General features: G+C 38.7%; 226 protein-coding genes, 1 tRNA gene, 1 other RNA gene, 1 CRISPR repeat array, 5 riboswitches and 1 other annotated feature (1 of these 235 cut by a window edge). Of the genes, 48 read left to right on the forward strand and 180 right to left on the reverse strand.

Annotated elements, in window-relative coordinates; genetic code table 11:
- Window positions 1-380: 380 nt before the first annotated feature.
- Complete coding sequence (locus LQU94_RS03840; protein WP_230696369.1) at window positions 381-653, reverse strand: GNAT family N-acetyltransferase; 273 nt, start codon at window positions 651-653, stop codon at window positions 381-383.
- Window positions 654-748: 95 nt separating this feature from the next.
- The gene (locus tag LQU94_RS03845; protein WP_230696370.1) at window positions 749-1,795 is read right to left on the reverse strand and encodes an LCP family protein; all 1,047 of its coding nucleotides are present in this window, start codon (window positions 1,793-1,795) and stop codon (window positions 749-751) included.
- A 133-nt stretch (window positions 1,796-1,928) separates the two neighbouring features.
- Here LQU94_RS03845 and LQU94_RS03850 point away from each other — a divergent pair, with 133 nt between their 5' ends.
- The gene (locus LQU94_RS03850; protein ID WP_230696371.1) at window positions 1,929-2,210 is read left to right on the forward strand and encodes a glutaredoxin domain-containing protein; all 282 of its coding nucleotides are present in this window, start codon (window positions 1,929-1,931) and stop codon (window positions 2,208-2,210) included.
- Between the two features lie 47 nt (window positions 2,211-2,257).
- On the opposite strand, the gene cytX is transcribed toward LQU94_RS03850, so the two are convergent.
- From cytX to LQU94_RS03920, 14 genes are all read right to left on the reverse strand, one after another.
- Window positions 2,258-3,436 carry a putative hydroxymethylpyrimidine transporter CytX gene (gene cytX, locus LQU94_RS03855; protein ID WP_230696372.1) on the reverse strand — a complete coding sequence of 393 codons (1,179 nt, stop codon included), beginning with the start codon at window positions 3,434-3,436 and terminating at the stop codon, window positions 2,258-2,260.
- Window positions 3,429-4,241, reverse strand: a complete 813-nt coding sequence (thiD, locus tag LQU94_RS03860; protein ID WP_230696373.1) for a bifunctional hydroxymethylpyrimidine kinase/phosphomethylpyrimidine kinase — start codon at window positions 4,239-4,241, stop codon at window positions 3,429-3,431. The genes cytX and thiD overlap by 8 nt, the downstream gene beginning before the upstream one ends.
- A 10-nt stretch (window positions 4,242-4,251) precedes the next feature.
- Window positions 4,252-4,908, reverse strand: a complete 657-nt coding sequence (locus tag LQU94_RS03865; protein WP_230696374.1) for an HAD family phosphatase — start codon at window positions 4,906-4,908, stop codon at window positions 4,252-4,254.
- Window positions 4,905-5,543 carry a thiamine phosphate synthase gene (gene thiE, locus LQU94_RS03870; RefSeq protein ID WP_230696375.1) on the reverse strand — a complete coding sequence of 213 codons (639 nt, stop codon included), beginning with the start codon at window positions 5,541-5,543 and terminating at the stop codon, window positions 4,905-4,907. The genes LQU94_RS03865 and thiE overlap by 4 nt, the downstream gene beginning before the upstream one ends.
- On the reverse strand, window positions 5,530-6,351 hold the full coding sequence (gene thiM / locus LQU94_RS03875; RefSeq protein WP_230696376.1) for a hydroxyethylthiazole kinase: 822 nt from the start codon (window positions 6,349-6,351) through the stop codon (window positions 5,530-5,532). Before thiM ends, thiE begins: the two co-directional genes overlap by 14 nt.
- Window positions 6,352-6,408: 57 nt before the next feature.
- Window positions 6,409-6,517: riboswitch (TPP riboswitch) on the reverse strand.
- Window positions 6,518-6,617: 100 nt separating this feature from the next.
- Window positions 6,618-6,983 (reverse strand): DUF6483 family protein, encoded by a 366-nt coding sequence (locus tag LQU94_RS03880; protein WP_230696377.1) that lies wholly within the window; start codon window positions 6,981-6,983, stop codon window positions 6,618-6,620.
- Window positions 6,984-6,991: 8 nt separating this feature from the next.
- Window positions 6,992-8,704: a hypothetical protein gene (locus tag LQU94_RS03885; protein ID WP_230696378.1), complete on the reverse strand. Its 1,713-nt coding sequence runs from the start codon at window positions 8,702-8,704 to the stop codon at window positions 6,992-6,994.
- Window positions 8,701-9,609, reverse strand: a complete 909-nt coding sequence (locus tag LQU94_RS03890; RefSeq protein ID WP_230696692.1) for an AAA family ATPase — start codon at window positions 9,607-9,609, stop codon at window positions 8,701-8,703. The genes LQU94_RS03885 and LQU94_RS03890 overlap by 4 nt, the downstream gene beginning before the upstream one ends.
- Window positions 9,610-9,711: 102 nt before the next feature.
- Window positions 9,712-11,217, reverse strand: coding sequence for a murein biosynthesis integral membrane protein MurJ (gene murJ / locus LQU94_RS03895; protein WP_230696379.1), 1,506 nt, complete (start codon window positions 11,215-11,217; stop codon window positions 9,712-9,714).
- 12 nt (window positions 11,218-11,229) lie between these two features.
- Window positions 11,230-12,240: a polysaccharide deacetylase family protein gene (locus tag LQU94_RS03900; protein ID WP_230696380.1), complete on the reverse strand. Its 1,011-nt coding sequence runs from the start codon at window positions 12,238-12,240 to the stop codon at window positions 11,230-11,232.
- Window positions 12,241-12,253: 13 nt separating this feature from the next.
- Window positions 12,254-13,693 (reverse strand): stalk domain-containing protein, encoded by a 1,440-nt coding sequence (locus LQU94_RS03905; protein WP_230696381.1) that lies wholly within the window; start codon window positions 13,691-13,693, stop codon window positions 12,254-12,256.
- Between the two features lie 70 nt (window positions 13,694-13,763).
- Window positions 13,764-14,720, reverse strand: coding sequence for an ABC transporter substrate-binding protein (locus LQU94_RS03910; RefSeq protein WP_230696382.1), 957 nt, complete (start codon window positions 14,718-14,720; stop codon window positions 13,764-13,766).
- 6 nt (window positions 14,721-14,726) lie between these two features.
- Window positions 14,727-16,430 carry a hypothetical protein gene (locus LQU94_RS03915; RefSeq protein ID WP_230696383.1) on the reverse strand — a complete coding sequence of 568 codons (1,704 nt, stop codon included), beginning with the start codon at window positions 16,428-16,430 and terminating at the stop codon, window positions 14,727-14,729.
- Window positions 16,414-17,337, reverse strand: a complete 924-nt coding sequence (locus tag LQU94_RS03920; protein WP_230696384.1) for an aromatic acid exporter family protein — start codon at window positions 17,335-17,337, stop codon at window positions 16,414-16,416. Before LQU94_RS03920 ends, LQU94_RS03915 begins: the two co-directional genes overlap by 17 nt.
- A 136-nt stretch (window positions 17,338-17,473) precedes the next feature.
- On the opposite strand from LQU94_RS03920, the gene hpf reads away from it, so the two are divergent.
- Together hpf and uraA are read left to right on the forward strand one after the other, a co-directional pair.
- Window positions 17,474-18,013 carry a ribosome hibernation-promoting factor, HPF/YfiA family gene (gene hpf / locus LQU94_RS03925; protein WP_230696385.1) on the forward strand — a complete coding sequence of 180 codons (540 nt, stop codon included), beginning with the start codon at window positions 17,474-17,476 and terminating at the stop codon, window positions 18,011-18,013.
- Window positions 18,014-18,147: 134 nt separating this feature from the next.
- Complete coding sequence (gene uraA / locus LQU94_RS03930; protein ID WP_230696386.1) at window positions 18,148-19,407, forward strand: uracil permease; 1,260 nt, start codon at window positions 18,148-18,150, stop codon at window positions 19,405-19,407.
- A 34-nt stretch (window positions 19,408-19,441) separates the two neighbouring features.
- On the opposite strand, the gene LQU94_RS03935 is transcribed toward uraA, so the two are convergent.
- From LQU94_RS03935 to LQU94_RS03945, 3 genes are all read right to left on the reverse strand, one after another.
- A complete protein-coding gene (locus LQU94_RS03935; protein WP_230696387.1) occupies window positions 19,442-19,906 on the reverse strand; it encodes a hemerythrin domain-containing protein in 465 nt (154 codons plus the stop codon).
- 61 nt (window positions 19,907-19,967) lie between these two features.
- Entirely contained in the window at window positions 19,968-20,888 is a 921-nt protein-coding gene (locus LQU94_RS03940) for a sensor histidine kinase KdpD (RefSeq protein WP_230696388.1), read from the reverse strand.
- A gap of 386 nt (window positions 20,889-21,274) precedes the next feature.
- The gene (locus LQU94_RS03945) at window positions 21,275-21,970 is read right to left on the reverse strand and encodes a response regulator transcription factor (RefSeq protein WP_230696389.1); all 696 of its coding nucleotides are present in this window, start codon (window positions 21,968-21,970) and stop codon (window positions 21,275-21,277) included.
- Window positions 21,971-22,044: 74 nt separating this feature from the next.
- Here LQU94_RS03945 and LQU94_RS03950 point away from each other — a divergent pair, with 74 nt between their 5' ends.
- The gene (locus LQU94_RS03950) at window positions 22,045-22,974 is read left to right on the forward strand and encodes a YihY/virulence factor BrkB family protein (RefSeq protein WP_230696390.1); all 930 of its coding nucleotides are present in this window, start codon (window positions 22,045-22,047) and stop codon (window positions 22,972-22,974) included.
- A gap of 18 nt (window positions 22,975-22,992) precedes the next feature.
- Here the strand turns inward: LQU94_RS03950 and LQU94_RS03955 are convergent, their stop codons facing one another.
- The 19 genes from LQU94_RS03955 to LQU94_RS04045 form a co-directional block, all read right to left on the reverse strand.
- The gene (locus LQU94_RS03955; protein ID WP_230696391.1) at window positions 22,993-23,637 is read right to left on the reverse strand and encodes a ComF family protein; all 645 of its coding nucleotides are present in this window, start codon (window positions 23,635-23,637) and stop codon (window positions 22,993-22,995) included.
- Entirely contained in the window at window positions 23,630-25,834 is a 2,205-nt protein-coding gene (locus LQU94_RS03960) for an ATP-dependent RecD-like DNA helicase (protein ID WP_230696392.1), read from the reverse strand. Before LQU94_RS03960 ends, LQU94_RS03955 begins: the two co-directional genes overlap by 8 nt.
- Before the next feature lie 7 nt (window positions 25,835-25,841).
- Complete coding sequence (gene metK, locus LQU94_RS03965) at window positions 25,842-27,026, reverse strand: methionine adenosyltransferase (protein WP_230696393.1); 1,185 nt, start codon at window positions 27,024-27,026, stop codon at window positions 25,842-25,844.
- Window positions 27,027-27,074: 48 nt separating this feature from the next.
- Window positions 27,075-27,175, reverse strand: a riboswitch (SAM riboswitch).
- A gap of 80 nt (window positions 27,176-27,255) precedes the next feature.
- Complete coding sequence (locus LQU94_RS03970; RefSeq protein WP_230696394.1) at window positions 27,256-27,555, reverse strand: hypothetical protein; 300 nt, start codon at window positions 27,553-27,555, stop codon at window positions 27,256-27,258.
- Between the two features lie 24 nt (window positions 27,556-27,579).
- On the reverse strand, window positions 27,580-28,137 hold the full coding sequence (locus LQU94_RS03975) for a hypothetical protein (protein WP_230696395.1): 558 nt from the start codon (window positions 28,135-28,137) through the stop codon (window positions 27,580-27,582).
- 334 nt (window positions 28,138-28,471) lie between these two features.
- Window positions 28,472-29,812 carry a butyryl-CoA:acetate CoA-transferase gene (locus LQU94_RS03980; protein WP_230696396.1) on the reverse strand — a complete coding sequence of 447 codons (1,341 nt, stop codon included), beginning with the start codon at window positions 29,810-29,812 and terminating at the stop codon, window positions 28,472-28,474.
- Window positions 29,813-29,903: 91 nt separating this feature from the next.
- Window positions 29,904-30,398: a hypothetical protein gene (locus LQU94_RS03985; RefSeq protein WP_230696397.1), complete on the reverse strand. Its 495-nt coding sequence runs from the start codon at window positions 30,396-30,398 to the stop codon at window positions 29,904-29,906.
- 86 nt (window positions 30,399-30,484) lie between these two features.
- On the reverse strand, window positions 30,485-31,168 hold the full coding sequence (locus LQU94_RS03990; protein WP_230696398.1) for an S-layer homology domain-containing protein: 684 nt from the start codon (window positions 31,166-31,168) through the stop codon (window positions 30,485-30,487).
- 124 nt (window positions 31,169-31,292) lie between these two features.
- The gene (locus tag LQU94_RS03995; protein WP_230696399.1) at window positions 31,293-32,474 is read right to left on the reverse strand and encodes an S-layer homology domain-containing protein; all 1,182 of its coding nucleotides are present in this window, start codon (window positions 32,472-32,474) and stop codon (window positions 31,293-31,295) included.
- A 109-nt stretch (window positions 32,475-32,583) separates the two neighbouring features.
- The gene (locus LQU94_RS04000; RefSeq protein WP_230696400.1) at window positions 32,584-33,156 is read right to left on the reverse strand and encodes a hypothetical protein; all 573 of its coding nucleotides are present in this window, start codon (window positions 33,154-33,156) and stop codon (window positions 32,584-32,586) included.
- 39 nt (window positions 33,157-33,195) lie between these two features.
- Window positions 33,196-34,785, reverse strand: coding sequence for a MucBP domain-containing protein (locus tag LQU94_RS04005; RefSeq protein WP_230696401.1), 1,590 nt, complete (start codon window positions 34,783-34,785; stop codon window positions 33,196-33,198).
- Window positions 34,786-35,072: 287 nt separating this feature from the next.
- Window positions 35,073-36,758 (reverse strand): G5 domain-containing protein, encoded by a 1,686-nt coding sequence (locus LQU94_RS08110; RefSeq protein WP_230696402.1) that lies wholly within the window; start codon window positions 36,756-36,758, stop codon window positions 35,073-35,075.
- A gap of 673 nt (window positions 36,759-37,431) precedes the next feature.
- A complete protein-coding gene (locus LQU94_RS04015; protein ID WP_230696403.1) occupies window positions 37,432-38,184 on the reverse strand; it encodes a class B sortase in 753 nt (250 codons plus the stop codon).
- A 208-nt stretch (window positions 38,185-38,392) separates the two neighbouring features.
- A complete protein-coding gene (gene lysS, locus LQU94_RS04020) occupies window positions 38,393-39,925 on the reverse strand; it encodes a lysine--tRNA ligase (RefSeq protein WP_230696404.1) in 1,533 nt (510 codons plus the stop codon).
- 24 nt (window positions 39,926-39,949) lie between these two features.
- Window positions 39,950-40,429, reverse strand: a complete 480-nt coding sequence (gene greA, locus LQU94_RS04025; RefSeq protein WP_230696405.1) for a transcription elongation factor GreA — start codon at window positions 40,427-40,429, stop codon at window positions 39,950-39,952.
- A gap of 93 nt (window positions 40,430-40,522) precedes the next feature.
- The gene (locus LQU94_RS04030) at window positions 40,523-41,497 is read right to left on the reverse strand and encodes a tRNA-dihydrouridine synthase (protein WP_230696406.1); all 975 of its coding nucleotides are present in this window, start codon (window positions 41,495-41,497) and stop codon (window positions 40,523-40,525) included.
- Window position 41,498: 1 nt separating this feature from the next.
- Window positions 41,499-42,272: a type III pantothenate kinase gene (locus LQU94_RS04035; RefSeq protein WP_230696407.1), complete on the reverse strand. Its 774-nt coding sequence runs from the start codon at window positions 42,270-42,272 to the stop codon at window positions 41,499-41,501.
- Between the two features lie 16 nt (window positions 42,273-42,288).
- Window positions 42,289-43,056: an ECF transporter S component gene (locus tag LQU94_RS04040; RefSeq protein WP_230696408.1), complete on the reverse strand. Its 768-nt coding sequence runs from the start codon at window positions 43,054-43,056 to the stop codon at window positions 42,289-42,291.
- Between the two features lie 56 nt (window positions 43,057-43,112).
- Window positions 43,113-44,045 carry a P1 family peptidase gene (locus LQU94_RS04045; RefSeq protein WP_230696409.1) on the reverse strand — a complete coding sequence of 311 codons (933 nt, stop codon included), beginning with the start codon at window positions 44,043-44,045 and terminating at the stop codon, window positions 43,113-43,115.
- Window positions 44,046-44,271: 226 nt separating this feature from the next.
- On the opposite strand from LQU94_RS04045, the gene LQU94_RS04050 reads away from it, so the two are divergent.
- Entirely contained in the window at window positions 44,272-46,617 is a 2,346-nt protein-coding gene (locus LQU94_RS04050) for a transglycosylase domain-containing protein (protein WP_230696410.1), read from the forward strand.
- A 44-nt stretch (window positions 46,618-46,661) separates the two neighbouring features.
- Here LQU94_RS04050 and LQU94_RS04055 read toward each other — a convergent pair whose 3' ends face one another.
- The 4 genes from LQU94_RS04055 to LQU94_RS04070 all read right to left on the reverse strand — a co-directional run bounded on the left by LQU94_RS04055 (window position 46,662) and on the right by LQU94_RS04070 (window position 52,626).
- Complete coding sequence (locus LQU94_RS04055; protein ID WP_230696411.1) at window positions 46,662-47,603, reverse strand: hydroxyethylthiazole kinase; 942 nt, start codon at window positions 47,601-47,603, stop codon at window positions 46,662-46,664.
- 1,510 nt (window positions 47,604-49,113) lie between these two features.
- On the reverse strand, window positions 49,114-50,646 hold the full coding sequence (gene ahpF / locus LQU94_RS04060; RefSeq protein WP_230696412.1) for an alkyl hydroperoxide reductase subunit F: 1,533 nt from the start codon (window positions 50,644-50,646) through the stop codon (window positions 49,114-49,116).
- Between the two features lie 9 nt (window positions 50,647-50,655).
- Window positions 50,656-51,225 (reverse strand): alkyl hydroperoxide reductase subunit C, encoded by a 570-nt coding sequence (gene ahpC, locus LQU94_RS04065; RefSeq protein WP_230696413.1) that lies wholly within the window; start codon window positions 51,223-51,225, stop codon window positions 50,656-50,658.
- Between the two features lie 81 nt (window positions 51,226-51,306).
- On the reverse strand, window positions 51,307-52,626 hold the full coding sequence (locus tag LQU94_RS04070) for an MATE family efflux transporter (protein ID WP_230696414.1): 1,320 nt from the start codon (window positions 52,624-52,626) through the stop codon (window positions 51,307-51,309).
- A gap of 252 nt (window positions 52,627-52,878) precedes the next feature.
- Window positions 52,879-53,106: a binding site (T-box leader), on the forward strand.
- Window positions 53,107-53,159: 53 nt separating this feature from the next.
- Between LQU94_RS04070 and LQU94_RS04075 the strand changes: the two genes are divergently transcribed.
- From LQU94_RS04075 to LQU94_RS04090, 4 genes are read left to right on the forward strand one after another with little or no spacing between them, the layout of a single operon-like run.
- Entirely contained in the window at window positions 53,160-54,188 is a 1,029-nt protein-coding gene (locus tag LQU94_RS04075) for a methionine ABC transporter ATP-binding protein (protein WP_230696415.1), read from the forward strand.
- Entirely contained in the window at window positions 54,175-54,840 is a 666-nt protein-coding gene (locus tag LQU94_RS04080) for a methionine ABC transporter permease (protein ID WP_230696416.1), read from the forward strand. Before LQU94_RS04075 ends, LQU94_RS04080 begins: the two co-directional genes overlap by 14 nt.
- A gap of 55 nt (window positions 54,841-54,895) precedes the next feature.
- A complete protein-coding gene (locus tag LQU94_RS04085) occupies window positions 54,896-55,750 on the forward strand; it encodes a MetQ/NlpA family ABC transporter substrate-binding protein (RefSeq protein ID WP_230696417.1) in 855 nt (284 codons plus the stop codon).
- Window positions 55,747-56,913 carry a M20 family metallopeptidase gene (locus tag LQU94_RS04090; RefSeq protein WP_230696418.1) on the forward strand — a complete coding sequence of 389 codons (1,167 nt, stop codon included), beginning with the start codon at window positions 55,747-55,749 and terminating at the stop codon, window positions 56,911-56,913. Before LQU94_RS04085 ends, LQU94_RS04090 begins: the two co-directional genes overlap by 4 nt.
- Before the next feature lie 59 nt (window positions 56,914-56,972).
- On the opposite strand, the gene LQU94_RS04095 is transcribed toward LQU94_RS04090, so the two are convergent.
- From LQU94_RS04095 to LQU94_RS04125, 7 genes are all read right to left on the reverse strand, one after another.
- The gene (locus LQU94_RS04095) at window positions 56,973-57,551 is read right to left on the reverse strand and encodes a xanthine phosphoribosyltransferase (protein WP_230696419.1); all 579 of its coding nucleotides are present in this window, start codon (window positions 57,549-57,551) and stop codon (window positions 56,973-56,975) included.
- Entirely contained in the window at window positions 57,548-58,858 is a 1,311-nt protein-coding gene (locus tag LQU94_RS04100) for a nucleobase:cation symporter-2 family protein (RefSeq protein WP_230696420.1), read from the reverse strand. Before LQU94_RS04100 ends, LQU94_RS04095 begins: the two co-directional genes overlap by 4 nt.
- Before the next feature lie 76 nt (window positions 58,859-58,934).
- A riboswitch (purine riboswitch) is annotated at window positions 58,935-59,033 on the reverse strand.
- Between the two features lie 66 nt (window positions 59,034-59,099).
- Complete coding sequence (locus LQU94_RS04105; protein WP_230696421.1) at window positions 59,100-59,828, reverse strand: YoaK family protein; 729 nt, start codon at window positions 59,826-59,828, stop codon at window positions 59,100-59,102.
- A 73-nt stretch (window positions 59,829-59,901) separates the two neighbouring features.
- The gene (locus LQU94_RS04110) at window positions 59,902-60,126 is read right to left on the reverse strand and encodes a hypothetical protein (RefSeq protein WP_230696422.1); all 225 of its coding nucleotides are present in this window, start codon (window positions 60,124-60,126) and stop codon (window positions 59,902-59,904) included.
- A 5-nt stretch (window positions 60,127-60,131) separates the two neighbouring features.
- Entirely contained in the window at window positions 60,132-60,500 is a 369-nt protein-coding gene (locus tag LQU94_RS04115) for a YwaF family protein (protein WP_230696423.1), read from the reverse strand.
- Window positions 60,501-60,516: 16 nt separating this feature from the next.
- The gene (locus LQU94_RS04120) at window positions 60,517-60,936 is read right to left on the reverse strand and encodes a hypothetical protein (protein WP_230696424.1); all 420 of its coding nucleotides are present in this window, start codon (window positions 60,934-60,936) and stop codon (window positions 60,517-60,519) included.
- Window positions 60,937-62,302: 1,366 nt separating this feature from the next.
- The gene (locus tag LQU94_RS04125) at window positions 62,303-62,491 is read right to left on the reverse strand and encodes a hypothetical protein (RefSeq protein WP_230696425.1); all 189 of its coding nucleotides are present in this window, start codon (window positions 62,489-62,491) and stop codon (window positions 62,303-62,305) included.
- 1,129 nt (window positions 62,492-63,620) lie between these two features.
- Between LQU94_RS04125 and LQU94_RS04130 the strand changes: the two genes are divergently transcribed.
- Both LQU94_RS04130 and LQU94_RS04135 read left to right on the forward strand, forming a co-directional pair.
- Window positions 63,621-64,187, forward strand: a complete 567-nt coding sequence (locus tag LQU94_RS04130; protein WP_230696426.1) for a polymorphic toxin type 50 domain-containing protein — start codon at window positions 63,621-63,623, stop codon at window positions 64,185-64,187.
- A 4-nt stretch (window positions 64,188-64,191) separates the two neighbouring features.
- Window positions 64,192-64,383 (forward strand): hypothetical protein, encoded by a 192-nt coding sequence (locus LQU94_RS04135; RefSeq protein WP_230696427.1) that lies wholly within the window; start codon window positions 64,192-64,194, stop codon window positions 64,381-64,383.
- Between the two features lie 364 nt (window positions 64,384-64,747).
- A CRISPR array of direct repeats spans window positions 64,748-68,192; the repeat unit is 28 nt; unit sequence GGATCACCCCCGCGTGTGCGGGAAGTAC.
- Window positions 68,193-68,230: 38 nt separating this feature from the next.
- Here the strand turns inward: LQU94_RS04135 and cas2e are convergent.
- The 13 genes from cas2e to LQU94_RS04200 form a co-directional block, all read right to left on the reverse strand.
- On the reverse strand, window positions 68,231-69,112 hold the full coding sequence (gene cas2e / locus LQU94_RS04140; RefSeq protein ID WP_230696428.1) for a type I-E CRISPR-associated endoribonuclease Cas2e: 882 nt from the start codon (window positions 69,110-69,112) through the stop codon (window positions 68,231-68,233).
- Window positions 69,112-70,053, reverse strand: a complete 942-nt coding sequence (gene cas1e / locus LQU94_RS04145; RefSeq protein ID WP_230696429.1) for a type I-E CRISPR-associated endonuclease Cas1e — start codon at window positions 70,051-70,053, stop codon at window positions 69,112-69,114. Before cas1e ends, cas2e begins: the two co-directional genes overlap by 1 nt.
- A 1-nt stretch (window position 70,054) precedes the next feature.
- Window positions 70,055-70,687, reverse strand: coding sequence for a type I-E CRISPR-associated protein Cas6/Cse3/CasE (gene cas6e, locus LQU94_RS04150; protein WP_230696430.1), 633 nt, complete (start codon window positions 70,685-70,687; stop codon window positions 70,055-70,057).
- A 4-nt stretch (window positions 70,688-70,691) separates the two neighbouring features.
- Window positions 70,692-71,396, reverse strand: a complete 705-nt coding sequence (gene cas5e, locus LQU94_RS04155; protein WP_230696431.1) for a type I-E CRISPR-associated protein Cas5/CasD — start codon at window positions 71,394-71,396, stop codon at window positions 70,692-70,694.
- 9 nt (window positions 71,397-71,405) lie between these two features.
- Window positions 71,406-72,482 carry a type I-E CRISPR-associated protein Cas7/Cse4/CasC gene (gene cas7e / locus LQU94_RS04160; RefSeq protein WP_230696432.1) on the reverse strand — a complete coding sequence of 359 codons (1,077 nt, stop codon included), beginning with the start codon at window positions 72,480-72,482 and terminating at the stop codon, window positions 71,406-71,408.
- Window positions 72,472-73,098, reverse strand: coding sequence for a type I-E CRISPR-associated protein Cse2/CasB (casB, locus tag LQU94_RS04165; RefSeq protein ID WP_230696433.1), 627 nt, complete (start codon window positions 73,096-73,098; stop codon window positions 72,472-72,474). The genes cas7e and casB overlap by 11 nt, the downstream gene beginning before the upstream one ends.
- Window positions 73,099-73,107: 9 nt before the next feature.
- The gene (locus LQU94_RS04170; protein WP_230696434.1) at window positions 73,108-74,793 is read right to left on the reverse strand and encodes a type I-E CRISPR-associated protein Cse1/CasA; all 1,686 of its coding nucleotides are present in this window, start codon (window positions 74,791-74,793) and stop codon (window positions 73,108-73,110) included.
- 5 nt (window positions 74,794-74,798) lie between these two features.
- A complete protein-coding gene (gene cas3, locus LQU94_RS04175; RefSeq protein WP_230696435.1) occupies window positions 74,799-77,540 on the reverse strand; it encodes a CRISPR-associated helicase Cas3' in 2,742 nt (913 codons plus the stop codon).
- Between the two features lie 263 nt (window positions 77,541-77,803).
- On the reverse strand, window positions 77,804-78,877 hold the full coding sequence (locus tag LQU94_RS04180) for a glycosyltransferase family 2 protein (protein WP_230696436.1): 1,074 nt from the start codon (window positions 78,875-78,877) through the stop codon (window positions 77,804-77,806).
- Between the two features lie 196 nt (window positions 78,878-79,073).
- Window positions 79,074-80,267: an elongation factor Tu gene (gene tuf, locus LQU94_RS04185; RefSeq protein ID WP_230696437.1), complete on the reverse strand. Its 1,194-nt coding sequence runs from the start codon at window positions 80,265-80,267 to the stop codon at window positions 79,074-79,076.
- A gap of 96 nt (window positions 80,268-80,363) precedes the next feature.
- On the reverse strand, window positions 80,364-81,221 hold the full coding sequence (locus LQU94_RS04190) for a DegV family protein (RefSeq protein ID WP_230696438.1): 858 nt from the start codon (window positions 81,219-81,221) through the stop codon (window positions 80,364-80,366).
- Window positions 81,218-82,567: a phosphoglucosamine mutase gene (glmM, locus tag LQU94_RS04195; protein WP_230696439.1), complete on the reverse strand. Its 1,350-nt coding sequence runs from the start codon at window positions 82,565-82,567 to the stop codon at window positions 81,218-81,220. Before glmM ends, LQU94_RS04190 begins: the two co-directional genes overlap by 4 nt.
- Before the next feature lie 44 nt (window positions 82,568-82,611).
- Window positions 82,612-83,934 (reverse strand): CCA tRNA nucleotidyltransferase, encoded by a 1,323-nt coding sequence (locus LQU94_RS04200; protein ID WP_230696440.1) that lies wholly within the window; start codon window positions 83,932-83,934, stop codon window positions 82,612-82,614.
- A gap of 117 nt (window positions 83,935-84,051) precedes the next feature.
- On the opposite strand from LQU94_RS04200, the gene LQU94_RS04205 reads away from it, so the two are divergent.
- From LQU94_RS04205 to LQU94_RS04215, 3 genes are read left to right on the forward strand one after another with little or no spacing between them, the layout of a single operon-like run.
- Window positions 84,052-85,185, forward strand: coding sequence for an aldo/keto reductase (locus LQU94_RS04205; protein WP_230696441.1), 1,134 nt, complete (start codon window positions 84,052-84,054; stop codon window positions 85,183-85,185).
- A gap of 2 nt (window positions 85,186-85,187) precedes the next feature.
- Window positions 85,188-85,772, forward strand: coding sequence for a hypothetical protein (locus LQU94_RS04210; protein ID WP_230696442.1), 585 nt, complete (start codon window positions 85,188-85,190; stop codon window positions 85,770-85,772).
- Complete coding sequence (locus tag LQU94_RS04215) at window positions 85,769-86,689, forward strand: copper amine oxidase N-terminal domain-containing protein (RefSeq protein ID WP_230696443.1); 921 nt, start codon at window positions 85,769-85,771, stop codon at window positions 86,687-86,689. Before LQU94_RS04210 ends, LQU94_RS04215 begins: the two co-directional genes overlap by 4 nt.
- 67 nt (window positions 86,690-86,756) lie before the next feature.
- On the opposite strand, the gene LQU94_RS04220 is transcribed toward LQU94_RS04215, so the two are convergent.
- The 21 genes from LQU94_RS04220 to rpsF all read right to left on the reverse strand — a co-directional run bounded on the left by LQU94_RS04220 (window position 86,757) and on the right by rpsF (window position 108,616).
- Complete coding sequence (locus LQU94_RS04220; protein ID WP_230696444.1) at window positions 86,757-87,227, reverse strand: GNAT family N-acetyltransferase; 471 nt, start codon at window positions 87,225-87,227, stop codon at window positions 86,757-86,759.
- Between the two features lie 44 nt (window positions 87,228-87,271).
- Window positions 87,272-88,240 carry a S41 family peptidase gene (locus LQU94_RS04225; protein WP_230696445.1) on the reverse strand — a complete coding sequence of 323 codons (969 nt, stop codon included), beginning with the start codon at window positions 88,238-88,240 and terminating at the stop codon, window positions 87,272-87,274.
- A 9-nt stretch (window positions 88,241-88,249) separates the two neighbouring features.
- A complete protein-coding gene (locus LQU94_RS04230; RefSeq protein WP_230696446.1) occupies window positions 88,250-90,232 on the reverse strand; it encodes an FtsX-like permease family protein in 1,983 nt (660 codons plus the stop codon).
- 5 nt (window positions 90,233-90,237) lie between these two features.
- Window positions 90,238-90,984 (reverse strand): ABC transporter ATP-binding protein, encoded by a 747-nt coding sequence (locus LQU94_RS04235; protein ID WP_230696447.1) that lies wholly within the window; start codon window positions 90,982-90,984, stop codon window positions 90,238-90,240.
- A 122-nt stretch (window positions 90,985-91,106) separates the two neighbouring features.
- Window positions 91,107-92,072, reverse strand: a complete 966-nt coding sequence (locus tag LQU94_RS04240) for a HAMP domain-containing sensor histidine kinase (protein WP_230696448.1) — start codon at window positions 92,070-92,072, stop codon at window positions 91,107-91,109.
- On the reverse strand, window positions 92,050-92,745 hold the full coding sequence (locus LQU94_RS04245) for a response regulator transcription factor (protein WP_230696449.1): 696 nt from the start codon (window positions 92,743-92,745) through the stop codon (window positions 92,050-92,052). The genes LQU94_RS04240 and LQU94_RS04245 overlap by 23 nt, the downstream gene beginning before the upstream one ends.
- Before the next feature lie 98 nt (window positions 92,746-92,843).
- Window positions 92,844-93,131, reverse strand: a complete 288-nt coding sequence (locus tag LQU94_RS04250; RefSeq protein ID WP_230696450.1) for a DUF1905 domain-containing protein — start codon at window positions 93,129-93,131, stop codon at window positions 92,844-92,846.
- 48 nt (window positions 93,132-93,179) lie between these two features.
- Window positions 93,180-97,442: an acyl-CoA dehydratase activase-related protein gene (locus LQU94_RS04255; protein WP_230696451.1), complete on the reverse strand. Its 4,263-nt coding sequence runs from the start codon at window positions 97,440-97,442 to the stop codon at window positions 93,180-93,182.
- A gap of 127 nt (window positions 97,443-97,569) precedes the next feature.
- On the reverse strand, window positions 97,570-98,484 hold the full coding sequence (locus tag LQU94_RS04260; RefSeq protein WP_230696452.1) for a YitT family protein: 915 nt from the start codon (window positions 98,482-98,484) through the stop codon (window positions 97,570-97,572).
- Between the two features lie 130 nt (window positions 98,485-98,614).
- On the reverse strand, window positions 98,615-98,782 hold the full coding sequence (locus LQU94_RS04265; RefSeq protein ID WP_230696453.1) for a DUF362 domain-containing protein: 168 nt from the start codon (window positions 98,780-98,782) through the stop codon (window positions 98,615-98,617).
- Between the two features lie 241 nt (window positions 98,783-99,023).
- Window positions 99,024-99,161, reverse strand: a complete 138-nt coding sequence (locus LQU94_RS04270; protein ID WP_230696454.1) for a FeoB-associated Cys-rich membrane protein — start codon at window positions 99,159-99,161, stop codon at window positions 99,024-99,026.
- Between the two features lie 21 nt (window positions 99,162-99,182).
- The gene (locus LQU94_RS04275; protein ID WP_230696455.1) at window positions 99,183-101,162 is read right to left on the reverse strand and encodes a ferrous iron transporter B; all 1,980 of its coding nucleotides are present in this window, start codon (window positions 101,160-101,162) and stop codon (window positions 99,183-99,185) included.
- Between the two features lie 116 nt (window positions 101,163-101,278).
- On the reverse strand, window positions 101,279-101,593 hold the full coding sequence (locus tag LQU94_RS04280; protein WP_230696456.1) for a FeoA family protein: 315 nt from the start codon (window positions 101,591-101,593) through the stop codon (window positions 101,279-101,281).
- 275 nt (window positions 101,594-101,868) lie between these two features.
- Window positions 101,869-102,705 carry an undecaprenyl-diphosphate phosphatase gene (locus LQU94_RS04285; protein ID WP_230696457.1) on the reverse strand — a complete coding sequence of 279 codons (837 nt, stop codon included), beginning with the start codon at window positions 102,703-102,705 and terminating at the stop codon, window positions 101,869-101,871.
- 12 nt (window positions 102,706-102,717) lie between these two features.
- The gene (gene dnaB, locus LQU94_RS04290) at window positions 102,718-104,049 is read right to left on the reverse strand and encodes a replicative DNA helicase (RefSeq protein WP_230696458.1); all 1,332 of its coding nucleotides are present in this window, start codon (window positions 104,047-104,049) and stop codon (window positions 102,718-102,720) included.
- Entirely contained in the window at window positions 104,050-104,496 is a 447-nt protein-coding gene (rplI, locus tag LQU94_RS04295) for a 50S ribosomal protein L9 (RefSeq protein WP_230696459.1), read from the reverse strand. It lies immediately after the preceding gene.
- On the reverse strand, window positions 104,493-106,490 hold the full coding sequence (locus tag LQU94_RS04300; RefSeq protein WP_230696460.1) for a DHH family phosphoesterase: 1,998 nt from the start codon (window positions 106,488-106,490) through the stop codon (window positions 104,493-104,495). Before LQU94_RS04300 ends, rplI begins: the two co-directional genes overlap by 4 nt.
- 10 nt (window positions 106,491-106,500) lie before the next feature.
- Complete coding sequence (locus LQU94_RS04305; protein ID WP_230696461.1) at window positions 106,501-107,421, reverse strand: DUF2232 domain-containing protein; 921 nt, start codon at window positions 107,419-107,421, stop codon at window positions 106,501-106,503.
- 130 nt (window positions 107,422-107,551) lie between these two features.
- A complete protein-coding gene (rpsR, locus tag LQU94_RS04310) occupies window positions 107,552-107,776 on the reverse strand; it encodes a 30S ribosomal protein S18 (protein ID WP_230696462.1) in 225 nt (74 codons plus the stop codon).
- A 25-nt stretch (window positions 107,777-107,801) separates the two neighbouring features.
- Window positions 107,802-108,311 carry a single-stranded DNA-binding protein gene (locus LQU94_RS04315; RefSeq protein WP_230696463.1) on the reverse strand — a complete coding sequence of 170 codons (510 nt, stop codon included), beginning with the start codon at window positions 108,309-108,311 and terminating at the stop codon, window positions 107,802-107,804.
- Window positions 108,312-108,331: 20 nt separating this feature from the next.
- Window positions 108,332-108,616 carry a 30S ribosomal protein S6 gene (gene rpsF, locus LQU94_RS04320; protein WP_230696464.1) on the reverse strand — a complete coding sequence of 95 codons (285 nt, stop codon included), beginning with the start codon at window positions 108,614-108,616 and terminating at the stop codon, window positions 108,332-108,334.
- Window positions 108,617-108,801: 185 nt separating this feature from the next.
- Here rpsF and LQU94_RS04325 point away from each other — a divergent pair, with 185 nt between their 5' ends.
- On the forward strand, window positions 108,802-109,707 hold the full coding sequence (locus LQU94_RS04325; RefSeq protein ID WP_230696465.1) for a DMT family transporter: 906 nt from the start codon (window positions 108,802-108,804) through the stop codon (window positions 109,705-109,707).
- 29 nt (window positions 109,708-109,736) lie between these two features.
- Here LQU94_RS04325 and LQU94_RS04330 read toward each other — a convergent pair whose 3' ends face one another.
- The 31 genes from LQU94_RS04330 to rpsJ form a co-directional block, all read right to left on the reverse strand.
- Window positions 109,737-110,162 carry a hypothetical protein gene (locus tag LQU94_RS04330; protein ID WP_230696466.1) on the reverse strand — a complete coding sequence of 142 codons (426 nt, stop codon included), beginning with the start codon at window positions 110,160-110,162 and terminating at the stop codon, window positions 109,737-109,739.
- A gap of 383 nt (window positions 110,163-110,545) precedes the next feature.
- Complete coding sequence (gene rplQ, locus LQU94_RS04335; RefSeq protein ID WP_370631504.1) at window positions 110,546-110,887, reverse strand: 50S ribosomal protein L17; 342 nt, start codon at window positions 110,885-110,887, stop codon at window positions 110,546-110,548.
- Window positions 110,888-110,902: 15 nt separating this feature from the next.
- Complete coding sequence (locus LQU94_RS04340; RefSeq protein ID WP_230696467.1) at window positions 110,903-111,850, reverse strand: DNA-directed RNA polymerase subunit alpha; 948 nt, start codon at window positions 111,848-111,850, stop codon at window positions 110,903-110,905.
- A gap of 69 nt (window positions 111,851-111,919) precedes the next feature.
- Window positions 111,920-112,315 (reverse strand): 30S ribosomal protein S11, encoded by a 396-nt coding sequence (gene rpsK, locus LQU94_RS04345; RefSeq protein WP_230696468.1) that lies wholly within the window; start codon window positions 112,313-112,315, stop codon window positions 111,920-111,922.
- Window positions 112,316-112,327: 12 nt separating this feature from the next.
- Window positions 112,328-112,690, reverse strand: coding sequence for a 30S ribosomal protein S13 (rpsM, locus tag LQU94_RS04350; RefSeq protein ID WP_230696469.1), 363 nt, complete (start codon window positions 112,688-112,690; stop codon window positions 112,328-112,330).
- A 14-nt stretch (window positions 112,691-112,704) separates the two neighbouring features.
- Complete coding sequence (gene rpmJ / locus LQU94_RS04355; protein WP_005957387.1) at window positions 112,705-112,818, reverse strand: 50S ribosomal protein L36; 114 nt, start codon at window positions 112,816-112,818, stop codon at window positions 112,705-112,707.
- A gap of 19 nt (window positions 112,819-112,837) precedes the next feature.
- Window positions 112,838-113,056, reverse strand: a complete 219-nt coding sequence (gene infA, locus LQU94_RS04360; RefSeq protein WP_230696470.1) for a translation initiation factor IF-1 — start codon at window positions 113,054-113,056, stop codon at window positions 112,838-112,840.
- Window positions 113,057-113,070: 14 nt separating this feature from the next.
- Window positions 113,071-113,337 (reverse strand): KOW domain-containing RNA-binding protein, encoded by a 267-nt coding sequence (locus LQU94_RS04365; protein ID WP_230696471.1) that lies wholly within the window; start codon window positions 113,335-113,337, stop codon window positions 113,071-113,073.
- The gene (locus tag LQU94_RS04370) at window positions 113,337-113,993 is read right to left on the reverse strand and encodes an adenylate kinase (RefSeq protein WP_230696472.1); all 657 of its coding nucleotides are present in this window, start codon (window positions 113,991-113,993) and stop codon (window positions 113,337-113,339) included. Before LQU94_RS04370 ends, LQU94_RS04365 begins: the two co-directional genes overlap by 1 nt.
- A 12-nt stretch (window positions 113,994-114,005) precedes the next feature.
- On the reverse strand, window positions 114,006-115,286 hold the full coding sequence (gene secY / locus LQU94_RS04375; RefSeq protein WP_230696473.1) for a preprotein translocase subunit SecY: 1,281 nt from the start codon (window positions 115,284-115,286) through the stop codon (window positions 114,006-114,008).
- Window positions 115,287-115,736: a 50S ribosomal protein L15 gene (rplO, locus tag LQU94_RS04380; RefSeq protein ID WP_230696474.1), complete on the reverse strand. Its 450-nt coding sequence runs from the start codon at window positions 115,734-115,736 to the stop codon at window positions 115,287-115,289.
- 15 nt (window positions 115,737-115,751) lie between these two features.
- On the reverse strand, window positions 115,752-115,928 hold the full coding sequence (rpmD, locus tag LQU94_RS04385; protein WP_230696475.1) for a 50S ribosomal protein L30: 177 nt from the start codon (window positions 115,926-115,928) through the stop codon (window positions 115,752-115,754).
- Between the two features lie 13 nt (window positions 115,929-115,941).
- Window positions 115,942-116,433: a 30S ribosomal protein S5 gene (gene rpsE / locus LQU94_RS04390; protein WP_230696694.1), complete on the reverse strand. Its 492-nt coding sequence runs from the start codon at window positions 116,431-116,433 to the stop codon at window positions 115,942-115,944.
- A gap of 32 nt (window positions 116,434-116,465) precedes the next feature.
- Window positions 116,466-116,828 (reverse strand): 50S ribosomal protein L18, encoded by a 363-nt coding sequence (rplR, locus tag LQU94_RS04395; RefSeq protein WP_230696476.1) that lies wholly within the window; start codon window positions 116,826-116,828, stop codon window positions 116,466-116,468.
- Between the two features lie 17 nt (window positions 116,829-116,845).
- Complete coding sequence (rplF, locus tag LQU94_RS04400; RefSeq protein ID WP_230696477.1) at window positions 116,846-117,385, reverse strand: 50S ribosomal protein L6; 540 nt, start codon at window positions 117,383-117,385, stop codon at window positions 116,846-116,848.
- A gap of 16 nt (window positions 117,386-117,401) precedes the next feature.
- Window positions 117,402-117,797 carry a 30S ribosomal protein S8 gene (gene rpsH / locus LQU94_RS04405; RefSeq protein ID WP_230696478.1) on the reverse strand — a complete coding sequence of 132 codons (396 nt, stop codon included), beginning with the start codon at window positions 117,795-117,797 and terminating at the stop codon, window positions 117,402-117,404.
- Between the two features lie 26 nt (window positions 117,798-117,823).
- Complete coding sequence (locus LQU94_RS04410) at window positions 117,824-118,009, reverse strand: type Z 30S ribosomal protein S14 (RefSeq protein ID WP_230696479.1); 186 nt, start codon at window positions 118,007-118,009, stop codon at window positions 117,824-117,826.
- 14 nt (window positions 118,010-118,023) lie between these two features.
- On the reverse strand, window positions 118,024-118,566 hold the full coding sequence (rplE, locus tag LQU94_RS04415; RefSeq protein ID WP_230696480.1) for a 50S ribosomal protein L5: 543 nt from the start codon (window positions 118,564-118,566) through the stop codon (window positions 118,024-118,026).
- Window positions 118,567-118,577: 11 nt separating this feature from the next.
- Complete coding sequence (rplX, locus tag LQU94_RS04420) at window positions 118,578-118,892, reverse strand: 50S ribosomal protein L24 (RefSeq protein ID WP_230696481.1); 315 nt, start codon at window positions 118,890-118,892, stop codon at window positions 118,578-118,580.
- Window positions 118,893-118,906: 14 nt separating this feature from the next.
- The gene (gene rplN / locus LQU94_RS04425; protein ID WP_230696482.1) at window positions 118,907-119,275 is read right to left on the reverse strand and encodes a 50S ribosomal protein L14; all 369 of its coding nucleotides are present in this window, start codon (window positions 119,273-119,275) and stop codon (window positions 118,907-118,909) included.
- Between the two features lie 20 nt (window positions 119,276-119,295).
- The gene (gene rpsQ, locus LQU94_RS04430; protein ID WP_230696483.1) at window positions 119,296-119,550 is read right to left on the reverse strand and encodes a 30S ribosomal protein S17; all 255 of its coding nucleotides are present in this window, start codon (window positions 119,548-119,550) and stop codon (window positions 119,296-119,298) included.
- Between the two features lie 6 nt (window positions 119,551-119,556).
- A complete protein-coding gene (rpmC, locus tag LQU94_RS04435) occupies window positions 119,557-119,763 on the reverse strand; it encodes a 50S ribosomal protein L29 (RefSeq protein WP_230696484.1) in 207 nt (68 codons plus the stop codon).
- Window positions 119,753-120,193 (reverse strand): 50S ribosomal protein L16, encoded by a 441-nt coding sequence (rplP, locus tag LQU94_RS04440; protein ID WP_230696485.1) that lies wholly within the window; start codon window positions 120,191-120,193, stop codon window positions 119,753-119,755. The genes rpmC and rplP overlap by 11 nt, the downstream gene beginning before the upstream one ends.
- Window positions 120,194-120,213: 20 nt before the next feature.
- Window positions 120,214-120,942, reverse strand: coding sequence for a 30S ribosomal protein S3 (gene rpsC / locus LQU94_RS04445; RefSeq protein WP_230696486.1), 729 nt, complete (start codon window positions 120,940-120,942; stop codon window positions 120,214-120,216).
- Between the two features lie 15 nt (window positions 120,943-120,957).
- Complete coding sequence (gene rplV, locus LQU94_RS04450; protein ID WP_230696487.1) at window positions 120,958-121,293, reverse strand: 50S ribosomal protein L22; 336 nt, start codon at window positions 121,291-121,293, stop codon at window positions 120,958-120,960.
- A 14-nt stretch (window positions 121,294-121,307) separates the two neighbouring features.
- Window positions 121,308-121,589, reverse strand: a complete 282-nt coding sequence (gene rpsS, locus LQU94_RS04455; RefSeq protein ID WP_230696488.1) for a 30S ribosomal protein S19 — start codon at window positions 121,587-121,589, stop codon at window positions 121,308-121,310.
- A 14-nt stretch (window positions 121,590-121,603) separates the two neighbouring features.
- The gene (rplB, locus tag LQU94_RS04460; RefSeq protein ID WP_230696489.1) at window positions 121,604-122,434 is read right to left on the reverse strand and encodes a 50S ribosomal protein L2; all 831 of its coding nucleotides are present in this window, start codon (window positions 122,432-122,434) and stop codon (window positions 121,604-121,606) included.
- A gap of 12 nt (window positions 122,435-122,446) precedes the next feature.
- A complete protein-coding gene (gene rplW / locus LQU94_RS04465; RefSeq protein WP_230696490.1) occupies window positions 122,447-122,737 on the reverse strand; it encodes a 50S ribosomal protein L23 in 291 nt (96 codons plus the stop codon).
- On the reverse strand, window positions 122,737-123,360 hold the full coding sequence (gene rplD, locus LQU94_RS04470) for a 50S ribosomal protein L4 (RefSeq protein ID WP_230696491.1): 624 nt from the start codon (window positions 123,358-123,360) through the stop codon (window positions 122,737-122,739). Before rplD ends, rplW begins: the two co-directional genes overlap by 1 nt.
- A gap of 18 nt (window positions 123,361-123,378) precedes the next feature.
- Complete coding sequence (rplC, locus tag LQU94_RS04475) at window positions 123,379-124,011, reverse strand: 50S ribosomal protein L3 (protein WP_230696492.1); 633 nt, start codon at window positions 124,009-124,011, stop codon at window positions 123,379-123,381.
- A gap of 50 nt (window positions 124,012-124,061) precedes the next feature.
- Entirely contained in the window at window positions 124,062-124,379 is a 318-nt protein-coding gene (gene rpsJ, locus LQU94_RS04480; protein WP_230696493.1) for a 30S ribosomal protein S10, read from the reverse strand.
- Between the two features lie 518 nt (window positions 124,380-124,897).
- Between rpsJ and LQU94_RS04485 the strand changes: the two genes are divergently transcribed.
- On the forward strand, window positions 124,898-126,697 hold the full coding sequence (locus tag LQU94_RS04485; RefSeq protein ID WP_230696494.1) for an acyltransferase family protein: 1,800 nt from the start codon (window positions 124,898-124,900) through the stop codon (window positions 126,695-126,697).
- Window positions 126,698-126,807: 110 nt separating this feature from the next.
- Here the strand turns inward: LQU94_RS04485 and clpB are convergent, their stop codons facing one another.
- Both clpB and LQU94_RS04495 read right to left on the reverse strand, forming a co-directional pair.
- Window positions 126,808-129,384 carry an ATP-dependent chaperone ClpB gene (gene clpB / locus LQU94_RS04490; protein ID WP_230696495.1) on the reverse strand — a complete coding sequence of 859 codons (2,577 nt, stop codon included), beginning with the start codon at window positions 129,382-129,384 and terminating at the stop codon, window positions 126,808-126,810.
- 42 nt (window positions 129,385-129,426) lie between these two features.
- Window positions 129,427-130,347 carry a DnaJ domain-containing protein gene (locus LQU94_RS04495; RefSeq protein ID WP_230696496.1) on the reverse strand — a complete coding sequence of 307 codons (921 nt, stop codon included), beginning with the start codon at window positions 130,345-130,347 and terminating at the stop codon, window positions 129,427-129,429.
- A 211-nt stretch (window positions 130,348-130,558) separates the two neighbouring features.
- Between LQU94_RS04495 and LQU94_RS04500 the strand changes: the two genes are divergently transcribed.
- On the forward strand, window positions 130,559-131,485 hold the full coding sequence (locus LQU94_RS04500; RefSeq protein WP_230696497.1) for a nitronate monooxygenase family protein: 927 nt from the start codon (window positions 130,559-130,561) through the stop codon (window positions 131,483-131,485).
- A 47-nt stretch (window positions 131,486-131,532) separates the two neighbouring features.
- Here LQU94_RS04500 and smpB read toward each other — a convergent pair whose 3' ends face one another.
- The 5 genes from smpB to LQU94_RS04525 form a co-directional block, all read right to left on the reverse strand.
- A complete protein-coding gene (smpB, locus tag LQU94_RS04505) occupies window positions 131,533-131,991 on the reverse strand; it encodes an SsrA-binding protein SmpB (RefSeq protein ID WP_230696498.1) in 459 nt (152 codons plus the stop codon).
- Window positions 131,948-134,098 carry a ribonuclease R gene (gene rnr / locus LQU94_RS04510; RefSeq protein ID WP_230696499.1) on the reverse strand — a complete coding sequence of 717 codons (2,151 nt, stop codon included), beginning with the start codon at window positions 134,096-134,098 and terminating at the stop codon, window positions 131,948-131,950. The genes smpB and rnr overlap by 44 nt, the downstream gene beginning before the upstream one ends.
- Before the next feature lie 9 nt (window positions 134,099-134,107).
- Window positions 134,108-135,286: a D-alanine--D-alanine ligase family protein gene (locus tag LQU94_RS04515; protein ID WP_230696500.1), complete on the reverse strand. Its 1,179-nt coding sequence runs from the start codon at window positions 135,284-135,286 to the stop codon at window positions 134,108-134,110.
- A gap of 160 nt (window positions 135,287-135,446) precedes the next feature.
- On the reverse strand, window positions 135,447-136,997 hold the full coding sequence (gene murF, locus LQU94_RS04520) for a UDP-N-acetylmuramoyl-tripeptide--D-alanyl-D-alanine ligase (protein WP_370631505.1): 1,551 nt from the start codon (window positions 136,995-136,997) through the stop codon (window positions 135,447-135,449).
- 8 nt (window positions 136,998-137,005) lie between these two features.
- Window positions 137,006-137,767 carry an alpha/beta fold hydrolase gene (locus tag LQU94_RS04525; protein ID WP_230696501.1) on the reverse strand — a complete coding sequence of 254 codons (762 nt, stop codon included), beginning with the start codon at window positions 137,765-137,767 and terminating at the stop codon, window positions 137,006-137,008.
- A 164-nt stretch (window positions 137,768-137,931) separates the two neighbouring features.
- On the opposite strand from LQU94_RS04525, the gene LQU94_RS04530 reads away from it, so the two are divergent.
- On the forward strand, window positions 137,932-138,363 hold the full coding sequence (locus tag LQU94_RS04530; RefSeq protein ID WP_230696502.1) for a hypothetical protein: 432 nt from the start codon (window positions 137,932-137,934) through the stop codon (window positions 138,361-138,363).
- 28 nt (window positions 138,364-138,391) lie between these two features.
- Here the strand turns inward: LQU94_RS04530 and LQU94_RS04535 are convergent, their stop codons facing one another.
- A complete protein-coding gene (locus LQU94_RS04535; RefSeq protein ID WP_230696503.1) occupies window positions 138,392-140,032 on the reverse strand; it encodes a M20/M25/M40 family metallo-hydrolase in 1,641 nt (546 codons plus the stop codon).
- A gap of 147 nt (window positions 140,033-140,179) precedes the next feature.
- Between LQU94_RS04535 and LQU94_RS04540 the strand changes: the two genes are divergently transcribed.
- From LQU94_RS04540 to LQU94_RS04550, 3 genes are read left to right on the forward strand one after another with little or no spacing between them, the layout of a single operon-like run.
- Complete coding sequence (locus tag LQU94_RS04540) at window positions 140,180-140,830, forward strand: GntR family transcriptional regulator (protein ID WP_230696504.1); 651 nt, start codon at window positions 140,180-140,182, stop codon at window positions 140,828-140,830.
- 48 nt (window positions 140,831-140,878) lie between these two features.
- Complete coding sequence (locus LQU94_RS04545) at window positions 140,879-142,105, forward strand: GNAT family N-acetyltransferase (protein WP_230696505.1); 1,227 nt, start codon at window positions 140,879-140,881, stop codon at window positions 142,103-142,105.
- Window positions 142,105-142,599, forward strand: a complete 495-nt coding sequence (locus tag LQU94_RS04550; protein WP_230696506.1) for a dihydrofolate reductase — start codon at window positions 142,105-142,107, stop codon at window positions 142,597-142,599. The genes LQU94_RS04545 and LQU94_RS04550 overlap by 1 nt, the downstream gene beginning before the upstream one ends.
- A gap of 18 nt (window positions 142,600-142,617) precedes the next feature.
- On the opposite strand, the gene LQU94_RS04555 is transcribed toward LQU94_RS04550, so the two are convergent.
- From LQU94_RS04555 to LQU94_RS04575, 5 genes are read right to left on the reverse strand one after another with little or no spacing between them, the layout of a single operon-like run.
- Window positions 142,618-143,985: a DNA repair protein RadA gene (locus LQU94_RS04555; protein WP_230696507.1), complete on the reverse strand. Its 1,368-nt coding sequence runs from the start codon at window positions 143,983-143,985 to the stop codon at window positions 142,618-142,620.
- Complete coding sequence (locus LQU94_RS04560; RefSeq protein ID WP_230696508.1) at window positions 143,960-146,452, reverse strand: ATP-dependent Clp protease ATP-binding subunit; 2,493 nt, start codon at window positions 146,450-146,452, stop codon at window positions 143,960-143,962. Before LQU94_RS04560 ends, LQU94_RS04555 begins: the two co-directional genes overlap by 26 nt.
- The gene (locus LQU94_RS04565) at window positions 146,452-147,441 is read right to left on the reverse strand and encodes a hypothetical protein (protein WP_230696509.1); all 990 of its coding nucleotides are present in this window, start codon (window positions 147,439-147,441) and stop codon (window positions 146,452-146,454) included. The genes LQU94_RS04560 and LQU94_RS04565 overlap by 1 nt, the downstream gene beginning before the upstream one ends.
- Window positions 147,434-148,003, reverse strand: coding sequence for a UvrB/UvrC motif-containing protein (locus LQU94_RS04570; protein ID WP_230696510.1), 570 nt, complete (start codon window positions 148,001-148,003; stop codon window positions 147,434-147,436). Before LQU94_RS04570 ends, LQU94_RS04565 begins: the two co-directional genes overlap by 8 nt.
- Window positions 148,004-148,015: 12 nt before the next feature.
- Window positions 148,016-148,471, reverse strand: coding sequence for a CtsR family transcriptional regulator (locus LQU94_RS04575; RefSeq protein ID WP_230696511.1), 456 nt, complete (start codon window positions 148,469-148,471; stop codon window positions 148,016-148,018).
- Between the two features lie 163 nt (window positions 148,472-148,634).
- Between LQU94_RS04575 and LQU94_RS04580 the strand changes: the two genes are divergently transcribed.
- A complete protein-coding gene (locus LQU94_RS04580) occupies window positions 148,635-149,534 on the forward strand; it encodes a DMT family transporter (RefSeq protein WP_230696512.1) in 900 nt (299 codons plus the stop codon).
- Between the two features lie 121 nt (window positions 149,535-149,655).
- Here the strand turns inward: LQU94_RS04580 and LQU94_RS04585 are convergent, their stop codons facing one another.
- Window positions 149,656-151,656 (reverse strand): sodium-translocating pyrophosphatase, encoded by a 2,001-nt coding sequence (locus LQU94_RS04585; protein ID WP_230696513.1) that lies wholly within the window; start codon window positions 151,654-151,656, stop codon window positions 149,656-149,658.
- Between the two features lie 26 nt (window positions 151,657-151,682).
- A complete protein-coding gene (gene secG, locus LQU94_RS04590) occupies window positions 151,683-151,937 on the reverse strand; it encodes a preprotein translocase subunit SecG (RefSeq protein ID WP_230696514.1) in 255 nt (84 codons plus the stop codon).
- A gap of 481 nt (window positions 151,938-152,418) precedes the next feature.
- On the opposite strand from secG, the gene nhaC reads away from it, so the two are divergent.
- Window positions 152,419-153,819, forward strand: a complete 1,401-nt coding sequence (nhaC, locus tag LQU94_RS04595) for a Na+/H+ antiporter NhaC (protein ID WP_230696515.1) — start codon at window positions 152,419-152,421, stop codon at window positions 153,817-153,819.
- A 121-nt stretch (window positions 153,820-153,940) separates the two neighbouring features.
- Here the strand turns inward: nhaC and sdaAA are convergent, their stop codons facing one another.
- The 15 genes from sdaAA to gap form a co-directional block, all read right to left on the reverse strand.
- Window positions 153,941-154,822: an L-serine ammonia-lyase, iron-sulfur-dependent, subunit alpha gene (sdaAA, locus tag LQU94_RS04600; RefSeq protein WP_230696516.1), complete on the reverse strand. Its 882-nt coding sequence runs from the start codon at window positions 154,820-154,822 to the stop codon at window positions 153,941-153,943.
- Between the two features lies 1 nt (window position 154,823).
- Window positions 154,824-155,492, reverse strand: a complete 669-nt coding sequence (gene sdaAB / locus LQU94_RS04605) for an L-serine ammonia-lyase, iron-sulfur-dependent subunit beta (RefSeq protein ID WP_230696517.1) — start codon at window positions 155,490-155,492, stop codon at window positions 154,824-154,826.
- Window positions 155,493-155,695: 203 nt separating this feature from the next.
- Window positions 155,696-156,502 carry an ABC transporter ATP-binding protein gene (locus LQU94_RS04610; RefSeq protein WP_230696518.1) on the reverse strand — a complete coding sequence of 269 codons (807 nt, stop codon included), beginning with the start codon at window positions 156,500-156,502 and terminating at the stop codon, window positions 155,696-155,698.
- Window positions 156,477-157,481: an ABC transporter ATP-binding protein gene (locus tag LQU94_RS04615; RefSeq protein WP_230696519.1), complete on the reverse strand. Its 1,005-nt coding sequence runs from the start codon at window positions 157,479-157,481 to the stop codon at window positions 156,477-156,479. Before LQU94_RS04615 ends, LQU94_RS04610 begins: the two co-directional genes overlap by 26 nt.
- Window positions 157,482-157,483: 2 nt before the next feature.
- Window positions 157,484-158,350, reverse strand: coding sequence for a nickel transporter permease (nikC, locus tag LQU94_RS04620; RefSeq protein ID WP_230696520.1), 867 nt, complete (start codon window positions 158,348-158,350; stop codon window positions 157,484-157,486).
- A gap of 8 nt (window positions 158,351-158,358) precedes the next feature.
- The gene (locus LQU94_RS04625; protein ID WP_230696521.1) at window positions 158,359-159,285 is read right to left on the reverse strand and encodes an ABC transporter permease; all 927 of its coding nucleotides are present in this window, start codon (window positions 159,283-159,285) and stop codon (window positions 158,359-158,361) included.
- Between the two features lie 85 nt (window positions 159,286-159,370).
- Entirely contained in the window at window positions 159,371-160,933 is a 1,563-nt protein-coding gene (locus tag LQU94_RS04630) for an ABC transporter substrate-binding protein (protein WP_230696522.1), read from the reverse strand.
- Between the two features lie 65 nt (window positions 160,934-160,998).
- Window positions 160,999-162,264, reverse strand: coding sequence for a UDP-N-acetylglucosamine 1-carboxyvinyltransferase (murA, locus tag LQU94_RS04635; RefSeq protein WP_230696523.1), 1,266 nt, complete (start codon window positions 162,262-162,264; stop codon window positions 160,999-161,001).
- 199 nt (window positions 162,265-162,463) lie between these two features.
- The gene (locus LQU94_RS04640; RefSeq protein WP_230696524.1) at window positions 162,464-162,835 is read right to left on the reverse strand and encodes a VOC family protein; all 372 of its coding nucleotides are present in this window, start codon (window positions 162,833-162,835) and stop codon (window positions 162,464-162,466) included.
- A gap of 9 nt (window positions 162,836-162,844) precedes the next feature.
- Window positions 162,845-163,282 (reverse strand): histidine phosphatase family protein, encoded by a 438-nt coding sequence (locus tag LQU94_RS04645; protein ID WP_230696525.1) that lies wholly within the window; start codon window positions 163,280-163,282, stop codon window positions 162,845-162,847.
- A gap of 3 nt (window positions 163,283-163,285) precedes the next feature.
- Complete coding sequence (gene eno / locus LQU94_RS04650; protein ID WP_230696526.1) at window positions 163,286-164,572, reverse strand: phosphopyruvate hydratase; 1,287 nt, start codon at window positions 164,570-164,572, stop codon at window positions 163,286-163,288.
- On the reverse strand, window positions 164,569-166,095 hold the full coding sequence (gpmI, locus tag LQU94_RS04655; protein WP_230696527.1) for a 2,3-bisphosphoglycerate-independent phosphoglycerate mutase: 1,527 nt from the start codon (window positions 166,093-166,095) through the stop codon (window positions 164,569-164,571). The genes eno and gpmI overlap by 4 nt, the downstream gene beginning before the upstream one ends.
- The gene (gene tpiA / locus LQU94_RS04660) at window positions 166,088-166,849 is read right to left on the reverse strand and encodes a triose-phosphate isomerase (RefSeq protein ID WP_230696528.1); all 762 of its coding nucleotides are present in this window, start codon (window positions 166,847-166,849) and stop codon (window positions 166,088-166,090) included. Before tpiA ends, gpmI begins: the two co-directional genes overlap by 8 nt.
- A 3-nt stretch (window positions 166,850-166,852) precedes the next feature.
- On the reverse strand, window positions 166,853-168,034 hold the full coding sequence (gene pgk / locus LQU94_RS04665; RefSeq protein ID WP_230696529.1) for a phosphoglycerate kinase: 1,182 nt from the start codon (window positions 168,032-168,034) through the stop codon (window positions 166,853-166,855).
- A gap of 66 nt (window positions 168,035-168,100) precedes the next feature.
- Window positions 168,101-169,111 (reverse strand): type I glyceraldehyde-3-phosphate dehydrogenase, encoded by a 1,011-nt coding sequence (gene gap, locus LQU94_RS04670; protein WP_230696530.1) that lies wholly within the window; start codon window positions 169,109-169,111, stop codon window positions 168,101-168,103.
- A 261-nt stretch (window positions 169,112-169,372) separates the two neighbouring features.
- Between gap and ctlX the strand changes: the two genes are divergently transcribed.
- Window positions 169,373-170,296 carry a citrulline utilization hydrolase CtlX gene (gene ctlX, locus LQU94_RS04675; protein WP_230696531.1) on the forward strand — a complete coding sequence of 308 codons (924 nt, stop codon included), beginning with the start codon at window positions 169,373-169,375 and terminating at the stop codon, window positions 170,294-170,296.
- A gap of 100 nt (window positions 170,297-170,396) precedes the next feature.
- Here the strand turns inward: ctlX and hcp are convergent, their stop codons facing one another.
- The 3 genes from hcp to LQU94_RS04690 form a co-directional block, all read right to left on the reverse strand.
- Window positions 170,397-172,013: a hydroxylamine reductase gene (gene hcp, locus LQU94_RS04680; protein WP_230696532.1), complete on the reverse strand. Its 1,617-nt coding sequence runs from the start codon at window positions 172,011-172,013 to the stop codon at window positions 170,397-170,399.
- A gap of 98 nt (window positions 172,014-172,111) precedes the next feature.
- The gene (locus LQU94_RS04685; RefSeq protein WP_230696533.1) at window positions 172,112-172,774 is read right to left on the reverse strand and encodes a Crp/Fnr family transcriptional regulator; all 663 of its coding nucleotides are present in this window, start codon (window positions 172,772-172,774) and stop codon (window positions 172,112-172,114) included.
- Window positions 172,752-173,522 carry an EcsC family protein gene (locus LQU94_RS04690; protein WP_230696534.1) on the reverse strand — a complete coding sequence of 257 codons (771 nt, stop codon included), beginning with the start codon at window positions 173,520-173,522 and terminating at the stop codon, window positions 172,752-172,754. Before LQU94_RS04690 ends, LQU94_RS04685 begins: the two co-directional genes overlap by 23 nt.
- 289 nt (window positions 173,523-173,811) lie before the next feature.
- Here LQU94_RS04690 and LQU94_RS04695 point away from each other — a divergent pair, with 289 nt between their 5' ends.
- The 6 genes from LQU94_RS04695 to LQU94_RS04720 are packed head-to-tail and all read left to right on the forward strand — an operon-like array spanning window position 173,812 to window position 177,631.
- Window positions 173,812-174,495, forward strand: coding sequence for an ATP-binding protein (locus LQU94_RS04695; protein WP_230696535.1), 684 nt, complete (start codon window positions 173,812-173,814; stop codon window positions 174,493-174,495).
- A gap of 49 nt (window positions 174,496-174,544) precedes the next feature.
- Window positions 174,545-174,763: a ferredoxin family protein gene (locus tag LQU94_RS04700; protein ID WP_230696536.1), complete on the forward strand. Its 219-nt coding sequence runs from the start codon at window positions 174,545-174,547 to the stop codon at window positions 174,761-174,763.
- A gap of 14 nt (window positions 174,764-174,777) precedes the next feature.
- Window positions 174,778-175,833 carry a 3-methyl-2-oxobutanoate dehydrogenase subunit VorB gene (locus tag LQU94_RS04705; RefSeq protein ID WP_230696537.1) on the forward strand — a complete coding sequence of 352 codons (1,056 nt, stop codon included), beginning with the start codon at window positions 174,778-174,780 and terminating at the stop codon, window positions 175,831-175,833.
- A 1-nt stretch (window position 175,834) separates the two neighbouring features.
- Window positions 175,835-176,581, forward strand: coding sequence for a thiamine pyrophosphate-dependent enzyme (locus tag LQU94_RS04710; RefSeq protein ID WP_230696538.1), 747 nt, complete (start codon window positions 175,835-175,837; stop codon window positions 176,579-176,581).
- The gene (locus tag LQU94_RS04715) at window positions 176,581-177,135 is read left to right on the forward strand and encodes a 2-oxoacid:acceptor oxidoreductase family protein (protein WP_230696539.1); all 555 of its coding nucleotides are present in this window, start codon (window positions 176,581-176,583) and stop codon (window positions 177,133-177,135) included. The genes LQU94_RS04710 and LQU94_RS04715 overlap by 1 nt, the downstream gene beginning before the upstream one ends.
- On the forward strand, window positions 177,128-177,631 hold the full coding sequence (locus LQU94_RS04720; RefSeq protein ID WP_230696540.1) for a ferritin family protein: 504 nt from the start codon (window positions 177,128-177,130) through the stop codon (window positions 177,629-177,631). Before LQU94_RS04715 ends, LQU94_RS04720 begins: the two co-directional genes overlap by 8 nt.
- Window positions 177,632-177,834: 203 nt before the next feature.
- On the opposite strand, the gene LQU94_RS04725 is transcribed toward LQU94_RS04720, so the two are convergent.
- Window positions 177,835-179,037 (reverse strand): sodium:proton antiporter, encoded by a 1,203-nt coding sequence (locus LQU94_RS04725; RefSeq protein ID WP_230696541.1) that lies wholly within the window; start codon window positions 179,035-179,037, stop codon window positions 177,835-177,837.
- 40 nt (window positions 179,038-179,077) lie between these two features.
- Window positions 179,078-179,148, reverse strand: a riboswitch (Fluoride riboswitch).
- Window positions 179,149-179,388: 240 nt separating this feature from the next.
- Between LQU94_RS04725 and LQU94_RS04730 the strand changes: the two genes are divergently transcribed.
- Entirely contained in the window at window positions 179,389-180,237 is an 849-nt protein-coding gene (locus tag LQU94_RS04730; protein ID WP_230696542.1) for a copper amine oxidase N-terminal domain-containing protein, read from the forward strand.
- A 36-nt stretch (window positions 180,238-180,273) separates the two neighbouring features.
- Here the strand turns inward: LQU94_RS04730 and ssrA are convergent.
- Window positions 180,274-180,624: a transfer-messenger RNA gene (gene ssrA, locus LQU94_RS04735) on the reverse strand.
- A 137-nt stretch (window positions 180,625-180,761) separates the two neighbouring features.
- Here ssrA and LQU94_RS04740 point away from each other — a divergent pair.
- Entirely contained in the window at window positions 180,762-181,019 is a 258-nt protein-coding gene (locus LQU94_RS04740; protein ID WP_230696543.1) for a hypothetical protein, read from the forward strand.
- Between the two features lie 25 nt (window positions 181,020-181,044).
- On the opposite strand, the gene LQU94_RS04745 is transcribed toward LQU94_RS04740, so the two are convergent.
- From LQU94_RS04745 to LQU94_RS04755, 3 genes are read right to left on the reverse strand one after another with little or no spacing between them, the layout of a single operon-like run.
- A complete protein-coding gene (locus LQU94_RS04745) occupies window positions 181,045-182,808 on the reverse strand; it encodes an ABC transporter ATP-binding protein (protein ID WP_230696544.1) in 1,764 nt (587 codons plus the stop codon).
- Between the two features lie 12 nt (window positions 182,809-182,820).
- Window positions 182,821-183,624 (reverse strand): TraX family protein, encoded by an 804-nt coding sequence (locus LQU94_RS04750; protein WP_230696545.1) that lies wholly within the window; start codon window positions 183,622-183,624, stop codon window positions 182,821-182,823.
- Window positions 183,614-184,798 (reverse strand): cation diffusion facilitator family transporter, encoded by a 1,185-nt coding sequence (locus LQU94_RS04755; RefSeq protein ID WP_230696546.1) that lies wholly within the window; start codon window positions 184,796-184,798, stop codon window positions 183,614-183,616. The genes LQU94_RS04750 and LQU94_RS04755 overlap by 11 nt, the downstream gene beginning before the upstream one ends.
- 179 nt (window positions 184,799-184,977) lie before the next feature.
- Here LQU94_RS04755 and LQU94_RS04760 point away from each other — a divergent pair, with 179 nt between their 5' ends.
- The 4 genes from LQU94_RS04760 (at window position 184,978) to LQU94_RS04775 (ending at window position 188,061) form a co-directional block, all read left to right on the forward strand.
- A complete protein-coding gene (locus tag LQU94_RS04760; protein WP_230696547.1) occupies window positions 184,978-186,141 on the forward strand; it encodes a PucR family transcriptional regulator in 1,164 nt (387 codons plus the stop codon).
- A gap of 96 nt (window positions 186,142-186,237) precedes the next feature.
- Window positions 186,238-186,615 (forward strand): GntR family transcriptional regulator, encoded by a 378-nt coding sequence (locus LQU94_RS04765; protein WP_230696548.1) that lies wholly within the window; start codon window positions 186,238-186,240, stop codon window positions 186,613-186,615.
- Window positions 186,608-187,300: an ABC transporter ATP-binding protein gene (locus tag LQU94_RS04770; RefSeq protein ID WP_230696549.1), complete on the forward strand. Its 693-nt coding sequence runs from the start codon at window positions 186,608-186,610 to the stop codon at window positions 187,298-187,300. Before LQU94_RS04765 ends, LQU94_RS04770 begins: the two co-directional genes overlap by 8 nt.
- Window positions 187,297-188,061 carry a hypothetical protein gene (locus LQU94_RS04775; RefSeq protein ID WP_230696550.1) on the forward strand — a complete coding sequence of 255 codons (765 nt, stop codon included), beginning with the start codon at window positions 187,297-187,299 and terminating at the stop codon, window positions 188,059-188,061. The genes LQU94_RS04770 and LQU94_RS04775 overlap by 4 nt, the downstream gene beginning before the upstream one ends.
- Before the next feature lie 14 nt (window positions 188,062-188,075).
- Here LQU94_RS04775 and LQU94_RS04780 read toward each other — a convergent pair whose 3' ends face one another.
- A complete protein-coding gene (locus LQU94_RS04780) occupies window positions 188,076-189,350 on the reverse strand; it encodes a hemolysin family protein (RefSeq protein ID WP_230696551.1) in 1,275 nt (424 codons plus the stop codon).
- Between the two features lies 1 nt (window position 189,351).
- Complete coding sequence (locus tag LQU94_RS04785) at window positions 189,352-189,948, reverse strand: DUF2140 family protein (RefSeq protein WP_230696552.1); 597 nt, start codon at window positions 189,946-189,948, stop codon at window positions 189,352-189,354.
- A 72-nt stretch (window positions 189,949-190,020) separates the two neighbouring features.
- Between LQU94_RS04785 and sppA the strand changes: the two genes are divergently transcribed.
- A complete protein-coding gene (sppA, locus tag LQU94_RS04790; RefSeq protein ID WP_230696553.1) occupies window positions 190,021-191,046 on the forward strand; it encodes a signal peptide peptidase SppA in 1,026 nt (341 codons plus the stop codon).
- A 1-nt stretch (window position 191,047) separates the two neighbouring features.
- Entirely contained in the window at window positions 191,048-191,752 is a 705-nt protein-coding gene (locus tag LQU94_RS04795) for an RDD family protein (protein WP_230696554.1), read from the forward strand.
- Between the two features lie 58 nt (window positions 191,753-191,810).
- Here the strand turns inward: LQU94_RS04795 and LQU94_RS04800 are convergent.
- The 14 genes from LQU94_RS04800 to LQU94_RS04865 all read right to left on the reverse strand — a co-directional run bounded on the left by LQU94_RS04800 (window position 191,811) and on the right by LQU94_RS04865 (window position 207,538).
- Window positions 191,811-191,886, reverse strand: a tRNA-Thr gene (locus tag LQU94_RS04800).
- A 53-nt stretch (window positions 191,887-191,939) separates the two neighbouring features.
- Window positions 191,940-193,535: a potassium/proton antiporter gene (locus LQU94_RS04805; RefSeq protein ID WP_230696555.1), complete on the reverse strand. Its 1,596-nt coding sequence runs from the start codon at window positions 193,533-193,535 to the stop codon at window positions 191,940-191,942.
- A gap of 38 nt (window positions 193,536-193,573) precedes the next feature.
- Window positions 193,574-194,035 (reverse strand): methylated-DNA--[protein]-cysteine S-methyltransferase, encoded by a 462-nt coding sequence (locus tag LQU94_RS04810; protein ID WP_230696556.1) that lies wholly within the window; start codon window positions 194,033-194,035, stop codon window positions 193,574-193,576.
- Window positions 194,036-194,069: 34 nt separating this feature from the next.
- On the reverse strand, window positions 194,070-196,196 hold the full coding sequence (gene ppk1 / locus LQU94_RS04815) for a polyphosphate kinase 1 (protein WP_230696557.1): 2,127 nt from the start codon (window positions 196,194-196,196) through the stop codon (window positions 194,070-194,072).
- Window positions 196,197-197,105 carry an exopolyphosphatase gene (locus LQU94_RS04820; protein ID WP_230696558.1) on the reverse strand — a complete coding sequence of 303 codons (909 nt, stop codon included), beginning with the start codon at window positions 197,103-197,105 and terminating at the stop codon, window positions 196,197-196,199.
- A gap of 17 nt (window positions 197,106-197,122) precedes the next feature.
- Entirely contained in the window at window positions 197,123-198,721 is a 1,599-nt protein-coding gene (locus tag LQU94_RS04825) for an ABC-F family ATP-binding cassette domain-containing protein (protein WP_230696559.1), read from the reverse strand.
- A 463-nt stretch (window positions 198,722-199,184) separates the two neighbouring features.
- A complete protein-coding gene (locus tag LQU94_RS04830) occupies window positions 199,185-200,105 on the reverse strand; it encodes a 2-dehydropantoate 2-reductase (protein WP_230696560.1) in 921 nt (306 codons plus the stop codon).
- 100 nt (window positions 200,106-200,205) lie between these two features.
- A complete protein-coding gene (acdB, locus tag LQU94_RS04835; protein ID WP_230696561.1) occupies window positions 200,206-201,339 on the reverse strand; it encodes a putative isocaproyl-CoA dehydrogenase AcdB in 1,134 nt (377 codons plus the stop codon).
- A gap of 13 nt (window positions 201,340-201,352) precedes the next feature.
- Window positions 201,353-202,477: a 2-hydroxyacyl-CoA dehydratase subunit D gene (locus tag LQU94_RS04840; protein WP_230696562.1), complete on the reverse strand. Its 1,125-nt coding sequence runs from the start codon at window positions 202,475-202,477 to the stop codon at window positions 201,353-201,355.
- Window positions 202,474-203,685, reverse strand: a complete 1,212-nt coding sequence (locus tag LQU94_RS04845) for a 2-hydroxyacyl-CoA dehydratase subunit D (RefSeq protein ID WP_230696563.1) — start codon at window positions 203,683-203,685, stop codon at window positions 202,474-202,476. Before LQU94_RS04845 ends, LQU94_RS04840 begins: the two co-directional genes overlap by 4 nt.
- Before the next feature lie 9 nt (window positions 203,686-203,694).
- Window positions 203,695-204,477 carry an acyl-CoA dehydratase activase gene (locus LQU94_RS04850; RefSeq protein WP_230696564.1) on the reverse strand — a complete coding sequence of 261 codons (783 nt, stop codon included), beginning with the start codon at window positions 204,475-204,477 and terminating at the stop codon, window positions 203,695-203,697.
- Window positions 204,478-204,492: 15 nt separating this feature from the next.
- Entirely contained in the window at window positions 204,493-205,704 is a 1,212-nt protein-coding gene (locus tag LQU94_RS04855) for a CaiB/BaiF CoA-transferase family protein (RefSeq protein WP_230696565.1), read from the reverse strand.
- 24 nt (window positions 205,705-205,728) lie between these two features.
- Window positions 205,729-206,736 carry an electron transfer flavoprotein subunit alpha/FixB family protein gene (locus LQU94_RS04860; RefSeq protein ID WP_230696566.1) on the reverse strand — a complete coding sequence of 336 codons (1,008 nt, stop codon included), beginning with the start codon at window positions 206,734-206,736 and terminating at the stop codon, window positions 205,729-205,731.
- A gap of 13 nt (window positions 206,737-206,749) precedes the next feature.
- Window positions 206,750-207,538 (reverse strand): electron transfer flavoprotein subunit beta/FixA family protein, encoded by a 789-nt coding sequence (locus LQU94_RS04865; protein WP_230696567.1) that lies wholly within the window; start codon window positions 207,536-207,538, stop codon window positions 206,750-206,752.
- Window positions 207,539-207,845: 307 nt separating this feature from the next.
- Here LQU94_RS04865 and LQU94_RS04870 point away from each other — a divergent pair, with 307 nt between their 5' ends.
- The 4 genes from LQU94_RS04870 (at window position 207,846) to LQU94_RS04885 (ending at window position 212,341) form a co-directional block, all read left to right on the forward strand.
- Window positions 207,846-208,601, forward strand: a complete 756-nt coding sequence (locus tag LQU94_RS04870) for a FadR/GntR family transcriptional regulator (protein ID WP_230696568.1) — start codon at window positions 207,846-207,848, stop codon at window positions 208,599-208,601.
- Between the two features lie 275 nt (window positions 208,602-208,876).
- On the forward strand, window positions 208,877-209,902 hold the full coding sequence (locus LQU94_RS04875) for a branched-chain amino acid aminotransferase (RefSeq protein WP_230696569.1): 1,026 nt from the start codon (window positions 208,877-208,879) through the stop codon (window positions 209,900-209,902).
- Between the two features lie 172 nt (window positions 209,903-210,074).
- A complete protein-coding gene (rsxC, locus tag LQU94_RS04880; RefSeq protein ID WP_230696570.1) occupies window positions 210,075-211,382 on the forward strand; it encodes an electron transport complex subunit RsxC in 1,308 nt (435 codons plus the stop codon).
- Window positions 211,379-212,341 carry an RnfABCDGE type electron transport complex subunit D gene (locus LQU94_RS04885; RefSeq protein WP_230696571.1) on the forward strand — a complete coding sequence of 321 codons (963 nt, stop codon included), beginning with the start codon at window positions 211,379-211,381 and terminating at the stop codon, window positions 212,339-212,341. The genes rsxC and LQU94_RS04885 overlap by 4 nt, the downstream gene beginning before the upstream one ends.
- A gap of 49 nt (window positions 212,342-212,390) precedes the next feature.
- Here the strand turns inward: LQU94_RS04885 and LQU94_RS04890 are convergent, their stop codons facing one another.
- The 3 genes from LQU94_RS04890 to LQU94_RS04900 form a co-directional block, all read right to left on the reverse strand.
- The gene (locus tag LQU94_RS04890; protein WP_230696572.1) at window positions 212,391-213,254 is read right to left on the reverse strand and encodes a hypothetical protein; all 864 of its coding nucleotides are present in this window, start codon (window positions 213,252-213,254) and stop codon (window positions 212,391-212,393) included.
- A 52-nt stretch (window positions 213,255-213,306) separates the two neighbouring features.
- Window positions 213,307-213,741, reverse strand: a complete 435-nt coding sequence (locus tag LQU94_RS04895; RefSeq protein ID WP_230696573.1) for a hypothetical protein — start codon at window positions 213,739-213,741, stop codon at window positions 213,307-213,309.
- A 236-nt stretch (window positions 213,742-213,977) separates the two neighbouring features.
- Window positions 213,978-214,328, reverse strand: a complete 351-nt coding sequence (locus LQU94_RS04900; protein ID WP_230696574.1) for a Spx/MgsR family RNA polymerase-binding regulatory protein — start codon at window positions 214,326-214,328, stop codon at window positions 213,978-213,980.
- Between the two features lie 143 nt (window positions 214,329-214,471).
- Between LQU94_RS04900 and yaaA the strand changes: the two genes are divergently transcribed.
- A complete protein-coding gene (gene yaaA, locus LQU94_RS04905; protein WP_230696575.1) occupies window positions 214,472-215,200 on the forward strand; it encodes a peroxide stress protein YaaA in 729 nt (242 codons plus the stop codon).
- On the opposite strand, the gene LQU94_RS04910 is transcribed toward yaaA, so the two are convergent.
- The 3 genes from LQU94_RS04910 to cbiB are packed head-to-tail and all read right to left on the reverse strand — an operon-like array spanning window position 215,197 to window position 218,158.
- Window positions 215,197-216,126 (reverse strand): hypothetical protein, encoded by a 930-nt coding sequence (locus LQU94_RS04910; RefSeq protein WP_230696576.1) that lies wholly within the window; start codon window positions 216,124-216,126, stop codon window positions 215,197-215,199. The two genes, yaaA and LQU94_RS04910, sit on opposite strands and share 4 nt — an antisense overlap.
- A 10-nt stretch (window positions 216,127-216,136) precedes the next feature.
- Window positions 216,137-217,180, reverse strand: coding sequence for a histidinol-phosphate transaminase (locus LQU94_RS04915; protein WP_230696577.1), 1,044 nt, complete (start codon window positions 217,178-217,180; stop codon window positions 216,137-216,139).
- 15 nt (window positions 217,181-217,195) lie between these two features.
- Window positions 217,196-218,158 (reverse strand): adenosylcobinamide-phosphate synthase CbiB, encoded by a 963-nt coding sequence (cbiB, locus tag LQU94_RS04920; protein ID WP_230696578.1) that lies wholly within the window; start codon window positions 218,156-218,158, stop codon window positions 217,196-217,198.
- A gap of 81 nt (window positions 218,159-218,239) precedes the next feature.
- Window positions 218,240-218,424: riboswitch (cobalamin riboswitch) on the reverse strand.
- Window positions 218,425-218,593: 169 nt separating this feature from the next.
- On the opposite strand from cbiB, the gene LQU94_RS04925 reads away from it, so the two are divergent.
- Window positions 218,594-219,712, forward strand: a complete 1,119-nt coding sequence (locus tag LQU94_RS04925) for a YibE/F family protein (protein WP_230696579.1) — start codon at window positions 218,594-218,596, stop codon at window positions 219,710-219,712.
- Window positions 219,713-219,865: 153 nt separating this feature from the next.
- The gene (locus LQU94_RS04930; protein ID WP_230696580.1) at window positions 219,866-222,562 is read left to right on the forward strand and encodes an S-layer homology domain-containing protein; all 2,697 of its coding nucleotides are present in this window, start codon (window positions 219,866-219,868) and stop codon (window positions 222,560-222,562) included.
- Window positions 222,563-222,778: 216 nt separating this feature from the next.
- Here the strand turns inward: LQU94_RS04930 and LQU94_RS04935 are convergent, their stop codons facing one another.
- The 4 genes from LQU94_RS04935 to LQU94_RS04950 form a co-directional block, all read right to left on the reverse strand.
- Window positions 222,779-224,437, reverse strand: a complete 1,659-nt coding sequence (locus LQU94_RS04935) for a M20/M25/M40 family metallo-hydrolase (protein WP_230696581.1) — start codon at window positions 224,435-224,437, stop codon at window positions 222,779-222,781.
- 74 nt (window positions 224,438-224,511) lie between these two features.
- Window positions 224,512-225,324: a metal ABC transporter permease gene (locus tag LQU94_RS04940; protein WP_230696582.1), complete on the reverse strand. Its 813-nt coding sequence runs from the start codon at window positions 225,322-225,324 to the stop codon at window positions 224,512-224,514.
- Window positions 225,305-225,997, reverse strand: a complete 693-nt coding sequence (locus tag LQU94_RS04945) for a metal ABC transporter ATP-binding protein (RefSeq protein WP_230696583.1) — start codon at window positions 225,995-225,997, stop codon at window positions 225,305-225,307. The genes LQU94_RS04940 and LQU94_RS04945 overlap by 20 nt, the downstream gene beginning before the upstream one ends.
- Window positions 225,994-227,010, reverse strand: coding sequence for a metal ABC transporter substrate-binding protein (locus LQU94_RS04950; protein WP_230696584.1), 1,017 nt, complete (start codon window positions 227,008-227,010; stop codon window positions 225,994-225,996). Before LQU94_RS04950 ends, LQU94_RS04945 begins: the two co-directional genes overlap by 4 nt.
- 150 nt (window positions 227,011-227,160) lie before the next feature.
- Here LQU94_RS04950 and LQU94_RS04955 point away from each other — a divergent pair, with 150 nt between their 5' ends.
- Window positions 227,161-227,565 carry a Fur family transcriptional regulator gene (locus LQU94_RS04955; protein ID WP_230696585.1) on the forward strand — a complete coding sequence of 135 codons (405 nt, stop codon included), beginning with the start codon at window positions 227,161-227,163 and terminating at the stop codon, window positions 227,563-227,565.
- 399 nt (window positions 227,566-227,964) lie between these two features.
- On the forward strand, window positions 227,965-229,269 hold the full coding sequence (locus LQU94_RS04960) for a branched-chain amino acid transport system II carrier protein (RefSeq protein WP_230696586.1): 1,305 nt from the start codon (window positions 227,965-227,967) through the stop codon (window positions 229,267-229,269).
- Window positions 229,270-229,306: 37 nt separating this feature from the next.
- Here LQU94_RS04960 and LQU94_RS04965 read toward each other — a convergent pair whose 3' ends face one another.
- Together LQU94_RS04965 and LQU94_RS04970 are read right to left on the reverse strand one after the other, a co-directional pair.
- The gene (locus LQU94_RS04965; RefSeq protein ID WP_230696587.1) at window positions 229,307-229,783 is read right to left on the reverse strand and encodes a GNAT family N-acetyltransferase; all 477 of its coding nucleotides are present in this window, start codon (window positions 229,781-229,783) and stop codon (window positions 229,307-229,309) included.
- A gap of 40 nt (window positions 229,784-229,823) precedes the next feature.
- Entirely contained in the window at window positions 229,824-230,324 is a 501-nt protein-coding gene (locus LQU94_RS04970; RefSeq protein WP_230696588.1) for an Rrf2 family transcriptional regulator, read from the reverse strand.
- 112 nt (window positions 230,325-230,436) lie between these two features.
- On the opposite strand from LQU94_RS04970, the gene LQU94_RS04975 reads away from it, so the two are divergent.
- Window positions 230,437-230,686, forward strand: the 5' portion of a protein-coding gene (locus LQU94_RS04975; protein WP_230696589.1) for a pyridoxamine 5'-phosphate oxidase family protein. 125 nt of this gene lie beyond the right edge of the window; the window shows 250 of its 375 coding nt (coding positions 1-250); the start codon lies at window positions 230,437-230,439; the stop codon falls past the right edge of the window.

Consider the following 230,686-nt stretch of genomic DNA (forward strand, 5'->3'; position numbering starts at 1 on the left):
GCTCAGAATTAAACTGACTGTTTATTTCCGCTAAAAGCTGTTTTGCTTTATGGTTTTTCTTTCATACTATTTAATTAGCTTGGTTCATTTCGCTATCGAATAGACAGCTTATTTATTATATCTCGCCGCTCGTTTTGTGTCAAGAGTTTTTTTCACTTTTTTCAAAGTTTTTCTTTCCCGCACTCACGTGACGACTTTTAATATTATATGCTCTCTTCGATTGCTTGTCAACACTTTTTTTACATTCTTTTTTCAAATCTTTTTCACTGATTTTACTCCCATGTCGTGTCGACTTATTTAGTTTACTATGGGATCGTTAAATTGTCAACAGCATTTTTTCAATTCTTTTATTTTTTCTAAATTTGCTTTTTCTCGCTGTTTTACTTGGCAATATACCCCTTATCTTCTTCTTTTTCGTTCATTTTTTTATCTATATAAGAACAGCTTGGTACTACTTTTAGGTCGTTCTCTTTTACATATTCCATAAAAGCTTCATAGAGTTTACCGGCTACGCCGCCTCCTTGTAGTTCCGGTTTTACTACCGTGTGATAGGCATTAACGATACCTTCTGATTGAGTTCGAAAATCTAGAAATGCTTTTGGATCTTCTTTCTCTCCAATATAAAATCTATTTTCCATTTTTTCTATTTTCATTTTGTTCCCCTTCCTTTACATAGGATATATTTCTTCTATACCCTCTCTTAATAAAGAAAAACAGGAAATCTTCAGACTTCCTGTTTCGTACATTTCTAATTCTCTTCTATATTATTTGAATTGTTGCTATTGGATGTATTGTTTTCTGTTTCCTCTTCTTGAGAGTTCGATCCTTGGGTTACCTCTTCGTAATAGGATCCTTTTCCATTTAAGAAACGTCTCAACTGTTCTCTTGCGTTTGCTTGATCTACTACATAGTAAGCAATGTCTCCAATGTATTGATCGGTTCCGACTAAGGTGTCGGTTACGATATTTTCTCGGTCCATTTCTAAACCAAATCTTGCAAGATAAGCAATTTGTCCATAACTCAAATCCGTCTCTACATTATCTTGTACAATGTCAATTAACTCTGGTATTTTGAAAATAATGGATGGATGTTTTAGTTGTTGGAAGATAGACATTAGGAATCCTTGTTGTGCTTGGATTCTTCCAATATCTTGGTTTTCGTAAATTTTTCGAATTCGGAGGTAGCGCACAGCATCTTCTCCGTCTAGGCGCTGTCTTCCTTTTTTGAAATTGATATGAAGGTTTGGAACAACATAAGTGTCTTCGTATTCGTAGTCGAAGGGAATATCTACTTCAATTCCTCCTACAGCGTCTACCAAACGTTTCACAGCGGCATAGTCTACGGTTGCATAATAGTCAATATTCACATCCATAAATTCTTCTATGGTCTCTACGGCTAATTCATGACCTCCATAAGCGTAAGCGTGTCCCAATTTGGTTTTGTCGCTATATCCTGGTACATGTAAGTAGGTATCTCTTGGCAAACTTAAAAGTTGAGCTCGCTTTGTTACGTGATCAATGGTAAATAACATGATTGTATCAGAACGTGAAGGATTTTCTTCTTCATCCATATCTGTTGTTGCTGTTCTGTCTACTCCAAAAACGGCAATATGTAAAGGATCGTTTCCTGTGAAAGGATTTACGGTTCTAAGTTCTTCTAAACTTGCTTTTTTTGATGGCGTTTTGGTTATAGTAGAAATACTTTTTCCACCATTGGCTACTGTGTGTCCCAACACTAATCCTGTCCCTAGGACAATAACAATGAGCACTGCGACAATCCATTTAATATATCTCATTTTACACCTCTATTTCCTTGTTTCCTTTCTATATTATACATTTTTTTTGTTAAAATCAACGGATTTACAAGAATTTCATCTTTTGCACATTTTTCTAAAAGTTTGGGTATACTTTTTTCAGGAGGGATAATCTATGAAATGCAAAGCGTATATTAGCAATCATTGCGAGGAATCTATGATTGCCAAAGAGATTTTAGATAAAGAAGGATATGACGTAGAGTATATAAATATCACAGATAGTATGGAGAACTTAAAAGAGTTTTTGCAACTTCGTGATAAGGAGCCTTTTTTTGAGGAAGCAAAACAAAACAATAGAGTCGGCGTTCCCACTTTAGTGTTTGGGGACAAGGAAATTTTTGTTGATGTGGAATCAGGAGTAGACGTAGCTCTTATTGATCCTTATTTCAAAAAATAAAAACAGCCACGGCCTTACTTGAGTCGTGGCTGTTTTTTATTTCTTTTTTATTCTTCTATTTTCTTTTTCCCCCATAATTTATGGATGGCAATACATAGAAGCATCGTTAAGACAATGGCTGGCACAGTACTTCCTAGTGGTGTATCCACTTTTAACATCCAGCGGTAGAGTATGAAGCCTAAAAACCAAATGCATAAATTCATAATATCCCACATTTTTCTGCTATTGTCTTCTTTTAATAGGAAATAATCTACCAATAATACGCCTATCATAGGAGCAAATACCGATCCAATAAAGTATAAGAAATTCGTAATATTATCCATTGGGAAGGCAATGGCTCCTATGGTCCCAATAATGGTTGTACCAATGGCAATCCATTTTCCGTTCACATTAGGAAAAATGGACTCACTAGAAACCCCTGCGGAATAAGCATCTAGGAAAGTGGTCGTTACAGTAGACAAAATAACGATGCACATTCCAGCAAGACCAAGTCCTGATTTTAAGATGATTTGGGCAATATTGTATTCTCCTGTGAAAATAGCTGCGCCCATTCCAATTCCATACATCCAACAAGAAATAATGGTATAGACAATCCCGCTAACAATGGTGGCTTTTACAGGTTTTTCCGCTTCTCTTGTGTAATCGCTAATTAAAGGCAACCAAGAAAGAGGCATGGCTACAGACAATTCTACAGCTCCTCCAAAGGTCAAAGCCTCTTGAGAAATAAAGGGGGCTGAAACTCCACCGAAAATTTTTACACTTAAAATTAAAGTCAATACAAAGAGGGCCGACATAGCCACTGTATTGAGTTTCCCTAAATTATTGATTCCAATTCCTATCCATACCAAAATTAAAATTCCAATTACGGAGCACCATAAAATATGCCCTATGTCCCATAAGCCATCCGCGGCTAAGGCTCCGTCATAAATCATGATTGCCGTCCAGCCGACAAGTTGAATAATATTCAAAAGGGCAAAAAGAATGCTCCCCTTTTGTCCAAAGCTCATTTTAACCGTTTCCATGGAACTTTTCCTTGTAAATCCACCAATCAATCCAGCTCCAACAAAAAGCAAGCCGCCAATAAGATGCCCTAAGAGGATGGCCAACATTCCTTTCCCAAATCCTAGTGGTGCAAAATACGTTCCTGTAATAATTTCGGCTATGGAAACTCCTGCTCCAAACCAAATCAGTCCATTTTGAAATACGGACGTCCTATTCTTATTCATAATCCCTTCCTTCCAATGAAATTTCTTTTATCGCAAATCCATGGTTCAATGGACCACTCCCAAAACCTAAATTTAAGCCATCTGCTAAAGCACCTGAAATATATTCTTTCCCCCTGCGTACAGATTCTTCCAAGGAATATCCTTTTGCTAAATTGGAAGCAATGGCACTTGATAAGGTGCAGCCAGTTCCATGGGTGTTGGGATTATCAATTCGCTTCCCGTAAAACCATTGAAACTCTCCATCAGCATACAATAAATCATTGGCATCATTCACTTGATGCCCCCCTTTACATAAAACGGCACATTGAAATTCATCCCCTATTTTTTTGGCCGCCTCCATCATATCCACTTCGTTTTGAATTTTTCTCGCTGCCAATACTTCTGCTTCAGGAATATTGGGGGTTATTACCGTTGCCAAAGGAATAAGCTCTTTGGTTAAGGTCGAAATTGCTTCGTCGTTTAATAGTTTGGATCCACTAGTCGAAACCATTACTGGATCCAATACGATATTTCTTCCTTTATATTCTATTAATTTTTGTCCAATCATTTTAATGAGGGAACAAGAGGAAACCATGCCAATTTTTATCCCATCTGGAGGAATATCTTGAAAAATTGCATCGATTTCTGCCCCTAAAAATTCAGGAGGTACCTCTAAAATATCTGTAACGCCCATGGTATTTTGTGCTGTTAGAGCCGTAATTGCACTCATACCGTACACACCATTGGCTAACATTGTTTTCAAATCCGCCTGGATTCCTGCTCCACCACTAGAATCGCTTCCTGCAATCGTTAAAGCCGTCTTCATATTTCCCCTCCTATTCTATCCATTGTAAAAAGGAAGAAACTTCTCCCTCTCTCAAATAATAATCGGCCATCTCGATGATTTCTCTTTGGTCTTCTTTACTAGAAAAATCCTCTACAGCAATGGTTAAAAATCCTGCTTTCTTCGCAGATTCTAAAGCAAAGAGAACATCTTCAAACACCGCCGTTTCCCCAGGATTGGTCCCCATTTTCTCAGCCCCTATTTCATACAAATCCCCACATTTTTTTGTTGTGTGATATTCTGTTGCCGTTAAAATCTCTTCAAAATAGGATTCAATCCCCAAACGGGCAAAGGCAATCTCTATCAATTCCTTATTCCCTGTAGAAGCAATTACCATAGGAATCCCACTATTCCAAAAAGATTCCAACAAATCTCGCATACCTTGTTTTAGCTCTACTTCTTCCCGATAAAAGGACTCAATTACGCCTAAAATCCCTTCTATGATTTCTTCTTCTGAAAGAGAAAGGTCATACTTTTCCCGAAGATAAACCGCCCCTTCTTCCATGGTTAAATCATACAAGTCCTTCCACAGTAAAAGAGCGGGAATTTTTCCCAAAGAGGACAGAAAGCGAGGAGCCGCATTTCTCCAAATCACCATAGAATCCAAAAGAACTCCATCTACATCTAAAATTGCTCCTTTTATCTTCATAAAAACAACTCCTCAGTAATGGCTTTTAATTCTTTTGCGCTATTGTAAATATTTTTTTGTCCGTAAATGGCACTGATTACGGCAATTCCTGCAATCCCCGTATCTTTTAATTGAAACACATTCTCCTTCGTTATGCCTCCAATCGCCACCACAGGAACCGAAACGGTTTCGCAAATTTTTTTCAATGTAGGAAAGTCTACCTCTGAAGCGTCCTCCTTGCTCCCGGTAGGAAACATTGCCCCCACCCCTAAGTAATCGGCCCCATCCGCTACCGCTGTTTCTGCTTGCTCCACCGTTTGAACCGAAACACCAATGATTTTTTCTTCGCCCAAAATCTTTCGTACTTCCTTTGGATCTCCATCCTCTTGGCCAATATGAACCCCATCTGCTCCCATTTCTTTGGCAATGGAAATATTGTCATTTACAACAAAAGGAACCCTATATTTTCGGCAAAGTTTTTGCAATTCTTTGGCCTCTTCTAAAAATTCTTTCTCCCCTAAATTTTTTTCTCGCAATTGAACAAAGGTAGCGCCTCCCTTTAGAGAATCTTCCACCACCTCCGGCAAAGTCTTTTCTTCTAACCAATAACGATCGGTTACAGCGTATAATAATAGATCTTTTCTATCGCAATTCATACTTTGCTCCTTCATCTAACTTATTTCCATCCATATGGAAAATGGCATCAATGATTCGATTTCGATAAGTAGAATTCCCATCGCCCTCTTCCATTCGACTCCATCCAATTTCTCCCGCTACGCCCATGGCACATAAAGCAGCTGCCACAGCCTCCAATGGTTTTTCTGGATTGGCAATTAAAAAAGCTGTCATCATGCCAGAAAGTTGACATCCCGTTCCTGTAATGCGTCCCATTTCTGGACGGCCATTTCGAATCACAAAACATCGATGCCCATCAGAAGCCAAATCAATCGCCCCAGTAATGGCAACAATACTACCCGCTGATTTGGCAAATTCCTTCACGAATTCCACCATGGAATCCAAATTTTCTTCTGTAACCGCATCGTTTTCGTCTGCATCAACGCCTTTAGTGGTCCCAGATCCCATAGCCAAAGTCTTAATTTCAGAAATATTTCCGCGAATCGCCGTAAGATTTACATCCTTCATTAAATCCATTGCCGTTTTTGTGCGAATGGTACTAGCCCCCGCTCCTACTGGATCCAATACCACAGGATAATTCAATTCGTTCGCGATTTTCCCTCCAATAAACATGCTTTCAAGTGAACGTTTATAAAGAGTTCCAATATTAATATTTAGACCTCCGCAAATGCGTATGATTTCCTTAATGTCTTCTGGTTCATCTGACATAATAGGGCTCGCCCCACAAGCCAAAATAATATTCGCTACATCATTTACAGTCACAAAATTGGTAATATTGTTTACCAAAGGCGCTTCTTTTCGAACGTTATCCAAACAAACTCCTAACATCTTTTTTCCTCCCATTTCTACAAAAAAAATACGAGTGCACCAAAACAGGTACACTCGCAAAAAACGAATTTATTTCCCTACGTTGGCATTATCCAAATCAGGTTATGGGTCGAGATAGCGTCAATCTCCTCTCAGCCGACTGCTGTCAGCTCTCCTTTTTTCAATATATCTTTATTATAGTCAAAAATCGAAAAAGAAGCAAATATAAAAGCTCCCTTTTCAAATCTTTATAAAAATAGCAGTGGGTTTTGTCTTATCCGCTATTTTTATACAAACAATTCTCCCGTTGGTCCATAAGTCTTCATGACATCTTTTAAGCCACTATAAATTTCTTCCCGAGAAAATTTCGCTTCTTTTAATTCTTCTTCCGTCCATTGGTTTAAGGCGTCATAAAACAAGACAACGGCAACATAAGCCCCTTCCTCTTGATTATCCAAAGCTTCAAACAACCGATTTTCGCCATCATTGACTCTTCTTTCCTTCAAAAATGCATCTAGCTCCAACCATAGCCGATTTTCTTTTTTGTATAAAACCATCTCCTCTTCTTTGGGATATTTTCCCAAAAGCAATAGAGAAATAGAGCGAGTTAGGGTTTTAATCTGTTCCAATAACCAATCATTTTTTATCATCATATCACCTCTTACAAACGATCCACTACGGATTTTAAGTACCGTCCTACAATACTACTAAATCGTGATAAATCTGTGATTCGAACAAAATCATTTCCAAAAATCAAATGTTCCTGATCCAAATCTTCATCCTCACCAGTAAAAACGCCAAGAACGGCTTTGTTTTTTAGTTTCCCCTGCAAAATTTCTGCCGCCGTATCGTTTACTGCTACTTCATCTTCATAATTTTCAATGGTGCTATTTCCATGAATTCCACCCGTTTGAATATGATCGTTTGGTTTTCCGTCAGACAAAACAATCAAAACTTGATTTTCTGCATCGATTTCTTCCATGGTGGAAAAAACATATTTTAAGGCAAAACCATCTCGATTGCTCCCACTGGCTTTATAGTTAAAGATTTCTTGATTGTAAGATTTATCATCCTTATAATCTCGGAAAATTCGCAAAATTTGATAGTGGAATAAATTGCAGAATCCTATCACTCGTGTGGGAATTCCCAACTCTACCAAAGCCTCCGCAATCAAATAGCCCTGAATGGCCACTTCTGATTGACGATCTTGTTGAGAGGCGCTCATATCCAATAAAATATCTACAGAAAAGGATCCTTCTTCATCGTATTGGGTCTTCTTAAAAATCTTTTCGTCTCCTAAAATCATATGGCGCCAAACCAAAGAAGCATCCACCGCTCCCGATCCACTTCGCCATTCGGATTCCATGGCATCGTCTAAGAGATTTTTTCGTAGAATTTCCCGCAACTCATAAATGGCCCGTTTGTAATGATGCTCGTCTTTTTCAAATTGTTCCATGGTTTCTTGTCTTTGCAACAAAACCTGCTCTTCAAAAAATTTCGAATTCATATCTTTTCCATATTCCCCTCGGGTAATATGAAGCTTCATTCCCTTGTGAATTCCTGTGGCCAAATCTTTTTCCATTTTCTTTACTTGGGATGGTAGAATTTGGCTTTTGCCAAAGTGCATTTGCACCCGTTCCAAAGTTTTTCCCTCAGAGGCACGGCGAAGCAAAATTTTTTGTTCTTCCGCCTCTGGAACATCCGAAGTATCTCGAACCACATTGGTAAACTCTGCCGATTCGATTTCTTCCATTTCCACCTCTTCCGGTTTTTGGACTTCCTCTACCACTTTCCGAGATTTTTTTGTCTTCGGCTGTTGCTCCTCTTCTACTTCTTCCTTTTTTACAATCGTATCCAAATCGACCATTTCTGCATTCAAATAGAAGTATTCTTTATAAATTTTCGCCAAATGATGAAATAAATCTTCCGATGTCTCCAAATTTTTAACATCCATCATATCCTTAAACATAGGAGACAATAAGGGCCCTAATGTCGTTGGCTTTCCCATACGATATCTTGCGTATTGATACCATAGTTCTTCGGAAAAATCTCTCTTTCGCTTTCGATCTTCCTTTGTAAAGATTTTTTCATAATGAAGGAATTCTTCCCTTTTTATCCCTGGGCGAAGGCGAAAGAAACTATCCTTTGTCCACTCAATCGCCACAATCCAACCAATGGCTTCTAGCTCCTTCCGATTGGAAAGATGAGAGATGTTTTTTCGAAAAAAATTCTCCATTTGATTTCTAGGAAAAAACAAATCCAGAATTCCTTTTTCTGCAATAAAAAAGAATCCATCCTCCCCGTGATATTTCCGTTCATAATTTCCGCTAACGGTCCAATAGAGATTTTGCTTCCGCCGCTCCTCCCATTTCATCGGAACAATTCCTTCCCATCTAAATCCTTCGTAAATAAAGTTGCAATTACATCCGCAATAATTTCTCTCTCAAAACGATCGAAACTTTTATTCACAATTCCCATTTCTAAAGCCTGAGGAATGGAAAGACCCCGTTTGATCATTTCCAACGCTCCAAAAAGCCCACGCATATCCACTGCCTTAGAAGAAATTTCTCCCTGTAAACTTTTTGTCTGTAAATCCATAAAAAGCCTTGTAAAAAGAGAAAGATATTCTTCTTTCAAATGGGTTTCCTCCCGTAAAATATGGGCCAAACTTTCCCCTTCCAAAACCGGCATATTAATAACCATAAAACGGCTAATGAGTGCCTCATTTAATTCACGAGTTCCCATATATCCGTAGTTCATTGTTCCAATAAAGCGAGTGGCTGGATTTAGAGGAATTCGGTTGTATCCTGGAACATCAATTAAGCGGCGATAGTCTAAGGCGGAATGAACCACCGACAAGGATTCGTTTTTCGCCATGTTGATTTCGTCAAATACAGCAAATCCACCCTCTTCGGCCGCTAAAGTTACAGGCCCTTTTTTCAATACAACCTCTCCATTTTTGAAGGAATCCACACCAATTAAAGAGCCACTATCGGAATTTACATTTAGGGAAATATTCCACATAGGCCGCTGGAACAACTGAGCCAAATTTTCTGACAAAACATTTTTCCCCGTTGCCTTTGGTCCACTTAATAAAATATGGTATCCACTTAAAATTCCATAGATCGCCCCTTCCCAAATTTCCTTTCCATAATAACCAAAAAGAGAAACAGGAATCCGGTCTTTGTGTTCCTCTTTCACCGGGTTTTCTTTCACAAACTCTTCCACTTCATCCAATAATTTTGGATCTACTCCTTGGGTAGCAATAAATTCTACCAATTCTTTGCGATTCATATATTTCATTCCTTTATTTTTATTTATTTTCCTATCCACTTTTATAAATATCCGAAAAATTTTTCTGTAAACAAAAAGAGAATCTCTTCAGACTCTCTTTATTATACGCTTTATTTCATGAATTTCATCCACTCGAAGGAAAAGAATTCCTAAAAAGTATACCACGCCAGCTGCCCCAATGGACAAAAGAAGGGCCAAATTTTTCGAAACCATTCCCAATAAAATTCCATTGGCGGTTTTTGCCACTACAATCATTACTACGGCTGCCAAAATAATTTTGAAGAAATTTCCTAGTTTTTCCCGAATTCCCAACCTTGGCATAACCCCTCTTAAAGAGATTAAAATAAAAACGGCTCCAATTACCAAACTAGCAGAGGCTCCCATTCCTAACCCCGCTAAGCCAAATCGGCGACTTAATAAAAAACTCAAGATAAAATTGCTTCCTAAAATAACAAACGAGTTCACAATAGGAATCTTCATTTCTTTTCGACTGTAAAAAATACGGATCCCAATTTCTCGAATTCCAATGGCCAAAAGGCCAATACAATAGAAAATCAAAACTTGTCCCGTTTGGATAACGTCTTGTTCCTTAAAGGCCCCTCCTAAAAACAAAAGACGCACAATATCATCGGAAAATGCCACCATACCAAAGGTGGCTGGAATTACCAAAAACGCCATAAGAGAAAGGGATTCTCCAAAAACTTTCGCTAAGGTTCCTTCTTCTCCACTTTCAACAAAGCGAGACATTTGAGGAAAAGTTACCGTTACAATGGAAGTTACTACGATTCCATTAATAAATCCTTGAATTTTTGAGGCATAGTTTACCACAGAAATTCCCTCTTGAGAAATGGAGGAGGCCAAAGCTCTGGCAATAAAGGTATTGAGTTCAATGGCAGAAGCCGACAACAAAACCGGTACAATCAAGAGCAACAGTTTCCTTAATGCCGGATCATGCCAATCCCATTGAAATCTGTGACGATATCCTTTTTTCTTCAGGAAAGGAACAAACAAAATGTATTGAAATACGAAAGAACACAAAATCCCAAAAGCCAATACAGGAATATTTTCCCCTTGCCCTAAAAACATAGTCACAATCAAAATCAAGTTCATAATCACAGAATGACTGGTCGAAACGATAAATACGCCTTTGATTTGTAAATACGCACGGAAAATCGCCGCAACTCCTGTTACCATAACGCTGATCATGGTAATTCGCGTCATAAATACCGTTGTAGAAAAAATTTCTCCCGTAAAACCAGGACTTTGTAAACGAACCAACAAAGGAGCAAACAAAAACGCCAAGGCAGCCAGACCCGCTACAATAACGGCAACAATATTCACTAAATCTGCTGTAAAAAGGTTGGCTTTTTCGGTTCCTTCTTTATTTTCCAACTCATTGTAAATTGGAATAAATCCACCAGCGATGGATCCTGTAAATAAATTTGTAAATAATAGGGGCAAACTTAGCGCCACCAAAAAAATATTGGCGATTTCCGATGTGCCAAAAAAATGAGCTAGGGCTTTTTCCCTAGCTAAACCAAAGCACTTCGTTAAAATTGTTGCCACCATAAGAAGTATTGAGGTATTTCCCATAAATCCCCTTTCTTATCTTAAAATGCCAAAAGTATATCCTTCGTCTTTTAACCAATGGATAACATCAGGAAGCGTATCTAAAGTTAATTGTTTATTTTGCGCATCATGCATCAAAACAACCAAAACATCTTGATTGTCTGCTCTGCTAATGCTTTTTTCGAAGAAGGAAATCAACTCCTCTGAATTACTTGGGCGGCGAGATCTTGGTTCCGCATCTCCCGTTAAAACATTCCAATCAATCCACTCTACATCCAAAGCATGAAGAGCATTATCTGAAGCCGCTAAATTTTGCCAAGACTGATGCCCTCCTGGATAACGCCATACAGAGGAATGGAAATCTTTTGAAATCACTTCTTGCAAAGCCTCTTGAGATTGCTCTGCCTCCCATTTGATTCGCTCTGCATTGCCGGAGCGGCCTGGATACATTTTGGAATAATCATGACTCATACTATGCAAAGCTAGAGCGTTCCCCTCGCGAATTTGACGAAGCATAACGTCTCGATTGCGATTGGAGATACTAGATCCTACAAGGAAAAAAGTAGCGTGGACATCTTCTTCATTTAATACATCCAAAATTTGTGGCGTAATGGTTTGATTTGGTCCATCGTCAAAGGTCAAGAATACCAACTTCTTATCCCCTTTGTATTCTTTTGTTCCTAGAATGTATTCGCGAATTTCCCTTGTATCGTAGGCATAACTTTCCGCCACATTGGCGTAGTTTTTCCCTTCTGTTAATTGCACATCGAAATTTTTTCGAAAAACTTCATTCAATGCATTGGCAGGATCTTCTTTCACTTCTGGAACAGCATCTAACATATTCATATTTTTATAGGCGTACCACTGAATCGCGGTTCCTCCTTCAAAAGGACCTTGAATCATAGAGGCGGCCTTTCTTGCACCAAAAACAATGGCCACAGCAATGATTAACAACAAAAGCAAACCACGAATTCTCGCTCTTCGCTTTCTCTTTCTTATTCTTTCTCGCCTTTGTCTTCGTTCTCTACTATATTCTTCTGGGTTCATAATTGCTCCTTCTCTAGAACCGTATTGTAATTAATTGATCTAAAATTTGCGTATCCAATAAAAGATTGTATTCCCAATGGCCTAGTAAAGAAGTTCCATCCCAGAACCAACGAATATTTCCTCGATTAATATCTTGTCTTAAATTGGTTAAATCCAAACTTTTTACTTGACCTGTATTCAATTGATACAAATACAAATCCCGTCCTTGTCCCGCAGCCAAATAAGCCCCGTTGGACAATTGAATCGTCGTATTTTTATCCATAACAAAAGGTTCATTAATTACTCTTTGTCCCGTCTGTAAGTTATACGCCTTTAACAAAAATCTCTCTTTATCATATAAAACAATATACGGACTTTGAATCCCTATAATATCCATAGCATGGTTTTCATAGTCTGGATTCAAAAGACGAAATTCCTTTTCCTTTATAGAATAGGTTGACATTCGCCCTTCCTCCGCTATATACATATAATCTCCTTCTACCCGGAGTTTTTTTATGCCTTCTTGATCCAAAATCTTTTCCACTGTTTTTGTAGAAAAATCGTATCGATAAATCGAATTTCCTTTATAAATATAAATCCAGCCTTCATGGACATCCATCAATTTCCCCTCATGTAACATTTGAGGAAGCCCTACTGTCTTTGAAAGACCTCGAACCAGATCCAAAATTTGTATGGAAATTCCTTTGGATAAATAATATTCTTTTGTTTCCCCATCGTACAAGCCTTCAAAATCTCCTCGATAAAAATTCTTAGAGGCAAACACCTTCCCTCGGGAATTCAAACGAACCATTCGATAATCTTTTTTCTCCCTAGAAGTTCCCAAACCCAGCAAAGATTTTCCATCTAAATCATAAGTTCGAATAATTTCTAGATTTTCTGTCTGATTAGAAAAAGGAGTCATACGAATTCGATCTATAGGAATAATTTCCTCTTCCCTATTATCTTCAGGAATAATCAAAAGTTCATTCTGATACGTATTGTATTTCACTCGGTAACCGAACTTCTCCAAAACGAAACGCAAAGGCACATAAAGCTCCTCGTTTATTCTTTTGGGAGAAACATTGCTCGGGTGCAATTTATTTTGCTCAATATAGGCATTTTTATCCAACGCCATATACGTACGTTTGATTTGCAAAATAGCCAAAACACCGGATTCCTCATTGTAGACCAACTTGTCCATTGGAACCAAACGCAAAGCATCTTCAAAATGTACCAAAGTCCGCCCATTTTCCACATAAATGGGATGGGAAAAATCCATGGCTTCATAATCTCCCCCATCATAGGAAAACACAAAGCAATTTGGCTCTTCCTTAAAAACTTTTGCCGTGTAGTTTGTTTTTGGAAGTGCTTCCAAAGATTTTGCCGGACTTGTATCTACCTTAAATCCTGTTACAAAGAAAAAACTCAGTAGAATAAGGCCTATATGAAATTTCTTATTAAAACCTTTATTCATCTTAATTCCTCCAACCTCTATTGTAACATAGGATTATCACTTAGAGATTTACAATTTATTTACGAAACAATCAATCCATTAACAACCGCTGAATTTCTTCCAACCGATCAAAATAGACAAAAGATGGCATTTGGTAGTTTTCTATTTCCATTACGTAGAACTGTTTTATATTGGAAGACTCTACTTTTTCGTATTCTTGCATCAATTCCTCTACCTCTTCTTGATTTTCAGAATCTGTCACAAATACGTACAAATCAATCTCTTCTCGAGCAACAATCCCTTCTCCTACTTCAACATAACCTTTTTGTTTTTCCACAACATTTTTTGCTCCAGCCGCTGTAATCAAACTGTCCACAAATGTTCCTTCGCCTGCAGATAAAAGAGGATTTTCATCCAAAGCCACAAATATTTTTTTCGGATTTTCGCCTTCTCCTGAAGCCATTAAACCCTTATAATCCTCCACCAAACGCGTTCCACGCTCTGTTCGATTCATAAGATTTCCCAAGGTTTCTAAATCTTCAAGCATTCCCTCTAAAGATTCGCTTTCTAAATAGAAAACTGGTAGCCCCTCTTCCTTTAATTCTTCTAATTTTTCCTTCTCTTCTCCTTGCCCTACCAATACCAAATCTGGATTCAAAGCTTTTATATCTTCCACTAAAGTTTGGCTATGAAAATCCAAAGAATTCTCTACGGAAAAGAGTTCCGTCTCTGGAGAGGCAACGATTCGACTTTCTTCATCCAATGCCATTAGCGCCTCGTTGAAAAATTCAGACAAAGTCACAATTCTCGTAGGTTTCTTATCCATATGTAGAGAATTTTCCTGATCGTCTTTTATTTCTAAAGGATAGTGAGCCTCCTCCTCTTGCTCTACAACTTCTTCCAATTCTTTTTCATTGGTTTTTCCCATAGCTTCTTCTTTGGTAATTTTTTCGTAAGTTCGCTCTTCCTTTTCTCCAAAAATGGTTGTACAACCTGTTAACAATAATAGGGCAGATAAAAGCACTGCTGTAAATTTTTTCGCCTTCATGTTGAATCAATCCTCCACTGATGTATTCGGGAATGTCAGTAAATTCCCCTGGGTATCTTCCTGTCCTAGTCCCATAAAATCTGCTATTAAATACCCAATGTCTGTAATGTGGCTATCTGCTTCCAAAATTCGCTCAAAATTCGGTTCGCAAATCCACAAAAGATAGAATAATTCTAGGAAAAACAAATCTTTCTCTGTTTTTGTTTGCCCTAGTTTAAGATTTTCTCCCTCTTCTAGAACCTTCTCCAATCGTTTTGTAAATTCCTCATGGAAAGAATTTTCTTTCTTAAATAGGAACGTTTCATCGTCTTCATACAAAACCTCTGTAAATTCACGGTTTCCTAAAGAAGTCAGCCAAAGAGAGAGCTTTTCTTTCCAATCCAAAATCTTATATACCTGATATAGATTCCCTACTTCCCATTGTTGATTCTCTATCTCAAGAAATCCTTTGGCCACAGCAAAGCGCTTCCAAAGTTCCAAAATCGGAAAATGCCTTTCATCTGGCGCCTGTACCTGGCGATATTTTGTTAAGCGATTTCGTGTAGCCAACGCCTCTACCAAAGCTTTCGGAAGCTTTCCTGTTTTGGTCGCTGGTATATCATTTTCATAGATCACATCCATCATTGACTCAAAACCCATGAAAAATGGCAATACAATGGGTTCATCCGCTTCCAAAATTCCTTGACGCAAAAATTCGTCACAATAAATCCCTCTTGTGGATTCGCTTAAATACTTCTTAAAAAGAACGATCCCTTCTTGGAATTTCTTCGCCTCTTCCCCTTTTCCTTTTGCCAACAAAAAATGGTACATGGCCCAATGAATTTCCATTAAATCTTCATCAGATAAAATCCAACCCTCTTTACAAGCCCGTTCCATGACCTCATACAAATCTATCTCTAGATCATGATCATGAAAGGATTCTCCCTTCGGATCCAAACATTTTTCTTGGATAAAATTCAATTGTTGAAATCCCCGATTGAAGTTCGCAAAATCATCTTTTTCTTCCCGAATATAGGAAGAATAAAAGCCCATAACGCCCTTTTCTCCCTCGCCATCAATCGTCTCTATATCTTTTCGTTTTTCTTCCTCTAATTTTTCTCGAGTTAAACTATACAATAGGATAATATCAGGGCTGCCCTTAGATAAATACATGGGCAAATCCTTTGTTGCGCCATAACTTTTATCCGATTCCAAAGTCAAACGGCGAAACTGCTCCTTAAAATCCTCTTGCTCTTGATGATCTACTCGATAGCCCGTTTGAAAAAGAAAGTTTCCTTCTTCTGTAAAAAGAATGCGCCCTAAAAAAATATCTCCTTCATGAAATAATAAGTCCTGTCGCTTTTCCACAAGAATTCCATGGCCCTTAATCACCAAGTCTTGAACCATCATAGAATCCTCTCGGACTTCATTCACTTGATAAATTCCAAAATAAGAACGGAACACCGCATCCAAATATTTTTCCTCTTTGAATTGTTCTTGGCTCATTAAACTCCAAATTTGATGCAATACAGTACGGGTAGACTCTTGGTTTTCTACTACGTCTAATGTTAACCACGAACCCATTCCCAAACGGTCAATCCCAAAAGAAAGAGTTCGGTTCATATCCTCATCAGGGAAACTTTCTTCCCAATCAATGGCGTCTAAAGCTGAGTAGACAAAATCCCCCACTGATTCCATAAATCTTTTCCACATATTAGATTCCAAACTCATCAATCACTACTCCTTCGTGTAATTTTCCGACCTCAATCAATGTTTTTAATAATGTTTCTATGTGATAGTTGTAGACAATATCAGGGATTTCTCCCATTTCTTCATCATAAATCACAGTGTACTTAAAAACTTTTCCAATACAATCCCTATTTTCATCCGTTAACAAATGATTGTTTCCAGGAATTGTCGATAACATTCGCAACAAAACAAACACCCGATTGTAGTCGTCTATGATCTTCTCCAAATCCTCTACAGGAACAATCGGCGCCAGTGGTTGGCGAATTTCATTTTTCGTTAATTTATAAATACTATTGGCCTCATCAATGTCTTTACTTAACACATCCAAATCGATTTTTTCCTTCGTCAAGACTAAGGCTTTTGAAATTTCCATAACATCTTCGTAGGTTTCAAAAAGGATATTTCCAAGATTATCTGCCACTTTGGGGGCAGCAATAATATAGTTTACGATTAAAGATACAGCCACACCAACCATAGTCCCTGTAATTCTCTCTACGCCATAATCTAAGGCGTCAATTTCTGCAATATAACTGGCCACAAAAATCGTACAAGTCAACGCAATCATTCGCGTTAACTTTAGCTGTTGCATCATAACAACGACAAAAATAATTCCAAACCCTGCAATAATAGGCAAATAATCCAGACTGATTCCTAAATTACCAAGGGCAATCCCCAATAAAACCCCTACAATACAAGTGACGATTCGCATCCTCACGGATTTATACGTTTCATAAAAAGAAGGCTGCATGGTCATTACCGATGCAATGGTAACAAAAAGGGGCGAATGAATATTCAATAACCTCGCCAAATACAACCCAATGGTAACGGATAGAGCCGTTTTGAAGGTTCTCATTCCTATATGGGGAAATTTGAGCTCAGAAATCTTCATAGTTCTTCCTTTCTTTGTTCTTTCTTTTCCTACAGTATAGCATAAATGGGAAATTTCTTCCCATTTCTATATTGAATAGAATACCCATTCTAGGGTATCATATATACAAGTCAAATGACTTGAGAGGAGTGTTACTATGCGTTTAGAATTTGTAGGAAAAAATATCGACATTACAGAAGCATTAAAGAACCAGGCGGAGAAAAAATTCTCTAAATTGGATAAGTACTTTTCAGAAGAAATTGAAGGAAAAGTTACTTTCCAAACCGTAAAAGGACAACATAAGACAGAGGTAACCGTATTCTTGCCTGGCAATATTATGAGAGCGGAAGAAGCGACCCATGATATGTATGCCTCTATGGATCTTGCCGTTTCTGCTTTGGAACGACAAATTCGAAAATACAAAACCCGTCTAAAAAAACGCTATAAAAACAACGAAACCATTCGTTTCGATAATTTTGAACAATCCGTTCCAGAGGATGAGGAAGATACACAAGGACAAATCGTTACAAAGAGAAAATCTTTCCACTTATCCCCTATGGACGAAAAAGAAGCTGTATTACAAATGGAATTATTAAATCACAACTTCTTTATATATCTAGATAGAGATACAGACAACACCAACGTTCTATATCGACGAAAAGACGGAAATTATGGCTTAATTGAAATTGAAGAATAAACGAGACATCCCTTCGGGGATGTTTTTTTATTTATAAATTTTTTATTTTCAACATTTTATGTTTGTATGATGACCGTTTTTCATGTATTATTCTATAGGAAGTTTTTTTGAAGAAAAAGAAAATGAGGTGTGAAATGAACAAAAGAACCATCGCTGTGGATGAAAAAGTCCCCTTTGGACAATTGATTCCTCTGAGCTTGCAACATACTTTTGCCATGTTTGGTGCATCGGTCCTTGTCCCTTTGGTTTTCAACATGGATCCAAGTATTGTATTGCTTATGAACGGAATTGGAACGTTGTTGTTGATTCTAATTACAAGGGGAAAAGTGCCCGCTTACTTAGGATCTAGTTTCGCCTTTTTAGGGCCAACACAAGTTATTTTGGCAAAATATCCCTTTGCCTATGCTTTGGGAGGATTTTTTGCCGTAGGAGTGCTCGGATGTTTTATTGCTTTTATTATCCGAAGATACGGAATTGATTGGCTAGATATTGTTCTGCCCCCAGCAGCTATGGGCGCCGTTGTTGCCTTAATCGGTCTACAACTTGCCTCTGCCACCATCTCTGGCGGTGCCATTGGGGCCAATATTATGGGAGAAACCGCAACCAATGCCAACCGAATTGTATTTGCCGTAACCTTACTTACCGCCGTATTCGGATCTGTTCTCTTTAAGAAATTTTGGGCAACGATTCCGATTCTAATTTCTATCGTCGTTGGATATCTTACCGCCATCTTCTTTGGCTTAGTAGATTTTTCTCCATTAAATGACGTTCAAGTTTTCGTTATGCCTCATTTCCAAACTCCAAAATTTCATATAGAACCCATTCTAACTATGTTACCTGTAACCTTAGTCATTATGAGCGAAAACATTTCTCATCAAGTGGTTACCTCTAACATTATCGGAAGAGATATCTTAAATGACCCTGGGCTACACAGCACCATTTTAGCGGATAATTTTTCTTCCGCCTTATCTGCCTTGGTTGGATCGGTTCCAACCACAACCTACGGAGAAAATATTGGCGTTATGGCCGTAACAGGAGTGTATTCCGTACAAGTTATTGCCGGTGCGGCGGTCTTCTCCATTGCCATGGCTTTTATCGGACCATTGGCCGCTTTGATTCAAACCATTCCTGGAGATGTAATTGGTGGAGTAACTTTCCTACTTTACGGAATGATCGGGGCCAGCGGTTTGCGCTTATTGGTAGATGAAAAAGTAGACTTTTCCAAGTCTTCCAACCTTGTTCTAACAAGTGTCATTCTTGTAGCAGGACTTAGCGGTCTTTCCATTTCTTTCGGAAATATTGAACTTTCTGGAATGGTATTGGCCAGCGTGGTCGCTGTAATCCTTAGCTTAATTTTCCACTTATGTAGAAAAATTGGCTGGTTAGAAGATTAAAAAAAATCGTTGAGGACATTTCCTCAACGATTTTTTATTGCAATTCTTTTTTCTTTTCTTCTTTGTATTTTTCCAAAGCAGCTTCAAATGGTTCCAAAAGTTCTCTGTAGCGTTCTTTCGGCAAAACTTTTTGTGCCATCTCTGTAAAATTTGTTTCTTCTTCCTCCATGTGGTGTTCCAAAACTTCTTTTAATACAGAAAATTTTGCATCCCATGTCTCGTCACTAGCGCTTGTTTCATAGACCACTTGAAATTGATACATAGCCAGATGGTGTTCCTCCACCATCTCCCGCGATAATTCTAAATCTTCTACTTTTTTTATTGCTTCCATAATTTCTGGATAAATAACTTCTTCCTCTGCTTCATGATGCCCATATAAAGATGCGTACAATTCTATAAATCTCGCTCTTTTTGTGCGACCATCTTCCGCTTTTTCAATTTCTTCCATTATTTTCTTAAATTCAGCGTGTTCTTCCTTATTGTGTTCCAAGTAATTCATCATCTCACCCTTTCATTCTAGTCATTTATACCCCTTAATCAGAAAAACACTCCAATGGTTTTTATTTTTCGTCTTTTTTTAATTCCGTTGGCAATTCCACAAAAACTTGGAAATAATTTCCATCTACAATAATGCGGAATTCCCCTTGTAAAATCTCTACTAGATTTTTGGCAATATAAAGCCCCAAACCGCTTCCTTCTGTCGTACGACTTAACTCTCCTCGAGTAAATTGCGTTTGCAACTCTTCCGATGAAATGGTGATTTCCTTTTCCGAGATATTTCGCAGACTAAAGAAGATTCGATCCCCTGAAAGATGAGTTCGCCCATAGACTTTGGTATTTTCCATGGAATATTTATTTACATTGCTAAATAAATTCTGAATGACACGACTTAGGACATTGCCGTCTGTATAAATAGGAATGTACTCCTCTGTATATTCATAGACAAAATCCAATCCCTTTTTTTCGTACTCGTTGTCAAAATCAGCATAAATCTGATTGATTAACTCATGAAAATCAATAAAAACTGGCTCTAAATTTACATTTCCTGTTCCCGTTTTGGAAGCATCAATTAAATCCACAATTAAAGACTTCAAACGCTCCGAATTCCTTCCTAAAATCCGAATGTAATTCTGCGCCTCTTGATCCATAACATCCTTTTTGCTTAAGATATCGGCATAATTAATAATGGAAGTAAGAGGTGTTTTTAAGTCATGGGAAATATTGGTAATCAGCTCTGTCTTCATCTTTTGAGATTGCACACTCTCTTGGGCCGAACGATACATTTGGTCCTTAATTCGCGTCAAATCCATTAAAGATTCGTAGGTAGAAATTTTTACCATAGGGCTAAATCCCGTAAGGGCCTCGTAACTTTGGGTTTCCTTAATCGCTGCCCGCAAAATTCGATTTTGAATGACAACATCCTCTCCCAAAAATAGGAGCCGCAAAATCGGAACCGCCAATAATCCAAAAATAAAAGGCATCCCCACGACCGAACAGAATATCCATAGGAAAAAAGATAGATTTAAGAAAAGGAAGAGAGGATAAACGCTCTCTTTTTTTCTCTCTAAAATCAAGTAGATAAAGAGAAACTTCCTTGTTCCATCTCTAGAAAAAACTTTCACCATCCAGGCTACAAAGGTAACCAAAAACGTAATGCCCAAAAGCAAAAGATTAAATTCTAAGGAATTATTCAGGGGGATTCGACCCCCATAACCCATAACACCACCAAAGATAAATAGGAAGAGAAATAGGAAAATCCCCACTCCGAAATATACATCCAGAAAGATATTTTCCAAAAAAACCTCTCTTCGATATATTTCTAGGCGCTCTCCTATGATCGAGAGCAAACCCCTTCGCTTTTTTCCCATTAGCCTTGATCCTCAAATTTATAACCCATTCCATAGACAGATTTAATCAAATCTGGTTTTCTTGGATTGATCTCAATTTTATCTCGCAAATGGGAAATGTGAACAGAAATAACTTTCTTCACATCGTGAGCCGCTTCTTCCCAAACTTGTTCATAAATTTCATCACTGGAAAAAACACGCCCCTTGTTTTTCAAAAGCAATAACAAGATTTTGTATTCATGAGGCGTTAAATTGGCAATTTCTCCATCTACACGAACTTCTTTTGCGTTATCATTTACAGAAATTCGCCCTACGGTATAATCTCCCGTATCAATTTCTGCCGAACCCAAAGAAGTATAGCGGCGAATCCCCGAATTTACTCGAGCAATCAATTCAATGGCGTTAAAAGGTTTGGTAATGTAATCGTCCGCACCCACATTCAGACCGATAATTTTATCTGTTACCTCTGCCTTGGCACTTAAAATAATAATCGGGATATTTTCCTTCTCACGAATTTTCAAAATGGCACTAATTCCATCCATCTTAGGCATCATCAAATCCATAATTACCAAATGAATGTCATTCTGTTCCATAATCCGCAAAGCTTCTAATCCATCATAGGCGGGAAATACATTATAACCTTCCGCTTTCAAATAAATTTCTATGGCAGACACAATGTCTTTTTCATCATCACAAACAAGAATATTGTACTTCATAAAGACCTCCTTTTATCCTCTATTCATAGATATTCTACCACAATCTAGGGTATATGTATCCTAGGAGGTACAGAATGGACAAAATAAAATCTATATTATCGAAAGCCACCCACTATCGAAAAGCGGCTTTTTTCGATATTTTGGCCTATCGATTCGTAAACAATAAAGTAACCGTATCCGCAGCATCTTTAACTTATTTTTTGATTTTAGCGATTTTTCCTTTCTTAATCGCCTTATTAAATATTGTACGTTTTTTTGATGCTTCTTTAATGAATCAGATTATGGGAACATTTGCTACTTTACCAGAAGAAGTGGCTTCTCTATTAAGTTCTTTCTTAGAAGATTTGCAAACTTCCAGTTCTGTGGCTTTGTTATCCATCTCCCTTGCCGGTTCGATTTATTCGGCTTCATCGGGAGTAAAAAAGGTTATACAAAGTATTAACGATTCTTTTCGTTACGCAAAATCTCATTCCTTTATTGCTTTGATTCTTTTATCCATAGTTATGACCATCGCTCTATTTGTGTTGATTCTATCGATCTTTGTCGTACAAATTATAGGAAACGCCTTTTTAACACAAATTTTTGGATATTTGAATCTAGGAAACCAAATGGAAAAAGTCATTGCCATTGTTATGAACCTAGTTCCTGTTCTATTTATGTTTATTATCTTTTTTGCCCTTTATCGGTTTGCTCCAAACTGGCCCGATAAAATCAAACCAAGAGCAAAAAATATTGCCATCAGTTCAGGCTTTGCAACCTTTGGAATCATAATTTTTACTTTGATTTTCAATATTTATGTTTCCAACTTTAGTAGCTACTCTGCTACCTACGGTTCTTTAGCCGGAATTATCGTATTTTTGGTTTGGTTGTATTTGTTTGGTTTAATTATCTTACTGGGCGGCGAAATCAACGCAACTCTTCATCAATTGGACGAAGAAGGAGTTCAGTGGCCAAGGGAATATACAATGATTGGCGGGCTTGTAGGATCCAAAAAGAAAATTTAAGCAAGAAAAAAGAGACGATTATTCGTCTCCTTTTTTTGTATATAAAGCTTTTGCAATGACCAAACCAAAAACTTCTTCTGCCCCCGATTCCATTAAAACCTTCCCACAAGAGGACAAAGTCGCCCCTGTAGTAAATACATCGTCAACCAAAAGAATTCGCCGTCCCTCTAAATTTTCTTCACAAGAAAAAACATCCCGAACATTTTCCGTCCGTTCTTGCCCTGTCAAACCAATTTGATCCTTATTTTCTCGTTTTTTCTTTAACACATGCAAGATGGGAATATTCAAATTCCTTCCGATTTCTTCGGCCAATAACTTCCCCTGATTGTATCCCCGAATCCGTTCCTTGTTCTTCGTCATAGGAACGTAAGCAATAGCATCGATTTTTCTATGGCCTCCCTGTAACAAAAGAGATTCCGTCATAAAATTTCCAAAAATCTTTGCCAAATATTTTCCCTCTTGGAACTTCATCTTCTGAATCCATTCCTGGGTCAAATTTTGATATAGAAAGGTAATATAAACATCCGATAAAAAATCGTAGTTCTCCCCTAAAATCTCTGGTGTAAAATCCATAGAGGAAAGACATTGGCTACAAATTCCATTTTCCAAAGGGAAATCTCCATGACAAATCAAACAGCCAGAATCAGAAAAAAAGCTACTCATAAAGCCCTCCTTGCTCTTTTAGTAAACGATCCAAAGAAGAATAGCGCTTTACGATTTGATTGTTAGAAACCATTTGGGCCAAAACCCGTGGATTTCCTACCAAAACCACCAAATCCTTTGCTCGAGTAATTCCCGTATAAATTAAATTTCTCGTCAAAAGCATCGGCGGTCCTGAAACCACTGGAATAACCACAATAGGAAATTCGGAACCCTGAGATTTGTGAATGGTCGTAGCATAAGCCGGTTGAATCAAGTCTAGATTTTCCTTCGTATAAGTTACAAGGCGATATTCCTCATAGAGAACTTTAACCTCGTTTTCTTCCTCATCGATTTCATAGACACGACCCATGTCTCCATTAAAAACCCCTTCTCCCTCGGATTCAAAAATCGAAGACAAACCCTCCCATTGGAGTTTATAATCGTTTTTTATCTGCATAACTTTATCATCCACTCGGTAAATGAAATCATTCCAAGTCAGTTCCCCTTTATCAGATTTTGGATTCAGAACCCGTTGTAACGTTTGATTCAACTGTTCCACACCACAAATTCCTTTGCGCATAGGGGTCAAAACCTGAATGTCCTCAAAGGGATCTACACCATAATGATCCGGCAATCGTCGTTTTACCAAATCTGCCACTAAGGCCGCCGTATTTTCATGGGAAGGCTGCTCCAAAAAGAAGAAATCTCCGCCCTTTTGGTTTAACATAGGAAATTTTCCCTCGTTAATCAAATGAGCATTTTCTATAATCATAGACGTTTCCTCTTGGCGGAAAATTTTATTCAAATGAACCACTGGGATTTTTCCACTGGAAATAATATCTCGAAGAACATTTCCCGCCCCCACAGAAGGCAACTGATCCACATCTCCCACCAAAATCAAACGAGCGTCCTCTTCCATAGAAAGAAGCAAATCTTTCATTAAGACAATATCAATCATAGAAGCCTCATCTACAATAATAACATCCGCCTCAATTTTTTCTTCCACCGTTCGAGAATTCTCAAAACCATCTTCGTCAATGTACTCGAATTGCAACAGACGATGGATGGTTTTTGCTTCCCTCTTCGTAGCCTCTTCCATTCGCTTAGCCGCTCGCCCCGTTGGCGCCGCCAAGGCTACCTTTAGCCCCAATTCTTCCATACAATGAACAATGGCTTTTAATGTCGTGGTCTTTCCCGTTCCTGGTCCACCAGTGATAACCAAAACGCCAGAATTCAAAGACTTTTCTACGGCCTCTTTTTGTTTTGCCTCCAAAGCATGGGGCAGTTCTTTTTCTAAATTTTCAAAAATAGATTCTGCCATGGCGCGGGCAATGGGCTTTTTCACCCGTTGCAATAATTTTGCTGAAACCGCATTCTCCGCTTGATACAAACGAATGGGATAACAACAAACTCGATCTTCAAACTTTGTAATATACATCGTAGAATCAATGGCAAGGGACACCATCTCTTGGCGAATGATCTCCTCTGGCAGCCCTAAGATTTGGCAAGATTGCTCCACCACATCCTCTTCCGGCAAATACGTATGCCCATCAGCAACGGCACGATGGATTACGTATTTCATTCCAGAAACAATCCGAAAATTCGACTCCCGATTAAACCCCATTTCCAAGGCAATTTTATCCGCCCGCTGAAATCCAATGCCTCGAATATCATCAGCCAATCGGTAAGGATTTTCCCGGATTACCGCCTCTGCAAGCTCTCCATATTTTTTGAACACACGCATGGCCAAATTGGAAGACAAACCAATTTCTTGAGAATACAACATAAATTCTCGCAAATCCTTTTGTTCTTCAAAAGCTTCAATAATCCCTTGGATTCGCTTTTTGCCAATTCCTTCCACTTCCAAAAGGCGTTGAGGGGTTTTTTCCAAAATGTCCATTGTCTCATCGCCAAAACAATCCACAATCCGTTTCGCCGTTTTTTTCCCCACATTAGGAAGAAGACCACTGGAGAGATAGCCAATAACAGCCGTTCTCTCCCGTGGTCTTATGACCTCTATCTTATGAAATTGAAATTGTTCCCCATATTTAGGGTGGTAAATTAATTCCCCGTCCATGCGATAATTCTCTTTTTCTTGAATCAAAAGAGCATTCCCCACAACGGTAATATCCCCGTCTTCCGTAACCAGACGACCAACCGTATAGCCATTGTCTGAATTATGGAAAACAACGACATCCATTACGCCTTCAATTTCCAAAACATTCCTACTTTCTATCTGCTAATTCTTTACGAATGGCATCTGCCTTTGTTGTTTTTTCCCAAGGAAGATCCAAATCATCACGACCAAAATGTCCATAAGCTGCCGTTTGTTTATAAATTGGGCGAAGCAAATCCAACTCTTTAATAATTGCTGCTGGACGCAAATCGAAATGACGTTGAACCAATTCCTCGATTTCGTTGTCACTAATGACTCCCGTGCCAAAAGTATCCACGTAAATGGAAAGAGGTTTTGCTACCCCGATGGCGTAAGATAAACCAATTTCACAACGTTCACAAACATCTGCTGCCACTAAATTTTTCGCAACATAACGAGCTGCATACGCTGCAGAACGGTCTACTTTTGTTGGGTCTTTTCCACTAAAACATCCGCCGCCGTGACGAGCGTATCCGCCGTAGGTATCTACAATGATTTTACGTCCCGTTAAACCCGCATCTCCAACAGGACCACCAATAACGAAACGACCCGTTGGATTTACGTAGATTTTTGTATTTTCATCCAAAAGTTCTTCCCCAACAATTGGGCGAATGACTTCACGAATAACATCTTCCTTCAACGTTTCCAAATCAATCTCGTCAGAATGTTGTGTACTTACAACCACATTTTCCAAACGCACTGGTTTTTTGTCGTCATATTCCACAGTAACTTGTGTCTTTCCATCTGGACGCAAATAAGGCAAAGTGCCATCTTTACGAACATCCGTAAGACGTTTTGCCATTTTGTGAGCCAAAGAAATCGGAAGCGGCATCAATTCTTCGGTTTCACGACAAGCAAAACCAAACATAATTCCTTGGTCTCCTGCTCCAAAAGCGTCAAATTCATCGGTTCCATCTTCCTTAAAACGATCCACGCCCATGGCAATATCAGGGCTTTGTTCTTTAATGGCAGAAAGAACGGAACAAGCTTCCGCGCTAAATCCTGCATAATTGGCTTCTGTATAGCCAATGTCTGATAAAGTTTCACGAACCACTTTGCTAAAATCAACGTAACTATTGGTTGTAATCTCGCCGGTCACCATAATCATTCCAGTAGAAGCAACGGTTTCACAAGCAACACGAGCTCCCTTATCTTCTGCTAAAATTGCGTCCAAAATTGCGTCAGAAATCTGATCACAGACTTTATCTGGATGGCCTTCGGTTACAGATTCTGATGAAAATAACCATTTATCCATATTTTTCCTCCTAATAAAAAAATCCTGCCAAAAGCAGGACAAACTCTCTTCTTATCTTTCAGATGTGCTTTTGGCATCTGTAGGATTTAGCACCAAATCAGGTTGCCGGGTTTCACAGTGCCTAGTCACTCCACCACTCTTGATAAGAATATTTACTCTATGTAGTATATCAAAGCCCTAGATAAAAAGCAATAAAAATAAAAAGGTTCCCGAAATTTCAGGAACCTTTTTATTTATCCGATTCATCGGCTTCCGAACCACGATAAGCCGATCCATCTTCGTAACGATAGACATAATAACCATCTACAACATCTCGTTTGATTGGTTTTTTCTCACCGTCTTGAACATCAAGGGGAATTCCCTTTCGGTATTTACTCAAGAGAGATTTTATTTGAAACATAGGAACATCTAAGGAATAACACTCTTTTACAAGTTGGATTTCTTCTCCATTTCTTGGAATAGGCAAAACAAAAACCGACACGACAAGACAAAATAGAATGGCCAGTACGATAACTTTTTTCTTTTTCATACTATTCCTCCTTCCTATTTCATTCTATTGATATTCCGATCTATAGGACCCTTTTTGGACTCTAAGAAACAATGAATGCTTCCGGTCATTACCATTTCTGTTTACAATCACTGAATACTCAGCCGTTGCTGGATGATAATTTGTTTCACTAGGTCGAGTAATACCTAACCAATCTTTCTTTTTTGTACCCCCACTAAACGTAGATTCATATACGTTCATAATCTTACTCTTTCCAGGAGAGGGAACCACAGAAAAATCTGCTTTGAAGCTCATACTATATTGAAGAAGATTCGTAGATACTTTTGCTCCATAGCAATTTCTGTATCCACTTCCCGTAACCCAACGTCCACCACTTACACCATAAGGAGTGATTACGCCTTCTTGCCCCTCTAAAGGAGGAGTTTCAATGGTCACAATCTGAATAGAACCATCATTATACCTATAGACTGTAGTATTTTCATCCCATTGTTCTGAAGAAGTAAATTCTATATTTTTCATAGAATCCCAATCTTCGTTTCTATCGAACTTATTCATCAGATTTTCGATTTTATCGCTGGGGACATTATAGTAGATTAATCCCATATTTATCTATTCTCTTGAAATTGGTTCGTCATTACTTTTAGCAAAAACGAAAGACGGTATGCATACCAAGGCAATTAACAACAATAAAAATACTCTTATTTTCCTCATAAAATCTTCCTCCTTAAAAATCTGATACTTAAATTCATATCTTTCTGCATAAAATTGTATCATTTTTTAAGAAAAAAAACAATAAAAGTAATGATTTTTATTCTTTTTTTAATATATTTTCTTCATAGAAGATAATTTTTCTATGCACTTTGATGATATCTCCTTTTAAAATGAAAGATTGCAAGATATAAAAAATGCGACCCGAAGGCCGCATTCAAAAAGGAGATTATCTCTTGTTGCTCTTTCTCCAAATGTTCATTTTTTCTGCTTCTTTGATCAATTCTTCTCTGTGATCTGGGTGAGCTAAGTTAATAATACCCTCTGCTCTTTGCCAAGTGGTTTTTCCTTTGGCATTAAATTTACCATATTCTGTAACGATATAGTGGGTGTTTGGACGAGCCACAGTAATCGCTGAACCTGGTGCAAAGTTAGGAAGAATACGAGAATGGCTGTTTCCTTCCTTATCCTTATAGGTAGAACTTAAGCAGATAAAGCTCTTTCCACCTTTAGACAAATAGGCACCCAAAGCGAAGTCAAGCTGACCACCAGCACCAGAAATGTGTTTGAATCCAGAAGATTCAGAACTTACTTGTCCCCATAAATCCACATTTACCGCGTTGTTAATAGAAATAAAATTGTCGATTTGTGCAATGGTTGCCGCACCATTTGTATAGTCAACAGGAGCTGCCATACATTCTGGGTTTTCGTCTAAGAATTCATACAATTTTTTCGATCCTGCCCCGAAAGCATACACTTGGCGATATTTATCGATTGATTTTTTCGCCCCTGTGATTTTGCCTTTCATAGACATATCAACAAAAGCATCTACATACATTTCTGTATGAACGCCCAAATCTTTCAAATCAGAATCGGCAATAATTGAACCTACCGCATTTGGCATACCACCAATACCCAATTGAAGAGTCGCACCGTTTGGAATTTCTGCTACGATTAATTCCGCAACTTTTCGGTCTACATCTCCATAAGTTCCTGCAGGAATATCAGGCATTTCGTTGTGTCCACCCTCTACAATGAAATCTACACGATCAATGTGAATTTCTGATTCCATTTTACCTGGGCAATAAGGTAACGCTTCGTTTATTTCTACAATTACCAAATCTGCCTTTTCAATTGCAGCCATCTGATGAGAAGCGTTTAAACCAAAGTTGAAATAACCATGTTTATTCATAGGGGTTGTCATAACAATCGCTACATCCAACTCAATTTCTTCTCGATACCATTTTGGCAACTCAGAATAACGCAAAGGAGCATAGAAACCACCTTGGCCGGCATTGATTAATTTTCTTTCTCCACCGCCAGCATGCCAAGAATTCCAAGTGAAAGTTTTTCCTTCTGGATCGGCTTTAGAAACTTCCAATTCTCTAAACATTACCCCGCCACGAAGATTTACATCTTCCAACTCATCTACGCGTTTTGCCAATTCACGGTCGATGGCTACGGAAGTTCCGCCGCTCCAACCGAAATCAACCCAGTCGCCAGACTTGATTTTTCCCGCCGCTTCTGCAGCGGTAATCAGTTTTTCTTGATATTTTTTACTATAATCCATCTTGACCTCCTAATATTCGAATTTTATGAATTCAATATAATAACATTTTATCATTATACCCTCTAAAAATACAATATTTTTCTACCTTATTCTACCTTGCTATAGAAAAAATGGTCATAATTGCACGGCCATCTATGGTATAAAACATTCCTACTTCTCCATAGTTTACATTGTCAAACAACATTCCTTTGCGATGTCCTGGAGAATTTTTCCATTGAGTAAAAGCTTTTTCTACAATTTGTTCCTTTGTCATAGAACTTGGATCCAACGTTCCCATTCCGCCAGCACACTCAGCAAAATACGTGTATTTTCCTGCAAATTCTTCTACAACAGGAGTTCCGTAAACCATTACGCCATTGGGGCGTTGATGATCTAAACTTTTTTGAGTCATCCATTGGTAACCTTCTTCTGCTGCTCGCAAATTAGAAAATGGACGAATATTGCTGTGCTGAATCAAAGGGTAAAGTCCTTGTTCTACACGGAAACGGTTGATTCGTTGGAATAAGGCATCCGAATAATCTCCTGGCATATAATATCCGCGGATTTTCGCCCCATTGTTTAAGGTAATGGTTTGAATGGTTCCCAAAGGTTGTTTTCCAGGGCTAGTTCCTGGGTTGGTTGGATTGATGACAGGGTTGGTTCCTGGATTGTCTTCCCCTGGTTTCGTTGGATTTACAACAGGATTGGTTCCTGGATTGTCTCCCCTGGTTTCGTTGGGTTCACAACAGGATCTTTCTCTTCCTTCCCAGAAGGATTCCCTACATACATATATATGATTTTTGCAAACTCTGCTCGAAGAATGTCATTATCGGGAGAAAGATATCCTTCGCTACCACTTACAATTCCTCGCTCAATCAAAGCAATAATTCCAGGTTTTGCCCAATCTCGAATTTTGTTTCCATCAAAGAATTGATTCAAAACTTTCGTATTAGAAGAAGAAACGTTCATCACACGAGCCAAAATGGTAAATCCTTCTTCCCGGGTAATTTGTTTATTTGGAGACATCGTTATTTCAGAAGTTCCCGTAGTAATTCCTGCCGCTACTCCTTTGGCAATTTCATGATAGAACCAGTCGCTCCTAGAAACATCTGTAAAAGCCGACAAATCCGCTTCCTTTGTATTTCCCATAACACGATTCATTATAGCAATCAACTGAGCTCGCGTTAATGTCTTCCATGGGCGAAGCGTTCCATCATCAAAACCGGTTAAATAGCCCTTATCCGTTGCAAATTTCAAACTAGAATAGGCCCAATTGTCTTGGTCCGGCATATCCTTGAAATTCGCCGCATATACAGGTGCTGCCATGGAAAAAATACACAGTCCCGAAAGGATTGCCGCCAAAATTTTCTTTTTCATATTTCCTCTCCTATCTCTTGTAAAGGTTCGTCTTTCTCTTTTCTTTTCCAATTCCTTTTTTCTTACCTTATAAAACAGTCCCTGCAAATCATTCCAACTTTTTTAACATTTTACCTCTCCATCTCTATTCATTGGCCATGGTATAAACGGCTGTTAAAGATCGATTTTCTGGTGCATAAAACAATCCAATACCCCCTACTTCCACTTTACGATGCAACATGGCTCGATTGTGGGAAGGAGAGTTTTCCCATAGTTGGAACAAATCTTCAATTAACTCATCTACAGACTTAAATTTAATGTCTTTTGAATATTCTGTAGATAAAGCCACTTCTACAACTTGAGAAAAGGATTCCTGAAACTCCTTGGGAACTTCTCTTCCATCATACCAATCTCCATTGGGACGTTGATGATCGATAAAGCCCTTGCTTTTCCACTGGTAAGCTTCTTCCTTTGCTCGTTCCAAAGAATGAGTGTCTAAATCTTCCAAATGAGAAACCGTACTCAATTGATGTTCCCAACGATACAAATTGATTCGATAGAGTAAAGCCTCCCCATATTCCTTTGGCAAAGAATAACCAATGACCTTTGTTCCATCGCTTAGGGTAAAAACTTTCTCTTTTCCCAAACTATCCAGCTCCGGAATCACAGAATCCGAAATAGGCTTTGGTACATCCGATTCCTCTGAAGGATTTTCTTCTAAATGCTTCCATTCATAAATGATCTTAGCAAACTCTGCCCGAGAAATTCGATTCAAAGGATAGAGATGATTTCTCTCCCCTTGAATAATTCCCAATTCAACAAGTCCAGCTACACTAGGCGCTGCCCAAAAATCTACATCTTCCCCATCTTCGAAGGCATTCAATCGAGTTAAATGATAAGAAGTAGGCTCAATAATTCGTGCCATAATCGTAAAGGCTTCTTGGCGAGAAATGGGACGAAGAGGCGACATAGTTTCCTCTGAAGTTCCACGAATAAAACCCGCTGCTACACCTTTAGAAATTTCCTCATAAAACCACTGGGTCTCCGAAACATCCACAAGATAAGAAATATCTGCTTTTTTCTCATTCCCCATCACCCGATTCATAATCGTAATCAATTGAGCTCGAGTTAAATTCTCTCCTGGGCGTAACTGCCCATTAGGGAAACCAGACAAATACCCTTTTTCTACAGAATATTTTAATCCCGAATAAGACCACATTCCCTCATTGGGCATATCTGAAAAAGAATTTCCCTGAGCAAAAACCACTTGTGGAAGCAAAGATAAAGCCAAGGAAATTCCCACTATTTTATTGCAAATTTTTTTCATAAAAACACCTACTTTGTTTATTCCATTTATTTATACCACAAACATAGGGGAATTTCACGGAATCAAGAAGAAAAACACAACAAAAAAGAGAGCCTTCGCCCTCTTTTCTTTATTTTTGCCAATATAAAGTCATCCGCAAAGAAGAACCCTCTGGTTTTTCTGCTGAAATCACATCTCGCAAAACATCTACCTGTCCTTCTTGGAAAGTCAAATCCAGGGTCACAGTATCCCCTGATTCCATAGGAATTTTCAAAATCCCCTCTTTACTATAAAGAGTATAATCGATATTCCCCTCGCCGATATTTTCTAAAACATAATAGCCCACGCCAGAAATATCTTCCCCGATTAAAATATAATCATCCGCCGCTTCATGAAGATCTCCAAGGCCTCGGGACATTAAAATAACATCCCCTTCTACCTCCGTCACATCTCCTAATTCTTCAACGGCAATCAGATGGCTGTCTCCATTTTCCGGAATTTCTCCCTTGAGTTCCGGCAAAGAATAGCGATCTCGATTTTCTACATTATACTCCAGCTCATTTTCAGAAAAATCCGCCAAAGATTCCACAGATCCTGGCTCTATTGCTTCATTTCCCTCTTCTGTAACAGAAGAAGAGCCGCAACCTATTAAACCAAACCCGCAAATCATAAGCAAACAACACAAAAGCGATATTTTCTTCATCTTTTCTCCTTCCAAATTTATTCTATCTTTTTATATATCCTACTTCTTTCTTCTTTGTTTCTCCGCAAACAACGCCAAAGCAGAAGCTCCTAAAATTCCCAAAGCATGCATTCCATATCCTGAAACAAAGGTTTGAGGATTGGAACTTTTCGTAGTATTCGTCGTTGTCGTTGTAGTAGAGGTAGGAGTAGAAGTCGTATTCGTTGGTTTCGAAGTAGAAGATGTTGTAATTTTTTCATAAATATGGGTAATATTTCCCTTATCGTCCTTCTTTGTTGCTATAAATTTATAGCCATTCAAATCCCTCTTATCCTTTGCTCCTTCTTCCTTAGGAATAATGAATTTCCCCTCTTTATCTACATAATAGGTTTCAACAGGAGTCGCAGGCGGCAACTTTTCATAAACATGAAGAATGTTTCCTTCCTTATCCGTTTTGCTTTCTAAAAATTTATACCCCGCAACGTCCTTCTTAGGCATCTTTCCTTCTTGTTCTTTGGCAACCTCTTGCCCATCTTTATCTACATATTTTGTCACTACATTCTCTGGTGTCTCTGGTTTCGTTGGATCCTTTACTTCCCTGTAAATATGAGTAACATTCCCATTCTCATCCACTTTTGTTTCTACAAATTCATAACCCGAAATCACTTTTTTCTCTTGTTTTCCAGCCACTGTCGGTTCTAAAGACACGCCTTTTTCGTCTCTAAAATTCGTAACGACTTTTTCAATTGGAGCCCTTGTGGATTTATAAATATGAAGAACATTTCCCTCTTTTCCAATTTCCGTCTTCACAAACTCATAATCCGAAATTTCTTTTTGAGGAGCAATTCCCTTTTCATCTCCAGCAATAGACTTCCCCGTTTCATCTACATATTTCGTCACAAACGCTTTTTCTTCCGTTACCGATTTATACACATGTTGAATATGATTTCCGTCAATTTCCGTCTTCACCCAAATGTATTGCGGAATTTCCAACCTCGGTTGAACTCCCACTTTGCTTTTTATTATCTCTTTTCCTGACTCATCCACATAATCCGTCTGTATTTCTTGGACAGGTTGATCCGGAATAGACTCCGTCTTTACGTAAATATGGGTTCGATTTTTATACGCATCCGTCTTTGTATCCAAAAAAGTATAGTCCTTAATCTCTACTTTTGGCTTTTCTCCAATTTCTGCCTCTTTGATCTCTTTTCCCTCAATATCAACGTATTTCGTAATTGTTTCCTCTGTCTTATAAACATAGGTAATATTGGTTATAGCCGTTTTAATGGTCCCCTTTTCCTCTCCCTCTACCTTATCTTTAAGCAAAGTATATTCCTTTTCCTTATATGTAATTTTCTCAGGCTTCATCCCATTATCAGTCGTATTATAAGAAGAGTTCAAATCCCCAATACTATCTACAACAGAAGGAGCGATTGTATTTTCCATGGTGTCCACATAATGAACCAATACAACCCCTTTGGTCTTATCTACAATACTCTCTGCTGCATAAACCCTTTGAGATTCCCCCATAGGCAACGCCAACACAGTAGGCCCCATAACAATGGAAAAAGCCAAAAGCACAGGCACAAATCCAACTTTTAATTTCCGCATACCATATTTGGCCCCTTTATTTCCGTCTGTTCTCTTCATACTGTCCCCTCCTCTTTATAAAGTCTCTTCTTTGATTTTTATAATTTCTAAAATCCCCTAGAAAGCCAAGAAAAGCTACATTTCTTTCTATAAAAAATCCACATTTTGAAAACCTTTTCTTTCCTTCTACAAAAAAAATCTCCTTGTAGAAAAATAACTCCTCTAATTATTTTTTATTATAACAATTTTATCCTAGAAACATAACAATTTCAACCTATACCATTATCTTTCTCCCCTAAAATTTTCCACAAAAAAAAGAGACAGGCTAAGCCTATCTCTCTTTTCTCTTATTTGTTGGAAGATTTTTCCTCTTCCTCTTCTTCCTTGCCACTTAACGTACCACTATTTTTTCTTCTTTGTTTTTCCGCGAACAACGCCAAGGCAGAAGCGCCGAAAATTCCAAAAGCGTAAACCGCATATCCAGGAACCAAAGTTTGTGGATTTGTGTTCTTCGCTGAAGTGGATGTTGTTGTTACAGGACTAGAAGTTCTAGAAGTAGAAGTAGTGGAAGTACTTGGAGTACTTGGAGTGCTTGGAGTTGTTGCAACTTTTTCATAAACATGGGTAATATTGCCCTTGTCATCTTTCTTCGTTGCTACAAATTTATAGCCATCCAAATCTTTCTTATCCTTCGCTCCCTCTTCCTTAGGAACAATCGCCTTACCATCTTTATCTACAAAAGAGGTATCCACGTCTTTTTCAGAAGTCGTTGATTCTGGTTTCTTATAAATATGAATTGTGTTTCCATTTTCATCTGTTTTTGTTTCCACAAATTCATATCCATCAACATCTTTCTTAGGACTCTTACCATCCTCTTGTTTCGCAACTACATTTCCATCTTTATCCACATATTTTGTAACTGGCTTTTCAGGAGCCACTGGATCTGTAGGTTTTTCAGGATCTTCTGGTTTGGTAGGATCTGTTGGAGTTACAGGAGTTTCTTTCAACTTATAAATATAAGTTATATTCCCCTTTGCATCCACTATCTTTTCTACAAACTCATAACCTGTAAAATCTTTTTTATCCAAAATCCCCTTACTTGTAGGATATAACTCCCGCCCATCTATTGTTTTATAAGAAGTTGTTTTTCCCTCAACAATAGGATCTTTTGGATCCTCTGGAGTAACTGGATCTATTGGCTCTTCAGGATCCTCTGGCGTAACAGGAGTTTCTACCAACTTATAAACGTAAGTTACTTGAGTAAGAGTTTCTTCCATTTTCCCAGTTTCAGAATCTCCTTCTTTAACCTTAACTAATTCATAAGTTTTGCCATTAAAGTCTATAGTTGCTGGCTTGTTATCTGTAGTATCATATGCTGAGCCTTTTAATTCTACAGAATCTACAACAGTAGAAGCAATTGGAAGACCCTTTTCGTCTACATAGTTTACAATTACTACAGCATGGTCTTTAGTGACTTCAATTTCTTTTTCGGTTGGTTTTGTGCCGACTTTGATAATTTTGTCTTTTTTCTCTTGGATTGTTGTAGTTGTAGTTTTGCTATCTACAATTTCACCATCTTCATAAACAACAATACCTTCAATCTTAGTTTTACCGATTTGTCCTTCTTGTACGACTTCTTCTTTGCCAGCTTCTAGGTTTTCATCATAAATGACAACAACATCAAAAGCTTGCTCTGTTTCATAGTCATACTTAAACTCGCCATTTTGAGTAGTTGGTTTAGTACCTACTCTGATGATTTGTTTTGTAGGAGCTGTTTCCGTAACAGTTGGTTCTCCTTCAACAATTTTACCATCAACTAGTTCAAATGTAGTTGTAGTTGTTCTCTTGCCTAATACACCTTCTTGGTCTACTACTGATTGACCTGCATCTAAAGTGTCGTCATAAACAATCTCAGTTTCAAATGGTAGGTCTTCTTCGTATGAGTATTCTGAACCTGCATCCGCTACACCAATCGTAATTACTTTTTCTACTGGATCCGTTTCAGAAACAATTTCAGTCGTTGTTGTAGGCACGCCATCTTTAACAATTGTAGTAACCTTCGTTACAACTTCACCAGGAACACCGCCTTGTTCATCGTACCGATTCCTGGAAACTCTACTGTAGATTGAGTAGGGCTTGTGGCTAGTGGTGAGACTTTTGTATAGTCTACACTTAGATAAATCATTTCCCTTCCTGGTCTACCGCAAATTGTGCCCCTGGGAATACTCCTTCAAACATTCCAGCATCATGTACAGAATCTATTTCCCAATCCCAATAATCAGGGTGATTTGCAAACATATTTCCAAGTTCAGGCTTCCATGGGTTTATAGTTTCACTACCTTGTAGTACATTAAAATCCCATGTAGCAATACCACTGATGTTACCTGGTGCTGGTTTAAAGTTGTTTCTCCACGGTTCAGAGCCTGTTCCTTCAACGACTGGAATCGTGTCTCCTGATAGAGTCCCATCAGTTATGGCATATTTCCATGAATCATCTCTGTCTGGAAAATTTCAGTTGCATAGGCTACTTGTGGACCTAAAACTTGAAGCATAGGCATGGCGGGCCCCATTACCATAGCAAAAGCCAAAAGTACAGGGATAAAACCAATTTTTAACTTTCTTGCCCCGTATTTGGGTATTTTTTCATATTTTCCAATTTGTTTTTCATAATGTCCCCTTCTTTTTAGTGTTCTTTTTCTTTTCTATTTATTCTTCGATTCTTTCTACCCCTTGCACCACCATGCGAACGGTTTTGGTAAAGCAAGTGGAGAGAGTTAACATTTTGCGATTTTCTACGTTGTTTATTGTTTGTCCATTGGTTTTTACCATAGAAAAATCCATGTATTTGTTTTGAAAATCTTTGTAAGCGAAGATATTTTCAAACTGCGTCTCCCGATAAGGTTCTTCTGGTTTGGCATGGAAGGCGCTTACAATTTCATAACCTTTGAACCCGTCTAGAGTATAGACGTTGATTTCTTTATGTGTTTCGTAAAATTCTTGGTTTTCGTATTGCAAAAGTCCGTTGAAAAGAGTTTTTGCTTGACGAATGTTGTGGCCGTAGATGACGGAGTTTTGGTCCATAAAATTGGGATTGTTGGCCCGATCGAGAAAAATCTCTCCAAAGGGATGCTTGTTTCCTTCTTTGTCGTGGTGGAGATAGAATTCGTTGTCTTCTCCTTGAACGATGGGAAAGAGAATGTCTGTGCCAGGAATTTCAATAATTCCTATAACGGCGGGATATTTTTCTCGAATTTTTTCTACTTGTTCTATAGCCATTTGGTCACGATTTGCCTTCCAATCTACTTGAGCGATTTCGGTTTGAACTACCGATTTCCATTGAGCTTGTTCTTTGGCAAATTGATGATCGTCTATTTTTCGTTTGGCAAAAAAAATTAAGAGAATCAGGAGAATTCCAATGGCAAAGATTTCAACCATGGCCCATATCTTTCCTTTGCTCATAAATCGTCCACCTCCTCTATTTTCTCTTTTCGTCTAAAAACCTACTTCTTTGCTCTTTTTTATTGTATGATTTTATCCCATATTTATGTAGATTGCAAGAATTTATTAAGCTATGTCGAACTTTAATAATCATATTTGTTTTTGTTTGTTTTTCTCTCTTTCCATCAAAAAAACAGAGGATTTCTCCTCTGCTTTTTCTTCCTTTTATTTACTCTTCTTCTTCTTCTTCTTCTTCAGAACCCCAATCCAATTCGTCTTGGTTTCCTTTTTCGTAGTCGAATGGTTTCATGGTTGGGAAGAATACAATATCACGGATGCTAGATTGATCGGTTAGTAGCATAATCATACGGTCTACCCCGATTCCCAATCCTCCTGTTGGTGGCAATCCAACTTCAATTGCGTTTACGAAGTCGTAATCCATTGGATGGGCTTCGTCATCTCCGGCGTCTCGATCTTTTACTTGATCTTCAAATCTTTGTCTTTGATCGATTGGGTCATTTAATTCGCTAAAGGCGTTGGCCAATTCCCATGTATTAATAAAAGCTTCAAAGCGTCGTGTAATTCTTGGATCTTTTGGATCTCTTTTTGCTAGAGGACTCACTTCTACTGGATGACCGGTTACGAATGTTGGCTGAATCATATGCTCTTCACAGAATTCTTCAAACATTTCAGAAATTACGTGGCCTCTTGTCCAGAATGGTTCTACTTCTAGTCCCTTTTCTTTAGCAATGGCTAAGGCTTCTTCGTCGGTTTCAATTTGGCTGAAATCTACGCCAGCGTATTCTTTTACGGCGTCTTCCATTTTGATTCTCTTCCATGGTGGCGTTAAATCCAAATCTTGGCCTTGGTAGTTGATTTTTGTTGTTCCCAATACTTTTTCTGCTACGTAGGCAAACAATTCTTCTGTAATTACCATCATTTCGTCCATATCTACGTAGGCTTGGTACAATTCCATATTGGTAAATTCTGGGTTGTGACGAGTGTCCATTCCTTCGTTTCGGAACATTTTTCCCATTTCGTATACTTTATCGAATCCTCCGACGATTAGTCGTTTTAGGAACAATTCGTTGGCAATACGCATTTGTAAGTCAATGTCTAGGGCGTTGTGGTGAGTCAAGAATGGTCTTGCGTTGGCTCCACCGGCTACGTTTCCTAGGATTGGCGTTTCTACTTCTAGGAATCCACGGTTGTCTAGATATTCTCTGATTCCGCGAATGATTCCGCTACGTTTGAAGAATACTTCTCTTACATCTGGGTTTACGATTAAGTCTACGTATCTTTGACGATAGCGTAAATCTTGATTTTTTAGTCCATGGAATTTTTCTGGCAAAACTTGAACACTTTTACTTAAAAGTTTTAGCTCTGTAGCACGAACAGAAATCTCTCCTGCTTGTGTACGGAATACTTCTCCTTTTACACCAATGAAATCTCCTGTGTCAACGGCTTTTGCATTGTTATAGTCTTCTTCCAATAAGTCTTTTTTTGCAAAAATTTGTACTTGTCCATAGGTATCTAACAAGTCCATAAACGTAATTTTTCCGTGGCCACGTTTGGATACAACACGTCCTGCTAAGGATACGGCTTTTCCTTCCATTTCTTCAAAGTTGTCTTTTATTTGAGAAGTGTAAGTATCTACGTCGTATTTTTCTGCTAAGTAAGGGGAATTTCCTTCGTCAATTAATCCTTGAACTTTTTCTAATTTCCGTAATCTTACTTCACTCGTTTTTTCGCCTTTTGCCATACTGTCCTCCTTATTTATCGTTTCTTATGCGATAGATATTTTTAATACCTCTAATCGTACTTGTCCTTGTGGTACGTCGATTTCTGCTACATCGCCTACACCTAGACCCATAAGTCCTGCTCCAATGGGGCTTTCGTTGGAAATTTTTCCTTCTAATGGATCGGCTTCTGCACTTCCGACAATGTTGTATTCGTCTACATCTCCTGTATCCAAATCCTTTACTTCTACAATGGAACCGACGTTGATGCTGTCTTCGCTTAAGTCGCCCTCTTCGATTACTACGGCATTACGTAGCATCATTTCTAGTTTTGCGATACGTTCTTCTACTTGTGCTTGTTCATTTTTCGCTTCGTCATATTCTGAGTTTTCAGAAAGATCTCCATATCCTAAGGCTACTTTGATTCTTTCGGCAACTTCTTTACGACGTACGGTTTTTAGTTCGTCGATTTCTTCTTCGATTTTTTTAAGCCCTTCAGGCGTAAAAAATATATCCTTTTCTACCATCCTAATTTCCTCACTCTCTACTATAAGAAAAGCCCTAAATTATTAGGGCCTTTACATTCTTGGTTCAATTCAATTATTATACAAACAATTTCCCTATTTGTCAATGTTTCCGCCGTTTTTTCGGTAGATTTCTTCCACAAATTCCAGGACTTCTTCTTTGGTTTTTAATGTCATTAGACGGTCACGAATTTTTTTGGCATCTGGAATTCCACGGAAATAGTGGATAAAGTGCTTTCGCATTTCTAAAATGGCCAGCCGTTCGTCTTTGTCTTCTAGAGTCATTACCAGTTGCTCTCGTCCCATTTGGATTCGCTCTGAAAGAGAATATTCTGAGATAGGATTTCCTTTTAGGCTTTCTTTTAATTGTTTGAAAATATAGGGTTTTCCAACGGCTTCTCGTCCTATGGCAATTCCTTGGCAACGGGTTTTTTCATAGAAAAAGTGGGCGTCTTCTGGAGTTTTGATATCTCCGTTGGCAATGACGGGAATGTTGATTTCTTCCGCTACTTCCCCAATAAAATCCCAATCACTGTGGCCAGAATAATAGGCTTCTCGGCTTCGGCCATGGACCGTAATCCAAGATATGCCCATTTCTTGGGCGGCTTTTGCCATAGCAAGGCCGGTTGTTTCTCCTTCTAAAAATCCTTTTCGTACTTTTATGGAAATGGGAATGGAACTGTTTTTTACGGCTTCCTCCATCATTCTCTTCCCTCGTTCTAAATCGTTTAACAGGGCACTTCCCGCACCGGATTTTACGATTTTCGGAGCGGGACACCCCATGTTGATGTCAAAGGATTCGTAAGGGAGAGGGTTTTGGGAAAGATCGCCAATAACTTTTCCCATAATTTTAGGGTCTTCTCCAAAGAGTTGAAGAGATACTTTGGCTTCGTCTGGTGCCACTTTCATTAGGGATTTTGTTTTTTTATCTCCATAAAAAAGTGCCTTGGCACTAACCATTTCTGTCGTTGACCAATCCAATTCATATTGAGAGGCCAAACGACGGAATGCCAAGTCGGTATAACCGGCCATGGGGGCTAGTGCCAAGATAAATTTCTTTTGTTTTTTCATATTATTTATTCATTTCATAGATGTATCGCAAGCCGTGGAGAGTTAAATCTCGGCTGATGATTACATCATATTCGCTCTCCCCTAATAATAGGCCTGAGAATCCACCAGTTGCAATAATGTTTACGTCTTTCGGTTCCATTTGAATTTCATCGCAAATGTCGCCGATGATTCCATCGATCATTCTTGAAAATCCGAAATACAAACCACTTTGCATGCTACTTACAGTGGTTTTTCCAATGACCTTTTCTGGACGTACAATTTCAACTTTTGGCAATTTTGCCGTTCTTGTTACTAGAGCTTCTGCTGAAATTCCAATTCCTGGTAAAATTAGGCCGCCTATATAATTTTTGTGTTCGTCTACCACACAGAAAGTGATGGCCGTTCCGACGTCAATAATAATACAGGGCCCTTTATAAGTTTGCGTTACCGCTACGGCGTTTACAATTCGGTCAGCCCCCACTTCTCGTGGATTGTCGTAACGAATGTTAATGCCGGTTTTTACGCCAACTCCTACAATAATTGGTTCTCGGTTAAAGTATTTTACCACCATGTTTTGTAGAGTGTACATTAAATTTGGCACTACGGAACTGATGATAATGGCCTTTACTGTGGCTGGTTTGATATTTACGTTGTCTAAAATTTGTGTGATCAACATTCCGTATTCATCACTGGTCTTCGCTTTATCGGAAGAAATTCTCCAGTCATGGATTAATGTTTCTCCTTTATATACACCAAATACAATATTGGTATTTCCTACGTCTACTACTAATAACATGTTTCACCTTTACTTTTTATTTTTTTGATTTCCAAACAGCGGCCAATACGGCGGTACTAATGATTACGGCTAAAATCCCTTCTGGAACACCAGATGTGATAATGGCTCCGAAAATAGTGGCTCGGGCTGTTTCTACAGGCAACCCTAAGTTGGTCATATAGGTTTCTGCATAGAGGAAGTAAATTCCTCCTAATACCATTAGGGAATGGGCCATTGTAGTTAAAAAAGCGGAAATCATTACGGCTTCGTTGCCTTTTTTGCTGCGATTCATCATTACTAACAACACGATGGATACAATTACGAACAATATATTTAGATAGAAACTAACGCTATAAGTCGCCCCTTGAATGGCTTGGATAATCCCTTTTAGTAAAAAGGCGATGATTCCAATCCATACGGCGCTGCCTACGATTCGAAGATTCTTTCCTTCTACGTTTCGCAAGGCACGGTAGATAAAGTAGGCAATGAGCCCAATCAAAATCCGTGGCAAAATAGAAATCAGCGGATTGTAAAATACAATACTGATTGGGGTTGGACGGGTAATTGCGTTAAATAGAGAACTTAGCCCGAAAATCAACCCTACCAATGCTCCTACAATCGGTCCTTCTAAAATGGCCCCGATGATTACAGGAATATGCATTGTGGTTGCGTTCAAAGGTCCTATGGGAACAAACCCTAGGGGTGTCTGTCCAAGAACCACAGTTATGGCTCCCAATAACCCGGTCATTACCATTTTGCGAGTGGTTAAGCGACTGCTTTTCTGTTTCTTCAATTGTTTTTCCATTTTTCCTCCTGATCCAGTTCTTTTCAGATACCGGTCTTGTTCTTTGTGTTTCTTACTTACTTACTTTCTCCATGCACAGAGTAAATGCTATTGGCTATAGCCATGGACATGGCTTTGGTCGCCATGGCGCCTACTACATTTAAGTCTGCTTCTACCTCATTGGTGGCTAGGGCAAAAATCGTATCGCCGTCTAATAAAGTGTGAACGGGGAAGATGCTTCTTGCGTAGCCATTATGGGTTATGGAGGCAAGTTTGCTTAATTGAGTTTTGTTAAATGTGGCGTTTGTGGCTACGATTCCTATGGTGGTATTTTGCCCTTCTATATCGGCAAAACCTCCTTTCATCGTTCCCAGAAGATCCATGATTCTTAAAAATTTTCCTTCTTTTTGTACGCCGGCGATTTGTTTTCCTGTTTCGGCGTCGTAAATTTCCCCAAAGGCATTTACGGCGACAAGAGCGGATACTTTCAAATCTCCCAATGTTACTGTAGCACTTCCTAGGCCACTTTTGGTAACATATTCCATTCCGAGAGCTTTTCCTACTGTGGCTCCACATCCGGCTCCAACACATCCTTGGGATTGGCTTCCGATTTTTGCGTTTTCGTAAGCCTTTTTCCCCATTTCTGCATCTGGACGCACATTGGCGGATCCGTAAGCCAAATCGAACAACACGGCTTGAGGAACGATAGGAACTTTTCCTACTCCTACATCAAATCCCTTCCCATCTTTTTCCAAGGCTTCCATTACGCCAATGGATGCAGCCAACCCGTAGGCGCTTCCTCCACTAAGCAATAGAGCGTGTACTTCACTAACCGAATTCTCTGGTTTTAGCAGATCCGTTTCCCTTGTACCAGGGGCGCCCCCTCGTACATCGACAGCACAAGTATTCCCTTCAGGAGGCAATACTACCGTTACGCCGGTTTTGGCTTCGTCGTCTTGAAAATGTCCTACTTTGATTCCAGAAATATCACTAAGATATCCTTCGTACATATTCCACCTCTTTTCTTGCGAGACTATTATAACATAGAGATTTTTCTTTTGTCATTTTTATACCAATTTCTTTGAAAAAATTCGTTTCTTTCAAATTTTTAGATAAATATTGGAATTGTAACTAATTTTTAACCCATTTCTCTAGAATAACTCTCTATAATGTAAGGGATATTATACTGTTTTTACAAAAATTTTGTTATAATGAGTAGGTAAGGGAGGTTACCTAATGAATCGTAGACCACAAGATTCAAAAGCAGATAAGGCCGTTCTCCGTTGGAGTTCTGCGTTTAAGATTCTGTTTTTGCTCATTGTCATTGTTGGTGTTATGGCGGTTGGTTCTCTTGCAGCTTTTGCTATTGCTGCTATTGAGAAATCTCCTGAAGTGGACGTTCACAATATCCGTGCGTTGATTTCAGAAACGTCAGAAATCTATGACAAAGACGATGAACCTGTTGAAAAATTAGTACAAAATGAATTTAAGGATTATGTTTCCTTGGATAAAATTCCAAAGTCGGTGCAACAAGCTGCTATTGCCATTGAAGATGAGCGTTTTTACCAACACAACGGAGTCGATTTCCGCCGTTTGGGCTCTTCTATGTGGGAAAATATTCGGGCTAAAGACTTTTCTTCTGGCGCGAGTACCATTACTATGCAGGTAGCAAAAAACTTGTTTACCACACAGGAAAAGTCCATTGAAAGAAAATTAAAAGATATTTACTATTCTTTCCAAATGGAAAGCAATTTAAGTAAGGATCAAATTTTAGAAGCGTATTTGAATTCTGCTTCTTTCTCAAAGGGAGCGGTTGGAATTCAAGCCGCCGCTAAGACATTCTTTGATAAGGATGCTTCTGAACTTAGCTTGGCTGAGGGAGCTATGATTGTTGGAATTACCAATCGTCCTAGTACCTATACGCCATACAATATGGTTCCCGTTGATGAAAATGCCGATTTGGAAAACATCAATTTAATTCTTCTTCCTACAAGTACGACCAATGAAGAGTCTACCGATGAGGAAAAGGAAATTGGCCAACAATTAGCGGATTTGGGACGAATTGATAATTTCGATTTGCAACAAGTACAAAAGGGAGAAATTCTTCTTCGTACCACGCAAGAAAATCCGAAAGCAAAAGAACGCCAAGAATTGATTCTTCGCCAAATGTTAAAATTGGGCATGATTGATGCCGATACAGAAGAAGCGGCTCGCAACGAGGACATTCAAATCAAATTGGGAGAAACTCGTACAAAGGGAATCTCTTCTTATTATGTAGATGCTGTAAAGGATGAAGTTTTAGAAATCCTTGAAGAAAAAGGCCATTCTAAGGAAGAAGCACAAAATCTTCTATATAATGGCGGTTTGAAAATCCATACTTCTTTGAATTTGGATATGCAAAAAGATTTGGAAAATAGAGTCAACGACAACCGCTATTTCCCTGGTCGTCACTATGACGAAAATGGAATCATCCAACCACAAGTTGGAGTGGTTATCTTAGATCAACACACAGGTTCTGTTGCTGCCATTGTCGGCGGTCGTGGAATTGGTGGAAATAATATTTTGAACCGTGCGAAAAACCCTCGCCAACCTGGTTCTTCTATTAAACCCATTGGTCCTTATTTAACTTTGTTGAATAATAATGGGACAGCGGGAGATGTTTTCCGCGATTTGCCATTAACTTCTGGACCTTATCGTCCAAAGAACTCTACGGGCTACCAAGGATATACTACGGTTCGCCGTTTGTTAATTAAATCTTCCAACGTTGGAGCTTATCTTGTTGGAAAGAGTTTGGATCCAGATGCAGACAAAGCCAATGTTATGATGGCCAATACTTTACAAAGTATGGGCGTTACAAGCATTATCACTACTGATGACAATCCAAAATATAACGACATTAACTTCTCTTCTATGACTTTAGGTGGTATGACATATGGAATCAGTCCATTGCAAATGGCTGGAGCCTTTGCTACTTTGGCAAATGAAGGAAATTACATTAAACCTTCTTTTGTCGATTCCATTGAAGATATGTCTGGAGAAGAGTTGTATAAAAATGCCCATGAGGAAAAACAAATTACCTCTCCACAAAATGCCTTTATCTTAACAAATATTTTAGAGGACGTTGTTCGTAGAGGAACTGGTACCTACGCCAATATTTCTGGTATGCATGAAGCGGGTAAAACTGGTACTACCAACGATAAAAAAGATAGTTGGTTTGTTGGCTATACACCTTATTACACAGGATCCGTTTGGATAGGAAATGATGATTCTACTCCTTTGGCAGACCACTCTCGTATGGCGGCTCGCCTATGGAGGGCGATTATGACTGATGTTCATGAGGATTTGGAAGATAAGGCTTTCGATCAACCAGAAGACGGTTTGTACACTCGCTATTTACCAGGGGCTGGATATAGGGAATATTTCGCTGATGATACGGCGCCTAGTCGTTTGAAAGATTTGTACAAAAACGTGAAACCAAAACCAAAGCCAAAGCCAAAAGAAACAAATGATTCTGACGATTCTAGTAGCTCTGGTTCTTCAAGTAGTTCAAATAACAACGACAACAACAATAATAACGATTAAATAAAAAAGGTTTCGTGAATGTTCACGAAACCTTTTTTTGTATCTTAAATTTTATCCAAATCAATTTTTACTTCTTCTTTCTCATCCAAATCTTCTTTGGTCATCCAATCCCAAGGCTGATGGCAATTTAAGCAAATTCCCTCATGCTCCTCATTTTCAGCAACGCCCAAAACAAATCGGTTTCCTGAAACACCATCGGGAGTTAAACGATACAACTCATCTAAAAAGCTCACCCGGAAGGTTCCTGGTCCCTTGGATTTCGTTTGAGCCAACGTTCCTGCCAATTTGAAAGCATTGGAAGCCGCAATGGCCGCGATTAAAGGAGTAGCACAAGTCAAATAGGACGCCATTAAAAAGGCCAAAGAACAACCCGTTCCCGTAATTTTTCTCATATAATGGGAACCGCCATAAGTCTGGCAAATGACTTCCCCATCGGTGATTAAATCAATCTCTCCTGAAACAGCCACAGCACCGCCTGTGTAACGAGCAATAGAAACCGCTGCCGTTTCCGCTTCAATTACCTCATGTTGAGGATCCATAGAAGGTCTATCCAAAGGAACGCCACCATTTAGCCCCCAAAGATCCGCCAAAACCATGATTTCTGTTGGATTTCCACGAACGATAGAAGGCTTATATTCCTTAAACTCTTTCAAAATTTTTGTACGGAGAGATCCCACACCCACAAAAACAGGGTCCAAAACCCAAGGGTGCCCTTTTTCGTGAAGGCTTTTTGCCGCCTCTAAAAGAGTTTCCTCATATTCAGGAAGAATCGTACCCATGTCAATATAAGTTGCATCGGTAAATTCAATTAAAGAAAGTGCTTCATCTGGCATATTTACAATCGCCGGCGTACTTCCTGTCGCCATTAAAACATTAGACATCCATTCTCGCGTAACAGTATTGGTAATTGTAGAAATCATCGGTCCCTTCGCTCTTACTTTTTCCATTGTAATGCGAATATCTCGTTGAATATCATTCTTTAACATAATTCCCTCCTATTGTTCCATTGGTTTTCTTATTTATATTATATCTTATTGATAATAAATAAACAATAATTTTTTGTCAAAGTTTTGCAAATATTTATTTCAAGCCACTTACGTCATTTTGAATGAGGAATTTTGATAGGATTTTTCCGCCCCACTTACGTCATTTCGACCGGAAAAATTCCGTTAGGGATTTTGGAGTGGAGAAATCTCACATCCCTTTTACGTTCTCAATTCCAAGGGCCTTGTTCTAGGTAGACGCTCACTCCGGTGAGATTTCTCCATGCGAAAAAACTGGCATTTTTTCTTAGTCGAAATGACGTGGTTGGGAGAGTGCTCCCTCACCAATTGTAACTCTCTCTTTCTTTCCCCAACAGAAACGTCAATCCGCCACGGATCCATAGAATGCTTTTCGAAGAAAAGCGTACATTCCGCGCGTTTTGAGGGTGTAAGGGGAGGGGCCCCGGGGAGGGCATGAGGGAGAATCGCAACTCCCTTCGCCCTCCCCGGGTAAAGAAATAAGGAAATGAGAAAGTATATGAAGTTTTCGGTTACTTTGGAATCAATAAAACCCTTTTTCCTTATCCGTTTACGTCATTTCGTTCGAGGAATTTTGATAGGATTTCCCCCGCCACTTATGTCATTTCGACCGAAAAAATTCCGTTAGGGATTTTGGAGTGGAGAAATCTCACATCCCTTTTACGCTGACACCCCCAAAGGCCTTGTCCTAGGTGTACGCTCACCCCGGTGAGATTTCTCGAATCGCTTCGCTCCCTCGAAATGACGTGGTTGGGAGGTGCGTTGTAGACAAGGGCCTTCCTCTAGGTAGACGCCCACCCTGGTGAGATTTCTCCATGCGAAAACCTTCGGTTTTCTTAGTCGAAATGACGCGGTTGGGAGGGTGCTCCGTGGAAATAAAGTGATATTTTTGATTCTTCCTTCTTCGCGAGTTTCGCCCACTTTCTCATTCTTTTGTGTTTCGTTTTCTAGGGGCAGGGACAAGGGCGTTGCGATTCGCCCTATGTCCCTCCCCTAGGACCCCCACCCTTGTTACCCTAACGCTTTTCTATAGGTGGCTTTTTCTGGCGAAAAAGCATTGGTATGGATTCGCGGAAAAAATTTTCTTCGCTATTTACGTCATTTCGACCGGAAAAATTCTGCAAGAATTTTGGAGTGGAGAAATCTCACATCCCTTTTACGCTCTCACACCCAAGGGCTTTCCCCTAGGTGGACGCCCACCCCGGTGAGATTTCTCGAATCGCTCCGCTCCCTCGAAATGACGTGGTAAGGAGGGACGCTCGCACGCCCAAGGGCCTTGTTCTAGGCGGACGCTCACCCCTGGGGAGATTTCTCGACTCGCTTCGCTCCCTCGAAATGACATAAAAGGGAGGACCCCCTCGAAATGATGTAAAAAGGAGGACCCCTCGAAATGACGTAGTTGGGAGATTTTCGCCTAAACAAAGAAAAAGAGAGGATTTCTCCTCTCTCTTCCCTGGTAGATTTTTGAATATTTTTATTGTCGAATCAGGTATTGGAACGCGCCTAAGGCGGCGGTTGCTCCACTTCCTGAGGCAATCATAATTTGTTTGAAGGCTACGTCAGTACAATCTCCTGCCGCATAGACACCTTCTATATTGGTTGCGCCATATTTATCAACAAGAATTTCTCCTTGTGGATTTTTTTCTACTTCATCCCCTACCCATTCTGTATTTGGTACTAGGCCGACTTGAATAAAGCAGCCTTCAATGGCTTCGCTTACGGTTTCTCCCGTTTCACGATTTACATAGGTGATTCCATTTACTTTTCCAGTACCGGAGATTTCTGTTGTTTGGGCGTTGGTTACGATTTTTACATTTGGTAAAGAACGCAATCGATCTTGCAATACATCATCGGCTTTTAACTCTGGCATAAACTCTAATACGATGACTTCTTTTACCATTCCGGCTAAGTCAATGGCCGCTTCTACCCCGGAGTTTCCTCCCCCGATTACAGCAACGGTTTTTCCCTTAAACAAAGGTCCGTCACAGTGGGTACAATAGGCAACCCCTTTGTTTCGAAGTTCCACTTCTCCTGGAATTCCCAGCATTTTCCAACGGGCTCCCGTTGCAATGATTAAGGTCTTCGTTTCGATTTTCGCACCGTTGTTCAAGTAAACGGCAATTCCATCTTCTGTTTCCATATGGTCTACCATTACTCGGTCGATGATTTCGACGCCGTAAGATTCTACATGGGTTTTTACATGGCCCATAAATTTTGGTCCTTCTGTATAAAGAATTCCAATGATGTTTTCAATCCCTAAAGTGTCTGTTACTTGGCCGCCAAATTCGTCAGCGATTAAACCGGTGCGAACTCCCTTTCGAGCAGCATAGACTGCGGAGGCTGCTCCTGCGGGCCCTCCACCTATAATCAATACATCGAATGGTTCAATATTGCCAAAATCTTCGGCCCCTCTTGGTCCTGCGACCATATCCAAAATTTGATCCAAATTTAAGCGTCCACTGGCAAGATCTTCTCCATTAGAGAAAACCGTTGGAACCGCCATAATCCCACGTTCTTCTACAAGAGATTGGAACGTTCCCCCTTCAATCATAGTATGGGAGATATTTGGATTCAAAACGGACATAATATTAAAGGATTGAACGACTTCTGGACAATTGTGGCAACTTAAACTAACGATGGTTTCAAAGTGAATTTCTCGATCAATGGATTGAATTCTCTTTACTTGTTCATCGGAAATTTTTGGTGCACGACCTCCCACTTGCAATAAGGCCAAAACAAAGGATTCAAATTCGTGTCCCATGGGAACACCGGCAAATACAATGCCGCTTTTTTCGTTATTGGCACGATTGATTGCAAGAGAAGGCGTCAAAGGCAAAGCCTCTTCCACAATGGAAATTTTATCGCTCATCTCAGCAATTTCTGTAACAAAATCTTTCAACTGTTTTGAGTTTTCGCAATCCCCCAGGCTCAATTGGAAGGTTACAGGATTTTCCAAAAGGCCCATAAATTGGGCTAGCTGACTCTTCAAATTCGGATCTAAACTCATAATTTTTCCTTAAATTTTTCCAACTAAATCCAACCCTGGCGTTAAAGTTTCTCCAGATTGTTTCCATTTTGCTGGACAAACTTGCCCTGGATTTGTGCGAACAAATTGCGCGGCACGGATTTTGTCAATCAATACACTGGCATCCCGTCCTACACCGTCTGCACTAATTTCCATTGCTTGAACTACTCCATCTGGATCGATAATGAATGTTGCACGTTGTGCCATTCCAGATTCTTCGTCTAACACATCGAAATTGCGAGCGATGGATTTTGTTGGATCCCCAATCATTTTGAATTCCAATTTTTTAATGGCTTCGGAATGATCGTGCCAAGCCTTATGAACAAAATGTGTATCCGTTGAAATGGAATATACTTCTGTATCCAATCCTTGTAACGCTCCATATTGTTCTTGTAAATCTTCCAATTCTGTTGGACAAACAAATGTGAAATCCGCTGGATAGAACATTAATACGCTCCATTTTCCTCGAAAATCTGCATCCGAAACAGACACAAATTCCTCATTTTTCGGGTTGTACGCTTCCGCTTTGAATTCTAATATTTCTTTGCCTACTAATGACATAGTTACCTCCATAATATTTCAATTTTGATTTTAATTCTCAATAACTTACTACTTATTAGTCTATCAAAAGAAACGGTTTTGTCAACTGCGTAATTTTTTATTTCCTTGTCCTTTCCCTAGAAGGAATCCCAAAACCAAAAGTAACGTTACAAGGCCTTCGGTTGCCACATAGGACCACCAAACCCCTTCAATTTGAAACCATCGACTAAGAAATAAAACCATAGGAACGATAATGACAATCCCCCGTCCTAAGGAGATCAAAAAAGCCGGTCTTGGTCTTTCGGAAGAGGAAAGATACATGGCGCTAACGCTATTGATTCCCGCAAAGAAAAATCCTAAGAAATAGATAAAAATTCCTTGGGTTGCCAATTTTTCCACCACTTCATTGGATTCGCTATTGAACCAACTGACAATAGGTTCTACAAATCCTATGCTAATAAGATAAAGGAATAAAGCAATTCCTATGGAACTTATATACCCTAATTTCAAAATTCCTTTCAATTGCAAGTCATTTCTTCGTCCATATTCGTAGGAAACCAAAGGTTGAATTCCTTGGCCGACTCCATTAAAAATAGAAATGGCTACTAGAGCAATATTGGCAACAATTCCATAGGCCGCCACTCCCGCGTTTCCTAAAAGATCCAAAATAACAAAATTAAATACCATAAGAGTAAACCCGGAGGAAATTTCTATAATAAAGGCAGAACTCCCTAAAGAAATTGCATCGGGAATGATTTTCCATTGAAATTTTTCTTTCAAAAATCCAAATCCCTTTCCCCAGAAATGGCGAGATAAAATCAAGAGCCCCACGAGAGGAGCGATGCTTGTAGCAAAGGCGGCCCCAAAAATCCCCATTTTTAAGGGAAAAAGAAAGATGTAATCCAAAACAATATTGGTAAAACTCCCTACCAATAAGGCCATCATAGCAAGGTTAGGATTTCCATCGTTTCGCACAAAGGCATTGAAAATATAATTGCAAATAAAAAGAGGGGCGAAACACCAAATGGTTTTTAAGTAGAGGCTTACCATATCAAAGGTGTATTCATCTGCTCCTAAAAACCGTGCTACTTCTTCAGAAAAAAACATCCCAAAAATAACAAAAATCAGAGAAATTCCAAAGCCAAATTTCACCACGGAGGAAAATACCCCTTTGGCTTTTTCCGGCTGATCTTTTCCCAATAAAATACTATAGCGAGAAGCACCGCCGACTCCCAGCATTAAGCCCAAAGCGTTCATAAAGGCAAACATGGTTATAGCAAGATTCAAAGCCGTCAAGCCGTTGGTTCCCAAAGCTTGAGCTACAAAAAAAGTATCCGCCAAAATATAACAAGAAAGGGCAATCATTCCCATAACATTTCGACTTACATAATAAATAAATTGATTTCCTAAGGACTTTTCCATAACTTCCTCCTAACATATTTTTTTATTATATCAAATCCTATGCTCTTTTTGCCGAAACTCTTGCGAGGAAAATTTCAAAACAAAGTACTGGGAAAATTTATTTTTCCAAAAATATTTCCCTTATGTTTTTCCTGTGTTTTTCCCCATTCTTTCGATTTTCTGAAATTTTTCTTCAGAAAATTATAAAATTTCTTGTTGACAAAAAATCTCTAGGGATTTATAGTGATATCTAACAACGAAACAACATCACAAACAAACCAAATAAAGAGAAGAGTAATCACAAAGGATTTTCTACAGAGAACCCCGTTTTGCTGAGAGGGGCGGATTGAGAGTGTGACGAACATGGTCTCAGATGGGACGATTCGATAGGAGGGTCGTACGGGAACTCCCGTTACAGAGTTAGAGTATGATGGTACTTGAAGAGAGGTGTATTTTTTTATACACAATTAAGGTGGTAACGCGGATATTTTCGTCCTTATTGTTCAGTGAACAGTAAGGACGTTTTTTTATATATTTTTTGAAAGGATGAGAGGATGATTGAATTAAAAAACATAACGGTGGATTTTGATCATGTCATTGCCGTAGACGATGTAGATATAACCATCGAAAAAGGCGATGTATATGGAATTGTTGGATTTTCTGGTGCAGGAAAATCTACTTTGGTTCGAACGATAAACTTATTGCAACGACCTACCGTCGGCGAAGTTCATGTTTTAGGAGAAAATCTAATGGAGCTTTCCCCTAAGGCTCTTCGAGAAAAACGAAAGGAAATCGGGATGATTTTTCAAAATTTCAACCTCCTTTCCCATCGAACGGTTTTGGATAATGTCCTCTACCCCATTCGAAAATCCGCCCTTTCCAAAGAGGAAAAACGAACAAAGGCTCTTCGCCTTTTGAAGTTGGTGGGGATTGAAGAAAAGGCAGACCATTATCCCAACCAACTTTCTGGCGGCCAGCAACAACGCTGTGCCATTGCTCGTTCCTTAGCCTCAGACCCGTCCATTCTTCTTTGTGATGAGGCCACTAGTGCTCTGGATCCGAAGACCACAAAACAAATCCTAAAGCTTTTGAAAACCGTTAACGAAGAGCTGGGCATTACCATTGTGATTATCACCCATCAAATGGAAGTGGTAAAGGAAATTTGCAACAAATGCGCCATTATGCAAGAGGGAAAAATCATTGAACGAGGAAGCACCTTGGAAATTTTCTCTCAACCAAAAACGCCATTGGCGAAAGAGTTTGTAGAAACGTCTACCGATTATGGAGAAACCTTAGAAAAGGTACGGAAAAACCTTATTCGCCTAAAGGAGAATGAAGTTCTTGCAACCATTCGATACGTAGGAGAAAGTGCCACAGAACCAACAATCCATCAACTTTACGAAACTTTAGGGGTAACCACCAATATTTTGGCTGGAAACATTGAACTTATTACGGGAACCCCCGTAGGAAACTTAATTGTAAGTTTGGAAGGAAAACGAGAAAATCTCAAAGCTGCCAAGGAGTTTATGGCATCTAAGGGAGCGAATCTAAATATAGTAGGAGGTATTCATGGAGTTCTTTAGTTACGCATGGTCCATACGGGATCAAATTTTAGAAGAAACAGTATCCACATTGTATATGACTTTCTTCTCGGCTCTTTTTGCTGGGTTGATTGGCCTAATTGTCGCTGTCCTTTTGGTTACCACAAAAAAAGGGGGTATTTTAGAAAACACCCTTTTCCATAGTATTTTGGATAAATTTATCAACTTAATGCGAGCCGTCCCCTTTGTCATTCTATTGGCTGTTATCGCCCCTTTTACTCGCTTCATAGTTGGTACACGAATCGGCGATACCGCTGCCATTGTTCCCCTTGTTTTCACTTGTGCCCCCTTTTTCGCCAAACAAGTGGAGCAGGCTCTATCTTCTGTAAATGGCGGCGTGATTGAAGCGGCCCAAGCCATGGGAGATTCTCCTCTCGATATTATCCTTTCGGTTTATCTTCGGGAAGGACTCCCCCACTTAATTCGTGGAGCCGCCATTACTTTAATTAGCCTTTTGGGATTAACTACAATGGCAGGAACCATCGGCGCCGGAGGAATTGGAAAACTTGCCATATCCGTTGGCTACAATCGCTACAAAGACGATGTTGTCATTGTTAGCTTGGCCATTATTCTTGTTTTGGTCTATGCCATTCAAGGAGCGGCTCATTATTTCGTACAAAAAACAACCCATTAATGGTTAAAATTGCTTTTGCATTTTTATATATCTATTATTTTTAGGAGGATTTATTATGAAAAAAATTACAACCATCGCAACAACTATCGCTCTATCTCTAACTCTAGCCGCTTGTGGCGCCGGAGGAAACGCTCCACAAGAAGCCGCTTCTAATGCAGGAGCAAAGCCAGAAACAATCAAAATTGGATTTGTTGGAGATAACAACGAAGTTTGGGAAGACGTGGCCAAACGCTTCACGGAAGGGGAAGGAATCAACGTCGAGCTTATTAGCTTTACCGATTATAATCAACCAAATGATGCTTTAGCTGCTGGAGATTTGGATCTAAATTCTTTCCAACACAAAAAATTCTTAGAAAATTATAACAAAGAACAAGGAGCCGATTTGGTATCCATCGGCGATACCGTTCTTGCTCCTATTGGATTGTATTCCAATAAAATCAAAGACGTAAGCGAAATCAAAGAAAACGACAAAATCGCCATTCCGGATGATGTATCCAACGGTTCTCGTTCCCTTATTCTATTGCAAACCGCTGGGTTGATCAAAGTGGATGGACAACCAGGAGATGATTTAACCGTAGACAATATTACGGAAAATCCTTTGAACTTGGAGATTATCCCAATGGACGCTTCTCAAACGGCTCGTAGTTTAGATGATGTGGCTGTTTCTGCTATCAACAACGGAATGGCTACTGACGCTGGATTCATTCCAACTGAAGATGCGATTTTCTTAGAGCCAGTAGATGAAAATTCTGCCCCTTATGTTAACATTATCGTAAGTCGTAATGCAGATAAGGACAATGAATGGTATAAAAAATTGGTGGAATATTACCAAACTGAAGAAACCAAAGCCTTAATTGACAAAACTTCCAAAGGCTCTCAAATTATTGCATGGGAGGAAATTCAACAATGACAAAAATCATAGATCAAGATGTTTTAGAAATCGAAGAGTATTTAATCCAAACTCGTCGTCACTTTCACGAAAATCCTGAAGCTTCCCTAAAGGAATATGAAACCAGTAAATTTATCAAAAAAGAGTTGGACACCTACCAAATCCCCTACGTTTCTGTAGGGGAAACGGGGGTTCTGGCCACCATTGAGGGAGCCGAAAAAGGAAAGACCATCTTCCTAAGGGCCGATTTTGACGCTTTGGAATTGGAGGAGAAAAAAGACGTTCCTTACGCTTCCAAAAACAAAGGCCTTTGCCACGCCTGTGGCCACGATGCCCACACGGCGGCCCTACTTGGGGCGGCTCGCATTTTGCAAAATCGAAAAGACCATTTGAAAGGGACCATAAAACTTTGCTTCCAACAAGCCGAAGAAATTGGCGCAGGCGCTCGCCAATTTGTAGAAGCGGGCCATTTGAAAGACGTTGATGCCGCTTTTGGAATCCATGTGGCCTCTAACCTTTCTTCTGGAACCGTGCAACTTTCTTCTGGACCAAAATCCGCTTCTTGCGATATTTTCAAAATTCACGTTCACGGAAATTCTTCCCACGCCGCTCGCCCTCACTTAGGAAATGACGCTGCCTTGGCAACGGCTTCAATTTTAGTGGGACTACAACCGCTAATTTCTCGCCAAAAATCTCCTTTCGAGCCCGCCGTTATCTCTATTGGAAAAATAGAAGCCGGTTCTCGCTACAACGTAGTAGCAGAGGAAGGACTTTTAGAAGGAACCTTGCGAACCTTGGATTCTGAACTCCGCAGCGATTTCTTAAAACAAATCGAAGAAACCGCCGCTCTCATTGCCAAAACCCACGGATGCACGGCGGAATTTGAAAATTACAACGCCGCCAATGTTTTAGTAAACCAAGAAAACGCCACAAAATATGCACAAAAAATCATCGCTCAACGAATTGGAGAAGAACAACTTCTTACGGAGGATTCCCCCTCTCTTGGATCAGAGGATTTCGCTGATTTTACCCAAATTGTCGACGCAGCTTTCCTCTATGTAGGAACTTCCAAAAACGAAGAAACCTCCGTTCCAGCTCATAACGGCGCCTTCGACATTGACGAATCTCAACTTAAACTTATGACACAAATTCACGTGGATTTAGTAGAAAATTTTCATTTATAAAAAGGAAGCAAGGGATTTTCTCCCTTGTTTTTTTGTACAAAAAAACTGACCCTACTGGATCAGTCTCTTTCTTCAAAAACAACTTTCCCTTCTTCAAAGGCTTTAATCATAGCCAAGGACTCAATATCATAGCCTTGTTCACGAATGGTTTTTCCGCCCTTTTGGAAGGTTTTTTCAATGGCAATTCCAATGGCTTCCACCGTTGCGCCAGCTTGATTGCATAAATTAATCAAACCTTTCATCGCTTCTCCATTGGCCATAAAATCATCAATAATAAGAACGTGGTCTTCTTCTGTTAAAAACTTTTTGTCTACGCGAATGTCGTAGGTTTTGTTTTTTGTATAAGAAATGACCTTACTAGAATAAACGTCCTGAGAAATGGTCAAAGATTCGATTTTTTTCGCAAAAAGCACAGGAACTCCAAATTCCAAAGCCGCTGCATAGGCAATAGCAATTCCCGAAACTTCAAGGGTTAAAACCTTCGTAATCTTCTTATGTTTGAACTTTTCATAAAATTCCTTCCCCATGGCTTGAAACAACTTCGGATCAATTTGATGGTTCAAAAACATATCCACCTTCAAAATATTTCCAGGCAATACTCTACCTTCTTCTACTATACGTTCTTCTAATAATTTCATTCTCTTCTCTCTTTCAACACAATATTCAATAGCAAGGCAACAATCGTTCCTGCGGAGATTCCCGAAGAAAAGACCATGCGCACCGTTTCTGGTAAGTTGCTTAAAATTTCTGGTTTTACTGTAACGCCAATCCCAATGGCAAAGGCCACAGAGATAATTAACAATTCCCTTTCTCGCAATGTGATGCTTCCTAAGGTTTTTACCCCTTGGGCCGCAATCAAACCAAACATAATTACTCCAACGCCTCCTAAAACAGGTTGTGGCATAACCGAAATCAAAGCACTAAGTTTTGGGAAAACCCCTAAAATCATTAAGATGATTCCCGCCAGAACCATAACCGAGCGAGAAGCCACTTTGGTTAAAGTAATCAAGCCAACGTTTTGAGAAAAAGCCGTATTGGGCCCAGCCCCTAAAATACCAGAAATCAAAGATCCTACCCCGTCACACAATACACCGGCAGAAATTTGATCTTCTGAAATTTTTTCATGGGAACTTTCCCCAATGGCCATAAGAATCCCAACCGTTCCAATGGCCGAAACAATATAGGCCGGAATAAAGGACAAAGTCGACGCCATATCAAAATGAACGCCGTAACGTAAAATATTGGGAATCTCAATCCATTTGGCCGCCGCTACTTGAGATAAATCTACCATTCCCAAAGGAATGCAAATCAAATAGCCAAATACCATTCCAATAAATACAGAAGCCGAAGACAACATTCCCTTTCCATAATAATTCAAACACAAAGTAAAAATCATAATTACCAAAGCCACCGAAATATTTTGGATGGACGCATAATCCGCCGCTCCAGCTCCTCCAGCAGCCCAATCAATACTTACTGGCAAAAGCGTAATCCCAATTAAAGAAACGACAGTCCCTGTAATCAATGGAGGAAAAAATCGCATTAACGGCTTAATAAAACGACTTAAAATAATTTCAGCAAAAGACCCCGTAATGGTCGCCGCCACAATTCCCGGAATCCCAAATTTTGCCCCTACAACAATGGACGGATTGGCAAAGGTAAAATCCGTACCCATCATTCCTGGAACTCGTGCTCCAATTTTCCAAACTCCCTTGGATTGCAACAAAGTCGTAATCCCTGAGGCAAAAATCGTTGCCGCCACCATAACAGAAGTTTCTTCCACACTAAATCCCACCGCAGAACAAACCACCAAAGGCACGGCAATAATTCCCGCAAAAGCCGCCAAAATATGTTGCAAAGCTAAAATTAACGCCTCTCCAAATCTTGGCTTGTCTTCAATTCCATAAATCAACTGATCCTCGTTCGATGTTTTGACTTCTTCCATATTTCCTCCTAAATAAAAAAAATAAAAGATTCCCCCCTCCATAAATAGCGTTAGAAAATCTTTTATTGAAAGCAATCAAACAAGAATCCTAACCCATAGTCTATGATTTTACGGTCATAGGTAGAAACGCATCCCCCTATTGGATGCCTATATGAGCAAATCTTTTTTAATATAAAATAGTCTACCATCTCCAAGGAAAAATGTCATCTTTTTTAGGAAAATTTCCTGTCCTTTTTCCAACTCAATGACCCCGAGGGGCTTGATGAAGAATTTCTTTTTCTGTTTTGAAATCCGCAATTAAAAAATCGATTAGAATCACAAACAAAGGAATCAAGGCAAAAAACATAGCTCGCCCTTTCATAATATTGGTTAAAAACACCGCCGCAAAAGAACCAAACACAAACACAGAAAGCATAATTACATGGACACGAATTTTTTCCCCATAGGAATCCACTTCCCTATGACGCACAATCTTGGCCAAACTAATTCCAACTTGGCGAATATGGTTGGTACAAAACGTTGTCGCCATAGGCATACTTTGCGCTTGGCGGAAGGTGTTGTATTGCATAGAGCAAATAAAATTTAGCATTACTTGGCTAATTTGATGAGGAGCCGATTCCGGCAAAAGAGCCAAGAAAATCACCGCACAAATTTCCACAATAATAAATATCGTATCCCATCGCAACAATCCAAAACGGCGGATGGGCAAAGGTATGTATTCTGAAATAAAAGAGCCCAAAAGATAGGCACTAATGGGAATAAAAAAGTACAGAGCCCCAGGAATGTTTCCATGGCCCAAATAAAGTCCCAACAAAACAACATTGGCCGTTTGGGCATTGCAAAAAATCCCTCCACGAATATTGTAGGTAAAGCCACCAAAAAAGCCACCCACCATCATTAAGAGAGCAAAAACCCAACGTTTTTCACATTCCAAATATACATTTTCTTCTATTTTTACTCGACAATCCATCAGCAACATTCCTTTTATTCTTCAGATTCTGTTCTTTTATCATGACAAAAAAAAGAGAGTTTTTCAACCCTCCCTAGAAATTTTCAAAATGATTTTTCTTCATCCAAAAGAAACTCCCACGATCCAAAAGAAAAACAAGACCCGAAATCAAAAACGTAAAAAGAATAAATAAAACCACCCAAGAAAAATCATCAAAAGTGATTTTCAAAATTTCTTTCTCTTTCAAAAAAACTTCACCACGAGCCAAAATAATCGCACTGGCCACAACCAAACAAATATGTCCCCCAACAAAACTCAAATTTGTTACATGGGGCCACAAATAAGGCGATGGATCCGGCAAGGCAAAAGAAACCATTCCCCAACAAATCCCAACCAAGCAAAATATTTCAGCAATCGCTCCCGTCTTCCATAATAGCCAAACCACAGCAAAAACATGGAAATACGACAATGATACAGAGGCAGACCCTCCTTAAGGAACAACGAAGAATCCCCCCAATACCAATACAACAATAAAATTTGAATCAAAATTCCCATTTGCAAAGAAAATTTTAACAAAAAATCTTTTTTACGAAAACAATACGCCAAAAAAATAGCCAAAGCCATAGCCACACGAATCCAAACAACAGGAATGTGAACCGATTTATCTATATTGTGGCGAAAAAAATATTCCATAATCCCCCTCTATATATCAAAATTTATCCAATTTTACTTTTATAGACCTAACTGCAACAGCCCCCAAAAAAATCACAAAGAGAATCGTATCCCACCAAGCCGGAAAACCCATGAAATAAGAAAAAATCGAATACACACCATAAAAAAAGGCAACCAAACCAAAATATTTCACATGCCACCAAGCATAAGCCTTCCGATTCTGAGAATTCGCTCGCTTTGCCTCTTCAAAAGACAGTCCCGTAAACCAATAAATTCGTTCCGTTTTATAAATAAAAAACATCAAAAGGACAATTCCAAAATTGGCCCACTGTAACAAAAGCAAAACTTTTCCTTTCTCATTCATTTGAGGAGTTCCCAAATCCAGAAGAAAAAATACCGCCATATAAAGAAACAGAAAAAGCACAAGGCCCTTATACGTTTTTTTGTACTCTTTCATAGACACCTCCAAATATATAAATATATACATATATGTAAAATATAACAGATATTATATCACATATATATACCTATATGTTTATCTTGGGAAAAAGAGAAATGGCGAAAAAGAAACATACTTTTCATTCTCCTGGCGGAGAATTCTACCAGAACCTCCCCGCCGGTTACGTCATTTCCACCGGAAAAATTCTGATAAGAATTTTGGAGCGGAGAAATCTCACACACCTTTTACACGTTCTCACACCCAAGGCCCTTCCCCTAGATTATCCCCGCTGGTTACGTCATTTCGACCGAGAAATTTTGCAAAAATTGCGAGTGGAGAAATCTCACATACATTTTACATTCTCACTCCCAAGGCCTTTGTTCTAGGTTTGCGCCCACCAATTACGTCATTTCGACCAGAAAAATTCCGCCAGGAATTTTGGAGTGGAGAAATCTGACAACCCTTTACGTTCTCAATTCCAAGGGCTTTGTTCTAGGTTTGCGCCCACCAATTACATCATTTCGACCAGAAAAATTCTGATAAGAATTTTGGAGCGGAGAAATCTCACATACATTTTACATTCTCACTCCCAAGGCCTTTGTTCTAGGTAGACGCCCACCCCGGTGAGATTTCTCGACTCGCTCCGCTCCCTCGAAATGACATAAAAAGGAGGACACTCCTTAACCAATTGTAACTCTCACTTTCATTCCCCAACAGGAACGTCAATCTGCCACGAATCCATAGAATGCTTTTCGAAGAAAAGCGTACATTCCGTGCGTTTTGAGGGTGTAAGGGGAGGGGCCCGGGGAAGGCATGAGGGAGAATCGCAACTCCCTTCGCTCTCCCCGAGTAAAGAAAATGAGAAAGTATATAAAGTTTTCGGTTATTTAGAAATCAACAAAACCCATTTTTCGTTCTTCGTTACAAGGGCATTCCCTAGTTTATCCCCACTAATTACGTCATTTCGACCGAGGAATTTTGGTAGGATTTTCCACCACTTACGCCGTTTCGTTCGAGGAATTTTGATAGGATTTTCCCCGTCGGTTACGTCATTTCGACCGGAAAAATTCTGATAAGAATTTTGGAGCGGAGAAATCTCACAACCCTTTTACGTTTGTCATTACAAAGGCCTTCCCCTTACCCAAAGGGTTATTTTATCCCTAGAATCTTTTCATACTTTCATACAAAAAAAACACAAGTTATTCAAACCTGTGTTTTCCAATTCTTTCTCTTGATAAGATAAAGAGTTTTTCTATCTATTTATTTTTATAAACTTTTATCTGAAGACTTCAATTGAATTCACTTTCGATAAACCATAAATTCTCCTTGCATCGATTCTTTATGAATCTTTTCCGCGTCTTCTTTTTTTCCCGATTATCCTCAATCAGAAATCCTCTAATTCTCTTCTTCTCTCTGAAATAATTCCTTCCAGCTCATCCAAATCTTCTCCGCTTGCCTTTTTGCGAATAAAGCTACGAGCAGAAGATCTTTGCTTCATAAAGTTGGACTTTTCCTTGTTCTTTGCATTCCATCTCTCAACAGCTCTCCGTTGTGGTTCGCTTACCTTTCCCATAACATCCCCCTTTAACACATTATAAGCTCCTCAACTTTCGCTCACCGATTTGACCCCCGCTAACGCGGGAAACAATACTTTACATAGATCCTTAATTGACTCTATTCAGGATCACCCCCGCTAACGCGGGGAAGAAAAAAGGAAAATAAAATGAAAATCAAAAACACTTATCAAACACTAGAGAAATTTTTTATAACGAATAAAGTCATTTAACTCTTTCGTTAATGCTATTGTAATAGAACACCCAAAAATAAGCAAGTATAAATTTTTGAAAAACTACATTTTTCCCTGCCGCTCTTTATCCTAATCTTTATTTTTCTGCACCAATCGTCACTTACCTAAAATTTCCTCCTACTTACTTCGTTTCCACTAGAAAGTACCAAAAGGTTCTTCACCCGCCGGTTACGTCATTTCGACCGAGTAATTTCGATAGAAATTGCAAGCGGAGAAATCTCACACTCCTTTTGCATTCTCAATTCCAAGGGCCTTCCCCTAGGTTTACGCCCACCAACTACGTCATTTCGACCGGAAAAATTTTGACAAGAATTTTGGAGTGGAGAAATCTCACATTCCTTTTACGCTGACACACCCAAGGGCAAAAAGGGAAACTTTTGATTCTTCCTTTCTTCGTGAATTCCGCGTTCTTTCTCATTCTTTTCTTATTCGTTTTCTAGGGGCAGGGACAAGGGCGTTGCGATTCGCCCTATGTCCCTCCCCTAGGACCCCCACCCTTGTTACCCTAACGCTTTTTTAGAGGTAGCTTTTTCTTAGGAAAAAGCATTGGTACGGATTCGCGAGAGGGAAGGTTCATACATTTGCATTGCACTCTCCTAGTTATGTCATTTCGACCGAAAACATTCCGTTAGGGATTTTGGAGTGGAGAAATCTCACACTCCTTTTGCATTCTCAATTCCAAGGGCCTTCCCCTAGTTTATCTCCCGCCACTTACGTCATTTCGACCGAGTAATTTCGATAGAAATTGCAAGCGGAGAAATCTGACAGGATTTTACGCTGACACACCCAAGGGCCTGGTTCTAGATAAACGCCCATCCCGGTGAGATTTCTCGAGTCGCTCCGCTCCCTCGAAATGACGTGGTTGGGAGGGATTCCGTGGAGTATCTACCGGGAGATGGGAAACGTCAAAATGTTCACACTAAAAAGTGGATGGATCCAGAAAAAGATGGTAAGCTCGAAGCAAGGAAAAACGGCAAACTTACAAGTAAAAGAAATCAATCGAAAAGACGACCATCAACAATTTCAAAGATATATACGCATTTTAGGGGAAGAGAGAATGCCCTCATCCTTGTCTGCTTTTCAGAAGTTAAAGTATGAAGCACCAGAGGAATATGAGAAATTAAAAGATCATGTGTTTATTCAAAATAATTTTAATAGGGGTATTTGGAAAGACGAGGTAAATTTTGAAAAACAAAAAAGACATATGCAATCAACGGTTGGAGTAAACAAGAGTTATTTTTATGATGATGTTGATGTGGCAAGGTTGTATAATAAATATAAGATGACGGGGAAGTTTAGAAGAAAAAATGGATTTAGTGAAAATAATTATGAATTGATAGATTTTCATAATGAAGAAAATTTAGGAATAGATATTTACACAAATAAGGCTATAAATGGTTTTACTGTTCATTATAGTAAAACAGGCTCACATTTAATACCTACTTATCATGGTAAGGAGTGAGAAAATGGAATTGATAGAATTTAATAGAAAAGTAATTGAGCTGACAGATATTAATGAAAATAAATATGTTGGAACAGTATATTATTGCGATAAAGAGGATTATGAAGCAGAAGAGGATGGATTGGAAATGAGAGTTAGAAAAGATATTTGGATCTTTTATGAATCCGATATTCAATCCATTAAAATATTAGACTAAGGCACAAACTAACGATTGTTGGTATGTGCTTTTTTATTGACCTAGACATGTCGTTAAAAGGTCTTTTTTGTTGGAAAGGAGTTTTTATGGCTAAACTTGGTAGACAAACTCCTACCCAATCGGTGATATTGCCTTATAAGAAAAGTCTTTATAAAAAAAGCCATAGATTTATATGAAAAATCTAAGAGTATTACCTAAAAATAACCCCGTATGTTTAGGGAGTACTTTGTTATTGTTTCCTTTTTTCTTCTTTTATATTATAATTGAGTTAGCCATTTTTAATGGCTTTTTCTTTACTATGAACCCCGTATGCTCTCCTTTGCGTGCGGGGTTCGCTTTTTTATCAGTGATTTTCATTTTTTGCGGTATTACCCCGCGTGTGCGGGAAGTACCACACAGGAGTATAGAAAGAACAGTGCCAAGAGGGATCACCCCTGCGTGTGCGGGAAGTACAAATTTCATTTTTTGTCATGGTCTGCTCCTTTAGGATTACCCCCGCGTGTGCGGGAAGTACATAAACTCCATGGAAAAATTGGTGCATGAAGTGGGATCACCCCCGCGTGTGCGGGAAGTACGTTTTTATCGTCTTATCATAAACCACATGATTAGGATCACCCCCGCGTGTGCGGGAAGTACAATGTCCTCCCCGATTATGGAAGTAATCGGAAGGGATCACCCCCGCGTGTGCGGGAAGTACGATTAGAGTGACTAGGATATCGCCCATTTCAAGGGATCACCCCCGCGTGTGCGGGAAGTACCCCATTGCGAGAGATTGGGGGCAGGGCTACGAGGGATCACCCCCGCGTGTGCGGGAAGTACACATATCTTTCTCTCGTTTCATTCGGCAAAGTAGGATCACCCCCGCGTGTGCGGGAAGTACATAGTCCAGTATATGAAATAAAACGAGTGCCTAGGATCACCCCCGCGTGTGCGGGAAGTACCAAAGAAACACATAATCGCATATAAACATATAAGGATCACCCCCGCGTGTGCGGGAAGTACAACGTGTGATTAAAGCGATTGAATTTTCTGATAGGATCACCCCCGCGTGTGCGGGAAGTACTATATATATTATTATATGAGTGTTTATATGTGAGGATCACCCCCGCGTGTGCGGGAAGTACGAAAATTTTATTTTTTTATATCTTTTTTTTATGGGATCACCCCCGCGTGTGCGGGAAGTACAGATTTTTGTCGTCTAAGTCGTACCACGACCAGGGATCACCCCCGCGTGTGCGGGAAGTACAATTAAATTTTCTTCTTCTAGCCACTTTTCATAGGATCACCCCCGCGTGTGCGGGAAGTACACAGATACATACATAAACATATATATAAACATAAGGATCACCCCCGCGTGTGCGGGAAGTACGGTGGTTACAAATGGATTGGGAATCAAATAGCAGGATCACCCCCGCGTGTGCGGGAAGTACCTTTGTCTGCTCATCTAGTAGGGCCTCTAGTAGGGATCACCCCCGCGTGTGCGGGAAGTACTGGCCAAAAAAGCAAATGTTTCAAGGACGATGAGGATCACCCCCGCGTGTGCGGGAAGTACATCTCCGAAGAAGTACCCGAAGCAGATATCGAGGGATCACCCCCGCGTGTGCGGGAAGTACCGATATTTTCCGGGTCCCATTTTTCGTATCATAGGATCACCCCCGCGTGTGCGGGAAGTACATGCGGTTTGATTGGGGTACTCGATTGGCGCAGGGATCACCCCCGCGTGTGCGGGAAGTACTTTAATACTTTGGACGCAGACGTGCTGAAAAAGGGATCACCCCCGCGTGTGCGGGAAGTACAAAAATACTTGACAATCAAATTAAAATGTGTTGGGATCACCCCCGCGTGTGCGGGAAGTACTTAATTGAACAATTCGGGAATCAACTTTTATGGGGATCACCCCCGCGTGTGCGGGAAGTACGTTTGCTGTCGTCCCAACCTTGTAAGTATCAAAGGATCACCCCCGCGTGTGCGGGAAGTACGCCATGGCAATGGGCGTTCTTAGGGGAGAAGAAGGATCACCCCCGCGTGTGCGGGAAGTACGATGGAAATGGAGTTCCGTGCGAGTTTTAGTTAGGATCACCCCCGCGTGTGCGGGAAGTACCAACAAAATCTATATAAATTCTATAACCATCCGGGATCACCCCCGCGTGTGCGGGAAGTACGTGAGTAGGCAGGGTTTAAGGAAATCAAAACAAGGATCACCCCCGCGTGTGCGGGAAGTACTTGTTCTGCATCTTGCATCATCCTCTCTAGCACGGATCACCCCCGCGTGTGCGGGAAGTACTTTTTATCTTTTATACATTCAATAAATTCATTAGGATCACCCCCGCGTGTGCGGGAAGTACATTCTACTAGATAATTCCAGGTTCTATCAGTCAGGATCACCCCCGCGTGTGCGGGAAGTACTAAAGCATTTGAGCAATGTAGCCTTAATCTTTAGGATCACCCCCGCGTGTGCGGGAAGTACCCCTTATTTTTAAACTGCTCTATCATTTCCTCGGATCACCCCCGCGTGTGCGGGAAGTACACTTGCCCCGTCCTTAAAGCAGCGTGTAAAGTGGGATCACCCCCGCGTGTGCGGGAAGTACGCCGGCATATTCTTCCATGTGGCCGTCCCTTTAGGATCACCCCCGCGTGTGCGGGAAGTACCACAGGGGGGCGTTGACACCTTAGAGGTTACCGGGATCACCCCCGCGTGTGCGGGAAGTACAGGGAAGGAAATTAAAGTAGTAGGTAAGACGCAGGATCACCCCCGCGTGTGCGGGAAGTACTTGCGTTGTATATGGCAGGGTAGCTAAGGCCCGGGATCACCCCCGCGTGTGCGGGAAGTACCTGAATCAACTTCTTCAACTCCTTAAACTCGTAGGATCACCCCCGCGTGTGCGGGAAGTACCCACTGTTTTTGTATCTCTACCTAAGGAACGAAGGATCACCCCCGCGTGTGCGGGAAGTACCTCACACCATAGCACCTCACTTAAAAGGGAACGGGATCACCCCCGCGTGTGCGGGAAGTACTTACGTAAGCTAGACCGCAGAGAGATGGAGAAAGGATCACCCCCGCGTGTGCGGGAAGTACTAGTAAACGAATCCAAAACCCAAAGCACAGAGGGGATCACCCCCGCGTGTGCGGGAAGTACGATATTGATCCCGTACTGCAGGTGGGATCGTGAGGATCACCCCCGCGTGTGCGGGAAGTACACAAAATTGATATAAGAACCCGGCATGACTTTAGGATCACCCCCGCGTGTGCGGGAAGTACTGGTATGACTTTCTCCCGTCACTTCTCCGTTTGGGATCACCCCCGCGTGTGCGGGAAGTACATAATTCCTTTGGAGATATCCATGAGACAGCAGAGGATCACCCCCGCGTGTGCGGGAAGTACATAATTTGTTGGTTGCCGATTTATTGACCGCCGGGATCACCCCCGCGTGTGCGGGAAGTACTTGCTGTGCGTAAAATAGTTTGTTCATCAGTTGGGATCACCCCCGCGTGTGCGGGAAGTACACAATCAAAACACGATATCATGGAGAATTAATGGGATCACCCCCGCGTGTGCGGGAAGTACATCTACTTGTGATAATTTGTTTTTCGTTCTTAAGGATCACCCCCGCGTGTGCGGGAAGTACTTAGTTTCTTCTTTTCTTCCTTCAAAAGTTCCAGGATCACCCCCGCGTGTGCGGGAAGTACAATGATCAGGTAGCCTCATAGTATTCCCTCCAGGGATCACCCCCGCGTGTGCGGGAAGTACAAGGTAGACGAAATAAAAGACTTGGATATAGTGGGATCACCCCCGCGTGTGCGGGAAGTACACTTAAAGATCCCATAAATATAGCCGTTTCTTTTGTTTTTATCCTTGGTTTTTATTTAGTTTCTCCCATAGTTCTTCTATAAGCTTTGCATCTTCTAGCGCTCTGTGGGGTACTTCTTTTTCGATCCCGTATTGTTTTAATACTGTTTCTAGTTTATAGTTTCCTAAACAAGATTGTTCTCGTTTTACTTGTTTGATCAAATCTTTGGCTTTATTTTTTATCCGAGGTTTCCCATCATTTTGTAGGGCTTGGTTAATAAATCGTATGTCAAAGGGAATTCCATATCCTATTATTTCTCCTTGCCCCATAAAATCTAGGAGTTCTTCCAATACAATTTCTAGGGATTTTCCTTCTTTTTCTAGTATTTCGTTGGTTATTCCTGTTAATTTTACGATGTCTTCTGAAAGAATTTCTTTTGTTTTTACGTAAGATTGATATTCTTCCCTTTCCCCTCTGTTTTTTCGAATGCATCCGACTTCTATTATGCTGTTTTTTATTTCGTCCAATCCACTGGTTTCTATATCTAAAATAATGTAGTCTTGCGAATCCCATTTTTTGTTTTTATTGGAATATTTTTTTGCTTTTCGAAATTTTGCAGCGTCGCTAAATCCTTTGGTAGACTTTGGCGTTTGTTTTTCTTCTTCCTTTATGATTTTTACTAAGGGAATTCCGTCGTAATCAATGGCTTGAGCTTCTGTGTGAATGGTTTGAAAGGCGTAACCGATTTCGTTTCGATGGGCATAACTTAGGGTTGCCTCTCCAACTCCTACGGTTTCTTTCACTCTTTCCCATAATTTTTCTCGGATTCTTGTGTTGAAATTTCCTACATAGACTCCTATACTGATTTCTTGCATCCATTTGGTTAAGTCCCCCCGCAGAGAATCGGGGGTCTTTTTTAGGGTGATTACTGTTAAAGGCATTATTCTCCCTCTTTGTAGCTGACTCCGTGTTTTACCAATTTTTCCTTGTCATCCCATAGATTGATTGTATCAATATACATTTCTTCTTCGGCTTTGACTTCTAGTAGATATTGTATGTCTTTTACAATTTGAGTCATAATTTTCCCGTCAACAAAGGCGTCTCGCACTCTTTGTCTAGTTAATCTTCCGATGTCATCTTCTTCTGTGTATTCTTCTGCAATTTCAAAGGCTATGGGAATGGTGATTTCTGCTTTATATAGATCGGCTATGTCATAGATAAAGGATTGGTCGTGACCTGTATGAACAAAACCTAGCCCTGGGGATAGGCCTAAGGCGACGGCTATGCTATAGACGATACCATATAGACAGACGTTTCCCGCAGAAAGGGCTTGATTTACAGCATTTCCGGCTAAGAAGTCGTCGGGGTTGTATTCTCTTCCATCCCACGGAACGTTGTGAAGTTTGGATTGTTGACGGTAAATATGTCTAATCCTCGCTCCTTCTCGGCCTCGCAATTGTTGCATGGTTAGTTTTGATACGTCTTCTCCGGGGAAACGCATTTGATACATGCGCCTGGCTACGCTTAGACGGGTTCTTGTGTTGGAAACAAGGCTGGCTTGTTTTTCTAAAAATCTTGTGGAGTGAGCTAGAGCTCTTCCGTGGGCGTAATGTCGAACGCCTCTTTCTCCAACCCATACCATACTCGTTCCCGTATCCCCAATCAATTCTACGGCTCTATGACTGATGTCTGTTCCTGGCCCCAAAATTAAAACACCGACCATTGCGGCTGGAATTCGCACAATTCCTTGTTTGTCTGTGACCGTTATGGCACTATCTTGACGATTGATTTTTGCGTGTTCAATGTAGATAAAGCTGACTCTATCCCCAATTCTTGGTAGTTCTTGGAGTTCTGTTTTCTTCGCACCGACTTGTTCGTTCATATTATCTGCTTGGGATAACTGTCATCAATCCAAAACCATAGGCTTTTTTCTTTCCCAATCCATGGATTAATGTGTTGCGAAAATCTTCGATGTTTGTAATGGTCAACTTTCCTTCATACACAGCTTTTCGCAGCTTTATCTTTCGTTGACCTGCTTTTGAAAATTCTTCGTACCCTTTTTCCACAATAAGAAAATCTTCCAATTGTAGAGAAAATCCATTTTTCTCGGCTCGTTCCATAAGATATTCCATTAAATCTTCATCTTTGGAAAGGGGGACGACCCTCCCTCTCTTTCCTTCTTGAGATAGAGCTTTGGTTGGATTGGCTTTTAGACGAAAACGGAGCTCTTGCCCTTCTTCTAAACGTTCTAAAAAGGGAGTGTAGTCTTTGGTTTGGGCCGTCCCTTCGATCCCAAAGCGTTCCATTTTTTCTAACGAAGGTTTGGATTCGCTAATAATTAGAAGGTATTCTTTCCCGTTCAGAGAGTCGATTCGCCAAAGTTTTCGGCTTCTTGTTTTCTTTTCTATTTCTTCTGGGAAAGATTCTTCTACCCAACTATGGAACGCTCCTAGGTGATTGAGCTGTTTCATCTTTGGCCGATTGTATCGGTCCATTTCTACTCTAGAAATATACATTTTCTCAACCTCCTATTGCACCAAATGCATCGTGTTCTTTGGCTTCTAGATCTCCAGGGACTTCGCAAGAAGTCTTTGCTTCCATACGGAAGGCGAATTTTCTTTCTTTTTGATGGAAAGAAATCGGGCGATCTTTTCGTGGCTTTCCTTTTTCTTCTGGAATCAAATGGGCATCTGCATAAATTGTTAATTGGTTTTTGTGATGTTTTTTGTACCAGTCCGCTCCTTGCCATGGTATTTCTTTTAAGGCTTCGATTGGATTTTTCTCTTCGATTCCATAGAAAAAATCTGCAGTTAAAGGTAAAGAACGTCGCCCCATAAACCCTTGAAAATAAGGAGATTTTAGGGCTTCGGCTATTTCTTCTATTTTTTCTTCTTCTTCCGATCCAATGGCTACCATAAAGATAGCATCTTCTAAATAGTAACGGTTGGTTACGTAATTTTTTTCAAAAACGCCAGTTGGTTTGTATTTGCTGGCAATGTGGTAATCTCTTAGAATTTGTCCCTGTTGATCAATTCGAAGGGCAAAATCGAGATTTCTTAGTTCTTCTAATCGTTCCTCTTCTTCTCTGCGAATTCCCATACTTCCTGCAATTAGACCAATTACAGCTGACTTTGAGGGGTAGTAGTCTGTGTGTCTTGTTTCAAAGTGAGACCCTGTCCCCCAAGACTGCAAAGGTCCTGCAAATTTTAATAAGATGGTTTTCATTCCATCACCTTACATTTCTTGGATGAATTTTTCCAACTGGCCATTCAAAGTTTCCAATAAATCTTTTATAGATTTCGCTTCTTGAACCTCTTCTTTTCCGTTGAAATCATCCATGGTTAATACGATAGAAAATTCTGGTTCTTCTACAAATTTTTGTGTTTTCTTATATTCTTCCATTAATTTTTCTAAAGATTGCTCTACATATCCTTTTGTGGAAGAAACGGGTTTTTCAAAGGCACTTACTAAGTTTACTGGTCGGTCTTTTCTCAATACGATTAAAACTCCTTGTGGCACCGTTTGATTGGCAAAACTATTTACTTTTCCTGTTGGCAAAGAGTTTATAAATGCTTCTACGTAAAGTTTTAAGGCCGCTGCTACGGATTCTTTGTCTTCAATTTGGCGATAGAAATCATGTACGGCTACGTTGGCATAACGGTAAAGAGTAGAAGAATTGAACTCGATGGTTCCTAACATGCCGGCACCACTTTGTTCTTCTCCTTGTAAGTCATCTACGGCTGTGAAGAAATCGAAATCCGATTGCACTCCGTGAGTGGAAATGGCATGAGCCACTTGAGAAGATGCATCTTCGTTTAGAGATGGGTCATCTGCTAGCATACGGCCAAATAGAGCAATATCAATTGCTTGGTTGTTTTTCAAAATATTTTTTAGAACTTCTTTGTCGTTTTCTCCTTCAAGGGCTGCTTTGGCCAAATTTCTTCCTTGGGTATCTCCTAAGAAAAATAGGGCTTTTGTTTTATTATCTTTTAATTTCAATCCAGCGCCTTCCAATGCGTCTTTGGCTAGTTTAATGGCTTCTTCTTCACTTTTCCCATTGTCCAATTCTAGAATTTTTTTCGCCACAAATTCTACGACTTCCAAAGTACGAACGCCAACATTTTTTATTTCTCCCTTATCAATAAAATAGTTTCGGATGGCTCGTTTCCATGATTGAGAACTGACTCTTGCTCTTCGAATCCCACCATATTGAGCGGATTTTGGACTGCCTGTATCGTCACGATTGATATTAGATGGTGGCAAAGTTTGAATGGCGTGAATGTCTAAAAATAAGCGTTGATTATTGTTCATTGTTCTCTTCTCCTTTTTTATTTCTTTGATAATAAGCTTTTGCCCATGCAAGTCGTACTCGTTCTTCTTCTCCCCTTTGGAACCAGTATAAATCCTCTGCTAGTTTTCCATAATGAATAGGAGCTGTGGTTTTGGCTTTCATAAGTTTTGTCATTTGTCGCAAATGATAGATAAATTCTTCAAAAGTGGAAGCCGTGATTAAGGCATTAAAACGGCGATCTACGGCTGTCGTGTTTTCTCCCATTCGCAAGGAACGGAATGTATGCCCCATATTCTTCCAGCGATTTTTTACTTTTTCTCCGTCAATTTCTTCCTCTTCTGCCATCATCCCACTTTTTTTGCTTCCTTGCTCTGAAAGGGCCAAAATTTGTAAGGCATATAAGATGGATTTTTCCTCTTTCGATAGTTGTTCCCCTTGTCCCAAAAATTCTTCTGGCAATTGATCGTACAAAGTGGACCAAACACCAATGGTTTCACTTAGAGGCTTTCCGATGGATTTTCTAAGTTCTGCTAAGGTTGCTTTCCCAGAAGAGGTTTCTTCCATTTGAATCAATCTTGAAGCAATTCGATTGGTGACAGAATAAACCGTATTTTTTCTTTCTGCTTTTTCTTCCATTGTACCCTCCTAACCTTTAAGCTCTTGCTCTAAAAAATATAAAAAAGAATTGTATGATAAAGGAATATTTTTGTATTCACTTCGTGTTTCGCTAATCCTTTTTTCTATTCCAACATAATCTCTCGAAGTTCCTTCCATCGCCATTTTTTCTGCTTCTCTTTGAACAATTTTTCTTAAAATATTTTTCCATTCTTGCAGTTTTTCTTCCTTGGAATTCTCTGGTTCAATTCCCTCAATCCAATCTCGGAATGGACTGTCTACCAAGAAATACATCTCTTCTACCTTTTGGTTTACAAATTCGCTAGAAGATAGATTCCGAATTTCCTTTATATCCATAACAAATTTTCTAAAGGTTTTTTCAATTACCGACTTCGTTAACTCAACCATATCGTTGATCCGAGGAACCCAGCCATTTTTTGAAACATCAGATAAAATCCATTCGTTTATATTTAGAGAATCTAAAATTTCGTCTACAGGAACCCACGAAGTCGCATTTCCATCGTCTCTCATACTAACGGCTTGAATGGTTAAATCATACTCTCCAACTGTATCTTCTAACCCTTGAATCCATTTCATTAAAATAGGAATTCGCTTATTTTCTCCATAAGAAACCATTAAAAGCCCAAAGGAACGCCATAAGGCTTGATTGGGAGTGTGTTTCTTTGGCGTATAAGTGTCCTTATTCTCTCCGTTAAGATTGTATCGCCACAGAGTCATAGGCTCCAAAAATAAATCCTGATGATTCATATCTGGAATTTTCACAATGTCAAAAGAAAATGGTTTTTCTTCTACCGTTTCTGGAGGAATAAAAATCCCTCGACTCCAGTTGGTATAAAGTTCAGCAAGATTGTCTACCGTTGCAGACTTCATATATCTCTCGATGATTTCTTTGGGTTCATATTCCCAACAAGGTTTTTGTTCATTCAAAATATACATTTCTTCTGGATGCTCTAAAACCAGATTCAAAAGAAGGGTGTCATAAAGAGTTTCTCCCTCAACAAAAACCCCTCCTAAGTCAAAAATCCATCCTTTGGAAGATTTATATTTTTCCTTCCCAAAAATTACCTTATCCGATAATCCACTATATCCTTGGAACGTCAGCAACCAACGAGCTACTTCAGGAAAAGATAAGATTTCCTTATTTCCTTTTCCTTCATATTTGGGAGAAAATAGGGCCACTTTATTTCCACTTTCAGAAATCAAACGATTCATATTTTTCCCCGAAACGCTGCTAGGTTTTGATTTATTTAATTTATTTGGTGCCACTTCCTTTTCCGTAACTTGGAAAAAGGGATATGTCTCATGGAGTAAGTAAAAACGATCTCTCCATTTTTCTAAGTATTCCCCTACAATATTTGGGAATTGTTTTTCTTCCCATAAAGTTTTCCACGTTTCCATTAAAGCTTCTGCATATTCCTCTTCATCGTCGGAATGGATTTCTTCCAAGGGCTTAAATCGGTCGTCTAAATTTACAAATTCGTAAGGATTTCCCTCTCCATCAAAACGAGAAAATACCGTATGAAGCACTGCCAGCAATAAACGAAGCATGGCAAAATCTTGGGTCTTCATATCTCCTCCCAAGCCAAGATAGTTTGGCGCATTCTCAAGGCATTCTAAAAGAGATACTTCTTTTGTCGTTCCTTTGGAATCCGTTATTACGGAAATCCACGGTTCGTCTAATAAGTTAAAACGCAAATTCTTCACATCCTTTCGTATTTCAGTCCCAACTTCTCATCATAGGTCAAACGAACGCCATTTAATATAAAGGTATTTTCTTCATCAAAAACAATTCCTAATGCCCCTTTTAGCCAGATTATCTCCTCCCATTCTTTCAAGTTCTGAATTCGATACGCTTCCAATTGATCAATGGTTGCGTCTATATTATTTGGCATACACAGAATACTTGGTAATTTCAGCGTCTGTTTCGCCACTTCCCGGGCTATTTCAAAATCGGAAATTTTAAGAGAAATATCTTCTTCTTCTCCAAAAATCCCGTATCCATTGCCAATTTTTTTTAAGGCAATGATTTCAATGGTGTCTAAACTGTCTCGAACCTGTTGGCTTGCCCTTTCTTCGGTCTCCACTAGACTTTCAAAACTAAGCCATCCTATGAGACTTTTTTGCTTTTTCCTTCCTGGAGAAAGAATTTGATATACTTTCGCTTTGGTTTCTTTTTTTGTATGTTTGTCCTTTTCTTTCTCTTTCATATTATTATATATGACTTCTAACTCATGGGGGAAGCATATATTTTCTGTTCCGTACACTTTTTCTACTAACGTAGGAATATCTTTAGGAATCATTACGTTTTCTGGCAAATAAAATTGCGTTCTTGCCAATAAATATCCCCCATATACAGCCATAGACCCTGGCTCAAATTCTAAAATATCACTGCGCCCCATAACGTAACATTGAGGAATCTCAAAGCCTTTTGGACGAGGAATTTTATGGCGATGAAGTCGTCCGATTCTTTGAATCAAAAGATCCATAGGCGCCAAGTCAGAAATTAGAAGGTCAAAATCAATGTCCAAAGACTGCTCCATCACTTGGGTTCCAATAATGATTTTCCCCTTTGGTCGATTTCCACCTTTCCCGATTTGAGCCATTAAATCCTCTTCCTTCTTTACTCGATGGGTCCCGATAAAGCTAGAATGAAGAAGATCCACCATTTCTGGGCCAAATCTTTCGGAACATTCTTCCGTAAATTGTTGGGCTCTTTTGACCGTATTGACAATGATCCCAATAATACCTCCGTTTTGGAGTTTTTCTTCCAAAAAATCCATTCTATTTTCTTCCCCTAAAAAATGGATGGCTACTTTCTTCTCTTCCATTTCTTCAAAGGAGGTTTCTTGAAGAACCAAATCCCCATCGGTATAAGTAACAACAGGATAGCTTCCTATAGGAAAGGATTCCATCTGTTTTTTCATCTCTCGTTTTTTCAAACCACGACCTTGCATATAGTGGATAATTAACTCTTCCCGTCTTTCTCGAGGCAAAGTAGCCGAAAGAATAATAACCGGAACATTATAAGTTCCTAACCATTCTACAGCTCTGTATAAATATTGAGCCATATAGGTATCGTAACTATGAATTTCATCCAATACGATTACCTTTTTGCTAAAACCCAAATGTCGCAGCGCCAAATGTTTCTGCTTCAACGCCAATAGCAAAAATTGATCCACTGTTCCTATAACAAAATCATCCAAAGAAGCTGTTTTTCGCCCTGAAAACCATTGGTTGACCTGAACGCTTTCATTTCGGCTTTCATCAACGTTAATATTTTCTGCCAACCCCGCAAACTCTTCGTTTAGCGACGCCTTTCCATGAAGCAAACGAATAGAAGTCGTATTCTCCGTTTCTTCCATCCATTTTTTCAACCAATCATAAACTCTAGGATAAAGCCCATTGGAAGTTGCTTGAGTTGGTAAACCAAAAAACATACCTCGGCTCCGTTTTTTATAGGATAAAATTTCTACCCCTGCTAAAGCCGCCTCTGTTTTCCCAATTCCCATAGGTGCTTCCAAAATAAAAATCCCCGGATTTTCTGTCTTTTCCATACAATGAGAAAAAACCTCTTGCACATTCCTAGGAGAAAATCCAAAATGACATTGAAAAACTTCTTCTACCTCTGGCAGATATTCACCTTCATAAAGATTTGTCTTTTCCCATTTTCTCCAGCCTTCTATTCTGCGCTTCTCTTGATCTTGTACTCCCTCTTCCTCTAAATCAATCAATGGAAAATATCGTTCATTACTGGCAATCCAGTCCGCCATAATCAAAAGTCCAGATAATAAAATTTGTACTTTTTGAGGAATGGAAGGAAGTTCCTCTATGGAAGAATAACGATTCTCTCTTAAAATACGGGCAAATAAATTCCTTTGTCCCTCGTCCCATTTTTTGTAAATTTCGCTTTTTTTATCGTCCACTTGAAAATAGTTCGCGTCATAACAAAAAGGCCCATGTTCCCTCACTGCTTTCATAGAATCCGGAGCTTTTCCATGATGTCCCCCAACAATAGAAGAAATATCTTCTCCTACGCCATACTCCATGAATAAAGCCTGCCCCATTAAAGCGTGAGGCGTCTCTCTAGAAGAAGATAAAACCAATTGGCTTATTCCTGTAAATCCATGACGTTCCAAATTTTCCATTAACCGAGCATCTAAATCTCTTTGATTTGGAACGCCAGACATCGATTGAAAACTGGCGCAAGCTTTACCCAAATCATGGGAATATCCTAAAAATACACATAGCTTTTTAATTTCTTCCTCATCCAAAGGATATAAATTTTCCCCAATAAAATCTTTTACTCCTTGGCTCAGCCAATGTTCCCAAAGTTGTCCCATAACAAATCCTGTATCTTCCATATGTTGCCACAGAGGAAGCCACAAAAGTCGACTTCCCTCTACTTTTTTCTTCGCCCATAAAACTTCTTCAAAATGATTCATAAAAACCTCGTCACACACATAAGAAAACATTTTCATACATTATAAAACTCTTTCTGTTCCTTTTTACCTTAGGTCATTATAACACAAATCCCGCAAAAAAGAACATATGTTTTTTTATTTTTCTGAGTTTCCTCCACATTTTTTCTTTATAGCTATTTCTTCCGCTGTTTCTCGAATGTACTTCCAAGAATTCCCCCAATAAAAAAGCTTCCGTAAAAGCCGGGAGTTTTTTTATGTCCAAATCTTCCCCACGGGAAAAGATTCTATTTTTTTCTAAAAACCCTTTTGTTTTGGATGGAATAACTGACAAAAAACAAGGCCAAGTCCACAAAGAATTTCACCACAACCTCTGAAAAACTGGGGAAAATCCATAAAATTATGCTTACAAAAATTGCACTTGCTCCCATAATAAACAAAGCCAGTGAGTAATATTTTCCCAAAGAAGACAAAAAGTTTTGAGAACTCTGAAAAACAATTTTGTAGTTAAATACTAGGTTGAAAAAAGAGGAACAAACCCTTGCTAAAATCGTTGCCAAAACGATATAAATTCCTGGATAAGAGCTCTTAAAAAAAGAACAGAATAAAGAGAATAAAAACAAATCCAAAGCCATAGACAGAACGGAGCCACAGGCAAATAGGAAAAATCCTCGACCTAAAACACGATATACTTTCCATGAGTCTTTTACGGTATGAAAATGGGATTGATGATGTTCTCGAGAATCATAAATGGTTTCAATGGGAATCTCTACAATTTCAAAAGAACGGATTCCGTCTACTAGCATTTCCATCTCAAACTCAAAGCCCGTTGCCTGAGAGGAAAGAAGGGTGGAGAACATTTCCCGAGGAATTCCCCGCAGTCCCGTTTGGGTATCTTTCAAAGCACGACCGGTTACAAATTGAAACACTTTCTCCGTAATGGCGTTTCCTAGACGGCTGCGCAAAGGTACCTCTTCTCCTGAAAACTCACGAAATCCTAGAATTAGATCTCCTGGATTCTTCTCCATTTCCTTGCGAATTTTTTCAATGGAATCTGGGTCATGTTGTCCGTCTGAGTCGGCCGTTACTACACCTAAAATTTCTGGAAAATCTTCCGAAACCGCTGCAATTGCCGTTTTCAAGGCCTGCCCTTTTCCACGATTCTCAGGGTGAATTAAAATCTTCCCTCCTAAATCCTGAACCATTGGTTGGCAAAGAGAAAAAATCGAATCGAAAGAAGAAGAACTCCCATCGTTTACAATATAGATGGGTCCCATATTTCGCCGATGCAACTCTGAAATTAGATCAAACAAGCGAGAATCCGGTTCATAAGCCGGAATTAAAATCGGAATACAAAACATGTAAATCTCCTTGAATATAAAATAGTTCTACTTATATCCTATAGAGAATGGAAAAAGAAAACAATAGAAAAAAATAAAATTGTATAAAATTTAGAAATCTAGTGAATTGCCTTATCTTTTCCTAAGTTCTCAGAAAATTTTCCATAAAAAAAGAGAGTCTTTCGACTCTCTTTCTTATTTTTGCTTATAACAATTCTTATCCAAGAATTTTTGTTACTACGCCTGATGCTACTGTACGACCACCTTCACGAATCGCAAAACGTAATCCTTCGTCCATTGCGATTGGTGTGATTAGTTCTACTGTGAATGTTGCGTTGTCTCCTGGCATTACCATTTCTACACCTTCTGGTAATTTGATATCACCTGTTACGTCTGTTGTACGGAAGTAGAATTGTGGACGATATCCGTTGAAGAATGGTGTATGACGTCCACCTTCTTCTTTGCTTAATACGTATACTTCGCCTTCAAATTTTGTGTGTGGAGCGATGCTGTTTGGTGCTGCTAATACTTGTCCACGTTCGATTTCGTCTCTTTGTACACCACGTAATAATAGACCTACGTTGTCTCCGGCTTGGGCTTGATCCAATTGTTTTTTGAACATTTCTACCCCTGTTACTACGATGGTACGTTTTTCTGTTGTTAATCCTACTACTTCTACGTTGTCGCCTACTTTTACTACGCCTGTTTCTACACGGCCTGTTGCTACGGTTCCACGACCTGTGATAGAGAAGATGTCTTCTACTGGCATTAGGAAAGCATGGTCTACGTCACGTACTGGTTCGTCGATGTATTCGTCTACGGTTTCCATTAATTTTACGATTTTGTCGCCCCATTCTCCGTCTGGATCTTCTAATGCTTTTAAGGCAGATCCTACAGTGATTGGTGTGTTGTCGCCGTCGAAGTCGTATTCGCTTAATAGGTCACGGATTTCCATTTCTACTAATTCGATTAGTTCTTCGTCGTCTACTTGGTCTTGTTTGTTTAGGAATACTACGATTTTTGGTACCCCTACTTGGCGGCTTAATAGGATGTGCTCACGAGTTTGTGGCATTGGTCCGTCTGCTGCAGAACATACTAGGATAGCGCCGTCCATTTGAGCGGCTCCTGTGATCATGTTTTTTACATAGTCAGCATGGCCTGGGCAGTCTACGTGAGCGTAGTGACGGTTTGGTGTTTCGTATTCTACGTGAGAAGTTGAGATTGTGATTCCACGTTCTCTTTCTTCTGGTGCTTTATCGATGTTTGCGTAATCTACGAACTCACCGCTTCCGAATCTTTTGTTTAATACTAATGTGATTGCTGCTGTTAACGTTGTTTTACCGTGGTCTACGTGACCGATTGTACCAATGTTAACGTGTGGTTTGGTTCTTTCAAATTTTTCTCTTGCCATTAAAATAATCCTCCTAAAAATTTTGCAAAATTTTTCAAATATATAACTTCATCATACCGTATTCAATGGGAAAAATCAATCATTCTACTTCAATTCCTAAAAGGCAATGACGATTCCTCCTAAGTCAGCGTATCCGGAAGCCAAGCCTTTTGTTTCGATCACGTGAATGCGTCGAATATTGCTCCCTTCCATAATTCGTTCCTTTAATTCCATGGCTTTTTCCAAAGTTCCTACATGGGCGATAGAAACGATTTCGATGGTTTTGCTCTCGGCTTCCTCAATGACTTTTTCTGCTAATTTCTTCAAACTTTTCTTAAAACCTCGATTGACTTGGAAAAGTTCGATTTCTCCATTTCCATTGTCTTTCATAATGGGTTTAATGTTTAAGGCATTTACCACCAATCCCGCTGTTTTTTTGATTCGGCCATTTTTAATTAAATTGTCTAAACTTTCCAATACAAAATAGGTGCTTTGTCTTTCAACAAACTCTTCTATTCTTTCTGCAATTTCTTCAAAGGAAAGCCCTTCTTGGATATAGTCGTGTAACATAAAAGCAATATTGCTTTGCCCTGCAGATGCTGACTTTGAATCAATTAAATGCACTGGAACTTCTGGATGTTTTTCTTGAAATGCAGCTACAGCGACTTTTGCCGCATTATAGGACCCACTCAGTTCCTTTGATATGGTGATTAGGAATATCCCATCGGACTCTACCGCCTCCAGTAGTGCTTCCTCAAATTCCATTGGAGAAGGACAAGCCGTACGGATAGGGTCTTTTGTCTTTTTCATTGCATAAAAATATTCGTCCAAGTTCAAATCGTCGTCGTCTACAAAAGTTTGATCCTCTATGTCGATTTTGAAAGGCACAAAACGCACACCTATGCTTCTTTGGTCTTCTTTGGATAAATCTGTAGCCGAGTCAGAAATAATTCTATAATTTTTTCTGTCCGTCATGCCAATTCCCTTTCAATTTCCTCTGCCAATTCTCTCGCACATTTTTCCAAAATTTCTTGGTCATCTCCCTCGATCATTACACGTACCAAAGGTTCTGTTCCCGATGGACGAATGACTACCCGTCCATTTCCCTTGAATTTTTCTTCTACTTCTTGAATGGATTTTTGGATTCCCTCATGGTGCAAATAGGCATCTTTCTTGTCTTTTGCTACTTTTGCATTCACTAAAACTTGTGGATAAGAGGTCATCAAACCGTTTAATTCGTCGCTTGTCTTTCCTGTTTTTGCCATTACTTGTAGGAGATGAATTCCCGTTGCCAAACCATCGCCTGTTGTGTTGTAATCTTTGAAAATAATATGTCCTGATTGTTCTCCTCCCAGAACGTAATTGTTTTCACACATAGATTCTAAAACATAACGGTCTCCTACTTTGGTCTTAGTAATTTCAACGCCGATGGATTCTAAATATCGATCGAGCCCGATATTGGTCATAATCGTACCAACAACCATATTGTTTGTTAGCTTTCCTTCTTCTTTTAATTGCATGGCACAAATGGCTAAGATATGGTCTCCATCAATGATGTTTCCTTTTGCATCTACTGCAATAATTCGATCCGCATCTCCATCAAAAGACAATCCAATATCCGCTTTTTTCTCTTTTACCAATGCTTGGATTTTTCCTGGATCTGTTGAACCACATTGATCGTTAATGTTCTTTCCATTTGGGCTATTGTTAATGGCATAAACAGTCGCTCCAAGGCTTTCCAAAACGTCTTGTGCCATATGGCTTAAAGCCCCGTTTCCTAAATCCATGGCAATAATTTTGTCGGAAATATCCTCGTCCATAAGGCCCATTAAATAATCCTTATAGTCTTCTGCTCCGCGGAAATCATGGCGAATTCTGCCAATATCATCTCCATGGGCCAATGGGGAACGATATTCCTCATTTAATAATTTTTCTTCGATTTTTTCTTCGATTGCATCTGGCAATTTATATCCTGTTTTATCAAAAATTTTAATTCCGTTGTAAATATATGGATTGTGAGAGGCTGAAATGACAATCCCCATATCTGCTTGGTATTTTCGAACCAAATACGCTACCCCTGGGGTTGGAATCACTCCTAAATCCACAACATCCATTCCTGTTGATAAAAGTCCTGAAACCAAGGAATGGTGAAGCATTTCTCCAGATTGGCGTGTATCTCTTCCAATTAATACCAATCCTCTTCCTTCTCTTCCTTCCATCAACACTTCCCCAGCAATTTGTCCTGTGCGATAGGCCAATTCTGGTGTAAGTTCTTCATTGGCAACTCCACGGATGCCATCTGTTCCAAATAATTTTCCCATAACTCCCCCTGCTATTTCTAAGGTTTTATCTAGTTATAAATACCCTATTTTCGATTTTTTATTATATTCAAAAGTGTTTCTCTCGTATTTTTCTCTGGTTCATCAATAACTAGTTCTTGTAATTCTTTCAAAACTTTTCCGATTTCTGGCCCTTGTTCCCAGCCCATTTCTATTAAATCGGCTCCTCCAATTGCCAGCTTGGATTTTTCCACAATGTTTTCTTCTAACATTTTTTGGATTCGTGCTTTTCTCTCTTCCACCCAATGAAGATCGCGACCGGCAAATGTACAGGCCATATCCGCTCCCATTAAATCATAAAGATCCAATATTAAATCTTCTCCTACTCGATGGATTTGGCGGCGTAGGGCCTTATCAGAAATTTCTTCGTGAAATTTCATATGCTCTCGAATCAAGGTGCTTACTTCATGAATCAGAGAATTAGGCTCTCGATATTTCCTTAATATTTTTCTTGCCTGTTCAGCCCCTTGGGCATCGTGTCCAAAAAACCTCCCCTTTTCCTTTTCTTCATCCCAAGTAAAAGTAGAGGGCTTTTCCACATCATGGAACAAGGCCGCCAAACGCAAGGACAATTTTCTCGGAGCATGATCTACAACACAAAGAATATGGTCGAAGAGCATTTGATCATGATAGGGACTTTTTTGATCGAAATCAACGGTTGGAATCAGTTCAGGAAAGATTTCTTCTAACACATGTAGCTCCAACATTTTTCGGAAAACTTTCGATGGCTTTTCTTGCAGAAGAATTTTATCCACTTCATCTCGAATCCGTTCCTTAGACAAAAATTGCAACAAATTTCTTTTTTTCTCTATGGTTTTCTCTAAATCTCTATTTAACTCAAAATCCAATTGCCCCATAAATCGAAGAGCCCGAAGAATCCGCAATCCATCTTCTTCCAATCGTTTTTCTGGATTGCCAACGGAACGAATGATTTTTCTCTCAGTGTCTTCTTTTCCATGAAAAGGATCCACAAATCCTTCTTCTGGGTTATAAGCAATGGCATTCATTGTAAAATCTCGACGTTTCAAATCTTCTATTAAGGAACGGCTAAATTCTACCTCGCCAGGTTTTCTATGATCTGTATATTCCCCATCCACTCGGTAGGTGGTGATTTCCACAATTCCTTCTTCTGTTAAGACCCCAATGGTACCAAATTTTTTCCCAATGGTATAACAGGTATAATCTTGAAAGATTTCTAAGGTTTCGTCGGGAAGAGCATTGGTTGTAATATCAAAATCTTTGGGTTCTATTCCTAAAATCCAATCTCGTACGCATCCTCCGACAATATAAGCCTCTTTCCCTTCGCTATTTAATTTTTTTATGATTTTTTCAATTTCTTTTGGAATCATATGTCCCTCCATGGGTATTATACCATTGATAGAGCCACTTGCAAAAAGGAGATATTTTTAGGATTTCGTTTTATTTTGTGATAGTGTGTTATAATAGGGAACAAAGGGAGGTACACTATGAAATACCGTAATTTTACCAAAGATAATTTAAGCGTATCCCAATTGGGTTTTGGTTGCATGCGCTTTCCTACTTTAGACGACAAAGAAACCATTAATAAGGAAGAATCCACAAAAATGTTGGATTATGCCATTGACAATGGCGTAAATTATATTGATACGGCTTTTCCTTATCATAACGAACAATCGGAATTGTTTGTAGGGGAATATTTCCAAAAAAATGGACGAAGAAAAGATATTTATTTGGCAACAAAATGCCCCGTTTGGAAAGCGGAAAAAGAAGGAGATTTCTATAATCTTTTGAAATTGCAATTGGAACGGTTGCAAGTGGAATATGTAGATTTTTATTTGCTCCACGCTTTGGATCGTCAACGTTGGGATAAAATTACTTCCCTTAATGTTTTCCAAGATATGAAGCGCGCTAAAGAAGAGGGTTTGATTCGCTACTTAGGATTCTCTTTCCACGATGAATACCCTCTATTTGAAGAAATTTGTGACGCCTATGATTGGGATTTTACACAAATTCAATTGAACTATATGGATATCGGTCACCAAGCTGGTTTACAAGGTTTGGATTACGCTCACAATAAAGGTTTTTCTGTTGTAATTATGGAGCCGATTAAAGGGGGCAAATTGGCCTATCCGCCACAAGATATTCAAGATTTATTCAAAGAAGCTTCTAACGATTTCTCTCCTTCTGGACATGCTTTGGCTTATTTGTTTAACCGAGAAGAAGTATCGGTTGTCTTAAGCGGTATGAGCTCTATGGCTCAAGTGGAAGACAATGTAAATGTAGCCAGTATCGTTGAAGCCAACTCTCTAGATGAAAAAGACCAAGATATTTACATTGAAGCCAAGATGATTTTTGATAAACGTACCCAAGTTGGCTGTACTTCTTGCGATTATTGTATGCCCTGCCCTCAAGAGGTAGAAATCCCAAAGATTTTTAAGCAATACAACAATCTTCATGTTTATGGAGAAGAATCCAATAAAGATTTATATGAAAAATTACAAGAAGAAAATCATGACGCATCTCATTGTGTGGAATGTGGCTCTTGTGAAAGTCAATGTCCACAACACCTAAATATTATTGAAGACTTAAAAAGTGCCCATGATAATTTAACGGAGGTATGATTGTGAAAAGACTTCGAATGATTTCTATTTTAGCCCTTTTGAGCTTATCCTTAGTGGCTTGTTCTCAAAAGGCCGAAGAACCAGCCGCTGCTGCTGAGGGAAATACCGCTACGAAAAAAACAGCCACCACGGCTGAAAAAGAAAATGCCGCGACAACAGAAGAAACAAATGAGGAAGAAGAAACGGAAACTCTTTCCCTTCGAGAAAAAATGAGCGCCAGTGATTACATTGCTTTAGTAGAACTTTCCACTACGGCAGACAATCAAATGGAACTTCGCATTTTGAACAATTATAAGGGAAATCTTTCCAATATTGAGTTCGAAGCCCCTGAGGGACTTTCTCCTTCGAAACAATATGTACTTTTCTATCATGACGGAGAAGATGGAAACATTGAACCTACTACAGAGAAAGATTCTATTGTAGAAGTTTCCGGTAGCGATGATGAAATTTTGCAATCCTTACAAAATACCTATGGAAGTAAAGATTCTGGAAATTCTAATTCTTCCAGTACCCAAAGATCTTCTACCACTAAAACCAACAACACAGAAGAAAATTCTACTCGTTCCAATAGCGAGGATGAACAATGAAGCGTTTAAGTCTTCTCTTCCTATTTCTCCTTCTCCTTCTACTTCCTACTCATTCTGTAGAAGCTAGAGAAGTTCGCATTTTGTTGGATGGAAATTTAGTCGAAACTGACGTTGCTCCTATTATTGAACAAGATCGCACCCTTGTTCCCATTCGTTTTATTTCTGAATCCATGGGATACGATGTGAAGTGGAATCAAGAAGCAAAAGAGGTTACCATTTCAGGAGATAAAATCATTCGCTTAACTGTAAATAAACCTGCAATCCAAGTGGCTGGAGAAACCATTCCTTTGGATGTGGCTCCAAAATTGGTACAAGACCGTACAATGGTTCCCTTACGAGCCATTTCAGAAGCTTTTGGCCTTTTCGTAGATTGGGATCATGAAAATTATACGGTGATTTTGAATCACAACACGCTATCCCATTTGACTTCAGAGGAAAAAGCCTACTTCCAATCTTACTTAATGGGACAAAAAGAAGTAGACGGAAAAATTCGATTGCTTCAAGAAACGATGAACCAAGATTTTTCTTCCCTTTCTAAATCCGAAATACAACAAAGGTTAAGAGAAATCTCCCATACTTTCCAATCAGAAGCATCTCGGGAAGAAAAGGCGACCATTCCACAAAAAATGGAAACCTTGCAGAAAATTTATTTGCAGTCCCTTAACTCCGCCATGGAAATCACAAAGGAATACGAAGAAAGTTATTCTGGAAATGACAAAAATTCTGCTTTGAAACTGTTGGAGAAATTCTATTTCTTAAATTTACAAAGAAGCGAAACCCAACGGGTAGCAGAGGCCATTTCAGAAAATCGCCCTTATGTTCCTTCTGAATCCTATAAGGCAACTTACGAAAATCAAAATTCTCAAAATACAGGAAATCTTTCCTCTATTTTAGAAAATTTATTTCAAAAAATCTAATAGGCTAAAAGAAAAACGGCTCACTCCTAAGAGAAAGCCGTTTTTTTGTGGAAAAATATAAGATTTATTAATAAAAATAGCGACGCACTCGCTCTTTGTCTACGATATCTGTCCCTGGACGAACGGTCTCCCGTACTTCTCCTGTTTCCTCAAATCCAAGGGAAATATAGAGACTTTCTCCCCCCTCGTTATCAAAATAATGCATCAATTCCACGGCTCCAATCGTAGGGTATTCTCTTTTGAAAAAAGCAATGGATTCTTCCATGGCTTCTCGTCCCCAACCGCGACCTTGGAATTTTTCGTCCAACATAATTCGTTTCAAATAAACATAGTCTGGGTTATCTTCCTTAAAATAATACAACATAAACCCAATTAATTCCTCGTTATAATAAATTCCCCTTGGTTCCAAAGCTTCATTTACCTTTGCTTCAGCCAAAGAATACAAATTGCTCTCTAAAAATTCCACTTGATCCTCTTTTAACTTTAGACCAATGACTTCTTCAAAATTTTCCATTGTTACTTTTTCAAAACGTATCATAATGCCCTCCTTTTTCTCTTTCTACCCAAAAAAATAGAGGGCTTTCACCCTCTAGTTTCTTTTTCTATCCAACTTTTTGCTGCCTCTAAAGACCTTTCTGTATTTTCATCAGGAACCATTGGCTCTTCTTCAAAAATTTTCCCCTCTCGAGATTTATTCTTTGAAATCGTAAGAACCATGCTCCATTCTTTCGTAATAGGAAATATTGTGTTGGCAGAAGCATAACCTGCGGTTGGTTTTCCAAAAGTCCGAACTCTTTTTTCTCCCAAAAGGGCAATTAAAGTCGCCTCACCGGAAGAAGCTGTTTTTTCATCGGTTAAAACGCCAATGGGAATACCTTGAACTTTTTCTTTATTTTCTACCTCTACAGAGCTTCCGCCCCCTTTATTGATTCCATTTTCTAAGGTAACGGCATTATCTCCTGCTAAAGAAGAAAAATACATAATTTCTCCATCCCTTAACAAAGGCGAAATACCAGCAACCATAGGACCCATATCCCCTCCAGTATTTCCTCGCAAATCCACAATCGCACCACGAATATTTTCTTCCTGAAAAGCGTTGGCAATGGTATTGGCGTATTTCGCCCCTTGCTCCGGCGTGCTCATAAATCCTGGAAGCTTCACATAGACAATTCCATTTTCAAAGGAAGTCTCTGGCAAAACAAATTCTGCCTCCACCTCTTCCTTCCCTTGGTTGTCCATAACAAAAGAATGTTTTCCGCCGGCGATTTTTATATATTTTTCCACAAGTGGTCGCAATTCCTCTTTACTTTTAACAGAAGTCAACTCCTTGCGAGCGGTTTCTCTTTCCTTTTTCCAAGATTCTTCCTGACTATGAATGCCCATTTGATCCATATAGGAAAAAGCAATTTCCCCAAATTCATCGGCCTCTGGCTCTATTATATAAATCGGTTTTCCAAAAATCATTCCCAAACGTGGCCCCAACATTTGAACGAGAGCCAAACCGCCAAGAATGAAAAACACAAGCACTCCTAAGGCTATTTTCTTTTTCATAAAACCTCCTTACGATTTCAAGACAATTTTACGATAAACTTTTTCTGTCCAACGATAAACAATGAAGTAGTAAAGAATATATACCACAAAAACGCCAATCATTGTCACTATAAATAATTTTGTGTTCAATAGTCCAATTAAAGACAAAAATTTTTGTACAATTGGAAAAGCAAAGCAAGTATGGACGATACAAAAAATTACTGGTAAGAAAAGCAGAGTCCGTATTTGCTTTTGAATGGTCTGTTTTCCTTCTTCTTTTGTCATACCTAATTGTTGCATAATACGGAATCGTTCCACATCTTCATATCCTTCTGTCAATTGTTTATAATAAATCGCAAGGCTCATACTTACCATAAAGGCAACCGACAAAATGATTCCAGTAAAAAAGATAACTCCATACATCATTCGAAATTCTACTTTTGAGGCCTCTCGATCGGTAACTTTCACTACATGGGAATCCGTTTTTTCCAAGTAATTGCGTAAATTATAGGCAAAATCATCTGGGAAATTTTCTCCATCTAATGAAATTTTTACAGAAGGAGTAATCTTTCCCCATGCATCGATATTTGGTTGATAACGAGAAGCAATCGCCTCTCCAATGGAGTAATTTTTAATAAGAGATTTATTTCGGTCAAATCCCACTGTAATTTCCTCCATGGGAACGTCATTTTTTTCTGGAGAAATTATCCCCACTTTATATCCTAACGTCTCAAAAACCTTCGCTTTTTCCTTTTGCTTTTCCACCAATAAAATATCATTCTCGCCAAAATCCACCTTTGAATTCGGAGCGTAATACAGGTCCAAACCTATGAGCCGATTGTCGGCCCAAATATTTCCTGTAGCCTTATCCTGCTCTAAGGGATGCAACTTTTCTTTTTCATATAGAAAGGGAACAGACCAACTTACTGTTGCCTTTACTTCTCCTTGAAGATTTTTCTCTTTTACATAGTCCCCCAAAAGATTTTGGTAGTAGGTGAGAGTCTCCTTATGAGAAGGGGTATCATACACCTCCACCGAATATCGCACAGGAAACAATCGGTTTAATAAATCATTCGCACCTGAATATAGACTGATTCCCGATGTTAAAACAATGGTAAGGGCCGTAGAAAGAATGGCAATATTGGCCAAAGAACGGGAGTTGTTTTTTACCCGATACAACAACCCAGAAATAGCAAAGAAATTTTCTTTTTTATAGTACATACTTTTCTTATTTTTCATTCCTTGTAATACCAAAGCAACCAACACTGAGAAAGAACAATAGGTTCCAATAATAACCAAAAGTGCAGCAAGGAAAAAATGACTCAATGCTTCCAACGGTTGCTTCGTTAAAATACTAATGGCATAGCCCGCTATTAAACAAACCACCCCTACCAATCCAATCAATGGGGCAAAACGGTTTGTTTTTTCTCCTGCTTTGGATTCCTGAATCAATCCAATGGGAGAATATTTTCTCATGGAAAAAAATTGTAAAAATAAAACCAATAGCAAAACTCCAACAAAAATCGCAGAAATATAGAATATAGGAAAAACATTGCTAAAAAATCCCGCTGCAAAAATATCAATGGATAAATTGGTCATACGAACAAACAGCCCTAAAGAAAGTTTATACAAAATCAAACTAAAAACGGATCCAGGAACAATGGAAAAAATCATTACATAGACCATTTCCCAAAACAGAATCAAGCGAAGATGTTTTTTCTCCAGTCCTAAAATTAAATACAAGCCAGATTCTTTGTTTTTCTGTTTTTGAATAAAAGAATACACCGAGGATAACATAATCACAGAAAAAATCGATAAGATTCCCACAGCCATTCCCATAATCGTTACCATGGTTTCCATTCCTGATTCCGATGCCAAAGTTCTGTCCATCATAATACTTAGACAGATAGCATTTAACGTCATTAGAAAAACAATGGTTCCTATAAAAGGTAGAAACACATTTTTATGTCGTTGAATGGAAGAAAAAGCTAGCCTTCTATACAATGAACGCATTCTCATCAACTCCTTTGTAACATCTGCATCGTATTTGCAATTTGTGTTTGCATTTCCATGGCATCCATAGTTCCACGATACAATTGGTGGTAAATGCTTCCGTCCTTAATAAAAAGATTCCGTTTCGCTTCAGAAGCCGCTTTCATGGAATGGGTTACCATTAAAATGGTCTGCCCTTCCTGATTTAACTTTTCAAACACTTCTAATAATTCTCTGGTACTATTGCTATCCAAGGCTCCCGTTGGCTCGTCTGCCAGTAAAATACTTGGATCGGTGATCAATCCACGAGCAATGGCCGCCCTTTGTTTTTGCCCTCCACTAACTTCATAAGGATATTTATTCAAAATATCTATAATATTTAATTTTTCTGCCAAAGGGCGCAACTTTTTCTCCATGAAAGCTGTTTTTTCCTCTGCCAAAACCAATGGCAAAAGAATATTTTCTTTAATCGTAAATGTATCTAACAAATTAAAGTCTTGAAACACAAATCCCAAATTTTTTCGACGAAATTTTGCCATTTCTCCATCTCGAATCGTAGATAAATCCCGTTCTCGTAAAATAACTCGCCCCTTCGTTGGACGATCCAACAAGGCCAAAATGTTTAATAAGGTTGTCTTTCCACTTCCAGACTCCCCCATAATGGCTATGTATTCTCCTTCTTCTACGGTAAAGTTTATGTTTTTTAATGCTTCTACCTCGTTCTGTCCAAAGCGAGTGCGATAAATCTTTTGTATATTTTGAACTTCTAACATAGTCCGCCTCCTTTTCTATATTTATATTATAGAAAATTTTTCTAAAACAATCCCTCGAAGAAAATAACAAATTCCCATGGAATGTGACATTTTTGTAAGAAAAAAGAGTGGCCTTACCACTCTTACTGCAAAACATTGGATAAATCCAAATAGATTTTTGTTCCCACTTTGGGTTCGGACTTCGCCTCTAAAGGAATGCGCAAAGAAAAACCTATGGATTTTGCCAAACTCAACCCCAAGCCAGTAGCCTTTTTTTCCAAGCGGCCATTATAACCTGTGTAACCTGGATCAAAAATCCGAGGCAAGTCTTCTGGAATGATTCCAATTCCACTATCTTCAATCTTCAATTTTTCTCTCTCTAGAGCAAAAGAAATGGTCCCATTTTCCGTGTATTTAATGGCATTGGAAACAATTTGTTCCAATAAAAATACAAACCACTTGGAATCCGTAAGAATTTTTCGTTCCGTGTTGGAAAATTCCACCCGATTGTTTTTTCCAATGCATGGAATCGAATATTTACGAATGGTACTGCGAACCATTTCGTCTAAAGAGTGGACTTGAAACACATAATCTGTGGAATCCGATTCCAAGCGTACGTATCCCAAGATATTTTGAATGTACTCCTCCATTTCGAACAATTCCTTCTCGCAATCCCTAGGATTGATTTCCTCTTTTTTCAATAGTAGACGCAAAGCAAAGAGAGGCGATTTAATTTGATGGGTCCAAATGGTTAAATATTCTCGTAGCGCCCTTTGTTTCTTCTCTTCCTCATTCCGATAATGGGTGTTTTCGTGATCCAAATTTCGAATCAAGATTACAAGGGGATCTTTGTTTTCTTTCAAAGGAAGCTCATAATCCTTACGGTGTATCCATTCCATCATCTCCTTATATTCTCGATTTCTCTTACTATAAAAAAACAAAAGAAAACACACAAAACACAAAAAATACATCATAGAGATATAGAGAATATAGGAAAAATCCAATTGGAAAATCCAACCAGAGAGAAATATATATACAAATACAAAAATCCCAAAGAAAATGGGCATTTTCTCTCTACGGAAAAAATCAATCCACGATAGATGGGACATAATAGCCCACTCCTTTCTTTGTCTGAATCCAATCTCTAAGACCCATTTCCTCTAGTTTCTTTCGCAAACGCATAATATTTACCGTCAATGTATTATCATCAATATAATCGTCAGACTGCCAAATCCGTTCCATAATCTCTTCTCGGGGAAAAATTGTTCCTGGCTTTTCCAAAAGCATTTCCAAAATCCGAAATTCGTTTTTTGTCAATTCTCTTTCCTCTAGTCCGTAAGAAATCATCATAGAATCCCGCTTTAGCGTTACGTTCTTATAATACAAATCCTTAAAAACCTCCACATATTCATAGGAACGCCGCAATAGGGCTGCTACTTTTGCCTGTAACACCTCCAGTTCAAAAGGCTTGGTCAAATAATCATCGGCTCCTAAATTCATAGCCATAATCAAATTCAAATTTTCATCCGCTGCTGAAAGAAATAAAATCGGCAATTTGGAATGAGAGCGAATCAATTGGCACCAATGGTATCCGTTAAAAAAAGGGAGGGTCACGTCCATAAGAACCAAATCTGGTTGATAATCTTGAAACTCTCCAAAAATATTTTGAAAATCTCTTCCCCGTTTCACATGGTAACCCCATCCGACCATATATTTTTCAATCTCTTCCCCAATAATCGGATCATCCTCTACGAGAAAAATTTTCCATTTTCGATTTTCCATTTTATCCCTCCCAATAAAAAGCTAATCTCATTATAAACAATTCCCCTTATTTTTACAAAAAAAAGCCGCAACAAAGCGACTTCCTCTTTCTTTTTTTCTCATTCTCTTTCTTGAATTGTTACTTTTCCCTTATCCCCAATTTCTTTGCCTATTTTCTTTCGAATGTCTTTTCGAATTCCTATAATATAACAAATTTCTCCATCTTCGTCCTTAACGCCCATATTCACTACGCTACCTTCATAAGGTTCCCCATCAAAAGTAGCGTTTACTTTGACTCTTCCTTTTCCAAATTCTTCTCGAATATTATAGGGAAAAATAATGTAAGCGCCTCCTTTTTGTTCTGCTGCACAAATTTCGCCCTCGTATTGATATATTTTTGTGTTCATTTTTTCTCCTTTGAAAAAGAAGCCAGGTTTTCCTAGCTTCTTCTCCTCTTATCCATGTTTTTCGACACATTTTCTTTCTCGCAATCCTTTTGCCAAATTGTCGTTTTCGTATTTGTTTTTATTGGCTTGGGATAGCATCAACTTAATTCGGTTAAATTGATTTACCTCAGAAGCAGAAGCATCAAAGTCGATAGGCACAATGTTGGCCATTGGATATTTTTCTCGAATGGCTTTAATTACACCTTTTCCCGTAATATGGTTTGGTAAACATCCAAACGGTTGTACACAGACAATATTTCCTGCACCAGAATGGATTAACTCTACCATTTCTGCTGTTAACAACCAACCTTCCCCGTATTGATTTCCTAAATCTACAAACTCTTCCGCATAGGCCATTAGTTGTTCAATAGGAAGAGGCGTATCGTAGCGAGTTCCTTCCAATTCTCTCATAATAATCCCACGATAGGACTCTACATATTTTGTCATCATATTGGAAATAAACTCCGCCTTATAACTCGTTCCATAACGGCTTCGTTTGATTTCTGAATTTTTGAAGCTATAGAGCATGAAATCCGTTAAATCTGGGATTACCACTTCTGCTCCTTCTTCTTCTAATAATTGTTGAACGTGATTGTTGGCTTCCGGTAAATATTTTACCAAAATTTCTCCTACAATCCCGACTTTTGGTCTTACTTCTTCGATGATTTCCAATTCAGAAAATTCTTGAATCATAGATTTTACATTCGAAGCAAATTCACTCTTGGAATAGGTCAATTTTTCATCCGACGCGATGGAAATCCAACGATCTTCCAGGATTTTTACGGATCCTTTAATGGTTTCGTAAGGGCGAGTTGCATTGGATAGGCGCATAATCAAATCTCCATAAAGAAGAGATTGTACGGCTTTTTTCCCTAAGCGCAACAATTGTCTTTTTCCAAAAGAGAAACCTGGATGCTTTTCAATTCCTTGGAAGGACGCTCCCAATACAGGAATATGTCCGTATCCCGCGTCTTTTAAGGCACGGCGAATAAATCCTACATAATTGGATGCACGACAAGCTCCTCCTGTTTGTGCCATAAGAAGAGTTAAGTTGTCCGTGTCGTATCGCCCACTTTTTACTGCATCCATAAATTGTCCTACGACAAAAATCGATGGATAGCATGCATCGTTGTTTACATAACGCAATCCTTCATCCACCACATGGGAGGACAGATTTGGTAAGACTTCTACGTTTAGTCCTTCTTGGCGAAGAACGGGCTCTAAAATAGCAAAATGAGTAGGCGCCATTTGTGGAATCAAAATCGTGTGGGTCTTTCTCATTTCCTCTGTAAACAAAACAGGATCATTGTAAATGGTTTCGGCTTCTTTGTCGATGGTCCGATTTTGAACGGCTTCCATTAAAGAACGTAGGCGAATTCGCACCGCTCCTAGATTGTTTACTTCGTCTATTTTTAACACCGTATAAATTTTATGGTTGGCATTTAAGATTTCGTTTACTTGATCTGTAGTAACAGCATCAATTCCACAACCGAAAGAGTTCAATTGTACCATTTCTAAATGCTCGGATTCGGCCACCAATTTGGCTGCTCGATAAAGGCGAGAATGGTAATTCCATTGATCCAATACTCGCAATTTCCCGTCAATATTTTCTTTTTCTACAATGCTATCTTCTGATAGAACCGCCATTCCTAAAGAAGTAATGAGTTCAGAAATTCCATGGTTGATTTCTCCATCAATATGATAAGGACGTCCCGCCAATACAATTCCGATGGAATCCGTTTCTTCCAACCACTTCATTACTCGTTTTCCTTCTTGTCGCACGTCTTCTCGATAGCGTTCCTGTTCTTCGTAAGCCCGTTTTACCGCTTTTTTAATATCTCCCATTGGAATGCTTGGGAAAATTTCTTCCAAACGAGAAGCCATTTTTTTATGGTTATCAAAAGATAGGAAGGGATTCATAAAGTTTACATTATGAAGTTCCAAATTTTCTACGTTATTTTTTATTACTTCGCTATATCCTGTTACTACCGGACAATTTAGCGTATTGTTTGCATTTTCAAATTGTTGGTCTTCATAGAAAATGGATGGATAGAAAATCGTTGGAACGTTCTTTTCAATTAAATTTTCAATGTGACCGTGAACAATTTTTGCCGGATAACAAGCCGTTTCCGAAGTAATGGACTCGATTCCTTTTTCGTAAATCTTTCTTGAACTTGGATCCGATAAGACAACACGGTACCCCAATTGCGTAAAGAAAGTGTGCCAGAATGGATAGTTTTCATACATATTCAACACTCTTGGCAAACCGATAACGCCTCGTTTGGCTTGGTCTTCTTCTAGGGAATCGTAGTCGAAAAGACGCTCCAATTTGTATTTGTACAAGTTTGGCAACATTTCTTCTTCATTTTTTACGATTCCGGCTCCTCTTTCACAGCGGTTTCCTGTAATAAAACGCTCGTTTCCATTGAAGAAATTAATGGTCAACTGACATTGATTGGTACATTGACCACAATGGGCTGTTTTGGTTTCGTAAGTGAAAGATTCCATCTCTTCTTGGGTAATTAGAGTACTTTCGCCATGTGCCCGCTCTTTGGATAATAAAGCCATACCGATGGCACCCATGGTCCCCGACATTTTTGGACGAGTTACTTCCCGTCCTGTAATTTTTTCAAAAGCACGAAGCACGGCGTCACTATAGAAAGTTCCCCCTTGTACTACAATGTGATTTCCTAATGTTTTTGGATCCCGCACTTTGATTACTTTTTGGATGGCATTTTTAATTACGGAGTAGGCCAATCCTGCCGAAATATCAGAAACTTCAGCCCCTTCCTTTTGAGCCTGTTTTACTTTTGAGTTCATAAATACCGTACAGCGACTTCCTAAGTCTACAGGCTCTTCTGAAGATAAAGCCACTTGAGAAAAATCTTGTACAGAATGTTGCACGGATTTTGCGAAAGTTTCTAAGAAAGATCCACAACCAGAGCTACAGGCTTCGTTTAACAAAATGGATTCAATAACATCCCCGTTTACTTGCATCGCCTTCATATCTTGTCCACCAATGTCCAAGATAAAATCCACTTCTGGTTCAAAGAAACGAGCCGCACGGAAATGGGCGATGGTTTCTACTTCCCCATGGTCAATATGGAAAGCTGCTTTAATAAAGTCTTCTCCATACCCTGTAATTCCACTGGAGGCAACGTAACTGTCCGCCCCCATTTTTTCGTACAATTCCAAAATTCGTTCTCGAACCATATCCAACGGATTCCCATTGTTGGAACCATAGGCTTCAAATAGAACTTCTTCTTGGTCTGATAAAGCGACTACTTTTGTGGTGGTCGAACCGGCGTCAATTCCTAAATAAATCGGCCCTTTGTAGTCTTCTATATTTCTACGTTTTAAGTCGTTTCCATCGTGGCGTTTTCGGAATTCTTCCAATTCTTCCTCATTGGCAAAAAGTGGCTCTAAAATTCCATTTTCTTGATGGATCTTTGGCTTTGCCTTTCCCAAACGTTCATACAAACTTAAATAAGAAATGGGAGCACTTTCACGACTGGAAATCGCCGCTCCTAAGGCAACAAAAATTTGCCCATTACTTGGAGATAAAATTTCCTCCTCTGTTAAATTTAGCGTTTCGATAAATCTTTGTTTCAGTTCTGGCAAAAAGTGAAGAGGTCCCCCTAAGAAGGCCACTTTTCCACGAATGGGACGGCCGCACGCCAAGTTAGAGATGGTTTGATTTACTACCGATTGGAATACAGAAGCCGCAATATCGGCCTTTGTAGCCCCTTGGTTCAAAAGAGCCTGTACGTCGGTTTTAGCAAATACACCACAACGGCTGGCAATGGGATAGATTTTGCTATGGGTCTTTGCCAACTCATTTAGACCGGAAGCATCGGTTTTCAAAAGAGAAGCCATTTGGTCAATAAAAGCTCCTGTCCCACCGGCGCAAATACTGTTCATCCGTTGTTCCAAACTCCCTTTTAGATAGGTGATTTTGGAGTCTTCTCCACCCAATTCAATGGCAACGTCTGTTTCTGGCAACAATTGCTGAATGGAAACCGTTCCAGCCACAACCTCTTGGATAAAATCAATGTCTAGCAATTCATGGACAGATAAACCACCACTTCCTGTTACATTGATGGTTATTTTTTCGTATTTGAACGCATCATAACAAGCAGACAAAACTTCCTGAACGGTTTTCTTTACATCAGAAAAGTGTCTTTGGTACGTTGAATATAGGATTTCTAAATCCTCTGACAAGGCGACTAACTTAACGGTCGTGGAGCCTACGTCCAAACCCATATGAATCATTTTTGACACCTTACCTTTCATTTTCCTTCATATTTATAATAGATTTTTATTGTTTCGATAATAATCGTATTATACCACTTATATAAAAAAGTTGTTATATTTATCTTGAAAAGAAATGGCAAGTTTTTTAATACTTTAAGTAAAATTTGTCATTGCGATTGGTGGGATTAAAGAAAGTAAATCCTTGGCCGATTACTTGTTGTACGTCGGATACAGAGATGAAAGCATGTGGGTCTACTTCCGCAATTAAGCGTTGTATTTTTAGGCTTTGATAACGACTTACAACAATATATAAGACTTGTTTTTCTGTTTTGGAAAAATATCCTCGTCCATAGAGAACGGTAATTCCCCGATCAATTTTATGTACAACTTCCTCGGCTATGGCATTGGGTTCATTGGAAACCACCATAATGGATTTTTTCTGATCAAAGCCTTCGGTTACAGCGTTAATTAATTTACTGGAAATAAATAACATAATCAAAGTGACAATGGCTTTTTCTACCCCAATAGTGAAAGAGGAAATAAATACAACAATTACATTGCACCCAAGGACCGCACTGGCAAAAGGAATCCCTAAATATTTTTTTAGCATCAAGGCAATAATATCGGTCCCTGCTGTTGTCCCTCTTCCTCTTAGAATGATACCCATTCCTAGACCTGTACAAAGCCCTCCCGCTGCGGCGGAAATTAGAAGATTTTCTGAATAAAATGGTGGGGGAGTAAAATAATTCAATAAAAAACTTACGATGGTTAAAGTAATCCCCGTAAAAATTAGGGTTCGTTTCTCTAAAAATCGCCAACCTAAAATAACAATGGTTGTGTTTAATAAAAAATTGGAGGTACCGATTCCAATATTGGTTAAATAATAGATAATAATCGCTAAACCTGAAACCCCTCCACTGCTGAATTTATTGGGCATAATAAAGCCATTTACTCCGTAAGTATAAATAATACTTCCAATAACAATCATAATTAATGAAAACAAAATTTCTTTTCGATTCATTCCCAGTAACTTATACAATTTCGTTTCTACTTTTTCCACATTTTCTCACTCCCATCTCTATTCTCATTTTGAGAGTATCACGTTTCCTCTATTCGCGTCAAGAAATTCAAAAGCACAAAAAAAGGATGTCTTTAGACATCCTTTTTCGATACTATGTATCAAATAATTCTTATTCAGGTTGAGCAGCGCCAGTTGGGCAAACACCTGCACAAGCACCACAATCGATGCAAGAATTTTGATCTACTTCGTAGATATCACCTTCAGAAATACAGCTAACTGGACATTCTGGTAAGCAAGCTCCACAAGCGATACAAGCGTCAGTAATTACATGTGCCATAATAAAATACCTCCAATTAATTTTAACGGTCATATACCAAATAAAAAACCGTTATTTATTTACTTCTTGAATTTATTATAACATCTTTTTTATCAATTACAAGGGGATTTTGATAAATATAGGCCTTTTTTTAATATTTTTTTCACAATCCCAAGGTTTTTACTCGGAATAAAAAAGTCCCCCGAAGGAGACTTTTTGGCTAAATTTAGCCATTTTTCTATATTTTTGCAATTTTCTTGTTTTATTCTTGGGAATGGCTACAGTTGCATCCTCCAGAACAGCCAGAACATTTCACATTGTGTTTTTTGTTCCAATAAATTTTATAGCCAGCCGCTGCTAAAATCGCAACAAGAATCAATCCTACAATTAAATTTCCCATTTCTACCTCCTACATTCTGTTTTAGGCGGTTTTTTTGCTTCCCTTATTCATTAGATACCCAATAAAACCTATAATACATAATACAGCAATCAATCCTGGAACAAATCCAACTCCTATACTGCCAGTTTGAACCAATGTGCCAATTTGATAAATTAAGAAAGCCACAACATATCCCATGGATAATTGGAATCCAATGGCTCCAAACACCCATTTTTTTGATTCCATTTCTGCATTCATTGCCCCAATGGCTGCGAAGCAAGGAGGAGTAAATAAGTTAAATGCCAAGTAAGCTAACGCTGCGGCGGCTGTTAATCCCATTACTTCTTCTACAGAGCTGGCCCCAGATACCAAAGACAATTCTTCTGTGTCAATAAAATTGGTTACTCCATAAACTACGGCTAGAGTCCCAACTACATTTTCTTTGGCGATAAATCCAGTAATGGCAGCTGCTGCCAATTGCCATGCGCCAAATCCCAAAGGTACCAAAAGAATGGCAAATGGATGGGCGATACTTGCTAAAATACTGGTGCTTTCTGCTCCTTCTGCAACGACTTGGAAGCTCCAATTGTACATTTGCATAATTTGAACCAATACATTACAAATCAAGATAATGGTTGCTGCTTTAATAATAAAGGCTTTCGCTCGGTCCATCATGGAAATAAAAGCTCTTTTTACGCTTGGAATTCGATATTCTGGAAGTTCCATAATAAAATAATTTTTTACTTTGTCTTCTCCAGTAATTTTTCGAATAATCAAGGCACTAATAACAATAAGGATAATTGCTAAGAAATACATAGAAGTTCCAACCCATGCCGCTTCCTTGAAGAATACTCCTGCAAATAAAGCGATAACAGGAAGTTTTGCTCCACAAGGCATAAAAGGCGTTAACATCGCGGTTGTTCTACGTTGTGTTTCGTCTTTAATGGTACGCGTTGCCATAACTCCTGGAATGGCACAACCTGTACCAATAATCATAGGAATAATGGATTTCCCTGATAAGCCCACTCTTTTGAAGAAACGATCCATAATTAAAGCCACACGAGCCAAATAACCGCTATCTTCTAACAAAGCAAGTAAGAAGAACAATACCATAATCAATGGCAAGAAACCAACTACAGCTCCAACCCCGCCAATAATTCCGTCTAATAATAAAGTAGATAAAATAGGAGAAACGCTATCGCCCATGGCACCTTCTACAAAGGCATAAAATTGATCAATCTTTCCTACTAAAAAGTCTGCAACAAATGGCCCTACGTACGTTTGAGAAATCGAGAATACCGCCCACATAACAACGGCAAAAATCGGAATCCCTAACCAAGGATGAGCCAAGATACGATCCAAAGAATCCTGTTTGTTTTCTTGGTTACTAAAAACCTCTCGTTTTTCAACTTTTTCCACAATGGATTTTACTGCCTCAAAACGAGCCTTATCCATTTCCTCTACAGAATTTTTATCCGCATAATCCACCTGGCTAGAATCCAATAAAGCCACTTGGCCCTTTCCTACAGAAGATTTTGCCGCCTCAATCAATTCCTTGTGACCGTTATCTCCCCCTTGAACGGATACGGTTTCAATCACAGGGCAACCCAATTCTTTAGACAATAATTCGACGTCAATGGAATTTCCCTTTTTCTCTACCAAGTCCGATTTATTTAGAGCCACAACCACTGGAATATTTAATTCTAGCAACTGAGTTGTAAAGAATAAAGAGCGACTTAAATTCGTAGCATCTACGATATTAATAATCACATCTGGATTTTCATTTTGAACGAAATCACGAGTGATGCTCTCTTCCGATGTGAAAGGAGACATGGAATAAGCTCCTGGCAAATCCACCACTACGATATTTTCATCGTTTGGATTTAGATTCTTTTTCAACGTCCCTTCTTTTTTCTCAACCGTAACGCCGGCCCAGTTCCCTACATGCTCAATACTGCCTGTAATCCCATTAAACAGTGTCGTCTTCCCACTGTTGGGATTTCCCGTCAATGCAATTTTCATATGTCCTCTCCTTATAGCATAGTTCTAAGTTGATAACCATTATCAGTGCTTGCTATAAAAATATATTTATCCTCTATGTACAAAAATTCTGTGAGAATAAATATACCTCTCTGCTTTTAAATTGTAGAAATTTTTATAGAAGCAGCCAAATCTTTATCAATACTATATCGTGCGTCTTTTACTACAATTACGTATTGGTCTCCAATACGAGAAATAAGCGTAACTTTTTCCCCTTCGTAACAACCAAGGGTAAATAAGAAATCTTTGACTTCCTCATTTTCTGCTTCAATGGCATCAATATGATATTCTGTATTTACTTTTCCGCCAGCCAAAGTTCCTAACAATTGTGAATCCATGGCTTTTTTTGAAGCCTTTCGATTAAACAGGCCCCATTTTTTTCTTTTATTATTTGAAATGCAATTTTCCACCATGATACCCCAACTTTCTTTGCTTCCACTTTTATGTATGTGAATTTTAATACAAATTATCAACTACATTCTATTATAACAAAAAGAGAATTATTTTCAATACCTTTGAAAATAAATATCAAAATAATTCTCTAAACAGTTCTTTTTTCAAAATTTTTCTTTCATTTCCTCCTTATCAATGTTCCGATCCATGAAAAAGAGAGAAGTCTCTCTTCTCGCTTCTAATTTTTGCAAAAAAATAGCGTCTAAATTCATTTTCCATTTAGACGCGTTTTATATTACAAAAAGAATTGGAATGCAATGAGTAAGATAATTCCCAGAACGATTCGATAATATCCGAAAATTTTGAAATCTTTTTTCTGTACATAACCTAGGAATTTTTTAATAACGATAATAGCTACAATAAAACTTACCAATGCTCCTAAAAATACCAAAAACCATTGGTAGCCACTAAAGACCAATCCATTTTTTACGATTTTTAGCAAAGTGGCCCCCATCATGGTTGGGATGGCTAAGAAGAAAGAAAATTCCGCCGCCGCTCCACGACTTGCTCCAAGGAGCAAAGCTCCCATAATGGTTGCTGCCGATCGGCTCGTTCCTGGAATCATAGCTAAGCATTGGAACAAACCAATGGCAAAGGCAATGCCTACAGGAATCTTTCCTACGTCGTTAAATTTTGGTCTTCTTCCTCTTTTTTGATTGAAATTTTCTACCAAAAGGATGATAATTCCCCAGACCACTAACATAATGGCCACTATTGTGGAATTAAATAAATGGGCATCGATAAAATCATCGAATAAAAAGCCCAATACAGCAGATGGCAACACACCAATAACCACTTTTATCCAAAGGCCAATGGTATATTGCACTTTATCTGGACGAGCTGGATTTCCCTTTTCGTCAATCTTTGAAAAAGGATAGAGTTTGTGGAAATACAATACCACAACAGCTAAAATGGCTCCCAACTGAATACATACATCAAAGGCATTTTGAAAGGTTGCTGGCTCTAATTTTATAAATTCATGAAATAAAATCAAATGGCCGGTACTACTAACTGGTAGAAATTCCGTAATTCCTTCTACTATCCCTAATAGTAAAACTTTAATAAAATCCATATATTTTCCTCTTTAGTTCGTTGATAAATTCAAGAACTTCGTAAATTCTTTCTTAAACATCAATTCTACGGTGCCTGTTGGACCGTTTCTGTGTTTTGCAATAATAACTTCTCCTAGATTTGCCTTCTCCGATTCTGGGTTATAATAATCGTCACGATACAGGAACATAACCACGTCTGCATCCTGTTCAATGGCTCCAGATTCTCGTAAATCCGACAAAATTGGGCGATGATCCGCACGAAGTTCTGGGGCACGAGATAACTGAGATAGGGCAATTAAAGGCACATCCAATTCTTTGGCTACGGCTTTTAGAGAACGAGAAATCGCCGAAATTTCTTGTTGACGACTGTCGGCACGTCCTCCCACTTCCATTAGCTGCAAATAATCGATTACAATTAAATCTAAGCCCTTTTCCGCTTTCAATCGTCGACACTTTGCCTTTACTTCCAAAGGCGTGATTCCGGGGGTATCATCGATGCTAATGGGGATTTCAGAAATAACGGTCATGGCTTCTATAACTTTTCCCCATTCGTCTTCGTTCAAATCTCCTGATATAACCTTCATCAAATCCACATGGGAAATAGAAGAGATAATACGCTGAGAAAGTTGGTGACGACTCATTTCTAGAGAAAACATTGCAACAGAGGCGCCTCCTTTTAAGGCGGCATTGGTTGAAATATTTACCATAAGGGCGGTTTTCCCCATGGAAGGACGAGCGGCCAACAAAACCAAGTCGGATTTTTGTAGACCAGAAAGTTTTCTGTCCAAGTCAATGAAACCCGTAGTTAGCCCCGTTAAGCTTCCTGGGTTTGCGGCTCTTTCTTCCATTTGTTGATAGGTTTCTTTTAAGGTTTCACGAAGGGATACCAAACCGTTTCTTTGATTTCCCTGGGTAATATCAAAAATACTTTTCTCGGCCTTTTCAATAATGGCTCCTACTTCTTCGGAATCGGAATAACCATCTGCCACAATTTGGTTTCCTGCTTCTATTAAAGCCCTAAGAGTTGCCTTCTCTTTAATAATTTGAGCATAGGCCTCTGCATTGGAAAAAGTTCCCGCTGAATTGGCAAGTTTCGCCAAATAACTATAGCCTCCAACCCCTTTTAATTGATTGGCTTTATCTAAAGAATTGGAAACCGTCGTAATATCTACAGGCTGATTTTTTTCATACAATGCCAAAATCGCATTAAAAATGATGCGATGGGCTTCATAATAAAAATCTTCACGATGAAGAATTTCTACGGTTGTGGTAATGGAATCTTTACTTAAAAGCAACGCTCCCAATAAAGATATCTCCGCCTCTTCCGAATAGGGAGGAATCCTTCCCATATCCATTGTTTCCATTTAGATTGCTTCCACTTCCACGGCTACATCTGCAACAACATCTCCGTACACTTTGATCGATACGGTTCTCTTTCCTGTTGTCTTAATATTTTCTTTCAAATCAATTTTCTTTTTGTCCAATTTTTCGCCGATTTGTTTTTGGATTTCATCGGCAATGTCCTTAGAAGTAATGGCACCAAATAATTTTCCTCCATCGCCTCCTTTGGCTTGCAATTTTACTGTGATTTTTTCCAATTTTTCTTTTACCGCTTTTGCATCTGCAACGCGTTGGGCTTCTTCTGCCTCTTCTCTGGCTTTTTGTTCTTTCCAATTGGCCAAGTTTTCTTCTGTTGCTTCTATAGCTGCTTTTCTTGGGAAAAGATAATTTCTAGCATAACCACTTTTTGAATCTACCAAATCTCCCGCTTTTCCTAAACTAGGAACGTCTTGTAATAATATAATTTTCATTCCACATCTCCCTCTTCCGTAAAATATTCTCCAATGGCCTCGATCAATTGGCCTTCGGCTTCATCTAAATTTGTCATTTCCAATTGGGCCCCTGCCATATTCAAATGGCCACCGCCACCTAATTTTTCTAAAATTAACTGAACGCTAATTTCTCCGTAAGAACGGCCAGAAATATGGATCACGTCTTTCTTCGGCGATAAAACAAAACTCGCTTTGATTCCGTGAATATCCAACAATTCATCGGCGGCTTGAGCACTTACCAACACACCATTCTCCGCATCTTCTTCTAGACGGCTAATCGCTATCTTTTCATAGACAATCTTCGCCTTATGAACCACTCCTGCTCGAGAAATAATGGTATTGTAATCATCTTCAAAGAGTACACGAACCTTACCCATATCTGCACCAGCTCGGCGCAATGTAGAGGCTGCCTCAAAGGTACGAACCCCTGTACGGAAGGTAAAATTCTTCGTATCTACAACAATCCCACTCATTAAAGCGTCCGCTTCAAAAGTAGTAAAGCCTGTATCATCATACATATAAGTAATCATTTCGGTTACTAGCTCTGAAGTAGAAGAGGCATAGGGTTCAATATAGGTAAGAACGGGATCCTCTACTATTTCTTTTCCTCGTCGATGATGGTCAATCACAACCACATTTCTTGCTCCTTCTAGCAATTCTGGATGGATCGTAAAAGAAGGCTTGTGATTATCTACCAAAATCAACAAATCGTTCGGATGCATACGCTCTTGGGCCTGATCGCCAGTAATAACTTTCCCGTAGAGATCTTTTTCCTCTTCGCGCATTCGTTTCATTAAATTGTCAATGGAAGGATTGCTTTTATTTAATACCAAATATCCTTCTTTCCCTCGATTTCGAACAGCACTCATAACCCCAACAGCTGCGCCAATGGCATCCATATCAGGATTCGTATGTCCCATAACAAAAACACGATGGGATTTATCAATCAGTTGGCGCAAAGCAATTCCTAATACTCTCGCCTTTACTTTGTTTCGTTTTTCCACCGCTTTGGATTTTCCGCCAAAATATTCGTAATTATCCTCTGCAACCACAACCGCCTGGTCTCCCCCGCGGCCTAAAGCTACGTCTAAGCTAGTATCGGCTTCATTGTAAGCCTCTAAAAAGTTTAAGCCCTTTCTTGATACACCAATACTTAAAGTAAGATCGATGGTATTTCCCTCATTAATGGAACGGACCTCGTCCAATAAAGCAAATCGATTTTCTCTAAAACCTAGGAAATCTTGATAGCGCATTACCACCAAATAGGTATCGTCTTCAAACTTTCGCACCAAAGCTCCTTTGGATTGAAAATACTCGTTTACAATTTGGTCTACCTTGGCAATAAGCAAAGGCTTTGAGGAGGCCTCTGTTGAGTCCATTACCTCATTATAGTTATCCAATTCCACCAAGGCCAATACCGCTTGCTCTTCTTGATACATTTTTTCCAACTCAAAATACTCTTCGTTGTTAATAAAATAAAACAAGCAAAGTTTTCTTCCATCGGCTCGATCTTTTCCCTCTACCACGCTACTATAAAGCTCGTAGGTTTCCTCTGCCAACTCAATGTGCCCTAATTTCCCTGTCTTTAGCGTTTGGAAATCATACTCTACAAAACTAGAAACATAGGTTTTCAAATCTTTTCCCATAATCGTTTCTTCCTTGAACAATTTCAAGAAAGGCCCATTGTACCATTGAATCATTCCCTCATCATCGGTTACAACCAAGGGAAAAGGCATGTTAAACACAGCATTTTCGGTTAGTTTATCAAAATCTTGAGATAAGGATTCCATTTGGCTAATCACCATAGCGTTGTTTCGATCCGATTGGTGAATGGCGTAATAAACAATAAACACAAACCCAACAAGAGAAATGGTTCCCATAATTCGATTTTGGAAAAACAAAGCCAATATTAATACAACAATATAACCAAGATATACTTGGTAATTTTTTAATGTAAAATGTTTCGTCTCCATACAATCTCCTCTATCCTTGGATTCGTCTGAAATTCATCCACTGATCCAATAAACCGATCATTACGATTCCCATTTGAAAAAATGGAACAATAATGAGGATTCCCAAAAACAAGCCTCGAAAAATGCTCATTGGCACAAATCGATGTAAGAAAAAGCTTGCCACAGATAGCCCTTGGAACAATAATAAACCCATAGCTACAAACGTCAAGTTGTAAATAAAAATTTCCACGTTAAAATTCAAAAGATTCGCTGCAAGAGCTGCCAAGAAAAATACAATTAACATCGTCGCAACCATATTTCTCGGCAAACGAATAAACACAAAAGGAGGCGGCGATAAAATACGCACCCCTTGGAAAAAAAGGCGTTTTCCTACCATAGAGTACGTTATATAAGAAACCGCTAAACTCACCAATAGAAAAATGGACGGCAATAGCATCAGCATCATATTGGTCGTTTCTTTCACTTGTTGAACCATACGTTCCATTTCCACTTCCGGAATCCCTGCTTGTGTAAATATCTCTTTTTCCGCTTGAATCATTTGAGAAAAAGCGTCCTTAGACTGTAAGAACTCCAACCCTTGGCTCATGTAAAGATTAAACCCTAGAGAGAACAAAAACAACATCGTTCCTACTAGAAGGGTGACTCCAATACCTTTTTTCGTTTTGATACAATAATCAAAAGCCAAAATAAACGGTCCAAAAGTCGTCAATACAAAAAAGCCTTGGGAAACTCCATAGACCCATCCAATGATTAAACATACTACAAGGAATACTCCCATGGATTTCAAAATTCCTTTTTTTACCGACTCCACAATAAAAGGAGCGGGGAAAAATAAGAAAAATATAGGTAAAATCATACCTGCAATCCCTAAACAAGCACCCTTTGTTAAAAGCATCAAAGATGCCATAAAATCTTGATTATTCTCTTTCAATTACTCACCTCGTATTATGATAGTTTACCATAAAATACGATATTCTTCCACGTGTTCGAAAAATACAAGAAAAAACCTCTACGTTTGTAGAGGTTTTTCCCGTGTGTGTATTCAAATTATAAATTTTATATTAGTCTGCGCTATATGGTAATAGTGCAATTTGTCTAGCGCGTTTTACAGCTGTAGTAACTTTACGTTGATGTTTCGCGCAAGTACCTGTTACTCTGCGAGGTAAAATTTTTCCTCTATCAGAAATATATTTTTTCAAAGTTTGTGCATCTTTGTAGTCGATTTCTTTGCTTTTATCTGCACAGAAAGCACATACTTTTTTTCTTGAACGGTATCTTCTTTGCATTGTTCTCCCCCTTTAACTTAGAGTATTAAAATGGGATATCGTCGTTGTCGATAGGGTAATATCCTTCGTCATCCGATTTTGGACCAAAGGAATTGTTTTCTTGAGGTTGTTGATAGTTCATATTGGTTGGAGGAGCAGCAAACTGTCCACCACCTTGGTTCGTATTATCAAAACCACCCATATTGCTATTTCCGCTTTCACTTGCAGAATCTACAAAGTGAACGCGATTGATAATAATATCTGTGGTAAAAATACGTTGACCATTCTTATCATAACTTCCTGTTTGAATACGACCCTCAACAGCAATTCGGCTTCCTTTGTGGAAATAATTTCCTAACATTTCAGCCGTTTTACCAAAAGCTTTACAAGAGATAAAATCAGCAGTTGGCTGACCTGTCGCTTCGGCTTGTTGTCTTTTTTCTTTAGACAATCCACGGTCTACAGCAATGGTAACAAAGACGTTTGCCATTCCATTTTGACTATAGCGTAATTCTGGTTCTCTTGTTAATCTTCCATAGAGTACAACTAAATTCATGATATCACCAATCCCGTCTATTATTCTTCGATACGAATAACCATATGTCTCATAACTGAATCTAGAATTTTCGCAACACGATCAAATTCTTTGATAGTAGCTGGTTCTGCTTCAAATTCAACCAAAGTGTAGAAAGCTTCTTTGTAGTATTGAATTTCATAAGCCAATTTACGGCTACCCCACTCATCGATGTTGGAAATGTTACCACCTTCAGATAAGACATTTTTCAATCTTTCGAAATGAGCTTCTCTCTTTTCTGCCTCTACGTCTGGGTAAAACATTAAAATCGCTTCATATTTGTTCATCTTTTCACCTCCTTGTGGACTATCGGCTCCTTACAGAGCAAGGATATCAATCCTTAGTATTATATGATAAACCAGCCCCTCTCGTCAAGGAAATTCTCTACATTCCTCCTATTTCTTTTCTTTCTATCTTTATACTTTTTCAAAAATATGGTAGGATAAATTATTGCAATAGGAAAGGATTTACTATGAAAAAAGAAACCAAGGGATTGTTTATCGTTATGCTTTGCGCCTTTTTATGGGCCTTTAATGGAAATATTGGAGGATGGCTTTTTAAGACAAAAAATTTCACCCCAGAAGATTTGGTCGTGGTCCGTCTTTTGGGAGCTGGTTTTTCCATTCTTCTTTACAATAGCTGGAAAAAAGGATCCGCTGCCCTTTCCATTCTAAAGGTAAAAGCCAACTACCTCCCCCTTGCTTTTTATGCCATTGGAGGGATTTTGTTAATGCAATTTGGCTATTTTGTGGCCATTCTCTACTCTAACGCTCCCACAAGTACCCTCCTTGAATATTTGGGAACCTTTCTGCTCCTTTTCTTCTTGTCCATTCAATACAAAAAGTGGCCCGAACGAAAAGTTTTTCTAGCTTTAATCGTTTCTATTTTTGGCGTGGTTTTGCTTGTAACCCATGGAAATTTTTCCGTTCTTTCTATTAATGAAAAGGCCCTATTCTGGGGATTGTTGTCCGCTTTAGGCTATGCAACTTTTAATGTCGCTCCTTTGAAGCTACAAGCTCGCTACACTTCCATGGATATTGTAGGGCCCGCTATGATTCTAGGAGGAGTTACTCTATTTCTATTGGTTCGTCCCCATACCCTCTCTACTGTAACCTGGGATTTTTATTCGATTTTGGCCTTACTTTATTGCATTTTTGGCGGAACCTTCTTTCCTTTCGTCTTATTTATGGAAGGGCAGCGCCTCGCCGGTCCCTCTCTTTCTGGTATTTTTTCCCTATCCGAACCAGTTTTTTCTACTCTTATCGCCGTTTTATTGTATGGAACCATTTTCTCCCCAATCGATCTTTTGGGAATGGTATTCATCCTTGGATCCATTCTTCTTTTAACCATTCAAGGTACAAAAAAAGAGAAAGGCTAATTTACTGGCCTTTCTCTTTTTTTGTTTATTTAGAAATCCTCTTTTCGAAATAGGAAGGAAAGCAAAAGGAATCGATTCCAAGATAAAAATAAGGAGATCATCTGTCCCATCCCACCGTAAATCCTTTGGGCTTCTAAAATCCCCTCTACACCCTTTGTTACTGTTTCCATTTCTCTAATATAATTTTCCTTCAATAGGTAGTTGATCAAACCAATAAAAAGAAAATGGGAGATATAGATACAACAAAGGATAGGAAGGTATTTTTTTAGCCCCTTTTCCTTCAAATTTGTAATAAGAAGGATTAAATTGGCCAAGGAAAAAAATAGGGCGGAGGCATAAAAGACAAAATCTCCTACATTTCCATTATAAAAATCTCTCTTCAAAAACAAAATGAGAAAAAGATTGACAATGAGTAAAATCGTTGTATAAATCAATATCTTTTTGCTTACTTTCATAGTTTCTCCCCCAAATTTTATAGCAACTCTCTTCTTCTATTCTTTCATTTTCAGCGTAAAAGAAATGGTATCTAAAGGAACCAGTCCACCTTCATCATAAGCAGATGGCACAGAAGATATTTTCATTCCCTTGCCCATTTCTATATACATATGCTTCTTTATTGTAAAATAAAGCAATACATATATTTCTAAATTCTTTTGTTTTGAAGTTTATATCAATATTATTGTACCAAACAAGACATTTTTTTCAATCTTTTTTATTCTGAAAAATTCAATTCTTTTTATTTATTTTCGTATTTTTTGCGTTTCTTGCCAATAAAAAAGAACCACGGATATCCGTGGTTCTTTTTATGTAAGCCGGAAAAACCGGCCTTTATTATTTATTAAACCAATTCAATAATCGCCATTTCAGCTGCGTCGCCTACACGTGGACCTTTTTTCAAAATGCGAGTGTATCCACCGTTGCGTTCGCTATAACCCGGTGCAATTTCTTCGAATAAACGAGTTACTACGTCTTCATCAAAGATGTATGCTAAAGCTTGGCGTCTTGCGTGTAAATCGCCTCTTTTACCAAGAGTGATCATTTTTTCCGCCATGCGTCTAGTTTCTTTTGCACGAGTCACTGTGGTTTCGATGCGGCCTTCGCGGAGAAGATCCGTTGTTAAGTTTCTTAACATAGCTCTTCTTTGCGGAGTTGTGCGGCCTAATTTTCTTTGTTTTGCCACAATAACGTCCTCCTTTTACTCTTCTTCTTCCCTGAGAGATAGTCCTAGTTCAAGTAATTTTGCTTGTACTTCTTCTAAACTCTTCTTCCCAAGGTTGCGTACTTTCATCATGTCATCTTCTGATTTGTTTGTAAGTTCTTCCACAGTGTTGATGTTTGCACGTTTCAAACAGTTGAAACTTCTTACTGACAAATCCAATTCTTCTACGGTCATTTCCAAAACTTTTTCTTTGGTGTCTTCTGGTTTTTCAACCATAATGTTGACATCACTTACATGTTCGGTCATGCCGATGAATAAATTAAGATGCTCTGTCAAAATCTTAGCAGCGAGAGAAGTAGCCTCATCGGCTGGTAAAGATCCATCTGTTTCAACATCTAGGATCAAACGATCATAGTCTGTGCGTTGTCCTACACGAGTGTTTTCAACTTTCCAGTTTACCTTGCGAATCGGTGTATAATTCGAATCAACAGGAATGATACCAATTTCAGTAACTTCATCCTTCTTTAACTCAGATGGTTCGTAGCCGCGGCCACGTTCCACTACAAGTTCCATATATACATTGGCATCTTCGTTCAAAGTAGCCAAGTGATGATCCGGATTTACTATCTCAACGCCAAGTGGAACTTCAATATCTCCAGCAGTAATAACGCCTTCGCCTTTGCTTTCAATTGCCACTCTAACTGGTGTATCCGATGTGGAACGCAGAACGATCCCCTTAATATTAAGGATGATCTCTGGAACATCTTCTAAAACGCCAGGAATAACACCAAATTCGTGTTCAACTCCACGGATGTTGACAAATGTCACTGCGGCGCCTGGAAGGGAAGAGAGCAATACTCTTCTCAAGGAGTTCCCTAGGGTAATGCCATAACCACTTTCTAGTGGTTCTACAACAAAACGCCCTTCTTTGCCGTCATCAGATAATTGTTCAATAACAATATTTGGCTTTTCAATTTCTATCATCAAATTTCGCCCTCCTATCAGTGGGTTAATCGAGGAGTAATCTTGAACATTTTATCTGTGTCAGATAAATTAAACTCTTCGGCGTTTTGGCGGACGGCATCCATTGTGTGGAATTGGAGTAACGTCTTTGATCATGGTTACTTCCAAGCCGGATGCTTGTAAAGAACGAATTGCCGCTTCACGTCCACTACCTGGACCTTTCACGTAAACTTCAACTGTTTTCAATCCGTGTTCTTTTGCTTTTAAAGCAGCTTCTTGTGCTGCTTCTTGCGCTGCGAATGGTGTGGATTTTCTTGATCCTTTGAAACCCAATTGACCAGCACTTGCCCAGGAAATTACATTTCCGCTCATGTCAGTCAAGGTCACCATGGTGTTGTTAAAAGAAGAAGCAATGTGTGCTTGTCCTTTTTCTATATTTTTGCGTACTCTTCTTTTAGAGCCCGCAGATTTACTAGGTTTTGCCATCGGTTCCCTCCTCTATTTCTTCTTAGAGACGATTTTCTTCGGTCCCTTACGAGTTCTAGCGTTGGTCTTTGTTTTTTGACCGCGTACAGGGAGACCTCTCTTATGGCGGATACCACGATAGCAGTTGATCTCACGTAAACGCTTAATATTAAAAGCGATCTCACGGCGAAGATCCCCTTCTACATTGTATTTATCTACTTCATCACGGATTGCTGCCACTTCTGCTTCTGTTAAATCTTTAATACGAGTGTTAAAATCAACACCAGCGTTTGTTAAGATTTCTTGCGCACGTGGGCGACCAATTCCGTAGATGTAGGTTAAGCCAATTTCAGCTCGCTTTTCTCTTGGTAAGTCAATACCAGCGATTCTTGCCATACTTACACCTCCCCTTAGCCTTGTCTTTGTTTATGCTTTGGATTTTCACAGATTACCATTACTCGTCCATTGCGTTTAATGATTTTACATTTTTCGCACATCTTCTTTACTGAAGGTCTTACTTTCAACTTAGTCCCTCCTAATCCTCTATTTCTTTCTCCAGGTAATTCTTCCTCTGGTCAAGTCGTAGGGACTCAGCTCAACGGTTACTTTATCACCTGGAAGAATACGAATGTAATGCATTCTTAGTTTTCCAGATATGTGGGCTAAGATCTCATGTCCATTTTCCAACTTGACTTTAAATTGGGTGTTGGGCAGGGCATCTGTAACGACGCCTTCTACTTCTATTACGTCTTCTTTTGCCACGAAAGAATCCTCCTTTATGCCTCTTGGAAGCGAGACAGTTCTTTTCGAATATAGCTGTCATTTAACGTCTTCGATGTTGGTTGTAAATCCACCATTTGTTTCGTTATCATTAAGTGTTTTACTTTTTTTCGCTTAGGCGATTCCAACTTTCTCCGAGCTCCATTTACTAGACTCAGATATTGATCGTCTATAACTTCCAAGACCACAAAGAACTCTTCCTTATCTCTGCCTGCCTTGGACTTAACTACCTGACCCACTCTGATATCAGAGGTGTTGATCATTATTCGTTCGCTCCTTGTTTTAAGCCTGCTTTGATGTCTTCCCAAACGGCAGCAATTTCTTTGCCTCCGTCAATGTCTAACAACAAACCTTGGGCTTTATAATAATCTACCAAAGGAGAGGTTTGATCTTCATAGACTTGGATACGAGTTTTTACTGTCTCTTCCACGTCGTCTTCTCTCTGAATCAAAGTAGCCCCATCTTCATCACAAATTCCTGGTGATGCAGGAGGGTTGTTTGAGATATGGTACGTAGCGCCACACTCTGGGCAAACGCGACGTCCACATGCTCTTTCAATCAATAGTTCTGAATCAACGATAATATTGATGACTCTATCTAATTTGGTTTCCATGTTTTCAAGAGCTGCATCCAATGCTACGGCTTGGTTTACAGTACGTGGGAAACCATCCAATAAAAATCCGTTTTTCACGTCGTCTTTCGCAATGCGATCTACGACGATTTCATTTACCAATTCATCAGGTACCAACAAACCTTGATCCATGTAGGATTTGGCTTTGGTTCCCAATTCCGTTTCATTTTTAATATTTTCACGGAAGATGTCTCCCGTAGAAATATGTTTAACATCAAATTCTTCAACGATAGAAGCCGCTTGTGTACCTTTTCCGGCTCCTGGTGGGCCTAAAATGACCAATCTCATTTTTGATCCTCCTTATTTTAGGAATCCTTTGTAGTGACGCATTAATAATTGTTGCTCCAATACTCTTGCTGTCTCTAAGATTACACCTACAACGATGATCAAACTTGTACCACCGAAACTAAAGTGCATGCCTGTAAATTTCGTTAAAACCTCTGGAATAATCGCAAGGAAAGCCAAAGCAATGGCTCCTGGGAATACCAAACGGTTTACGGTACGGTTCAAATAGTCTGAAGTGGAACGTCCAGCACGAATGCCTGGAATAAATCCACCGTTTTGTTGAAGATTCTTTGAGTATTCTACTGTATTAAATTGAATTGCAGTATAAAAATACGTAAAGAATACAATCAATATCATCATAAGAATGCTATAAATAACAATTCCTACGTCCCCTTGTGGGGTAAACCAGTTCGTAATGAATTTTGCCGCTCCACTATTTGGATCAGACATCATTACAATAATAGACGGAATACTCATAATGGTTTGAGCAAAGATGATTGGCATTACACCACTCATAAGAACCTTAATTGGAATATGAGTACTTTGTCCACCATACATTTTTCGTCCTACTACACGTTTGGCATATTGCACAGGAATTCTTCTTTGTCCTTCATTCAAAGCAACTACGAAGAATACAATGGCAACGGCCAATACTAAGAATACGACAACCCATGCCCAGCTAACTTGGCCAGCTGCAGCTTTTAAGATGGATGCGTAAATATCACGAGGGAATCGAGCTACGATCCCTGCGAAGATGATCAATGAGATCCCGTTACCGATACCTTTTTCAGTAATCTGTTCACCAATCCAAACTAGTAAAGCAGTACCTGCTACAACGCTTAGGATGATTACTAGGTTTTGGAACATATTGGTAGTCGTAACAGCCATACGGAAAATACCAAAGGTATATCCAATTGCTTGTACGGCTGCCAAAGCAACGGCTAAATACCTTGTATACTTTGCAATTTTCTTACGCCCTACTTCTCCTTCTTTTGACAATGCTTCCAAAGATGGAATGGCAATTGTTAAAAGTTGAATTACGATAGAAGCCGTAATGTATGGATAAATGTTGGCTGCAAAAATAGAGAAACTACTTACATTACCCCCACTCATTAAATCCATAAAAGAAAGTATACCACCTTGTTGAGATTGAAATAATTGTTGGATCGCTTCATTGTTCATAAATGGAACTGGAATGTGAGAACCCAAACGATATACTACAAGCATCAATAAGGTGAAGAGAAGCTTTCTACGAATTTCAGGGATCTTCCAAGCATCTCTAAAGGTTTGGATCATTTAGATCACCTCTGCCTTTCCCCCAGCTGCTTCAATTTTTTCAGCAGCAGATTTGGTAAAATGTTGTGCTTTAACTGTTACAGATACGTTTAAGTCACCGTTTCCTAAAATACGAAGACCGTCTTTTGCTTCGCTTTTACGAACTAGTCCTTTTTCTACCAATGCGTCAAGAGTAATTTCTGCTCCATTATCGAATTGGTTTAAGCTGTCTACGTTAACAACAGCGTATTCTTTTTTGAAAATATTTGTAAATCCACGTTTTGGAATACGACGGAACAAAGGCATTTGGCCCCCTTCAAAACCTGGGCGCACGCCACCACCACTACGGGCGTTTTGTCCTTTGTGACCTCTACCAGCAGTTTTACCAGTACCAGATCCAATACCGCGGCCAAGACGTTTCTTTGCTTTGACTCCTCCACCTTCAGCAGGTCTTAAATCATGCAATTTCACTTTCTGCCACCTCCTTTAGTCGATGATCTCAACCATATAGTTGATTTTATCGATCATACCGCGAATTTGAGGTGTGTCGTTTTGTTCAACGATTTGACCTACTTTTCTTAGCCCTAAAGCTTTAACGGTACGTCTATGTTTTTCAATCTTTCCGATAGGGCTTTTTTTGAGTTGAATTTTAATTGTATTCATCACAGTCTCCCCCTTATCCTAAGATTTCGTTTACTGATTTGCCACGTAACTTAGCCACAGACTCTGCTGTTTTTAAGCTTTCAAGACCTTGAATAGTAGCATTTACAGTGTTTCTTGGGTTTGCTGAACCAATACTGTGAGTATAGATATCACGGATACCCGCTAATTCACATACCGCACGAACAGATCCACCAGCGATAACCCCAGTACCTGGACGAGCAGGTTTTAAGAATACACGACCTGCGCCAAATACACCTGTGATTTCATGAGGAATGGTATTACCACGTAAGTTGATTTTTACCATATTCTTACGAGCGGCTTGCGCTGCTTTACGAATTGCTTCAGGTACTTCCAAAGCTTTCCCCATACCTACGCCTACATTACCGTTGCGATCTCCGACTACCACCAAAGCGGAGAAACGGAAGTTACGACCGCCCTTAACGACTTTCGCAACACGGTTGATCGCAACAACTCTTTCTTCGAGTTCCATATCTTTCGTATTCATCTTTTTACGATTCAATCCTGTTCCCTCCCTGCTTAGAATTTAAGTCCTGCATCACGAGCTGCATCAGCCAAAGCTTGAACACGTCCATGATACACATAACCACTACGGTCAAAGACTACTTCTTCTACGTTTATATCTTTTGCTTTATTTGCAATCGCTTCACCAACAGCCTTAGCCGCTTCTGTATTCTTTGTAGATTCTAATCCTAAGGATTTATCCAAAGTAGAAGCTGAAGCTAAAGTCTTGCCGCTTGCATCATCAATGAGTTGTGCATAAATGTGGTGTGCACTACGGTAGATGGCAAGACGAGGTCTGGAAGACGTTCCGTTGATCTTGCGTCTGACACGTGTATGTCTCGCTTTGCGATTGTTATTTTTATCGACTTTCTTAAACAAAACACTCCACTCCTTTCTTACTTACCAGTCTTACCGACTTTACGACGTACATATTCGCCAACGTAGCGAATTCCCTTACCTTTGTAAGGTTCTGGTTGACGGAAGCTACGAATGTAAGCAGCATAAGCGCCAACTTTTTGTTTGTCGATCCCACGGACGATAATTTTTGTATTTGAAGGTACTTCTACTTCCAATCCAGCTGGATCTTCCAACTCTACTGGATGAGAGAAACCTAAGTTCAAATTCAATTTATTTCCGGATTTTGCTGCACGGTAACCAGTACCAATGATTTCTAACTCTTTTTCGTAACCTTTTGTTACGCCTTCGATATTGTTAGCAATCAAAGAACGGTATAAACCATGTAACGCTCTATTTTCTTTGTTGTCGTTTGGACGTTCTACTGTAATGGTGTTATCTTCCATTTTTACAGTGATGTCTTTTGCTACTTCTGTAGTTAAAGTTCCTTTAGGACCTTTTACTTCAACAACATTATTGTCCGAAATTTTAACTTCTACGCCAGCAGGGATTTCGATGGGTTTTTTTCCAATTCTAGACATTTGATCACCTCAATCCTTACCAAACATAGCAGAGTACTTCTCCGCCAACTTGTTCCTTACGTGCTTCGCGGTCTGTCATGATACCTTTAGATGTAGAAATCACAGCGATACCTAAACCACCAAGTACACGAGGGATTTCTGTAGACTTCGCATACACACGAAGACCAGGCTTAGAAATTCTCTTAATACCACTAATTACCTTCTCATCATTGTTTCCATACTTCAAATCCACTTTGATGATACCTTGTTTGTCATCTTCAAGGACTTCATATCCATTAATGTAACCTTCCTCAAGAAGAATACGAGAAATTTCAGTTTTAATATTTGAAGCGGGAATTTGAACAGATTTATGTCTTGCATCGTTACCGTTTCGAATTCTCGAAAGCATATCCGCAATTGGGTCTGTCATCATAATGCTTTTCCTCCTTTCGGTTGGCCTTACCAGCTCGCCTTTTTAACGCCAGGGATCTGTCCTTTATAGGCCAGTTCACGGAAACAAATTCTACAAATTCCATATTTTTTCAATACGGCATGTGGACGTCCACAAACTCTACATCTTGTGTACGCTCTCGTGCTGAATTTTGGCTTTCTCTGTTGCTTAGCAATCATTGATTTTTTTGCCATTCTTCATGCCCTCCTTACTTCGCAAAGGGCATTCCCAATTTGCCCAAAAACGCTTTTGCTTCTTCATCAGTTTTTGCTGAAGTTACAATTACAATATCCATACCGCGTAAACTATCAATTTGATCATACTCAATTTCAGGGAAGATCAATTGCTCTTTCAAACCTAGAGCGTAGTTTCCACGACCGTCAAAAGAAGTACCACTTACACCACGGAAGTCACGTACACGTGGAAGAGCTACGTTCATTAACTTGTCTAAGAAATCATACATACGCTCGCCACGTAAAGTTACTTTACAACCTACTTGGTTGCCTTCACGCAATTTGAAGTTCGCGATACTCTTTTTCGCTTTTGTAATCAATGGTTTTTGACCAGAGATAATGGTTAAATCTTTGATCGCTGATTCCAAAAGTTTTGGATTGTCTTTTGCTTCTCCAAGACCAATATTGATTACCACTTTTTCTAAACGAGGAATTTCCATTACGTTATCGTATTTGAATTCCTCCATCATAGCGTTAGCTACTTCATTTCTTTCTTTATCTTTTAATCTTAAAGTCATCTTGCGCCTCCTTACTTATCGTTAATTGTGGCACCGGAGGACTTGATTACACGAACCTTTTTGCCATTTTCAAAGCTGTATCCAATTTTTGATCTTTTCTTAGTTTTTGTATCATAGTACATAACATTAGAAACATGAATTGGAGCTTCGCTTTTTGTGATGCCGCCTGGTTTCTGTGGTCCCCGTGGCTTTTGATGTTTCGTTACTACATTGACACCTTCGACAACTACGCGATCAAGCTTTGGAATACAACGAAGAACTTTTCCTGTCTTTCCTTTATCCTTACCAGCGATTACTTCGACGGTATCACCTTTTTTAATGCGCATTCTATGCCACCTCCTTAAAGAACTTCTGGAGCCAAGGAGATAATTCTCATAAAGTTTTCTCCTCTTAACTCTCTCGTTACAGGGCCGAAAATACGTGTACCCTGTGGGTTTTTGTCCTCTTTGATGACGACAGCTGCATTTTCGTCAAATTTTATATAAGAACCATCTGAACGACGGATTCCACTCTTAGAACGAACAATAACTGCTTTAACTACTGTTCCTTTCTTGACAACGCCACCTGGTGTTGCATTTTTAACTGAGCAAACTACAATATCGCCAATGTTAGCATAACGACGGTTTGTTCCGCCTAATACTTTAATGACGCCGAGCTCTTTTGCACCGGAGTTGTCTGCAACTTTTAATCTCGTTTCCTGTTGGATCATTTCGAGAACCTCCTCTTTGCTTACTTCGCTTTTTCGACGATTTGTACGAGTCTAAATCTCTTGTCTTTAGAAAGTGGGCGTGTTTCCATGGCGCGAATGATATCGCCAATGCCCGCTTCGTTGTTCTCGTCATGAACCTTAAACTTCTTCGTATTCTTAAATCTCTTCTTGTAGATTGGATGAGTCTTGAAAGTCTCAACAGCGACTACAATGGTCTTATCCATTTTGTCGCTAACCACACGACCGGAGATTACTTTTCGATTGTTTCTTTCCATGAGTAATTACGCCTCCTTTTCCACATTGAGCTCGCGCTCTCTTTGGATGGTCTTAACTCTAGCAATATCTTTCTTAACGCCTTTAATAGAAGACGGATTGTCTAATTGACCAGTAGCAAGTTGAAAGCGGAGGTTGAAAAGCTCATTCTTCAACTCGTTTACTTTTGTAGCCAGTTCTTCACTGGACATTTGGCGAATGTCTTTAGTTCTCATTCGATTCACCATCACTTTCTTCTTGTTTCTTAACCACAAACTTCGTTTTAATTGGTAGTTTCATAGCGGCAAGACGCATAGCTTCTCTTGCTACTTCTTCAGAAACTCCACTCATTTCAAACATAATACGTCCTGGTTTTACAACTGCTACCCAATATTCAGGAGCCCCTTTACCAGAACCCATACGTGTTTCCGCTGGTTTTTCAGTAACTGGTTTATCTGGGAATACTTTAATCCAAATGTTACCACCACGACGGATATATCTTGTCATAGCTCGACGAGCTGCCTCGATTTGATTGGAAGTAATCCATGCAGGCTCTAAAGCTTGGATACCGTAATCACCATAAGATAATGTATTACCACGGTGAGCCACACCTTTCATTCTGCCACGGTGTTGTCTACGATATTTAACTCTCTTTGGCATCAACATATGCGTTTCCTCCTTCCCTCTTAACGGTTGTTTTCTTGACCTTTGCGGTTATCTCTGCGACGATTGTCAGAGCCTCTTCTTTTATTGTCTCTACGATCACGGCGACGACCTTCAGGTCTTTGAGGAAGAACTTCGCCTTTGTATAGCCAAACTTTTACCCCTAATTTACCATAAGTAGTATCCGCTTCAGCAAAACCATAATCGATGTCTGCGCGAAGTGTTTGTAGAGGAATTGTACCTTCACTGTAACCTTCGGTACGAGCCATATCTGCTCCGCCTAGACGACCAGATACTTGTGTACGGATCCCTTTAACGCCAAGACGCATAATACGTTGGATGGTTTGTTTCATCGCACGACGGAAAGATACACGACGTTCCAATTGTGCTGCAATGTTTTCAGCGATCAATTGTGCATCCAAATCAGGATTTTTGATTTCGTCTACGTTTACAACAATGCTTTTGCCAGTTAATTTTTCCAAAGCTTTACGTAAATCTTCAACGCCAGCTCCGCCACGACCAATAACCATACCTGGTTTTGCTGTGGAGATAGAAACTTTAACCTTGTTGGCAGCTCTCTCGATCTCAATTTTAGAGATTCCAGCTTGAAATAAATTTTTCTTAACATATTTACGAATTTTATTGTCTTCTACGAGAAGATCGGCAAAGTCCTTTTTGTTTGCGTACCATTTTGAATCCCATTCTTTAATGATCCCAACACGAAGACCATGAGGATTAACTTTTTGACCCATTCTGACTCTCCCCCCTTACTCTCTCTCAGCAACAACGACACCGATGTGGCTTGATCTTTTCAAAATTGGATAAGCCATACCTTTAGCTTTTGGACGGTAACGTTTCATTGTTGGACCATCATTTGCATAAGCTTCAGTGACGATTAAGTTTTCTCTATCTAAGTTCAAATTGTTTTCTGCATTGGCTACAGCAGATTGAAGAACTTTTGCTAATTCTCTAGCACCACGTTTTGGTGTGAACTTTAACATGGCCAAAGCTTCATCTACTTGTTTGCCGCGAATTTCTGCACAGATGAAATTTACTTTCAAAGGAGAAATTCGAACATATTTTGCTATCGCTCTAGCTTCCATTAAGAATTGCCTCCTTATCTCATCTTGGTAGTTTTTTCACTACCGGCATGACCACGGTATGTTCTTGTTAATACGAACTCACCTAATTTGTGGCCAACCATATCTTCTGTAATATAAATTGGAACGTGTTTTCTACCATCGTGAACGGCGATTGTGTGTTCAACCATTTCTGGGAAGATAGTGGAACGACGTGACCAAGTCTTAATTACTTCTTTCTTGTTTGCTTCGTTTAACGCATCGACCTTTTTAAATAAATGCTCATCTGCGAAAGGCCCTTTCTTTAAGGATCTGGACATGATTTCCTCCTCCCTTATTTCGTTCTACGACGAACGATGTAACGATCGCTCTTCTTATTTTTCTTACGAGTTTTTAATCCCAATGCAGGTTTACCCCATGGAGTCATTGGAGATGGACGACCAATTGGTGTACGGCCTTCCCCACCACCATGTGGATGGTCTACAGGGTTCATGGCAGAACCACGTACGTGTGGGCGTTTACCCATGTGTCTGCTACGTCCAGCTTTACCGATTGTAACCAACTCATGAGCCAAGTTTCCTACTTGACCAATGGTTCCGCGACACTCAACGCTTACCAAACGGAATTCTCCAGAAGGCAAACGCAATTGAGCCATTTTTCCTTCTTTCGCCATCAATTGAGCTTCTGCCCCAGCAGAACGAGCCAATTGACCCCCTTTGCCAGGAACCATTTCAATGTTGTGTACCGTTGTACCAACTGGAATCGCTCTTAATGGCAAAGCATTACCTACTTTGATATCGGCTTCTTCACCAGATTCGATCATATCGCCAACTTTTAGTCCTTTAGGAGCTAAGATATAGCGTTTTTCACCATCTACATAGTGGATCAAAGCGATGTAAGAAGTACGATTTGGATCGTATTCAATAGCTGCTACTTTTCCTGGAATACCGTCTTTATTACGTTTGAAGTCGATAATACGGTATTTTTTTGTAGCCCCACCACCACGGTGACGGCTTGTAATGCGACCGTGGGCATTACGTCCAGCGCTTTTATTGATAGTTACAACAAGAGATTTCTCTGGTGTTGATTTTGTAATTTCTTCAAAACTAGCGACGCTCATGTTTCTACGGCCAGGAGTCGTCGGTTTGTATCTTTTAATTTCCACTAGATTCCCTCCTTATTGCATGTTCTCGAAGAATTCGATAGGTTTGGAATCAGCAGCAAGCTTCACAATGGCTTTCTTCCAGTTTGGACGACGTCCACTGTATACGCCTTGGCGCTTCTTCTTACCATTCATATTCATGGTATAAACTTTCTCAACTTTTACAGAAAAGATGGATTCGATAGCTTTTTTGATCTCTGTTTTGTTTGATCTTTTATCTACTTCGAAAGTATATTTGTTTTCTTCCATATCCATCATAGATTTTTCTGTAATGATTGGGCGTTTAATAATGTCAAAATTGTTCATTAGTTGTACACCTCCACTACCTTATCCAAAGCATCCTTGGTTAGGATTAGGGAATCATATTTAAGAATGTCGTAAACATTCAATGTATCAACTGTAGAAACAGCTACATTTTTAATGTTGCGCGCACTCTTTGTTGCGTTTACATCGCCATCAGCAGTTACAAACAACGCTTTGTTTTGTGCTCCCATTGCTTTTAAGTAACCAGCGAATTCTTTTGTTTTTGGTGCGTCCATAACAAAGTTGTCAACAACAATCAATTCTTTTTCTTGTACTTTAGAAGTTAAGACAGATTTCATTGCTAAACGACGAACTTTCTTAGGAGTTGTGTAAGAGTAATCTCTTGGCTTTGGAGCGAAGACAATTCCCCCACCTCTCCATTGAGGAGAACGGATAGAACCTTGTCTAGCACGACCAGTACCTTTTTGTCTCCAAGGTTTACGTCCACCACCACGTACTTCAGAACGTGTTTTCGCAGATTGTGTACCTTGTCTCTTGTTTGCCAAAATGTTTTTAACAACCAAGTAAACTACATGTTCGTTGATTTCTACATTGAAGATACTATCGTTCAATTCGATTTCTTCAACTGGATTACCCTCTACGTTAATCATTTGATATTTTGTCATTTCGAGTCCTCCTTATGCCTATTTGCCGTTCTTTACAGTAGAACGAACGCGAACAAGGCCGTTCTTAGGTCCAGGAATGGCACCCTTGATTAACATGAAGTTGTTTTCGCTATCTACGCGTACAATCTCCAAGTTTTGAACTGTAACTCGTTCATTACCCATACGACCAGCCATACGATGACCTTTGAATACTTTACCTGGGAAAGAAGCCGCTCCCATACCACCAGGCATTCTGTGGAATTTAGAACCGTGAGTTTCACGACCGCGACCAAAGTTGTGGCGTTTGATAATACCAGCAGTACCTTTACCTTTGCTTGTACCAACAACGTCTACTTTTTCTCCCGCTTCAAAGATATCAACTTTTAGCTCATCGCCAACATTGTAATCGAATCCCTCAGAAACTGGGAATTCACGTAGATATTTTCTATATTCTACGCCGGCTTTGTCAAAGTGACCTTTCAAAGGCTTGTTTACGCGTTTTTCTTTTACCGCGCCAGCAGCCACTTGAATTGCCTCATAACCGTCAATATCTTTTGTTTTTCTTTGAACGACTACTTGGGGTTCCACCAAGACAACCGTTACAGGAGTAACTGCACCATCTTCAGCGAAGACTTGCGTCATTCCTACTTTTTTTCCAATTGCATATTTCATTTCATACCTCCATTACAGCGGATTGCCATGCAATCATATAGTCCAACGGCTTACAATTTAATCTCAATATCTACCCCTGCAGGTAAGTTGAGCTTCATAAGTGAATCAACAGTCTTTTGATTTGGATTTAAGATATCAATAAGACGTTTGTGTGTTCTTTGTTCAAATTGCTCTCTAGAATCTTTGTGCTTATGAACAGAACGTAAGATTGTAATAATCTCTTTTTCAGTTGGTAGTGGAACAGGTCCAGAAACTTCTGCACCGCTAGCTTTTGCTGCTTCCACAATTCGATGAGCACTATTATCCAACAATTCGTGGTCATAGGCTTTCAAACGAATTCTAATTTTTTGTTTTACATTTGTAGACATTTAAGTCCCTCCTATCGCATTTTACTCGTTCAGTGAGGGTAGAGCTCCCGAACAACCCATCCGGGTGTTTCGGTGTCCCCTTAAAAAATAAAGGGCACTCTATCGCCCAATTCCAGATCGGACATTCTCGACAATAATTCCCTCATCAACAGCTTGCAATACGCTCAAAACTAAGCTAATTCCTTGCTTCGCCGTTTCTCTGAGCCACCTATTGCTTCAACGCATGTCATAACCATACCTTGGTATTATAACCAATATTCCTAGGGATAGCAAGGGTTTTTTTAATTTTTCTTGATTTTCTTTCTTGTTTTTTCCAATTACACCTTTTCATTCCAAAAAAACATGATACAATATCTTAGGAAATTTTTCTTGTTTTTTACGTGAATTACTTAATATATTTACCCAATCCCTGTAAGAATTCCAAATAAACGAAAAAAATATCCCTATATAATAGAAGAAAAGAAGTTTTCTTCTCTAATTTTTTTGCAAAATTTATGAATTTCCACTAGGAGGATGTTTTGAAACAAAAATCTTTACATATAAAATCTTTTACAGGACTAAGAGGGATTGCCCTATGGGCTGTTATGCTCTATCATCTCTTTCCTACAAAAATACAAGGAGGTTACCTAGGCGTTGTTATCTTCTTTGTTTTAAGCGGATATCTCCTTATGCGTCAATATCTTTTGTTGCCCCATAAAAATCCCTTACAAAAAGTAAAAGAACAATACCTAAAACTAATGCCTACTGCTCTTTTTATGATTGCTACGGTCACTTTGTTTACTTTTTTCTTTTATAGAGATAGCCTACCTGACTTAAGATGGCAAGGAGCTTTTGCTCTTTTGGGTCTCAACAACTGGCAACAAATTTTTCAAGGCCTTTCGTATTTCGATTTACATGGAAGCCTTCGCCCTTTTACCCATCTTTGGGCCCATTCTGCTGAATTGCAATTTTATCTAATTTGGGCGTTTTTGCTCCTTTTTTCCAAAAATGACCGGAAGAAACTAACTTTTTCTCTCTTTTTATTTAGTGGAGTTTCTTTCTTACTCATGATCGGTATGACTCCTTCCCACGAAGATATGACACGGATTTATTATGGAACCGATACTCGGTTTTTCTCCTTTGGAATCGGCGCTTTAATTGGATCCATTGGAACCGTTGGAAGCTCCAATACATCCCATAAAAACAAGGGGTTCCTCGCTAGTGTTTTGGGAATAATTTTATTAGGGGCTTTTCTTTTCCTTAAAGAATCTCCTCTTCTTTACTACGGAGGGATGCTTCTCTTTACTTTGGCAACGTCTCTTCTTTTGATTTATATTTCAAAGGACGACAACTTTTTTGCCACCTTTTTATCCCATCCTATTTTTACTTTTTTTGGAAAGAGAGCCTACTCGTATTACCTATGGCAATATGCCATTATGTTAATTTTTCAAAAACTCTTTTCCCACAGTACGCTCCCCTACGGAATTCAGGTTTTGTTGCAACTGATTCTTCTAGCAATTGTGGCAGAATACAGCTATCGCGTATGGGAAAAAAGAAAAAGCTACCAATTTCTCCTTCCCGTTCTCTCCCTAATTCTTGCGAGCATTCTTTTCTTCTCTTTCCTTACCCAAGAAGAGAATTCCCCTTCCGAAGACATTTCAGAAACCCAAACAACACAAGGGCCTATTGTCCCTCAAGAAGGAGAAACTTCCGATCCAAATCTTTCGCCAGAAACCCTATCTTCCGATGCTCCTTTGGGAGACACGCCGGAACAAATCGATCTTTGGAAAAATATGGAAGAGGTAAATGCTCTTTATCCTGAAATTGCTATGTCGCCACAAGGCTATACAAGAACCATCGAAATGAAGGGATTGGCCATTGGAGACAGCGTAATGGAGGGAACAGCCTCCGTGTTGCAAAAATATTTTCCTCAATTTATTATTGATGGAAAAGTAAATCGCCAAATGATTCATTCTTTTGAATTATTGGATCAATATTTGCCTTCTCTTGGGGAAGCCGACCCTATTGTTATTCAGTTGGGAACGAATGCCGATTTCCAAAAGGAACGGCTGGAAGAAATTATCCAAAAAACAGCACCCCATCCTTTGTATCTTGTAAATACCGTTATGCCAGATCCTTGGGAAGAATCTGTAAACAAAAAAATCCAAGAAGCGGCGGAAAATTCACCTCGGGTCCATTTGATCGATTGGTATTCCTTGGCCAAAACCCAAAGCGAATTATTTAGAGAAGACAATACGCACCCCGTAGAAAAAGGTTGTTATGTTCTATCTCAATTGATTGCGAAAAATCTACTGCAAACCAAAGTGGCTCCCGAATAGGAGCCACTTTTTTTGTTATGGAAAATTCGTTTATTTTTCCTTTTCTTCATCGACTCTATTTTTAGGCAAAGAAAAAAGCTGTTACAGAAATTCTGTAGCAGCTTTCTTTTTTATTTCTCAATAACAAATTCTCCGTCTTTGTAGTCAATCTTAATGCGGTCGCCATCAAAGATACTTCCTTGAATCAAAGCACGGGACAATTTTGTCTCAATATTGTTTTGAATATAGCGTTTTACTGGTCTTGCTCCATACAATACGTTGTAGGATTCTTCCAAGATCTTCATCTTCGCTTCTTCCGTTGCTTCCAATATCATTTGACGTTCTTTTAGACGTTTTTCAATTTCAGCAATGGCCACGTCGATGATTTTTACAATTTCTTCTTGTAACAATGGTTTGAACAAGACGATTTCGTCAATTCGGTTTAGGAATTCTGGACGGAAGTGCATTTTCATTTGTCTATCGACTTCTTCTCTTGCTTCTTCCGTAATGTTTCCTTTGTCATCGATTCCTTCAATTAAATCTTGGGATCCAATATTGGATGTCATAATAATGACGGTATTTTTGAAATCTACTGTACGTCCTTGGTTGTCAGTTAAACGCCCATCGTCTAATACTTGCAACAAAATATTAAACACATCGGGATGAGCTTTTTCAATTTCGTCAAATAGAATCACAGAGTAAGGTTTTCTTCGAACGGCTTCGGTTAATTGACCCCCCTCATCATATCCTACATATCCTGGAGGAGATCCTACCAAACGAGATACGGAATGTTTCTCCATATATTCACTCATGTCGATTCGAATCATATTTCTTTCATCGTCAAATAGTGCTTCGGTTAAGGATTTTGCTGTTTCGGTTTTTCCTACCCCGGTTGGTCCTAGGAAGATAAAAGAACCAATGGGACGATTTTCCGCCTTCAAACCAGCTCTTGCCCGTAACACGGCATCGGATACGGCTCTTGTGGCTTCGTTTTGTCCAATGACACGTTCTTGCAAAATGTCGTCTAAGTGCAATAATTTTTCTCGCTCGGTTTCGGCCAATTTTGTTACAGGAATCCCTGTCCACTTACTAACTACTTCGGCAATTTCTTCCTCGGTTACTTGCTCTTTTACCATGGAATCTTTTCCCTTGGCTTTGGATTCTGCTTCTCTTAACGCTTCTTCCAACTCAGGCAAACGTCCATATCGTAAAGCACTTAAGCGTTCCAAATCATACTTTCTTTCCGCCTCTTCAATTTCGTGGCGTACTTCTTCAATTTCTTCTTTTATGGTTTTTTCACTTTCCAAAGATTTCTTTTCGCTTTCCCAACGAGCGGTTAAGCTATCAAATTCGGATTTTTTCTCAGAAAGTTCTTTCTCCAATTTTTCCAAACGAATTTTTGAAGCCTCGTCAGTTTCTTTTTTCAAAGCTTCTCTTTCGATTTCCAATTGCAAAATGTGACGACGAATATCATCAATTTCTGTTGGCATAGAATCAATCTCAGTTCTTACCATGGCGCAAGCCTCATCCATTAAATCAATGGCTTTATCTGGCAAGAAACGATCGGTAATGTAACGATCGGACAAAGTGGCCGCCTGAATCACGGCCCCATCGCTAATGCGAATTCCGTGATAGATTTCGTATTTTTCCTTTAATCCACGCAAAATAGAGATAGTATCTTCGGTTGTTGGTTCTTGAACCAACACTTTTTGGAATCTTCGTTCCAAAGCCGGATCTTTTTCAATATATTTTCTATATTCGTCCAAAGTAGTTGCCCCAATGGCATGTAGTTCTCCCCTTGCAAGCATTGGTTTTAACAAATTGGAAGCGTCCATTGCCCCTTCAGATTTTCCCGCTCCTACAATGTTGTGAATTTCGTCAATAAACATTAAGATTTCGCCATCTGAATTTTCTACTTCTTTCAATACAGCCTTTAGACGCTCTTCAAATTCTCCTCGATATTTTGCCCCTGCAATTAAAGCTCCCATATCCAAAGAGAAGATGGTTTTGTTTTTTAATCCTTCTGGAACATCTCCCGCTACGATTCTTTGGGCCAACCCTTCTACAATGGCTGTTTTCCCAACGCCAGGTTCCCCAATTAAAACGGGATTGTTTTTGGTTCTACGACTTAATATACGAATAACATTTCGCACTTCATCATCTCTACCAATAACCGGGTCCATTTTCCCTTTTCGCACTTCAGAGGTTAGATCCCGTCCGTATTTTTCCAAGGCCTCATACATATCTTCTGGATTGTCGCTTGTAACCCTTTGGTTTCCTCGAATTTTTTGCAAAGCTTCCATAAAACCATCTAGGGTAATTTCGTATTTCTGAAATAGTTTGGAAGACTTGCTTCCTTTGTTTTTCAACAAAGCGATGTATAAATGTTCCACGCTAATGTAGTCGTCATTTAATTTTCGTGCTTCTTTTACAGATTCCGTTAAAACCTTATTGAAATCGTTCGATGGTTGTGGATTGGCACCAGTTTGTTTGGATAGACGAGAAATCTCGTGTTCTACTTCCGATTGTAAAGCCAAAGGAACTACGTCCATATAGGTTAAAATTCTTGGAATCAATCCATTTTCATCTTCCAACAAAGTTCTGTGTAAGTGAATTTCATCCACTTGAGGATTTCCCATTTCACGAGCGTATTCTTGCGCTCCTTGAATGGCTTCTAAAGATTTTTGTGTAAATTTATCAAATTGCATAGTCTACCTCCTATTGTATTTTTATTTATTTTTTTCTTTCTTTTATTTATTTTGATTGTAGCTATTTTTTAATTCTTCGTAAATTTTCTTTTGTTCATCGGTTAAATCCGTTGGATTTATAATATTAAATTGAACCACTAAGTTCCCTGTTTTTCCTCTTAAATCTTTATATCCTTTATTGGGAACTCGCAGTTTTGTTCCACCCCTTGTACCTTCTGGTACCGTGATGCGAACTTTTCCTGCCGGCGTCTGAACCAACACCTTATCCCCTAAAAGAGCTTGCCAAGGATAAATATCCTCTGTTTTTACAATATCCAAGCCATCTAAGCGGGTGTTGATTCCGTCTAAAATTTGAATCTTGAATAAAATATCTCCTTCAATTCCAATTTTTTCTCCCCTTACCTTTACTTTCTTTCCGCTGGTAATCCCTGCAGGAACTTTTACCAAAACATCTACCGGTTCCCCATTAATATCTAAGGTCACATTCCGGTCGATTCCTTTGTAAGCGTCAAAAATAGATACGGATAAATCCGTGTTATACGTTTGTCTACGAGGGGATCTACGACTTTTTCCCCCACCACCAAAAATATGGGAGAAATCAAATCCCCCCGCCGATTGACTCTGACTTCCTGCCCCTTTTCCTCCAAAGAACATTTCGAAGAAATCGCTAAATTCGCCGCTACCGCCAGTGGAATAACTATATCCATACTGGCTTGGGTCGAAATTCATTCCTCCTGAAAAATTCCCTGAAGTACCAAAAGTATCGTAGGTTTTTCGTTTTTCTGGATCCGATAAAACCTCGTAAGCTTCGCCAATTTCTTTGAATTTTTCCTGCGCCGCCTCATCTCCTGGATTTAAGTCCGGATGATATTTTTTCGCTAAATTTCGATAGGCTTTTTTTATCTCTTTGTCACTAGCTGTTTTTTCAACCCCTAGCGCTTTATAATAATCTTTATATTCCATAACATACCCCCTTTGGGATTTATTGACCTTCTTTGACTTACATAAGTATACTACCTTTTTCCCTTTATTGCAATAGATTCCTTAAATTTTTTGACTTTATTTGACTTTTGTTTGATTTTTATTTTCCATTTTTTTCTCGCCAGTTATTCTTACCCATTTTTGGGTATATTTTCAAGAGAATAAACCATTTGAAACAAAGGAGGATTACTTTATGTTTACTATACAAGAATTTTTTGGAATCGAAAAACCCATTTTACAAGGAGGAATGGCCCACGTTTCGGATCATAATTTAGCAGCGGCCGTCTCCAATGCTGGCGGCTTAGGAATTTTGGCTTCTGGCGGTTATAGCGCAGAAGAATTTCGCCATCATATTCATGAATGTCGAAAATTAACCGATAAACCCTTCGCTGTTAACTTGGCTCTTTCCTATCCAAATATCGAAGAAATTATTGAAGTGGCTTTAGAGGAAAAAGTTCCTTTCGCCATTGCTGGTGGAGGAAATCCTGCGCCTTATTTCCAAAAATTAACCGACGCAGGCATGACTGTTGTCCCTGTTATTGGAAATAGCAAAATGGCAAAAAAAGTTGTGGAACTTGGAGCAAAAGCTTGTATTTTTGAAGGAGCTGAAGCCGGCGGTCATATTGGCGCCTTAAATACAATGGCTGCTCTTCCAGGAATTGTAGATTCCGTTGACATTCCAGTAATTGCAGCTGGTGGAATTGCCAGTGGTCGTCAAATTTTAGCGGCTGAAATTTTAGGTGCGCAAGGCGTTCAAGTGGGAACGCGTTTCTTAGCTGCCAATGAATGTAACGTCCATGAAAAATTCAAAGACGCCGTTATTGAAGCCCAGGACAAGGACGTTACCGTAACAGGCTATATGTCTCATCCCGTACGGGTTATGAAAAATAAAATGACGGAAAAATATTTACCTTTGGAAAAAGAAGGCGGACGCCAAAAAGAATTGGAAGAATTAGGAACGGGCGCTACTCGCCGCGCTTCTGTAGAAGGCGATGTGGAATGGGGCTCTGTTATGATTGGACAGGCTGTTGGTCACGTTACAAAAAGAGAAAGTGTCGCAGAAATCATCGATACACTTTTCAAAGAATACGAAGAAGCAAAATCTTCTATTTGCAAATAGACAAAAAGAAAAAGCAAGGATTTTCCTCCTTGCTTTTTTTGTGTCCTTTATCTTCGAACCGCTTGCTGCATTCTTCGTTCCACATCTCGTTTTGCGATGGATTCTCTTTTGTCGTACAGTTTTTTCCCTCGAGCCGTTGCTATGGCAACTTTTACTCTTCCCCGAGACAAATACAGTTTCAAAGGAATAATTGTCAGACCTTTTTGTTGAATGTCCCGCTCTAATTTTCGTATTTCTGAACGATTTAACAACAATTTTCTCGTACGTAGGGGATCTACATTAAAAATATTTCCCTGTTCATAAGGGGAAATATGCATTCCTTCAATAAATACTTCTCCCTCTTTAATTTTGCAAAACGCTTCTTGCAAATTGGCTTTTCCTTGACGCAAAGATTTTACTTCTGTCCCCACAAGGGAAATTCCCGCTTCATAGGTGTCTTCAATAAAGTAATCGTGGGTCGCTCTACGATTCTTTGCCAGCGTTCCCTTCTCTACTTTCTTCGCCATCTTCTTCACCGCCTAAACTAAAGTCGATTCTGCCTTTAATTGGGTCAGCCGCGACTACTTTTATTTTTATCTCATCTCCAATATGGAATTCTTTTTTGCTATGTTCTGCCACCGCGCGATAATTTTCTTCGTCAAAATGATAGAACTCACCCATGGAATGATACGAAATCAATCCTTCTATGGTATTTTCTAATTCCGCAAAAATTCCAAATCCTGTAATGCCTGATACCCTCGCCGTAAATTCCTCTCCAATATGATCCATCATATATTGAGCCATCTTTACATCCGCTACTTTTCGTTCTGCTTCTTGAGCCGTTTTTTCCGTAGCCGAAACATGGGAGGCAATATCTGGGAATATGCTTTGGTATCTTGCAATTAATTTACTGGTAAGCTGTTTGTTCAAATCGGCCTTAATCACTCTATGAATGGTCAAATCAGAATATCTACGAATGGGCGAGGTGAAATGGCTATAATATTCTGCTGCCAATCCAAAATGAATATCCCGTTCATAGCTATATCTTGCCTTTTGCATACTTCGAAGAACCATCGTGCTGATTAACAATTCTTCTTTCTTTCCTTTGATTTTCTTCATTAAAGCCTGTACATCTTTCGGCTGAATCTCTTCGCTTACGGAAAGATGATAGCCAAATGGACGGATAATAGAGTTCAAAACTTCTAATTTTTCTTCGTCTGGCTCCTCGTGAATTCGATATAAGAAAGGAAGTTTTTTATCAGAATATTCCTTGGCCACTGTTTCATTGGCCAACAACATAAATTCTTCAATTAACTGATTGGCAAAACGGCGGTCCTCTACGGTAATAGAAATAGGACGCCCTTCTTCATCCAATTGAATATTTGGTTCTGCGAAAGCAAAGTCAATATTGCCCCGTTCGTTTCGTTTTTTCAAACGAGCTCGAGCAATTTTTTCCATGGTCAATAGCTCTTCTTCAAATCCTTCTAGGGAATAATGCACCTTGCTATTGTCCTCTAAGAAATCCGAAACATTTCCATAGACCATTCTGCGGTGGCTTCGAATCACAGACTCCGCCAATTTATGTCCTGTTACATTTCCTTCTATATCAATTTCCACTAACAAACTAAGGGTTAGACGATCTACGTCTTCATTCAAAGAACAAATTCCGTTGGATAATTCTTCTGGCAACATAGGGATTACTTTATTTAGCAAGTAGACACTATTGCCCCTCTCTCTTGCCTCTCTATCCAAATGGGTGTTTTCCCGAACATATTCTGCCACATCGGCAATATGGATTCCCAATTCGTATTTCCCATTTTCTTTTTCTTCAATGGAAATTGCATCGTCGAAATCCTTTGAATCCGCTCCATCAATGGTAAAAGTTTTTACTTCTCTTAAATCCAAACGAGCACGAAGGCTATTGGCTGGAACAGTATCTGGAATGGCCTTTGCCTCTTCCAAAACTTCCTTTGGAAATTCAATAGGAATGTCCATAGAATAAGCCACGCTCATTACATCCACGCCTTTATCCTCAGGATATCCTAAAACTTCAATAATGCGCCCTTCTGGTTTCCGACTGGGAGTAGGATATTTATCAATGGCAACAACGACTTTTTGTCCTTCTTTTGCCCCCATTTTTCGTTTTTTCGGAATAAAAATATCCGTCCCCATTCGGGTTTCATCGGGAATGACAAATCCAAATTTTCCCGCATCATCATAGGTTCCAACAATAGTCTTTGTAGAGCGTTCCAAAACCTCTTCTACAATCCCTTCCAATCGCTTGTCCCCTTCGCGTTTTTCTCGCAAACGAACCAAAATACGATCTCCGTGAAGTGCCGAATTCATTTTTGTTTCATGAATATATACATCTTCTACCCCTTCCTCCTCTGGAAGAAGGAATCCGAATCCCTTTTCATTCCCCTGTAAAGTTCCTACAAGCAAATTTTCTTTACTGACAATATGAAATTTTTTCTCTTCATCTTTGTATAGCTGGCCTTCTTTTACCATATTCTTAATCAGCGTCTTAAATTCTTTTCTTAAATCATTATTTACCTTCATTTTTTGAAGGATTTGCTCCCTTGTTAAAGGCCCTTCTCGATGAATCAGCTCAAGAATTCGTTTTTGAATGGACATACGCCCTCCTTATAGTTTGCTACCGTATCCTGTTTTTTCAAATAAATGAGAATCAAAAGTATAGGTATTGGCTCGTTTATCTTTTTGACGTTCTTCTGCCAAATCCAATAGACGAGTGATTAAATCTTTCATTGGAATTCCTTTTGGTTCCCACAAATAAAAACCGATGGATCCTGGTAAAGTATTGATTTCGTTTACATATACGCCGCTATCATCTACTAAAAAGTCGATACGAGCCGTTCCACATGCATCAATGGCACGGAATGCGCCCATGGCATATTTTTCAATTTTTTCTTGTAATTCTTCATCCAATGGAGCCGGAACATTACGCAAGTTGGATGTTTGTTTTCCCCCTTTGCTGCCTTTTCCACCACTCATATATTTGTCTTCAAAAGTCAAAAGCTCTTTCCAACCCAATGGCTCTTCACAAGCACTCACCGCCAAAGAATTCTCGTATCCCAAAACCGCCGCGTTGATTTCTCTTGGTTCATTGGCTGCTTTTTCCACCAAAATTTTTCGGTCATAGTGTAGAGCCAAAACAATGGCTTCTACCAATTCTTCTCGATTGGTTACCCGAGAAATTCCAATAGAAGAGCCTAAATTGGCTGGTTTTACAAACAATGGATAGCCCAATTCTTCTGCTCCTGCTAAAATCCCTTCCTGATTTTCCTTCCAGCTATTGCGATAGAAGGTACGGAAATCCAACACAGGAAGCCCGTAGTCACGGAAGATTTCTTTCATAATTACTTTATCCATTCCAACGGCAGCACTTAAAGTGTTACAGCCAACGTAAGGAATGTCCATTAAATCCAAAAACCCCTGCATAGTTCCGTCTTCCCCATAGGTACCGTGCAAAGCAGGGAAAATGGCATCAATTTTTTCGTAGACTTTTAAGCCGGCAGATTTTTTGGAAAACAATCCGCCCCCCTCTTCTTCAATCGTATAGAGATTTGGATCTTTGGGATCCATTTTGAAGAAAACTTCTTTTGCCTGAGAAAAATCATTTTTCTTAAAAGTGGCAAAATTTCCTAAAGACTCTCCACTAAGCCATTTTCCTTCTCTTGTAATATATACAGGAACGGGAATAAATTTCTCCTTATCCATATTTTCAATGACTTGCATTCCGGTAATCACGCTAACATCATGTTCTACGCTACGTCCACCGAATAAAACCGCAATTTTTTTCATCCAATTCACCTCAATTAAACATAGTTACTTATATTATACCACTTGTTCTCCCTTATCCCTTTACTTTGATTCATATTTTCATAAATATTTCCACAATACGATAAAAAAGAAAAATTTTTTACAAAAAAACGGATAGAAATTACATTCTACCCGTTTTTGTTTATTCTTCATTATAAGAATCTGGCAAATCATTTTCAAATAACACAACGTCCCCTACAGCGGTAATTCCGCCTAGAGCTTGAGTTGCTTCGCTTAAATTTAAGGAAACAATCATTTTTTCCTCTGGAAATCCTGCTTTCTTCAGCCCTTCTTGAATGGGCTTCGTCCGCTTTGGACCTACCAAAATGGCGTAGTCTACTACATTTGCCATGTATTCTCCCAATTTGAAATTTTCTTCTTCTTCCATATCTCCCAATTCAACCATCCCTGGAGTTACGATGATTTTCTTTCCCTTTTGGAAAGCACCCAATACATCCAAAGCCGCTCTTGCTCCAACTGGATTGGAATTGAAAGCGTCGTCAATAACAATTACCCCTGTGCCACCATCTACAATGTTTAAGCGATGTTCCACTGGTTCCACTTTTTGAATTCCATTGGCCAAATCTTCCAAAGTCATTCCCAAAACGTAGCCAATGGATGCTCCCGCCAATACATTGGAAATATTGTGAGCCCCTAATAGAGAAGTGGTAGTGGAGATTTCTCCCATTCCTTTGATTCCCAAAGTAAAGGTAGATCCTCTTTCTCCTACTTCTATATCTTTGGCATACACATCTAAGTTTTCAATATTTTCCATACCATATAAAACTTTGCGTATTTCTGTTTTATCGGCCAATGGTTTCACATAATCGTTGTCGTAATTGAAAATGGAAATTCCATCTGGTCCTAAAGACTCAATCAATTCGTACTTCGTTTTTTGGATGTTTTCAATGGTCTTAAACAAATGCATATGCGTTGGACCAATGGCTGTAATCACACCAATGTTCGGTTGAACCAACTCCGCCACCTCGGCAATTTCTCCCGGAATTTTTGCTCCTAATTCCGCTAAAAATACTTCTTTGGTTGCGTCCAATTCGTTGTTAATAATCTTAGACAAACCCATTGGCGTATTGTAAGAAGAAGGCGTATTTTGAACCGAAATGGACTCGGACAAAATGGTGTTGGTAATAAATTTTGTAGAGGTTTTTCCAAAACTTCCCGTAATTCCAACTACCTGCAAATTATTTTGTTCTTTTAAGGCCAATATTTTATTTTGTGCCGAATTATAAAATCCGTCGTTAATGGCTTTTTCCTTTGGTGCATTCCAATCGTTGGCCTTTGCTACCACAATGTATTGGAAATAATAAATGGCAAAAAAAGCTAAGATAGCAAAAATGGTTGGCCATGCGTTAAAAATAGACAGTCCAAAACGTACAAGCATTACCACCAAAATCAAAGTAACGATCAAAATATTATTGCTTTGATAAAGACGTTTCGCACGATCGGTCATAACCAAAGGGGTTTTTTCTTCGGAAGATTTTTTGTACACCAAGCGGTGAATCTTTCCTTTGTTTTCTTCAATCCAATGTTTGTATTCTTCATTGTCGTACCCCTCCAATTGCAACATATGCAATGGATATAGAGCACGTTTTTTTGCCATAAAAAAGGTAATCAACCCAATGACAACACAGATTAAAACTTCCACTAAATGGAGGTTTTCACTTAATCCAACCATATTTCCTCCTATAAAAATGAGTTGATGACGGCTTGAAACGTTCCGTAATCATCAATATAACTATAATGCCCGCCATCTAAAACAACCAAGCCAGCATCTGGAATTTTTTCTTCAAAAACTTTTGCCATATACAAAGGCGTCGCATCGTCCTTATCGCCCCAAATCAAAAGCGTGGGCGCCGTAATTTGAGAAAAGCGAGACGTTGTTTCTTCATTTACCACTTTCACAAAAACTTTTCGCATAACGCCTTGAGAATTTTGGTAATCGTCAGAGCCAAATTTACTATAAAAAGATTTCATCCGCTCAGAGGGATCTTTCCAAAAAAAGATAGTATTGTAAACTTTTCGGAGAAATTTGAAGGAATAGACTTTCCAATAATAATCCATCCCTCTTTTTGGTAAAACTCCTGAAGCGTCTACTAAAACCAATTTTTTTACATATTCTGGAAATTCTGAAGCAAATAGCGTCAAGGTCTTGCCTCCAAAGGAATGCCCTACAAAACACGCCGGTTTCCCAAAATGTTCTACAATTTTTACAAGGAGGTCTTTGTATTCTTCTCCTCCCATAACATCCCTTGGCTCTTCACTATCTCCGTGGCCGTAGGCGTCATAGGAAATCACACGATATTTCTGTTTCAAACTATTTATAATAGGCGTAACCGATTCAATGTTCGCGCCCCAACCATGTAATACATAACAAATTTCCTCGCCAATTTTGGTGTCCAAATAGGCAATGGAATAGCCGTCGATTTCTAAATATTCTTTTTCCATTATGACACCTCCTTTTTTGCGTCTCTTCTATTATATCACAGCTTTTTTCAAAAAGATTTAGGGATTCACAGAAAAAATTCTTCGGACAATTTTTTCTTCTTTTTGGGTATAGATATATACATATATGTAGAATATAACGAAAAAAATAGAACAGGACAAAATTGATGAAATGGTATGAAATTCCGAAAAACAATCTTTTGGCCATAGCAGGGGCCATTTTCTTTTTATTGGGCACGATGATCTTTCGAATGGGAATCCCTTATTTTTCCCTTTTACAAGGACAAGAAAAAATATTTTCCATTCTTTATATCCTGATTGTTTTTTCTCTCTTTTTCTTTTTGATTTTTCGAAAAGTAACCCGAAAACAAATTGCACGAGTTAAAAATCATAAAAAATCCCATATGCCCATTTACCACTGCTTTGCAAAACCCACCTTTTTCATGATGATTTTCATGAGTTTTTTTGGCAGATTTTTACAATCTACAGGCATCTTTTCCGACAAATTTTTAGGATTTTTCTATCCTGGCCTTGGCTCTGCCATGGCATTGTCTGGCCTACTCTTTTTGTGGGCTTTTTTCAAAAAAGAAGGAAAATAAAAAACCGGCACAAACAGCCGGTTCTTTTTTATTGTTCTAAAAATTTTCGAATGGTGAAATCCACCATATGTGGCACTTTTTCTAATAAATCTTCTTGATACACTCTTTCTCCATAGCGATGCAATTCTTTGCCCCATGGTCCAATATTGAAAACAGGCATAGACATTTCCTTAATCAAATGAAGGGGAATCTCGTAATCTTTTCCCCACAACATTAAATTGTTTTCCACATAATCAATGGTTTCTTTTGAGGCCGTAAACATTCCATAGCTTAAATCGCAGATTCCCGTAAAATAATTTTGTACTTCCATTTCCATTCCATAGACATCTTTTAATTCCTTTGCAAAGTCCTCTAGGAACGCATCTGTTTTTTCTTTACTTGGTAAATCCCCATTGTTTACTGCCGGATAATACGGCGCTGCCATTCCAATTACTACACATGGTTCTTTGTGATTCAATTGAGACAATACATATTCCATCCATTGGTACGATCCTTCGATTCGGTCAAATTCTCCCTCTTGAATCCCTTTAACTATGGCATCCTCTTTTTCTTCCAATTCTTCGAGAGAAATTCCTTCTTGGCTTTTTACCAAAGACAACAATTCATCAAAAGTATAGACAATGGGCTCGTATTCCATTTCTCCATAGGTAATGGCAGAGGTTTCCTTAAAAGGCTTGTATCGCTCTTTGGAATCCGCAATCACTTCTGCAAAAGCTTCTTCCGCACTTTTTTTCAACGTTTCCATAATTTCCAAAGGAGATTTGCTCAAAGAAAGAACCGACATATATCCTCCCGCCGTTAAAGGCAAGGAGACATCGTATACGTATTTTCGATCCTTCATATAAAGCCAAGTTGGCCCAGGCGTTGTGGTTGTTCCCCTTGTTTCTACAAATTGTGGATCCAATTCTGTTTTTCTCACAATCCCCGACAACAGATGAATGGGGCTAAATCCAGCATAAATTTGTCCCGTATGGGCCAATTTTCCTCGTACTAAGAAAATAGGCATCATCTTTCCAATACTGCCATCGTAAATGGTAAACTTTTCTTCATCAGAACGTTCATGGGGCTCCACATCTAACATTACAACGTATTCTAAATTGTATTTATCCTTTAATTCTTTCATTAAATAAGAAGCCGAACGCATCCCCGCAGAAGAATTTTCTTCATCTGGAACCGCCAAAAGCAAAATATTTCCTTTGAAATTTTCTTCTTGAACATATTCTTCCAATAGAGCCAAATGAATGGATCCGCCGCCTTTCATATCGGAAATTCCTCGTCCATAAAACCATTTCTCTTGGGACAAATCTTCTTTTAACTCTTTACTTAAAGGTAGCTTCCCTTGGGATAAAACTTCTTTCGCTTGATCCAAGTTGTAAGCTTTGTCTTTATACAATCCAAAATCATCCGTATCCACAGTGTCTGAATGATGGATTAGGACTACCGTTTTTTCTCCTTGCCCTTTATAAAAAGCCCAAGAAATATTTCGTTTCAATGGATCCTTTTTTATAGGATAGAACCCCCTATGTCTTTTATTTTCTTGAAAATAGGGTATATTTTCAAAGTAAGAAGAAAAAAAGGCTTCTGCATTTCGTTCCATTTCCGTACCTGTATGGGTTTTTACTGAAACATATTCCCTTGCAAGTTCTTCAATTCTATTTTTTCTTACCATAATAAATATTATCCTTTCTTTTTTCGTTTATATACAGTTGAAATTTTTCCGTAATATAAAAAATATTTCATACAATGTATATTGAATTGTAGACAATGGATTTTCGTAGTGTTACTATTGTACTATATATTAATCTAGGAGGCAAAGATGGAATTTCTATCATTAAAAGACCACGTATACAACTTTATTGCGGACCAAATCCGCCTAGGTAAATTGGATTCCAACGAAAAAGTAAATGAACAGGATATTTGCCAACAATTGAATATTTCTAGGACTCCTGTGCGTGAAGCTTTGATTCAATTGGCTGCCGATGGATTTTTGGAATCTGCCCCACGTAGAGGGTTCCGTGTTAAACCTATGACCCAAGAAGAGGGCGAAAACATTTATGCGGTCCTTGCCCATCTGGATGGATTGGCTGTAGAATTGGCAATGGATAATTTAACGGAAGAAGATTATAAAAATATGGACGATTTGGTTGATTTAATGGACTTCCATATCGATCATTTCCAATTTAATGAATATTATACTTTACAAGAAAAATTTCATTATACCTATTTGAAAAAATCTCATAACGATACTTTAATCAACACCATTTCTCGCCTGCAAAGACGTTTCATTCGCCAAGGCTATGGTTTTGGAGAAGATGAAGAAATGCGCAAAATGTTAAAAGATACCAATCAACAACATCGTGAAATTGTTCGTATGTTTAAGGAAAAGAAATTTGAAGAATTGGAAGAGTTCACTGTGAAAGAACACTGGGCTTTTCGTTACCATGATTTGGGAAATAAAGCAAAATAAAGGAAGCAGAGGGAGGCCTCTGTTTTTTTATAAAAGTTAGGAGGACTTATGGCTATTTATGCAAAACCGATTCCTTACGCTGGGGAAGAATATGACCGTTTATTAAAAATTCGCAATCGCTTAATCTACAAACCTTGGAACAAAGATGTGAACCAAGAAGTTCAATATTCCGACATTGAAAGTTATTTTTATGGTTTGTACGATGATGGTTTGTTAATTGGAGGAGCTTCTTATCGCTATCTTCCAGAAGAAATCATTCGAATCCAAGATATTGCCATTGAGCCAACCTATCAAGGCCGCGGCCACGGAAGTGCTCTTTTGTCTTTTGTGGAAGCCCATTTGGATAAAGAAGATACAAAAACCATTGTTTTGGAAAGTCGCCGCAGCGTCATGCCTTTCTTTGAAAAAAACGGCTACGAATTTGAAGCAAAAACCGAAACCGAAACCGATGTATTGCTTCTTCGTATGGAAAAAGATTATAAAAAGCGAGAAACTCGCAACCATCTTCCTCTTTTTGAAGAAAAACAAATGAACCCGATTGCTTTGGTTACTTTGAAAAACGATGGATATACGTTGCTATCCGAAATTCGTAAATCCTTCCCACAAGAAGATGTCTTTGTTATTGAACTTTTAGAAGACAACGATATGTGGCTAAACTTTGCAGAAAATACCCTACATGGTGGATTCAAATATTCTGTTATCTCTCCTTTGCTTTATGCACCCGGCCGTTTTAATATGGAAGAATCCGTAAATCTTCCTGAAGAATTGGCAAAAAAAGCTTTGGATTTATCCGAAAATAAGAAGATTTTGCTTTTGGCTCCTCCAAAAGTTTTGGAAAACGGCGTTTTTGAAAAATCTTTAATGGATTTAGACTCTTCTGTTCATCTTACTATGATGGAATTTGAGGTACCTTATGTGGATTCCTTTGCTGGTTTGGATAGTCCTTTCTACCATTCTGTAGCAGAAAAATTAGAAGATTTGAAAGAAATCGATTTTGATACCGTTCTTCTTCCTTCTTTCCAATCTGGTTTGGATCTTCGAGATATTCAGCAATATTTGGAAGATAGCTTAAATCGTGAATTAAAAATTGTTCCAGTCAACGATGTAGTCGTTCGCTCTTTACGCTACGGAATGATGGATAAAAATCTAAGTAATATTTTAGGCGGAACAGGAGAACTGGTTCTCTATTCTCAAGATGAAAAAGGCGTTCGAGAACGTTTGAAAAAATATCACCGCGGCGAACGTAGTGCAAAAATCTTTCCCATTGTAGAATAATGATTGTTCTATTGTTGGTAGATCAGGCAAATGCCATTGCAAAAGAGGGGAAACAAATTCTTTTCATTCCAGAGGATCTTGATCATTTTCGGAAAATGACAACGGGACAAATTGTTATTATGGGGCGAAAAACTTTTGAAAATACAGGAAAGCTCCCCAACCGAACAAACATTGTTCTCACTTCCAATCCTCTAGATGAAGAAGAAGATTTGTATTTTGTAAAAACTCTTGAAGAATTATTCTCTCTTTTGGAAGACGTAGATTCTGAAAAAAAGGTTTTTTGTATTGGAGGGGTAACCTTAATCCAATCTCTTTGGGGCTGTTTGGATTCTGCCTACCTAACTCGAGTACACACCATTATAGAAGGTGCCGATCGTTTTATCCCAGACTTACAAAAAGAGGGCGATTGGATTTTAGAAAAAGAAACTCCTCTAACCCAAAAGCCCTACAAAAGCACCATTGAATATTGGAGAAGAAAAAAAGTCACAGAATAAAATCTGTGACTTTCTTTTTTATAGAACTTCTCGAATTACTTCAATTAGCGTTCGTTTCTCTACAATTTTCAATTTTCCATATTCTTTTTCTTTGATTTTTTCTGGCAATTTCCCTGTATAAAGGGTTCTATATCCCATTCGTGAGGCTTCTTTAATTCTTGCTTCCATAGAAGGTACGGTTTTTATTTCTCCCGTCAATCCAACATCTCCAATAAATAGCGTCCCATTATCAATGGGGCGATTTTTTATGGCCGAAGCAATGCTCATAAGAACGGCTAAATTGCTGGCATTTTCTTTTAATTTAATGCCTCCTGTAGTCTTTAGAACTACATTTTTTTCGTAAAAGGGAATTTGTGCCCGTTCTTCCAAAATAGAAAGCAAGATGCCCAATTGATCCCTTCGCAAACATTCCGATATCCTTTGAGGATAAGCACCATAGGATTTGCTTACCAAACTTTCCACTTCCACAATGACAGGCCGCGTTCCCTCTCGCACAATGGAAAGGGCACTTCCTGAAACCTCTTCTCCAGATTCTCTTACGGTCATAAAATATTCTGACGGGTTGTCAATTGAGGTCATCCCGTTTTCATCCATATGGAAAAATCCCATTTCTCCTGTGGAGCCAAAACGATTTTTCGTGGCCATTAATACTCGAAGTTCCCCATTCATTTCGTGATCAATAAACAAAACAGTATCTACCAAATGTTCCAAAGCGCGAACCCCCGCTAAAGATTCTGTTTTGGTTAATTGTCCTACAAAAAACACCATTCTTGGGCGATTGGGATCTTTTGCCTCTTCTACTAAAGCATGGGCACATTCCATGGTTTGTGTCGGAGAACCGGCACGTGCTGGAAATTCTTCTAGGGTAAAAGTTTGGATACTATCTAAAATAATCGCATCCACATCTAGTTCATGAATCTGATTCAATACATCATCCATAGAATTGCCAGCGTAAATCCAAACATTTTCAGAAATCTCTTCCGAAATTCTCTGGGCGCGCTCCTTAATTTGGCTTTCGCTTTCTTCCCCAGAAGCATAGAGAACGCTTAAACCACGATTCCCCAAATCGTTGGCAATTTGAAAAAGCAAGGTCGATTTCCCGGCGCCGGGTTTTGCCGCCAAAATTGTTACGCCGTCTACTAAAATTCCCCCACCCATTACTCGGTCAAATTCCGTATAACTGGTAGAAAATCTTCTTTTCCCCGTTCCTTCCACTTCTCTCAATCGCTTGGTTTTTACCGAACGCTTTGTTCCAGAACGGCTGTGGGAACTTTCTTCCTCCAACTCCAAAGTGTTCCAAGAGCCACAAGAAGGACATTTGCTAAAATATCCTGCTGAAGAATAGCCACAATGGCTACATCTATAATTGCTCTTCTTCTTTGCCATATTCTTCTTCCTCGATTGCTTCTAATTTTTCTTCCTTTTCTTCTGGAATGAATACAAGAGCCTCATCTTTTACATCAATTCGGATTTTATTTTCCTTGGATATTTTTCCAGATAAAATTTCATCTGCTAAACGATCTTCAATGTGTTTTCGAATCGAGCGTTCCAATGGTCTTGCACCATATTCTTCGTCAAATCCAGCTTTTCCAACAAAATCTACCACACTTGGTGCAAAGGAAATGTGGAATCCTGAATCTTCCAATCGTTCTTCCAACTCTTTTAGCATCAAGGCTACAATTTCTGAAACTTGCTCTTTTTCCAAGGACTTAAAGACAATAATATCATCGATTCGATTTAAGAATTCTGGGCGGAAAGTTCGTTTTAGTTCTTGATTGATTGTATCCACCATTTTGTCATAAGCTGCCGTTTCTTCTTTTGATGGCGCTCCAAATCCTAATGTTTTTTGTTTCTTCAAAAGAGTCGCCCCTACATTGGAAGTCAGAATCAATACCGTATTTTTGAAATCAATGGTACGTCCTTGGCCGTCTGTTAATCGACCGTCATCTAAAATTTGTAGCAACATATTGAAAACGTCTGGGTGTGCTTTTTCAATTTCATCAAACAACACTACACTATAAGGTTGACGGCGAACGGCTTCTGTCAATTGGCCCCCTTCATCGTAACCTACATATCCTGGAGGGGATCCCACTAAGCGAGACACTGAATGCTTTTCCATATATTCACTCATGTCAATTCGAATCATCGCGTCTTCATCTCCAAATAAAGACTCTGCTAAACTCTTTGCCAAATAGGTTTTTCCCACTCCCGTTGGCCCAACAAAAATAAAAGAACCGATTGGTTTATCGGGTGATTTTAGCCCAACTCTTGCTCGTTTGATGGCACGAGAAACCGATTCTACCGCCATTTTTTGCCCAATGACTTTATCGTTTAATTCCTCTTCCAAATGCAAAAGTTTTTCGCTTTCTTCTGCATTCATTGTCGTAACAGGAACGCCACTCCAATCGCTGACAATTTCTGCAATTTCTTCGAATCCAACCACCATTTTCTTGTCGTGTTTTTGGCGATCCCAATCTTTTTTCTTATTTTCTAAGTTTTCCCTTAATTCTTTTTCTTCATCTCGAAGTTTCGCTGCCTGCTCAAAATTTTGATTGTTTACGGCTTCTTCTTTTTCCTTAGAAAGTTTTTCCAATTTCCCTTCCAATTCTTTCAAATCTTCTGGACTTTTGAAATTTTCTACACGGATTTTTGACGCCGCTTCATCAATTAAATCAATGGCTTTATCCGGCAAAAATCGATCGTTAATATATCGGTCGGAAAGTTCCGCCGCCGCTCTTAAAGCTTCATCGCTTACTTTTACATTGTGGTGGGCTTCGTATTTATCTCGAATTCCCTCCATAATTTGAATCGTTTCTTCTACACTTGGCTCTTCCACCATAATTGGCATCAAACGACGTTCAAAGGCCGGATCTTTCTCAATATCTTTTCGATATTCATCAATGGTTGTAGCACCAATAATTTGCAAATCTCCTTTGGTTAAAGAAGGTTTCAAAATATTTGACGCATCCATAGCTCCCTCTGCGGCCCCAGCCCCAATGATTACGTGGATTTCGTCAATGAACAAAATAACGTCCTCTCGCTCTTCCACTTCTTTAATCACTGCTTTTAAGCGTTCTTCAAAATCTCCCCGGTATTTTGCTCCTGCAATCAATCCGGAAACATCCAAGGTGTAAATTTTCTTTTCTTTTATAATATCTGGAACATTTCCCTCTACAATTTTTTGAGCCAAACCTTCTGCAATGGCTGTCTTTCCAACGCCTGGCTCTCCAATTAAAACCGGGTTATTCTTTGTACGACGACTTAACACTTGAATGATACGCTCAATTTCTTCTTGTCGTCCAATCACAGGATCTACTTTGGCATCTTTAGCTCGCTTATTTAGATTCACGCCGTATTTTTCCAAGGCAGATTCTTCTTTTTTTCCTTTTCCACCACTTGCAGATTCTTTTCCTTTTTCCGTATTATGAATGGCCTCAATAATAGATTGTTCCAACACTTGAACATCCACACCAAAGTTTTTCAAAACCAAAACAGCAATTCCTTGGCCTTCTCGCAAAATACCAATTAATAAATGTTCTGTTCCAATATAATTGTGTTCTAGCTCATTGGCCGCTTCCAAGGACAATTCAAAAATCTTTTTGGTTCTTGGGGTATAGGTCAGTGTTTTTACTGGGCCTTCCTCCTTGGAAATCAATTCCAATATGGCCTCTTTTGCCATTCTATATTCTATTCCCACTTGCCCTAAAATCGATTGGGCTTCTCCTGGTTCTTTTAGCAGCCCCAATAAAATATGCTCCGAACCAATGTAAGAATGACCTTGTTCCCTCGCCTCTGCTTGAGCAAATACCATGGCTCTTTGGCTTTTTTCTGTAAATTTTCCGAACATTGCCATTAAAATACCTCCTTCATTAAGGATCTCGCCCGTTTTGCACGATAAATATTCCCGCTTTTTTCGTCGAGATAAGATCCTCTCTCTATTTGTAAATGTGCCTTCCCTAGGGAAACGCACTCATCGTAATAATCAAAATCTTTGGCATTTTTCAATACCGATAAATCAATACCCAATTTAACATGGCTCAAATGTTCCAAACTTTCCTCATAAGGTAAAATTCTTGCATTTCGCAAAATTCCATAAGATCGGCGAGCCATATCCTCTAAATCAATCAGATGATCCAAGTACAATTCTTTTCTCTTCATTCTTTCTAAAGCTACAATTTCCAGTACAAGAGATTGGGCTTTTTGAATAAAATCTTCCTCTTTCAATCCAAGGGTTCTCTCGTTGGAAATTTGATAAATATGCCCTGTACTCTTGGTTCCTTCTCCATTCATACCTCGAAGAACAAATCCCATCCGATTGATGGAACGATGAATGTTCTCCATGCCAAAATGATCCAATGCAGGCAAATGCAACATACAAGATGCTCGTAAACCCGTTCCTACATTGGTTGGACAAGCGGTTAAATAGCCCATTGTATCATCAAAGGAAAAGTATAATTTTTCTTCTAATTCTTCATTGAGTTTGGCCAAAACATTGTATTCTTCCTTTAGATGAAGACCCTTTCGCATATCTTGAACACGAAGATGGTCCTCTTCCATTAACATAATCACAATGCCTTCTGGCCCCGTGAAAAAAGAGCTAATTCCTTTATTCTTCAACAATTGATAGCTAATTTGATTTTCTTCAATTGCATACATAATTTCCAAAGGACTCATTCGAGACAATTCATAAAAGGTCCAATAATCTTCCCTTTCATCTAAAGTCTGAAAAATTTTCTCCTTTAGCCTTTCTGCCTCTTCTTCACCGATTCGATTGGGAAAGGGAAACCCTTCTATATTTCGTGCCAAACGAACACGACTGGTTAACAAAATTTGATCATTCATGTTCCTCAGACTCCCTCCCCTTAATTTCATCTCGAAGGATTGCCGCATCTTCATACCGTTCCTCTTCAATGGCTAGGGCCAATCTCTTCTTTAACTCTTCCAAAGAAACCTCTTCCTTTGGCTTTTTCTCTTCCTCTATTTCTGTCTTTGGAGAAATCTCTTCTTCCTTTGCCTTCACTGGTCCCATATAAGCGGGACGATGCCCCTCATGATAAATGGTTCCGTGAAGATGTTCTACAATTTTCTCTAATTCCTTTTGGAAGGATTCGTAACAATGAGAGCATCCGAGCAACGTTGTTTTATTAAATTCTGCCAAACTATGATTGCATTCTGGACAACGAATATCCGTCACCTTTTCTCGATCCTCTTCATTTAAGAACAAAGAAAAAATTTGTTCCATAAAATTATTTAAGTTGGGATCCTTGAAAATCGAAACATGAAATTCTTCTCCTAAAAACTTTTGAATGCACTCATGACAAATATGCACTTCTTTTACCTCATTGTTTTCAATGGTTAAATAAGTCACTTGCGCTTCGTTCTTATTGCACTCATTACATAACATCCTTCCACCTCCTTATGAAAAAATCCCTAGCAATAGATTTTGAAAAATCTCTGCCCGCAATTGATTCCGTTCATCCTTTGCCAAAGTTAAGGCCCGGTCGCTTAAAGCAATTTGAAGCAATCGTCCCTCTCTCTCGCTAATAATCTCTGAATCCATTAACGCTTGTAACAATTCGTCCGAGCGATTTTTGGTTAAACTATCCCCGACTTCTTCTTGAAACATTTCCAATACTTCTCGGTCATCTTGGATTTCTACCCGTACAATACGAATAAAACCACCACCGCCTCGTCGAGATTCCACATAATATCCCTTATAAGGAGTAAAACGCGTCGTTAAAACATAATTGATTTGACTAGGAGCACAGTGAAAATGCTCCGCCAAGACATTTCTCTGAATTTCTATATGTCCATTGGCCTCTGCCAAAAGTTCTCGAATATATTCTTCAATATGGTTACTAAGACGTGCCATACATTCACAACCTTTCCATAGAATCTTCCATTCTTTTCTCATTATATATTAAAGGTCAAAGAATATCAAGGTTTATTATTTGACCTTCTTTTTCTATTCCTTTTTTATGATACTATTTGATATAATTAATCATTAGAAACAATATTTCACTGGAGGATATTTTATGAATCAAAGAAAAGCCGACTTGATGTTGCTCTTTATTACTATTACTTGGGGATTTAGCTTTTTGTTAACCGATATTGCATTAAAAGAATTCTCTCCTTTTTTCTTAAATGCATTCCGATTTCTAGTCGGTTTTAGCGTGATTTTTTTAACTCAGTTCAAACATATGAAAAATCCTAGCTCTACTACGATTTTGTATTCCATTTTAACAGGAACGGTTTTGTTCTGTGTCTATTTGGGCGCTACCTTCGGCGTAAAGTATACGACCCTTACCAATGCTGGATTTTTATCTTGTATTACGGTTATTCTCGTTCCTATTTTTTCGCAGCTCGTTTATCGCAGACCTGTCCCTTCTCGTGCATGGATTGTCGTTGTGGTTGCTACGATAGGAATCGCTCTTATGACTTTGGATGAAAATTTCTCAATTAATCCAAAAAATCTAAAGGGAGATTTGCTCTGTTTATTCTGTGCCGCTTCCTATGCCAATCATCTATTGATTACAGAAAAAGCCGTTGCAATCCCTACGGTAGATCCTCTTCAACTAGGAACGTATCAAATTATCGTATGTAGTATTCTAAATTTAATTTGTAGTTTTATTTTTGAAACCCCTGCTCTTCCTTCTTCTTCCACTGTTTGGATGGCTGTTTTATTCCTAGCTGTTTTCTGTACAGGAATTTCCTTCGTAGTTCAACCTATCGCCCAACAATTTACAACCGCTACACATGTAGGAGTCATTTATACACTAGAACCTGTTATTGCAGGACTTTTAGCATGGTTTGTTGTAGGGGAAGCCTTTAATTTACGAAAATTAATCGGAGCTATTATTTTGGTTTTATCCATTTTGGTAATGGAATTAACCCCTTCAAAAAAAGCTCCTTTGGACCAAGATTTAGAATTATAATTTTTTCAAACAAAAAAACCGAGAGTTCAACGCTCTCGGTTTTTTATTTTCCATTTTAACTTCTTCTTTTTATTTCTTCCCAATAAAAAAGTCGAGGCAAAACCTCGACTTCTCTTTTATCTTATAGGAAGATTCCTCCAACTGATACGACAACTGGAGCAAATACTAAAGATACAACAGTGATCAATTTGATCAAGATGTTCAAACTTGGTCCAGAAGTATCCTTAAATGGATCCCCAACAGTATCGCCTGTTACAGCTGCTTTGTGGGCTTCAGAACCTTTACCACCGTGAACTCCACCTTCAATATATTTTTTCGCATTATCCCATGCACCACCGGCATTACTCATAAAGATCGCCATTAGTACACCTGTAATTAATGCACCGGCTTGCAATCCACCAAGAGCTTCAGCTCCTAATAAGAAACCTACTAATAATGGAGCAACTACGGCAATTACACCAGGGATAATCATTTCACGAAGAGCTGCTGATGTAGAAATATCTACACAACGAGCGTAATCTGGAGTTGCTGTTCCTTCCATAATTCCAGGAATCGCTTTGAATTGGCGACGAACTTCATCGATCATAGAAGAAGCTGCGTTACCTACAGCACTCATAGTCAAAGCAGAGAACGCAAATGGCAACATACCACCAATAAATGTACCCGCAATTACAGATGGACGAGAAATATCAATTCCAGTCAAGCCTGTTGCTTGAATATAAGATACGAACAATGACAAGGCAGTCAATGCAGCAGAACCGATTGCAAAACCTTTACCAATCGCAGCTGTTGTGTTACCTACTGCGTCAAGAGAGTCAGTGATTTCACGAACTTCATCTGGCAATTCACACATTTCAGCAATACCACCAGCATTATCAGCAATTGGTCCATAAGCATCTACAGCAATTGTAGAAGCTGTTGTTGCCAACATACCTACCGCTGCCAAAGAAATACTATACAATCCAAAAACAGCATCTGTGTTTCCGCCACCTAAACTATAAGCAACGATAATACCAATAGCCAATACAATGATTGGTCCTACAGTAGACATCATACCAACAGAAAGACCAGAAATAATATTTGTAGAAGCTCCTGTTTCAGATTCACGAGCGATTCTTTGTACTGGGCTGTATTCTGCAGCAGTGTAATACTCTGTAATTTTAGAAATAATCAAACCAACAACCACACCGATGATTACAGGCATTAACATCGTGAAGTTCCCAAAAATCATATTGGATAAAACACCAGCGGCAATGATTGTAATAATAGATGCAATATAAGTACCATTATTCAAAGCTTTTTGAGGGTTTTTGTCCCCTTTAACGAAGAACATAGAAACCATAGAAGCCACAATACCTACTACAGCGATTCCAAGACCAAAAGTAACCCCGTCTTCACCAAAAGCAACAACACCTAAAGTGATTACAGATAATAAAGCACCTACATAAGACTCGAATAAGTCAGCGCCCATACCTGCAACGTCCCCTACGTTATCCCCTACGTTATCAGCGATTACCGCTGGGTTACGAGGATCGTCTTCAGGAATTCCCGCTTCTACTTTTCCTACAAGGTCCGCTCCAACGTCAGCAGCTTTTGTATAGATACCGCCACCAACACGAGCAAATAAAGCAATAGAAGATGCCCCTAAAGAGAAACCAGTAATGATTTCTGGGTTTCCAAAAACCATGTAGAAAATAGAAATACCAATAATACCAAGGCCTACTACAAAAAGACCCATTACAGCACCACCAGAGAAAGCAATATCTAAAGCTTTGCCCATTCCACTTTTGTATGCTGCATTTGCTGTACGAACATTGGCTTTTGTTGCCGTTTGCATACCAACGTAACCAGCGCAAACACTAAAGCAAGCACCAACTACGAAACATACAGCTGTTTGCCAACCAATTGCTGCAAAAAGAATTACAGCCAAAACAATTACAAATACAACAAGCGCTTTGTACTCACGTGTTAAAAACGCCATAGCTCCTTCGTGGATATAACCTGAAATTTCAGTCATTCTTTCGTTTCCAGAATCTTGTTTCGCAATATAAGAATATTTATAAAGACCAAAAAGAATCGCTAAAACACCCACAATAGAAGCAATGATAGAAATATTATTCATTCTTCATACACCCCTTAATTTAATAATTATGAAATTGCCGCAATCGCTAGAGCAACAACAACAAATACGATACTGGATACCATTGTAACCTTTTTCAACATTTCCTTACGGCTTGTTCCACGATTAGCGCCCCAATCGGAACCACCACCAACGTTGCCATCTATTGTACCCAATCCAACTTGTTCACTCTCTTGCATAACGACAGAAACAATAACGACAATACTAGAAATTGCTAAAAGTATACTTAAAATAGTCATATCCCACCTCCCTATTCTATTCATCTCTTTTTTCGATCCATATCGATAACGTTTCAATTTTACCATAGTCTATAGTTAAAATCAATGAAAAACGGCTTGACTATCGACCATATACAATAAAATTCTAGAAAATTTTCTAAGCAATCTTTATAAAATCTTTTTCATATAAAAATGTTCACATTTTTGTAAAAATTCCCGTCAATTTTCTTCTTTTTCCAAAATCCGTCAGTTTTCTACCTCATTTTTATTATATTTCATTATTTTGATTAATAACACAATCGATTTTGAGTTTTGGGACTTTGAAAAGATTAATTATTTATTTGACAAATGAGTCTTCATGCGTCTTCAGGCAATTGTGATAAAGTGATGATCGTTTTTTGTAATTTTTATATACTAAAACGCTTGCAAATTTAATTTTTTACACTTATTATATAGGTATGAACTTTGAGAAACGGAATTTCTTAAAGTTGTACGCTATTATCTATATACTTTGGGGGTGTATAAAATGAACAAAGAAAGAAAAGTCGCGACGATATGGCATGCTCTGATTCCTATCGTAATTTTGGTTGCTTCATTGGCAATAGCCATCTTAGTTTATGAAGCAGATCCACATATTCCTTTGATTATCGGATCTATCGCAGCCGGTCTTGTTGGTGTATTCGGTCTAGGATTCACTTGGGATGATTTGGAAAAAAATGCCATTAATACGATTTCAATGGCCATGCAAGCCTGCTTGATTCTTATGGTTGTAGGTTCTTTGATTGGTACTTGGTTACTAGGCGGTACCGTTCCTGCTATGATTTATTACGGACTGAACATCCTTTCTCCTGGTATCTTCTTGATTGCCACTTGTGTCATCTGTTCCATCGTAGCTGCTGCAACTGGTAGTTCTTGGACAACTGCAGGTACAATCGGGGTTGCACTTATTGGTGTAGGTACCGGTTTGGGAATACCTGTTCCATTGTGTGCTGGTGCTATCGTTTCTGGTGCATACTTCGGCGACAAAATGTCTCCATTATCTGATACAACAAACTTGGCTCCAGCTATGGCTGGTTCAACATTATTCGAACATATTAAATACATGTTCTACACTACAACACCAAGTTTAATTATTGCTTTGGTTTTATACGGAATTATTGGCGCAAAATATGCTGGAGAAGAAATGAATCTTGAAAATATCGCTATGATCCAAGGCGCACTAAGCGAATCTTTCAATCTTTCTCCATTGGTATTATTACCACCTGTGATCGTAATCACTATTGTAGTGCTTAAAGTACCTGCTATTCCTGGTTTGATTTGTGGTGCTATCCTTGGTGGCATTACAGCCGCTATTTTCCAAGGTGCGAATCTTGGGGATATTATTAACGCTGCTCACTACGGTTTCGAAGGCGCAACTGGCGTTGAAGCGGTAGACGAATTGATTTCTGGCGGTGGTTTGGACTCCATGTTATGGACTGTATCCTTGATTTTACTTGCCATGGTATTTGGTGGAATTATGGAACACACTGGTATGCTTAACGCATTGGCTAGTTTGATTCTAAAGATGGCCGTAAACACTGGTTCTTTAGTTGTTGCTACTATGTTGACTTCACTTTTAATCAACATCTTAGCAGCCGACCAATATCTATCTATCGTAATTCCTGGTCGTATGTACAAAGATGTATATGATGAAAGAGGATTGGAACCACGCTTGCTTTCAAGAACATTGGAAGATGCTGGTACATTGACTTCTGCTCTAGTACCTTGGAATACATGTGGTGCCTTCATGAGTACTGCATTGGGCGTATCTACTTTCGCTTATGCTCCTTACGCATTCTTGAACTTAGTAAACCCAATTGTTGCAGCTGTTGAAGCTTTCTTAGGAATCGGTATCGTAGATCCAAACAAAAAGAAAAAAGCTGCTTAATAAGCATTCAAAAAGAACCTCAGATTTGAGGTTCTTTTTTTGTTTCTAAATACTAAAAACTTCTGATTCAAAAATTTATTTCCATTAAAAAACCACAGCTTTTTTGCCGTGGTTTTCTTTTTTATTTTTCTTTTTTTCCTAAAAATTCTTCACGAATTCTCACACCAGTTGGAGTTCCCGCAAGGCCTCCTAAACCAGTTTCTCTTAAGGCCACAGGCATCGCTCGTCCTACTTCTCCCATAGCCACTACCACTTCATCAAATGGTACAAAAGAAGTTACTCCAGCCATGGCCAAATCAGCAGAGATCATAGCATTCATTACCCCAGAGGCATTTCTAAAGGTACAAGGATATTGAACCAATCCTGCAATAGGGTCGCATACTAACCCTAAAATGTTTACAATCGCAATACTTGCTGCGTGTAAACATTGCTCTACGGTTCCTCCACGCATTTCCACAAGGGCAGCTGCCGACATGGCAGAAGCCGCACCGCATTCCGCTTGGCATCCACCTTCTGCACCGGCAAAGGTTGCATATTTTGCCACGATTTGTCCAATTCCAATAAAGGTTAACAATCCATTTTGTAGTGTTTTGTTGTCAAAATCGTATTTTTTCTTTGCCGCCATTAAAGCCGCTGGCATAATTCCCGCCGATCCTGCTGTTGGAGCCGCCACAATTTTTCCCATGGCATCATTTACTTCTGAAGTTGAAAAAGCCATAGCCATTGCTTCCGTTAAGAAAGAGCCTACCATAGGGTCTCCGTTTTTAGCGTATTCATAAGTCATATGAGCAAATCCATCAATCATCCCATATTTGGTTTTATGGGCCTGATCCAAGTTTTTCTGAGCGGACTCCTCCATAACTTCAATCACTTCATCCACTTGAGCTCGCATTTCCTCTTCGGTTTTTCCAGAAATACTTCCCTCTTCTTTTATAACAATATCATAAATCCTTTTGTTTTCTTTCTCACAAAATTCAAGAATTTCCTTTGCTGTATTTAACATTTTATACCCCCACATATTTTGCTATTATATAGCGTCCACTAGAAAAGATTTCTTTTTTTATCTCTTCCCTTAAGGGCTCTTCCAATTCTACCGTTAAGGTAACAATATCTAGTAGTTCATCTTTCAAAGTATTTATAGACTCGATATTGTAATTGTTTTTGTATAAAATTCCAGAAACCTCCGCAATAACACCTTTTTGCTCGTGATATTGCAAAAGAATCATGGGATATCTTCCTTCAAATTTTACGTCAATTCCGTTAATTTGAACAATCTCAAAGGCTCCGCCACCAATGGAGGACCCAACAACTTCTTCCTCTTCTCCATCTTCTTTTGTAATAATGATTTTCACTGTATTGGGATGGAATTTTTCTCCCAAATCAAAAGGTGTGAATTTATATTCAATGCCCTTTTCATCCGCAATTTCAAAAGCTCTCTGGATTCTTTCATCAGAAGGCTCAAACCCCATAAATCCACCTAACAAAGCTTTATCGGTTCCATGTCCTTTATATGTAGCTCCAAATGAACCATGTAGGAGAAACTCTACCTTTTTTGCTTCCGTGTTAAAAATATTCATGGCTGCCTTAGATATACGAGCCGCCCCAGCCGTATGAGATGAACTAGGCCCCACCATAATTGGCCCTAAAACATCAAATGCACGATAATTTGCCATAATATCCTCCCATTGTATTTCAATCGTTATCTGATACTTTGTAATAAAATACTTTCTATATTTCGTATCGTAACATGATTTTATTTTCTTGTAAACATTGTTTTTCCTTTGTTTCATCACGTTATTACGGTATATGAATCCCTTTTCTCATAAAAAAATGACCGAGAGAATCTTCTGCCTTCTTCTTTCTCTCGGTCATTTTTTTATCTTTTCCTTTGGGAAGGATGCTCCACTGGAATGGCTCTTAGAAGAGTTTTTGTATAATCGTGTTGAGGATTTTTGTAAATTCCCTCCTTCTCTCCCATTTCTACCATTTCTCCCTTTAGCATAACGCCCACTTTATCAGAAATGTGTTCCACTACCGCTAAGTTATGAGAAATAAAAATATAACTTAACCCTAGTTTTTCCTGCAATTCTTCCAATAAATTTATAATCTGCGCTTGAATGGACACATCCAAAGCAGATGTTGGCTCATCGGCTACAATCAACTTTGGTTGAACGATTAACGCTCTTGCAATTCCCAACCTTTGCCGTTGTCCCCCTGAAAATTCATGGGGATATCGATAATAATGATGCTCATCCAAACCACAGAGTTTTATGGTTTCCATAACCCGTTCTTTTATATTTTCCCTTATTCCTAAATTGATCAAAGGCTCCGAAACAATCTGCCCTGCTGTCATTCTAGGATTTAGAGAACTATAGGGATCTTGAAAAATCATCTGAATTTCTTTTCGAATCTCTCTAAGTTCTTCTTTGGAAGCTTCTAAAATATTTTTATCTTCAAAATAAATTTTCCCCTCTACATCGTCATACAGTCGCATAATACAACGAGCCAATGTAGATTTTCCACTTCCACTTTCGCCTACAATTCCAAGGGTTTCCCCTTCTTTTATTTGAAAGGATACATTTTTTACGGCTTGTAATTTTTGCTGTTCTTTTCCAAAAATCGTCTTTCTTCCTATGGGAAAGGATTTCGAAACATTTTCAACTCTTAATAGAACTTTTTCCATCCAATCCCTCCTTATATAAGAAACAAGAAACTCTGTGATCCTCATCTCTTACGATCTCTTCCGGTACTTGTTTTCTACAAATATCCATTACATAGGTACAACGATTTGCAAAGGGACACTCTTCGCCTAAATCCATAGGATTGGGCACATTCCCTGGGATATTGTACAGTTTTTGATCACGATTTTCTAACGTCGGTCTCGCTTTTAATAAACCTTGGGTGTAAGGATGTTCTGGATTATCAAAAATTCCAAAGACATCATTTTTTTCTACTACACGTCCACCATACATAACAACAACTTCATCGGCCATTTCCGCCACAACCCCTAAATCATGGGTTATAAGCAAAATGGAGGTTCCCGTTTCTTGTTGCAATCTCTTCATCAAATCGAGAACTTCTGCTTGAATGGTTACATCTAAGGCCGTTGTTGGCTCATCAGCTATTAAGACCTTCGGTTTGGAAGCAAGGGCCATAGCAATCATAACTCTCTGTTTTTGCCCTCCTGAAAGTTCATGGGGAAAGGCACGTATTTTTTCTTTGGGATTGGGGATTTCTACCATTTCCAATAATTCCAAAGATTTTTTCTTAGACTCTTCCTTGGAAAGTCCCAAAATGCGATGAAATATTTCTTCCAGTTGAAACCCTATACGTAAAGAGGGGTTCAAAGAGGTCATCGGTTCTTGAAAAATCATAGACAAATCTCTACCACGAATTTCTCGCATTTTTTCTTTGGAAAATTTCGTAATATCCTGGCCATCCATTAAAATTTCTCCATCTACAATTTTCCCTTGGGGTTTGGCCACAAGACCCATTAAGGAAAGAGCCGTCACCGATTTTCCGCTTCCGCTTTCTCCCACAACCGCTACGGTTTTTCCTTCTGGGATAGCAAAAGATACCCCGTTTACCGCTCGAACAACGCCTTTGTCCGTATAGAAATAGGTATGGAGGTTCTTAAATTCAATTATATTTTTTTTATCCATAATTACCTCCTTTGTTTTGGATCAAAAGCATCTCGCAAACCATCCCCTAATAGGTTCAGACAAAATATCGTCAATGCAATGGCAAGTCCTGGAAAAAGAGTCATATGAGAATAATCTCGAATATAAGGGCGTCCACTAGCAAGCATTCCGCCCCATTCTGGCGTAGGAGGCTGAACCCCCAAACCAATAAAACTTAAGCTCGCTGCAGATAAAATCGCGGTTCCAACCCCAAGGGTTGCTTGAACAATAATCGGCCCTAAGCAGTTGGGCAAAATATGTCGAAAAATCAGACGCAAATCCTTAGCACCACCAATTCGTGCCGCTTCAATGTATTCTTGTTCCTTTACCGATAGGACAGATCCCCTAACAATTCTTGCATAACTTGTAACCCCAGCCAAAGATACGGCCAAGACCAAATTAAACATCCCCGTTCCTAGAGCGGCAGAGATAGCAATGGCTAAAACAAGGGAGGGAATGGATAGAAAAATATCCACAATACGCATAATGAAATTATCTACTCTACCGCCGAAATAACCAGCCACAGCACCAATAATTGTTCCAAAGAAGACAGAAATCGCTGTAGCAAAAAGTCCAATAAATAGAGAGATTCTCGCACCATAAATTACATTACTAAAAACATCCCGTCCAAAATTATCCGTTCCGAAAAAATGTTCAGAAGAAGGACTTTGGAATCGGTTCATTAAATCTTGGGCTTCTGGCGCATAGGGGGCAATCACCGAAGCAAAAATCGCCACAATGACAAAGAGTAGAATGACAACGGAACCGAATACAGCCATCTTGTTTTTCTTAAATTGTTTCCAAAAATCTCCCAAACGAGAAGATTTTTTTCTTTCTGTTATTTGATTCATTCCGTCACCTACTTATATTGAGAACGCACTTTAGGATCAACAAATCCATAGAGAATATCTACGAGCAAGTTGATCAAAGAATAGGTTGTAGCAATTAGAAGCACGCCTCCTAAAATAATGGGGTAATCTCGAGTGGAAATACTCGATACCATTAAACGTCCAATTCCAGGAATCGAGAATATGGTTTCTGTCAACACGCTCCCACCAAGTAAAGATCCTGTTAACAACCCTGCGCTAGTAATAACAGGAATCATGGCATTTTTCAAAGCGTGAACAATAATAATCCACCATTCTTTCAAGCCTTTCGCCCGAGCGGTTCGAATATAATCTTTGTCCATTACCTCTAGCATAGAGCCTCGTGTTTGACGCATAATAACCGCCATAGACTGAAAACCTAAGGCAAATCCAGGCAAAATCAGGTGTTTGAAACTCCCAAATCCAGAACTAGGAAACCACTGCAATTTTACGGCAAATAATAAGATAAATAGAATTCCTGACCAAAAAATCGGCATGGACAATCCTACCATTCCAAGCACCATGGAGATTCGATCAATCCAAGTGTATTTATAAATTGCCGACAAAATACCAAAAATGATACCAAATATCACCGCTACAGACAATGAAAATAGAGTCAATTTAATCGTTGCGGGAAATAAGTCCATTAAAGAAGAGGTTACGCTTCTTCCATTAATATAACTTTCTCCCAAATCTCCTTGTACAGCATTTCCTAAAAAACGGCCGTATTGCACAAGGAAAGGATCGTTCAATCCAAGCTCCTCTCGATAAGCTTCCACGGCTGCCTTGGGAGCTCTAGATCCTAGTTTTGCTTCCGCCGCATCTCCCGGCGTTAAGTAGAGCAAACCAAAAATAATAAAACTAACGCCAATTAACGTTGGAATCACATATAGAATCCTTCTCAATATGTATTTAATCATGGTTTCCCCTCCCTTCTAAAGGATATCTACGAAAGGCCCCTAAATAGGGGCCTCAGTAAATGTTACATTCTATTCTTTTTATCTTTTATTGAAATTGAATATGGTAATATTCGTTAGAACCAGATGGATCAATTTCAAATCCTTGTACGTTGCTTTGCGTTCCAATAACTTGTTCTCCATAAAGAGCGCTTACTGTTGGCAACTCTTTCATAAGAAGTTCTTGCACTTCTTTGTAAACCGCTGCACGTTCGCTATCGCCTGTAACTTGGATTCCTTTTTCAATTAATGCATCTACTTCTGGATTCGCATAGAACATATAGTTTGGTCCTACCCCAGCATTCTTAGAATGGTAAGGGCTGAACAATGTATAATGAGGGTCCACAATCGATGGAGTCCAACTCATAATAAACATATTGTGTTCATGGTTTTCCAATGCATCTACAAATGCACCCCATTCCAAAGAAGTAATTTCTACATTGATCCCAATTTCACTCAATTGAGATTGAATAATTGTAGCCATATCTTTACGAGCTTGATCTTGAGAAGTATAAAGCTTTAAGGTATCTCCTTCGTTAATACCCGCTTGAGCAAACAATTCTTTTGCTTTGGCTGTATCTCTTGCAAATGGTTGCAATTCGTCAGAAATAGAATAATCAAAGTTTGGATTGATTGGGCCAGTAGCCACTTTACCAACGCCCATATACACAGAATCTACAATGGCTTGCATATCCAACGCATAATTCAAAGCTTCACGAGCCTCTATTTTATCAAATGGAGCATGGGTTACATCCATTCCCATAAAATGAATGGAATTATCCAATTTTCTGTGTAATGCTAAATTTTCATTTTCTTCAATTTTAGCAATATCATTTGGAGCAATTTCTAAAGCCAAATCTACTTGTCCACTTTCTAACTCAATCATACGATTGTTAGATTCTGGAATAATGCGGAATACCATTGTACTAAAAGCTGGCGCTTCGCCCCAATAATTTTCGTTGCGGCTTAAAGTTACGCTATCTAATTTTGTCCAATTATCCAAAACAAAAGGACCCGTTCCTACAGGATTTTGTTCAAAAGCGTCTCCAGCCTCTTCTACTGTTTTCTTATCTACAATTGAAACGGCAGGATGGGATAAAGCATTTAAGAAAGAACCGTCTGCTTCTTTTAACTTAAATGTCAATTTTAATGGATCGCTAGAATCATAAGACGCTGGATCAATTTTTTCAAAAATGTAAGCGTAAGAATCTGATTCCGCCGCTCTTTCCAAAGTAAATTGAACATCCTCTGAGGTTAAATCTTCTCCATTTGAGAATTTAACATCTGGTTTTAATGTAACAACGTATGTTAAATCATCCGTTTGTTCAATCGATTCTGCCAAACGATTTTCCATTGTTCCATCAGGAAGACGTACCAACAAAGTATCAAAAATTTGGCGCACAACATTTTCCGCATAAATACTATTTTGTAAAACTGGATCTAACGTTGTCGCATCTTCTTGCATAGCAATTGTAAGCGTATCTTTTCCTGAGCCCTCTCCGGCTGAAGCGGTATTATCTCCCGTATTGGCGCTATTATTTCCACCTGCTCCACAAGCAGTGGCAAGCAAGGTTATAGCCAATAGGGCAGCAATTAATTTTGTCTTCTTCATAAGTTCCCCCTATTTCATTTTAATTTCTCTTGCTTTTTATACCCAAAAGGGACGAAAATTATCGATTAATCTTCGTCCACTTCAATTCGAGTTATATTTGCTCCTAAGCCACGGAACTTGTCTTCAATGTGTTCGTATCCCCTATCAATATGATAAATATCAGAAATGATTGTCTTTCCAGAAGAAACCAAACCAGCCAAAATCAAAGCCGCACCTGCACGTAAATCGCTGGCCTTTACCTTCGCTCCTGACAAAGGCTTCCCACCAGTAATAATGGCAGAGCGCCCATCAATTTTTATGTCCGCGCCCATTTTTTGCAATTCTTCCACATGCATAAAACGATTTTCGAATACCGTTTCAATCGCTACATTGGTCCCCTTACATTGGGTCATATAAGCCATAAACTGTGCCTGCATATCTGTAGGGAATCCTGGATAAGGCAACGTTTTAATATCAATCGCCTTTGGATTTTCGGCCGCAATTACTCTTACATTCTCTCCCTCTTCAATCACTTGGCATCCCGTTTCTACTAATTTTGCCATAATTGGTTTCATATGGTTGGTAATAACATTTTCTACCAAAATGTCGCCACCAGTAATTGCCGCAGCCACCATAAAAGTCCCTGCCTCAATTCGATCTGGAATAATCGAATGGCGAGCCCCTTTTAATTTTTCAACTCCTTTAATACGAATCGTAGAAGTTCCTGCCCCAGAAACGTTGGCTCCTAATTTACGCAAGAAATTGGATAAATCCACAATCTCAGGTTCCATAGCCGCATTATCAATAATGGTTTCTCCTTCAGCCAAAACCGCTGCGGTCATAATATTTTCTGTAGCCCCTACAGAAGGAAAATCCAAATAAATTCGACTTCCTACCAATTTATCCGCAGAAGCATGAATGTTTCCAAAATCTTCTTCAATTTCTGCCCCTAAGGCACGGAATCCCTTCAAATGATAGTCAATTGGGCGAGATCCAATGGAACATCCTCCCGGAAGAGAAGTTTCTGTATTCCCCAAACGTGCCAACAACGGCCCCATTACCAAGAAAGAAGCACGCATTTTGCTCATCAACTCAAAAGGAGTTTTATAAGAATTCAAAGAAGCGGAATTAATAATTAATTTTCCTTCTCCCAATCTCTCTACTTTACAACCCAAAGACTCCAATACGTCACACATAATCGTAACGTCTTTCAAATTGGGAACCTCTTCCAAATAAATATCTTCTGTTCCTAAAAGACAAGCCGCCAAAATAGGCAAAGCCGCATTTTTTGCGCCACTTACTCGCACTTTTCCTTTAAGAGCCGGGCTCTTCTCTACCAAAATCTTTTCCAAGACAATCTCTCCTTGTTACATTTTCTATATATTAAAGTATAAATTTTCAAACAGAAACGCTAAGAGCGCACTCCTAGCCATAATTATTATACCATAGAAATCAATGTTTTTTTCTTATTCTTCCTGTTTTCCCAAAAATCCTAGAAAAATCTTAGGAATTCGCAACAAAAAAGAAGCCTCTCAAGAGACTTCTTCTTTGTTATCCTTTAATAATTTCTGTTTTGTATCCGTCGGGATCTTTCACGAAGAAATAGTGTGGATCTTCTCCAGGTAAACCGGATAAATCCGTTACTTCATATCCCATTTCTTTCATTCGTTTGTAATCCCCTTCTAAATCTTCTGTATAAAGGGCCACATGGCCATATCCATCGCCCAATTCATAGGGCCCATGGTTATAATTATAGGTCAATTCCAACTCTGGGGTATCTCCTGGCAAAGCCATATATACCAACGTAAATTCTCCTTCGGGAAAATCTTTTTTATTGGTTACTTTATAGCCCAAAGCTTTTTCATAGAATTCTATAGAAGCTTCTAAATTTTGTACACGAATACAAGTGTGCGCGTATTTCATATTTTTCTCCTATCGATTTTCAATTCGATCTAGGTATTTTCCCTTATCTTCATAAAAATCATATTCCAAGCGGTGAATGCTTGCTTTTTTCACAGGTACAGAATCTCCTGTAATTTCTTCTATAATTTCTCCCAAGGCAGGTTGGTGTCCTACGAATAAAATGGCTTCATCGTTAATATAAGAACGCAAAACAGGCCAAGAAGTAGAATCCTCGTAAGAAACGAGTTTAATGTCGCGGATTCCCAATTTTTTGGCTACAATTTCTGCTGTTTCTTTTGCGCGGTCGTGGGAGGAAGTAACCAGTTTCATAGGAAGAGGCCATTCTCTTCGAATAAAGGCCTCTGCCACATATTCTACACTCCCTCTTCCTTCTAAAGTCAATTTTCGTTCTGCATCAGAATTGGCAATAGCTTCTGCCTCTCCATGGCGCATAAAATACAAATCCATTTCTTACCTCACATTATAAAAAATATTTTTTCCGTTATAGCGTGCCAATTCTCCTAAATCGTCTTCAATGCGCAATAATTCGTTGTATTTTGCTATACGATCTGTACGAGCAGGCGCTCCGGTTTTAATTTGTCCTGCGTTGACTGCTACTGCCAAAGAAGCGATGGTTGCGTCTTCAGACTCTCCGCTTCTATGGGAAATTACCGTTGTCATATTATAGGTTCTTGCCAATTGGATGGCGTCGATGGTTTCAGACAATGTTCCGATTTGGTTTAGCTTAATCAAAATAGAGTTGGCTACTTGTAGAGAAATTCCGTTTTGTAATTTTTCTACGTTGGTTACAAATAAATCGTCTCCTACCAATTGAACTTTTTTGCCCAATTCGTCTGTTAAGACTTTCCATCCGTCCCAATCATTTTCGTCCAATCCATCTTCAATACTATAAATTGGATATTTTTCTGTTAATTCTTTATACCAGGCAACCATTTCTTCGCTGGTTTTTTCAATGCCTTCCCCTTTTAGGTTGTAGACTTTTTTCTCTTTATCGAACATTTCAGAAGCCGCTACGTCCAAAGCCAATACAATGTCTTCCTTTGGCTTATATCCTGCGGATTCAATGGCTTCAATGATTAAATCTAAGGCTTGAACATTGCTATCTAAGTTTGGAGCAAATCCACCTTCATCTCCTACACCAGTGGATAGACCGCGGGAAGATATTACTTTTTTCAAGTGATGATAGATTTCTGTTCCCATACGCAAACCTTCTTTGAATGTTTCCGCACCAACTGGCATAATCATAAATTCTTGAATGTCTACGTTATTGTCGGCGTGTTCTCCGCCGTTTAAGATGTTCATCATAGGAACAGGAAGAGTGCGTCCGCTTACGCCTCCAATATATTGGTACAATGGCATTCCTAGCTCATCCGCTGCTGCACGAGCTACGGCTAAACTAACACCTAAAATCGCATTGGCACCTAGTTTGGATTTGTTTTTTGTTCCGTCTAGGGCGATTAATGTTTCATCAATTCCCAATTGGTCCAAAGCGTCCATGCCCATAATTTCTTCTGCAATGATTTCGTTTACGTTATTTACGGCATTTTCAACGCCTTTTCCCATATAACGATCGCCGCCATCTCTTAATTCAACGGCTTCATATTCTCCCGTAGATGCTCCTGATGGTACAATTGCACGACCGAAACCGCCGTCTTCTGTATAAACTTCTACTTCTACTGTTGGATTTCCACGGCTATCTAATACTTCACGACCATATACTTCAATTATTGTGCTCATAGTTTCTCCTTATGAATTAAACTTGTTCCCGCCATTGTGATTGGTTTCTCTATTTCTAACAACTCCAAAATCGTTGGAGCCAAATCCGCTAAAATTCCGTTTACTAAAGTTCCTTCCACTCCAAAGGTAAATAGAGGAACGGGATTGGTTGTGTGGGATGTTCTAGGAGTTCCGTCTGCTTCTGCCATTACTTCGCAATTTCCGTGGTCGGAAGTAATAATGGCTGCTCCTCCTAATTCTTCCAATTTTTCCAAAATTTTTCCTAGACAAATATCTACGGTTTCCACGGCTTGAATGGCTGCAGATAAAACACCTGTATGTCCTACCATATCTGGATTGGCAAAATTCAACGCCACAAAATCCAAATCTTTTTGATCCAAACGTTCCAAAAGTTTTTCTGTTACCTCGTAAGCACTCATTTCTGGAGCTAAATCGTAGGTAGAAACTTTGGGAGAGGGAACCAAAATTCTTTCTTCTCCTTCAAAAGGTTCTTCCCTTCCGCCGTTAAAGAAGAAGGTAACATGAGGATATTTTTCCGTTTCTGCAATGCGAAGCTGTTTCAATCCTGCTTTGCTAATCACTTCCCCCAATCCATTGGAAAGATCTTCTTTTTCAAAAATAATATTTGTGTTTGGAATGGTTTTATCGTATTCCGTCATGGTTCCCATAAAAATATGGCGATTTCCATATCGTGGAAAACCGGAAAATTCACTATCTACAAACGCTCGAGTAATTTGTCTTGCTCGGTCTGGACGGAAATTATAGAAAATCATTACGTCTTCATCTTCTACTGTTCCCAATGGCTTTCCTTCTTCCAATAAAACCATTGGTTTCAAAAATTCATCGGTAATCCCTAAGTCATATTGCCCTTGAATGTTTTCTACGGCATCTTCTGTTGGAATTCCTACTCCATAAGAGAATAAATCGTAGGCGATTTGCGTTCTTTCCCAACGTTTGTCTCGGTCCATGGCATAATATCTTCCAATAATGGTAGCCAATTTCCCTGTGCCCAATTCTTTCATAAATTCTTGTAACTTTTTCACTTCTTCTAATACGGACATAGGCGCTACATCACGACCGTCTGCAATTCCATGAACATAGACTTTTTCAATTCCCATTTCATGGGCAAGCTTTAACAATCCATACAAATGGTCTCTGTGAGAATGAACACCTCCATCGCTTAAAAGCCCCATTAAATGAAGGGCGTGCCCTTCTTTGGCTTTTTCGTATAAATCCGTTAAAACCGAAATCTCTTTTAATTTATCTTGGGCTACAACTTTGGAAATCCGATTGAGTTCTTGATCTACAATTCGGCCAGCGCCAATATTCAAATGGCCTACTTCTGAATTTCCCATTTGCCCTTCTGGCAAACCCACAGATTCTCCAGAGGCAATCAATTGGCTCATTCCACGTTTCTTCAAGGCATCCATAACAGGAGTTTCCGCCAAGGCGAAAGCATTGTTTGGCCCACTTTCTGCCAAACCCAAGCCATCTAAAATAATTAGTGCAACTGGCTTATTCATGGAAAACACCTGCTCCTACAATTTTGCCAAATTCTTCTGCTTTTAAGCTTGCGCCGCCCACTAACAATCCATCTACATCTTCTTGCTCTAAAATGGAACGGGCATTGTCAGATTTTACGCTACCACCGTAAAGAATTCTCAACTCTTCTCCCAGTTTTCCATTTTTTTCATGAATCCACCTACGAATTTCCTTGGCTACTTTTTGAGCATCTTCTGCACTGGCCGTTTTCCCTGTTCCTATGGCCCAAATTGGTTCATAAGCAAAGAGCATTCCCTTCCATTTCTCCGTTGGAATAGATCCCAAAGACTCTTCCAATTGATTCAATACAAAGGAAATGGTCTCCCCTTCTTCATAAACCGATTCATCTTCTCCAATACAGAAAATCGGCTTTAACCCTAGAGCAAAAGCTCTTTCTAATTTTTTCTTTAATAATTCGTTGGATTGGCCACGTCCTCTTGCTTCCGAGTGTCCCAAAATAACGTAAGGAATTTCTAATCCTTGAATCATTTCGCCCGCAACTTCTCCCGTATGGGCTCCCATTTCTTCTGAACTCATATCTTGGGCAGAAAGTTTCCAAGAACTTCCATCCACTACTTCTTTCACTGGATATAAATGTAGGAAAGAGGGAGCAATCACAGCTTCTACTTCTTCTGAAACAGTTTGTTCTTTCAAAGCTTTTGCCAAGTTTACGCCTTCTTCAACTGTTGTATTCATCTTCCAATTCCCACAAATAAATGGGATTCTTTTTTTCATAAATTAAACTCCTTCAACTGCAGCGATTCCTGGTAATGTCTTCCCTTCTAAATATTCTAGACTGGCACCACCACCAGAGGAAATATGAGACATCTTATCTTCCAGTCCACTTTGCTTAATCGCTGCGGCACTGTCTCCACCTCCGATTACAACGTTGGCATCCAATTTCGCCAAGGCTTCGGCAATGGCAAAAGTCCCTTTATGGAAAGGCTCTGTTTCGAAAACTCCTGCTGGTCCATTCCAAATAACAGATTTTGCATCTTCTAAAGCCGCTTCAATGGCAGAAATTGTATCTGGCCCCATATCCAAAGCCATTTCATCTGCTCCGATTTCGTCTGTAGAAACCACTTTTGCCCCTTCGCCGTTTTCAATGGATGTACTTACCACTACATCGATGGGAAGCAAAATCTCTACGCCCTTATCTCTACCTCGTTGCAATAAAGAAATCGCCAAATCAAATTGGTCTTCTTCCACCAAAGATTTTCCCATATCTTTTCCCTTTGCTGCAAGGAAGGTGTTAGCCATAGCCCCAACAATAATCAATCGGTCTACTTTATTCAAAAGATTTTCAATAACTTGTATTTTATCCGAAACTTTCGCTCCACCTAAAATGGCAACAAAAGGCTTTTCTGCATTGTTCATTAAATCAGATAGAACTTCTACTTCGCGACCCATTAGGAATCCTAGTACCGATGGCAAGAATTGAACCACACCTACATTGGAAGCATGAGCTCTATGGGCTGTACCGAAAGCATCGTTTACAAAAATATCTCCTAATTGAGACAGTTCACGGGCAAATTCTTCCCCGTTTTTTTCTTCTTCTGGACGGAAGCGAAGATTTTCAATCATTCCCACTTCTCCAGGTTGTAACTCTCTTGCTCTTGCAACAACATCTGCATCCACTACTTGAGAAGAAAATAGCGGTTTGATTTCCATTCCCAAAATTTCTTCCGAAGCCTTACGAACTGGTTCCATAGAAAATTCTTCTTTGAATTCCCCTTTTGGTCTACCGCGATGGCTCATAAGCACCAAGGAAGCTCCTGATTTCAAAATATAATCAATGGTTTCTTTTGCTGCCTCAATACGAGTTGTATCTGTCACTTTCCCTTCTTTTACTGGTACGTTAAAATCTACCCGTAACAAAACGTGTTGGTTTTTCAAATCCAATTCTTTTAATCTCTTCATAATTCCTCCCATAGAAAACTCGAGCTAAGAAAATAGCTCGAGTCTTTACTATTGATTCAACTCACATTACATCTTTGAAGCAACTAAAGCCGTTAAATCAACAACTCTTTGGCTATATCCCCATTCATTATCGTACCAAGAAACTAATTTAACCATACGATCTTGTACCAAAGTCAATTTGGAATCGAAGATAGAAGAATGGTTGTCTGCAATAATATCACTAGAAACGATAGGATCTTCTGTGTAAGACAATACGCCTTTCATTGGTCCTTCTGCCGCTTCTTTCATTGCTGCATTGATTTCTTCTACTGTGGCATCTTTAGAAAGTTCAAAGGTAACATCTACAACAGATCCTGTTGGCACAGGTACACGCAATGCATAGCCTGTTAATTTTCCTTTTAATTCAGGCAACACCAAAGCAACGGCTTTTGCTGCACCAGTAGAAGTTGGGATAATATTTTCTGCCCCAGCTCTTGCACGACGATAATCTTTTTTATGTTTTGCATCATGAATATTTTGGTCATTTGTATAGGCATGTACCGTTGTCATTAAACCACGTTCGATACCAAAGTTGTCCATAACAACTTTTGCCACTGGAGCCAAACAGTTGGTTGTACAAGAAGCATTAGAAATAATGTTGTGATTTTCTGGATCGTAATCTTTGTCATTTACGCCCATAACAATAGTAATATCTTCATCGGTTGCTGGTGAAGTAATTACTACTTTTTTTGCTCCTGCCTTCAAATGTTTTTCTGCTCCCTCACGTTTTGTGAAAGCACCTGTTGTATCAATAACGATATCTACACCCAATTCTTCCCAAGGAATTTGTTCCGCATCTCTTTGATCGGTAATTACAATTTCGTTTCCGTCAATTTCAAAGCCTTTTTCTACCACTTTGATATCTCCAGGATATTGGCGATAAATAGTATCATATTTGAACAAGTGCGCCATCATATTCCAATCTCCAGACGCATTAATGGACACCAACTCAAATGGCAAGTCTTCTCTTAAAAGAATTCCACGAACAACATCACGTCCAATACGTCCAAATCCATTTACCCCTACACGAATTGTCATAAAAAGCCTCCTAAAATATTTTTATATTTTTCATTTCAAAATTAAACACATTCATGTAATATTGTACCCTTTTTCGAGGAAAAATCACAGTCATAAATTGGAACTATTTCCAAGGAACTACAGATATTTTTTATCAAATTCGTTTCAATATCTTATTCTTGATTTTTAATGGGTATGTACTATAATAGCAAGTAGCTAATATTGATGATTTTTATTAGCTAAAGCCTGTACACCAAATCATAGAAAAAGTGAGGAGATAAAATGTATAGACATAGTGCAAGTGAAGTAGTAATGATTCGTCCAGCAGCGTTTCAATTTAATGCAGAAACGGCTGTAAACAACGTATATCAAAATAACGACAATGCAGATTTAACAGAAGTTCAAAAGAAAGCTCTTGATGAGTTTAATACTTTAGTATCTAAATTAGAAGAAAAAGGCGTGAAAGTAAACGTACTTCAAGACAACGCTGAACCTTCTACTCCAGACAGTATTTTCCCAAACAACTGGTTCTCTACTCATGAAGGGGGATTGATGGTTGTTTATCCTATGTTCGCTGAAAACCGTCAAATGGAAATTGCAAAATTCCGTGATCAAGTAGAAGAAATCGCTGCAAAATCTCAAGCAGATGAAAAAATCTTCAAAGTAATTGACTATTCGAAAAACCGCGAACGCGATCAAATCCTTGAAGGAACTGGTTCCATTGTAATCGACCGTAAGAATCGTGTCGCTTATTCTACTCTTTCTCCAAGAGCTGATATCGAATTATTCGAAGAATGGTGTAAAGCAACAGGCCATGAACCTGTAACTTTCACTTCTTACCAAGATGGTCAACCTATTTACCATACAAACATCGTTATGGGGATTGGCGAAAAGAACGCAATCGTAGGTTTGGATTCTATCGTAGAAGAAGACCGCGAGAAAGTTCGCAAAAAATTGGAAGAAGGCGGAAACAATATCATTGAATTGACAATGGATCAATTGAAAGCTTGTGCTGGTAACACCCTTGAATTAAAAGGGAAAGACGGAAAAAACTTTATCGCCATGAGCAAAATGGCTTATGATTCTTTAACAGAAGAACAAATCAAAGCCATTGAAGCATCTACAGAAATCGTAGCCGTAGATATTAGCACTATCGAATATTATGGCGGCGGATCTGTACGTTGTACAATCGCTGAAATTTTCTAAGAAAATTTCAAACATTCAACTTTGCAATAAAAAAGCAAGTCCTTTTCGGACTTGCTTTTTCTTTTTCCCACAATACCCTCTATGGAATCCATGGGATTTTTTATGCCATAATTAATTTTTCTATATCTTCTTCTACGGTACTATTTTTTCCCACATTAAAATTTTCCACCAATACGTTTACTACATTTTCGCTTAAGAATGCTGGTAAGGTTGGTCCAAGGTGAATATTTTTTACACCCAATGACAACAAAGCTAAGAATACAATGACCGCTTTTTGTTCGTACCAAGCAATATTATAAGCGATTGGCAATTCGTTGATATCTTCTAACCCGAAGATTTCTTTTAGCTTCAAAGCAGTTACTGCCAAAGAATAAGAGTCGTTGCATTGTCCCGCATCTAATACTCTTGGGATTCCTCCAATATCTCCCAAATGCAATTTATTGTAACGATATTTTGCGCATCCAGCTGTTAAAATTACTGTATCTTCTGGCAACGCTGCTGCAAATTCTTCATAGTAATTTCTGTCACTTTGACGTCCATCGCATCCTCCCATTACAACAAACTTGCGGATAGCGCCAGATTTAATAGCGTCTACTACCTTATCTGCTAAAGCAAAGATTTGATTGTGAGCAAATCCACCGATAATTGTTCCTTCTTCAATTTGTACTGGTGGTTGACAGTTCTTTGCCTGTTCAATTAAAGAAGAAAAATCTTTATCCGCACCAATTTCTCCTGGGATAAATTTTGCTCCTGGATAGGAAGCCACACCAGTTGTATACAAACGATCTAAGTAAGAATCATCCTTTGGTGGAACAATACAGTTTGTTGTCATTAAAATCGGTCCATTGAAAGAAGCAAATTCTTCTTTTTGATGCCACCAAGATCCTCCATAGTTTCCTACAAAATGATCGTATTTCTTAAATGCAGGATAATAATTGGCTGGTAACATTTCAGAGTGAGTATAAACATCTACCCCTGTACCTTCTGTTTGTTTCAACAATTCTTCCATATCCCCTAAATCATGACCTGAAATCAAAATACCAGGATTGTTTCTTGTTCCAATATTCACCTCTGTAATCTCAGGGTTCCCAAAGCGAGAGGTATTCGCCTTATCCAATAGAGCCATGGCTTTCACACCAAATTCTCCTGTTTTTAAAGTCAAGGCAACCAAAGCATCCACATCTAAATCTTGTGTGATTTTTTCTAATGTATCCGAAATAAAATCGTGAACCTCTTGATCCTCATGACCCAAAACATTGGCGTGACGAGTGTAAGCTGCCATTCCTTTTAATCCATAAGTAATCAATTCACGTAAACTGCGAATGTCTTCATCTTCTGTAGCCAAAACTCCAATATATTCTTTTTTGGCTTCTTCAGATAATCCTTCCCTTACATCAAAAAGTGCTTCTTTTGGAAGATTTTCCTTGTGGGAGATTTTCTCCATAGCTTCTTTTTTCAGATCCAAAGTTCGAACCACAGCTTCTTCTAAATTTTCTACATTAAAGTTTGCATTGGTAATAGTAGTAAATAAATTGTCTGCAATTTGTGCATCGATCATTTCATTTTTTTCTTCCAAACGATTGTTCACTTGAGCCAAGCCCTTGGTTACATAGATCAATAGATCTTGCATATCGGATACTTCAGCCGTTTTTCCACAAACCCCTTTGACTGTACAACCTTTATTCTTCGCTGTTTCTTGACATTGATAACAAAACATATATAACCTCCTAAATATCTTTTCCTCATTAACTTGCTCTTATTGTATTGTAGCGCGAAAAGAAAAAGAATTCCGTAACCGCTGTTACGAAATTCAAATTAATAGGCAATTTTTTCTAATTTTTCTTCTTCTATAAAAATCTTATTTTTTTCTACCTTTATTAATGACTCTTTTTCCATTTCCATCAATTGACGACTCAAACTGGGTCTTGCCACCCCCAAATAATCTGCCCATTGCTCCCGATTCATAGTAAGATTTACCACTTTGCCCTTGCGTTCCTGTTGCAACAAGAAAATGGCAATTTTTTGACGCAAGGTAGTTCCCCCATGAATCAATAATTTTCGATTAAGGAACAAAGCCTTCTTAGCCAAAATTCCCAACATATTTTGACTCAAGATTCTTCCCATTTCCTCCTCCATAGAAAAGGCCTCTAAATGAAGGAAAAGCACTTTCGTATCCCGCGCCGCAATGCAAGAAAAATCGTACAATCGGCCTCCTAAAAATCCGTAAACCTCTCCAAAAACCGTACCTCTTTCTTGGAAAGTATTCACCAGAATCCGATTTCCAGAAAGAGTCGTTCGCTCTACCTGCACTTTCCCCTCTAGAAGAATAAAAATGCCTTTACAATTTTCTCCTTCAGAAAATAACGCCGATTCCTTCGGAAACTCTCTTTGAATGAACCATCCCCTTTCCAAAGATTTCTCCCAAGAATTTTGAGAAATCCCCTTTAATAGAGGGCTATTTATTGTATCGATTTTCATATTTTGTCCTCTTAAACCGGCGCAACTCATAGGCAAAACTGGCCGCATCCAACAACCGTTTCATCAATTTCTGCATGGCAAAACCTTCCGCAATATGATATTTTTTCCCATTCGAATAAGAGAGCTTTGGAATTTTTCCGCTCAATTCATAGGAAGTTCTTCGAATCGCCTCCTCCATTCTTCGTTCATCCACTTTCGTTTCCTGACGCATTTTTGCCACATTTTTCAAGCGATCTAAACGTTCCTCCGTTGGATTTAAGGCAAATTGAATAATATGCAACAAGTAATACATATCGAAGGATTGAAATTCTCGAAATCCAAACATCCTTCCCACTTCCAAAAGAGAAATCGCCAAAGAGGATGTAAACAAAGGAATGTTTGGTAATCCCATTCCAAAGGTATCAAATCCTACTGTTTCTAAGAAGCCCATAACCCTTGTGCGATAAAATCCTTGTCGAGAAGCACGGCGCATTTTGTTTAAGGAGCGCACCTTTTCCTCTGCATCCAAAATAGGAGAAGAAATATTCTGCCCGTAGGCAAGTTTTTCTCGTCGACGAGTTCTGCGAACGAAAGGATCGATAGATTCTGGGGAAAAACGTGCTAGCATACTTTCAAAACCCTGCTGAATCTCTTTGGCTTCCCTGCTGTTTTCCTCTTGAAATTCTATACCCCCACCGTATTTGCGAAGGAAAAAATCGCCCCTTTGTTTCAACTCTCTTTCTTTTTTTGACTCCCACGTTTTGACCATAAGATCACCACTTCCTACTATTATTATAGTGACAAATAAACCTTAAATTCTTGCCCTATGTTTTCCTCTATTAAACAATAATACGTTTTTCATTTTCTTATACCCATTGTTACCTATACCCCTTATAGACAAATTTACAAATTCTCAACAGGAACTTTCAAATTTTTAACAAAAATTCCTTTAATAATTTAACGCTTTATGATATATTAATAGAAGCAAAGGGGCCTATTATTGGAAGGTAAACGTTTTCTTTGCTAGGCATTAAATTTTTTGTAGAAAGGAAGAATGTATGGATTGGAAAAAGCACCATCGCGTGTTGATTGTCACCGGCCATTTTGGGAGCGGTAAGACGGAGTTTTCCATTAATCTTGGACTGCATTTGAGGGAATTGGGCGAAAATGTTTCACTTGTTGATTTAGATATCATCAACACATATTTCCGCCTAAGAGAAGAAGAGGATTTTTTGGAGAAGAAAGGAATTCACACCTATTATTCTGCCATTAAAGCAACATCTTTGGACCTTCCAGCTTTGGATCCTGCCATTGATGCAATTCTCTATGATAAAGATCGTCGAGTAATTCTCGACGTGGGGGGAAATCCTTCAGGCGCAAGAGCTTTAGCTCGATATCAACCTTCCCTAGAGGAAACCGGTTACGAACAACTTTTCGTGATCAACGCCAATCGTCCAGAGACGAAAACGGCACAGGAAGTTATCGATTTTATGGAAATGACGCAAGCTACTAGCGGAACCCAAATTACAGGGCTATTTAATACTACACATTTTCTAAAAGACACGACAGCAGAGGATGTTATTAACGGACTTGCTTTAGCGGAGGAAGTGAGTGATATTACAGGATTGCCACTTTTAGGAACCGTTTGTTTGAAGTCTTTAGAAGAGGAAGTACGTGCGGCACGTGAAGATCTATATATTTTACCTATTGATCTTTATTTCCGCGATTCTTGGATGTTATAAACAATGGTAGGTCTCCCCTACCATTGATAAATGATTAAGGAGGAAAATTATGGCAAAAGGCAGAGTAACATTTGATACCGATTACTGCAAGGGATGCGGTCTTTGTGTATCTGTATGTCCAAAAGACGTATTGGCGTTAAGAACAGACCAATTAAACAAAAAAGGGTATCGTCCAGCGTACGATAAAAACCCTGAAGACTGTATTGCATGTACAAACTGTGCAATCACTTGTCCAGATTCTGTAATTAGCGTATACCGTTTGGATTAAAGGAGAGGTTTTAAATGACTAAAGTACTTATTAAAGGAAATGAAGCTGTTGGAGCAGCAATGATCGCAGCAGGTTGTACGACATATTTTGGTTATCCAATTACTCCACAATCTGAAGTTCCAGAATATTTATCTCGTGAACTTCCAAAAGTTGGTGGAACATTCTTACAAGCAGAGTCAGAAATCGCTGCTATTAACATGTTATATGGTGCAGCAGGAGCAGGAACTCGTGTAGCTACAAGTTCTTCTTCTCCAGGGGTTGCATTAATGCAAGAAGGTATCACTTATATGGCAGGGGCTGAACTTCCTTGCTTAATTGTAAATATGATGCGTGGGGGCCCAGGTCTTGGCTCTATCCAACCATCACAAACAGATTATTTCCAATCCACTCGTGGAGGCGGAAACGGTGACTACCGTACAATCACTTTGGCACCAGCTTCTATTCAAGAAATGGTTGACTTAGTACACTTAGGATTTGACTTGGCTGATTTATATCGTAACCCTGTAATCCTTTGTGGTGACGGTATGTTAGGACAAATGATGGAACCTGTTGAGTTCAAAAACCATGAACCAATGGATCTTCCAGAAAAAACTTGGGCAGCTAACGGTACAAAAGGCGAAAGAAAACCAAATATTATCAACTCTTTATATCTTTCTCCAGAAGAATTAGAAGCTCATAACATTCATTTGATTGAAAAATTCAAAACCATTTCTGAAAAAGAAAAACGCGTTGAAGCTGTTGACACAGAAGATGCAGACATCGTATTGACTGCTTTCGGTACAACAAGCCGTATCTGTAAATCAGCTGCACACATCTTAAAAGAAAAAGGTTATAAAGTAGGTATCATCCGTCCTATCACATTATGGCCATTCCCAGATGAAGCTTACAAAGCAATTAATCCTGAATGTAAGGCTATCTTAGACGTTGAATTGAACCACGGACAAATGGTTGAAGACGTGCGTCTAGCTGTTGAAGGTAAAATTCCTGTAGAATTCTACGGCCGTTACGGTGGAATGATCCCAACAGCAGAAGAAATTGCTGAAGTAGCTCTTAAGATTTTGGAGGCATAAGATGGAAAAATTATTATATGAAAGAAGCGCAGGCTTAACTGATATGCAAACCCACTACTGCCCTGGATGTACACACGGTGTAATCCATAAGCTAGTAGCGGAATGTTTAGAAGAATTAGGCATTACAGGTAATGCTATTGGTATTGCTCCAGTAGGTTGTTCTGTACTTGCTTACAAATATTTCAACTGTGATATGTTTGAAGCAGCTCATGGTCGTGCACCAGCAGTAGCTACAGGTATCAAGCGTTCACATCCTGACAAATTTGTATTCACTTACCAAGGTGACGGCGACCTTGCTAGTATCGGTTCTGGAGAAATCGTACAAGCGGCTCACCGTGGGGAAAGAATTTCTACTATCTTCGTTAACAACGGAATCTATGGTATGACTGGTGGTCAAATGGCTCCAACTACTTTGGTTGGCCAAAAAACTGCTACTTCTCCATACGGTCGTGACGAAGAATGGTCTGGTAAACCAATTCGTATTGCTGAAATGCTAGCTACTATTGACGGTGCAAAATTCGTAGAACGTGTTGCTGTAAACACACCAGCAAACATCCGTAAAGCGAAAAAAGCCATCATGGAATGCTTCAAATTGCAATTAGAAGGCAAAGGATTTGGTATCGTAGAAGTATTATCTACATGTCCAACAAACTGGGGAGTTCCACCAGTAGAAGCACTAAAATGGTTAGACGAAAACATGATTCCATACTATCCATTGGGTAACCTTCGTAAAGGAGATGAAGAATAATGACTACACACAATATCATCGTATCAGGCTTTGGTGGACAAGGCGTTATGGGTATTGGTCAGCTTTTGACTTATGCCGGAATGTTCGATAACAAAGAAGTATCTTGGTTACCAAGTTACGGTCCAGAAATGCGTGGTGGGGCAGCAAACTGTTCTATTATCATCTCTGACGAACCAATTGGTGCACCAAATATTGCAAAAGCACAAAATGTAATCGTAATGAATGAACCATCTTTAGATAAATTTGAAGAAAACATTCAAGAAGGTGGAAGTTTATTCATCAATAGCTCTCTAATCGATCGCGACACTACTCGTACAGATGTTAATTCTTACTTACTACCAGTAAATGATTTGACTGCTGAGTACGGAAATCCACGTGCATTGAACATGATTATGGTTGGTGCATTTAACGAAGTAGCAAAAGTAGTAAGCCAAGAAAGCTTAGAAAAAGCAGTATCTGAACTTTATGGTAAGAAGAAACCAGAAATGCTTCAAATGAACTTAGATGCTATGAAATTTGGAGCAGATAAGATGAAGGAGATTATCAATGGCTAATCCAATGACAAACGAAGTTCAAGCTTTACGTCAAGCAATGTTAAATGAAATTGAAGGCGCTGAATTTTATCGCCTAGCAGCAGATAAATTTGCTCCATCTTCTACAAAAGATGCTTTCATCGAATTAGCAGCTCAAGAAGAAGCACATGCTGAATATTTGAAAGATCTTTCTGAAAAATTAATGGGTTCTACTGAAATTGATTTTGATGTAGAAGCATTAAAAAATGAAGTACCATCTCCTGGTATTTTCAACTGGGATCGCGTAGACGAAGATATGGTACGTTTGGCCGTAACTGTTTTCTCTGTAGGTATGAACATGGAAAAAGATTCTATCGCATTCTACGAAGAAGCAAAAGCCAACTCTAAATCAGAAAAAGCAAACCAATTGTTTGATATTCTTATTAAATGGGAAGGAGCTCATTTACACGAATTGAAAAAACAATACGATATCTACCAACAAGAATGGTGGAATCTACAAAACTTTGCACCATATTAAAATCCAATAAAAAAGCGTCGCAATTGCGACGCTTTTTTTGTTTATAACAGAGTTTGCAAAATTGGAAGTTCCCATTCGAGTGGACTATGAAACCACGGAAAAATAGGATAAACTTATTCCCATTTTAGAAAATCTAAGCGGTTGGTAGGAAAATTTTGCCAAGCAAAAACAAGAAAAAAGCACAGTCAAATAGGCTGTGCTTTTTATCTTATTGGTCCTTCTAAACATTTTTTGTAGAGAGCGTCCATAAGAAAGGCCCCTAAAGGCGCTGTAATTAAAATGGCCACAACCGCTACAGATAAAATAATTTTACCGCAACTTAGCCCCATAGAAAGAGCCACCCCGCCAATTGCCGCCTGAACGGTGGCCTTTGGTAAATAAGAGGCCACAACAAAAAGCCTCTCCTTTCCATTCAAATGAGTCCCCACAGTGGCCAAAAATACGCCCCAAGAGCGAATCAATAAAGGCAAAAGCACCATGAAAACAACCGCCCAACCACCTGCTAGGGTGTAACGAATATCGACCGCAGCCCCCACAAGTACAAAAAGAACAACTTCTGCCCCAATCCAAAGTTTGCCCATTTTCTCCGATAACCTTTGAGAAACACTTTCCTCCATCTTCCCCTTTAATACGGCCGCCATAACCAAAACCCCAATGAAACTGGAAAACGGAATTTTATTTTCTAGCATCGTTTCTAAAGCCACCAAGAAAAAGGAAAAAGCCAATAGAAGAAAAATCTTAGAAGAATTTCGAAGAAGTTCCCCTCTTCGATACCTCCATTCAAAATAGACGAAAAGACCCCATCCAAAAAGAACGCCAGCCAATGCCCCCAACCCAATGGAAATGGGAATCGACAAAAAAGAACGAAGAGAAAGACTTCCTCCCTGAACCATCCCTAAAAACGAAGTAAATAGAACAATTACATAAACATCATCACAAGAGGCCCCTGACAAAATCATCTGAGGAATTCCCTTCTTTGTCCCATAGCCTAAATCCATTAAAGAAACCATACGAGGCACGACCACAGCTGGAGAAACGGCTCCTAAAACGGCCCCCATTAATAAAGCCTCCGTTGGAGAAATCCCCAAAAGTTTCGGAGCCAAGAAATAATATCCCAAAATTTCAAAGGTCGCCGGCAAAAAAGACAAAAGAATCGCCGGTCTTCCCACCTGTTTCAAATCCTTTACATCCAGAGAAAGCCCCGCCTTTAATAAAATTACAAGCAAAGCAATTTTTCTTAAATCGGGAGAAAGATCCAAAAGGCCTTGATCCAAAAGATTCAAACCAAAAGGTCCCAAAACAATTCCCCCAAGAAGCATCCCTATTATTCTTGGCAACCTTAAAAGATTCAAGATGCGAGCAAAGGAAAATCCAATTACAATCAATAAAAACAAAGAAAGATACATACAACCCCCTAAAAACACAAAAAAAAGCTGATAACTCCTACAAAACGTAGAAGTCATCAGCCAAAAGGCAGTTTCGGAAAACCGTGGGAGAACCTCATTCCCATTCCTCGTTTATTATAAAACAGAACAAAATTCTTAGCAAGATAAGAGAAGAGAAAAATCTTCCAAAAATTCAAAATCGGTTGTCATAAAAGAAACAAAGGAGTATCCTATAATAAAGGAGATCGATTCCCATATTAACCTAAACGATTGGAGGAAATCATGAAAAAATTTATTACCCTAAGTATAATACTGACTTTTCTGCTGGCGATTGCAACTCCTGCTAATGCCCAAGCTTAAACTAGAGTTTGGATGGACGGCTACTATATTGACCATAGTTGTCCCGTTTTACAAGAAAAAGGAAAAATCTATGTTCCCATGGATAAATTAGCAGAATATTATGGATTAAGTTATGGATACGGAGAAAATAAAAAACTACTCGTTATTTTTGAGCCAGATCAAACCAATACAGGAAATAGCATTGCTTTATTCCAGGGAATCAATTTCAGCGAAGATGAAAGCGAAGAAATTTATATTCGATATAAAGAAGCACCAAAATATAAAGGCAATCACATGTATCTTCTTTTAGAAGATGCCAACCGCCTTTTCGGAATTCCTGGAAAATTTGATGAAAAAAATAACGTCCTTTCTCTATCTCGAGATTATAAACCAGGAATAAAATCCGCTCCATTGAATATTGTGGTAAATGGAAAAAAGGCTCCTGACTCATTTCATCCTTTCATAACCAATAATCGTACTATGGTCCCCGTTCGTTTTGTAACAGAAGCAATGGGCGGAATCGTTGAATGGAATGAATTTTTAACAGACGGAATGCAAGGAATTACTATTTTCCGAAATCAAGAGGAACTTCCTCTAACCATTTATCTAAACAAAAGAGGGGCGAATATCTCAGAAGGTACTTACCAAAGCGATACTTTCCCCGTTCTTAGAGATGAGACTACTTATGTCCCTCTACGGTTTATCGCCGACTTTCTTTCCTTAGATGTAAGTTGGAATCAATCCACTCGTACTGTCACACTAAAAAAATCTGATTATGGAGAGAATTTCAACCAATATTTTAACAACGAAATGTTTGATCGGCTACAAAAAATCGACTTTAATAATATGCCTGAAGGAACTCTTTCTGATATCTTTAACTAAAAGAAACCCCCAATCCTTTTGGATTGGGGGTTTTTATGGTGGAGATGGCGGGGGTCGAACCCGCGTCCGAAAACTCTTTCACCACAGCTTCTCCAAGCTCAGTTTATTTTTAAGATTCCCATCAAAGTCCCAAATAAACAAAAGAGACTGATCAGGTAGCTTCATAGATTCCGTCCTTAGATCAAAGCTTTTCTAAGTGCGTTTCCCCACTAATTTGACACTTCCCTAAGGCGTGGGCCTCTTAGTTCCGTGAGTAGCGTATCTTACGCTGCTAGAGCTAATTCGTTATCGTTAGCATTTATTGTTTTTGGCCTGTTTTACGTCGCCTTGCCAACGACGGCTTGCTACTATGGTTTCCAAATCCCCGTCGAAGCCAATTTCATCCCCGTGAATTTGCTTTTCTAGTATATCCTATTGGATATCTATTTGTCAATTTACCCATTTTTCTGATTTTTTATGCGAGAAACTCTTCTCTCCCCTTTACATTCTTCTTTTTTTCTTCTAAACTATTTTTGAGGTGAATTATGAAAAAGATATTCATGCGACCAAAAAATCGCCAAGAACGAGTAGAAAGAGCCGTTGCCCAGATGAAACTTCTCTGTGTGTTTCTTTTGATTGCTGCCATTGGCTTTTTCTTTGCCGATGGGTATACCCCTTACCGCCGTTTTCAATTTATTGGAACCTTTTTATTCATAGCAGTCCTTGTTTGGCGTTACGCAAAAGTAGAAAAAATCGAACATTTTTCTTTCTTTGACCGAGATCAAGGGGATGGAATGTTTTAAGCACGAGAAAAATCTCGTGCTTTTTTTATTCTTCAAAGGCATCCACTAAGTCGATTCCTTTGGTATAAAGTTTGTAATAAAATCCTTCTTTTTCCATTAATTCTTTGTGATTTCCTTCTTCTATAATTCCATCTTCCTTCGTCATAACCAAAATCTTATCGGCATTTTCTACGGTAGAAAGACGATGAGCAATGGTGATGGTTGTCCTTCCTTGGGTTAATTTTTCCAAAGACTTTTGAATAATGGCTTCGGATTCGTTATCCAAAGCACTGGTTGCTTCATCCAAAATCAAAATTGGTGGATTTTTTAGGAATACTCGTGCAATAGAAATTCTCTGTTTTTGCCCTCCAGAAAGTTTCACGCCTTTTTCCCCAACGTAGGTTTTGAATCCGTCTTCTAAATTTATAATGAAATTATAGGCATTGGCCAATTTCGCCGCTTCGATTACCTCTTCCTCTGTGGCGTCTGGTTTTCCGTAACGAATGTTTTCCATTATGTTGGCACTAAATAAATAGACGTCTTGTTGCACCATTCCTATATGGTTTCGCAAACTTTCTAAGGTTAATTCTCGAATATTTTGTCCGTCAATTGTAATCGATCCAGCATCCAAATCATAAAAGCGAGGAATTAAATTGCAAATGGTTGTTTTCCCTGCTCCCGATGGACCTACCAAAGCAATGTTTTCTCCTGGCTGAATTTTTAGATTAAAATCTTCCAAAACGGTTTCTTTGCCGTTTTCATAGGAAAAATAAGCATGATCAAAGACAATTTCTCCCTTTACATTTTCCAAAATTTTAGGATTTTCGATTTCTTTGATTTCTGACTGTGTAGCCATAATTTCTTGGAAACGCTCAATGCCTGTCATTCCCTTTTGGAAAGTTTCTGTAAAATCAATAATTCTTCGAACGGTAGTAAGCATAGTGGTTACATACATAATATAGGCCACCATATCTCCAGGAAGAATTTTTCCTGCCATCATAAAGTATCCGCCGCCAATAATAACGATTAAATACATAATTCCATCGAATACTTTTGTGATGGTATTAAAACCTGCCATGGATCGATAAAAATCTTTTTTTATAAATAAGAATTTATCATTTTCCTTGTTGAAACGTTTCTCTTCCATTTCTTCATTGGCAAAGGATTTGGTTACGCGAATCCCGGCAAGACTATCCTCTATGGTCGCGTTCAAATCCCCCATATGAGCTCTTTGGTTTCTTTGGGCTCGTAACATGCGTTGGCGGAATCCATTGGCTGCTAGGGCCATTATAGGCACCATAGCATAGAGTACAAGGGTTAAAGGGAGGTTAATAGAAGCCAAAATAAAAAAGGTAGCTACAAATTTCAACGCTCCTATAAAATATTCTTCGGGACAATGATGGGCAAATTCTGTAATGTCGAACAAATCGTTGGTAATTCGACTCATAATTTGGCCGACTTTTGTGTCGTTATAAAAACTTGCGCTTAAAGTTTGTAAATGAGAATACACCGCCCGGCGCATATCCCGTTCAATAGACGCTCCCATAATATGTCCAATACTTGTCATATAATAGGATGCAATAACTTCAACAATTTTAATTACCAAAAACAAAATGGCACTTTTTGTAATGACATTGTAGGTAATCAGAGATAAATCTTGCGTCCCTAAATTGGTAATATGACGCAAAATCATTGGCAATACAATTTCCGAAACCGTAGTTAAACCGGCACAAAGCAAATCTGTAAACAAGATGCCGTAATAGGGCTTAAAATACGGTTTTACGTATCCAATTTTTTGTTTTAAGTCCATAGCTCTCCTTTCTTATCCAATCCACATTGGAATTATATAGACACGCAGAAAATAAATAAATAGCAAATGACCTGGATAAAAAGCGTAGAAAAAATATTTTGGTAAATTCCCTCTTTTCCCATTGTAAAAATAAAGAAGAGGAAGAGACAAATAGACAACGCCATACATAGGGGCTTCAAATAAAAATCCAAAGATTCCCATGGCCATCGTTCGAATTCGGTCGCTATTCACCAAATAGAAAAGCAACATTGCTATAATTCCATTGGCACCATAATCCACTTGGGCGACAACTGCCAAAGTAGCCGTTCCCAAAAAAATAAATCCTTGAAAAATAATTTCTTTCATTCCCGTCTGATGTTCACGTACCCACTCTATCAGAAAAATCATAAGAGAGCCTAAGGCCAATGTAAAAAATACGTTTTGATGGTTCCAGTTGAGGGTTCCAAACAATCCATAATCAAAAGGAATTTCTGAAATCAAACCAAATAAAAACAAACGGAGAATCATTTTTTTATTGTCCTTGGTTAATAAAGTTCCTTGAACAATAAAAAAGCAATAGATTGGAAAAGCAATTCTTCCCAGCAAAGTCATAATTGCTCCTAGCTGCGCCCCCATTTCCATGGCCCAGAATTGTTGAAATCCTACATAGCCTATCCCACCAAGGGCATACAAAGTATGGCTTTGAGAAATATGGTCCAAAAGCATAAAGATACAGGCCAAAACTTTTAAGGTACTCCCAGATAGGCCTCCTTCCCTCTTCCAGTTCTGCAATAAATTTTCTTTTTCATAAGAGGTCCAAATACCACTATTTTCCATCCATTTCCTCCATGTCCAATTCATTATGGTAATCCAAATCGAAAGTTACAATTAGCTGATATTCTGGATGTTCTAATGCTACTACGCGATTTAATTCTTCAATGATTTCTCTTTCTGTCTTTTCATATTCCAAAGGCACCAAAATATCAAAAATAACATTGATTCCTTGGTATCTTTCCACAATTCGAAAATCGTGGAAACCTAATTTTTTGTCTATAGAAGCCAACTTTTTCTCAATATAATTTCGCACTTCCATGGTCTTTGGATCATTGACCTGAATCGGATCCATGTGGATGGTTGCATTGACTCCATATTGATGCTCTAATTCCCGCTCAATATGATCAATGATTTCGTGAAGTTCAATAATGTCTTCTTCCGCATTCACCTCTACATGAACCGTTAAAAATTTCTTAGAAGGCCCATAATCATGAACCATTAAATCATGAATTCCCAAAACGCCTTCAAAAGAAGAAATGAACTCTTTCACTTCTCGAACCTTTTCGCTATCAGGTCCTTCCCCTAAAATTTGATCCATGGTTGTCTTCAAAATGTCCCATCCACTCTTAAAAATAACCACGGTCACAAGAAGCCCTACAAATCCATCTATATTTATGGAAAATATCAACAATACAATCATGGATAACAAAACGCCAGATGTTGCAATCACATCGTTTCTTGCATCCATTCCCGTGGCATAAATTAACTCAGAGGAAACTCTTTTTCCTAAGTTTGTGTTGTATTTGTAAAGGCCAAATTTTACTATAATGGACAAAATCAAAACGACAAAAGTCCAAATACTCGTAGAAATCTCTTTCGGATGTAAGATGGAATCCACGCTCTCTCGCAAAAGAGAAATTCCTGCCCAAAAAATAATGATTCCCACTGCAATAGATGCCAAATATTCAATTCGAGCATGACCAAAAGGGTGTTCTTTATCTGCTGGTTTTTCTGAAATTTTAAAACTTACCAAAGAAACTATAGAAGAAAGCATATCCGTTAAGTTGTTGATTCCATCCGCCGTAATGGATACCGCACCAGTGATGGTACCAATGGCGATTTTTGAAGTCGATAGAAACCCATTGGCCAACAAACCAATGCTCGCTGATTTTTGTCCCATTTTTTGTCGCTGTTCTTTATTATCAATAATTGTATTTTCCCCAAAATCCTCTTTCAACCCGATCCTCCTCTCTCCTATAATTCCATATCGTAATTCTATATTATATCATACAAAAAGGATTTTTTGCCCTTTTCCATCTTAGGATTTATTTTGAAAATTAGAAATTTTACAAATCATTTTTTGTACTATCTATTCTTTTTCACAAAAAGAGGATATAATAACTAGGAGGTGATATTATGGCTCTTACGCTAAAAAAATTATTACAACTTCAACACTTTCAAGAATTTAAGTGTATTGCTGGCCACAATGGAATGGATCGCATTATTACATCTACAGGAATTTTAGACTACGAACCCATTTTGGATCCAGATATGGACTATGAGGAAGTATTTAATCCAAATTGTTTTGTCTTATCGAGTCTTTTGTTTGCAAGAAACAACCCTGATTCCATTTTGCCTACAATTATTGAATTAAATAAGTCCCATATTTCAGCCTTCGCTTTCAAAGATATTTTATTTGATCAACTGCCTCAAGAGGTTATTGATTATGCAAACATTCAAAATTTCCCTATTTTTCAGTTCTCTGACACGTGGTTTGAAAATATCATTTTCTCTATTATGGATGCCGTTCAATCAGAAAATGATGAAATTTTGACGGAGGGTACCATTAAAGATTTGATTCAAATGAAATTACCTCCCAGTCAGGTTCATTCTCTAGCGGCAAATCTATCTATTAATTATCATCAATATTTGACTTGTTTTTATATTGAAATGAAAGGGGAAAAATCTAGTTATCAAGCAGAAAACACCTTGAAAAGTGCCCATCAAAACAAAGAATTACAACAAAAAGTTTTGGTCGCAAAATATAAAAAAGGATTCTTTTTATTGATTACGGGAGATTCCAAAGACCAAAAAGAATATTGCGATGCTTTTTTCAACCTTCTTCCTTTTACAAAGGAACAGTTGGCTGAAATTGCCATCGTCTCTCAAAGTGAAATTCTTCCTGCCAAAGGCTCTTTAAGCAATGTGATTCAGCAAAGTTATCATGGATACATTGGCGCAAAAGTGTTGGAAAAAACCTTCTGTCTTTACGACGAATTGGGGACCTTAAAGTTCTTAATTCCCCTTCATAAATCTCATGAAATGGACGAATACTATCGAAAAAATATGCATCTTCTTCGTCAAGAACGAGATCTATTCGATACGGCTCAGCATTTTATTTCTGAAAGAGGAAATATTAACAAAACCGCTGAAGCCTGTTTTTGCCATCCTAACACAATTCGCTACCGCTTAAAGCGAATCAAACAACTTCTCTCCCTTCCCCAAGATGGAGAGCACGAATTGTACGAAGAATTATCCACTATCTTAAAACTGTATAAGCTTTACCATGTAGAAAAATAATCTCTAGAAAATTCTAGAGATTTTTTTGTTGACAAATTTCTCTTTTTGTATTATTGTAATGTTGTATTAAGTTAGTAATACAGTTAGGAGGTAATTATGGAATTCAATGGAAACCAACCCATATACCTGCAACTGCTAGAAGAATTTTATCGTTTGCTTACATCGGACGAATGGAAACCAGGAGAAAAAATCCCTTCCGTTCGCCAGCTCGCCAGCATTTATGGCGTCAACCCAAATACGATTCAAAAGGCATTGCAGGAATTAGAACGAGAAAATTTAGCCATTTCAGACCGAACAAGAGGTCGATTTATCACGGAGGACGTTGCTTTGATTGAAAATTTAAGAGAAAGATCCTTCTTGGAAATTTGCGATCAGCTAATCCAAGTAGCGGAAGACTTAAAAATGAAACCCGAAACAGCTTTGCGTTTTATTGAAAGCCGTTGGAATAAAAAAGAGGAGGAAAACCATGGTTGATATTCTTTGTAAAAATCTTTCCATCTCCTATGGAGAAGTCCATGCCTTAAATGGCTTAGATTTTCAACACAATGGCGGTGGAATCATCGGTTTGCTTGGAGTCAATGGATCCGGAAAAACGACTTTATTGCGAATTTTAGCAGGACTAGAAATGAACTATTCTGGGGAAGTTTCCCTTAACGGAATTCGTCCTTCTTACAAAACCAAAGGTTTTGTTTCCTACCAGCCTGATCATATTCCTTTCGGGAAAAATTATCGCATTTCCGAAATATTAAAAATTTACGGAAATTTCTTTGAAGATTTTGATCGAAGAAAATGTTCCAATGTTTTGGTAAATCTTGGATTAAAAGAAAGTATGCATCTAAGGGAAATGAGCAAAGGGATGCAAGATAAGCTTATGATTGCCCTTAGTCTATGTAGAAATTCGGAGCTTTATTTATTGGACGAACCCATTAGTGGCGTAGATGTATCGGCGCGAAAAGAAATTCGAGAAATCATTTTAGATATCTACAACCCAGAATCTCTTGTTCTGATTTCCACCCATATGATTCGTACCATCGAACCACTTTTGGATCGAGCGATTTTAATGGAACAGGGAAAAATCCTTATGAACGACGAAATCGACGTTCTTCGCTCTAAGTTCAATAGAGATTTAGAAGGTACTTTTGAGGAGGTTTACAAATGAAATCTTTAATTTATATGCAATTTCGAGAAGTAAGAAATGTTTTGCTTTCTCTCATTCTCGCCTCTATTTTTTTCACCATCTTAGGAATATTTACTGGACCTGCTTTGGGAATCCCTCTCACTTTTTTATTGGTTGGAGCCAGTATAATCTACACCCTTACAAAAATTCATAAAATGTTTTTTGGAGAATACGCAAGTTTCTATTCTGCCCTACCTATTTCTCCCAAAAAAGTATTAGGAAGCCAATTTCTATTCTTTCTACTTTTCTTCCTAATTTTAATCTTATTGATTCTTTTTTCTATAGGAGCAACTCTCTTCATTTTCCTAGAATCTCAACCACAGGATGCATGGTCTTCCTTTACAATGGAACTTCAGAGATTTCTCTCATCCCTACAATCCCTACCCCCTCGTTTCTACTTGATGCTGGTATTGCTTTCTATCATTGGTATCATCCATGATATTTTTTCCATTCTCTTTGCCATGCATGTAGGCAGCGAAAAAAATTGGAGAAGACTCGGATTCGGTGGCCCAATTCTTGTATTCACTCTTCTTTCCATTGCTGAATCCATTGTAGAAGGAATTTTGGCGAATTTCTCTTTTGCCAATCTTCCAATTGGTGATGTAAATTCCTCCTTCCCTGAAGTTTGGAACCTACATTTTGAATCATTATCTCTCGCTGTTCTTGCTTTTTCTGTTGTTGTGACGGTCTTTTTGGTCGTACGAACCTATCATAGTGTTAAGAAAAAACTTTCTGTCTATTAAAAAAAAGAGCAATATTAGGATTGCTCTTTTTCCTTGGTACGAATGGCTCGAAGATCCATTTTTAGTTTTGTAATTTTTTGTCCCTGCATTTCATTTACCGTAAACAAGATACCATGGGATCTTGCCACCTCCCCTTGAACGGGAATGCGATCTAACAATTCAATCACATAGCCCCCAATGGAATCGGCTTTTTCGCTTACCAAATTCAATTGGAACGCTTCGTTTACTTCGTCAATACGCAACTCTGGATCTAGTAGGAATACATTTTGATTCAACAAAATCATTTCTCTTGAATCAAAATCAAATTCATCATCAATGTTTCCGACCAACTCCTCTAAGATATCTTCCATGGTAATAATCCCAGACGTTCCTGCGTATTCATCGACAACAACGGCAATGGAAAGGCTTCGGGCCTTTAATTCTCTAAAAATACGGTCTGCTACAGCAGATTCTCCAATGAAATAAGGTTCTCTTAACATTTCTCGAATGTTTAGAGTCTCCCCATTGGCGAGTTGCTGCACAACATCTTTCATATAGAGAATCCCAATAATGTGGTCGATATTTTCTTCATACACTGGAACACGACTGTAACGGTTGGAAGCCAAAAGTTCCAAAACTTCCTCTGTATCGCTGTCAATATCCAATGCCACAACAGAAGTTCTTGGACGCATCATATCTGAAGCGGTTGCTGAGGAAAAATCGAAAACATTGTCGATATATTCTCTCTCTGTTCGTTGCAATACTCCCTCTTCCTCTCCCACTTCAATCATGGTCTTCAACTCTTCTTCCGTAATAGCTGGAGTTTCTTGAGCATTTCGGAACAACAAGTTGGTCACTGCATTGGTAAGAGCACTCAATAGAAATACAAAAGGTTTTAGAACTTTTGAAATGAAAGAGATTCCTGGTGCTACCCGCTTCCCTACATTTTCCGGTTGTCTTTGGGCGATGGTCTTTGGTAAAACCTCTCCAAAAATCAAAACCACAATGGTCATAACAATGGTCGCAATAAGCGGCCCACTATTGCCAAATAGTAGAGTAAACAATACCGTTGCTAAGGAAGAGCTGGCGATGTTTACAATGTTATTTCCGATCAATATGGAAGAAATTAACTCTTGTGGTTTTTCCAACAAACGCAAAACCAATCGAGAGCCTTTGTCTCCTTCTTGTGCCGATTGGCGCAGGCGGATTTGGTTGCTGCTCATTAAGGCCGTTTCCGATGAAGAGAAAAAAGCCGATCCAGCGATTAAGCACACGATGGATACGATGTATACAATTATGTTACTATCCATTCTAATTAAACTCCTTTTGATTGAATAATTCTTGTTTATTTACGTCAATAGTAAAAATGTAGCGGTCTTCTTTGGGATAAATTTCTTTTACCCGTAAATTCAAACCTATCACTTCCGATATTTTTTGAAAATCTAGGTGGATTTGATTTGGATTGGTCGAAAGAGTTAAATAGTCATAAGAGTCCACCGACTGGCTCATAATCTGCAAAGCCAGAGAATCGGGTAGATTCAAAGCTCCTAAAGAAATATCGGAAATTTCTATTAAAAGATTTCCTCCTTGGTCAACTTTAGGATTTCCTACAATCGAAAGATGGCTATTTAGACCTTGAAAAGAAACGGGAATGAAAATTTGAAATTTTTCTCCCACAATCATTTCAATGGGAACGCCTTGTTTTTCCATTACCTGTTGAATCAATCCTTCCAGCTCCTGACCATTCATAGGAATGGCAATGGAGAGATTTTTCTCTTCCATTTGTGCCTCTGTTTGCTCCTGGAAAACTTGTTTAACGGGAGATAAACTTAGGTATATAATAACTGAAATTGCAAGTATATTTAAGCAGAGCAAAATAAGGAATGCTTTTTTCCAAAAGCTTTGCATTGTACGCCCCTTTCCTTTGGGTTCTACCCAAAAAAATTTGTTACCTTTATCATACTATATAGGAGGAAAAAAATGTTAGAAAAAATGAATATGAAACGGTGGATTGCCGTAGGAGTTGCCATTTTAATTCTTGGTCTTTCCGCAATTTCCACCAAAATCAGCACAATGGTAAACCAAGAAGAACGCATGAAACAAATCGAATCGATGTTTGCCAATAGTTTTGATCCCAACGCTCTACAAGAGCAAGTTATTACACCGGGAGACCATAGCAATCGAATCGCTGTCTTAAAAGTAGATGGAACCATTATGGACACGCCCGCTTCCGCTTTCCAAAGCGTTACTTACAATCATCAAAATCTTTTGGCGTCCTTTGATCGAATTGCAGAAGATCCTACGATAAAAGGGGTTATTCTAGAAGTAGATTCTCCTGGCGGTGGCGTTTATGAAAGTGCTGAAATTCATAAAAAAATCGAAGAATTAAAAGCCAATACAGACATTCCTATTTGGACTTCTATGGGAAGTATGGCTGCTAGTGGCGGCTATTATATTTCCGCTCCTACAGATAAAATCTATGCCACACCAGAAACATTAACTGGATCCATTGGAGTTATTATGTCTGGATACAATCTTACTGGTCTTATGGAAAAATTAGGCGTACAAGATCAAACCATAAAATCTGGCCCAAATAAAGACATTATGTCCTCTTCTCGTCCTATGACAGAAGAAGAGCGAAACATTATGCAAGGTCTTATTAACAATATGTATGGCCGATTTGTAAATATCGTTGCTACAGGAAGAAACCTCGATGAGGCAACAGTTCGAACCATCGCTGATGGTCGTATCTATGATGGCGTACAAGCCAAGGAGAACGGATTGGTTGACGAACTTGGTTACTTTGATGATGTTGTAGCAGATTTTAGCCAAGAAATCGCCGTAGAAAATCCAGAAGTATTTGAATACACAGGCTCCGGATTCTCTGGATTAAGTGGACTATTTTCTAAGGCGAGTGGAAAAAGCGAATTAAACGCCTTAGCTTCTCTCTTTGCTGAATCCTTAGACACAGCTCCTCGTGCTATGTATCTCTACGGAGGTGAATAATATGAAGGAACATTTTGACCCTTTCAAAAAAACATCCTCAAAAGAAAAAGATCCTTTTCTAAAAAGAGAAGAGAAAGAATCCCTAAAAGCCGAAAGGGAAGTAGAAGAAAAACAAGGGCAAGAACAACTTCTAGAAGAGGAACAGAAAAAAGTTTTTGAAAACATTCAAAGAGAAGAAAATCATTCTTCTCAAAACAACTCTTACCATTCTTCCTATTTTATTCCAAAAAAAGAAGCCATTTCTGCCTTTGTTGCCGCGGGATTTTGGATCCGTTTTGTAGCCTATATTATTGATATTATCGTGGCAGCAGGATTCGCCAGTATCTTCGCCTCTCCTATAATTGCTCTTATGGGATGGCCACAGGGAATCCTCCCAGGCCTCATTAAGGGATTTTTCTACCTACTCTATTTTATCCTTTCCACAAAGTTTACCAATGGACAAACTCTTGGAAAGATGATTACAGGAATTCGTACCATTCATCCAAAGGAAGAAAATCTTTCTTGGACAACGGTTATTTTACGAGAAGGCTGCTGTCGATTGATTCAAAGAACCATTCCTTTATTGTATCTAATCGTTCCTTTTACTCCAAGAAAACAATCCATCGCAGATATGCTTTGCGATACCTATGTAGTAAAAGAAGAGCTTTACGCAATGGAAAAACGCAAACCTCATATTTTCCGAGAAGCCTTGCAAGAGCTTTCTTAAATAAAACTCACCCTAGCTTTTAAGCACAAAAAAACAGCCATCTCTGGCTGTTTTTTATTGGAGCTAACGACGGGATTTGAACCCGTGACCTCTACATTACCAATGTAGTGCTCTACCTACTGAGCTACGATAGCATGACACTGAATCTATTATATGAGATTCAGTGTTTTTTTGTCAAGTAAATCCGTTAGATTTCGGAGAATAACTCCTCTTTTTCTTTGGTATAGAGAACTTTGTCTCCTTCTTGAATAACGGTATTTCCCGTAGGAACAACAATTTCTTTCCCCCGTTGAATCATAAGTATCAGCTGGCTAGAAGTTAGGCCTAAATCACGGATGCTTTTATCAATCCATGGATTGCCTGGATTGATGGTAAACTCCAACAGCTCATCTCCTAAGCTATCAAAATAGGTCTCCCCGCCTATAATAATTATATCCCCTTCTAAAATTTCTGTATTTCCATGGGGGACAATGGTTTTTCCGTTGCGAATCATTTTCGCTACAATAAAGTCGAAAGTTAAGTTCAAATCTTTTACTTTTGTTCCATACAAATTATCATTATGGATTCTTGTTTGAATAAATCCAATATCCGATTTGTCTTGGTAATAGTTAAATGTTTTTAATACCGTATCGTTAGGATCTAACATGTCCCATTTTCTAACGAGACTAGGCATAAGTGACCCTTGGATTAAACTAGATAATATACAGATTCCAAAAACAATGTGATAAATATCCATTGTCAATCGCACCCTGGAGTTGATTACCATAATGGCAAAAGCGATGGCCGCCGCTCCCCTAAGACCTGCCAGTGAAAGGGTTAAAATTTGGTTGTTTTTGGCTCCAAAAGGTTTCATTAACAAAACAACCGCAAGAGGACGAATCACTAACGTCATCACTACCATAATAATCAAGGCAATTGGCATGGCTTTGATTAAAAGATCTATTTCCGATAACAATCCCAATAAGAAGAAAAGGCCAATTTGCATCATTTCGGTTAAGCCGTCAAAGAAAAATACCGTCTCTCGTTTCCCTTTGTATTCATAACTTCCAATAATAATTCCAAATAAATAAATGGCCAAAAATCCATTTCCTTCAAAGATAACCGCTAAAGCATAGGTGGCAATGGCCATGGCAGAGACGAAAACAGAAAACAAACCTTCTTGGCTAAAGTCGATTTTCTGAATGATTTTTACAAATATAAATCCCATTCCTGCACCAAATCCAACGGCAAAAAACAATTGCTTGGCCACCAATAGTGGAACCGAAATTTCTCCTCCTAATAGCAGAGAAAGAAAAATCATAGTCATCGTATAGGCCGTCGGGTCATTGGAACCCGATTCTAGTTCCAAAATTGGCGCCGTATTGTATTTTAGATTCAAATTTTTGCTTTGCAAAATTGAAGACACACTGGCGTAGTCTGTAGATCCGACAACAGACCCTAAAAGCAATCCTTCAATTAAAGGAAATCCTAATGCATAATGGGCAAATAGTCCCGTAGCTACAGCTGTAAAGACTACGCCTAAGCTACTTAAAATAATACTCTGTTTCAAAACGGGTTTTCCCATTTTTACATTGGTACCAAATCCCCCGTAAAACATAATTACCATAAGGGCTAATGTGGATACGTCTTCTACCAAGTCAAAATCATGGAACTCTACCCCAAATGTGGTAAAGCCGATTCCCAAAAGGAAGAACAACAACAAAGAGGGGATCCCATGACGATTGGAAAATCGTATGGCCAAAAGAGCCAAAATCATAATAATCGCGGGTAATAGTAAAGCCATTCTGTTCCTCCTTCCTAAAGTTTATGTATACTATTTTATCATACTTTTTCTCCTAAATTCTTTTCCAATTCCAATAAATAAACTTTTTTCTCTAAACCACCGCCATATCCTACCATCTTTCCGTCTTTTCCAATTACACGATGACAAGGAATTGCAATGGAAATCGGATTTCGATTGTTAGCCATCCCAACTGCCCTTGCCCCTTTTGGATTTCCGATTTCTTTTGCAATCTCTCCATAAGACTTTGTTTCCCCATAAGGAATTTTTTCCAATTGAGTCCAAACTTTTTTCTGAAATTCAGTCCCTCTTGGCTGCAAAGGAAGGGAAAAATTCTTTCTCTTGCCTGAAAAATATTCTTCTAGCTGTTTCTTTGCTTCTTTTAACAAAGGAGTCCCGGGCTCTGTTTCCTCTTTCTTTACAAAATCTATACCAACAATCCATTCTTTTTCACTTTGAACTTCTAAAGTTCCAATTGGTGTATGCATCACAAAAGATTTCATATTCTCTCCTTTCAAAAAAAGCTAGAAAAATTTTCTAGCTTCTTGAAAAAAACTGTATAATCCGGCGAAGAAGAGAAGGACGTTTTGGGAAAGATTCTTTCTCTTCCTGTGGATCTTTTGCTATGGCCTGTTTCATAAAATATTCTTGGGCTATAAAATTTCTTTTGTTCTCTACTCGTCCATACCGTTTGGAAGGAAGAAGTTCTTGTAATTTTACATCATCTGAGAAGGAATCCTCCAAAAATTCCATTACCTCTTTTTTTCGATCCGAATCCAAAACTGGACAAGCCACTTCTACCCGGTTTCGAATGTTACGGGTCATAAAATCTGCTGAAGAAATAAAGACTTGGGCCTCTTCTCCCTTGCCAAATTGATAGATTCTATGATGTTCCAAAAAACGCCCTATAATGGAATATACTTTTACATTGTCTGTTTTTCCTACAACTCCTGGAACAATACAACAAATCCCCCGGATTAGCATCTCAATTTTTACGCCCGCTTGGGAAGCTTCTGCAATCTTATCGATTAATTTTCGGTCGGAAATAGAATTCATCTTTAGACGAATAAAACCTTCTTCTCCGGCTTTTGCCTTTTGGATTTCTTCGTTAAAGAGTTTATCTAACCCTTCTTGCATGGATTTTGGACTTACCAAAAGCTTTTTATACGTTCCGTTTAGCTCATCTATGGAAAAATTTCGGAACAAATTATCAATGTCTTCTCCAATCTCTTGATTGGCTGTTAAAAGAGCAAAATCTGTATATAAATTCGCCGTTTTTTCATTGAAATTTCCTGTGGCAACTTGGGAGACGTATTCCCAGCCCTCGCCTTTTTTCTTTGTAATCAAAAGAGTTTTACAATGGCATTTATAGTGAGAAAAACCATAGATAATCTTGCAACCTGCTTTTTCCAAACGAGAAGACCAAAGCAAATTGTTCTCCTCATCAAAACGAGCTCTTAGTTCCATTAATACAATGACTTCTTTCCCGTTTTCTGCCGCTTGAATCAAAGCCGCCGCAATTTTTGAATTCTTTGCGATTCGGTACAAGGAAATTTTTATAGAGTAAACCTCTTTGTCTTCAGCCGCCTCTTCCAAAAGCCGTAGAATTGGTTCCATACTTTCATAGGGATAAGATAGCAAAATATCTTTTTCCTCAATTTGCTCCATAATGGGCCGATTCATAGAAACATTTGGGTTCTTCCTTGGCGAAAAAGGAGGGTTACTATGGCGATTTCTAATTTTTTCTGGAAATTCTTCCATGGCGTCCATTAAAAATCCCAAACGCATAGGACTATAGGTCTCAAATATGCGGTTTTCTTTCAAAGAAAATTGTTTCATTAAAAAGGACTTTACTTCCTCCGTAGGACGTTTGTGAACTTCCACGCGAACGGGAGCAAGACGTTTTCTTTTTTGAAGAAGCTTCTTCATATGGCTTCGATAGTCTTCTTCCAATTCCAAATCATCCACTTCATCGAAATCAATATCTGCGTTCCGAGTCAAAGAAACATTATACCAGTCTTCTATAATATAGGAGCCAAACAAGCTCTCTGCAAATTCTGCAATCATCTTCTCCAAAAAGATGAAATTTTGGTCTCCTATAAAATAATACCGACGCAATTGATCCGGAATCTGAACAATTCCCATTTTTTTATTTATACTCTTGCCCTTTTCTCGCAAAACGAAAAGCAAAAACATTCCTAAATTGGGAATCTGAGGCAAAGGATGGGTTTTGTCGATGACTTGATAATTCAAGATGGGTAAAACTTTTTTATGAAAATAAATATCTACATCCAAACGCTCTTGTTCGGTCAACTCCCCCACTTCCGTTGAGCAAATTCCAATGGTTCGGAACTTTTCTCGCAATTCCCCGTAAATATGGTCCTTTTTCTGATACAAAAATCTCGTTTCTTCCATAATTCGATCCAGTTGTTCTTCTGGAGTCATTAAAGATTTATTGTCGATTACATCTTTTTTCAGATGAGATACATCGGTTAAAGATCCTACACGCACCATAAAAAATTCATCTAGGTTTGTATCAAAAATCGAAAGGAATTTTCCTCTTTCTAATAAAGGCGTCGATGCATTCTGTGCCTCATTCAACACTCGCTCATTAAATTTCAACCATGAAAGCTCTCGATTTTGCGTATAAGAAATATCAAACATCTAACCTCTCCTTAGTATGTTCTTATAAATATATCCTTCCCGAATTCCTGTCTGTGAAACCGAAACTTGATCCACATGAAAAAATTTTGCCACACGATACAGAATGCATAAGCCTGGCAACAAAGTATGAATCCGATCCGCCTTAATCTTTAGAATCTGGTTCATTTTTTCCTTATCTTCAAGTTCCAAAACACTTTGCATCAACTGCTTCAAATCGTCCACATCCATAATTTGATTCTTACGATCTTCTTTATAAAAGGCGTTATATAGCTTTAGAGTCGCCCGAGCGCTTCCCCCTACGGCACAAAGATGGGTAAAGCCCTCTCGAACAAAATCTTGACGAGATAGAGATTCTTTTAACTTTGCATCCATCGCCTTTCTCTCTTCTGTTGTAATAAACAAATCCTCCACAAATTCTTTATACACCGAAAGAGATCCCATATCCAAAGAAGCACTATCAAAAACCTTTCCTTTATGGAATAAAACGACTTCTGTAGATCCTCCACCAATATCTGCCAAAACTCCTGGACCGTCCTCTTCTATGGACTCTCGTGCACCTAAATAAGCCAAATAGGCTTCCTCTTCTCCACTTAAAAGAGAAATTTTCAATCCTAGCTTTTTCTTTACTCGATCAATAATCTCTTGAGAATTGGAAACATTCCGAATACTCGCCGTCGCAATGGCATGAATTTCCTTGATTTCATCAAAGTTTCCCATTAAAGAAGAAAAATCTTCCAAGGTATCCAGAAGAACTTCAATACCCTCTTCCGAAAGCCTTCCTTCTTCCCTATATCCAGCCAAACCAGCCGTTGCTTTTTCGTTAAAAAGATTCATCACCTTTTCTCCCTCAATCTTAAAAACCGAAAGACGAATGGTATTGGAACCAATATCTATAACACCATGAATCAAGAAAATCCCACCCTCTCTTATTCCTCTGTCGCAATGAATTTCTCAATATACTCTTCATAGGACATGGAAACATCGCGATAACTTCCATCGGGAAAAAATTCCACAATACGATTGGCCACCGAAGAAACAAATTGATGGTCCAAAGAAGTAAACAACAAATTGCTCTTAAAGTTAATCAAACCATTATTTACCGCCTCAATGCTCTCCAAATCCAAATGATTGGTTGGTTGATCAAAAATCAAAACATTTACCGGATCAATCATCATCTTAGAAAACATCATACGAACTCTCTCACCCCCAGAAAGAACATTGGCCTTCTTCAAAGCCTCATCCCCTGAAAACAACATCTTACCTAACAATCCACGCATTACAATCTCTGATTGATCCTCACTATATTGACGCAACCAATCAATCAACGTCTTATCCACTCCCTCAAAAAATGCATTGTTATCCTTAGGGAAATAGCTAGTTGTAATGGTTTGTCCCCACTTGAAAGATCCTTCATAATCATCCGTTTTTCCCATTAAAATCTCGAACAATTTTGTAATGGCAAGCTCATTGCCAATAAATCCAATCTTGTCTCCTTTGTTTACCCGAAGACTTAAATTATCGATTAACTTTCCATTTTCCCCATTGGAAGAAAGATTTTCAATGGTTAAAATTTCATTCCCCACTTCACGAGACAAATTAAACCCTACAAAAGGATAACGACGAGAAGAAGGACGAATTTCCTCAATATCAATCTTATCCAAAAGTTTTTTACGGCTTGTCGCCTGTTTTGATTTGGATTTATTGGCAGAGAAACGTTGAATAAAGTCTTGCAGCTCCTTCACTTTCTCTTCTTTCTTCTTATTTTGCTCCTTCAAAAGTTTCAAAGCCAATTGGCTAGACTCATACCAAAAATCGTAGTTCCCAGTTACCATATTGATCTTTCCAAAGTCAATATCCACCATGTGGGTACAAACTTCATTTAAGAAATAACGGTCATGAGAAACGATAATAACAACCCCTTCAAAAGTCGAAAGGAAATCTTGCAACCAAAGAACCGCCTTAACATCCAAACCATTGGTCGGCTCGTCCAAAAGCAAAACATCCGGATTTCCAAACAAAGCTTGGGCCAAAAGAACCTTTACCTTGTCCGATTCAATTAAATCCTTCATATACAAATTGTGTTGCTCCGTTCCAATCCCTAAACCTTGCAACAATAAAGACGCTTCACTCTCTGCCTCGTATCCATTCATCTCCGCAAACAAAGCTTCCAACTCTCCTGCACGGATACCATCCTCATCAGAAAAATCTTCCTTCATATATATCGCGTCTTTTTCCTTCATAATATCAAACAACTCTTGATTGCCACGAATTACTGTATCAATCACCATCTCTTCTTCAAAAGCATAATGGTCTTGGTTTAATTTACTTAAACGCTGATCTTTCCCCATAGAAACATGCCCAGTCGTTGGCTCTTTTTCTCCCGAAAGAATCTTCAAAAACGTAGACTTACCAGCCCCATTGGCGCCAATAATCCCATAACAATTTCCCTCATTAAAAACCAAATTTACCTCATCAAAAAGTTTTTTATCAGGAAACAAAACACTTACATTTGAAACTTGTAACATTGATTCACCACTTTCCTTATATTCAGTATCAATTGTAACAGAAAGAACCTTAAATTTGTGTAAAAACAAGAAAAAGCCTACGTAAGAAAGCAAAAATCCCGCAGTTTTTTCTACGGGATCTTTCTGTATTTTTGCGCACTTCGATAAAATACAGATTTTGTTGTTTTAATTTTAGGATTACAGATCGTATAGCATACGTTACTGTTGTGTTTTGCCTTCGTCTTGCATTGCAAAATCCAAGATTGGGGCAAGAAATCAATTATGAAATTCTTCTGAGAACAAAGGCAAAAGGCGTGGTGTTTGCTCAAAACATTGAAAAGGAGCAAAATTACAGCTTCTCTCGCCTTTCCATTGCCTATGTATTTTTAGTTAAATACCTGATGCACTAAAAGCACATCAGGTATTGTTTTTCTACACATTGTAGAATATTTTATATTACCTGTTTCAGGTTCTCAAAATAAACTTAGATTTTCAAAACGCTTTCCTTAGCGTGAACCAATTCTGTTAATAGTTCACAATATGGTGTTTCAATACCTAAGCGTTGGCCTTTAGAGTATACTGCTCCGTTGATGAAGTCGATTTCAGTTGCACGATTTTTTTGAACCAAATCTTGGTGCATAGATGGATAATGGTGTGCTGCCTTAATAGAAGATTCTTCAACATATTCTGCCATTTCTTCTCTGGTAACGTTAACACCTTCAGCAATAGCAACTTCATAGAATTCATCAATAATATGGTTTACAATTTTTAACCCTGCTTCGCTTGCAAATAATTCTTCAATTTTGCAATCTAATAAAGCACAAGTAGAGTTCATTGTTCCGTTTACTGCTGCTTTACGCCAAATTAGTGGCATTACATCTTCATTGTAGCTTGCGTTTAATCCTGCGTTGTCTAATACTTCTGCTACTTGACGTCCTACTTCTTCACCGCTCTTATCCAAACTTTGAAGGAAGATTGTACCAGTTCCTGCTAGGTTTGCATGTCCAGGTCCTACTAATGTTGCTAACCAAATGGTTACACCCAAAAGAATATTTTTTTCTGGAACGTATTGTTTCAATACGTCTTCGTGTCCTAAACCATTTAACAAGCAAAGAATTTTTGTATTTTCTCCAACAATCCCTTGAATTTTACCCATCATTTCTGGTAATTGCATAGCTTTTACCAATACGATAACTACATCAGCTTCTCTGGTAGCTTCTTCTGGACGCATCATTTCAACTTGTACAGTTTCTTCTACATCCCCTGTGATTTTTAGACCATTTTCTTTTACACAGTCAATGTGTTCTTGCCAATTGTCCAAGAAAATAACATCATTTCCAGCCTTGTGTAGGTTGTAACCCATTCTACATCCCATAGCTCCAGATCCAGCAATATAAATAAGCATTACACTTCTCCTTTGTGTTCCTTTCTAAAATAGTTATGCACTTACTTATGATAAAGAGGAAGAGAAATATAAAGTTATATTTCTCTTCTCTTGTATCCTATTACTTTAATAAATTTCCTGCTACTACCATTTTTTGAACTTGTGATGTTCCTTCGTAGATAGAAAGAATTCTTGCATCACGGTAAATTCTTTCGATTGGATAATCTTTAATGAATCCGTATCCACCGTGTAATTGCAATGCTTCATAAGCTACTTGGTTTGCTGTTTCTGCAGCATAGTATTTTGCCATAGCAGATTGCATTCCTGGGTTTTCCCCTTTGTCTTTTGTTTGTGCTGCATCGTATACTAACAAACGAGCGGCTTGAACTTGTGTAGCCATTTCAGCCAATTTGAATTGTGTGTTTTGGAAACTTGCCAATGGCTTTCCAAATTGAACTCTTTCTTTTACGTATTTTGTTGCTTCATCTAAAGCACTTTGAGCTACTCCAACGGCTTGTGCAGCTACCCCAATACGTCCTGCATCCAATGTATTTAACATGATGCTGAAGCCTTTTCCTTCTTTACCTAAAAGATTTTCTTTTGGTACACGTACGTTATCTAATACGATATCAGAAGTTTCTGTTCCACGAATACCCATTTTGTCTTCGTGAGCACCTACAGACCATCCGTCCCATTTAGATTCTACGATGAAAGTAGAGATTCCTTTGGTACCTTTGGATTTGTCTGTAACGGCAGAGATAATAGCGAAATCAGCAAATGGAGCGTTTGTGATAAAACATTTACGTCCGTTAAGGATGTATTCGTCTCCATCTAATACAGCTGTTGTTGCTGTTGCCCCTGCGTCAGATCCTGCTCCTGGTTCTGTTAAACCGAAACATCCGATCATTTCACCAGTAGCTAATCCTCTTAGGTATTTTTGTTTTTGTTCTTCTGTACCATAGTTTAACAATGGAAGAGCTGCCAATGAAGCACCGGCTGTAATAAATGTACCAGTTGATGCACAACGACGACTAATTTCTTCCATGATAATGGCATAAGATACATAGTCCGCGCCTGCTCCACCGTATTCACGTGGAATGATTGGACTAATGAATTGATATTTCGCTAATTTCTCAATAATATCTTGAGGCAAACCGCCTTCTTTGTCAGAAATTTCAGGATATTCTGCCATTTCTCTTTTTACAAATTCAAGTACGTTTTGTCTCAATAATTCTTGTTGTTTCGTAAAGTTCATTCGCGCCTCCCGCTTATAGCATTTCTGAGAAAGATTGGACTCTTGTCTTCACTTGTTCAGAACTATTATCTTGTTGATCTACATCAAATTCAACCACTGGGAATCCCGCATCTCGAATATCTCTCAAACAGATTGGCATATCGTATTCTTCAAAATCTGAGAATTTCAATAGCGCAAAGATTACCCCGTCGGCTTTTCTTTCTTTCGCCAATTCACCCACCATGATTCCTCTAAGTTTTTTAGGATCATAGGCTGCTGTAAATCCTTCGATGTCTCTCCATTGATTGGCGATTCTTTCCAAAGCATTTTCTCCATCAGCAGGAACGTCTGTGTTGTATTGGATGGATTCATGAGCCACCAAATCCCCTACAATTCTTAAGTTGTTGTCTTCTAAAGCTTGTAGTGTAGATTCGTCGTCTAAAATCAAACCAGTTGTTACAACGCGTTTGCCTGCAAATTCTTCTTCTGGAAGATTTTTTAATTCTTCGTTGATTTTTTCAACGATTTCTAAATGATCTTTTTTGTCCATAAAGTGTGCACTCTTATAAACAAAAGCACGTCCTCTATTATCTACTGTATTTGGATGAGATGCTGCTAATTCAGAGAAATCTCTCATTGCTTTGCGATGAGCATTGTATAAGTCAATGGCTTCTGCCAATGCTTCTTCTGTGATTTCTTTTCCTGCAATCTCTTCTAATTTTTTCTTAACGTCTTCTAATTCTGCTGTTAAGAATTTCACTCCACATTCAATTTTACGATTTTGTGGATATACAATAGAAATGAATGGAATATTTTTAACGCCAGATTTCCAGTTTTGACCAAAACTATTTAATGTATCAGACATACCTGGAATAATTACTGCGTCAATGTATTTTTCGTAAGTTCCGTTTAGGGCAAGTTCCATGTCCGCCATAATTACAGAAGCACAGAAAGCGGGGAAATATTGTTTTGCTAAGTCAATTTCTACTTTGTAAGATCCCCAGATTCCTACTGGCAACATTCCTGCTGCATAAACCAATTCTTCTGGTCCGTACAATGGAGCCATTGCAATTACTTTTCGATCTTCTTTGTATTTACCAATTACATCTTTTGGATTCAAAGCGACATCTTCGCATTGTTTTAATAGTTCCTTTATCATTTTGTTGCCTCCTCATTTTCGTCCATAACTTCAATCAAACCTTGAAGTCTAGTTTCAAATTGTGCTTTTGAGAAAGCTCTTGGATCCGCTTGGTCTCCGTCAAAGGCAGCGTATGGAAGTTGTGTATCTTCGTATACTCTACGTGCCATTTCTGGTTGGATAAAGCTCATTAATTTACAACTACGATTCAAGTGATAGAAAGTACCTACACAGTTACCATCTTCTAGAGATTGGTTTCTGTATTCAACCATCTTGTCCATGTTTACATTGTTAAACATAGAGCTGTAAGCTCTTGCCAATCCTGCTAAGTCGTTCTTTTCATATTCCAAAGCCCATGCATATGGATATACAGAACCAGTCATGTTTACACCATATTTTGCTAAAGATTTCATTTTGAAACCGATAGATGGCCAACATGGAATTCCTTCCATCATAATTCTGTATTTTTCTTCGCCGCGGAAAGAAGATTTTCCTTCTACTGCATTTTGTTTTAGTTCTTCGATCAATAATTCGAAAGCTTCTGTTGTTTCTTTCTTTCCTCTGTAACATACGATTACAGACATGTAAGTAAATAAATCAAATCCGTTCATTGGAGATGGATAGGTATCTTTAGAAAGTTGCATAGATTCTTTCCATAATCTACCGTTCTTTCCAGAGATTTCCATAACTTCTGCCAATCTTTCTGGATCAAATTTTGTTCCAGTCAATTCTTCCAATTGTTTAATACCATGTTCAAATTGACCTTTGAAGTATTCAATACGGCTTTCTGTAACTTCGTCTTCATTGTTAAATGGAGTATCGATCATAATTAGAGGAATATCTAATTCTCTCGCTAAATTTTCATACCATTTTACTACTTCGCTACAAATGTTATTACAGCAGCAAACAAAATCAGGTAGTGGCATGTTCAAGTTTTCAGATCCACCTTTTTCTAGGAATCCAAAATTTGTACGTGCATACGCGCACAAGTCGATGGAGTATCCTACGCCTTCTGCCGCTTCTTCTAAACCTAAGGCTTCTTTTTTCGCAGCCAAACCTGCCGCTTGGTTTTCAGGATAGCAAAGTGGTAAGCCAAAAGCTTCTACCAACTCTTGTGGGAATACAGAAGTAGACCAACCTACTGGGATTCCTTTTTCTTTTGCTTCCCAAGCCTCTTTGTACGATTGTGCTAACAAACTATTGATTTTGCTCATTGCGTTATCTGCCATTTTTACCCCCTACGCTTTCTGATTCTTTTCATAGGCGAAAACTGCCGCTCCTAAGGCACCTGTAAACTGTGCCAATTCAGGAACTTTAATTTCCGTCTCCAAACTACGCTCTAATGCTCGTACTACACCTGAGTTTTGCGCAACGCCACCAACCATGATGACCTCTTGTTCAACCCCCACACGTTTTACCAAACTTGCAACTCGTTTGGCTACGGAAATGTGAATTCCGGCCACTATATCTTCCAAACTTGCATCGCTTGAAAGATGTGAAATAACTTCTGATTCGGCAAATACTGTACACGTACTAGAAATGGATACCGGTGATGTTGCTTTTGCATCTAAGTTTCCCAGCTCGGAATTTTTTGTTTCCAAAACATTGGACATTACGTCCAAAAAACGACCCGTACCAGCGGCACATTTGTCATTCATCATAAAATTAATCATTCTTCCAGAAGCATCTAGTTTCATCGCCTTTACATCTTGTCCACCAATATCAATAATGGTCCGAGCATTTGGATATAAGAAGCTTACGCCTTTTGAATGGCAACTTAGCTCTGAAATTTGTTGATCATTTTCTTCTTTGTACTTCATTCTTCCGTAACCGGTAACAACGGTAAAGGAAATCTCTTCCAATGGGATTCCACTTTTTTCTTGCAACAATTCTTTTACCTTTTGCGGTCCTGTTGTACCCGTTCCAAAAGGTACCAAAGCATGTGTTACAATTTCTTTCCCATCCTTAAGAATAACCCCTTTTGATGCGGTAGAACCAAAATCCAATCCTAACGTATACATATTTTCCTCTTTCTATTACGCAATAACGTTCGCGTTTCTTAATTCTTCAATTTGTTCATCACTATATCCAAGTTCTTTCAAAGTTTCAATTGTGTGTTCCCCTTTCTTAGGAGCTCTTACGAAATCTTTGAAGCCTTGAGATTCAAACAATACTGGAGTGTTGTAAAGTACCCCTTCATTCCCACTTTCATAAGTGTGTTTGAACAAGTAGTCATTTGCCCAACATTGTTCATCATCTAGCAAGTCGCCAGGTGTTTGCAATTTTTCAAATGGGATTCCAGCTTCTGTTAAACGTTCTTTCCATTCAGCGAATGGACGTTTTGCAAATTCTTCTTCCATCATAGGAACGAATTCATCTACATATTTTACAGCGCTCTTTAATGTAGAATATTTTCCACCTTTGTATTCTGGTTTTTCGATTACGATATCACAGAATCCTGGGAACCATTTGTCATATTGGAAGAAAGCAATTTGTAACCATTCTCCATCAGCACATTGGAAAGTAGTGTTCAATGGATTTGGTGGATTCTTTCTTGAAATTGGCATTTCGTATCCATATTGTGCACTAACAATAGGAAGACCCATACCAAATACTGCAGTGTGGAATAAAGCAACACTTACTTTTTCTCCCTTGCCAGTTTGCTCTTTGCGATGCAAAGCAGCCAAGATACCAGCAGCTAAACTCATACCAGCATAGTGGTCACCAAAAGCAGCCGCTGTATTACATGGAGCGGTTCCTTTTTCCATAAGACCCATAGCTACCCCACCACGTGCAAAGTATGCAGTGTAGTCAAATGCTGGAGTATCTTTTGCAGGACCTTTTTCTCCATATCCTAAAAGATGTCCATAAACCAAACCAGGATTGATTTCTTTTAATGTTTCATAATCCAATTTAGATCGAACTAATGCCTTTTGACGAGTGTTTGTTAAGAAAATATCTGCGTCTTTTACTAAGTCATAAACAACTTTTTGTCCTTCTTCCGTATTCGCATTAACGACAATACCTTTTTTCCCAGCATTTTCGTTTTCGAACAATGGATTTTCGTCTTCATCTGTTGGAGCACACCATTGGATTCCTACGCCACGCATTGTGTCTCCGAAATCAGGTTCAATCTTAATAACTTCAGCACCCCAGTCAGCCAATAAACGACCACAGCAAGGACCTGCTACAAAGTTCGCAAACTCAATAACCTTTACGCCTTCAAGCATTAATTTTTTTTCACTCATTTGATTCATCGCCTTTCTTTAAGACTACATATCCTCTTTCAACTGTTTTTCTTTGCGAATGCGTTCTGTTAACTTAGGAACAATCGCATTCAAATCTCCTACAACTCCAACATCTGCTACATCAAAGATAGCTGCATTTTCGTTGTTGTTTACTGCAATGATTAAATCAGACTCTTCCATACCTGCGATATGTTGGATAGCTCCAGAAATACCCATTGCAAAATATACTTCAGGACGAACGGTTTTACCAGTTTGTCCAACTTGACGATCTTTTTCAATCCATCCAGCATCTACGTTGGCACGAGAAGAAGAAATTTCAGCATCCAATTCTTTTGCCAATTCTGACAATCCGTCAAATCCTTCAGGACCACCAATACCACGTCCACCTGATACTAAGATGTTAGCTTCTGTGATATCTTTTTTCTTACTTTCTGCTTTTTTCACTTCGCGAATGATAATTCCATCGCTAATGTCAGACAAGTCGATTTTTTCTTCGATTACTTCGCCTTTTGCGTTTTCGTCTTTGTCACAAGCTTGCATAACGCCTGGACGAACGGTTGCCATTTGTGGTCTATGGTTTTCACAAACGATTGTAGCCATTAAGTTACCACCAAATGCAGGACGAGTCATCATAAGGTTTTTGGTTTCATCTTCAATTTCCAAAGAAGTACAGTCCGCAGTCAAACCAGTGTGGATGCGAGCTGCCAAACGAGGAGCCAAGTCACGACCAATAGAAGTCGCACCAAACAATACGATTTCTGGCTCGTATTTGCGAATTACTTCAGAAAGACATTTCGCATATGGCTCTGTTAAATATTCTTTTAATTTTTCATCTTCAACAAGGATGACACGGTTTGCGCCATGTTGAATTAAGTTTTCTGTTTTATCTTTGATGTTGTGTCCAAAGAAAATGGCTGTAACTTCTTGACCTAAATCTTTTGCTAAGTCAGAGGCCTTACCTAAAAGTTCCAAACCAACCTTTTGGATTTCTCCATCGCGTTGTTCTACAAATACAAATACTCCGTTACTCATAGCATCCTCCCAACTAAATAATATACTTTTCTTTCAAAGTAGCTAAAATACGATCAGCCGCTTGATCTGCTGTAACATCTTTGATGAGGATACCTTGGCCCTTACCTTGTTTAGGATAAGATTTACGAACCTTTGTAGGAGAACCTTTCAAACCAATGTTTGCTACATCAATGTTGTCCTTAATGTCATCAAGACCCCAAACTGTGATCTCTTTATCATAAGAATCCCAAATGCCGCTTACAGACATGAAACGAGGATCTGTTGCTTCTGCCAATACAGTAAGCAAACATGGCATCTTCACTTCTAAAGTATGGTAACGATCTTCAAATTGACGTGTAACGATTAATTTATCGCCTTCTTTTTCTACGTCTTCCACGTAAGAAACTTGGTTAAGTCCTAAATGCTCAGCAATTTGAGGACCAACTTGTGCCGTATCACCATCGATCGCTTGACGACCAGTGATAATAATATCGTAATCTAAGTTTTTCAATGCACCGGCAATTGTAGTAGAAGTCGCCCAAGTATCAGCGCCTCCAAAAGCACGGTCTGTTAACAATACCGCATCATCTGCGCCCATTGCTAAACCTTCACGCAAAGCAAGCTCTGCTTGTGGAGGTCCCATTGTAACTACGGTTACGTTTGCATCATATGTATCTTTTAGACGCAAAGCAAATTCCAAACCTGCTTTATCATCTGGGTTGATGATGCTAGGAACACCTTCACGAATCAAAGTGTTGGTTTTAGGGTCCAACTTAACCTCTGTGGTATCTGGTACCTGCTTAATACAAACAACTATTTTCATACATACCTCACTTTCAAATTCTAATTGGATTTATATCCATGATATCATTTTCACAGTCCATGTCAACTGGTATTACCAAATTTTTACAGGAAAATAAATTTTCCCGTTTTTTCTTAAATATAATGACTTTTTCGTTCAATATCTTCATTGAAAACGCGAAGTAAATGGGAATTTTCCTTCTTTATTTCTATTTGTTCTAAATTTTGGTATAGCCAAAATGAAAACATTTCTTTATTTTTCTCAATCCATGCGATACAATCAATATAGAAAATCTCATTTCGAAAAATAAAGAGAAAGGAGGGACAACATGGAGCATATAAAAATCATAAATGACGAAACCTTAGAAAATCCTTTGGAAGAACGTCCACAATACTTAATCGTTGCAGAAGGGATTAAAAATAGTATTTTAATGGGAAAATTTAAGCTCGGTGATAAACTCCCTTCAGAACGGGAAATGGCGAAACATTTTAATGTTGGCCGCCCAACCATCCGAGAAGCGGTTCGTAGCTTGGAAATCTCCGGTTTACTTGAAACGAAACGAGGAAATGGAACCTTTATCACCAACCACACGCAAATGGTTATGTCAGATCACTTGCAACTCATTTCAAGCTTAAACAATGTCAGCGTTCGGGAAATCATCGAATATCGCGAAATGTTTGAAACAAAGACCGTTGCTTTGGCTGCAACTCACCGGGAAGAAGATGAATTGCCTGAATTATACGCTTGTTTGGAAGGTATACAACGTGCCAAAAATTACGATGAAGTAAGGGAAGCTGATTTTCGTTTTCACGAATCCATTGCCAAAATGGCCCATAATATCTTGATTTCAGAAAACTTCGCTGCTATGAATCATTTTTTCGAAGACTCTATTAACAATTCCGCTACAGAAATCCCAAATTTTGGGGAGACATACAAAGATATCGCTCATTATCACCTACCCATCTATGAATCCATTCGAGATCAAGACCCTGAAGTGGCCATGCTTTTTATGCGTCGCCATATGGATCGAATTTGGCATTTCCACGAAACAAAACAACTTTCTAAAAATACAATTCGGGAATAATTTTAAGACAGAGGCAAATGTTTTTCTTTGCCTCTTTTCTTTTTTCCTAGTCTTTGGATGGGAATATAATACGGTCTTACAGAAATTTTTTCTTTTTTTTACAAAAAATTTTTTTCTTCGGAAAACGATTGATTTTCTGCCCTTTTCCGTTGTTTTCTCCTTTCAAAATATAGGAATCCATTAAAAATATCATAATTTTTCTCTTCACAAAACTTTTTTTCGTGATATAATCAAGTCGTCAAATGATAGTTGTTTTATTCATGTAGGAGGTAAACATGGAAAAGAAAAATTTAGATTGGGGTAGCTTAGGATTTGAGTATACTGTAACTGACTATCGCTACATATCCGATTACAAAGATGGCAAATGGGGAGAAGGACAATTAATCGAAGATCCTAACGTAACAATGAGCGAATGTGCAGGCGTATTGCACTATTCACAAACTGTTTTCGAAGGATGTAAAGCTTATACTACAAAAGATGGCAAGATTGTTGTTTTCCGTCCAGATATGAACGCACAAAGATTGCAAGATTCTGCTGAATACATCGAAATGCCTGCTTATCCTGCAGACAAATTCGTTGAAGCGATTGATGAAGTTGTTAAAGCAAACGCTGCTTGGGTTCCACCATACGGAACAGGCGCTTCTTTATACATTCGTCCTGTAATGTTCGCAACTGGTCCTGTTATTGGCGTTAAACCTGCTGATGAATATCAATTCAGAATCATCACTATGCCTGTAGGTCCTTATTTCAAAGGCGGAGCAAAACCATTAACTCTTATGGTTAGCCCTTATGACCGTGCGGCACCACACGGAACTGGTCACATCAAAGCTGGTTTGAACTATGCTATGAGTTTACATGCACATCATGATGCTCATTCTAAAGGATTCGATGAAAATATGTTCTTAGATCCTAAAGAAAGAAAATACGTGGAAGAAACTGGTGGAGCTAACTTCTTATTCGTAACAAAAGATGGCGAATTAGTAACTCCAAAATCTGATTCTATCCTTCCTTCTATCACTAGAAGATCTTTAGTATATGTTGCTGAGCATGTATTGGGAATGAAAGTTACTACTCGTAAAGTAGAAGTTGCTGAGTTGAAAGACTTTGCAGAATGTGGTCTTTGCGGTACTGCTGCTGTTATCAGCCCAGTAGGTAAAATTGTAAACGGCGACGAAGAAATCTGCTTCCCATCTGGTATGGAAGAAATGGGTCCTGTTACTAAGAAACTTTATGATACATTAACAGGTATGCAAGCTGGTGAAATCGAAGCTCCAGAAGGATGGATTCACGAAATCTGCTAATCATTGACATTCGGGATAAGAAGTAATGCCCTTCTAAATTTCCCAAGTGAAATAAAAACACCTTACAGCCCCCCTGTAAGGTGTTTTTTGTTTGTCTTTCTTTTATAAATGGCTATTTTATGAAAAAAAAGGGTATCTAAATCTTAAGAGACTATTTTAGAAAGGACTTTTTATGCCTATATTTAATCGAAAAATTCACGGTGGAGTCCATGTTCCCAAAAACAAAGACGCCACAAAAAATTTACTTATCGAACTTTTGGAAGCCCCCAAAATCCTTTACTTTCCTATGAGCATGCATATAGGAGAAGATGCCAAACCTGTGGTAAAAATTGGAGATATCGTAAAGGTCGGCACAAAAATCGGCGAAGCGCAAGGAGGAATTTCTGCCAACATTCATTCTTCCGTTTCGGGAAAAGTTGTTGGAATGGAAACCCTCCCTTCTTTTCGTGGAGAAAAAACAACTCTACTGATTGAAAACGATGGAAAATATGAAGAAGAGACCCTCCCTCTTTTAACAAAAAACTCTTCTCCAGAAGAGTTCCAGGATCGCCTTAGAGAATCTGGAATTACAGGAAAAGGAGGCGCAGGATTCCCTACTTCTGTCAAATACGATCAGGAGAAAGAAAGCACCAAATATCTTGTTGTAAATGGAGCCGAATGTGAACCGTTCTCTACTACAGACCACCGAGTTATGGTGGAATTTGCCCAAGAAGTTGTGGATGGTGTTGGATTGATTTGTGACATTTACGAATTGGAAAAAGCTTATATTGCTTTGGAAAAACCTATGACCGAAGCCATTGCTTCTTTGGAAAATGCCATTTTAGATTCTGGTAGAGAAGATATTGTCATCCATCTTTTGGATGCAGAGTATCCTCAAGGACATGCAAATTTACAAATTGAAGAAGTCATCAATGTAGAAGTTGAGGAAGGAAAGAGGCCCGGACATTACGGCATTCTACAATCCAATGTTTCTACTGTAAAAGCTATGTATGATGCTTGTCTTTTAGGAAAGCCTCTCACCCACCGGGTTGTTACGGTTACAGGCCCCAAATTAAAAGAACCCAAAAACTTAATGGTACCTATGGGCACGCCTGTTTCTGTAGCCATTGAATCCTGTGGCGGTCTAGAAGAAGGGGAAATTCTTCCCATTAACGGTGGCCCTATGATGGGAAAATCTTTCGAAAATTATGATTTTCCTATTGATAAAGATACCACCACTTTGTTATTTATGGATCCTAAGGATTTGCCTAAGGAGACCCCTTGTATTCAATGCGCTCAATGTATTGAAGTTTGCCCGGTTGGTCTACAGCCCGTTCTTATTAGCAATAGCTATAAAGAAGATCGCGTTGACCTAGTACCTCAACTCCAGTCTGAATCTTGTATTTCCTGTGGATCTTGCACTTATATTTGCCCCGCAAGAATTCCTCTTTTGGAAAATATTCAAGCCCTTAACAACCAATGGAAGGAGGCCCAGTCATGAGTCTCATTGCAAAAGCCCCCTATTTTCGAACTCGTCGCTCAACGGATGTTATTATGCGAGATGTTTTAATCGCTTTAATACCCGTTTCTATTATGGCCATTGTAAATTTTGGATTCAAATCTCTATTCATGATTCTCCTCGGCATTGGCTCTGCCATTTTCTTTGAGTTTCTTGTACAAAAAATTCAGGGTAAAGAAACGACCATTAGCGATTTTTCTGCTGCTGTAACCGGACTTTTGGTCGCTCTTTCCTATCCAGTTACCGCTCCTTATTGGATTGTTTTACTGGGAACATTTATTGCCATTGTTCTGGTAAAACAATTACCAGGAGGACTTGGAAAAAACCGCCTAAATCCAGCCGTTTTTTCCCGTGTAGTTATTAAAATCACCCTAACTCCTTATATGACCAATTGGGTTACCCCGGGACCAGATATGGTGGCCACGGCAACACCATTGGAATTTATCGGAAACGGCCAGACCGATATTGCCCAAGGAGCTCCTCAAATGATGGATGTATTTATGGGAAACATTGGTGGAGGAATCGGCGAAACAACCAAGTGGGCCATTCTTCTCGGTGCTGCCTATTTGATTTTTCGAAAAGTTATTCACGGCGGCGTACCTCTTGCTACATTAGTTGGGCTTTTTGTTACCGCCCTTCTTTTCAGTAAATCCAATTACGAATACGCTTTATATCACGTTCTTTCCGGAACGGTTATGTTTGCTTCTGTATTTATGGTAACGGACTACTCCTCTTCTCCACTAAATCCCAAAGCCAAAATCTACTTTGCTTTGGCCATTGGAATTTTAACAGGCATCCTACGCTTTAGTTTTGGATTACCAGGAGGAATTGGAGCCGCTATTTTGCTTATGAACCTATGTACAGATTTCTTTGACTCAAAAGCCAATCCACGTGTATTTGGCTTCAAAGCCTCTAGAAAACTTCCCGATATTACTCGATAATTTTTCATAAAAAAAGACCAGGAATTCATTCCCGGTCTTTTTATTTATTTTATTTCTTCTTATCTGAGTTTAAGCGTTTCTCTAAGGATTCTATTTTTTTGTCAATTTTCTCTAACATATCCTGTTTTGAAATTGCATTTGGCAATACAAATCGATTTCGGAAATAGTAGGATAGCATATGAATAATCCGCTCGTCTTCAATCAAATACCCAACCTTCTTTTTATTCTTCACTTCTAAGAGCACCCCGGAATTAGGGTTAATGTGAACCGATTTTATATCGTCATCTACTGGATAGGTATAGACTTCATAATTCTCGTAAGTCAACATCAAACGCTTCAATTCCTCAAAGCGCTCTATCTGTTGTTCCACACTCAAATATCTCTTAGAATCTGGCGTCATAGGGAAAGGATCTGTATTTTCTGGATCAAAGGAGGTTTCTTCAATAATTTCTGTAAAGGTATATTCATTCAAGTTTTCAATTAGCTTTTCTTTTGTAGCAAGGAACAGTTCTCCCATTGTTTCCATTTCAAAGCGATTCATCGTTTCTTTTAACAACTTTGGAGTAAGGCTTACCAATGTCGGATATTTGGAAATACTTAAAATATTCCCCTCATCCCAATGTTCACAATAGGTATGAATAAATCGAAGAAAATCTCCCGATCCTAATTTTTTCGCCATTAAGTCAGAATATTTCAGCAGTATTTCAAACTGTTGTTCCATGTGGGAGATATATTTTGGATCCGTAGAAAAAACCGTAACATCTAAATCTCTATTTTCTTCCAATCCAAAAGTAGAAAAAGCACCTACACCCTCTACAATATAATACATATGCACAAAAATTGGATTGTAAGGAGAAGAATAAGTCCAAGGAACGATATTTGAACTTTCATAGAAAGGAATGGATGAGTCCAATAATTCCTCTAAATTAAATATAGGAGGAGAAATATTATAAATTACATTTACTTCAATGTCTTCGTCTATAAAAAAATTCCATTAGTTTTTTATTGTAGTTTGTACTTGAAGAGACAAAATTCATTCGATTTTTACGGTCGCTTAAAATATAAACCTTTCCGATCTCTTTTTTCTTTTTCTTCGCTTCTTTATATAGCTTCTCCTCAGCCTCTCGAATTCCCTTTTGTCCAAAGAACGTCATGACGTTTTTATGCCCAAAGGTCATTTGATTTAGAAGTCGTAATTCTTCTCCAGATTTATTTTCACAACGAATCTTTTCTCCTTCTAATTTTTCTCGCGTAAAGTTTGAGAAAAAAGTGAAGAAATCGGTATCCACGTCGTTATATAACCACTCGTAAATAATCCACTTCAAATCCATTTGCCCTTTTACAAACAAATGATAGACCCCAAAAGCCTTCAGTTTTTCTACAAAAACAGGTTCCACCATAAACTTTTTGGCAAAAAAAGTCGCAATTAAATGGTAAGCTTCTATATTCTTAATTCTCCTGGTCCCATTTCGAATCTTCGAAATATAGGAGTCACTAAAATGAAGAGCGGCAGCAATCTCTCGATTGCTAGAATCTGTAATTTACATTAGATAATTCAGTTTTTCATAATTGCTCATCTGTCTACCCCCCCCCTAAAAAATATGGAGTATTTTTTTAGGGCTTCGAAACAATCCTTCTAGGTCGTCTCTTCAGCAAAATTAACGGCGTCTTTTCCTACGTAAATTTTTTCTCCATCTAAAAGAATTGGCCTCTTTACAAGCTTTCCGTCTGTTGCCAACAATTCATATTTTTCTTCTAAAGACAAATTCGGTAATTTGTCTTTTAATTTCTTTTCTCGGTAAATGATTCCACTGGTATTAAAAAATTTCTTAATATCTAGGCCACTTATCTCGTGCCATTTCTTCAATTCCTCTACAGAGGGATTGTCTTTATCAATCTCTCTATAGACAAATTCCACTCCTGCTTCTTCTAAAAATTTTTCCGTCTTTCTACATGTGGAACATTTTTTATATCCAATTAAAATCATATCCTTCCTCCTTCACAGAAATATCCTTCTTTCCTATTTCTTACCCGAGTAGTGGGCAAAGCCAACGTAGGATTGCAAATTATTACAGAAAAATTTCAAAATATTTTCCCTTTTGTTATAATAAATCCAGAAAGGAAGATTTTATGATCATTTTATTTTCGCCAGCAAAAGAAATGTTAGAAAGCCATCCGATTGCCCAAAATGGCCCTTCTAATTCTGTTGTTTCTACTATCGTATCACAATTTTATAAAATGTCTAGGAAAGAACTTAAACAGTTGTGGAAACTAGAGGGAGAAGCTTTTGAAAGAGCCTATTTTTGTATACAAAATTATGAAAAATTGCCCTTTTACGAAGCCTTATCCCTATACCACGGATTGTCCTATCGCACCATGGAACACGAAACATTTTCAAATCCCGTTCCTCCTTTTTTGGATCAACATCTGCGTATTTTTTCTGCTTTATACGGCCCCATCTCTCCCAGCACGCCTATAAAACCTTATCGTTTGGATTTTACCATGGGACTAAAAGTAGAGGGAAAAACGCTAAAATCTCTTTGGAAAAAAGAGCTTCCCCATATCCTTTCTCCAGAAGAAGAAATTTGGAACTTGGCTAGTAATGAATTCTCTTCTATTTTTGGAAAGGAATACAAAAATTGGTTGGATTTTTCTTTTTTTGAAGAAAAAGAAGGCAGGCGAAAGAAGCATTCTACCATTTCAAAAAAAGGCCGCGGCCTTATGGTAAAATATATCGCCGAAAATGAAATCACAGAGCGAGAAGCATTAAAAGATTTTTCCTTGGATTCCTATGAATTTTTACCAGAAGAGTCCAATCAAAACCATTATATTTATATAAAAAAAGAAGACCGGCTTTAAGGCCTGTCTCTTTTTTTATACATGGGTTGTAAATCTCCTAAATGTTCCCCCGTTTTAGGATCTGTTCCATGGTCTGAGGTAACAAGGATTTCGTGCTTTGACTCTAATAATTTTTTTAGAACCTGCTGGTCTATTTTTTGTAAAAATTCTTCTTTTTCTTTGAAATTTCTTCGATGGGACGCTTCATCCGCCCCGTTTATATGAAGAAGAACGAAGGGAAACCTTTCAGCGAGTTCTAGCGCTTTCTTTCCCTTTTCTTCCAAGTCTGTATCCGTATCTCCTGTCGCCCCCTCTAAAGAGGCCACTTCCATCTCCAACCACTTCCCCATTCCTTTTAATAGATTTTTTCCCGTTACCATTCCCCAGTTTTTATACCTTTTGGGCGGTGAGGTTGCAACCGATTCTCCCCAAAGAAGAATACAACTATCTTTTTGCATTCCCTTTTGAAAAACTTTTTCCAAAAGCAAATGGCCCGTTGGTTGAAGTTCTTCTACTTTTCTTCCCTTTATTTCGTGGGGTCCAAAAGTCTGAATTTTTTCTACCAAAGGGGCCCCTTTGAGAAACACAAACAAAGATTGATACCCTTCCAAAGGGTAGTAACGCCCTCCCTCTATTTCCATTTGAAATTCTTCATTGCAAGGCCGAGAAGGAACATGATTCTCATCCAAAAAATACCGACTTCCCCGCAAAATCAAGTCCTCTTTTTCTACAGGAATACCCGCTCCTAAAGCTTCCAAATATCCACGCAAATAATAGGGGATTTTCTTAATTCCCAACAAATGGAGAACACAAGGTAAAGTTTCTGGAGTTCTTCCAGAGGCGGTATCTTCCCAGCCGAAAAATTCCATTTGAGATAAATTTTTATAGTTTTTTGGGAAAAATCCCGAATCCGTCATTCCATCTATAATACATAAAATTTTTGCCATACACTTTCCTTTAAGACAAGTCCTGTAAAGCCAAAAGCAATTTTTTATTTTCTTCCCGCAGGCGAATCCCTATGCGATACCATCCTGGTTCCAAACCAAAATAATTATCACAATTTCGAATAGAAATTCCCTTTTCCCACAATTGTTCTCCTAATTTTGGATCCCCTTGAAACAACAAAAAATTTCCATGGGAAGGACAGACAAAATATCCCAACTGTTCCAATTGACTTTTCATCCATTCCCGTTCCCGATACATATAAGATTTTGTATTTTTCAAAAATTCTCCCTCTCCCAAAGCAGCAATTCCCGCTTTTTGAGCCAAAGTAGAAACGTTCCAAGACTGAGTGTTGCGGCTCATTTTCCTTAACAATTCTTCATTAGAGGAAAGGCCGTATCCTAATCGCACTCCTGCCAGTCCGTAACTTTTTGTAAAGGCCTTTAACAAAAACAAGTGAGGATTTTCCTTTAGTAAAAATTTTAGGCTTTTCCCATAATCAGATAAATCCAAAAAACATTCATCCACAAAAAGGAACATTCCCCTTTCCTTTGCAACCCCTACCAACTCCTCTAAAATTCTTTGAGGAATTAGTTGTCCTGTGGGATTGTTTGGATTGCACAAGAAAACCACTTCAGCATCTGAATCTTCCAAATAGGACACAAAGGACCGATCCACCAAAAAATTTTTCTCCTTTTTTAAGAAAAATCGCTCTACTTCACAGTTATTTTTTTCCAAAGCCAAATGATATTCTGAAAAAGTCGGCGCCAATTCCAGGGCCTTTTTAGGAGACAGGCTTTCGCAATAACTATAAATCAAATCCGCCGCTCCATTTCCAACCAAAACATAATCTTTCGGGATCCCTTCCCATTCTGCAATGGCTTTTACAAGTTCTCGACAGTAAGGATCTGGATATTGATAAATCTCATCCATTGCATTTATCATCGCTTCCTTCACTTTTTTCGGCGTGCCAAAAGGATTGGTATTGGCAGAAAAATCCAAAGTAATTTTCCCTTGATAAACATCTCCCCCATGGGGATTTTTTTCTTTATATAACATATTTTCTACCTCCTTTTATCCAAAAATCCATCCTAGCCCAACAAAAATCAAAAAAGATACAATGGAAGTTCCATACAACAAGCGAATGGCCTGTAAAATATCCTCCAAAACAATGGGGCGAATCGGATCTCCTATAAATTTTTTTCTATGCAATTCCCCGTGATACCAAGCGTCTCCAGCCAACTCCACTCTTAATAGACCTGCGCAAACCGATTCTGTTTGAGCCGAATTGGGGCTAGCATGAGAAAAACGATCCCTCTTAAAAATTCGCCAACCATTTTTCCCGTCCATTCCTAACATAGTTCCTGCCAACAACATACACAAAGCCCCAAGACGAGCTGGAATAAAATTCAAAACATCATCTGCTTTGGCAGAAAACCATCCAATATTCTTATAGGGCATTTCCACATACCCTACCATAGAATCCAAAGTATTGGCCGCCTTATAGAAAAATCCCAAAGGGGCCCCTCCAAGAAATAGGAAAAACAAAGGGGCCACCACTCCATCAGACGTATTTTCTGCAATCGTCTCTACTGTCGCTTTCACCACGCCCTTTTCATTTAAGGACTCCGTATCTCTTCCTACAATCATAGAAACGGCTCTACGCCCTTCCTCAATCCCCTCCTTCTTTAGAGCCAAATACACTTTTTTGCTTTCTACCCCTAAAGATTTTGTTGCTAAAATCTGCCAACAAAAAATCGACTCGATGAAAAGAGCAACGTAAGGCGAAATTCCATAAGCTATTTTTAACGTTCCATACGGAATCAGAAAAGAAGGAAAAATGACTCCCATCCACAAAAAAATACCGACCACTTCTTCCCCTCTCTTCGTCTTAGGGAAAATCTTTCGCAAATAAGATTCCAAAAAAAGAATCCATTTTCCTATCCATTGAACGGGATGGGGAATGGCATAAGGATCTCCAATCCAAAGATCCAAAACATATCCTAGGACCATAGCCAACAACGAAATTTTTATCAATTTTCCCTCCTTTCTTTCCACAAAAAAACTACGGTTTCTCTCTACCGTAGTCGATTTCACTCAAAAATCGCCCTTACTCGAGAGCTTTTTCATAAGTTAAGCAGGTCTCCTGACTCGCGTATCCTCACTTTCATAAAACCTTCTCAGGCGAAAATTTCCCAATGGCATATTATTATGAAGCTCCTCGCTTACAGTGGCGGTACCGTCATGGATTTTCACCATGTTCCCTATTCTCCTATTATGGCACTTAACCTTTCTTTATTTTCTTCATTATAGGCAAAAAATAGGACTCCGTCAAGGCAAATACCCACTGATAAACTCCTCAACATCTTCGTAGATTCCACCGACTCTTTGTAAATATTTCATTACAAAATTTTTATTTCGTTCTAATTTTTTTATGAAATAATCATCCTTATAGAAATCACAGGAGGATCTATGAAAAAAATCATCAATCTAATACTTATATTGTTTCTAATTGGCGTCTTTGCCCATTGGAAAAATTTAGAATACGGAAATACCCGTTGGAACCAGGAATCCATCCACTATATTCGAGGAGAGGTTACCAAAGTTCTAGAAGAACAGATAGAAGAAAAATACGGCAATTTGAAGCTTGGATATCAGCGTGTAGAAGTTCAATTACACAATAAAGATAAGGACGTTGTAACGATTCATAACGAACTTTCTACTACCCATTCTATTTTTCTAAAAGAAAATAGCCCCGTAGTGGTTCTAGTGGATCATCCAGAAAATTCAAGCCCTTACTATACCATTTACAACCACGATCGCTCTTTTTCTCTATTTGTCGCCGCCCTTTTGTTTTTGCTCCTTCTTTTCGCTGTTGGAGGAAAACACGGAATGCTTTCGGCACTTGTTCTTGGAATCAGTATCTACCTAATTTTTTTCTTTATGCTCCCCCTAATTTATCTAGGACACTCCCCCATACTTCTTACTATCATTACCTGTATTCTATGTTGTATTTATCTTTGTGTTCTAGTCTATGGTTATACTCCCATGGCCCTTGTAAATTTAATTAGCGTTACCATTGGTTTTTCTCTGGCTGCCTTATTATTTTACGCCGTTTCCTATTTCACCCATATTTCTGGCTACAACCTCTCTGAAATCGAAGGACTCTTTTTAATCACCAATATCACCGGTCTAAAAATTCATGGACTTTTATTTGCAGGAGTGGCCATTGCCTCCTATGGAGCAGCCCAAGACATATCCGTTTCTATTAGCTCTTCCTTACTTGAGATTAAGAAAATCCATCCCAATATAAATGTATCAGACCTTTTTACTTCTGGAATAAAAATTGGACGAGATATTATTGGTACTATGGTAGATACCTTGATTTTCGCCTTCTTAGGAGGGTCTATTGCCACTGTTTTGGTCTTTATTTCCTATGGCGTTGATCCCAACCAACTTATTAGTTCCGATTTTTTTGCCATTGAAGTGATTACAGGTCTTATTGGAACCTCTGTGGTCATTATTATGGTTCCCATCTCTGCTTATATTTCCGGTTTGGTATACAATCACTTTTATTCCCTAAAAAAATAGCCCCCTCTTTTTGAGTCTTCTTTCTAAGAAGGCTCTTTCTTTACATAGGAGCCTTTTCATTGACAAGAACTTAAAATGGATTCGACTTCCAATTAATTTTTTCTTTCTATAATGAATTTGTTGGATGAAAAAAAATTTTTTTAGGAGGAGAAAATGAGAAAATTACTTAGTTTTATCTTGGCGGTGACCCTGCTTTTCACCGTCTTTGTAGGAGATTTCTCCTATGCCAAGGAGGCAGATTTAACTACCTTGGAAAACGGAGAATGGTACTACTCCGACGAAGGCATTGATATTACAAAAAAAGATGGTTCTGAAAATGAAATGTACAATTGGACCCTTGGAAATATCGATGACAATGTAGTGCTTAAACAAGCTATGGGACCCTTTGGAGCCAAACGAGGAGAAGCTTATGACGTTCATGGCTTAAAGTCCAATACAACTCTAAAACACTACTACGATACAGATGTGTTCCCAGAAGATGACAATACGATCCCAAGTTATTTTTTTCTAAAGAAAGTTAATTTAACAAATATTCAAAACAAGGATTTGAAGTTTTTTGTAAAATATGACGATTCTTACACTCTATATATCAATGGCGTAGAAGTTCATGCTGAAAACACAGAAGAATATACTTCCAACTTACAATTTGCCGCCGCTGATACTACAGGGGATCCTGTACAAAGAGAAGTTGTCGTTCCTGCTACAAATCTTAAAAATGCTCTTAAAGAGGGAGAAAATATTTTTGCCGTACGTCTTAATCAACGAGGCGGTGGCTCAAGTGACATTTACTTTGATCTTCGCAATATTGAACTTGTGGAACCAAAAGTAGATAATGGCATCTATTACCCAATGCTTACTATTGGAAAAGATCAAACCGAAAGAAATTTTACTTTCTACACTGCCATTCCTGGGGAGGCCAAAGTAGAAATCACCACGGCCGATGACGCTGAATTTACAAAGGCAAAAACCCTAGAAGCATCGAATAAATATGCAGACACCAACACCTTAAAATATCAATCACACCAATTTAATTTTCCAAATCTTGCAGAAAACACAGAATACATATACCGTGTTTCTGTAGGGAATACTTCCATTGATGAAGTTTATTCCTTCAAAACAGGTTCTTTTGGAAAGTATAGCTTTAGCCTTGTAGGAGATCCACAAATTGGATCCGGCGGAAGCCTAAACGGTTCTGAAGGTTGGGGAAATACCTTAGATCTTATTCGAAAAACCTATCCAAATACATCTTTTCTACTTTCTGCAGGAGACCAAGTTAACACGGCCTCTAATGAAGATGAATACACCCACTTTATTGAAAAAGATGGTTTCAAAGGCTTAACTCTTGCCCCTGTTATTGGAAACCACGACTCTGGAAACCGCGCTTATTCTGAGCATTTCTATCTACCCAAAAATGCAGACGGAAAGGGTGCGACTACGGCGGGAGAAAATTACTACTACGTTTACAACAATACTTTATTTATTTCCTTAAATTCCAACAACCGATCTGCAAGCGAACACAAAGAAACCATTGAAAAAGCCATTGCAGAAACGAAAGATAAAAACATTAAATGGAAAGTCGTTACCTTCCACCACGCTATCTATACCGTTGCTTCCCACGCCTATGATGGAGATATTTTACAAAGACGGGAACAACTTGCTCCTATATTCAAAGAGCTTGGCATTGATGTGGTACTCAATGGACATGACCATGTTTATGTACGCTCTCACCTAATGGACGGAACCCAGGTTATTGAAGAATATAACGAAGATGGGTCCGTACCTACTGAATACCAAGATCCTAAAGGGATTTTATATATGACTGTTACCTCTGGTTCTGGCTCTAAATTCTACAATATTAAAAATGAAAAATTTGATTATTCTGCCGTACAAAACCAAGAACGAATTCCCAATTACACACAAGTAGATGTAACCGACTACAGCTTTAAGTTAAGCACCTATAGAACTATGGATAACTCTCTTGTAGATGAGGTAACTCTATACAAAGGAGAACGCACCCAAGAAATTAAAGTAGAACAAACAGCCGGCGGAACCATTGCTCCAGAAACAGGAAATGTTGAAACGGGTTCCAACCAAACTTACACCATTACACCAAACAAAGGCTATAAAATCAAAGACGTGCTTGTGGATGGAAAATCTGTTGGTCCTGTGAACTCTTATACATTTGAAAATATTCAAGCCCCTCACAGTATAAAGGCCGTTTTTGAAAAAGAAGCTCCTCCCGCCTTTGACGATGATAACCCTGGCAAAAAACCTGGCAAACGCCCTGTTGTAGATGACAAAAACGAAAAAAAATCCTTTATCAAAGATATGGATGGCCACTGGGCAAAAGATCCCGTAGAAAAAATTGTAACACTGGGTTATATGGATGTATCCGATGGCTACTTCTTCCCTGAAATTTCCTCTGATCGTCTTACTGTTGTACGCGCCCTTGCTCGTTACCAAAAAGTAGATTGGAAGGACTATGCTGGAAAATCGTTAAACGATATTAAAGTCGACTCTGAAGAGAGCGGCTATATTAACTGGGCCATTGAAAATGGAATTATTAAGGGCTATGAAGATGGTAGCTTCAAGGCAGACCGTCACATTACCCGTGAAGAAATGGCCGCTATTCTAAACCGTTTTGTGGAGAAATTCGACAAAAAACGTCCGATTAAAGAGAACATTGACTATGTAGATAGCAGTGAAATATCTGATTGGGCAAAAGAAGAAGTGGAAATGGCTACAAAACGAGAATTGTTTGTGGGACGTGATGACAATCACTTCGCACCAAAATCACACATTAAACGAGGTGAGGTTGCAAAAATCCTAATCTCCTTAATGAGTAAATAAAAATCCTTCCCCTAAGGGAGAAAATCATTTCTAAAAGTCTCCAGTTTGTCTGGAGGCTTTTTTATGCAAAAAAACTACGGTAGCCCTTACTACCGTAGTTCATTTCTCTTCCTTTCTAGAAACCATTTACGATTCGGCAAAACTCCTGAGTTTTGCCCCTTTCCTTTCTAAAAACTTCTTCCTTAAAATCGTATCCCGATAAAGGAAAGTCCCGCCTTATTCTTTCAAGGTATTTTGAATCATTTCGATTTCTAATTGTGGAATGGTTTCAAAAGTAAATGCCTTGTGGACACGTTCTGTTTTCTTATGTCCATCTTTACCATAGGTTCCAATATTCACAACAGGCATTGAAATTTCTTTCATATCCTCCATTGGATGTTTATACTTTTTCCCCCAAGGGGCGGTATTCTTTTCAAAATATTTTATTCCTTCCTCTTCTTCCGGAACGTATAAGAAAGAAGAATCTGAAATGTAAGGATAGAAGAATTTCACTTGAATTGGATCTTTGCAATCTTTTCCTACCGTTTCTACTGCTTTTCTTAAATTTTGAATCACTTCTTTGTCTTCTTTTTTCTTCTCAGACAACTCAATATTTTGAGAATAAACCGAAGAATAATATAAAATCACAGCGGGCGATTCTACCACTGGAAATTTTTCAAAAGCATATTTTACAACGGCCAAGGCGTATTTTCGAATGTCCATATTGGGTTCTTTCTCAAAAAGCTCTTCCTTATATTTTTCTATCTCTTCTTCCATGTTCGGATATTCTTCTCGCCCTTTTTCTAAGAATTCCTCCCATGTATAAACCGGTACATTCCATTGGATTTCCTTGTAGGGGAAATCAGCCTTTTCACACCAAGCCTTATAATCCCTATTTATTTTTTCATTTACCTCATCTACCGTTTCTTCCGTTACCTTTTTCAAACGTTCCAATACATCCTTTGGCGTCCAGCTATGGGTAAAGAAATTGTAGTATCCATGGGCATATAAGGCCGTTTGCACCGTATACACTTCCTTCAAATCCTCTTGTCGCAAACTCATAGGAGGAATGGTTGTTTCTCCGTTAGAAGTATTGGACAATTCCGGGTTAAAGGTGATTTTTTCTGTTAAAGCCCCTAAAAGCAAATTGGGATCATAACCAGCAAATGCCTGTCCTACATGGGTTTCTTTCCCGGCCACAAAAAACGTAGGCAATAATTTTCCAATGGTGCCTAAGTAGACGTAGCGGTTCGGATCTTCTCCGTAATAAGGAGTAGAATAATCGGAATTTATTGCAAGAACATATTCTAACCCCTCTTCCTCTTTCCATTTTTTCAACTGTTTCAAAGCAGAAATCACACCATGGGATCCATCTTCTTCATCGCAAGCGGCCAAGGCAACAATATTCCCATTTAATTTCTCTAAATTTTGGCTAAAATAATCCACAATGGCCAAATGCCCGGCAATCCCCGCCTTCATATCTAGGGTGCCGCGACCAAACATGTACTCTCCCGATTCTAGGTCCTTTTTTGTCTCTTCATCCCAATGATCATATCTTTTCATTTCTTCTATTAATCGATCGGGGTCAAAGGCATATTCTTTTAATTTTCCATAGTCATCCACTTCTACCGTATCAAAATGCCCCATAAGAACTATGGTCTTTTTTGAATTTCCATTTCCTTTCAAAAGGGCTAAGGTAGAATGACGATCATAGGCATCGTCTAGTGTTTTTTGCAAAATTAAATGCTCCGGATTTTCTTGAAAATAAGGCATCTTTTTATATTCATTATATATGTATTCTGCCCCTTTTGTTTCATTGCCACCTTTTACAATGGATTCCACTTGAACCATTTCCTTCGTCCATTTTTCTACTTTGTCGTAAAATAATTTTTTCATTTTTCTCTCCTTTCCCTATGCTGTTCTTTTACCCGAAATTTCTTTTTTTCTTCTTAAAACAAAAAATAGACTCCTTAAGAGCCTATTTTCTTTCCTTTGATAAATTGAATAAAAAAGATAAACAACAGAGTCACGACTCCCAATAGAACAATGGATCCTCCTGGTTTCAATCCTCCATAATAAGAAATAATGAGCCCCACTTCTGTAAAAAAGATTCCAAATAAAACTGACAAAATCGTTGTTCCTCGATATCCTTTCCCCAATTGCATGGCACAAGATACGGGCAAGACCATAAGGGAAGAAATAATCAAAACGCCAACTGTTCTGGAGCTAATTGCAACGGTTACCGCTGTCAAAAAGAGAAAAATCCCTCCTACAAAGTCTACTTTTACTCCCGATAAAGCCGCCGAAATGGGATCGAAAGAAATATACATTAAGTCCTTGAAAAAATAGAAACTATTTACAATGACAATCAAAGCCATAATTCGAATCATAATAAATTCAAAGTCTGTAATGGCAATAATACTCCCAAATAAAAAGGATTCAATATTGGTCGGCCCTGTTACAAAACCAGATAACAAAGAGGCCATCCCAACCCCAAAACTCATAATAATTGCCGTAGAAATTTCTCCATAAGAAGGAAATTTTTTTCGGATGAATTCCATAAAAAAGGTGGCAATTAAACAGCCTAATACGGCGCCCAATACAGGATTGATTCCCATAATAAGGCCGCCCATTACCCCTGCCAAGCTGACATGGGATAGGGCATCTCCTACCATGGAAGTTCTACGATTGACAATAACAACTCCCATAATTGGAATAATAATGGAAAGAATCAACCCAACCACCATGGCACGGATCATATAATCATATTGAAAGATTTCCACGCTCTGGGCTCCTCTCATAAATTTTTCCTTCATCTAAGACAAAGACGCGATTCAAAATGGCCTCCACCGCATGAAGATCATGGGTAATCATTAAAATCGTGATATTGTGGTCCTGATTCAAATGGGACAAAAGATGAAACAAATTTTTTCTCGTCTTTGCATCAATTCCTGTTGTTGGTTCATCCATAATTAAAATCTCTGGAAGAGAAACCAAAGCCTTTGCAATTAAAACCCTTTGTCTTTGTCCCCCAGACAAATTTTGATACAACTCCTTTTCCTTATCTTCCAATCCAACCAGCTTCAAAGAATCATGGATCCGTTTTTTCTGAGAATCATTGAGTCGTTTCCAACCTTTTAATTCTCGATACAAACTCAAGCCAATCAGTTCCTCCACCGTAATGGGAAAGTGTTCTACCCCCGCCATTAATTGGGGCACATAGCTTACATTGGAATAGTCGATTCCTGCTTTTCTCTCTTTTCCTTCTAGGGAAATCGTCCCTTTGTTGGGCTTCAAAATTCCCAATAACAATTTAATCAAAGTCGTTTTTCCTGCTCCATTAGAGCCGATAAGCGCGCCAAAATCTCCCCGTTCCATGGAGAGATTTGCGCCTTCAATGACCCACTCGTGGCCATAAGAAAAATATAAATTTTCAACCTTTAAGATTGTGTTCATCCTACCAAAGCCTTTATCAATGCATCGCAATTTTCTTTCATAATGTCGATGTATGTTTTTTCATTGCCATCGAATACGCCTTCAATTGGATCCAAAACAGCTACCTCTGCCCCTGTTTCACTAGCAATCGTCTCTGCTACCTTTGCTTCGATTAATGGCTCCGTAAAAATCGTCTTTACATTGTTCTCTTTTACGAATTCAATAATTTCTTGCATGGTCTTTGGATCTGGTTCTGTAGAAGAATTAATTCCTTCGATTGGCATTTGTGTTAAATCGTACGCCTTAGCTAGATACCCATAAGCCTCATGACTTACTACAATATTTCTATTTTTTGCCTCTTCCAAACCAGTTCGGAAACTTTCATCTAAATCCAATAATTCTTTTTTATAAGATTCTAAGTTCGCCATATAATAATCTGCATTGGCACTGTCTTTTTCCGCAAAAGCATCCGCCACGCTTTGGGCAATGACTACTACATTCTTTGGATCCAACCAAACATGGGGATCCAAGGCTCCATGTTCATGGTCATGGTCGTGGTCATGGTCATGCGCTTCTTCTGCTGCGTCATGGTCATGATCGTGGTCGTGGTCGTGACTATGCCCTGGAATCAATGCAATATTTTCCACTGCTTCTACAACTTCTGTTTCTTCTGGATTCAATTGCTCAATTACTTTATCCGTCCAGCTTTCTAAACCACCGCCATTGTATAAGAATACGTCTGTGCCAATGGCCTTATTCAAATCCTTTGCAGAAGGCTCCCAACCATGAGGACTTTGTCCATTTGGAATCATGGATTCAACATACACCTTGTCTCCACCAATAGCTTTGGCAACATCTTCCAAAACAAAAGTAGATGTCATAACTGTTAGAGAAGCGTCTTCTTTTGAAACAGACTCCTCTACAACGGCTGTATTATTTCCTGTATTTTCAGATACTTCATTTGTTGTTCCTTGGCAACCTACTAAAACCAAGGCTGCAACCAAAATTCCCAATGTACTTTTTTTCATTTTCATTTGGACCTCCTAAACGATAATAGTTTTTATTTATATGTCTAGTATAGCAAAAAACTAGGCTTTCGAAAAGATGAAACCTCACTTTTTGTTTCTTTTTCGTAATTTTTCCCCTATAATAGATAGAAAGGAAAAGGTATATGGGGTGACAAAATGAAAGAAATTATTCGTAAACACGGACTAAAAGCAACCAACGGACGAGTAGAAGTTTTGAAATATTTAGAAAAAAATCGCGGACCAATCAGCGCTGAGGAAATGTATGGGGAAATTCCTCGCTCTATCTGCTCCAGCTTATCTACTATCTACCGCATTCTAAATCAATTAACAGAGGTAGGTTTATTACGTGCAAGTTTGGAACAAAATGGAGTTACCTATTATGAGTACGCAGGGGAAGGACATCGACATTATATTGTTTGTGAATCCTGTGGCGAATTAACCCCTATTGACAACTGTCCTTTAGAAGTTTTAGATGAACACATTCGTTCTACAACGGGTTACAAAATTACAGGTCACATTTTCAAAATGAAAGGCATTTGTAAAAATTGCCAAGAAAAATAAAGCCCTTCAGGGCTTTTTTCTATTTACAAAAAATCTTGCCCAATCTTTGTAATATCTACAATCGAATCCCTCTTTCGCTTTCTTAATTTTCTTGATTTTTTGTGTTTTGTTACTGTTTTTCAATATATGAAATATATTTTTCTTGCTTTTTTACCTACTTTAAGGGATTTTTTCTTTACTTTAACAATCATAAAGAGGTTGATATCGTTTTTTTCCCTATATTTTTTTATTTTTTATAATTTTTATAAAGTATTTTTCTTTATTTTGTCTTTTTTACATTTCTTCCCGTATCCTCCAGAACTCCTGTCTCATCAACATATTAAATTGTATATATGATATAATTCCCCTATGAATCATTGTAATTATTATAATGAGAAATGGATAGAATAGGAGGATGTTATGGAAAATCATTCATTTCGTACTGATACCCTCATTATTGGTTTTACGCTTTTCGCCACTTTTTTTGGCGCTGGAAATTTAGTGTTCCCTCCTTTTATGGGAATGCAAGTTGGGGCAGGATGGATTCTTGGTATTATTGGACTCGTATTAACAGGAATTCTGTTGCCCATTCTTTCTATGATTGGAGTGGTCAAGGGAGGAGGCTCTCTTCAAAAATTGACAGAACCTATCTCTCGTAATTTTTATATTGGCTTTAATGTTTTAACAATGTATTTAATTGCTACTTTGATTTTGGTTCCAAGAACTGGTGCAACAACTTATGAGGTAGGATTTTTGCCTCATTTCCCTGGTTTGCCAAGTATTGTTGTTCAGATCGTTTTCTTTGGGCTTACTTATATTCTTACTATTGATAAAGAAGGCGTTGTTGATAAGATTGGAAAATACCTCACCCCAGCTCTTATTGTCATTGTTTTATTTATTATTGGAAATGGTTTATTAAAACCTCAGGGAGCGGTTGCCCAACCCGTTGTAGAAGCTCCTTTCCAATGGGCCTTTGTTCAAGGATACCAAATGGGCGATTTGGTTACTGGCCTTCTTTTTTCAACTGTATTAATGGCTACTATTAAACAAAAAGGATACAACAAAAGACAGGGAGGTCAGATGACAATTTATGCATCGTTAATCGCCTTTGTATTGCTTTTGATTATCTACGGATCTCTTTTAAGAGTAGGGGCAACCACTTCTAGTGTATTGCCAGTAGATATGCCACGTACGGCTTTGTTGACTACGATTGTAAATCGTTTATTAGGAAATACGGGCGGAATTGTCCTTTCTATTGCGGTTTCTTTGGCTTGTTTAACAACTTCTGTGGGAATTACCACTTCTGTGGCAAATTTTACTATGGATTTAACCAGAAATAAGATTCCTTATAAATTGGTCGTTGCAGCCCTTTGTATTTTCTGCGCAATTCAAGGGGCCATTGGCGTAGAAAAAATCATCGGTTTATCTGAGCCATTCTTTGCCATTGCTTATCCTTTAGGAATTATTATTACAACAAAAGGTTTGACCTCGAAATTCCTTACGAATTTAGGCGCTTGGAAAGGCGCTACTCTTTGTACGGTGGTTTACACAATCTTCCATGCTTTATCCATGGTTGGTTTCGGAGGAGAAATCGTACAAACCATTGTAAATATTGTTCCATTGGGAGCGGCCGGATTTGGTTGGATACCTGTTGCCATTATTGGTTTCATTGGAGGTTCTTTATTGATTCAAACTTCCAAGGAATCAAATGTTGTAGAATATTAGTAATAAAAAAAGATGGTCTTTGAACCATCTTTTTTTGTTATAAATCTTTTTTCATATAAATCGTTGACTCTATGGGACTGTCGTTGTAACAAGGAACTTCTTCAAATCCAAAGGATTTATACAGATGAATGGCTCGTTTTAAGAAAGGCATTGTGTCTAACCAAATGGATTCGTAACCAATTTCTTTTGCGTCTTCTAACGTTTTTTCAATTAATTTTCTCCCTAATCCCAGCCCCTCAAATTCTGGACGGATATACAACCGTTTCATTTCGCATTTTTTCTCTTCCATTGGTCGCAAAGCAATGCAACCCGCCCAATGATCCCCTTCTTTTACTAAGTACAACCTACCAAGAGGAGGACCATATTTTTTCTCCAAATGAAGAATTTCATCGTCGAATCCTTGGATACCTAAGTAGGTTTTTATTTCTGGATTATTCTCAATTAAATACTCCGTATATTCTTCAAACAATTCTCGTACAATCTCTGGATATTCATAGCCCAACAACAACTCCATAAAATCCTCCTTCCAAATCTTCGCGATATTTCCCCAAATATTATGAGCTACGCTCTTGGAACCATGTTAAAGTCTTCTCCCGATCCGAATCAGAAAACTTATTATAAAAAACTTCTTCATATAGCCATCCGATGGATTTTTTCGATAGATATTCTCGCATGGCATTTTCTCCTTCATACATGACCTTACTAATCAGACAAGGTGTATCTCGATAAACTTCTGGCTGATTTTCCACATCCGCAAAAAGGGACTTGCAGCGAATTTCTTGACATTGGAACAAGGATTCTTTTCCCTCTACCGCTTCGATTACGTCCCAAAAAGAAATCTCTTTGGAATCTCTACCTAAACTATATCCCCCTTTTACTCCAGGACTTGCCTGGACAATTCCTGCTTTGGCGAGTTTTGAAAAAGTTTTGGATAAATAGCTTTCCGAAATTCCTTGAAATTCCGATAAATCTTTTATTCTCACGCTTTTTTCTCCAATATCTACCATATATATAAGCCCGTGTAAGGCGTATTCTACCCCTATAGAAAATTTCATTCATTCCTCCTGAATTCTAGATAAAATTTTGCGATTGAAACATTGATTTTTTTGATATATTCTTATTGTAGACAGAAGGAGTCGATAATTCAATAGGTGAAAGGAGAAAATTATGTATAACGAAATTTTTCACGAATGTATCAAGAATCCTGGAATCGTATCTGTAGCTACAACAAATAGCGAAGGAAAAGCTCACATTGTAAATACTTGGAATAAATATCTAATTATCACAGAAGATGACAAAATTTTAATCCCTTGCTTTGGTTTCCGCAAAACAGAAGCCAATGTAAAAGAAAATCCTTATATGGAAATTTCTTTGGGAAGCCATGAAGTACAAGGAAAGATGGGAATGGGAACAGGTT

The sequence above is a fragment of the Peptoniphilus sp. KCTC 25270 genome (assembly GCF_021012875.1).
GTDB lineage: Bacteria > Bacillota > Clostridia > Tissierellales > Peptoniphilaceae > JAJMZJ01.

Coding starts and splice junctions, on each gene's coding strand:
- LQU94_RS03840 (WP_230696369.1), bottom strand. CDS start 653: ATGAAAATAGAAAAAATGGAAAATAGATTTTATATTGGAGAGAAAGAA.
- LQU94_RS03845 (WP_230696370.1), bottom strand. CDS start 1,795: ATGAGATATATTAAATGGATTGTCGCAGTGCTCATTGTTATTGTCCTA.
- LQU94_RS03850 (WP_230696371.1), top strand. CDS start 1,929: ATGAAATGCAAAGCGTATATTAGCAATCATTGCGAGGAATCTATGATT.
- cytX (WP_230696372.1), bottom strand. CDS start 3,436: ATGAATAAGAATAGGACGTCCGTATTTCAAAATGGACTGATTTGGTTT.
- thiD (WP_230696373.1), bottom strand. CDS start 4,241: ATGAAGACGGCTTTAACGATTGCAGGAAGCGATTCTAGTGGTGGAGCA.
- LQU94_RS03865 (WP_230696374.1), bottom strand. CDS start 4,908: ATGAAGATAAAAGGAGCAATTTTAGATGTAGATGGAGTTCTTTTGGAT.
- thiE (WP_230696375.1), bottom strand. CDS start 5,543: ATGAATTGCGATAGAAAAGATCTATTATTATACGCTGTAACCGATCGT.
- thiM (WP_230696376.1), bottom strand. CDS start 6,351: ATGTTAGGAGTTTGTTTGGATAACGTTCGAAAAGAAGCGCCTTTGGTA.
- LQU94_RS03880 (WP_230696377.1), bottom strand. CDS start 6,983: ATGATGATAAAAAATGATTGGTTATTGGAACAGATTAAAACCCTAACT.
- LQU94_RS03885 (WP_230696378.1), bottom strand. CDS start 8,704: ATGAAATGGGAGGAGCGGCGGAAGCAAAATCTCTATTGGACCGTTAGC.
- murJ (WP_230696379.1), bottom strand. CDS start 11,217: ATGGGAAATACCTCAATACTTCTTATGGTGGCAACAATTTTAACGAAG.
- LQU94_RS03900 (WP_230696380.1), bottom strand. CDS start 12,240: ATGAACCCAGAAGAATATAGTAGAGAACGAAGACAAAGGCGAGAAAGA.
- LQU94_RS03905 (WP_230696381.1), bottom strand. CDS start 13,693: ATGAATAAAGGTTTTAATAAGAAATTTCATATAGGCCTTATTCTACTG.
- LQU94_RS03910 (WP_230696382.1), bottom strand. CDS start 14,720: ATGAAGGCGAAAAAATTTACAGCAGTGCTTTTATCTGCCCTATTATTG.
- LQU94_RS03915 (WP_230696383.1), bottom strand. CDS start 16,430: ATGAGTTTGGAATCTAATATGTGGAAAAGATTTATGGAATCAGTGGGG.
- LQU94_RS03920 (WP_230696384.1), bottom strand. CDS start 17,337: ATGAAGATTTCTGAGCTCAAATTTCCCCATATAGGAATGAGAACCTTC.
- hpf (WP_230696385.1), top strand. CDS start 17,474: ATGCGTTTAGAATTTGTAGGAAAAAATATCGACATTACAGAAGCATTA.
- uraA (WP_230696386.1), top strand. CDS start 18,148: ATGAACAAAAGAACCATCGCTGTGGATGAAAAAGTCCCCTTTGGACAA.
- LQU94_RS03935 (WP_230696387.1), bottom strand. CDS start 19,906: ATGAATTACTTGGAACACAATAAGGAAGAACACGCTGAATTTAAGAAA.
- LQU94_RS03940 (WP_230696388.1), bottom strand. CDS start 20,888: ATGCCTTTTATTTTTGGATTATTGGCGGTTCCGATTTTGCGGCTCCTA.
- LQU94_RS03945 (WP_230696389.1), bottom strand. CDS start 21,970: ATGAAGTACAATATTCTTGTTTGTGATGATGAAAAAGACATTGTGTCT.
- LQU94_RS03950 (WP_230696390.1), top strand. CDS start 22,045: ATGGACAAAATAAAATCTATATTATCGAAAGCCACCCACTATCGAAAA.
- LQU94_RS03955 (WP_230696391.1), bottom strand. CDS start 23,637: ATGAGTAGCTTTTTTTCTGATTCTGGCTGTTTGATTTGTCATGGAGAT.
- metK (WP_230696393.1), bottom strand. CDS start 27,026: ATGGATAAATGGTTATTTTCATCAGAATCTGTAACCGAAGGCCATCCA.
- LQU94_RS03970 (WP_230696394.1), bottom strand. CDS start 27,555: ATGAAAAAGAAAAAAGTTATCGTACTGGCCATTCTATTTTGTCTTGTC.
- LQU94_RS03975 (WP_230696395.1), bottom strand. CDS start 28,137: ATGGGATTAATCTACTATAATGTCCCCAGCGATAAAATCGAAAATCTG.
- LQU94_RS03980 (WP_230696396.1), bottom strand. CDS start 29,812: ATGGATTATAGTAAAAAATATCAAGAAAAACTGATTACCGCTGCAGAA.
- LQU94_RS03990 (WP_230696398.1), bottom strand. CDS start 31,168: ATGAAAAAGAAAATTTTGGCGGCAATCCTTTCGGGACTGTGTATTTTT.
- LQU94_RS03995 (WP_230696399.1), bottom strand. CDS start 32,474: ATGAAAAAAATTTGCAATAAAATAGTGGGAATTTCCTTGGCTTTATCT.
- LQU94_RS04000 (WP_230696400.1), bottom strand. CDS start 33,156: ATGAAGAAAATATCGCTTTTGTGTTGTTTGCTTATGATTTGCGGGTTT.
- LQU94_RS04005 (WP_230696401.1), bottom strand. CDS start 34,785: ATGAAGAGAACAGACGGAAATAAAGGGGCCAAATATGGTATGCGGAAA.
- LQU94_RS04015 (WP_230696403.1), bottom strand. CDS start 38,184: ATGAGCAAAGGAAAGATATGGGCCATGGTTGAAATCTTTGCCATTGGA.
- lysS (WP_230696404.1), bottom strand. CDS start 39,925: ATGGCAAAAGGCGAAAAAACGAGTGAAGTAAGATTACGGAAATTAGAA.
- greA (WP_230696405.1), bottom strand. CDS start 40,429: ATGGTAGAAAAGGATATATTTTTTACGCCTGAAGGGCTTAAAAAAATC.
- LQU94_RS04030 (WP_230696406.1), bottom strand. CDS start 41,497: ATGAAAAAACAAAAGAAATTTATCTTGGCACTAGCCCCCATGGCCGGT.
- LQU94_RS04035 (WP_230696407.1), bottom strand. CDS start 42,272: ATGTTATTAGTAGTAGACGTAGGAAATACCAATATTGTATTTGGTGTA.
- LQU94_RS04040 (WP_230696408.1), bottom strand. CDS start 43,056: ATGGAAAAACAATTGAAGAAACAGAAAAGCAGTCGCTTAACCACTCGC.
- LQU94_RS04045 (WP_230696409.1), bottom strand. CDS start 44,045: ATGTACGAAGGATATCTTAGTGATATTTCTGGAATCAAAGTAGGACAT.
- LQU94_RS04050 (WP_230696410.1), top strand. CDS start 44,272: ATGAATCGTAGACCACAAGATTCAAAAGCAGATAAGGCCGTTCTCCGT.
- LQU94_RS04055 (WP_230696411.1), bottom strand. CDS start 47,603: ATGTTAAAGAATGATATTCAACGAGATATTCGCATTACAATGGAAAAA.
- ahpF (WP_230696412.1), bottom strand. CDS start 50,646: ATGAGTTTAGATCCGAATTTGAAGAGTCAGCTAGCCCAATTTATGGGC.
- ahpC (WP_230696413.1), bottom strand. CDS start 51,225: ATGTCATTAGTAGGCAAAGAAATATTAGAATTCAAAGCGGAAGCGTAC.
- LQU94_RS04070 (WP_230696414.1), bottom strand. CDS start 52,626: ATGGAAAAGTCCTTAGGAAATCAATTTATTTATTATGTAAGTCGAAAT.
- LQU94_RS04075 (WP_230696415.1), top strand. CDS start 53,160: ATGATTGAATTAAAAAACATAACGGTGGATTTTGATCATGTCATTGCC.
- LQU94_RS04080 (WP_230696416.1), top strand. CDS start 54,175: ATGGAGTTCTTTAGTTACGCATGGTCCATACGGGATCAAATTTTAGAA.
- LQU94_RS04085 (WP_230696417.1), top strand. CDS start 54,896: ATGAAAAAAATTACAACCATCGCAACAACTATCGCTCTATCTCTAACT.
- LQU94_RS04090 (WP_230696418.1), top strand. CDS start 55,747: ATGACAAAAATCATAGATCAAGATGTTTTAGAAATCGAAGAGTATTTA.
- LQU94_RS04095 (WP_230696419.1), bottom strand. CDS start 57,551: ATGAAATTATTAGAAGAACGTATAGTAGAAGAAGGTAGAGTATTGCCT.
- LQU94_RS04100 (WP_230696420.1), bottom strand. CDS start 58,858: ATGGAAGAAGTCAAAACATCGAACGAGGATCAGTTGATTTATGGAATT.
- LQU94_RS04105 (WP_230696421.1), bottom strand. CDS start 59,828: ATGGATTGTCGAGTAAAAATAGAAGAAAATGTATATTTGGAATGTGAA.
- LQU94_RS04115 (WP_230696423.1), bottom strand. CDS start 60,500: ATGGAATATTTTTTTCGCCACAATATAGATAAATCGGTTCACATTCCT.
- LQU94_RS04120 (WP_230696424.1), bottom strand. CDS start 60,936: ATGAAAGAGTACAAAAAAACGTATAAGGGCCTTGTGCTTTTTCTGTTT.
- LQU94_RS04125 (WP_230696425.1), bottom strand. CDS start 62,491: ATGGGAAAGGTAAGCGAACCACAACGGAGAGCTGTTGAGAGATGGAAT.
- LQU94_RS04130 (WP_230696426.1), top strand. CDS start 63,621: ATGGGAAACGTCAAAATGTTCACACTAAAAAGTGGATGGATCCAGAAA.
- LQU94_RS04135 (WP_230696427.1), top strand. CDS start 64,192: ATGGAATTGATAGAATTTAATAGAAAAGTAATTGAGCTGACAGATATT.
- cas2e (WP_230696428.1), bottom strand. CDS start 69,112: ATGCCTTTAACAGTAATCACCCTAAAAAAGACCCCCGATTCTCTGCGG.
- cas1e (WP_230696429.1), bottom strand. CDS start 70,053: ATGAACGAACAAGTCGGTGCGAAGAAAACAGAACTCCAAGAACTACCA.
- cas6e (WP_230696430.1), bottom strand. CDS start 70,687: ATGTATATTTCTAGAGTAGAAATGGACCGATACAATCGGCCAAAGATG.
- cas5e (WP_230696431.1), bottom strand. CDS start 71,396: ATGAAAACCATCTTATTAAAATTTGCAGGACCTTTGCAGTCTTGGGGG.
- cas7e (WP_230696432.1), bottom strand. CDS start 72,482: ATGAACAATAATCAACGCTTATTTTTAGACATTCACGCCATTCAAACT.
- casB (WP_230696433.1), bottom strand. CDS start 73,098: ATGGAAGAAAAAGCAGAAAGAAAAAATACGGTTTATTCTGTCACCAAT.
- cas3 (WP_230696435.1), bottom strand. CDS start 77,540: ATGAATCATTTTGAAGAAGTTTTATGGGCGAAGAAAAAAGTAGAGGGA.
- LQU94_RS04180 (WP_230696436.1), bottom strand. CDS start 78,877: ATGTTTTGTATTCCGATTTTAATTCCGGCTTATGAACCGGATTCTCGC.
- tuf (WP_230696437.1), bottom strand. CDS start 80,267: ATGGCAAGAGAAAAATTTGAAAGAACCAAACCACACGTTAACATTGGT.
- LQU94_RS04190 (WP_230696438.1), bottom strand. CDS start 81,221: ATGACGGACAGAAAAAATTATAGAATTATTTCTGACTCGGCTACAGAT.
- glmM (WP_230696439.1), bottom strand. CDS start 82,567: ATGGGAAAATTATTTGGAACAGATGGCATCCGTGGAGTTGCCAATGAA.
- LQU94_RS04200 (WP_230696440.1), bottom strand. CDS start 83,934: ATGATTCCAAAAGAAATTGAAAAAATCATAAAAAAATTAAATAGCGAA.
- LQU94_RS04205 (WP_230696441.1), top strand. CDS start 84,052: ATGAAATACCGTAATTTTACCAAAGATAATTTAAGCGTATCCCAATTG.
- LQU94_RS04215 (WP_230696443.1), top strand. CDS start 85,769: ATGAAGCGTTTAAGTCTTCTCTTCCTATTTCTCCTTCTCCTTCTACTT.
- LQU94_RS04220 (WP_230696444.1), bottom strand. CDS start 87,227: ATGATACGTTTTGAAAAAGTAACAATGGAAAATTTTGAAGAAGTCATT.
- LQU94_RS04225 (WP_230696445.1), bottom strand. CDS start 88,240: ATGAAAAAGAAAATAGCCTTAGGAGTGCTTGTGTTTTTCATTCTTGGC.
- LQU94_RS04230 (WP_230696446.1), bottom strand. CDS start 90,232: ATGCGTTCATTGTATAGAAGGCTAGCTTTTTCTTCCATTCAACGACAT.
- LQU94_RS04235 (WP_230696447.1), bottom strand. CDS start 90,984: ATGTTAGAAGTTCAAAATATACAAAAGATTTATCGCACTCGCTTTGGA.
- LQU94_RS04240 (WP_230696448.1), bottom strand. CDS start 92,072: ATGTCCCATCTATCGTGGATTGATTTTTTCCGTAGAGAGAAAATGCCC.
- LQU94_RS04245 (WP_230696449.1), bottom strand. CDS start 92,745: ATGGAAAATCGAAAATGGAAAATTTTTCTCGTAGAGGATGATCCGATT.
- LQU94_RS04250 (WP_230696450.1), bottom strand. CDS start 93,131: ATGAACACAAAAATATATCAATACGAGGGCGAAATTTGTGCAGCAGAA.
- LQU94_RS04255 (WP_230696451.1), bottom strand. CDS start 97,442: ATGATTCATATGGGTTTGGACGTAGGCTCCACGACCGTTAAGTTAGTC.
- LQU94_RS04265 (WP_230696453.1), bottom strand. CDS start 98,782: ATGGCACATGTAATTACTGACGCTTGTATCGCTTGTGGAGCTTGCTTA.
- LQU94_RS04270 (WP_230696454.1), bottom strand. CDS start 99,161: ATGGGAAATTTAATTGTAGGATTGATTCTTGTTGCGATTTTAGCAGCG.
- LQU94_RS04275 (WP_230696455.1), bottom strand. CDS start 101,162: ATGAAAATTGCATTGACGGGAAATCCCAACAGTGGGAAGACGACACTG.
- LQU94_RS04280 (WP_230696456.1), bottom strand. CDS start 101,593: ATGGTGGAAAATTGCATTTCAAATAATAAAAGAAAAAAATGGGGCCTG.
- LQU94_RS04285 (WP_230696457.1), bottom strand. CDS start 102,705: ATGGATTTTATTAAAGTTTTACTATTAGGGATAGTAGAAGGAATTACG.
- dnaB (WP_230696458.1), bottom strand. CDS start 104,049: ATGGAAACAATGGATATGGGAAGGATTCCTCCCTATTCGGAAGAGGCG.
- rplI (WP_230696459.1), bottom strand. CDS start 104,496: ATGAAAATTATATTATTACAAGACGTTCCTAGTTTAGGAAAAGCGGGA.
- LQU94_RS04300 (WP_230696460.1), bottom strand. CDS start 106,490: ATGGAGACGAAACATTTTACATTAAAAAATTACCAAGTATATCTTGGT.
- rpsR (WP_230696462.1), bottom strand. CDS start 107,776: ATGCAAAGAAGATACCGTTCAAGAAAAAAAGTATGTGCTTTCTGTGCA.
- LQU94_RS04315 (WP_230696463.1), bottom strand. CDS start 108,311: ATGAATTTAGTTGTACTCTATGGAAGATTAACAAGAGAACCAGAATTA.
- rpsF (WP_230696464.1), bottom strand. CDS start 108,616: ATGAACAAATATGAAGCGATTTTAATGTTTTACCCAGACGTAGAGGCA.
- LQU94_RS04325 (WP_230696465.1), top strand. CDS start 108,802: ATGAAAAAAGAAACCAAGGGATTGTTTATCGTTATGCTTTGCGCCTTT.
- LQU94_RS04330 (WP_230696466.1), bottom strand. CDS start 110,162: ATGAAAGTAAGCAAAAAGATATTGATTTATACAACGATTTTACTCATT.
- LQU94_RS04340 (WP_230696467.1), bottom strand. CDS start 111,850: ATGATAGAAATTGAAAAGCCAAATATTGTTATTGAACAATTATCTGAT.
- rpsK (WP_230696468.1), bottom strand. CDS start 112,315: ATGGCAAAACCTAGTAAATCTGCGGGCTCTAAAAGAAGAGTACGCAAA.
- rpsM (WP_230696469.1), bottom strand. CDS start 112,690: ATGGCAAGAATCGCTGGTATTGACTTACCAAGAGAAAAGCGAGCTGAA.
- LQU94_RS04365 (WP_230696471.1), bottom strand. CDS start 113,337: ATGATCAACACCTCTGATATCAGAGTGGGTCAGGTAGTTAAGTCCAAG.
- LQU94_RS04370 (WP_230696472.1), bottom strand. CDS start 113,993: ATGAGATTGGTCATTTTAGGCCCACCAGGAGCCGGAAAAGGTACACAA.
- secY (WP_230696473.1), bottom strand. CDS start 115,286: ATGATCCAAACCTTTAGAGATGCTTGGAAGATCCCTGAAATTCGTAGA.
- rpmD (WP_230696475.1), bottom strand. CDS start 115,928: ATGAATACAATTAAAATTCAACTCAAAAAAAGCCCTATCGGAAAGATT.
- rpsE (WP_230696694.1), bottom strand. CDS start 116,433: ATGAATACGAAAGATATGGAACTCGAAGAAAGAGTTGTTGCGATCAAC.
- rplF (WP_230696477.1), bottom strand. CDS start 117,385: ATGTCTAGAATTGGAAAAAAACCCATCGAAATCCCTGCTGGCGTAGAA.
- rpsH (WP_230696478.1), bottom strand. CDS start 117,797: ATGATGACAGACCCAATTGCGGATATGCTTTCGAGAATTCGAAACGGT.
- LQU94_RS04410 (WP_230696479.1), bottom strand. CDS start 118,009: ATGGCAAAAAAATCAATGATTGCTAAGCAACAGAGAAAGCCAAAATTC.
- rplE (WP_230696480.1), bottom strand. CDS start 118,566: ATGACTTTAAGATTAAAAGATAAAGAAAGAAATGAAGTAGCTAACGCT.
- rplX (WP_230696481.1), bottom strand. CDS start 118,892: ATGCGCATTAAAAAAGGTGATACCGTCGAAGTAATCGCTGGTAAGGAT.
- rplN (WP_230696482.1), bottom strand. CDS start 119,275: ATGATCCAACAGGAAACGAGATTAAAAGTTGCAGACAACTCCGGTGCA.
- rpsQ (WP_230696483.1), bottom strand. CDS start 119,550: ATGGAAAGAAACAATCGAAAAGTAATCTCCGGTCGTGTGGTTAGCGAC.
- rpmC (WP_230696484.1), bottom strand. CDS start 119,763: ATGAGAACTAAAGACATTCGCCAAATGTCCAGTGAAGAACTGGCTACA.
- rplP (WP_230696485.1), bottom strand. CDS start 120,193: ATGTTGATGCCAAAGAGAGTTAAATATCGTAGACAACACCGTGGCAGA.
- rpsC (WP_230696486.1), bottom strand. CDS start 120,942: ATGGGTCAAAAAGTTAATCCTCATGGTCTTCGTGTTGGGATCATTAAA.
- rplV (WP_230696487.1), bottom strand. CDS start 121,293: ATGGAAGCTAGAGCGATAGCAAAATATGTTCGAATTTCTCCTTTGAAA.
- rpsS (WP_230696488.1), bottom strand. CDS start 121,589: ATGTCCAGATCCTTAAAGAAAGGGCCTTTCGCAGATGAGCATTTATTT.
- rplW (WP_230696490.1), bottom strand. CDS start 122,737: ATGAACAATTTTGACATTATTAAACGCCCAATCATTACAGAAAAATCT.
- rplD (WP_230696491.1), bottom strand. CDS start 123,360: ATGACAAAATATCAAATGATTAACGTAGAGGGTAATCCAGTTGAAGAA.
- rplC (WP_230696492.1), bottom strand. CDS start 124,011: ATGAAATATGCAATTGGAAAAAAAGTAGGAATGACGCAAGTCTTCGCT.
- rpsJ (WP_230696493.1), bottom strand. CDS start 124,379: ATGTCTACAAATGTAAAACAAAAAATTAGAATTCGTTTGAAAGCCTAT.
- clpB (WP_230696495.1), bottom strand. CDS start 129,384: ATGCAATTTGATAAATTTACACAAAAATCTTTAGAAGCCATTCAAGGA.
- LQU94_RS04495 (WP_230696496.1), bottom strand. CDS start 130,347: ATGGAATATAAAGATTATTATAAAGCGCTAGGGGTTGAAAAAACAGCT.
- LQU94_RS04500 (WP_230696497.1), top strand. CDS start 130,559: ATGTTTACTATACAAGAATTTTTTGGAATCGAAAAACCCATTTTACAA.
- smpB (WP_230696498.1), bottom strand. CDS start 131,991: ATGGCGAAGAAAGTAGAGAAGGGAACGCTGGCAAAGAATCGTAGAGCG.
- rnr (WP_230696499.1), bottom strand. CDS start 134,098: ATGTCCATTCAAAAACGAATTCTTGAGCTGATTCATCGAGAAGGGCCT.
- LQU94_RS04515 (WP_230696500.1), bottom strand. CDS start 135,286: ATGAAAAAAATTGCGGTTTTATTCGGTGGACGTAGCGTAGAACATGAT.
- murF (WP_370631505.1), bottom strand. CDS start 136,997: ATGGTTGGATTAAGTGAAAACCTCCATTTAGTGGAAGTTTTAATCTGT.
- LQU94_RS04525 (WP_230696501.1), bottom strand. CDS start 137,767: ATGGAAAAAGAATATTTAGAAATCGACGGCTATTCCATTGCCTATTTG.
- LQU94_RS04530 (WP_230696502.1), top strand. CDS start 137,932: ATGAAATGGTATGAAATTCCGAAAAACAATCTTTTGGCCATAGCAGGG.
- LQU94_RS04535 (WP_230696503.1), bottom strand. CDS start 140,032: ATGGTAAGAAAAAATAGAATTGAAGAACTTGCAAGGGAATATGTTTCA.
- LQU94_RS04540 (WP_230696504.1), top strand. CDS start 140,180: ATGGAATTTCTATCATTAAAAGACCACGTATACAACTTTATTGCGGAC.
- LQU94_RS04545 (WP_230696505.1), top strand. CDS start 140,879: ATGGCTATTTATGCAAAACCGATTCCTTACGCTGGGGAAGAATATGAC.
- LQU94_RS04550 (WP_230696506.1), top strand. CDS start 142,105: ATGATTGTTCTATTGTTGGTAGATCAGGCAAATGCCATTGCAAAAGAG.
- LQU94_RS04555 (WP_230696507.1), bottom strand. CDS start 143,985: ATGGCAAAGAAGAAGAGCAATTATAGATGTAGCCATTGTGGCTATTCT.
- LQU94_RS04560 (WP_230696508.1), bottom strand. CDS start 146,452: ATGGCAATGTTCGGAAAATTTACAGAAAAAAGCCAAAGAGCCATGGTA.
- LQU94_RS04565 (WP_230696509.1), bottom strand. CDS start 147,441: ATGAATGATCAAATTTTGTTAACCAGTCGTGTTCGTTTGGCACGAAAT.
- LQU94_RS04570 (WP_230696510.1), bottom strand. CDS start 148,003: ATGTTATGTAATGAGTGCAATAAGAACGAAGCGCAAGTGACTTATTTA.
- LQU94_RS04575 (WP_230696511.1), bottom strand. CDS start 148,471: ATGGCACGTCTTAGTAACCATATTGAAGAATATATTCGAGAACTTTTG.
- LQU94_RS04580 (WP_230696512.1), top strand. CDS start 148,635: ATGAATCAAAGAAAAGCCGACTTGATGTTGCTCTTTATTACTATTACT.
- LQU94_RS04585 (WP_230696513.1), bottom strand. CDS start 151,656: ATGAATAATATTTCTATCATTGCTTCTATTGTGGGTGTTTTAGCGATT.
- secG (WP_230696514.1), bottom strand. CDS start 151,937: ATGAATAGAATAGGGAGGTGGGATATGACTATTTTAAGTATACTTTTA.
- nhaC (WP_230696515.1), top strand. CDS start 152,419: ATGAACAAAGAAAGAAAAGTCGCGACGATATGGCATGCTCTGATTCCT.
- sdaAA (WP_230696516.1), bottom strand. CDS start 154,822: ATGTTAAATACAGCAAAGGAAATTCTTGAATTTTGTGAGAAAGAAAAC.
- sdaAB (WP_230696517.1), bottom strand. CDS start 155,492: ATGGCAAATTATCGTGCATTTGATGTTTTAGGGCCAATTATGGTGGGG.
- LQU94_RS04610 (WP_230696518.1), bottom strand. CDS start 156,502: ATGGAAAAAGTTCTATTAAGAGTTGAAAATGTTTCGAAATCCTTTCCC.
- LQU94_RS04615 (WP_230696519.1), bottom strand. CDS start 157,481: ATGGATAAAAAAAATATAATTGAATTTAAGAACCTCCATACCTATTTC.
- nikC (WP_230696520.1), bottom strand. CDS start 158,350: ATGAATCAAATAACAGAAAGAAAAAAATCTTCTCGTTTGGGAGATTTT.
- LQU94_RS04625 (WP_230696521.1), bottom strand. CDS start 159,285: ATGATTAAATACATATTGAGAAGGATTCTATATGTGATTCCAACGTTA.
- LQU94_RS04630 (WP_230696522.1), bottom strand. CDS start 160,933: ATGAAGAAGACAAAATTAATTGCTGCCCTATTGGCTATAACCTTGCTT.
- LQU94_RS04640 (WP_230696524.1), bottom strand. CDS start 162,835: ATGAAATACGCGCACACTTGTATTCGTGTACAAAATTTAGAAGCTTCT.
- LQU94_RS04645 (WP_230696525.1), bottom strand. CDS start 163,282: ATGGATTTGTATTTTATGCGCCATGGAGAGGCAGAAGCTATTGCCAAT.
- eno (WP_230696526.1), bottom strand. CDS start 164,572: ATGAGCACAATAATTGAAGTATATGGTCGTGAAGTATTAGATAGCCGT.
- gpmI (WP_230696527.1), bottom strand. CDS start 166,095: ATGAATAAGCCAGTTGCACTAATTATTTTAGATGGCTTGGGTTTGGCA.
- tpiA (WP_230696528.1), bottom strand. CDS start 166,849: ATGAAAAAAAGAATCCCATTTATTTGTGGGAATTGGAAGATGAATACA.
- pgk (WP_230696529.1), bottom strand. CDS start 168,034: ATGAAGAGATTAAAAGAATTGGATTTGAAAAACCAACACGTTTTGTTA.
- gap (WP_230696530.1), bottom strand. CDS start 169,111: ATGACAATTCGTGTAGGGGTAAATGGATTTGGACGTATTGGACGTGAT.
- ctlX (WP_230696531.1), top strand. CDS start 169,373: ATGTATAGACATAGTGCAAGTGAAGTAGTAATGATTCGTCCAGCAGCG.
- hcp (WP_230696532.1), bottom strand. CDS start 172,013: ATGTTTTGTTATCAATGTCAAGAAACAGCGAAGAATAAAGGTTGTACA.
- LQU94_RS04685 (WP_230696533.1), bottom strand. CDS start 172,774: ATGAAAATCGATACAATAAATAGCCCTCTATTAAAGGGGATTTCTCAA.
- LQU94_RS04690 (WP_230696534.1), bottom strand. CDS start 173,522: ATGGTCAAAACGTGGGAGTCAAAAAAAGAAAGAGAGTTGAAACAAAGG.
- LQU94_RS04695 (WP_230696535.1), top strand. CDS start 173,812: ATGGATTGGAAAAAGCACCATCGCGTGTTGATTGTCACCGGCCATTTT.
- LQU94_RS04700 (WP_230696536.1), top strand. CDS start 174,545: ATGGCAAAAGGCAGAGTAACATTTGATACCGATTACTGCAAGGGATGC.
- LQU94_RS04705 (WP_230696537.1), top strand. CDS start 174,778: ATGACTAAAGTACTTATTAAAGGAAATGAAGCTGTTGGAGCAGCAATG.
- LQU94_RS04710 (WP_230696538.1), top strand. CDS start 175,835: ATGGAAAAATTATTATATGAAAGAAGCGCAGGCTTAACTGATATGCAA.
- LQU94_RS04715 (WP_230696539.1), top strand. CDS start 176,581: ATGACTACACACAATATCATCGTATCAGGCTTTGGTGGACAAGGCGTT.
- LQU94_RS04720 (WP_230696540.1), top strand. CDS start 177,128: ATGGCTAATCCAATGACAAACGAAGTTCAAGCTTTACGTCAAGCAATG.
- LQU94_RS04725 (WP_230696541.1), bottom strand. CDS start 179,037: ATGTATCTTTCTTTGTTTTTATTGATTGTAATTGGATTTTCCTTTGCT.
- LQU94_RS04730 (WP_230696542.1), top strand. CDS start 179,389: ATGGACGGCTACTATATTGACCATAGTTGTCCCGTTTTACAAGAAAAA.
- LQU94_RS04740 (WP_230696543.1), top strand. CDS start 180,762: ATGAAAAAGATATTCATGCGACCAAAAAATCGCCAAGAACGAGTAGAA.
- LQU94_RS04745 (WP_230696544.1), bottom strand. CDS start 182,808: ATGGACTTAAAACAAAAAATTGGATACGTAAAACCGTATTTTAAGCCC.
- LQU94_RS04750 (WP_230696545.1), bottom strand. CDS start 183,624: ATGGAAAATAGTGGTATTTGGACCTCTTATGAAAAAGAAAATTTATTG.
- LQU94_RS04760 (WP_230696547.1), top strand. CDS start 184,978: ATGGCTCTTACGCTAAAAAAATTATTACAACTTCAACACTTTCAAGAA.
- LQU94_RS04765 (WP_230696548.1), top strand. CDS start 186,238: ATGGAATTCAATGGAAACCAACCCATATACCTGCAACTGCTAGAAGAA.
- LQU94_RS04770 (WP_230696549.1), top strand. CDS start 186,608: ATGGTTGATATTCTTTGTAAAAATCTTTCCATCTCCTATGGAGAAGTC.
- LQU94_RS04775 (WP_230696550.1), top strand. CDS start 187,297: ATGAAATCTTTAATTTATATGCAATTTCGAGAAGTAAGAAATGTTTTG.
- LQU94_RS04780 (WP_230696551.1), bottom strand. CDS start 189,350: ATGGATAGTAACATAATTGTATACATCGTATCCATCGTGTGCTTAATC.
- LQU94_RS04785 (WP_230696552.1), bottom strand. CDS start 189,948: ATGCAAAGCTTTTGGAAAAAAGCATTCCTTATTTTGCTCTGCTTAAAT.
- sppA (WP_230696553.1), top strand. CDS start 190,021: ATGTTAGAAAAAATGAATATGAAACGGTGGATTGCCGTAGGAGTTGCC.
- LQU94_RS04795 (WP_230696554.1), top strand. CDS start 191,048: ATGAAGGAACATTTTGACCCTTTCAAAAAAACATCCTCAAAAGAAAAA.
- LQU94_RS04805 (WP_230696555.1), bottom strand. CDS start 193,535: ATGGCTTTACTATTACCCGCGATTATTATGATTTTGGCTCTTTTGGCC.
- LQU94_RS04810 (WP_230696556.1), bottom strand. CDS start 194,035: ATGAAATCTTTTGTGATGCATACACCAATTGGAACTTTAGAAGTTCAA.
- ppk1 (WP_230696557.1), bottom strand. CDS start 196,196: ATGTTTGATATTTCTTATACGCAAAATCGAGAGCTTTCATGGTTGAAA.
- LQU94_RS04825 (WP_230696559.1), bottom strand. CDS start 198,721: ATGTTACAAGTTTCAAATGTAAGTGTTTTGTTTCCTGATAAAAAACTT.
- LQU94_RS04830 (WP_230696560.1), bottom strand. CDS start 200,105: ATGCTTATTTATATTGCTGGATCTGGAGCTATGGGATGTAGAATGGGT.
- acdB (WP_230696561.1), bottom strand. CDS start 201,339: ATGAACTTTACGAAACAACAAGAATTATTGAGACAAAACGTACTTGAA.
- LQU94_RS04840 (WP_230696562.1), bottom strand. CDS start 202,477: ATGATAAAGGAACTATTAAAACAATGCGAAGATGTCGCTTTGAATCCA.
- LQU94_RS04845 (WP_230696563.1), bottom strand. CDS start 203,685: ATGGCAGATAACGCAATGAGCAAAATCAATAGTTTGTTAGCACAATCG.
- LQU94_RS04850 (WP_230696564.1), bottom strand. CDS start 204,477: ATGTATACGTTAGGATTGGATTTTGGTTCTACCGCATCAAAAGGGGTT.
- LQU94_RS04855 (WP_230696565.1), bottom strand. CDS start 205,704: ATGAGTGAAAAAAAATTAATGCTTGAAGGCGTAAAGGTTATTGAGTTT.
- LQU94_RS04860 (WP_230696566.1), bottom strand. CDS start 206,736: ATGAGTAACGGAGTATTTGTATTTGTAGAACAACGCGATGGAGAAATC.
- LQU94_RS04865 (WP_230696567.1), bottom strand. CDS start 207,538: ATGAAAATAGTTGTTTGTATTAAGCAGGTACCAGATACCACAGAGGTT.
- LQU94_RS04870 (WP_230696568.1), top strand. CDS start 207,846: ATGGAGCATATAAAAATCATAAATGACGAAACCTTAGAAAATCCTTTG.
- LQU94_RS04875 (WP_230696569.1), top strand. CDS start 208,877: ATGGAAAAGAAAAATTTAGATTGGGGTAGCTTAGGATTTGAGTATACT.
- rsxC (WP_230696570.1), top strand. CDS start 210,075: ATGCCTATATTTAATCGAAAAATTCACGGTGGAGTCCATGTTCCCAAA.
- LQU94_RS04885 (WP_230696571.1), top strand. CDS start 211,379: ATGAGTCTCATTGCAAAAGCCCCCTATTTTCGAACTCGTCGCTCAACG.
- LQU94_RS04895 (WP_230696573.1), bottom strand. CDS start 213,741: ATGGTGGAACCTGTTTTTGTAGAAAAACTGAAGGCTTTTGGGGTCTAT.
- LQU94_RS04900 (WP_230696574.1), bottom strand. CDS start 214,328: ATGATTTTAATTGGATATAAAAAATGTTCCACATGTAGAAAGACGGAA.
- yaaA (WP_230696575.1), top strand. CDS start 214,472: ATGATCATTTTATTTTCGCCAGCAAAAGAAATGTTAGAAAGCCATCCG.
- LQU94_RS04910 (WP_230696576.1), bottom strand. CDS start 216,126: ATGGCAAAAATTTTATGTATTATAGATGGAATGACGGATTCGGGATTT.
- LQU94_RS04915 (WP_230696577.1), bottom strand. CDS start 217,180: ATGTTATATAAAGAAAAAAATCCCCATGGGGGAGATGTTTATCAAGGG.
- LQU94_RS04925 (WP_230696579.1), top strand. CDS start 218,594: ATGAAAAAAATCATCAATCTAATACTTATATTGTTTCTAATTGGCGTC.
- LQU94_RS04930 (WP_230696580.1), top strand. CDS start 219,866: ATGAGAAAATTACTTAGTTTTATCTTGGCGGTGACCCTGCTTTTCACC.
- LQU94_RS04935 (WP_230696581.1), bottom strand. CDS start 224,437: ATGAAAAAATTATTTTACGACAAAGTAGAAAAATGGACGAAGGAAATG.
- LQU94_RS04945 (WP_230696583.1), bottom strand. CDS start 225,997: ATGAACACAATCTTAAAGGTTGAAAATTTATATTTTTCTTATGGCCAC.
- LQU94_RS04950 (WP_230696584.1), bottom strand. CDS start 227,010: ATGAAAATGAAAAAAAGTACATTGGGAATTTTGGTTGCAGCCTTGGTT.
- LQU94_RS04955 (WP_230696585.1), top strand. CDS start 227,161: ATGAAAGAAATTATTCGTAAACACGGACTAAAAGCAACCAACGGACGA.
- LQU94_RS04960 (WP_230696586.1), top strand. CDS start 227,965: ATGGAAAATCATTCATTTCGTACTGATACCCTCATTATTGGTTTTACG.
- LQU94_RS04965 (WP_230696587.1), bottom strand. CDS start 229,783: ATGGAGTTGTTGTTGGGCTATGAATATCCAGAGATTGTACGAGAATTG.
- LQU94_RS04970 (WP_230696588.1), bottom strand. CDS start 230,324: ATGAAATTTTCTATAGGGGTAGAATACGCCTTACACGGGCTTATATAT.